This is a genomic window from Actinoalloteichus hymeniacidonis (assembly GCF_014203365.1).
In the GTDB taxonomy this organism is placed as follows: domain Bacteria; phylum Actinomycetota; class Actinomycetes; order Mycobacteriales; family Pseudonocardiaceae; genus Actinoalloteichus_A; species Actinoalloteichus_A hymeniacidonis.
In genome coordinates, this window is the sequence record NZ_JACHIS010000001.1 from 115,344 (window position 1) to 343,089 (window position 227,746).

220 protein-coding genes, 5 tRNA genes and 1 pseudogene (2 of these 226 only partly in view) are annotated in these 227,746 nt (G+C 67.7%); 124 read left to right on the forward strand and 102 right to left on the reverse strand.

Annotated elements, in window-relative coordinates; all coding sequences use genetic code 11:
* Together BKA25_RS00510 and BKA25_RS00515 are read left to right on the forward strand one after the other, a co-directional pair.
* A protein-coding gene (locus BKA25_RS00510; RefSeq protein ID WP_069854187.1) for a M20 family metallopeptidase crosses the window boundary here: on the forward strand, nt 1–26 show its final stretch. The gene continues 1,249 nt to the left of window position 1, outside the view; 26 of the gene's 1,275 nt are visible here — the last part of the coding sequence; the start codon falls outside the window, past its left edge; its stop codon occupies nt 24–26.
* A 179-nt stretch (nt 27–205) separates the two neighbouring features.
* The gene (locus BKA25_RS00515) at nt 206–1,873 is read left to right on the forward strand and encodes an AbgT family transporter (protein WP_069852978.1); all 1,668 of its coding nucleotides are present in this window, start codon (nt 206–208) and stop codon (nt 1,871–1,873) included.
* 59 nt (nt 1,874–1,932) lie between these two features.
* Here BKA25_RS00515 and BKA25_RS00520 read toward each other — a convergent pair whose 3' ends face one another.
* Nucleotides 1,933–2,772: an SDR family NAD(P)-dependent oxidoreductase gene (locus BKA25_RS00520; protein WP_069852976.1), complete on the reverse strand. Its 840-nt coding sequence runs from the start codon at nt 2,770–2,772 to the stop codon at nt 1,933–1,935.
* Between the two features lie 154 nt (nt 2,773–2,926).
* Here BKA25_RS00520 and BKA25_RS00525 point away from each other — a divergent pair, with 154 nt between their 5' ends.
* Nucleotides 2,927–3,088, forward strand: a complete 162-nt coding sequence (locus tag BKA25_RS00525; RefSeq protein ID WP_157421328.1) for a hypothetical protein — start codon at nt 2,927–2,929, stop codon at nt 3,086–3,088.
* Between the two features lie 70 nt (nt 3,089–3,158).
* Here BKA25_RS00525 and mctP read toward each other — a convergent pair whose 3' ends face one another.
* Together mctP and BKA25_RS00535 are read right to left on the reverse strand one after the other, a co-directional pair.
* Nucleotides 3,159–4,829, reverse strand: a complete 1,671-nt coding sequence (gene mctP, locus BKA25_RS00530; RefSeq protein ID WP_069852975.1) for a monocarboxylate uptake permease MctP — start codon at nt 4,827–4,829, stop codon at nt 3,159–3,161.
* Nucleotides 4,826–5,089 (reverse strand): DUF3311 domain-containing protein, encoded by a 264-nt coding sequence (locus tag BKA25_RS00535; RefSeq protein WP_069852973.1) that lies wholly within the window; start codon nt 5,087–5,089, stop codon nt 4,826–4,828. The genes mctP and BKA25_RS00535 overlap by 4 nt, the downstream gene beginning before the upstream one ends.
* 438 nt (nt 5,090–5,527) lie before the next feature.
* Between BKA25_RS00535 and BKA25_RS00540 the strand changes: the two genes are divergently transcribed.
* The gene (locus tag BKA25_RS00540) at nt 5,528–6,436 is read left to right on the forward strand and encodes a septum formation family protein (RefSeq protein ID WP_069852972.1); all 909 of its coding nucleotides are present in this window, start codon (nt 5,528–5,530) and stop codon (nt 6,434–6,436) included.
* A 47-nt stretch (nt 6,437–6,483) separates the two neighbouring features.
* On the opposite strand, the gene BKA25_RS00545 is transcribed toward BKA25_RS00540, so the two are convergent.
* From BKA25_RS00545 to BKA25_RS00560, 4 genes are all read right to left on the reverse strand, one after another.
* Complete coding sequence (locus BKA25_RS00545; protein WP_157421327.1) at nt 6,484–6,636, reverse strand: hypothetical protein; 153 nt, start codon at nt 6,634–6,636, stop codon at nt 6,484–6,486.
* A 287-nt stretch (nt 6,637–6,923) separates the two neighbouring features.
* Entirely contained in the window at nt 6,924–8,741 is a 1,818-nt protein-coding gene (locus BKA25_RS00550) for a phosphoenolpyruvate carboxykinase (GTP) (protein WP_069852970.1), read from the reverse strand.
* 321 nt (nt 8,742–9,062) lie between these two features.
* Complete coding sequence (locus tag BKA25_RS00555; protein ID WP_157421326.1) at nt 9,063–9,938, reverse strand: DUF6802 family protein; 876 nt, start codon at nt 9,936–9,938, stop codon at nt 9,063–9,065.
* 229 nt (nt 9,939–10,167) lie between these two features.
* The gene (locus BKA25_RS00560) at nt 10,168–10,767 is read right to left on the reverse strand and encodes a TetR/AcrR family transcriptional regulator (protein WP_069852967.1); all 600 of its coding nucleotides are present in this window, start codon (nt 10,765–10,767) and stop codon (nt 10,168–10,170) included.
* Nucleotides 10,768–10,866: 99 nt separating this feature from the next.
* Here BKA25_RS00560 and BKA25_RS00565 point away from each other — a divergent pair, with 99 nt between their 5' ends.
* Nucleotides 10,867–11,289: a VOC family protein gene (locus tag BKA25_RS00565; RefSeq protein ID WP_069852965.1), complete on the forward strand. Its 423-nt coding sequence runs from the start codon at nt 10,867–10,869 to the stop codon at nt 11,287–11,289.
* A 34-nt stretch (nt 11,290–11,323) separates the two neighbouring features.
* Here BKA25_RS00565 and BKA25_RS00570 read toward each other — a convergent pair whose 3' ends face one another.
* From BKA25_RS00570 to BKA25_RS00590, 5 genes are all read right to left on the reverse strand, one after another.
* Nucleotides 11,324–13,162: a dynamin family protein gene (locus BKA25_RS00570; protein ID WP_069852963.1), complete on the reverse strand. Its 1,839-nt coding sequence runs from the start codon at nt 13,160–13,162 to the stop codon at nt 11,324–11,326.
* Complete coding sequence (grpE, locus tag BKA25_RS00575) at nt 13,159–13,605, reverse strand: nucleotide exchange factor GrpE (RefSeq protein ID WP_069852962.1); 447 nt, start codon at nt 13,603–13,605, stop codon at nt 13,159–13,161. The genes BKA25_RS00570 and grpE (BKA25_RS00575) overlap by 4 nt, the downstream gene beginning before the upstream one ends.
* A 51-nt stretch (nt 13,606–13,656) precedes the next feature.
* Entirely contained in the window at nt 13,657–15,288 is a 1,632-nt protein-coding gene (locus tag BKA25_RS00580) for a dynamin family protein (RefSeq protein WP_069854186.1), read from the reverse strand.
* A 107-nt stretch (nt 15,289–15,395) separates the two neighbouring features.
* On the reverse strand, nt 15,396–17,240 hold the full coding sequence (locus tag BKA25_RS00585; RefSeq protein ID WP_069852960.1) for an acyl-CoA dehydrogenase: 1,845 nt from the start codon (nt 17,238–17,240) through the stop codon (nt 15,396–15,398).
* 115 nt (nt 17,241–17,355) lie between these two features.
* Complete coding sequence (locus BKA25_RS00590; RefSeq protein WP_084643879.1) at nt 17,356–18,390, reverse strand: MBL fold metallo-hydrolase; 1,035 nt, start codon at nt 18,388–18,390, stop codon at nt 17,356–17,358.
* Nucleotides 18,391–18,505: 115 nt separating this feature from the next.
* Between BKA25_RS00590 and BKA25_RS00595 the strand changes: the two genes are divergently transcribed.
* The gene (locus tag BKA25_RS00595; protein ID WP_236751048.1) at nt 18,506–19,513 is read left to right on the forward strand and encodes a LysR family transcriptional regulator; all 1,008 of its coding nucleotides are present in this window, start codon (nt 18,506–18,508) and stop codon (nt 19,511–19,513) included.
* A gap of 13 nt (nt 19,514–19,526) precedes the next feature.
* Here the strand turns inward: BKA25_RS00595 and BKA25_RS00600 are convergent, their stop codons facing one another.
* Complete coding sequence (locus tag BKA25_RS00600) at nt 19,527–20,462, reverse strand: serine hydrolase (RefSeq protein WP_236750423.1); 936 nt, start codon at nt 20,460–20,462, stop codon at nt 19,527–19,529.
* A gap of 148 nt (nt 20,463–20,610) precedes the next feature.
* On the opposite strand from BKA25_RS00600, the gene BKA25_RS00605 reads away from it, so the two are divergent.
* Nucleotides 20,611–21,750: a polysaccharide pyruvyl transferase family protein gene (locus BKA25_RS00605; protein WP_069852957.1), complete on the forward strand. Its 1,140-nt coding sequence runs from the start codon at nt 20,611–20,613 to the stop codon at nt 21,748–21,750.
* Nucleotides 21,751–21,759: 9 nt separating this feature from the next.
* Here BKA25_RS00605 and BKA25_RS00610 read toward each other — a convergent pair whose 3' ends face one another.
* Nucleotides 21,760–23,175, reverse strand: a complete 1,416-nt coding sequence (locus BKA25_RS00610; protein WP_069852953.1) for a sugar porter family MFS transporter — start codon at nt 23,173–23,175, stop codon at nt 21,760–21,762.
* Between the two features lie 143 nt (nt 23,176–23,318).
* Between BKA25_RS00610 and BKA25_RS00615 the strand changes: the two genes are divergently transcribed.
* Nucleotides 23,319–24,302: a cation diffusion facilitator family transporter gene (locus BKA25_RS00615; RefSeq protein ID WP_069852951.1), complete on the forward strand. Its 984-nt coding sequence runs from the start codon at nt 23,319–23,321 to the stop codon at nt 24,300–24,302.
* A gap of 93 nt (nt 24,303–24,395) precedes the next feature.
* Nucleotides 24,396–25,100 (forward strand): HAD-IA family hydrolase, encoded by a 705-nt coding sequence (locus BKA25_RS00620; protein WP_216637768.1) that lies wholly within the window; start codon nt 24,396–24,398, stop codon nt 25,098–25,100.
* A 35-nt stretch (nt 25,101–25,135) separates the two neighbouring features.
* Here BKA25_RS00620 and dcd read toward each other — a convergent pair whose 3' ends face one another.
* Complete coding sequence (dcd, locus tag BKA25_RS00625) at nt 25,136–25,717, reverse strand: dCTP deaminase (RefSeq protein WP_069852950.1); 582 nt, start codon at nt 25,715–25,717, stop codon at nt 25,136–25,138.
* 66 nt (nt 25,718–25,783) lie between these two features.
* On the opposite strand from dcd, the gene BKA25_RS00630 reads away from it, so the two are divergent.
* The 3 genes from BKA25_RS00630 to BKA25_RS00640 all read left to right on the forward strand — a co-directional run bounded on the left by BKA25_RS00630 (nt 25,784) and on the right by BKA25_RS00640 (nt 27,366).
* A tRNA-Gly gene (locus BKA25_RS00630) sits at nt 25,784–25,854 on the forward strand.
* Between the two features lie 313 nt (nt 25,855–26,167).
* Nucleotides 26,168–26,845: an HAD family hydrolase gene (locus BKA25_RS00635; RefSeq protein ID WP_069852948.1), complete on the forward strand. Its 678-nt coding sequence runs from the start codon at nt 26,168–26,170 to the stop codon at nt 26,843–26,845.
* 65 nt (nt 26,846–26,910) lie between these two features.
* A complete protein-coding gene (locus BKA25_RS00640; protein WP_069852947.1) occupies nt 26,911–27,366 on the forward strand; it encodes an NUDIX hydrolase in 456 nt (151 codons plus the stop codon).
* A gap of 13 nt (nt 27,367–27,379) precedes the next feature.
* Here the strand turns inward: BKA25_RS00640 and BKA25_RS00645 are convergent, their stop codons facing one another.
* Nucleotides 27,380–28,210 carry an NAD(P)-dependent oxidoreductase gene (locus BKA25_RS00645; protein WP_069852945.1) on the reverse strand — a complete coding sequence of 277 codons (831 nt, stop codon included), beginning with the start codon at nt 28,208–28,210 and terminating at the stop codon, nt 27,380–27,382.
* Nucleotides 28,211–28,262: 52 nt separating this feature from the next.
* On the opposite strand from BKA25_RS00645, the gene BKA25_RS00650 reads away from it, so the two are divergent.
* Nucleotides 28,263–28,616 (forward strand): MerR family transcriptional regulator, encoded by a 354-nt coding sequence (locus tag BKA25_RS00650; RefSeq protein ID WP_069852943.1) that lies wholly within the window; start codon nt 28,263–28,265, stop codon nt 28,614–28,616.
* 12 nt (nt 28,617–28,628) lie between these two features.
* Here the strand turns inward: BKA25_RS00650 and BKA25_RS00655 are convergent, their stop codons facing one another.
* The 3 genes from BKA25_RS00655 to BKA25_RS00665 all read right to left on the reverse strand — a co-directional run bounded on the left by BKA25_RS00655 (nt 28,629) and on the right by BKA25_RS00665 (nt 32,526).
* Nucleotides 28,629–29,033 (reverse strand): hypothetical protein, encoded by a 405-nt coding sequence (locus tag BKA25_RS00655; protein WP_069852942.1) that lies wholly within the window; start codon nt 29,031–29,033, stop codon nt 28,629–28,631.
* Between the two features lie 108 nt (nt 29,034–29,141).
* A complete protein-coding gene (locus BKA25_RS00660; RefSeq protein WP_069852941.1) occupies nt 29,142–29,981 on the reverse strand; it encodes an SDR family oxidoreductase in 840 nt (279 codons plus the stop codon).
* A gap of 544 nt (nt 29,982–30,525) precedes the next feature.
* The gene (locus BKA25_RS00665; RefSeq protein WP_157421325.1) at nt 30,526–32,526 is read right to left on the reverse strand and encodes a neocarzinostatin apoprotein domain-containing protein; all 2,001 of its coding nucleotides are present in this window, start codon (nt 32,524–32,526) and stop codon (nt 30,526–30,528) included.
* A gap of 432 nt (nt 32,527–32,958) precedes the next feature.
* Between BKA25_RS00665 and BKA25_RS00670 the strand changes: the two genes are divergently transcribed.
* The 5 genes from BKA25_RS00670 to BKA25_RS00690 are packed head-to-tail and all read left to right on the forward strand — an operon-like array spanning nt 32,959 to nt 37,402.
* On the forward strand, nt 32,959–33,651 hold the full coding sequence (locus BKA25_RS00670) for a biliverdin-producing heme oxygenase (RefSeq protein WP_069852937.1): 693 nt from the start codon (nt 32,959–32,961) through the stop codon (nt 33,649–33,651).
* Nucleotides 33,651–34,412: a neocarzinostatin apoprotein domain-containing protein gene (locus BKA25_RS00675; RefSeq protein ID WP_157421324.1), complete on the forward strand. Its 762-nt coding sequence runs from the start codon at nt 33,651–33,653 to the stop codon at nt 34,410–34,412. The genes BKA25_RS00670 and BKA25_RS00675 overlap by 1 nt, the downstream gene beginning before the upstream one ends.
* Complete coding sequence (locus tag BKA25_RS00680) at nt 34,399–35,418, forward strand: heme/hemin ABC transporter substrate-binding protein (protein WP_069854182.1); 1,020 nt, start codon at nt 34,399–34,401, stop codon at nt 35,416–35,418. The genes BKA25_RS00675 and BKA25_RS00680 overlap by 14 nt, the downstream gene beginning before the upstream one ends.
* The gene (locus BKA25_RS00685) at nt 35,415–36,536 is read left to right on the forward strand and encodes a FecCD family ABC transporter permease (RefSeq protein ID WP_084643484.1); all 1,122 of its coding nucleotides are present in this window, start codon (nt 35,415–35,417) and stop codon (nt 36,534–36,536) included. Before BKA25_RS00680 ends, BKA25_RS00685 begins: the two co-directional genes overlap by 4 nt.
* A complete protein-coding gene (locus tag BKA25_RS00690; RefSeq protein ID WP_157421323.1) occupies nt 36,536–37,402 on the forward strand; it encodes a heme ABC transporter ATP-binding protein in 867 nt (288 codons plus the stop codon). The genes BKA25_RS00685 and BKA25_RS00690 overlap by 1 nt, the downstream gene beginning before the upstream one ends.
* Here the strand turns inward: BKA25_RS00690 and BKA25_RS00695 are convergent.
* From BKA25_RS00695 to BKA25_RS00710, 4 genes are all read right to left on the reverse strand, one after another.
* The gene (locus BKA25_RS00695; RefSeq protein ID WP_157421322.1) at nt 37,386–37,811 is read right to left on the reverse strand and encodes a hypothetical protein; all 426 of its coding nucleotides are present in this window, start codon (nt 37,809–37,811) and stop codon (nt 37,386–37,388) included. The genes BKA25_RS00690 and BKA25_RS00695 overlap by 17 nt on opposite strands.
* Before the next feature lie 57 nt (nt 37,812–37,868).
* Entirely contained in the window at nt 37,869–38,048 is a 180-nt protein-coding gene (locus BKA25_RS00700; RefSeq protein ID WP_069852931.1) for a hypothetical protein, read from the reverse strand.
* A 15-nt stretch (nt 38,049–38,063) separates the two neighbouring features.
* Nucleotides 38,064–38,462: a hypothetical protein gene (locus BKA25_RS00705; RefSeq protein WP_157421321.1), complete on the reverse strand. Its 399-nt coding sequence runs from the start codon at nt 38,460–38,462 to the stop codon at nt 38,064–38,066.
* A gap of 118 nt (nt 38,463–38,580) precedes the next feature.
* Nucleotides 38,581–38,781: a hypothetical protein gene (locus BKA25_RS00710; RefSeq protein ID WP_069852927.1), complete on the reverse strand. Its 201-nt coding sequence runs from the start codon at nt 38,779–38,781 to the stop codon at nt 38,581–38,583.
* Between the two features lie 203 nt (nt 38,782–38,984).
* Here BKA25_RS00710 and BKA25_RS00715 point away from each other — a divergent pair, with 203 nt between their 5' ends.
* The 4 genes from BKA25_RS00715 to BKA25_RS00730 all read left to right on the forward strand — a co-directional run bounded on the left by BKA25_RS00715 (nt 38,985) and on the right by BKA25_RS00730 (nt 40,547).
* The gene (locus BKA25_RS00715; RefSeq protein ID WP_084643483.1) at nt 38,985–39,860 is read left to right on the forward strand and encodes a helix-turn-helix domain-containing protein; all 876 of its coding nucleotides are present in this window, start codon (nt 38,985–38,987) and stop codon (nt 39,858–39,860) included.
* Entirely contained in the window at nt 39,847–40,047 is a 201-nt protein-coding gene (locus BKA25_RS00720; protein WP_069852925.1) for a DUF397 domain-containing protein, read from the forward strand. Before BKA25_RS00715 ends, BKA25_RS00720 begins: the two co-directional genes overlap by 14 nt.
* A gap of 97 nt (nt 40,048–40,144) precedes the next feature.
* A complete protein-coding gene (locus tag BKA25_RS28760; protein WP_512699140.1) occupies nt 40,145–40,333 on the forward strand; it encodes a DUF397 domain-containing protein in 189 nt (62 codons plus the stop codon).
* A gap of 67 nt (nt 40,334–40,400) precedes the next feature.
* Complete coding sequence (locus BKA25_RS00730; protein ID WP_084643482.1) at nt 40,401–40,547, forward strand: DUF397 domain-containing protein; 147 nt, start codon at nt 40,401–40,403, stop codon at nt 40,545–40,547.
* A 51-nt stretch (nt 40,548–40,598) separates the two neighbouring features.
* On the opposite strand, the gene speD is transcribed toward BKA25_RS00730, so the two are convergent.
* Genes speD through BKA25_RS00755 form a run of 5 tightly spaced genes read right to left on the reverse strand, consistent with a single transcriptional unit; the run spans nt 40,599 to nt 44,724 of the window.
* Nucleotides 40,599–40,976 (reverse strand): adenosylmethionine decarboxylase, encoded by a 378-nt coding sequence (speD, locus tag BKA25_RS00735; RefSeq protein WP_069852923.1) that lies wholly within the window; start codon nt 40,974–40,976, stop codon nt 40,599–40,601.
* A 19-nt stretch (nt 40,977–40,995) separates the two neighbouring features.
* On the reverse strand, nt 40,996–42,150 hold the full coding sequence (locus BKA25_RS00740) for a hypothetical protein (protein ID WP_069852922.1): 1,155 nt from the start codon (nt 42,148–42,150) through the stop codon (nt 40,996–40,998).
* Complete coding sequence (locus BKA25_RS00745) at nt 42,105–42,830, reverse strand: methyltransferase domain-containing protein (protein WP_069852920.1); 726 nt, start codon at nt 42,828–42,830, stop codon at nt 42,105–42,107. Before BKA25_RS00745 ends, BKA25_RS00740 begins: the two co-directional genes overlap by 46 nt.
* Nucleotides 42,827–43,618: a class I SAM-dependent methyltransferase gene (locus tag BKA25_RS00750; protein ID WP_069852918.1), complete on the reverse strand. Its 792-nt coding sequence runs from the start codon at nt 43,616–43,618 to the stop codon at nt 42,827–42,829. Before BKA25_RS00750 ends, BKA25_RS00745 begins: the two co-directional genes overlap by 4 nt.
* Nucleotides 43,615–44,724, reverse strand: a complete 1,110-nt coding sequence (locus BKA25_RS00755) for an NAD(P)-dependent oxidoreductase (protein ID WP_069852917.1) — start codon at nt 44,722–44,724, stop codon at nt 43,615–43,617. The genes BKA25_RS00750 and BKA25_RS00755 overlap by 4 nt, the downstream gene beginning before the upstream one ends.
* 250 nt (nt 44,725–44,974) lie before the next feature.
* Between BKA25_RS00755 and BKA25_RS00760 the strand changes: the two genes are divergently transcribed.
* From BKA25_RS00760 to BKA25_RS27450, 5 genes and pseudogenes are all read left to right on the forward strand, one after another.
* Entirely contained in the window at nt 44,975–45,487 is a 513-nt protein-coding gene (locus BKA25_RS00760) for a hypothetical protein (RefSeq protein WP_069852915.1), read from the forward strand.
* Between the two features lie 27 nt (nt 45,488–45,514).
* A complete protein-coding gene (locus BKA25_RS27445; protein WP_069852913.1) occupies nt 45,515–46,336 on the forward strand; it encodes an XRE family transcriptional regulator in 822 nt (273 codons plus the stop codon).
* Between the two features lie 48 nt (nt 46,337–46,384).
* On the forward strand, nt 46,385–47,563 hold the full coding sequence (locus BKA25_RS00770; protein WP_069854178.1) for a M20 family metallopeptidase: 1,179 nt from the start codon (nt 46,385–46,387) through the stop codon (nt 47,561–47,563).
* 366 nt (nt 47,564–47,929) lie between these two features.
* Nucleotides 47,930–48,388: pseudogene (locus BKA25_RS27135) on the forward strand (peptide deformylase); the annotation flags it as partial.
* A 126-nt stretch (nt 48,389–48,514) separates the two neighbouring features.
* A complete protein-coding gene (locus BKA25_RS27450; RefSeq protein ID WP_236751042.1) occupies nt 48,515–48,682 on the forward strand; it encodes a DUF397 domain-containing protein in 168 nt (55 codons plus the stop codon).
* An 87-nt stretch (nt 48,683–48,769) separates the two neighbouring features.
* Here the strand turns inward: BKA25_RS27450 and BKA25_RS00780 are convergent, their stop codons facing one another.
* From BKA25_RS00780 to BKA25_RS00790, 3 genes are all read right to left on the reverse strand, one after another.
* On the reverse strand, nt 48,770–49,267 hold the full coding sequence (locus tag BKA25_RS00780; RefSeq protein ID WP_069852912.1) for an NUDIX hydrolase: 498 nt from the start codon (nt 49,265–49,267) through the stop codon (nt 48,770–48,772).
* Nucleotides 49,268–49,644: 377 nt separating this feature from the next.
* Nucleotides 49,645–51,951 (reverse strand): (Fe-S)-binding protein, encoded by a 2,307-nt coding sequence (locus tag BKA25_RS00785; RefSeq protein WP_069852910.1) that lies wholly within the window; start codon nt 51,949–51,951, stop codon nt 49,645–49,647.
* A gap of 248 nt (nt 51,952–52,199) precedes the next feature.
* Complete coding sequence (locus tag BKA25_RS00790) at nt 52,200–54,254, reverse strand: S1 family peptidase (RefSeq protein WP_157421320.1); 2,055 nt, start codon at nt 54,252–54,254, stop codon at nt 52,200–52,202.
* A 731-nt stretch (nt 54,255–54,985) separates the two neighbouring features.
* Between BKA25_RS00790 and dnaK the strand changes: the two genes are divergently transcribed.
* The 4 genes from dnaK to BKA25_RS00810 all read left to right on the forward strand — a co-directional run bounded on the left by dnaK (nt 54,986) and on the right by BKA25_RS00810 (nt 59,510).
* The gene (gene dnaK, locus BKA25_RS00795; RefSeq protein ID WP_069852907.1) at nt 54,986–56,854 is read left to right on the forward strand and encodes a molecular chaperone DnaK; all 1,869 of its coding nucleotides are present in this window, start codon (nt 54,986–54,988) and stop codon (nt 56,852–56,854) included.
* Nucleotides 56,851–57,720 carry a nucleotide exchange factor GrpE gene (grpE, locus tag BKA25_RS00800; protein WP_069852905.1) on the forward strand — a complete coding sequence of 290 codons (870 nt, stop codon included), beginning with the start codon at nt 56,851–56,853 and terminating at the stop codon, nt 57,718–57,720. Before dnaK ends, grpE (BKA25_RS00800) begins: the two co-directional genes overlap by 4 nt.
* 22 nt (nt 57,721–57,742) lie before the next feature.
* Nucleotides 57,743–58,933, forward strand: a complete 1,191-nt coding sequence (gene dnaJ, locus BKA25_RS00805; RefSeq protein ID WP_069852903.1) for a molecular chaperone DnaJ — start codon at nt 57,743–57,745, stop codon at nt 58,931–58,933.
* Nucleotides 58,934–59,081: 148 nt separating this feature from the next.
* Nucleotides 59,082–59,510 carry a heat shock protein transcriptional repressor HspR gene (locus tag BKA25_RS00810; protein ID WP_069854177.1) on the forward strand — a complete coding sequence of 143 codons (429 nt, stop codon included), beginning with the start codon at nt 59,082–59,084 and terminating at the stop codon, nt 59,508–59,510.
* 328 nt (nt 59,511–59,838) lie between these two features.
* Here the strand turns inward: BKA25_RS00810 and BKA25_RS28215 are convergent, their stop codons facing one another.
* The 9 genes from BKA25_RS28215 to BKA25_RS00855 form a co-directional block, all read right to left on the reverse strand.
* Nucleotides 59,839–62,631: a VanW family protein gene (locus tag BKA25_RS28215; RefSeq protein ID WP_236750422.1), complete on the reverse strand. Its 2,793-nt coding sequence runs from the start codon at nt 62,629–62,631 to the stop codon at nt 59,839–59,841.
* Between the two features lie 455 nt (nt 62,632–63,086).
* Complete coding sequence (locus BKA25_RS00820) at nt 63,087–63,407, reverse strand: GroES family chaperonin (protein WP_069852900.1); 321 nt, start codon at nt 63,405–63,407, stop codon at nt 63,087–63,089.
* Between the two features lie 108 nt (nt 63,408–63,515).
* A complete protein-coding gene (locus BKA25_RS00825) occupies nt 63,516–65,474 on the reverse strand; it encodes an NHL domain-containing thioredoxin family protein (RefSeq protein WP_084643476.1) in 1,959 nt (652 codons plus the stop codon).
* A gap of 40 nt (nt 65,475–65,514) precedes the next feature.
* The gene (locus BKA25_RS00830) at nt 65,515–66,072 is read right to left on the reverse strand and encodes a DinB family protein (protein WP_221312294.1); all 558 of its coding nucleotides are present in this window, start codon (nt 66,070–66,072) and stop codon (nt 65,515–65,517) included.
* A gap of 70 nt (nt 66,073–66,142) precedes the next feature.
* Complete coding sequence (locus BKA25_RS00835; RefSeq protein ID WP_236750421.1) at nt 66,143–67,339, reverse strand: glycoside hydrolase family 76 protein; 1,197 nt, start codon at nt 67,337–67,339, stop codon at nt 66,143–66,145.
* Between the two features lie 81 nt (nt 67,340–67,420).
* Nucleotides 67,421–68,068: a TrmH family RNA methyltransferase gene (locus tag BKA25_RS00840; protein ID WP_069852896.1), complete on the reverse strand. Its 648-nt coding sequence runs from the start codon at nt 68,066–68,068 to the stop codon at nt 67,421–67,423.
* Nucleotides 68,069–68,106: 38 nt separating this feature from the next.
* Nucleotides 68,107–68,910 carry a LemA family protein gene (locus BKA25_RS00845; protein ID WP_236751041.1) on the reverse strand — a complete coding sequence of 268 codons (804 nt, stop codon included), beginning with the start codon at nt 68,908–68,910 and terminating at the stop codon, nt 68,107–68,109.
* Nucleotides 68,911–68,975: 65 nt separating this feature from the next.
* The gene (locus tag BKA25_RS00850; RefSeq protein WP_069852893.1) at nt 68,976–69,509 is read right to left on the reverse strand and encodes an HAD domain-containing protein; all 534 of its coding nucleotides are present in this window, start codon (nt 69,507–69,509) and stop codon (nt 68,976–68,978) included.
* Nucleotides 69,510–69,614: 105 nt separating this feature from the next.
* Nucleotides 69,615–71,072 (reverse strand): alpha/beta hydrolase, encoded by a 1,458-nt coding sequence (locus BKA25_RS00855; RefSeq protein ID WP_069852892.1) that lies wholly within the window; start codon nt 71,070–71,072, stop codon nt 69,615–69,617.
* A 363-nt stretch (nt 71,073–71,435) separates the two neighbouring features.
* On the opposite strand from BKA25_RS00855, the gene BKA25_RS00860 reads away from it, so the two are divergent.
* Complete coding sequence (locus tag BKA25_RS00860) at nt 71,436–72,122, forward strand: GOLPH3/VPS74 family protein (protein WP_069852890.1); 687 nt, start codon at nt 71,436–71,438, stop codon at nt 72,120–72,122.
* A 42-nt stretch (nt 72,123–72,164) separates the two neighbouring features.
* On the opposite strand, the gene BKA25_RS00865 is transcribed toward BKA25_RS00860, so the two are convergent.
* Complete coding sequence (locus BKA25_RS00865; protein WP_157421319.1) at nt 72,165–72,410, reverse strand: hypothetical protein; 246 nt, start codon at nt 72,408–72,410, stop codon at nt 72,165–72,167.
* Here BKA25_RS00865 and BKA25_RS00870 point away from each other — a divergent pair.
* The gene (locus BKA25_RS00870) at nt 72,409–72,792 is read left to right on the forward strand and encodes a zinc-binding dehydrogenase (protein WP_069852888.1); all 384 of its coding nucleotides are present in this window, start codon (nt 72,409–72,411) and stop codon (nt 72,790–72,792) included. The two genes, BKA25_RS00865 and BKA25_RS00870, sit on opposite strands and share 2 nt — an antisense overlap.
* 105 nt (nt 72,793–72,897) lie before the next feature.
* On the opposite strand, the gene BKA25_RS00875 is transcribed toward BKA25_RS00870, so the two are convergent.
* The 7 genes from BKA25_RS00875 to BKA25_RS00905 all read right to left on the reverse strand — a co-directional run bounded on the left by BKA25_RS00875 (nt 72,898) and on the right by BKA25_RS00905 (nt 82,181).
* Nucleotides 72,898–74,409 (reverse strand): alpha/beta hydrolase, encoded by a 1,512-nt coding sequence (locus BKA25_RS00875; protein ID WP_236750420.1) that lies wholly within the window; start codon nt 74,407–74,409, stop codon nt 72,898–72,900.
* Nucleotides 74,410–74,668: 259 nt separating this feature from the next.
* Nucleotides 74,669–75,262, reverse strand: a complete 594-nt coding sequence (gene pyrE, locus BKA25_RS00880) for an orotate phosphoribosyltransferase (RefSeq protein ID WP_069852885.1) — start codon at nt 75,260–75,262, stop codon at nt 74,669–74,671.
* Nucleotides 75,263–75,306: 44 nt separating this feature from the next.
* Nucleotides 75,307–75,981: a hypothetical protein gene (locus BKA25_RS00885; RefSeq protein ID WP_069852884.1), complete on the reverse strand. Its 675-nt coding sequence runs from the start codon at nt 75,979–75,981 to the stop codon at nt 75,307–75,309.
* A 22-nt stretch (nt 75,982–76,003) separates the two neighbouring features.
* Nucleotides 76,004–76,777 carry an SDR family NAD(P)-dependent oxidoreductase gene (locus BKA25_RS00890; RefSeq protein ID WP_069852882.1) on the reverse strand — a complete coding sequence of 258 codons (774 nt, stop codon included), beginning with the start codon at nt 76,775–76,777 and terminating at the stop codon, nt 76,004–76,006.
* Nucleotides 76,778–76,833: 56 nt separating this feature from the next.
* Nucleotides 76,834–77,571 (reverse strand): TtfA family protein, encoded by a 738-nt coding sequence (locus BKA25_RS00895; protein WP_069852880.1) that lies wholly within the window; start codon nt 77,569–77,571, stop codon nt 76,834–76,836.
* A gap of 286 nt (nt 77,572–77,857) precedes the next feature.
* Nucleotides 77,858–80,455 (reverse strand): ATP-dependent chaperone ClpB, encoded by a 2,598-nt coding sequence (gene clpB, locus BKA25_RS00900; protein WP_069852878.1) that lies wholly within the window; start codon nt 80,453–80,455, stop codon nt 77,858–77,860.
* A gap of 283 nt (nt 80,456–80,738) precedes the next feature.
* Complete coding sequence (locus tag BKA25_RS00905; RefSeq protein WP_236751040.1) at nt 80,739–82,181, reverse strand: SLC13 family permease; 1,443 nt, start codon at nt 82,179–82,181, stop codon at nt 80,739–80,741.
* Between the two features lie 381 nt (nt 82,182–82,562).
* Between BKA25_RS00905 and BKA25_RS00910 the strand changes: the two genes are divergently transcribed.
* Nucleotides 82,563–84,191 (forward strand): alanine/glycine:cation symporter family protein, encoded by a 1,629-nt coding sequence (locus BKA25_RS00910; RefSeq protein WP_084643475.1) that lies wholly within the window; start codon nt 82,563–82,565, stop codon nt 84,189–84,191.
* Nucleotides 84,192–84,489: 298 nt separating this feature from the next.
* Here BKA25_RS00910 and BKA25_RS00915 read toward each other — a convergent pair whose 3' ends face one another.
* From BKA25_RS00915 to BKA25_RS00925, 3 genes are all read right to left on the reverse strand, one after another.
* The gene (locus BKA25_RS00915) at nt 84,490–85,962 is read right to left on the reverse strand and encodes an MFS transporter (protein WP_084643474.1); all 1,473 of its coding nucleotides are present in this window, start codon (nt 85,960–85,962) and stop codon (nt 84,490–84,492) included.
* A gap of 385 nt (nt 85,963–86,347) precedes the next feature.
* The gene (locus BKA25_RS00920; RefSeq protein WP_069852875.1) at nt 86,348–86,809 is read right to left on the reverse strand and encodes a MarR family winged helix-turn-helix transcriptional regulator; all 462 of its coding nucleotides are present in this window, start codon (nt 86,807–86,809) and stop codon (nt 86,348–86,350) included.
* A gap of 98 nt (nt 86,810–86,907) precedes the next feature.
* Nucleotides 86,908–87,924, reverse strand: a complete 1,017-nt coding sequence (locus BKA25_RS00925; protein WP_236750419.1) for a pyridoxamine 5'-phosphate oxidase family protein — start codon at nt 87,922–87,924, stop codon at nt 86,908–86,910.
* A gap of 229 nt (nt 87,925–88,153) precedes the next feature.
* Between BKA25_RS00925 and BKA25_RS00930 the strand changes: the two genes are divergently transcribed.
* The 9 genes from BKA25_RS00930 to BKA25_RS00970 all read left to right on the forward strand — a co-directional run bounded on the left by BKA25_RS00930 (nt 88,154) and on the right by BKA25_RS00970 (nt 98,585).
* Nucleotides 88,154–89,326: an FAD-binding oxidoreductase gene (locus BKA25_RS00930; protein ID WP_084643472.1), complete on the forward strand. Its 1,173-nt coding sequence runs from the start codon at nt 88,154–88,156 to the stop codon at nt 89,324–89,326.
* Between the two features lie 295 nt (nt 89,327–89,621).
* Entirely contained in the window at nt 89,622–90,608 is a 987-nt protein-coding gene (locus BKA25_RS00935; RefSeq protein ID WP_069852872.1) for an ABC transporter ATP-binding protein, read from the forward strand.
* Nucleotides 90,609–90,628: 20 nt separating this feature from the next.
* A complete protein-coding gene (locus BKA25_RS00940) occupies nt 90,629–91,312 on the forward strand; it encodes a hypothetical protein (protein ID WP_157421318.1) in 684 nt (227 codons plus the stop codon).
* A gap of 207 nt (nt 91,313–91,519) precedes the next feature.
* Entirely contained in the window at nt 91,520–92,557 is a 1,038-nt protein-coding gene (locus BKA25_RS00945; protein ID WP_084643471.1) for an ABC transporter ATP-binding protein, read from the forward strand.
* Entirely contained in the window at nt 92,554–93,315 is a 762-nt protein-coding gene (locus BKA25_RS00950) for a hypothetical protein (protein ID WP_069852869.1), read from the forward strand. Before BKA25_RS00945 ends, BKA25_RS00950 begins: the two co-directional genes overlap by 4 nt.
* Nucleotides 93,316–93,577: 262 nt before the next feature.
* Complete coding sequence (locus BKA25_RS00955; RefSeq protein ID WP_157421317.1) at nt 93,578–94,297, forward strand: hypothetical protein; 720 nt, start codon at nt 93,578–93,580, stop codon at nt 94,295–94,297.
* A gap of 392 nt (nt 94,298–94,689) precedes the next feature.
* Nucleotides 94,690–96,702, forward strand: a complete 2,013-nt coding sequence (locus tag BKA25_RS00960) for an Hsp70 family protein (protein WP_069852865.1) — start codon at nt 94,690–94,692, stop codon at nt 96,700–96,702.
* A gap of 71 nt (nt 96,703–96,773) precedes the next feature.
* Nucleotides 96,774–97,487, forward strand: coding sequence for a tRNA (guanosine(46)-N7)-methyltransferase TrmB (gene trmB / locus BKA25_RS00965; RefSeq protein ID WP_069852864.1), 714 nt, complete (start codon nt 96,774–96,776; stop codon nt 97,485–97,487).
* 66 nt (nt 97,488–97,553) lie between these two features.
* Nucleotides 97,554–98,585 carry a nitric oxide synthase oxygenase gene (locus BKA25_RS00970; RefSeq protein WP_236750418.1) on the forward strand — a complete coding sequence of 344 codons (1,032 nt, stop codon included), beginning with the start codon at nt 97,554–97,556 and terminating at the stop codon, nt 98,583–98,585.
* Between the two features lie 23 nt (nt 98,586–98,608).
* On the opposite strand, the gene BKA25_RS00975 is transcribed toward BKA25_RS00970, so the two are convergent.
* Entirely contained in the window at nt 98,609–98,857 is a 249-nt protein-coding gene (locus BKA25_RS00975; protein ID WP_069852860.1) for a hypothetical protein, read from the reverse strand.
* A 514-nt stretch (nt 98,858–99,371) separates the two neighbouring features.
* Here BKA25_RS00975 and BKA25_RS00980 point away from each other — a divergent pair.
* The 4 genes from BKA25_RS00980 to BKA25_RS00995 all read left to right on the forward strand — a co-directional run bounded on the left by BKA25_RS00980 (nt 99,372) and on the right by BKA25_RS00995 (nt 104,423).
* Complete coding sequence (locus BKA25_RS00980; protein ID WP_172803883.1) at nt 99,372–100,613, forward strand: sensor histidine kinase; 1,242 nt, start codon at nt 99,372–99,374, stop codon at nt 100,611–100,613.
* Complete coding sequence (locus BKA25_RS00985) at nt 100,610–101,266, forward strand: response regulator (protein WP_069852854.1); 657 nt, start codon at nt 100,610–100,612, stop codon at nt 101,264–101,266. Before BKA25_RS00980 ends, BKA25_RS00985 begins: the two co-directional genes overlap by 4 nt.
* A gap of 304 nt (nt 101,267–101,570) precedes the next feature.
* Nucleotides 101,571–102,959, forward strand: coding sequence for a serine hydrolase domain-containing protein (locus BKA25_RS00990; protein ID WP_236750417.1), 1,389 nt, complete (start codon nt 101,571–101,573; stop codon nt 102,957–102,959).
* Nucleotides 102,960–103,022: 63 nt separating this feature from the next.
* Nucleotides 103,023–104,423 (forward strand): FAD-binding oxidoreductase, encoded by a 1,401-nt coding sequence (locus BKA25_RS00995; protein ID WP_069854171.1) that lies wholly within the window; start codon nt 103,023–103,025, stop codon nt 104,421–104,423.
* A gap of 25 nt (nt 104,424–104,448) precedes the next feature.
* On the opposite strand, the gene BKA25_RS01000 is transcribed toward BKA25_RS00995, so the two are convergent.
* The 4 genes from BKA25_RS01000 to BKA25_RS01015 form a co-directional block, all read right to left on the reverse strand.
* Complete coding sequence (locus BKA25_RS01000; protein ID WP_157421316.1) at nt 104,449–104,652, reverse strand: hypothetical protein; 204 nt, start codon at nt 104,650–104,652, stop codon at nt 104,449–104,451.
* Nucleotides 104,653–104,778: 126 nt separating this feature from the next.
* The gene (gene nagA / locus BKA25_RS01005; protein ID WP_069852848.1) at nt 104,779–105,945 is read right to left on the reverse strand and encodes an N-acetylglucosamine-6-phosphate deacetylase; all 1,167 of its coding nucleotides are present in this window, start codon (nt 105,943–105,945) and stop codon (nt 104,779–104,781) included.
* Nucleotides 105,942–106,910 (reverse strand): ROK family protein, encoded by a 969-nt coding sequence (locus tag BKA25_RS01010; protein WP_236750416.1) that lies wholly within the window; start codon nt 106,908–106,910, stop codon nt 105,942–105,944. The genes nagA and BKA25_RS01010 overlap by 4 nt, the downstream gene beginning before the upstream one ends.
* A gap of 218 nt (nt 106,911–107,128) precedes the next feature.
* Nucleotides 107,129–107,728: a SigE family RNA polymerase sigma factor gene (locus tag BKA25_RS01015; protein ID WP_069852846.1), complete on the reverse strand. Its 600-nt coding sequence runs from the start codon at nt 107,726–107,728 to the stop codon at nt 107,129–107,131.
* A gap of 501 nt (nt 107,729–108,229) precedes the next feature.
* Between BKA25_RS01015 and BKA25_RS01020 the strand changes: the two genes are divergently transcribed.
* The 8 genes from BKA25_RS01020 (at nt 108,230) to BKA25_RS01055 (ending at nt 114,042) form a co-directional block, all read left to right on the forward strand.
* Nucleotides 108,230–108,481, forward strand: coding sequence for a hypothetical protein (locus BKA25_RS01020; protein ID WP_069852844.1), 252 nt, complete (start codon nt 108,230–108,232; stop codon nt 108,479–108,481).
* A 368-nt stretch (nt 108,482–108,849) separates the two neighbouring features.
* A complete protein-coding gene (locus BKA25_RS01025) occupies nt 108,850–109,137 on the forward strand; it encodes a YciI family protein (RefSeq protein WP_069852842.1) in 288 nt (95 codons plus the stop codon).
* A 100-nt stretch (nt 109,138–109,237) separates the two neighbouring features.
* Nucleotides 109,238–110,131 (forward strand): DUF998 domain-containing protein, encoded by an 894-nt coding sequence (locus tag BKA25_RS01030; protein WP_084643467.1) that lies wholly within the window; start codon nt 109,238–109,240, stop codon nt 110,129–110,131.
* A gap of 194 nt (nt 110,132–110,325) precedes the next feature.
* Nucleotides 110,326–111,360: a class II fructose-bisphosphate aldolase gene (gene fbaA / locus BKA25_RS01035; RefSeq protein WP_069852838.1), complete on the forward strand. Its 1,035-nt coding sequence runs from the start codon at nt 110,326–110,328 to the stop codon at nt 111,358–111,360.
* A 133-nt stretch (nt 111,361–111,493) separates the two neighbouring features.
* Nucleotides 111,494–111,910, forward strand: coding sequence for a DUF3151 domain-containing protein (locus tag BKA25_RS01040; protein WP_069854169.1), 417 nt, complete (start codon nt 111,494–111,496; stop codon nt 111,908–111,910).
* Between the two features lie 4 nt (nt 111,911–111,914).
* Complete coding sequence (locus tag BKA25_RS01045; protein ID WP_069852836.1) at nt 111,915–112,523, forward strand: SRPBCC family protein; 609 nt, start codon at nt 111,915–111,917, stop codon at nt 112,521–112,523.
* Between the two features lie 39 nt (nt 112,524–112,562).
* Nucleotides 112,563–113,657, forward strand: a complete 1,095-nt coding sequence (locus tag BKA25_RS01050) for an FUSC family protein (protein WP_236750415.1) — start codon at nt 112,563–112,565, stop codon at nt 113,655–113,657.
* 133 nt (nt 113,658–113,790) lie between these two features.
* Nucleotides 113,791–114,042, forward strand: a complete 252-nt coding sequence (locus tag BKA25_RS01055) for a hypothetical protein (protein ID WP_069854167.1) — start codon at nt 113,791–113,793, stop codon at nt 114,040–114,042.
* A gap of 109 nt (nt 114,043–114,151) precedes the next feature.
* On the opposite strand, the gene BKA25_RS01060 is transcribed toward BKA25_RS01055, so the two are convergent.
* Together BKA25_RS01060 and BKA25_RS01065 are read right to left on the reverse strand one after the other, a co-directional pair.
* On the reverse strand, nt 114,152–114,796 hold the full coding sequence (locus tag BKA25_RS01060) for an HNH endonuclease family protein (protein WP_069852834.1): 645 nt from the start codon (nt 114,794–114,796) through the stop codon (nt 114,152–114,154).
* Nucleotides 114,797–114,976: 180 nt separating this feature from the next.
* The gene (locus tag BKA25_RS01065) at nt 114,977–115,654 is read right to left on the reverse strand and encodes a hypothetical protein (protein ID WP_084643466.1); all 678 of its coding nucleotides are present in this window, start codon (nt 115,652–115,654) and stop codon (nt 114,977–114,979) included.
* A gap of 60 nt (nt 115,655–115,714) precedes the next feature.
* Here BKA25_RS01065 and BKA25_RS01070 point away from each other — a divergent pair, with 60 nt between their 5' ends.
* Nucleotides 115,715–117,001, forward strand: a complete 1,287-nt coding sequence (locus BKA25_RS01070) for an adenylosuccinate synthase (RefSeq protein WP_069852833.1) — start codon at nt 115,715–115,717, stop codon at nt 116,999–117,001.
* Nucleotides 117,002–117,060: 59 nt separating this feature from the next.
* Here the strand turns inward: BKA25_RS01070 and BKA25_RS01075 are convergent, their stop codons facing one another.
* Nucleotides 117,061–118,689, reverse strand: a complete 1,629-nt coding sequence (locus BKA25_RS01075; protein ID WP_069852831.1) for a Na+/H+ antiporter — start codon at nt 118,687–118,689, stop codon at nt 117,061–117,063.
* Nucleotides 118,690–118,841: 152 nt separating this feature from the next.
* On the opposite strand from BKA25_RS01075, the gene purD reads away from it, so the two are divergent.
* Together purD and BKA25_RS01085 are read left to right on the forward strand one after the other, a co-directional pair.
* Nucleotides 118,842–120,113, forward strand: a complete 1,272-nt coding sequence (purD, locus tag BKA25_RS01080) for a phosphoribosylamine--glycine ligase (RefSeq protein WP_069852830.1) — start codon at nt 118,842–118,844, stop codon at nt 120,111–120,113.
* Between the two features lie 115 nt (nt 120,114–120,228).
* Complete coding sequence (locus BKA25_RS01085; RefSeq protein WP_069852828.1) at nt 120,229–120,729, forward strand: hypothetical protein; 501 nt, start codon at nt 120,229–120,231, stop codon at nt 120,727–120,729.
* Nucleotides 120,730–120,787: 58 nt separating this feature from the next.
* Here BKA25_RS01085 and BKA25_RS01090 read toward each other — a convergent pair whose 3' ends face one another.
* Entirely contained in the window at nt 120,788–121,966 is a 1,179-nt protein-coding gene (locus BKA25_RS01090; RefSeq protein WP_069852826.1) for an aminotransferase class I/II-fold pyridoxal phosphate-dependent enzyme, read from the reverse strand.
* A gap of 210 nt (nt 121,967–122,176) precedes the next feature.
* On the opposite strand from BKA25_RS01090, the gene BKA25_RS01095 reads away from it, so the two are divergent.
* Nucleotides 122,177–122,353, forward strand: a complete 177-nt coding sequence (locus tag BKA25_RS01095; RefSeq protein WP_260331946.1) for a hypothetical protein — start codon at nt 122,177–122,179, stop codon at nt 122,351–122,353.
* Between the two features lie 153 nt (nt 122,354–122,506).
* Here BKA25_RS01095 and BKA25_RS01100 read toward each other — a convergent pair whose 3' ends face one another.
* Both BKA25_RS01100 and BKA25_RS01105 read right to left on the reverse strand, forming a co-directional pair.
* On the reverse strand, nt 122,507–123,124 hold the full coding sequence (locus BKA25_RS01100) for an HAD family hydrolase (RefSeq protein WP_069852823.1): 618 nt from the start codon (nt 123,122–123,124) through the stop codon (nt 122,507–122,509).
* A 42-nt stretch (nt 123,125–123,166) separates the two neighbouring features.
* On the reverse strand, nt 123,167–124,180 hold the full coding sequence (locus tag BKA25_RS01105; RefSeq protein ID WP_069854165.1) for a threonine aldolase family protein: 1,014 nt from the start codon (nt 124,178–124,180) through the stop codon (nt 123,167–123,169).
* Between the two features lie 259 nt (nt 124,181–124,439).
* Between BKA25_RS01105 and BKA25_RS01110 the strand changes: the two genes are divergently transcribed.
* The 13 genes from BKA25_RS01110 (at nt 124,440) to BKA25_RS01170 (ending at nt 136,010) form a co-directional block, all read left to right on the forward strand.
* Complete coding sequence (locus tag BKA25_RS01110) at nt 124,440–124,958, forward strand: SigE family RNA polymerase sigma factor (protein WP_069852821.1); 519 nt, start codon at nt 124,440–124,442, stop codon at nt 124,956–124,958.
* Nucleotides 124,959–124,997: 39 nt separating this feature from the next.
* Entirely contained in the window at nt 124,998–125,693 is a 696-nt protein-coding gene (locus BKA25_RS01115; RefSeq protein ID WP_069852819.1) for a hypothetical protein, read from the forward strand.
* 190 nt (nt 125,694–125,883) lie between these two features.
* Nucleotides 125,884–126,207: a DMT family transporter gene (locus tag BKA25_RS01120; RefSeq protein WP_069854164.1), complete on the forward strand. Its 324-nt coding sequence runs from the start codon at nt 125,884–125,886 to the stop codon at nt 126,205–126,207.
* Nucleotides 126,208–126,331: 124 nt separating this feature from the next.
* The gene (locus BKA25_RS01125; protein WP_069852818.1) at nt 126,332–126,934 is read left to right on the forward strand and encodes a TetR/AcrR family transcriptional regulator; all 603 of its coding nucleotides are present in this window, start codon (nt 126,332–126,334) and stop codon (nt 126,932–126,934) included.
* Nucleotides 126,935–127,007: 73 nt separating this feature from the next.
* Nucleotides 127,008–128,237 carry an MFS transporter gene (locus tag BKA25_RS01130; RefSeq protein ID WP_069852816.1) on the forward strand — a complete coding sequence of 410 codons (1,230 nt, stop codon included), beginning with the start codon at nt 127,008–127,010 and terminating at the stop codon, nt 128,235–128,237.
* Nucleotides 128,238–128,252: 15 nt separating this feature from the next.
* On the forward strand, nt 128,253–129,095 hold the full coding sequence (locus BKA25_RS01135; RefSeq protein ID WP_069852814.1) for a MerR family transcriptional regulator: 843 nt from the start codon (nt 128,253–128,255) through the stop codon (nt 129,093–129,095).
* Between the two features lie 103 nt (nt 129,096–129,198).
* Nucleotides 129,199–129,747 carry an RNA polymerase sigma factor gene (locus tag BKA25_RS01140; RefSeq protein WP_069852813.1) on the forward strand — a complete coding sequence of 183 codons (549 nt, stop codon included), beginning with the start codon at nt 129,199–129,201 and terminating at the stop codon, nt 129,745–129,747.
* Nucleotides 129,741–130,616, forward strand: a complete 876-nt coding sequence (locus BKA25_RS01145; RefSeq protein ID WP_069852811.1) for a hypothetical protein — start codon at nt 129,741–129,743, stop codon at nt 130,614–130,616. Before BKA25_RS01140 ends, BKA25_RS01145 begins: the two co-directional genes overlap by 7 nt.
* Nucleotides 130,617–130,758: 142 nt before the next feature.
* A complete protein-coding gene (purB, locus tag BKA25_RS01150; protein WP_069852809.1) occupies nt 130,759–132,192 on the forward strand; it encodes an adenylosuccinate lyase in 1,434 nt (477 codons plus the stop codon).
* A 132-nt stretch (nt 132,193–132,324) separates the two neighbouring features.
* Nucleotides 132,325–132,726 carry a hypothetical protein gene (locus BKA25_RS01155; RefSeq protein WP_069852807.1) on the forward strand — a complete coding sequence of 134 codons (402 nt, stop codon included), beginning with the start codon at nt 132,325–132,327 and terminating at the stop codon, nt 132,724–132,726.
* Nucleotides 132,727–132,801: 75 nt separating this feature from the next.
* On the forward strand, nt 132,802–133,566 hold the full coding sequence (locus BKA25_RS01160) for an ESX secretion-associated protein EspG (protein ID WP_069852806.1): 765 nt from the start codon (nt 132,802–132,804) through the stop codon (nt 133,564–133,566).
* A gap of 66 nt (nt 133,567–133,632) precedes the next feature.
* Entirely contained in the window at nt 133,633–135,006 is a 1,374-nt protein-coding gene (locus BKA25_RS01165) for a hypothetical protein (RefSeq protein WP_069852804.1), read from the forward strand.
* A 122-nt stretch (nt 135,007–135,128) separates the two neighbouring features.
* Nucleotides 135,129–136,010 (forward strand): phosphoribosylaminoimidazolesuccinocarboxamide synthase, encoded by an 882-nt coding sequence (locus tag BKA25_RS01170; RefSeq protein ID WP_216637917.1) that lies wholly within the window; start codon nt 135,129–135,131, stop codon nt 136,008–136,010.
* Here BKA25_RS01170 and BKA25_RS01175 read toward each other — a convergent pair whose 3' ends face one another.
* Nucleotides 136,011–136,199, reverse strand: a complete 189-nt coding sequence (locus BKA25_RS01175; RefSeq protein ID WP_069852800.1) for a hypothetical protein — start codon at nt 136,197–136,199, stop codon at nt 136,011–136,013.
* A 56-nt stretch (nt 136,200–136,255) separates the two neighbouring features.
* Here BKA25_RS01175 and purS point away from each other — a divergent pair, with 56 nt between their 5' ends.
* From purS to purL, 3 genes are read left to right on the forward strand one after another with little or no spacing between them, the layout of a single operon-like run.
* A complete protein-coding gene (purS, locus tag BKA25_RS01180) occupies nt 136,256–136,495 on the forward strand; it encodes a phosphoribosylformylglycinamidine synthase subunit PurS (RefSeq protein ID WP_069852799.1) in 240 nt (79 codons plus the stop codon).
* Nucleotides 136,492–137,163 carry a phosphoribosylformylglycinamidine synthase subunit PurQ gene (purQ, locus tag BKA25_RS01185; RefSeq protein ID WP_069852797.1) on the forward strand — a complete coding sequence of 224 codons (672 nt, stop codon included), beginning with the start codon at nt 136,492–136,494 and terminating at the stop codon, nt 137,161–137,163. Before purS ends, purQ begins: the two co-directional genes overlap by 4 nt.
* A 5-nt stretch (nt 137,164–137,168) precedes the next feature.
* Nucleotides 137,169–139,514 (forward strand): phosphoribosylformylglycinamidine synthase subunit PurL, encoded by a 2,346-nt coding sequence (purL, locus tag BKA25_RS01190; protein ID WP_375791873.1) that lies wholly within the window; start codon nt 137,169–137,171, stop codon nt 139,512–139,514.
* 79 nt (nt 139,515–139,593) lie between these two features.
* On the opposite strand, the gene BKA25_RS01195 is transcribed toward purL, so the two are convergent.
* Both BKA25_RS01195 and BKA25_RS27460 read right to left on the reverse strand, forming a co-directional pair.
* Nucleotides 139,594–140,415 (reverse strand): lysozyme, encoded by an 822-nt coding sequence (locus BKA25_RS01195; RefSeq protein ID WP_069854162.1) that lies wholly within the window; start codon nt 140,413–140,415, stop codon nt 139,594–139,596.
* Between the two features lie 318 nt (nt 140,416–140,733).
* The gene (locus tag BKA25_RS27460; protein WP_257786082.1) at nt 140,734–140,865 is read right to left on the reverse strand and encodes a hypothetical protein; all 132 of its coding nucleotides are present in this window, start codon (nt 140,863–140,865) and stop codon (nt 140,734–140,736) included.
* Between the two features lie 116 nt (nt 140,866–140,981).
* Here BKA25_RS27460 and BKA25_RS01200 point away from each other — a divergent pair, with 116 nt between their 5' ends.
* Nucleotides 140,982–141,812 carry an SAM-dependent methyltransferase gene (locus BKA25_RS01200; RefSeq protein WP_172803882.1) on the forward strand — a complete coding sequence of 277 codons (831 nt, stop codon included), beginning with the start codon at nt 140,982–140,984 and terminating at the stop codon, nt 141,810–141,812.
* A gap of 355 nt (nt 141,813–142,167) precedes the next feature.
* A complete protein-coding gene (locus BKA25_RS01205; RefSeq protein WP_084643463.1) occupies nt 142,168–144,321 on the forward strand; it encodes a putative bifunctional diguanylate cyclase/phosphodiesterase in 2,154 nt (717 codons plus the stop codon).
* A 15-nt stretch (nt 144,322–144,336) separates the two neighbouring features.
* On the opposite strand, the gene BKA25_RS01210 is transcribed toward BKA25_RS01205, so the two are convergent.
* Nucleotides 144,337–146,283 carry a glycoside hydrolase family 15 protein gene (locus tag BKA25_RS01210; RefSeq protein WP_084643462.1) on the reverse strand — a complete coding sequence of 649 codons (1,947 nt, stop codon included), beginning with the start codon at nt 146,281–146,283 and terminating at the stop codon, nt 144,337–144,339.
* A gap of 63 nt (nt 146,284–146,346) precedes the next feature.
* Here BKA25_RS01210 and BKA25_RS01215 point away from each other — a divergent pair, with 63 nt between their 5' ends.
* From BKA25_RS01215 to purM, 3 genes are all read left to right on the forward strand, one after another.
* On the forward strand, nt 146,347–146,727 hold the full coding sequence (locus tag BKA25_RS01215; RefSeq protein ID WP_084643461.1) for a sterol carrier family protein: 381 nt from the start codon (nt 146,347–146,349) through the stop codon (nt 146,725–146,727).
* Between the two features lie 267 nt (nt 146,728–146,994).
* Nucleotides 146,995–148,503, forward strand: coding sequence for an amidophosphoribosyltransferase (gene purF / locus BKA25_RS01220; protein ID WP_069854159.1), 1,509 nt, complete (start codon nt 146,995–146,997; stop codon nt 148,501–148,503).
* Nucleotides 148,504–148,708: 205 nt separating this feature from the next.
* Nucleotides 148,709–149,785 carry a phosphoribosylformylglycinamidine cyclo-ligase gene (purM, locus tag BKA25_RS01225; protein WP_069854158.1) on the forward strand — a complete coding sequence of 359 codons (1,077 nt, stop codon included), beginning with the start codon at nt 148,709–148,711 and terminating at the stop codon, nt 149,783–149,785.
* A gap of 112 nt (nt 149,786–149,897) precedes the next feature.
* Here the strand turns inward: purM and BKA25_RS01230 are convergent, their stop codons facing one another.
* Entirely contained in the window at nt 149,898–150,089 is a 192-nt protein-coding gene (locus BKA25_RS01230; protein ID WP_069852792.1) for a DUF397 domain-containing protein, read from the reverse strand.
* Nucleotides 150,061–150,924 (reverse strand): helix-turn-helix domain-containing protein, encoded by an 864-nt coding sequence (locus BKA25_RS01235; RefSeq protein WP_084643460.1) that lies wholly within the window; start codon nt 150,922–150,924, stop codon nt 150,061–150,063. Before BKA25_RS01235 ends, BKA25_RS01230 begins: the two co-directional genes overlap by 29 nt.
* Before the next feature lie 565 nt (nt 150,925–151,489).
* Here BKA25_RS01235 and BKA25_RS01240 point away from each other — a divergent pair.
* Nucleotides 151,490–151,735, forward strand: coding sequence for an HC3 family zinc finger protein (locus BKA25_RS01240; protein WP_157421315.1), 246 nt, complete (start codon nt 151,490–151,492; stop codon nt 151,733–151,735).
* Between the two features lie 81 nt (nt 151,736–151,816).
* Here the strand turns inward: BKA25_RS01240 and BKA25_RS01245 are convergent, their stop codons facing one another.
* A complete protein-coding gene (locus BKA25_RS01245; protein WP_172803881.1) occupies nt 151,817–152,641 on the reverse strand; it encodes an ESX secretion-associated protein EspG in 825 nt (274 codons plus the stop codon).
* 98 nt (nt 152,642–152,739) lie between these two features.
* On the opposite strand from BKA25_RS01245, the gene BKA25_RS28220 reads away from it, so the two are divergent.
* Entirely contained in the window at nt 152,740–153,231 is a 492-nt protein-coding gene (locus tag BKA25_RS28220; protein WP_069852788.1) for a hypothetical protein, read from the forward strand.
* Nucleotides 153,232–154,088: 857 nt separating this feature from the next.
* On the opposite strand, the gene BKA25_RS01255 is transcribed toward BKA25_RS28220, so the two are convergent.
* The 3 genes from BKA25_RS01255 to BKA25_RS01265 form a co-directional block, all read right to left on the reverse strand.
* Nucleotides 154,089–154,724: a DUF3558 domain-containing protein gene (locus tag BKA25_RS01255; protein WP_172803880.1), complete on the reverse strand. Its 636-nt coding sequence runs from the start codon at nt 154,722–154,724 to the stop codon at nt 154,089–154,091.
* Between the two features lie 14 nt (nt 154,725–154,738).
* Nucleotides 154,739–155,155: a hypothetical protein gene (locus tag BKA25_RS01260; protein ID WP_157421314.1), complete on the reverse strand. Its 417-nt coding sequence runs from the start codon at nt 155,153–155,155 to the stop codon at nt 154,739–154,741.
* A 551-nt stretch (nt 155,156–155,706) separates the two neighbouring features.
* Nucleotides 155,707–155,892 carry a DUF3073 domain-containing protein gene (locus BKA25_RS01265; RefSeq protein WP_069852785.1) on the reverse strand — a complete coding sequence of 62 codons (186 nt, stop codon included), beginning with the start codon at nt 155,890–155,892 and terminating at the stop codon, nt 155,707–155,709.
* A gap of 181 nt (nt 155,893–156,073) precedes the next feature.
* Here BKA25_RS01265 and BKA25_RS01270 point away from each other — a divergent pair, with 181 nt between their 5' ends.
* A complete protein-coding gene (locus BKA25_RS01270; RefSeq protein WP_069854156.1) occupies nt 156,074–157,006 on the forward strand; it encodes a DUF8083 family protein in 933 nt (310 codons plus the stop codon).
* Here the strand turns inward: BKA25_RS01270 and BKA25_RS01275 are convergent.
* The 3 genes from BKA25_RS01275 to ygfZ form a co-directional block, all read right to left on the reverse strand.
* Nucleotides 157,003–157,971: an asparaginase gene (locus BKA25_RS01275; RefSeq protein WP_069852784.1), complete on the reverse strand. Its 969-nt coding sequence runs from the start codon at nt 157,969–157,971 to the stop codon at nt 157,003–157,005. The genes BKA25_RS01270 and BKA25_RS01275 overlap by 4 nt on opposite strands.
* A gap of 40 nt (nt 157,972–158,011) precedes the next feature.
* Nucleotides 158,012–158,614 carry an RsiG family protein gene (locus BKA25_RS01280; RefSeq protein WP_069852782.1) on the reverse strand — a complete coding sequence of 201 codons (603 nt, stop codon included), beginning with the start codon at nt 158,612–158,614 and terminating at the stop codon, nt 158,012–158,014.
* Between the two features lie 223 nt (nt 158,615–158,837).
* A complete protein-coding gene (ygfZ, locus tag BKA25_RS01285) occupies nt 158,838–159,974 on the reverse strand; it encodes a CAF17-like 4Fe-4S cluster assembly/insertion protein YgfZ (RefSeq protein ID WP_236750412.1) in 1,137 nt (378 codons plus the stop codon).
* 226 nt (nt 159,975–160,200) lie between these two features.
* On the opposite strand from ygfZ, the gene BKA25_RS01290 reads away from it, so the two are divergent.
* Complete coding sequence (locus BKA25_RS01290; protein WP_069852780.1) at nt 160,201–161,052, forward strand: aminodeoxychorismate lyase; 852 nt, start codon at nt 160,201–160,203, stop codon at nt 161,050–161,052.
* A gap of 103 nt (nt 161,053–161,155) precedes the next feature.
* Nucleotides 161,156–161,914, forward strand: coding sequence for a hypothetical protein (locus BKA25_RS01295; RefSeq protein ID WP_069852779.1), 759 nt, complete (start codon nt 161,156–161,158; stop codon nt 161,912–161,914).
* Between the two features lie 98 nt (nt 161,915–162,012).
* On the opposite strand, the gene BKA25_RS01300 is transcribed toward BKA25_RS01295, so the two are convergent.
* From BKA25_RS01300 to BKA25_RS01330, 8 genes are all read right to left on the reverse strand, one after another.
* Nucleotides 162,013–162,651, reverse strand: coding sequence for a heme-binding beta-barrel domain-containing protein (locus tag BKA25_RS01300; protein ID WP_069852777.1), 639 nt, complete (start codon nt 162,649–162,651; stop codon nt 162,013–162,015).
* A gap of 208 nt (nt 162,652–162,859) precedes the next feature.
* Nucleotides 162,860–163,171, reverse strand: a complete 312-nt coding sequence (locus BKA25_RS01305; protein ID WP_069852775.1) for a DUF1416 domain-containing protein — start codon at nt 163,169–163,171, stop codon at nt 162,860–162,862.
* Nucleotides 163,172–163,229: 58 nt separating this feature from the next.
* Nucleotides 163,230–164,078, reverse strand: a complete 849-nt coding sequence (locus tag BKA25_RS01310) for a sulfurtransferase (RefSeq protein ID WP_069852774.1) — start codon at nt 164,076–164,078, stop codon at nt 163,230–163,232.
* Between the two features lie 123 nt (nt 164,079–164,201).
* The gene (locus BKA25_RS01315; protein WP_069852772.1) at nt 164,202–164,642 is read right to left on the reverse strand and encodes a DUF4395 domain-containing protein; all 441 of its coding nucleotides are present in this window, start codon (nt 164,640–164,642) and stop codon (nt 164,202–164,204) included.
* Nucleotides 164,643–164,730: 88 nt separating this feature from the next.
* Nucleotides 164,731–164,817, reverse strand: a complete 87-nt coding sequence (locus tag BKA25_RS28565; RefSeq protein WP_375791874.1) for a putative leader peptide — start codon at nt 164,815–164,817, stop codon at nt 164,731–164,733.
* A gap of 42 nt (nt 164,818–164,859) precedes the next feature.
* Nucleotides 164,860–165,723: a hypothetical protein gene (locus BKA25_RS28225; RefSeq protein ID WP_069852770.1), complete on the reverse strand. Its 864-nt coding sequence runs from the start codon at nt 165,721–165,723 to the stop codon at nt 164,860–164,862.
* Nucleotides 165,724–165,736: 13 nt separating this feature from the next.
* Nucleotides 165,737–166,525 (reverse strand): LmeA family phospholipid-binding protein, encoded by a 789-nt coding sequence (locus BKA25_RS01325; protein ID WP_069852768.1) that lies wholly within the window; start codon nt 166,523–166,525, stop codon nt 165,737–165,739.
* Nucleotides 166,522–167,367, reverse strand: a complete 846-nt coding sequence (locus tag BKA25_RS01330) for an alpha/beta hydrolase (RefSeq protein ID WP_236750411.1) — start codon at nt 167,365–167,367, stop codon at nt 166,522–166,524. The genes BKA25_RS01325 and BKA25_RS01330 overlap by 4 nt, the downstream gene beginning before the upstream one ends.
* Nucleotides 167,368–167,459: 92 nt before the next feature.
* Between BKA25_RS01330 and BKA25_RS01335 the strand changes: the two genes are divergently transcribed.
* From BKA25_RS01335 to pstB, 6 genes are all read left to right on the forward strand, one after another.
* Nucleotides 167,460–168,278, forward strand: coding sequence for a winged helix-turn-helix transcriptional regulator (locus BKA25_RS01335; RefSeq protein ID WP_084643457.1), 819 nt, complete (start codon nt 167,460–167,462; stop codon nt 168,276–168,278).
* 356 nt (nt 168,279–168,634) lie between these two features.
* Complete coding sequence (gene mshD, locus BKA25_RS01340; RefSeq protein WP_069854153.1) at nt 168,635–169,588, forward strand: mycothiol synthase; 954 nt, start codon at nt 168,635–168,637, stop codon at nt 169,586–169,588.
* A 212-nt stretch (nt 169,589–169,800) separates the two neighbouring features.
* The gene (pstS, locus tag BKA25_RS01345) at nt 169,801–170,910 is read left to right on the forward strand and encodes a phosphate ABC transporter substrate-binding protein PstS (RefSeq protein ID WP_069852767.1); all 1,110 of its coding nucleotides are present in this window, start codon (nt 169,801–169,803) and stop codon (nt 170,908–170,910) included.
* Between the two features lie 49 nt (nt 170,911–170,959).
* Nucleotides 170,960–172,000, forward strand: a complete 1,041-nt coding sequence (gene pstC / locus BKA25_RS01350; RefSeq protein WP_084643456.1) for a phosphate ABC transporter permease subunit PstC — start codon at nt 170,960–170,962, stop codon at nt 171,998–172,000.
* The gene (gene pstA, locus BKA25_RS01355; protein WP_069852765.1) at nt 171,997–172,911 is read left to right on the forward strand and encodes a phosphate ABC transporter permease PstA; all 915 of its coding nucleotides are present in this window, start codon (nt 171,997–171,999) and stop codon (nt 172,909–172,911) included. Before pstC ends, pstA begins: the two co-directional genes overlap by 4 nt.
* Nucleotides 172,912–172,928: 17 nt before the next feature.
* A complete protein-coding gene (gene pstB / locus BKA25_RS01360; protein ID WP_069852763.1) occupies nt 172,929–173,705 on the forward strand; it encodes a phosphate ABC transporter ATP-binding protein PstB in 777 nt (258 codons plus the stop codon).
* A 118-nt stretch (nt 173,706–173,823) separates the two neighbouring features.
* Here the strand turns inward: pstB and BKA25_RS01365 are convergent, their stop codons facing one another.
* The 6 genes from BKA25_RS01365 to BKA25_RS01390 all read right to left on the reverse strand — a co-directional run bounded on the left by BKA25_RS01365 (nt 173,824) and on the right by BKA25_RS01390 (nt 181,952).
* Nucleotides 173,824–174,678, reverse strand: a complete 855-nt coding sequence (locus BKA25_RS01365; RefSeq protein WP_236750410.1) for a helix-turn-helix domain-containing protein — start codon at nt 174,676–174,678, stop codon at nt 173,824–173,826.
* A gap of 142 nt (nt 174,679–174,820) precedes the next feature.
* On the reverse strand, nt 174,821–175,480 hold the full coding sequence (gene phoU / locus BKA25_RS01370; protein WP_069852762.1) for a phosphate signaling complex protein PhoU: 660 nt from the start codon (nt 175,478–175,480) through the stop codon (nt 174,821–174,823).
* Nucleotides 175,481–175,560: 80 nt separating this feature from the next.
* A complete protein-coding gene (locus tag BKA25_RS01375; protein WP_172803879.1) occupies nt 175,561–177,564 on the reverse strand; it encodes an LCP family protein in 2,004 nt (667 codons plus the stop codon).
* 1,242 nt (nt 177,565–178,806) lie between these two features.
* The gene (locus tag BKA25_RS01380) at nt 178,807–179,733 is read right to left on the reverse strand and encodes a GGDEF domain-containing protein (RefSeq protein WP_375791840.1); all 927 of its coding nucleotides are present in this window, start codon (nt 179,731–179,733) and stop codon (nt 178,807–178,809) included.
* A 416-nt stretch (nt 179,734–180,149) separates the two neighbouring features.
* Entirely contained in the window at nt 180,150–181,304 is a 1,155-nt protein-coding gene (gene dusB / locus BKA25_RS01385) for a tRNA dihydrouridine synthase DusB (RefSeq protein ID WP_069852758.1), read from the reverse strand.
* A 63-nt stretch (nt 181,305–181,367) separates the two neighbouring features.
* Nucleotides 181,368–181,952 carry a superoxide dismutase family protein gene (locus BKA25_RS01390; protein WP_236750408.1) on the reverse strand — a complete coding sequence of 195 codons (585 nt, stop codon included), beginning with the start codon at nt 181,950–181,952 and terminating at the stop codon, nt 181,368–181,370.
* Between the two features lie 190 nt (nt 181,953–182,142).
* On the opposite strand from BKA25_RS01390, the gene BKA25_RS01395 reads away from it, so the two are divergent.
* A complete protein-coding gene (locus BKA25_RS01395) occupies nt 182,143–183,060 on the forward strand; it encodes a DMT family transporter (protein WP_069852756.1) in 918 nt (305 codons plus the stop codon).
* A 79-nt stretch (nt 183,061–183,139) separates the two neighbouring features.
* Here the strand turns inward: BKA25_RS01395 and BKA25_RS01400 are convergent, their stop codons facing one another.
* From BKA25_RS01400 to BKA25_RS01410, 3 genes are all read right to left on the reverse strand, one after another.
* The gene (locus BKA25_RS01400; RefSeq protein WP_221312298.1) at nt 183,140–184,117 is read right to left on the reverse strand and encodes a hydroxyacid dehydrogenase; all 978 of its coding nucleotides are present in this window, start codon (nt 184,115–184,117) and stop codon (nt 183,140–183,142) included.
* Nucleotides 184,114–184,764: an RraA family protein gene (locus BKA25_RS01405; protein WP_069852755.1), complete on the reverse strand. Its 651-nt coding sequence runs from the start codon at nt 184,762–184,764 to the stop codon at nt 184,114–184,116. The genes BKA25_RS01400 and BKA25_RS01405 overlap by 4 nt, the downstream gene beginning before the upstream one ends.
* A gap of 88 nt (nt 184,765–184,852) precedes the next feature.
* Nucleotides 184,853–185,683, reverse strand: coding sequence for an IclR family transcriptional regulator (locus tag BKA25_RS01410; protein ID WP_069852753.1), 831 nt, complete (start codon nt 185,681–185,683; stop codon nt 184,853–184,855).
* 588 nt (nt 185,684–186,271) lie between these two features.
* Between BKA25_RS01410 and BKA25_RS01415 the strand changes: the two genes are divergently transcribed.
* The 6 genes from BKA25_RS01415 (at nt 186,272) to BKA25_RS01440 (ending at nt 191,846) form a co-directional block, all read left to right on the forward strand.
* On the forward strand, nt 186,272–187,258 hold the full coding sequence (locus BKA25_RS01415) for a Bug family tripartite tricarboxylate transporter substrate binding protein (protein WP_069852751.1): 987 nt from the start codon (nt 186,272–186,274) through the stop codon (nt 187,256–187,258).
* On the forward strand, nt 187,255–187,881 hold the full coding sequence (locus tag BKA25_RS01420) for a tripartite tricarboxylate transporter TctB family protein (RefSeq protein ID WP_069852749.1): 627 nt from the start codon (nt 187,255–187,257) through the stop codon (nt 187,879–187,881). The genes BKA25_RS01415 and BKA25_RS01420 overlap by 4 nt, the downstream gene beginning before the upstream one ends.
* Nucleotides 187,881–189,386, forward strand: a complete 1,506-nt coding sequence (locus BKA25_RS01425) for a tripartite tricarboxylate transporter permease (RefSeq protein WP_069852747.1) — start codon at nt 187,881–187,883, stop codon at nt 189,384–189,386. Before BKA25_RS01420 ends, BKA25_RS01425 begins: the two co-directional genes overlap by 1 nt.
* A 125-nt stretch (nt 189,387–189,511) precedes the next feature.
* Nucleotides 189,512–190,741, forward strand: coding sequence for a CaiB/BaiF CoA transferase family protein (locus BKA25_RS01430; RefSeq protein ID WP_069852746.1), 1,230 nt, complete (start codon nt 189,512–189,514; stop codon nt 190,739–190,741).
* Entirely contained in the window at nt 190,738–191,604 is an 867-nt protein-coding gene (locus BKA25_RS01435; protein WP_069852744.1) for a citryl-CoA lyase, read from the forward strand. The genes BKA25_RS01430 and BKA25_RS01435 overlap by 4 nt, the downstream gene beginning before the upstream one ends.
* A gap of 169 nt (nt 191,605–191,773) precedes the next feature.
* Nucleotides 191,774–191,846 (forward strand) — tRNA-Lys (locus BKA25_RS01440).
* 106 nt (nt 191,847–191,952) lie between these two features.
* Here the strand turns inward: BKA25_RS01440 and BKA25_RS01445 are convergent.
* Nucleotides 191,953–192,414 carry a hemerythrin domain-containing protein gene (locus BKA25_RS01445; RefSeq protein ID WP_069852743.1) on the reverse strand — a complete coding sequence of 154 codons (462 nt, stop codon included), beginning with the start codon at nt 192,412–192,414 and terminating at the stop codon, nt 191,953–191,955.
* Nucleotides 192,415–192,724: 310 nt separating this feature from the next.
* On the opposite strand from BKA25_RS01445, the gene BKA25_RS01450 reads away from it, so the two are divergent.
* Nucleotides 192,725–194,938: an NB-ARC domain-containing protein gene (locus BKA25_RS01450; RefSeq protein ID WP_069852741.1), complete on the forward strand. Its 2,214-nt coding sequence runs from the start codon at nt 192,725–192,727 to the stop codon at nt 194,936–194,938.
* Here BKA25_RS01450 and BKA25_RS01455 read toward each other — a convergent pair.
* Complete coding sequence (locus BKA25_RS01455) at nt 194,916–196,835, reverse strand: hypothetical protein (protein WP_184285071.1); 1,920 nt, start codon at nt 196,833–196,835, stop codon at nt 194,916–194,918. The genes BKA25_RS01450 and BKA25_RS01455 overlap by 23 nt on opposite strands.
* A 343-nt stretch (nt 196,836–197,178) precedes the next feature.
* On the opposite strand from BKA25_RS01455, the gene BKA25_RS01460 reads away from it, so the two are divergent.
* The 5 genes from BKA25_RS01460 (at nt 197,179) to BKA25_RS01480 (ending at nt 201,273) form a co-directional block, all read left to right on the forward strand.
* Nucleotides 197,179–197,736: a 2'-5' RNA ligase family protein gene (locus BKA25_RS01460; RefSeq protein WP_069854147.1), complete on the forward strand. Its 558-nt coding sequence runs from the start codon at nt 197,179–197,181 to the stop codon at nt 197,734–197,736.
* Between the two features lie 151 nt (nt 197,737–197,887).
* On the forward strand, nt 197,888–198,370 hold the full coding sequence (locus BKA25_RS01465; RefSeq protein WP_069852738.1) for a hypothetical protein: 483 nt from the start codon (nt 197,888–197,890) through the stop codon (nt 198,368–198,370).
* Nucleotides 198,357–199,310, forward strand: a complete 954-nt coding sequence (locus BKA25_RS01470; protein WP_084643454.1) for an alpha/beta fold hydrolase — start codon at nt 198,357–198,359, stop codon at nt 199,308–199,310. The genes BKA25_RS01465 and BKA25_RS01470 overlap by 14 nt, the downstream gene beginning before the upstream one ends.
* A 104-nt stretch (nt 199,311–199,414) precedes the next feature.
* Nucleotides 199,415–199,795: a VOC family protein gene (locus BKA25_RS01475; RefSeq protein ID WP_157421310.1), complete on the forward strand. Its 381-nt coding sequence runs from the start codon at nt 199,415–199,417 to the stop codon at nt 199,793–199,795.
* Nucleotides 199,796–200,091: 296 nt separating this feature from the next.
* Nucleotides 200,092–201,273, forward strand: coding sequence for a coiled-coil domain-containing protein (locus BKA25_RS01480; protein ID WP_069852733.1), 1,182 nt, complete (start codon nt 200,092–200,094; stop codon nt 201,271–201,273).
* Nucleotides 201,274–201,287: 14 nt separating this feature from the next.
* Here BKA25_RS01480 and kynU read toward each other — a convergent pair whose 3' ends face one another.
* On the reverse strand, nt 201,288–202,523 hold the full coding sequence (gene kynU, locus BKA25_RS01485; RefSeq protein WP_069852731.1) for a kynureninase: 1,236 nt from the start codon (nt 202,521–202,523) through the stop codon (nt 201,288–201,290).
* Nucleotides 202,516–203,343, reverse strand: a complete 828-nt coding sequence (locus BKA25_RS01490) for a tryptophan 2,3-dioxygenase (protein ID WP_069852729.1) — start codon at nt 203,341–203,343, stop codon at nt 202,516–202,518. Before BKA25_RS01490 ends, kynU begins: the two co-directional genes overlap by 8 nt.
* Before the next feature lie 209 nt (nt 203,344–203,552).
* On the opposite strand from BKA25_RS01490, the gene BKA25_RS01495 reads away from it, so the two are divergent.
* Nucleotides 203,553–204,014: an Lrp/AsnC family transcriptional regulator gene (locus BKA25_RS01495; RefSeq protein ID WP_216637767.1), complete on the forward strand. Its 462-nt coding sequence runs from the start codon at nt 203,553–203,555 to the stop codon at nt 204,012–204,014.
* 47 nt (nt 204,015–204,061) lie between these two features.
* Here BKA25_RS01495 and BKA25_RS01500 read toward each other — a convergent pair whose 3' ends face one another.
* From BKA25_RS01500 to BKA25_RS01510, 3 genes are all read right to left on the reverse strand, one after another.
* A complete protein-coding gene (locus tag BKA25_RS01500; RefSeq protein ID WP_069852727.1) occupies nt 204,062–205,234 on the reverse strand; it encodes an acyl-CoA dehydrogenase family protein in 1,173 nt (390 codons plus the stop codon).
* A gap of 215 nt (nt 205,235–205,449) precedes the next feature.
* The gene (locus tag BKA25_RS01505; RefSeq protein ID WP_069852726.1) at nt 205,450–205,839 is read right to left on the reverse strand and encodes a DUF3870 domain-containing protein; all 390 of its coding nucleotides are present in this window, start codon (nt 205,837–205,839) and stop codon (nt 205,450–205,452) included.
* Between the two features lie 237 nt (nt 205,840–206,076).
* A complete protein-coding gene (locus BKA25_RS01510) occupies nt 206,077–206,475 on the reverse strand; it encodes a YybH family protein (RefSeq protein WP_236750407.1) in 399 nt (132 codons plus the stop codon).
* 87 nt (nt 206,476–206,562) lie between these two features.
* Between BKA25_RS01510 and BKA25_RS01515 the strand changes: the two genes are divergently transcribed.
* Both BKA25_RS01515 and BKA25_RS01520 read left to right on the forward strand, forming a co-directional pair.
* Nucleotides 206,563–206,892 carry a winged helix-turn-helix transcriptional regulator gene (locus BKA25_RS01515; RefSeq protein WP_236750406.1) on the forward strand — a complete coding sequence of 110 codons (330 nt, stop codon included), beginning with the start codon at nt 206,563–206,565 and terminating at the stop codon, nt 206,890–206,892.
* 374 nt (nt 206,893–207,266) lie between these two features.
* On the forward strand, nt 207,267–208,238 hold the full coding sequence (locus BKA25_RS01520) for an LCP family protein (RefSeq protein ID WP_069852722.1): 972 nt from the start codon (nt 207,267–207,269) through the stop codon (nt 208,236–208,238).
* Between the two features lie 169 nt (nt 208,239–208,407).
* Here BKA25_RS01520 and BKA25_RS01525 read toward each other — a convergent pair whose 3' ends face one another.
* Nucleotides 208,408–208,746, reverse strand: coding sequence for a hypothetical protein (locus tag BKA25_RS01525; protein ID WP_236750405.1), 339 nt, complete (start codon nt 208,744–208,746; stop codon nt 208,408–208,410).
* Nucleotides 208,747–209,449: 703 nt separating this feature from the next.
* Here BKA25_RS01525 and BKA25_RS01530 point away from each other — a divergent pair.
* The 9 genes from BKA25_RS01530 (at nt 209,450) to BKA25_RS01570 (ending at nt 216,586) form a co-directional block, all read left to right on the forward strand.
* Nucleotides 209,450–209,689: a hypothetical protein gene (locus BKA25_RS01530; protein WP_069852719.1), complete on the forward strand. Its 240-nt coding sequence runs from the start codon at nt 209,450–209,452 to the stop codon at nt 209,687–209,689.
* A gap of 521 nt (nt 209,690–210,210) precedes the next feature.
* Nucleotides 210,211–210,283 (forward strand) — tRNA-Glu (locus tag BKA25_RS01535).
* A gap of 24 nt (nt 210,284–210,307) precedes the next feature.
* Nucleotides 210,308–210,381 (forward strand) — tRNA-Asp (locus BKA25_RS01540).
* Between the two features lie 34 nt (nt 210,382–210,415).
* Nucleotides 210,416–210,492: transfer RNA gene (locus BKA25_RS01545), tRNA-Phe, on the forward strand.
* Nucleotides 210,493–211,310: 818 nt separating this feature from the next.
* Nucleotides 211,311–212,828, forward strand: a complete 1,518-nt coding sequence (locus BKA25_RS01550) for a sugar transferase (RefSeq protein WP_311734444.1) — start codon at nt 211,311–211,313, stop codon at nt 212,826–212,828.
* A complete protein-coding gene (locus BKA25_RS01555; RefSeq protein ID WP_157421462.1) occupies nt 212,825–214,081 on the forward strand; it encodes a class I SAM-dependent methyltransferase in 1,257 nt (418 codons plus the stop codon). Before BKA25_RS01550 ends, BKA25_RS01555 begins: the two co-directional genes overlap by 4 nt.
* Nucleotides 214,078–214,902 carry a glycosyltransferase family protein gene (locus BKA25_RS01560; protein ID WP_069852716.1) on the forward strand — a complete coding sequence of 275 codons (825 nt, stop codon included), beginning with the start codon at nt 214,078–214,080 and terminating at the stop codon, nt 214,900–214,902. The genes BKA25_RS01555 and BKA25_RS01560 overlap by 4 nt, the downstream gene beginning before the upstream one ends.
* A complete protein-coding gene (locus BKA25_RS01565) occupies nt 214,902–215,561 on the forward strand; it encodes a PIG-L deacetylase family protein (RefSeq protein WP_069852714.1) in 660 nt (219 codons plus the stop codon). The genes BKA25_RS01560 and BKA25_RS01565 overlap by 1 nt, the downstream gene beginning before the upstream one ends.
* On the forward strand, nt 215,549–216,586 hold the full coding sequence (locus tag BKA25_RS01570) for an NAD-dependent epimerase/dehydratase family protein (RefSeq protein WP_069852712.1): 1,038 nt from the start codon (nt 215,549–215,551) through the stop codon (nt 216,584–216,586). Before BKA25_RS01565 ends, BKA25_RS01570 begins: the two co-directional genes overlap by 13 nt.
* Before the next feature lie 59 nt (nt 216,587–216,645).
* Here the strand turns inward: BKA25_RS01570 and BKA25_RS01575 are convergent, their stop codons facing one another.
* Nucleotides 216,646–217,191, reverse strand: coding sequence for a dTDP-4-dehydrorhamnose 3,5-epimerase family protein (locus BKA25_RS01575; protein ID WP_069852711.1), 546 nt, complete (start codon nt 217,189–217,191; stop codon nt 216,646–216,648).
* 38 nt (nt 217,192–217,229) lie between these two features.
* On the opposite strand from BKA25_RS01575, the gene BKA25_RS01580 reads away from it, so the two are divergent.
* The 8 genes from BKA25_RS01580 (at nt 217,230) to BKA25_RS01615 (ending at nt 226,620) form a co-directional block, all read left to right on the forward strand.
* Complete coding sequence (locus BKA25_RS01580; protein ID WP_069854143.1) at nt 217,230–218,390, forward strand: class I SAM-dependent methyltransferase; 1,161 nt, start codon at nt 217,230–217,232, stop codon at nt 218,388–218,390.
* Entirely contained in the window at nt 218,390–219,352 is a 963-nt protein-coding gene (locus BKA25_RS01585; protein WP_069852709.1) for a glycosyltransferase family 2 protein, read from the forward strand. The genes BKA25_RS01580 and BKA25_RS01585 overlap by 1 nt, the downstream gene beginning before the upstream one ends.
* A gap of 3 nt (nt 219,353–219,355) precedes the next feature.
* Entirely contained in the window at nt 219,356–220,258 is a 903-nt protein-coding gene (locus BKA25_RS01590) for a YveK family protein (RefSeq protein ID WP_069852708.1), read from the forward strand.
* Entirely contained in the window at nt 220,255–221,646 is a 1,392-nt protein-coding gene (locus BKA25_RS01595) for an O-antigen ligase family protein (RefSeq protein WP_069852706.1), read from the forward strand. The genes BKA25_RS01590 and BKA25_RS01595 overlap by 4 nt, the downstream gene beginning before the upstream one ends.
* A complete protein-coding gene (locus BKA25_RS01600; RefSeq protein ID WP_069852704.1) occupies nt 221,636–222,637 on the forward strand; it encodes a glycosyltransferase family 2 protein in 1,002 nt (333 codons plus the stop codon). The genes BKA25_RS01595 and BKA25_RS01600 overlap by 11 nt, the downstream gene beginning before the upstream one ends.
* Nucleotides 222,634–223,485, forward strand: a complete 852-nt coding sequence (locus BKA25_RS01605; protein WP_069852703.1) for a glycosyltransferase family 2 protein — start codon at nt 222,634–222,636, stop codon at nt 223,483–223,485. The genes BKA25_RS01600 and BKA25_RS01605 overlap by 4 nt, the downstream gene beginning before the upstream one ends.
* A 76-nt stretch (nt 223,486–223,561) precedes the next feature.
* Nucleotides 223,562–225,220: an oligosaccharide flippase family protein gene (locus BKA25_RS01610; protein WP_069852701.1), complete on the forward strand. Its 1,659-nt coding sequence runs from the start codon at nt 223,562–223,564 to the stop codon at nt 225,218–225,220.
* Nucleotides 225,221–225,372: 152 nt separating this feature from the next.
* Nucleotides 225,373–226,620 carry a glycoside hydrolase family 6 protein gene (locus BKA25_RS01615; protein ID WP_172803876.1) on the forward strand — a complete coding sequence of 416 codons (1,248 nt, stop codon included), beginning with the start codon at nt 225,373–225,375 and terminating at the stop codon, nt 226,618–226,620.
* Between the two features lie 37 nt (nt 226,621–226,657).
* On the opposite strand, the gene BKA25_RS01620 is transcribed toward BKA25_RS01615, so the two are convergent.
* A protein-coding gene (locus BKA25_RS01620; RefSeq protein WP_069852699.1) for a glycosyltransferase crosses the window boundary here: on the reverse strand, nt 226,658–227,746 show its 3' portion. It continues 126 nt past the right edge of the window; only the last 1,089 of its 1,215 coding nucleotides appear in the window; its start codon lies beyond the right edge, outside the window; its stop codon occupies nt 226,658–226,660.

The following is a 227,746-nucleotide window of genomic DNA, read 5'->3' on the forward strand; positions in this document are numbered from 1 at the left end:
TCGACGTGCCGAACTACTTCGACTGACCGCGCCCGAGGGCCGGTAGGCAAGCCGCCGGAGGGCTGCCGCCCTCGGTAGCGACCCGGAACACCACGACGTCGCCTCCTCGACCAGGGCGGCGGGGAGCGCCTAACCGATCGAGGACAGCCTGCCCCGGTGGCAGGCGACCGACACCAGGCGGATCAGATCACACGGAGGTGCCACGGTGACGAACACTCCGACCTCGACCCCACGCGATTCCGTCGCGAGGGCCAATCGGCTCGACCGGGTGTTGAACTGGATCGAGCGGGTCGGCAACAGACTGCCGGAGCCGTTCATCCTCTTCGTGTTACTCACGTTGATCGTCGCCGTGGTGTCGACCCTGATGGCGGGCTTCGGGGTGTCGATCCTGATCCCGGGCGACGAGGAGTCGACGCCGATCCGGGGCGCGTTCACCGGTGCGGGCGTCGAGTTCATGTTCACCGGTTTGGCGTCGAACTTCATCGAGTTCCCACCGCTGCAGACGGTCGTCACGATCATGCTCGGCGTCGGCCTGGCCGAGCGAACCGGATTGCTCGCCGCCCTGATCCGGTTGGCCTTCGGCAACGCACCGAAGTGGTTGCTGCCCTACGCACTCGGTTTCATCGGCGTCACCGGCAGCGTCATGTCCGACAGTGCCTTCATCATCATCCCGCCACTGGCGGCGATGGTCTTCAAGGCCGCCGGGCGGCATCCGGTGGCAGGCCTGCTGGGTGGATTCGCGGCCGCCGGGGCCGGCTACTCGACCTCGCTACTGGTGACAAGCCTGGATGCGCTGTTCTCCGGCATCACGAACTCGGTTGTGGAGACCCTGCCCGGCATCGGTGCAACGGCCAGCTCGGTCACCCCGGTGTCGAACTACTTCTTCAACATCGCCTCCGCGATCGTGCTCAGCCTGATCGCGGGTTTCATCATCGCGAAGGTGGTCGAGCCGGGGCTGGTGCGTTCGGACTTCCCGCGCGAGGAGGTCGACGCTCCGGCCGCAGCAGGCGGGCGGGGCGGACCGGCGCCGCGCACGGTGGAGGATGCCGAGGCTGCGGACATCGCGGAGTCCGAGCACACCTCGCAGGCCTTGACCGCAGAGGTGTCGGCGGTGGAGCGGCGTGGTCTGCGGTGGGCCGGGCTCACCCTGCTGGTGGTGACTGCGGCGGTGCTCGCGTTGACGCTGCCCTCGGGCGCCCCGCTGCGTAATTCCGACGGCGGCTATCTACCGGACTCGCCGTTGCTCAGCTCGGTGACGACGCTGGTGTTCTTCGCCTTCTTCGTGCCCGCCATCGCCTACGGGATCGTGGTCGGCGTGATCCGCAAGGGCGCCGACGTGCCGTTGTTGATGGGGCGGGCGTTGAAGGACCTATCGGGGTTCATCGTGTTGGCGTTCGTGCTCGGCCAGTTCATCGCGTTGTTCGCCTGGACCAACATCGGTGCGTGGCTGGCGGTCTCCGGTGCCGAACTGTTGCAGAGCATCGGACTCACCGGCTATCCGGCCGTCTTCGGCTTCATCGTGCTCGCCTCGGTGCTGAACCTGTTCATCATCTCCGGGTCGAGCCTGTGGACCCTGATGGCGAGTGTGTTCGTGCCGATGTTCCTGCTCATCGGTTTCGAACCGGGCTTCACGCAGGCGGCGTTCCGGGTGGGCGACTCGGCCACCCAGGTGATCACCCCGCTCAACCCGTACATGATCGTGTTGCTGACCTTCGTGCGGCGGTATCAACCCAGCGCGGGGCTGGGGACGCTGATCGCGAAGATGTTGCCGTTCGTGGTGCCGTTCTGGCTGTTCTGGGCGGGGGTCCTGACGGTGTTCTACTTCCTCGATCTGCCGCTGGGGCCGGGGATGGGCATCCATCTGACCGGCTGAGGCCCTCGCGCGCGGGCCGGGCCATCGCCATCGACGGCCCGGTCCGCGTCGGAGACTCTTCAGTTGCCGCCGAGCGCGTCCGCAATCAGCTCATCGGAGAGTTTCCGAAGGCAGCGGCGAGCCTCGGGCTCGTACGCCTGCGAGTTCGCCCGCTCCTGTTCGGTGGTGTTGAAGTAGCAGCCGTTGATCTCGTCGAACCGCTCCTCGGTGATCAGCGGGAGGGTGGCCTCGCCGCCGTCGGCGAGGGTGTTGACCGGCGTGATTCCCCATTCCCGCACCATCGCGGTGTCCATGAAGGTCGCGGGATGAATCGCGTTGGCGGTGATCTGCCCGACGCCGAACTCCTCGGCGAGATCCAGCGTCAGCATGATCATCGCGAGTTTGCTCTGCCGGTAGGCACGAGCCCCATCGTAGGACTGGGTCAGCAGCGGATCATCGAAGTCGATGGCCTGTTGCCCCGCCGAGGCGATGTTGACGATCCGACTCGGTGCCGAGCGAGCCAGTAGCGGGCTCAGGGTGCGGGTGAGGTGATAGGTCGCCAGGTAGTTCACGGCGAAGCGCAGTTCGACCCCATCGGAACTCTCCTGGCGGACCGAGGAATCGGCGCCCGCGCCGACCCCCGCGTTGTTGACCAGCACATCGAGCCTGGGCAGCCGCGCGGCGAGTTCGGTCCCGAGGGCGTCCACCGCCGACAGGGCGGCGAGGTCGGCGAGAACGGTCTCGATCCGCTCGTTTCCGCTGGCGGCGACGACTTCCCGATGTGCTTGGGCGAGCCGTTGCGCGTCCCTCCCGTGCATGATCACGGTGGCGCCGGTCGCGGCGAGTCGATCCGTCAGGTAGCGGCCGAGTCCTGCGGTCGCCCCGGTGATGAGGATGGTCTGTTCGCTCAGCGGTCGCATCGGCGGGCTTCTCCCTTGTTGTCCCAGGCGAATGAACCAGGTAGCGCTGCGGGTGCCTCGTCGAGGTCTCGGGTCCGGGCCCCCGTGAAGTGCCGTCGCAGACGCGGAGTACCCCCATCGGCTCCGTGCCTGCTCGGAATGAACACAATAGGGCGTGAAGATCAAGAAGTTGGTGCCGTTGCTGGCGATCGCGCTCGTTCTGTACGCGGTGATCGCCGAACCGCTCTGGGCCTCCGACTTCGTGTCGATGCTGCTGTGTTGGTTGGAGACGGTCGGCGAGGCGATCGCCACCTTCATCGGCGGTCTCGTCGGCTAGGCCGATCGGAACTCACCCGACACCGGTGAAGGCGGCGATCGGCTGCGTCAGCGCTGAGCCTCGTATCGCCTCATTCCGAGGCGGGAAGCCGTTGTGAAGCCGTGCTCCCGGTGGCGCCCTTCGCCTCCTCCGCCAGGTAGTCGGCGGGCTCCGTGTGATCCGAACCAACCGGGACCTTGAACCGGTTGCACACCAGGGTGACCAGCGTGGCGACCAGCAGATTGGCGGCCAGCGCGACGAAGCCGACGAAGATCTGCACCTCGGAACCCGCGAACGGGTACCAGCCGAACACGGACAACTCGCCGAGCTGCAGTGCCGAACCGCCGAAGTGCTCGCGGCCGCTGACCGGGTTGGGGATCGAGTACAGCATCAGGAAGCCCCAGATCATGCCGGTCGCCCAACCCGCGATCAACGCCCAGCGATGGAACCACCTGGTGTAGAGCGCAATCGCCACCGCGGGCAGCGTCTGCAGGATGATCACGCCACCGATGAGCTGTAGGTCGATGGAGAACTGCGGGTCGACGAAGACGATGAACCCGAGCGCGCCGAACTTCACGACCAGCGAGGCGAGCTTGGCCTGCCGGGTCTCCTGCGCGGGAGTGGCATCGCGGCGCAGGTACTCCTTGTAGACGTTGCGGGTCCACAGATTCGCCGCTGCGATGGACATGATGGCGGCGGGGACCAGGGCGCCGATGCCGATCGCCGCGAACGCCAAGCCGGTGAACCAGCTCGGGAACTGCTCGGAGAACAACACCGGGATCACCGTGTTCGCATCCGGCCGTCCGGTGGCGGCGTTCATCTCCGGCTGCGCGCCGGTGGCCACCGCCGCATAGCCCAGCAGCAACAGCAGACCCAGCATCAGCGAGTAGGCGGGCAGCGCGACCATGTTGCGTCGCACCACCTTGCCGCTCTTGGCGGCGAGCACCCCGGTCAGTGCGTGGGGATAGAGGAACAGCGCCAGGGCCGAGCCCAGGGCGAGTGTTGCGTACTGCAACTGGTTGTTCGGGCCGAGCAACAGCGAGCCTCGGGCGTCGCCGGTGGGGCCGGGCTCGGCCAGCGCGGCGCCTGCCGACTCGAAGATGGATCCCCAGCCGCCCAGCTGGATCGGCAGGTAGATGACGGCGATGATCACCACGATGTAGATCAGGCTGTCCTTGACGAACGCGATCAGCGCGGGCGCCCGCAGACCCGATTGATAGGTGTAGACGGCCAGGATCACGAAGGCGATCAACAGTGGAAGGTGGCCCAGGAAGCCACCGCCGTTGAGGCCCATGGTGCGCAGCACCGCCTCCAGCCCGACCAGCTGCAGCGCGATGTAGGGCATCGTCGCCAGCAGACCCGTCAGGGCGATCAATAAGGCCAGCAGCGGTGAGTCATAGCGACCGCGCACGAAGTCGGCCGGGGTCACATAGCCGCGAACCCGGGAGACACTCCACATCCGGACCAGCGGCAGCAATGCCAGCGGGAAGGCGATGATCGTGTAGGGCAGCGCGTAGAAACCGAGAGCGCCCGCGCTGAACAGCAATGCGGGCACCGCGACGAAGGTGTAGGCGGTGTAGAGGTCGCCACCGATCAGGAACCAGGTGATCCAGGAGCCGAATTTCCGGCCACCCAGGCCCCATTCGTCCAGGTGATCCATCGTGGCACCGGATTTCCAGCGGGCGGCGAGGAACCCCATCACCGTGACGCCGAGGAATAGCGCGGTGAAGATGATCAATTCGACCCAGTGCAGATCGTTCATCGCTGCTCGCCTCCGGCGGCCTCGGTCTCATCGGTGGCCGCGTCGGGGCGCTGCCGGGTCCGGTTGGCCACGATCGCCGTGCAGGTGATGCCGATCGGAATGAATAAGAACTGCACCCAGTAGAAGAACGGCATCCCGATGAGCGTGGGCTCCATCCGGTTGAACAGCGGCGTGACCAGGATCAGCAGCGGCACCAACAGCAGAAGGCTCCAGGGGCTCCACCTGCGGGTCCGGCCTCGTTGCCGGGGTTGTCCTGTCATCGTTGTCTCCAGTCGCCCACGTTTCCCTTGTTCCTCGGCGGCGGCCCGCCGGATCGGTGCGCCACGAGAATGTCAGTGCTGCTCGCGGCACGACGAACGCCGAACGGGTGATCTGCGCCCGGGATGGGATTAGCGCTGTGTGACCGCCGATCGGCCGCGACGGGGATCGGCGATCGTGGCGTCGTCGCGAGTGGCCCAAGGTGGACCGGAGCCATTCGGCTGACGGTGATGGCGAACGGGCCGGGTGACGGCCGTTCACCCCGGTCGGGCGTTCTTGCTGCACCGCAGCGGATTCCCGACGCCGCACCCGAACAGTCGAGATGCCGGTTGACGAATCAGATCCCGGTTTGCCAACGGCTTGGCGCCACGCACGCGGCGGGTGTCGGGGAACTCGGTACCGTATGCAGTGGACGACAGCCCGATGGAGAGGCGGAGGCCGTGTCGCGACGATCGTCGGTGATCGGCGTATTGCTCGCAGCCCTCGCGATGGTGAGCGCCTGCACCGGATCCGACCCCGAATCGCAGGCAGATGCCCAGCGGCAACCGCCCTCCCGAATCGAACTCCCGGATGCGGCGGAGGAAACGGGTTCGACCGAGTCCCCGAACGTGGCGATCCAGCCGGCCGAGGGCCTGCCCATCGCGGGCGAATGCATGATCCTCGCCGATTTCCAGTCTATCGACTGCGCCGAGCCGCACACCCTGGAAGTGGCCTCGATCGCCGAACTACCCGCCGAACTGCCGAGGTCGCGCCCCGAGGATGCCGAGATGCTGCGGCTGACGGAGACCGCATGCGCGGAGCCGATCGCCGACTTCGTCGGCAGCGGCGACATCAACGCCACCAGGTTGCACCCCTGGACGGTGTGGCCGTCCGAGGAGGGCTGGGCCAAGGACGAGCGCTGGCTGCTCTGCGGCGTCGCGGAACTGGGCGTCGACCTGGTGCCCGTCAGCCGTACCGGTTCGGTACGCGACGCACTCGTCGGCGAGCCCTTCTACGACTTCCAGGCGTGCCTGCCCGATTCGCCGATCGAGGCCACCACCCTGCAATACGTGCCCTGTGCGGAACCGCATCGGGCCGAGGCGCTGCCGGGTGTGCTGCCGCTACCGGGCGGGCCCAACGATCCGATGCCGACCGTCGAGGAGATCGACGAATTGGCCGGTCCGCATTGTGCGGCGGCCAGGTCGGCTTATCTGGGTGGGTCGGATCGGGACGACATCACCTTGAGTTGGCGGATTCCCGAACAGGATGATTGGCGCCGGGGCTCGAACTCGGTGGTCTGCTATGTCTCGACCGAGGAACCGGTGGGCGAATTGTTGCTCGGTATCGGAGATCGCCCACTGCCGGAGTGATCAGGCCGCGCGGCCGCACTCCGGCAGTTCCTCATCGACATGGTTCTTCACGCCGTCATCCGAAGAGGGTTCACCGCGTCGAACGGCCCGTCTTCGGCCAGCGTGATCTGGTCCCGATCCTGGTCGGAGCCATCCTGCTCGATTCGCAGCGTCCCGGTGGCCACGGTCAGCAGCACCGACCCCAATGCCAGCGCAGTCATCGCAATTCCCGCATACATCGTCATTCACCCCCCATCCCCCTGGTGTGATCTACATTACTAGGACGCGGGGGTCGGCGGGTCGGTTCCGATGAATATCGACGATCTTCTTGGATGGCATGGCCGGGAACGTGGCGTCCAGTACGTGTCGTTGCGCACTGGACGCCACCCTCGTTTCCGCAATCGATCAATCGGATGGACTAACGCGCAGAGCGAATCCGATTGCTATCGCAGTCACCTTGGCGGGGTGGGAGATCTCGCCGATCTCGACACCCACGATCTCGGATCACTCAGCCGAGGCGCTGCCGCAGCGCGGCCAGCTCGTCCTGCATCGTGCTGGGCAGCGCCGCTCCGATGGTGTCGAACCACTCCTCGATGAGCGGCAGTTCGGCGCGCCACTCGTCGACGTCGATCGCCAGCGCGTCCGCCACGTCCTCGTAGCGGACATCGAGCCCCGTCAGGTCCAACTCCTCCACGGTGGGGACCCGGCCGATCGCGGTCTCCACGGCCGAGGCCCGGCCTTCGAGCCGTTCGACGATCCACTTGAGCACCCGCGAGTTCTCGCCGAATCCGGGCCACAGGAAGCGGCCGTCGTCGCCCCGGCGGAACCAGTTCACGTAGAAGATCGACGGGAGCTTCGCCGCGTCGGCCTGCTTGCCGACCTCGCCCCAGTGCCGGAGGTAGTCGCCCGCGTTGTAACCGATGAACGGCAGCATCGCCATCGGGTCGCGACGAACCTGGCCGACGGTTCCGGCGGCGGCGGCCGTCTTCTCGCTGGACAGCGTGGCGCCGAGGAAGACACCGTGCTGCCAGTCCCTGGCCTCGGCGACCAACGGGATCGTGGTGGCCCGCCTACCGCCGAAGAGGATCGCCGAGATCGGCACGCCCTGCGGGTCGTCCCACTCCTGGGCGAGCACCGGGCACTGGTTCATCGGCGTGCAGTAGCGGGAGTTCGGATGCGCCGCAGGACCGGCCGAGGAATCCGACGGCGAGATCTGCTCGCCCTTCCAGGAGGTCAGGATCTCCGGAGTGCCCTCCATCCCCTCCCACCAGACATCGCCGTCGGGGGTGCGGGCGACGTTGGTGTAGATGGAGTTCCCACCCTCCAGGGTGCGCATCGCGTTCGGATTGGTCTTCCAATTCGTGCCGGGTGCGACACCGAAGAAGCCGTTCTCCGGATTCACCGCGTACAAGCGGCCGTCGTCACCGAAACGCATCCAGGCGATGTCATCGCCCAGCGTCTCCACCCGCCAGCCGGGGATCGTGGGCTCCAGCATCGCCAGGTTGGTCTTGCCGCAGGCGGACGGGAAGGCGGCCGCGATGTAGTGCACCTCGTCGGTCGGCGAGGTGAGTTTGAGGATCAGCATGTGCTCCGCGAGCCAGCCCTCCTCCCTGGCCAGCACCGATGCGATTCGCAGCGAGTAGCACTTCTTGCCGAGCAGCGCGTTGCCGCCGTAGCCCGAACCGAAGCTCCAGATGGTCTTGGTCTCCGGGAAGTGGGTGATGTACTTGGTCTCGCTGCACGGCCACGACACGTCCGCCTCGCCTGCTTCGAGCGGCTTTCCGACCGAATGAAGGCAGGGCACGAAATCGGCGTCCGAACCCATTCGGTCGAGTACATCGCGACCGGCGCGAGTCATAATGTGCATCGAGACGACGACGTATTCGGAGTCGGTGATCTCGACGCCGAACATCGGCTTTTCGGCGTCCAGCGGACCCATGCAGAATGGAATGACATACATTGTCCGGCCGCGCATCGAGCCCCGGTACAAATCGGTCATCAACGCCGTCATCTCGCCCGGGTCCATCCAGTTGTTGGTGGGACCCGCATCCGAGGCGTCCTTCGAGCAGATGAAGGTCCGCTCCTCGACCCTGGCGACATCGTCGGGATCCGATGCACACCAGAAGGAGTTCGGTCGCTTCTCCAGCGGGACGAAGGTGCCCGCGTCGACGAGCTTCGTGGTCAGCCGGTTCCATTCGTCCTGTGTGCCGTCACACCACACCACCGCGTCGGGCGTGGTCAGTTCTGCCACCTCCTGTACCCAGGCGAGCAGTCCGGGGTGTGTCGTCGGCGCGTGATCGAGGCCAGGGATCGCCAGTGCGGTCATCGTCTACGTCTCCTGACTGGGCGGCGGCCCGTTTTCTGGCGGTACGCCTCATGTCTCAAACGGCCGAACGTCGCCATTCGGTGGAATGACGACGATCGCCCGGCTGATCGACGGGCGTAGCGGGAAAAGGATGTCGTCGAGGCTAGCGGCCTTGACCAAGACAGATCGCCAGGAAAGTTGTCGCATCCCTCACACGACCGATAAGGGTATCGATTCAGCACTCCACTGGGTGCGGCACGAAAGAATTCAAAGGACAGGAATGTAAAGACCCCGTATCCCAATCGGGGATACGGGGTCGGTGATGTCGGATCGTCTCGGTCGTCAGCCCCACTGCGCCTGGGCGTCGGACGAACCCGCCGATGCGGTCGCGGGGAAGGCCGCGGAGATGTCATAGGAGACCGGGCTCGCGGTGGCCTCGTCACCCCAGTCCTCGTCTGCCCAGGCGGCGTCGTCGGACGCGGCCGCCGAGGAGATGGGGCCGCCGCTCAGATCGTTGCTCGTGTCGGAGCCGTAGCCTGCGTCGGGGACGAAGTTGCCCTCGTCGTCCAGCCTGCCGGATTCGGTGACGATCCATTCCCCGTCGCCCGCGTGCTCGGAGACGACCACGGAGTCGTCGGTGCGGAACTCGGCGACCATGTCGGCCTCGCCGTCGCCGTTGACATCGCTGACGATCAGGATGCTGCCGTTGTCGGCGGCGACGACTGCGGTGTCGGGCACTCCGTCGCCGTCGATGTCCTCGGTGGCCGGGCCCGTCTCCATGGTGCCCGACGGGGTCTCGATGATCAGCGGGGTGCCGCCGCTGTCGAGGTCGGCGTCGCTGCCGGGCGTCCCGTAGTCGGCGTCGTCGTAGTTGTCGCCGATGCTGTCGCTACCCGGTCCGCCCGCGATGTCCTGCGGGTCGGTGTAGGTCCACTCGCCGGTCGCCTCGTCGTAGCCCGCCGCCGAGGTGACATCGCCACTCTCATCGAGTTGTACGAGCAGGTCGGCATCGCCGTCGCCATCGATATCGCTGTAGACCGCGTGACCATCGGCGGTCTCCATGACGATCGACTCGTTGATGCCGTCGCCGTCGATGTCGTAGTTGGCCTCGGCGGAGTACTCCTCGCCGTCCACGGTGACCTTGAGGTCGGTGTCGGTCGAGGCGGTCGTGTCGGCCGAGCCGTCCGCATCCTCGATGTACATTGCGTTCCACCCCATCCTGATTCGTCGAACCCGCTCGGGTCTCGCGTGCGCCTGACTTCGACCAGCTGATCCGAGGGTCATCCGATTCGACGTCGCCGGTTGGACTCGCCACCGCGTCGGATGGTTCCCCTGCCGTCACTGTTTCCGGTCCGGCGATGCATCTCGGGCGACGGTCCGTGGCGCCGAGGGTAGGCAGGGCAGGCGGGCCGGGTCCAGAGTCGGCGCTCGATCGATGTCGGCACGGTCAGTCGGCGTTGCGCAGCGAGCCCAGTAGTCGGTCCAGTGCCGCGATGACCGCCGCGAGGTCCCGGGCCTGATCGGTCGAGCCCGCCAACCACAGCGCTGCCTCGTTCATCGCACCGGAGAGCAGTCTGGTCAGCGGCTCCACCGGCTGATCGGCGATGACCCGGTCGGACATGAGCGTGCGAAGTGCCTCGGTGAGATGCGCTGCCGAGGCCTGCTCGTCGAGTTCGCGCCAGCGATGCCAGCCGAGCACCGACGGCCCGTCCACCAGCATGATCCGTTGTCGGTGAGCGGCGGCGCTGGCCGTCAGGAAGGCCCGACAGCCCGCGACGAACTGCTCCCAGGGTGTCGGCGCCGCATCGGCGGCTGCGGCGACCTCGATCGCCACCTCCTGTTGGACGGACTCCACGACGGCGTGGAACAGCCCGGCCTTGCTGCCGAAGTGGTGGTAGAGGGCGCCTTTGGTGAGGTCGGCGGCTGCGGCGATCTCGGCGAGCCCGACGGCGTGATAGCCCTGCTCGGCGAACAGCCGTCGACCGGTGTCGATCAGCAGCCGCCGGGTCTCGTCACGTTGTTGGGCCTTGCTTCGCGCGGGTTTCATCGGGCGTTCCTCGATCTTCGTCGTTGACATACCCAGGGTACGCGTCTACCTTCCTCAAACATACCTACCGACGGTATGTAGTTCACGGAGGGGATTCCCATGAACCTGACCAGCTTCTATCCCGTCATCTGCACCGCAGAGGTGCGTCGATCAGCCGACTTCTACCGTCGCTGGTTCGGCTTCGAGACCACCTTCGAGGCGGATTGGTACGTGAGCCTGCGCCGTACCGAATCGCCCCACCAGGAACTGGCCGTCCTCGACCCCCGGCATCCGACCGTCCCGGACGGCTATCGCAACGTCGTCGGTGGACTGCTGCTCAACTTCGAGGTCACCGACGTCGACGCCGAGTACGAACGACTGGTGACCGTCGGCGGACTGGAACCGGCCCTGCCGCTACGCAGCGAGGACTTCGGTCAACGACACTTCATCATCGCCGACCCCGACGGCGTCCTCATCGACGTCATCACACCGATCCCGCCATCGGAGGCCTTCGCCGCCGCCTACGAGCTCACCGAGCACTGACGCCCGCGCCGCCGGGGCGTCCACGCCGATGCCGTCAGGCCCGCACCCGGACGTCTCGAATCCGGCGAAGCAGCTCCTCCACTCGATCGCGGCCCGAGGTCACCTCGGTCAGCCTGCGGTGATTGGTCTGCAGCTCACGCTTGCGCTCGGCGACATCCATCCGCAGGGCCTTCTCGACCTCCCGCAGTTCATCCTCGATCGCCGCGATCCGCCGGGCCAACGCGTCGTCCAACGCGAGCGAGAGTTGCAGCTCCGCCTCGATGAGCTGCTCGGAGATCAGCTGATCCAATGTCGACCGCGAGTCGGCGATCGCCTCGGTCAACCACTGCTTGACGTGCTGCTTGTCGGCGGTGTGCTTGCGGGTCTTGCCGATCCACCATCCCGCGCCGAGCCCGAGCACGATCGCGGGCACGGCCAGCAGCGGGGCGGCGATGGCCAACGGCGCCAACGGCAGCGTGGCCAGCTTGCCCGCGCCCAGCCCGCCGGAGAGGCCCATGAACACCAACAGCCGGTCCTCGGCCGTCGGTGGCCGCTTCTCCGGCGGCCGGACGACGACGGGCGGCCGAGTCGCCCGCGCGACCTGGGTCTGCAGCATCGCCAACTCGTCGGCCGAGAACAGATCTGCCAACGCCGTATCGGCCACCTTGGCCAACCGGTCGCTGAGCATGCCGCTGACCCGTGAGGACAGCATCTGCAGCGCCGCATCGACATGCTGGGGCAGCTCGATGAGCTTGTTCTTGTCCGCGACGTCGATGGCCTTGCGGAACCAGGACTGCAGATCGCGGACCTGGCGCCCGACCTCGTGAGCGCACTCGACCCTGGTGCGATTGATCTCGCCGCGCAGGCGCAACTGCCAGCCCCGGTTGTTCGCCCGACGCTCGCCGGAGAGCTCGTCACGGCGGGCGCGCAGCGTCTCGGCCTCGTCCTCCCCGACGGTCAACGCCCGCTGCTCGGCCTCCAACCGGACCGCCAGCGCGGCGAGCGAACTCGACAGAGCGCGCATCGTGTTCGCCTCGCCGAGCATGTTGGCGCGACCGCCGACCAGCTGCGACAACGACTCGCCGAGCTGGCTGACCCCGGAGCGCTCCCGCAGCATCCCGGCCGCCGCCTCGGTGGGTGCCTGGGCGGCGAGCTGGTGCATCCGCGCCGAGACCGGGTGGAACTCGGTGTCGGTGAACCTCGGGGCGTGCTCGGCCAGCAGCGCACGATTCGCTTCGAGGATCTGCCGCCAACCCCGGTACTGATCGGTCTTGGTCAGCGCGAACAACACCGTCTCGACCCGATCGGAGATCTGGGTGAGGAAGGCCAGCTCGCCCGAGGTGAACGGCGCCGAGGAATCGACGACGAACAGCAACGCCGTGGCGTTCGCGGCGGCCTCGGCGGCCAGTTCGCCGTGGGCCTCGTTCAAGCCGCCGACGCCGGGGGTGTCCACGATCCGCAGATTGCCGAGCAGCTCGACCGGCCCGTCGACCTCGACATAGCGCGGCGGCAACGCACCACTGGGCAGCTCGTGATTCACCGAGACCCACGAGTTCAGCGTCTCGACGGCGATGTCGATCGGCTCGGCGCCGACGCCGTAGCAGGCCCGGGCGGACCACTCCGGGGCATGACCGAAGGCCAGATAGGTCGCGGTGGCGACATCGGCGTCGACCGGCGACAGGTTCTGCTGGTTCAACAGGGCATTGACCAGCGAACTCTTGCCTCGGTTCGTCTCGCCGACCACCACGACCGAGGGGGTGGCGAGCCGACTCGTGCGCACCTTCTCCACCCAGGCGGCCGACTCAGGGTCGAGTTCCTGAAGTATCCCGACGAGTCGTTCCCTGGTCTGCCGCACCAGTTTGGGCAGCGGGAGTTTCTTGTCCTCCGCGCTCATCGGTCGGCGGCCTTGGAATAGACGATGACCACCGGCGGCCGCAGGGCCGTCCCCCGATCCGCGAAGCCGACAACCTCGGTCTCGGCCACCGTGCCCGCGAGCTCCGGCTGGGGCGCGGTGACCACTCCACCCGCCTCGTGATGTGTCGGGTCGAAAGGCTGGCCGTCGGGCCGGGATGCCGCGACGCCGACCGAGGCCAATCCCTCCTCCAAACGTTCGGCGACACCCGCGCTGCGCGCCCGATCCAAGGCGTAAAGACAGAGACGGATCAGTTCGCGGCGCTCGCGAAGCGCCTGTTCGAGCAGCACGGCGTCCATGGCGGCGCCGGCGGCCGTCTCCGCAGCCGGAGGATCAGCATGAGAGCCCACAACATGATTCGACGGTTCGAAGCCCGCCGAGGTTCCCTCGAACACGGCATTCACCGGCTCTTTCTCGCAGTTCATGATGTGGTGCCGCTCACGGTGATCCTCTTGCCCGAGCGGATGGGCAGGTGATCAGCGGGTGGCCTCGCGTAGTTGCTGCCAGATCAGGAAGTACGCCCGGTGCACCACATGGGCCACCCGGCTCTGGGCGGGTGTCGCGCCGAACGAGGCGAACGATCGCCACCAACCCGCCCGCTCCAGGGCGTAGGCCGCCCATTCCTGCGGCGGTCGGCCGACCATGCCCAGCTGTTCGCCGACCGAGCTCGTGCTGCCGACGCGGAGCACCTCCTCCGCCAGGTCCTCCGGCATGGTCACCGCCCCCGCCGCCACCACGGTCAGCGCCTCCAACAGACGCAGCTGGTGCGCCTCGGGTTTCGCGAGCAACACCTCGATGGCGTCGTGCACCCGTTGCCGCTCGCCTGCGTCGCCGGAGGCATGGGCCAACGCACTCACCGAGGCCATCGCGGCCGCCGCCTTGATGCCGTCGGCGCGGGCCCGGAACACGCTGTCCAACCTGCTGCGGACGGCCGCCAAGCCGGACGAGTCCAACAGCTCGCGCCGCAACGCACCCGCCGTGATGTCGGGTTGATCGCGCACGGCGCGAATGCCGCGACCGATGCCGTAGAGATCGAGCCGCTCCAGGATCGACACCCGTTCGGCGGCGGGCACTTCGCATTCCCAGGTGGTGAACAGGTCCGCCGAGATCAGCATCGTCTCCAGGGTGACCTCGTCGACCTCCGCGAGCCGCCGCAGGATGTCGGCATCGGTCGAGGTGAACCGGCCGGTCTCGGAGGTCTCGGCCAGCAGTCCGATGACGGGCAGGACGTCGGTGACCCGTGGTTTCAGGCTGTGGGCCTGTTTCTCGGCCACCAGCAACGCGGCCCGCCACTGATCGCCGTCGGCACCGCTGACGGAATCGGGTTCGATGGTGTCGGCCTTGTTGAGGACGGCGATCGCGTTGACCGGACCGGCGTCCCGACTCGCGGTGGCCGCGGTGAATGCGGCGAGTGCCTGCTCGTCATCGGCGCGGACCGACTGGGTCAGCACGTACAACACGGCCTCGGCGCCTGCCACGGCATTGCGGGACACCGGATCCAGCTCGTCGGGCGCGTCCTTGGCCCGCGGGTCGATGGTGGCGGTGACCGCGTCGGCGTCGGACTCCGACTCGGGCGCCGTCCATGCCGATGCGGCGTCGTCATCGGTACCGACCCCGAGTAGTTCCTCGGTGCGCTTGACCGAGGCGGCGTCCAGTGAGCCGAGTCCGGGGGTGTCGATGACGGTGAGATCGCGGAGCACCGCGTTGGTCAGGAAGGCCTCGATATGCGAGACCTTGTCGATGTCCACGCCCAGTGAGGCCGGGATCATGCCACCGGGTTCGAAGGGCAGGACCTGCTTGCCGCCATCGGTGAAGACGACCTCGATGCGGTCCACGGTCCCGTATTGGAACCGGGTGACCAGCCGGGTGCACTCGCCGATGTCGGTAGGGGCGACCCGGCGACCGATCAGCGCGTTGACCAGCGTGGATTTACCGGATTTGATTCGGCCTGCCACGGCGAGTTGGAGTGGCGCGTCCAGCCTGCGCAGGACCTCGCGGAACCCGGCGGCGGTGCGCGGACTCACCTGTTGTTGCAGTCGTTGACAGAGGTTGGCCACGGCGGCGGACAGCGGACCGGAGAAGGGTTGCCGTCCCCCTGCTGCGGTCACCCCTGACTCCTTGCGTTCCGGCCTGCCGAATTCTGTCACCAGATGGTGTCATGGTCGGCGACACGCGCTCGACCCACCGGGCTCCCGGTGGGTCGAGCGCGGCCGGATCAGAACGCTGCCTCGGGCAGGTCCATCAGCGTGTTGTCCGTGGCCTCGAGGGTTGCCTTCCTCGCGGAGAGCTCGGGGAGCACGGTCTTCGCGAAGAACCGGGCAGCGGCGATCTTGCCTTCGTAGAACAGCCGATCGCGGTCGCTGGGGTCGTTGTCCAGGGCCGTGAGGGCGATCTCGGACTGCCGCAGCAGAGTCCATCCGATGAGCAGGTCGCCCGCGCTCATCAGCAGTCGGACCTGGTTCTGACCGACCTTGTAGATGTTGGCCTTGTCCTCCTGCGCGGAGGTGAGGAAGCCGATCATCCCGCCGAGCATGCCCTGGAAGTCCTCCAGCGCCCGCTTGAGCAGGGCCCGCTCCTCCTTCAGCCTGCCGTTGCCCGACTCGGAGTCCAGGAAGTTCTGGATCTCGGTCGCGACGTGCATCAACGCCTGGCCGTTGTCGCGGATGATCTTCCGGAAGAAGAAGTCCATCCCCTGGATCGCGGTGGTGCCTTCGTAGAGGCTGTCGATCTTGGCGTCGCGGATGTACTGCTCGATCGGGTAATCCTGCAGGTAGCCCGAGCCGCCGAGCGTCTGCAACGACAGGGTCAGCATCTCGTAGGCCCGCTCGGAGCCGACGCCCTTGACGATCGGCAGCAGCAGGTCGTTGATCTTCTCGGGCAGCGAGACGTCCTCGCCTGCGGCCTTACCGGCCAGAATCCGGTCCTGGAAGCTGGCGGTGTAGAGGTATAGACCGCGCATGCCCTCGGCGTAGGCCTTCTGCAGCATCAGGATTCGGCGCACGTCCGCGTGCCGGGTGATCGGCACCCGGGGGGCGTTCTTGTTCGCCTGCTCGGCCAGGTCGGGTCCCTGCACCCGCTCCTTGGCGTAGTCCAGGGCGTTGAGGTAGCCGGTGGACAACGTGCCGATCGCCTTCGTTCCGACCATCATCCGGGCGTACTCGATGATCTGGAACATCTGCGCGATGCCGTCGTGCACATCGCCGAGCAGCCAGCCCTTGGCAGGCGTGCCGTTCTGCCCGAAGGTCAACTCGCAGGTCGCGGAGGCGTTGAGCCCCATCTTGTGCTCGACCCCGGTCACGAAGGCGCCGTTGCGCTCGCCGAGCTCGCCGGTCTCGACGTCGAAGTGGAACTTCGGCACCAGGAACAGGCTCAGGCCCTTGGTGCCGGGCTTGGACTCGACGCCGGGGCCCTCGGGGCGGGCGAGCACCAGGTGGACGATGTTCTCGCTGAGGTCGTGGTCACCGGAGGTGATGAAGCGCTTGACGCCCTCCAGGTGCCAGGACCCGTCCTCCTGCTGGATGGCCTTGGTGCGGCCCGCGCCGACATCCGAACCCGCGTCGGGCTCGGTCAGGACCATCGTGGCGCCCCAGCCGCGCTCGATCATCAGCTCGGACCAGCGGCGCTGTTCCTCGGTGCCGCCGCGCCAGATGACCGTCGCGAAGTTCGGACCGGCCAGGTACATGTAGGTCGCGGGGTTCGAGCCGAGGATCAGCTCGGAGGCCGCCCACTGCACGGTCGGCGGAATGCCGTAGCCGCCGAGCTCGACCGGCAGGCTCAGCCGGTACCACTCGCCGTCCCACAGCGTCCGGTACGACTGCTTGAACGACTCGGGCAGCGTGACCGAGTGGGTCGCGGGATCGAAGGTGGTGCCCTCGCGGTCGGCCTCGGCGAAGGACTCTGCCAACGGGCCGGAGGCGACCTTCTCCAGCTCGGTCAGCACGCCTCGGGCGGTCTCCTCGTCGGCCTGGTCGAACGGGCCGGTGCCCAGCTGATTCTGCACGCCGAGGACCTCGAAGAGGTTGAACTCCAGGTCCCGGAGATTGCTCTTGTAGTGGCCCATCGTGTGCTCCCCGCATCGCGCCCTGTGTACAAGTGGGCGTTGTCCCCTACTGGTCGGTAACAACACTATATTACCCGTTGGTAACCATCGGCAAGGGAACAACCGCACTCAAGGGTCAGGGCACGAAGGTCTGTAGGTGGTCGACCTTGACGAACCGGCTGTCCGGGCTAGCTGTCGACACTGCCGACCGCAGGGCCTCGATGCCGCCCCAGTCCACCGCGGGCTCCGAAAGTGGCTGGTCGAAGTCGTCCCAGTGCGTCGGCAGGACGTACTCCGGGTGATCCAGGGCGGCCAAGAGCCGCGGCACGTAGTCGTGCACCGTGGCGCCACCCGGTTGGATCAAGGCCACATGCGGACGCAGACCCGCCAGGGCGGGGGCGAAGAAGTTCGAGGCTCCGAAGTTCGCGATGCGCAGCCCGCCGGGGGTGGTGATCTGGTAGGCCAACGTCCCGCCCTCCACCAGGTCGGCGATGGTGGCAGGCCGAGGCGGCACGGCGGCGGGCCGCGTTCCCGGGAACGGCACCCTCGCCCGCTCGCCGACCATCGAGTGCACCGAGTGCAGAACCTGGATGGTGTAGCCGTCGAACTGGATGTACTCGCCGCCGGAGACCGTGCTGAGCTGTTCGTCCAACGTCGCGTGATCGGCGTCCAGCGCCCGGATCAGATTGAGATGCGTCTCGGTGCCCAGCACCGTCGCCCCGGTGGCCCGGGCCAGATACGGCACATCGGGGAGATGGTCGTAATGCCCGTGCGTGACCAGGATCTGATCCGCCCGGCTCACATGCGGATCGATCAACGCGGGATCGCTCACGATCGGCGTCGTCGGATCGGCGCCCTCCGGCGCATAGGTACCGGTCTTGAACCGGGTCAGCCACGGATCGATGAGGATCACCCTGTCGTCGAAGGAGACCTCCCAGCCGTTGTTGCCCAACCAGCGCAGCGTCACCCCGGACGAGCCAGGCTCGCCAAGCCGCAGCCGGTCGCCTTGCTCGCGGTCCGGTCCGACGGCGGCCGCATCGGGCAGCAGCGTGGTTCCCGCCGCGACCGCCGCAGTGGCACCCGCCAACACGGCGGCACCACCGAACAACCGGCGTCTGGTCAGGTCGGGGCGCTGCCGACGCCTGTCTCGATCCGCGCGTTCCGTGCTCATCGAATCCTCCTCGGGGATCTCGGTTCGAGAGCAGCCAAACAGCGGCGTGACCAGGGCGTCCAAGCGCGACGCGCCGAGAACACGATGACCGGATTGATATCGTCGCAGCGTGGACATGGTGCGACACCTGCGAGAATTCCTTGTTGTCGCCGAAGAACTGCACTTCGGTCGCGCCGCTGAGTCCCTCGGCGTGGCCCAGCCGGTCCTCAGCAGAAGGATTCGCCGACTCGAGGACGAATTCGGCACAGAGCTGTTCCGCCGCGGCTCGCGGGGTGTCGAACTCACCGAGGCGGGCCGATTGCTCACCGAGGACGCACCCGCGCTGCTGACCGGATTCGATCGCACCCGGCGCCTGATCAACCGCATCGGCTCTGGAAGCCGCCGCCCCATCGTGGTCGGCGTCCCCGCCGAGCTCCCGGCTCGCACCATCGGCGCCCTGCTACGAGCCTGTGCCCGCAGACTGCCGGAGCTCACGGTCGAACCAGTGCTCGCCGGTGCCACACCGCAGACCGCCCTACTCGACGACGGTGCCCTCGACGTCGCGCTGTTGACGGGACCGATCGACGATCCGCAGCTGCACAGCGGTGTTCCGCTCGATCAGGAATGGGGAGCAGTGCTGCCCAGCGCCGCCGATGCGGCCGCCGGGCTCGACCCGATCGAGCTGCGTCACCTCAGCGGATCGGGGCTCATCGTCTCGTCGAATCCCGCCTCGTTCGGTTGGCACGAGCGCATCCTGGCCGACTGCGCCGCCGAGGGGTTCGCCCCGGCCGTCGTGCACCGCGCCGAGACACCACAACTTGCCATCGGGATGGTGCTGGCAGGCCGAGGCGTCACCTTCCTGCCCGCCGCCGTCGTCGAACGCGAGCCCCGCGTGATCTGGCGGCCCCTCCGAGACAGACCGCTGCTCTGCCGTTGGGCCGTCGGCTGGCCCCGGCGCCGCAGCCATCCCGATGCTCATCTCGTCGCCGAACTGCTGACCGACGTCGTTCGTGATCACCTCACCGCCGAGCGACCGCGACAGAGCGCCCGTCCGGATCGGCTCCGCCCCTGGACAGCCGTCTACGGCACGGCCGCCACACTGCGCGGACTGCCGGACTCCGGCGGCCTCGGCGTGTTGATCTGACCGGCCGCCCCGCTCAACCGGGCGAGGCCGACGCGTCGTCGGTCGCCCGCAGCCAGTCCACCGCCAACCGGGCCGCCCGCCCGATCGCCACGTCGACATCGGGTCGTCGCCCCGGCATCCCGGTCAATTCCACGAACACCGACACTGCATACCCGCGGCCATCGGGATAGGTGATCACGCCGATCTCGTTGCGGATGGGTGGCAGCGAACCCGATTTCGCGGCCACGAGCACCTCGTCATCGAAGCCCGCCGCCAGCCGATGCCAGTTCAACTGGGCGGACATCAGGCGCCGCACCTCGGCGCAGGCCGCCGCCGAGCCAGCCAGGTCACGCCAGATCAGGCTCAGTAACCGGGTCATGTCCCTCGGGGTGCTCGACGTGGTCCCCGCCGGGTCGAAGGCCCGCACGCGACGTCCGTCGCCGTGGGCCGCAGCCGCGAACCGGATGGCGAACTCGGCGTCGTCGTCGGCTCCCACGTCCTCGATGATCGTGGCGAGGATGTCCCTCGGCGCTCCCAACACGGTGGTCGCGCCCAGACCGAGTTCGCCGATGGCGGACCGCAGCGCAGCCAGGCCGATCCGATCCAGCAATAGGTCGGCGGCGGTGTTGTCGCTCACCGACATCATCGACCCGGCCAGATCCCGCAGGCTCAGCGCGACGTCGTCGAGGAAACCGGCCGTCCCCGTTCCGCCGAGCCGGTCGCCGTCGCGCACCCACACCATCGACGTCGGATCCAACAGGCCGGCCGTGGCCTGGCGCGCGTACTCCAGCGCGATGAGCACCTTGACCACCGAGGCGAGTACGACCGGCGTGTCGGGGTCGGCGCCGACCTCCCGATCGGTGGTCAGGCTCAGTGCATGCAGCCGCCCCGTGACCCCGATGGCGGCGAACGTATCGGTGATCTCGTCGACCACGGCCGTGCTGGTCACGGCGTCGGAATTCTCGGTCACCCGGGTCCCTTCGTGAACTTCCGCAAGCCTGCGGGCGGCACCCTCCGAAGGCCGATGCGCACGGTGCAGGCGCGATCTCGCCCCGCTGCGGAGTCGTTACCCGAACGACGCTATCCCGGTCGTTGATCAACTGCGACAATCCATCACGATGAGCAGCGACAGCGGGCGGCCGCTTTATTACCTGGTGGGTACTACCGGCTTCCCGAACTATGGGGACGAGATCATCGCGGCCACCTGGCTGCGCTATCTCGCGCAGGTGGCCCCGGAGGCCGAGGTCTGGCTGGACTGCCCGAGCCCCGGCCCGGCTCAGGTGATGCTCGGCGACCTACACCCGAGGGTTCGCTTCACCGACACGCTGTGGCGGCTGTGCTGGGAGGCGCCGACCGACGAGCCGTGGGGCGTCGCCGACTTCGCCCAACGCTGCGTCGACTTCCCCGGTCTGGCGCCCCGCTGGGTGGCGGGCGTCGAACTGCTGGTGCGCGCCGACGTCGTGCACATCATCGGCGGCGGCTATGTGAACCGGATCTGGCCGAGACACGTCGGCCTGCTGGCCGGTGCCGCCGCAGCCGTCCGCCGCTCCGGCGGCAAGGCGGCCATGACCGGTGTGGGACTGTTCCCGGCCCCCAGCTACAGCGAACCGCTGCTGCGTGAACTGGCCCAACGCTTCGAGGTCGTCGATGTCCGCGACGCGAAATCGGCCGACATGCTCAGCAAGACCGTCCCGGTCATCCACAGCTGCGACGACGTCTTCTTCGGGCTGGGACCGCATCTCTACCGCCAGGACGACGACGTCCGCGAGGTCATGGTCTGCATGCAGTCCGACCTGGTGGAGCTGGGCGTGCCCCGACTGGCCGGGTTCGTGTTGGACACCCTGCGGGAATGGGGGGTCGACTCGACGCGGCTGGGCGTGGTGGAGTGCATCCCCCGGGTGGACCGCGAGGTGTTCTCCCTCATCGAGCACGAGCTGCCCGATGCCCGTTTTTATCCGCTGTCCGAACTGATGGACACCGGATTGCCCGCCGCGCCGGGTCAGACCTGGATCTCCAGCCGCTTCCACCCGCACCTGATCGCCTCGGCGGTCGGGGCGAGCGGAGTGGCGGTGAGCGTCAGCCCCGACTACTACGCGACCAAACATCGCTCGTTGATCGATCTCGGTAGCGGCTGGACGATGGTGGAGGACGTCACCGAGACACCCGTCCGCCCCGACGCCGGTGGCTACAGCCCGGAGGCGCTGCGCGAGTACCGGCTGCGCAAGGACCAGGTGGCCCGGCAGATCTACGCGTCGTGATCGCCTCGGTCACATCTCCTCCAGGGTCTTGCCTCGCGTCTCGGGGATGAACTTGGCGACGAAGAAGAACGAGAGCGCCGCGAACGTCGTGTACAGCCCGTAGGCGAAGGTCAGGCTGAACTCCGACAGGCTCGGGAAGGTCGTGGAGACCAACCAGTTCGCCGCCCACTGCGCGGAGGCGGCAACCGAGAGGGCAATCGCGCGCACCCGGTTGGGGAACATCTCACCCAGCAGCACCCAGGTGAGCGGGCCCCAAGCCGAGGCGAAGCAGAACACGAACATGTTCGCCGCCACGAACGCGATCTGGCCCTGAAGCGCGGGGAGCACCGTGGCGCCGTCGACGACCTCGGCGAAGCTGAAGCACCACGCCGCCACGCCGAGCGAGACCGTCATCCCGACCGACCCCACCAACAGGATCGGGCGCCGACCGACTCGGTCGATCAACGCGATCGCCACGAAGGTGCCGAGCAGGTTGACGATGGCGCTGATGACACTGTTCAACAGGGCGGTGTCCTCGCCGAAACCGACCGACTGCCATAGCGTCGCCGAGTAGTAGAAGATCACGTTGATACCGACGAGCTGTTGAAGCATCGCCAGTGTGATACCCACCCACACGATAGGTAGTAGTCCGAAGCGCCCGATACGCAGATTTCGAAGCTTCGGCTTCGACTCGTTATCCAGGGATTGGCGAATCTCCGACAATCGTTTATCGACGTCGCCGGTCTCGATCCGCTGAAGTACTCCACCGGCTTGGGTGAACCTATTCTTCGCCACCAGATAGCGGGGTGACTCGGGAATTCGGGAGACCAGGACACCGAACACGATGGCGGGTATCGTGGCGATTAACAGCATCCATTGCCAGGCCGCGATGGGGCCCAGTTTCTCGGCGCTTCCACCGGCCACCGCGACGATCGCATAGTTCAGGAGTTGGGCGCTGGCGATGCCGAGCACCATCCCGAGCTGTTGCAGGGAACCCAGCCTGCCCCGGTAGGCGGCGGGCGAGATCTCGGCGATGTAGGCGGGAGCGGTGACCGATGCCAAGCCGATCCCCAGGCCGCAGAGTACCCGCCAGAAGATCAAATCGAACGGGGAGAAGGCCATCGAAGCAGCCAGCGCGGCCACTCCATAGAGGGTTGCGGAAATCTGCATAGTTCTGATTCGCCCGACCCGATCGGCCAATGAGCCGGCGAACCACGCACCCAAGGCGCAGCCGATCAGTGCAGATGAGACGACCAGGCCGGTTGCTCCGGCGCCGATATTGAATCGATTCTGAACGCCGGTTATGGCGCCGTTGATCACGGCGGTATCGAAGCCGAACAGAAAGCCGCCTAACGCGGCACTGGCTGCGATGAGTGCGACATAGAGCAATCGGCTTGTCGCTGGTTTGGTGGACGGACTAGCTGTATACGAACCTGTTTCGACCATCGAGACGTCACCTCCATAGTGGGTACGACGAACTCCTGGCAGTAGCTACGGTCTGAACTCGGCGACAGATGAGCCACAAAAGGCAGAATCAACCGATCGGTTTTACCGTGAGAGTGAGCACGGCTGCTTTGGATGGGAGAAGCATGACGACCACGGAACCGAGCAAGCCCGAAAGCGGCAGCGGGTTGACCGTGGTTGTCGCGTTGCTCGTCAACGCCGGAATCGCAGTGCTCAAGGCTATTGCCGGCTTGATCACCGGATCCGCCGCGCTCTTCGCCGAGGCCGCCCATTCGGTGGCCGATACGATCACCGAAGTCCTGTTGCTCACCGCATTGCGTCGGTCCAGCCGACCAGCGGATCGGCGACACCCATTCGGGTATGGCAAAGAGCGGTATTTCTGGTCTTTGATGGCGGCGATCTCCATCTTCGCCTCCGGCTCGGTGCTCGCGATCGCCGAGGGCATCCGCTCGCTCAGTGGAGAGCAGGAGCAGACCCGCCCGGAGGTGGCGTACCTCGTGCTGGGCTTGGCCTTCGTGCTGGAGTCGGTGTCCTGGCTTCGTGCCGTCCGGCAGATCCGCCGCGAGGCAGCGGAAGAACAGACGCCGTTCTTCCATTACCTGCGTTCGGTGGACGATCCGACGGCCAAGACGGTGCTGTTGGAGGACAGCGGCGCGCTGATCGGTCTGTTGTTGGCCTTCCTCGGCGTCGGGTTGCACCAGCTCACCGGCTCGGGCGTGTGGGACGCGGCGGCCTCGCTGGCCATCGGCGTGCTGCTGGCGGTCGTCGCCTACGTCCTGGGCCGTTCCAACCGCGCCCTGCTGATCGGCCAACAGGCCAACCGCAGGCTGATCGACCGGATTCGGCGCCGGCTACGGGAGCGGCCCGAGGTGGAGGTGGTGGTCGACCTGCTCACCATGAGCACCGGCGCCGACCGGGTACTGCTCTGCGCCCGGCTGGATTTCGACGACACCCTCACCGTCGGCGAGCTGGAGAGGGCGTGTGTGCGGATCGACGCCGAGCTGCGCGAGGAGTTCGTCGAACTGGACGAGATCTTCCTCGAACCGGTGCCCAGATCGGATCCGGAGTTGCGCGCCAGAGTGCTGGCTCGCTACGGCAGGATGCCGTGACCTGCGATGATCTGGGCGTCGCCCGGAGAAGTGCGCAAGGTCATGCCAGCGGGCTCCTAGACTTCTCCCCGGATCCTCTGCACCGTGTAGGTCATGGCGATGGGAACGAGCGGGCTCCGCGAGACCGACCGAGGGTTCGTTGTCACGGCGGTGCTGTTCGACCTCGACGGGACCCTCATCGACTCGACGCCTGCGGTGACCCGTTGCTGGACGGGCTGGTGCCACGAGTTCGGCGTCGATCCGGCGGAACTCGCCCATAGCCACGGCCGTCGTGCCGTGGAGATCATCGCCGACCTCCTGCCCACCTCGGCACCCGCCGAACTCGCCGAGGCGGCCCGACGTCTGGACGAACTGGAGCTGGCCGACCTGGCGGGCGTCGTCGCGCTGCCCGGCGCCGCGACCGCCCTGGCGGCTTTGGGGCCGGCGCAAGGCGCGATCGTCACCTCCGCCCGGCGCGACCTGGCCATCGCCCGGCTCGGCGCAGGCGGCCTGGTGCCGCCCGCGACGCTGATCAGCGCGGACGACGTGCAGGTCGGAAAGCCGGACCCGGCTCCTTATCTGGCCGCCGCACACAAACTGGGCGTCGCACCGGAGGACTGCCTGGTAGTCGAGGATGCCGCCGCAGGCATCGCCTCCGCGAAGGCCGCGGGCATGCGGTCGCTCGGCGTGCTCACCAATCCGCATGTCACGGGCTTGCAGGCCGACCTCGTGGTCAACAGCCTCACCGATATCGAGTGGGCACCGGGCGCCGACGGCACGATCGACGTCCGAGTCAGGGCGACCGACCTACCCGCCTGAGGCCAGCTGACGCGGCGCAGTCGGAACCGCCGCCGTCAGCGACGGGTATCGGTCCGCCGGAAGTTCAGGTACGCCCGCGACGGCGTCGGACCACGCTGATCCTGGTAACGGGAACCAGCCTTGGTCGAACCGTAGGGATTCTCGGCGGGGCTGGACAGCCGGAAGAGACACAGCTGGCCGATCTTCATCCCGGGCCAGAGCGTGATCGGCAGATTGGCGACGTTGGACAGCTCCAGGGTGATGTGCCCGGAGAACCCCGGATCGATGAACCCCGCCGTGGAATGGGTGAGCAGCCCCAACCGGCCGAGAGAGGACTTGCCCTCCAACCGACCCGCGAGATCGGACGGCAGCCCGACCACCTCGAAGGTGGATCCCAACACGAACTCGCCGGGATGCAGAACGAAGGGATCATCGCCCTCGGTCTCGACCAGCGACGTCAGTTCGTCCTGCTGGAGCGCGGGATCGATGTGGGTGTACTTCGTGTTGTCGAACACCCGGAAGAACCGGTCCAGCCGGACGTCGATGCTGGACGGCTGCACCAACTCGGGTTCGAAGGGGTCGAGGGTGAGTCGACCTCCGTCGATCTCTTTACGCAGGTCCAGATCGCTGAGGAGCACACACCCACCCTAACCGCAGGGTTGCTCTTCGCACGGGTCCGGGCTGCGTGTATGCTGTGTCATGCTGCGGATGTAGTTCAATGGTAGAACATCAGCTTCCCAAGCTGAATACGCGAGTTCGATTCTCGTCATCCGCTCGTTGCACGAAGGCCCAGGTCAGAGGATGTCCACTCTGGTCCTGGGCCTTCGGTGTTTCCGCGATCAAAGAGGTTCAAGTGCTGTCTGCGTGCGGTTAGTCGTCTTGCTCGGATTCCGTGCTATTCGGCTCATCTTTCGAGTCGGTGGCTTATAGGCACCGACGGCGTCGGAGATCCGCATCCGCAGCTTGGCGTTGGTCGTACGCACCGCCCGCAGGCCGGGACGTCCGGCTCGCCGTTCCGCCTTGCCCACGCCCCGAGGATCATGGACGCTCGGCGGTATGTGGACCATCGCCATCGACCGGCGTCCCCGATGAACCACGTTCCCGTCGATGACACGGCACTCTTCCGCAGGTTGTTCGACGATGCGGACGCGCTCCTGTTGGACTTCGATGGACCGGTCTGTTCGGTTTTCGCTAGATATCCCGCGTCGGGCATCGCCGCCGAGATGAACACGCGCATCCAGGCTGCTGGCCGAGCGCTGCCGCCCGAGGTCGACGCGACCGGTCCGCACACCATCCTGCGTGCCGCCGTCGATCTTTCACCCGAACTCGGACGGGAAGCCGAGGCGATCCTGCGCGCCCATGAGATCGAGGCGGTACAGAGCGCCAGGCCCACTTCCGGCATCAGCGAACTCATGGCGAGTTGGCATGCGACCGGGCGGCCGCTTGCCATCGTCAGCAACAACACCGGCGATGCCATCGAGGTGTACCTGGCGACCGGTGGTCTCGGTGGCTACGTCGACCACGTGCAGGGGCGCGATCCGCACGATCCGAATCTGATGAAGCCCGACCCTTATCTGCTTCGGCAAGCCGCCAGTGCGATCGGGGTGGACGTGCGGCGGTGTCTCCTCATCGGCGACTCGGACGCCGACGTCCTTGCGGCGCAAGCCGTCGGCTGTCTTGTCATCGCCTATGCGACCCGGGAGGCCAACCGTGCTCCGCTGCGGGCCCTGAATCCTGATCTGTTGCTCACCCGACTATCGAGCTGAACCCACCCAGACACCCAGACACCCAGACACCCAGACACCCAGACACAGCCGAGGACACCCGCCGAATGACCGACTTGCCGCCGTACTCCGTCAGCGTTGCAGGTGTCGTCACCCGCGAGGACGGTCGCATTCTGGTCATTCGGCGAGCCGACAACGGGCGGTGGGAACCGCCGGGAGGAATCCTCGAACGGGCCGAGACCGCCGAGGACGGCGTCCGCCGGGAAGTGTTGGAGGAAACCGGCGTCGAGGTCGTCGTCAACCGGCTCACCGGCGTCTATCAGAACCTGGGACTGGGGGTCATCGCGCTCGTCTTTCGATGCGTACCAACGGGCACGGTGATCGACAAGGTCGACGGCGAGGCCAGGGAGATCACCTGGCTGACCGCTGCCGAGGCCGCTACCGCGATGACCCCTGCCTTCGCGGTGCGCGTCGCTGATGCGCTGTCCGGGGCGGGTGCACGGTTCCGGGCGCATGACGGGACGAATCTGCTCTCAGTGCGCCCAGCGACCGACCGCAGCTAACGGCACACGGGAATCACCGCACCGCGAGTCGGGAGAAGCCTTCCGCGCCGTGTCCGGCCTCGATGGCGCGCTGTACGGCGGCGCGGCCCGCGCGGAGCAGGTCGGCATCCACACCGCCCGCCCGCGCGGTCTCGATGACGTCGTCCAGGATCGAGGCGGCCGAGTCGATGGTGGACGCGTCGCCGGGAAACTCGTGGCTGGTGAGGTGCGCGGTGACCAGGTCGATCAGGTCCGGCAGCATCGTCGTCATGTCCTTGGCAGGACCGTTGAACGCCGCCGGACTGATGTTCTCGGCCGCCGCCAGCTGGAAGGAGTGCACCACCCCGAACATCGAGGTCCAGAACAGATCCAGCAGTGACATGTTGAAGCCCGCGGCCTGTCCGGGGTCCTCGCCGAGGTACCGGCCGTTCTCACCGAGTGCTGCCAGCGTGTGCTGCTGTGCCGCATAGATCTCGCTCGACCCGCTGTAGAGCAGGGCCGCATCGGGGCCGCCGACGATGCCGTTGAGGATCACGCCGTCCAGATAAGCGATGCCGTGGTCGGCCGCCCAGGTTGCCATTTCGCGGGCTTGCTCGGGGGAGCCTCCGGTCAGGTTGAGCAGCGTGCGGCCCTTGAGCGCTTCGGCGTCGAGGATCGACTGCGCGGCCGGATAGTTCAGCACACAGACGATCACGAGCGGGCTGGCGGTGATCGCCTCGCTCGCGGTCTCGGCGACGGTCACGTCGAGGCCGGTCTCCTTGCCGGGCGTGCGATTCCACACGGTGGTGGAGTGGCCCGAGGTGGTGCAGGCGGTTGCTATTGCGCGGCCCATGGGCCCGAGTCCGAGGACGGTTACGGATGTCATGCTCGCGAAGCTAAACCTTCACGTTGACGTGAGAGTCAAGGCAGGAGTGCGAATGCGGATCGGGGAACTATCGCGACGGACCGGCGTCAGCGAACGCGCCCTGCGGTACTACGAGGAGCAGGGACTACTTCAGCCGCGCCGACTACCCAGCGGCTATCGCGAGTACCGCGAACTGGACATCGCGGCGGTGCAGCGGATTCGGGTCCTGCTCGACGCCGGGCTGAACACCGCCCAGATCGTCGAGGTCCTGCCGTGCATGGTCACCGACGACGGCCGTCTGCTGCCCAGCTGCCCGGAACTGGTCGACGAGCTGGTCAAGCAGCGTGATCGGATCGGCGCTGCCATCGCCGAACTGGAGACCACCCGGTCGAACCTGACCAGGATCATCGACAACGAGCGGCGCTGAGGGACCGGCCGATCAACCGGAGTCGTCGCCGCGGCGATTGCGATTGATGTCGCCGCCCGCCTGCTGGATGACCGCGTTATCCCGTGCCTCGGCTCGCTGCTGCACGGTCCTGGGCGGCGAGTTGAAGGACACTCCGCCCCGAACCTCGCCTGCCTGGATCACCGATCCGCTGACATCGCCGTGTATCGAGTTGTGCGTGGTCCGCCCGTGCGGCTCACCGGCCGGGGCATCCTCGGCCGAGTGCTGCTTGCCGTCGTCCCGGCCGGTCCAGAGTGTTATCCCCGCTCCGGCCAGGGTCGCCACGCCGACGGCGACCCAGGCTAGGACGTTGTCCACCGATTCGGTCGCGATGTTGACGGCGATGCCACCGCCGGTCACCACCAGCGCCGCGGCCAATGCCTGCCACCATCGCCTCATCGCCGACTCCTTCGGATGCCGATGCCGTTGTCTCCAGTATCGGCCGATGGTGACGACTACGGTACTGCGGGTGATATTGAAAACCCCTATTTCTCGGCTGCCCACCGATCAAGACCAGCGGCGGAACCCGCCCTCGGAGTTGATGACCTGCCCGGTGATCCACCGGCCCTCGTCGGTGACCAGCCAGGAGATCAGGCGGGCCGGATCGTCGGGCTCGCCCCATCGGCCACCGGGGAAGCGGGCGGCCACGGCGGCGACCGCGTCGGGCGGGGCATAGCCGGTGTCGACCGGGCCCGGGTTCACCGCGTTGACGGTGATGCCTCGGTCGGCGAGGTGGTCGGCCAGGGTCGGGGTGATCGCCGCCAGCGCGCCCTTGGCCGCCGCGTAGGCGACCTCGCCGGTCATCGGCCCGAGATTCTGACCGGAGGTCAGGAAGATGATCCGCCCGCCGTCTCGGCCATCGTGGTGCGCGGCGAATCGCTGGGCCAGCAGGATGGACGAGCGGGTGTTCACCGCCCAGTGCAGGTCGAGGGTCTCCTCGGTCATGGCTTCGAGGTCACCGTCGGGCGCGGACTGGGCGTGGTTGCACACCAGGATGTCGATCGGACCGAATTGCTCGACCGAGGTGTCGAACAGCGTTGCGGGGGCGGCCGGTGCCCGGAGATCGGCGGCAAGCTGTTCGATCCGCGCTCGCGGGTTGCTCGCCGCTTCGCGGATGCCCGCCGACACTCCATCGATGCCCGCCGGATCGGCGCCCCAATGCTGTTCCCGGTCGTGTGGGACGTGGTGCTGAAAGACGATGTCGGCCCCATAGGCGGCGAATCTCCTGGCCACGGCGTAGCCGATGCCGCGTCGTCTACTCACACCGGTGATCAACGCGCGTCGGCCGAGTAGCGGATACGGATCACGGCCGGGTCCGTCGATGCTGGAGTTCGAGGGAAACGCCATCGATCGATTCTGCTCGCGGACTTCAGCGGTGGCGACGGATTTTTTGCGCAGGCGAGCGGGGAAACGGCATCGACCACAGCTGTGGGAGCGCTCCCGCAGGTAGGCTGGCTGTGATCGATGGTGACCGCGTCGAGTGGCGGCCTATTCGGCCGAACGGCGAACGCTCTCACCCGGACGGATGGCTGTTTTACGGCGGGCAACGGGGCGGGCGGTAGTCATTATGCGAACTTCGTTAGCCGCCAGGGGTTTACAGCAAATTTCAGTCCCGTTACTCTTGATCATTGGGAGCGCTCCCAGTTCGATCGGTTCGCCCCCATACGTCGACTCCGGTCTGGGGCGTGCTGCGCGCCCACTCGCCCTAGACCGGGCTTCAACATAGTTCCGTGTTCCGTAGCATGCGAGTATCGCTGGTGACGGAATCCGTTTGCCGTCGCAGGCAGGCGTGAGACCTGTCCGAGCACGTGCCTTCGGGCTGTTCTCGGTCGAATACCGTTGTCGGTCGGTGGGTTCGCAGGGGAGCCCACCGACCGACAACGGCCCTATCTCATTCGGTTTCGTTGGCGCGACGTCGTCGCGAGAGTCCGAGCGTGAGGCCGCCCGCTCCGATCAGCGCGACCGCCGCCAAGGAGAGCGGCCATGCGCCGTTGATGCCGGTGGACGCCAGGTTCCGGACCGCCGAGTTCGGACCGGATTCCGAACCGGGTCCACCGTTGCCTGCCGGGCCGAGGTTGTCGCCATCGGGACCCGAGCCGTCCGGTCCCGAGCCGTCGGGTGCCGGATTGGTCGGGTCATCGTCGTCCTGGTCGTCGTCCTGGCCACCGGGATTCGAACCGTCCGCCCAGGTCACCGGGATCCGGGTGTCCTGGGAGCGATCCCCGCCCGCCTGGTGGTCGCGGCGGGTGATGATCGAGCACGCCGTCTCCCGGCAGTCGACGAACTCGTCGGCGGCGGGCACGGTCAGGGTGACGTCGAAGGAACCGCCCGAACCCCACGGGATCGTCAGGTTCGAACCGTAGGGATCGGTGCCGATCCACTTCGAGGAACCCGCCTCGCCGCTCATGTCCACCCCGCCCACACACGGCGTCGGCTGCGCGCCGGGGCCGTTGTCCACGCAGAGTGCGACGTAGATGTTCTTGTCGACATCGAAGCCGCTGCCGGTCACCCGGACGTCGGCGCCTGCGGGGTCGAGGTCGTCGACCGGGGTCGCCTCGACCTGCTGGCCCTCCGGTCCGGTCGCCTGACCGGTGCCGTTCGGCTCCTGCTGGACGTCCTTGTTCTCGGCGAAGGTGATCGGCACCCAGACGTCCTGGGAGCGATCGGCGATGGCGGTGTGGTCGTTGAACGCGGCGACGTAGCAATCCTGCTTCGCGCAGTCCACGGCTCGGCCGTCCTTCTCGAACGACGGCGCCAGCTCGATCGTCTCGGTGAAGGTGCCCGATTCGTCGACTGCGGACAGCCAGGCAGCCGAGGTGTAGGTCTCGGGGTAGGCGGCCTCGCCTAATTCGACGGTCTGGGCCAGGTAGATGCCCTGGCCCGGAGCGAAGCCCGAGCCGGTGACCTCGACGGATTCGCCCTGCGCGCCGAGTCCCTCGGTCTTGGAGACGGTGAGTGCGGGGTCGAGTTCGGTTGCGGTGTCGGCGAAGGACACCGGGGTGAAGGTGTCCAGGGTCCGGTCGGTGGAGCCGTGCGCGGCGAAGGTGAGCACCTCGCAGCCGACGGCGACGCAGTCGATCACGCCGGATCCGGTCTCGTACTCGGCGACGACGTCGAGATCGGTCTCGAAGCTTCCCGAGGCCAGGTCGGCGGCGGTGAGGAAGGCCGCCGAGTGGTAGACGCTCGCGTCGGTCCAGTAGTCCTCGTTGTGCGGGCCGAAGACCGCGTAGATACCGGGAACGCCTGGGGGCAGGTTGAAGCCGGTTCCGGAGACGGTGACGGTGTCGCCCGCCGGGTCGAGGCCCTCGGACGCGGACAGCGTGACCGAGGGGTCGGCGATGGGCCGAGGTTCGGCGAAGGTCACCGGAACCCGGACGTCCTGGGATCGGTCGCCCGCCCTGGTGTGGTCGGCGCGGGTGATCACCGAGCAGACGACGCCCTCGTCGAGGCAGTCGGTGTACTCGTCCGACGAGGCGAGCCGCAGGTCGAACTCGAAGCCGCCTCGACCGTCGCCCTCGTCGGTGTAGGGCTTGGCCAGGTCGACGCCGTAGGGCGGCGGGTTGGACGAGATCCATACCGAGCTGCCGCTCTCGCCGGTCATGTCGACCCCGCCGATGCAGGGGCTCGGGGTGACGCCCGGGCCATTGTCGACACAGAAGGCCAGGTAGATGCCCTTCGCGATGTCGAATCCGGTGCCGGTGACGGTGATGGTCTCACCGGCGCGGTCGAGATCGGCCGTCTTGGAGACGGTGATCTGCTGCCCCTCCGGACCGGGGTCGCCCTGCGCTTGGGCGATCGCGGGAACGGCCGTGCCCAGTGCCATCGTCGCGGCGATGGCGGCGGCGACCGGCCATCTCAGCCGGTCGGTGATGCGTCTTCCACTCGTCCTCATGTCGTGCAGCACTCCTACTAGGTCGGATTGTCGTTCGGTGTCCGCCGACGAGTGGTGGGTGATCGGGAACTGCTGATGGGACGAGCCGCGGTCGGTGCCTCGACACACCGCTGCCGGGTCTCGCCACGGCGCCAGCGCGGTCATTCGCTCGGCACGTGGTCTTGGTCGGGAGGCAAGCCAGACCGCTTGCAGCGCGGTACTTCCCCGGAACCTGCTGTCTACTTTGGCAAGGCTTCCCTATGTTAATTTTGGTGAGCCTAACCTAATCTGAGATAGTCAACAAGGTTGGCTTGGAGGGGAATTCGTCGGTCGTAGCGGCGGTGACCAGCTGCGATGTGGCGTTGTCGGCCGCAGGGCTCGCGCTCGGGTCCACCCGCGCGACGGTGGCCGAATCCGAACCGGTTCCACTCATGGACCTCAGGCAGGGGTGCAATGCACACGAAGAGTGCTCGGGAGACGGGCTTCGCCGAACGACTCAGAGACCGCGGTCGGAACTGGCACGAAGCCGCCCGTCACACCGATTACCTGGACGCGCTTCTCGGGGGAGAGCTGTCCCGTGCAGGTTATGCGGGGCTGGTCGCGCAGCACTACCAGCTGTACTCGCTGTTGGAGGAGGCCTCGGCGCGGATGCGCACCGACCCCATCGCCGGTCGGTTCGTCTTCGACGAGTTGTCGCGCACCGCCGCACTCGAAGCCGACCTGCGACACCTGCACGGTCCACAGTGGCGAGACCACCTCGAACCGACCCCGGCGACCGTCCGCTATCTGGACCGGATTCGTGAGGTCTGCTTCGACTGGCCGGGCGGGTTCATCGCCCACCACTACACCCGCTATCTCGGTGACCTCTCCGGCGGGCGCATCGTCGGTCGCCGACTCGCCGAGGTCTACGGAATCGACGGCGATGGCGCCCGCTTCTACGCCTTCGATCTGATCCCGAAGCCACCCGTCTTCAAGGCGGCGTACCGGGAATTACTCGACGACACCGGCTGGGACGACGAGGAGCAGGATCGCGTCATCGAGGAATCCCTGCTCGCCTACCAGCTCAACACCGACATGCTCGTCGACCTCGCTGCGGTGTACCTGCCGCGCATCCCATCGCCTGCCAACACCGAGGACGTAGCCTGATGCGGTTCGTTGCAACGATAGGACTCTGCGCAGCACTGCTGGTCGCGCCGATGGCGGCGGGCAGCACCGCGCTGGCATCGACCTCCGGCGGCACCGAGGAAACGGGCGCGGCGGGGCAGACCCTGACCGTCTCTCGCACCGAGGGACTGGACCCCGCAGGCGAACAGGTCACCGTCACCGGCAGCGGATTCGACGAGAACAAGGGCATCTACGTCGCGTTGTGTGTGCTGCCCGAACCGGGCGGCCAACCGGGGCCGTGCCTCGGCGGCGTCGACATGGAGGGCGAGAGCGGCGCGTCGAGTTGGATCTCGTCGAATCCACCGCCCTACGGCGAAGGCCTTGCCACCGCCTACGAACCGGGCGGCGGGTTCACCGTGGAACTGACCGTGCAGGCTCAAGACCAGTTCACCGACTGCCTGGCCACGCCCTGCGGCGTCGTCACCCGGACCGATCACCTGCGTACCGCCGACCGCAGCCAGGACGTGCTGATCCCGATCAGCTTCGCCGAGACAGGCGCGGCCGAGGCCGCTGCCGACGGGGAGGAATCGGCCGAGAGCGCCCCGGTCTCGGAGGACACCTCGACCAGCCCCGTCCTGATCGGCGGTGCCATCGGACTGCTCGTGCTGATCGGACTCGGTTTCCTGCTGGTGCGGCGGAAGCGCACCGACACGACGCCTGCCACCGAAACGGATCCCGAGGCCACCGAATCCGATGCGGACCGAGCCGCGAACCGCGAGGCGACCGACGATGCGTCTCGCTGATCACGCCGCCGGGCTGGCCGTGGCGGTACTGGGAGCCTGCTTCCTCTCTGCCTGCTCGATCCCCGGCGACGAGGCCACCGAATCCAGCCCGTTCGCCTGTGTGCCAGCGCAATCCGCAGCAGAATCGGTCGCCGTCGACCCGATCGACTCGGCGCCGACCCCACAACTCCCCGTCGACGTCACCTCGGCCGACGGCACCGAGGTGCAGGTCACCGACGTGAGCCGCATTCTCGCGGTCAACCTGAACGGCTCCCTCGCCGAAATCGTGTTCAGTCTCGGACTCGGGGACAACGTCGTCGGACGAGACATCGCCACCACCTTCGAGCAGGCCGAGGACCTGCCGGTGGTGACCCAGGCCCACGACCTGTCGGCCGAGGGCGTGCTCGACCTGGACCCCAGTGTTGTGTTGGTCGATTCCAGCATCGGACCACCCGAGGTCATCACCCAGCTTCGCGAGTCCGGCGTCCCGGTGGTCTCCTTCGAGGAGGCCTGGTCGATCGAGGAGATCGCCCCCCGGATCGAGGTGGTGGCCGAGGCGCTGGGAGTGCCCGAGGCCGGGGAGCAGCTCATCGAACGCACCGAGGCCGAGCTCGCCTCGGCCCTGGACCAGGTCGGCGCGGCCGGACCGAGTCCGCGCATCGCCTTTCTCTACCTGCGGGGCAGCGCCGGGGTGTATCTGCTGGCGGGCGAGGGTTCCGGGGCCGATTCGATGATCGAGGCCATCGGTGGGATCGATGCGGGCAGCGACATCGGCATCGAGAAATTCCGGCCGATCACCAGCGAGGCACTCATCAATGCGGCGCCCGACGTCATCCTGATGATGTCCGGCGGCCTGGAATCGGTCGGCGGCGTCGATGGGCTGGTCGAGGTGCCCGGCGTGGCACAGACTCCGGCGGGCCGTAATCGATGCGTCGTCGATGTGGACGACGGGACACTGCTCAGCTTCGGGCCGCGCACCGGCCAGATCGTGGTGGACCTCGCCGCCAGAATCGAACGCGCCGGATGAGCTCCACGGTGCAGGACGAAACCCGGCAGTCAACGAACCAGCCACGAGGAACCCGCCGACCGTCCAACCGGAACAGCATCGCGCGACGGCTGCGCCGAGGTGGGCTGCTGACAGTGCTGACCGGCGGGCTTCTGGTGGTGTGCATCGTCGCCGCCGGGGTCGGCCAGGTCCGGGTGCCGCCTGCGGAGGTGCTGGGTTCGCTGCTGCATTGGCTGGGCATCGAGATCGGACCGCTGCCGACACATCCGCAGGGCCAGAGTGCCCTGTGGAACGTGCGGTTTCCCCGGGTGTTGCTCGGGGTGCTGGTCGGGGCCGCACTCGGCTGCGCGGGCGCGGTCATGCAGGGCGTCTTCGGGAATCCGCTGGCCGAGCCCAGCGTGATCGGGGTGTCCTCCGGCGCGGCGGTCGGTGCGTTCACGGTGATCGTCTTCGGGTTGACCACCTTCGGGAATGCGACGATGGCGGTCGCGGCCTTCATCGGTGGGCTGTTGACGACGCTGCTGGTCTACGGCCTGTCTCGCACCGAGGGGCGCACCGACGTCGTCACCATGATCCTGACCGGCATCTCGGTGAACGCCCTGGCGGGAGCGGTCATCGGCTTCTTCACCTTTCTCGCCGACGACGATGTCCGCACCACGATGGCCTTCTGGAATCTCGGCAGTCTCAATAGGGCGCTGTGGCCTGCGGTGTGGGTGGTGCTCGGGTGTGTGGCGGTCGGCCTGGCGGTGTCCTTCCGCGATTCGCGCCGACTGGATCTGCTGTCCCTCGGCGAACGGTCCGCCCGCCATCTCGGGGTGGACGTCGAACGGTTGCGCCTGCGCTTGGTCATCACTGCGGCCCTGCTCACGGCGGCGGGCGTCGCCTTCACCGGGGTCATCGGTTTCGTGGGTCTGGTGGTGCCGCATGTGATCCGGCTGATCGCCGGACCCGGCCATCGGTTGTTGTTGCCCGCCAGCGCCTTGGGCGGGGCGTTGGTCGTGGTCGGCGCGGATCTCTTGGCGCGCAACCTCATCGAGCACCAAGAATTGCCGCTCGGCGTGTTGACCGCGCTGGTCGGCGGGCCGTTCTTCCTGTGGTTGATCCGTAAATCGAGGACGGGGCCCGGCGGATGGGCGTGATGACGACAGGTTGGCTGGGCCGCTGGACCACGCGGCGCCGACCGGCCGAGCGTAGGCAAACCGGGGCGGTGGCGATCTCCGCCACCGGGGTCGGGGTGCGTCTGGGTGGTGCCTCGGTGTTGTCCGGGGTCGACGTGGACGTGCGGGCGGGTGAGCTGTTGGCACTGGTCGGGCCCAATGGGGCGGGCAAATCCACCCTGCTCGCGGTGTTGGCGGGCGACCGTCGGCCGCACGCTGGCACCGTGCGGTTGGACGAGCAACCGCTCGACGGATTCTCGGCCGCCGAGCTGGCCCGCTATCGATCGGTGTTGCCGCAGCACATCACGCTGTCCTTTCCCTTCAGCGTCCTGGATGTGGTTCGGATGGGCCGGGCCCCGTGGCGGAGCATCGCGACCCCGACGGAGGACGAGGCCGCGATCACGGAGGCGATGACCAGGACCGGGGTCACCGACTTCGTCGATCGACCCTTCAACGCACTGTCCGGTGGGGAGCGCGCCAGGGTCGCGTTGGCCAGGGTGTTGGCGCAGCAAACCGGGATCGTGCTGCTCGACGAGCCGACCGCCGCGCTGGATCTGCGCCATCAAGAGGCGGTGTTGACGGTGGCTCGGGAGCGGGCTGCCGAGGGCGATGCGGTGGTCGTGGTGTTGCACGACCTGGGGTTGGCTGCGGCTTATGCCCACCGAGTGGCGGTGCTCGCCGAGGGCAATTTGGTCGCTTGCGGGACGGCGGCGGAGGTACTGACACCCGAACTGCTCAGTGAGGTCTATCGCCACGACATCGAGGTGTTGACCCATCCCCGCACCGGAATGCAGCTCATTGTTCCGATGCGGGTGGAACCCGATGGATTGATCACGCCGCACTCTTGAGCATCGGAACATCGAGCGTGCCGGAGAAAGCGGTCACGTAACCGGCCGGGCCTGCCGGTGTCCGGGAAGCGGCCGGCGATGTCTGGGCGCAGCGTGCGGTGATGGCGGCGACGCTGAACCAGTCATCGGTGTCGGTGTCGGCGTCATCGGCTGTCTCTCGGAGTAGAAGGGCATCGCCTGCGGTGGGGTCGTAGTGCACCGGGGCGTAGGCGTAGTCGTCGAAGGGTGGCGGGTCGGCCGGATAGTGCTCGACCTCGGCGACGGGTGGCCTGGGTTTCGGGGCGGTGGTGTGGGGGTGACCGGCCAAAACCGAGACCGGTGCGCCGAAGGAGAACCAGAGCAGCGCAATTCCGAACACCATGAGTGCCAGTCCGCCCGCAGCGGTACCGGCGAGGCCATTCAGCAGCATCAGTGACTCCCGAACTGTCATTGCCGTGTAGCGGTTTTCCGCCTGGGACGTCGTTGTTCAGTCGGCGGTCGGTGGTGTGGTGGGTTTGTGCGCGGGCCTCTCGTGGGTCTTCTCGTGTTCGATGCTCTCGTCGACGGTGGTGTCCTCGCGGGGGCAGTAGTAGCAGGTGCGGGAGCGGCGATGCATGACCTCGCGGTCGGTCTCGCCGGGGCGTTTGTGCATCCAGGGCTTCAACATCGGCGGGGCTCCTCGTCAGGTGTGGTCGGTGGCCAGGTAAGCGATCGCGCGGGCGGTGGCGGTGGTGAACGCCGGGCGGGAGTGGATGCGCCACCGGTGGGTGAGAGTCCGGCCGGTCAGTAACCCGAGGTGGACGCCGATGCCGTGGACGGTGATGCGCAGGGTGGCGGTCTGCCTGCCCCGGCCGAGTACCGGCAGCTCGAGGGCGGCGCTGGGCCGGTCGGTGGTCAGGACCTGGTGGACCCGTTCGGCGCTGCGGGCGGTGAGGGTGGCTAGCCCCCGGCCTTTGACGGCGAGGGTGATCGCGCGGCTGTGCTGCTCGGCGATCAACACCAGCGTCTCGGGCTGACCGGTGTGGGTGTGGGCCAGGACGGTGGCCACACAGGGGGTCGAGGTCGAAGTCGACGTGGTCACGGGTGCCCTCCGCAGGCCGCGCACGGGATCGCGGCGGTGAGATACGGGCGGATGCGCTTCGCACGCAACCGCCGAAGTTCACCGGTCCGCCAGAAGCGAGGTAGGGAAACAAGATCGGTCATCGGGTCACTTCCAATGGGAAACAGACGGGACAGGGCGGAACGGTTTCGTCGGGCCCGATGCGCTTGACCATCGCCCCGCAGACCGCGACGGCGACGGAGCCATAGGCCGGGTCGTGGCGGTGTTCGAGGCGGCGGAATACGCCGCCCCAGCGGCGGTCGGTCGCGGCGGGCAGGTGGTCCGCGATCGGGGCGGTCATCGGACGAGCCAGTAGATCTGGAGAGCGGTGTACCAGGCGCCGAGCGCTGCGAGGACGAGCAAGACGAGTGCCATCGCCACCTCCAGGATCGCCACCCTGATTAGGTGGTCCATGGCCCATAATCCTGGACCGGGTCCAGGGCGCAAAACTGAAATCAGATCGCATTGGGCGAATCAACGACCGATTCGCGCTATTCTGGTTCCATGGCAGGCAACAATCGATCGCCGCGGGCACGTGCATTGGCCGCTGCACTGCGGGAAGCCCGCAACGCAACGGGCCTGACACAGCGTGGTCTGGCCGAACGGATCGGCGCCCCGCACTCCCGGATCACTCGGTATGAGAGCGGTTCCAGGGTGCCGAAAGAAAACGAAACGGCAACGATTCTTGGCGCGTTGGGGACCGACCCGTCCACCAGGGAGCGAATCCTGGAGATGGCCCGAGACGTCGACCGCGAAACGTGGTCAGAGGTCAGCCAACAGGGATCACCGACGCAGCTCGACACGCTCGCCCGTTACGAGCGCTCTGCCGTCGCGCTCACGGACGTCTCGTCGGTCCTGATCCCCGGCCTGTGTCAGACGCCGGGGTACGCACGGGCGATCATGTCCAGTGCGCCGGACAGGTTCCCCGCGTCCGAGGTGGAACGCCGAGTGCTGTACCGGCTGGGCAGGCAGCGGGTACTCGACGGACCGAACGCCCCGACGTTCACAGCGATCATCGACGAGCCGGGACTCATCCGCCGAATCGGTGGACGCGAGGTGATGGCGGAGCAGCTCGACCATTTGGCGTGGATGGCCACGAAGCCAGGCATCGACATCCGAGTGATATCAATCGACTCGAAATACCACCATGCGATGGTCGGTGGATGGTTTGTCATGGAGTTCGCCGAGGCTGACCCGGTGATCCAGCTGGAGCACTTCAACGCTTCCACGTTTGTGCACGCGAGGCTGACCACAAGATCATTCATAGAGGCGCGGGATAACCTCCTGGACGTCTCGATGAGTCCGGAAGAGTCGGTCCAGCTGATCGCGACGCACGCGGATCACCACCGTCGAGGAGACGAACTCTATGACCGTACCTAAGAACTCCCTGTGGGGGTGGCGGAAGACGGCCCGGAGTGGGCCGGAAGGCAACTGCGTCGAACTCGGCCAAGCCCCCGGCTTGGTTGGTATCCGGGACACGAAGAACCGGGATGGCGGCACGTTGGTTGTAGATCGGGAGCTGTTCGGCGCGTTCCTGGCCGCAGTGAAGACCAACCGTCTCGGCTGAGCTGCCACGAGAACAGCCTCCGGACCACGCCGGGCGGAGGCTGTTTTCCGTCCTCTTGCCATCGATGCGGACCGTCACCGTCAAGGAGATGAGATCTATGCCCAGACATAGCCGCTGGACAAAGTCCCATCGATCAGGGGCTCAATCCAACTGCGTCGAGATCGGGCAGGCTCCCGGCTTGGTCGGCATCAGAGACACCAAGAACCGCGACGGCGGCACCCTCGTGGTCGAACGCGCGGCGTTCGGCGCGTTCCTGACCGCGGTGAAGACCAACCGCCTCGGCTGACCTGCCCCGAGAACAGCCTCCGGACCACGCCGGGCCGGAGGCTGTTTTTCCGGTCCTCTAGCCATTGATGCGGACCATCACCGTCGAGATCGGGCAGGCTCCCGGCTTGGTCGGCATCAGAGACACCAAGAACCGCAGCGGCGGGACTCTCGTGATCGAAGATGCGGTGTTCAGTGTGTTCCTGACTGCGGTGAAGGCCAACCGGTATTACTGACCTGCTCCTAGAGCTCCGGCGAGAAGTCGCGGACGTTCTCCCGCAGGCTCGTCACCGGACACCCGCCCCTGCCGGCGCCGAGGCAGCAGCGATGCCGGTGGGGCCGAGCCGACCGATTCGCTGGCCGTGCACAGTTTCCCCGCCGAGCGCGGCGAGGATCGGGGCGATCGCCTCTTCCGGGTCGGTATCGGCACGGCAGGTGAATAGGTCGACGTGCGCGAGGTTGTGCTCGGGCCAGGTGGACACGGTCAGGTGGGACTCGGCCAGCACCAGCACGCAGGTGGCGCCGTGCGGCTGGAACACCACGGGCAGTTCGCCGAGCACCGTGCAGCCGAGTCGAGCGACGGCGGCACGCATGGCTTCCAACAGCTCGGTGGATTCGGGATTGGGGATGGTGCAGCCGGTGATGTCGTAGACGGCGTGGATCACGGGGACCTCCGGGGATTGGTCAGACCGAGCGCCGATCGAGGGCCGGGGCGTTGGCTGGGGTGCGGATGAGGTCGGCGAGGTAGTCGACGGTGTAGGAGCGGTGCAGCCGGCTCGGTTCGGCCGCCCAGCGGGTGACCTCGGTCCAGATTGCGTCGAGCGCATCGTCGCCGTACTGGTCGAGCAGGACATCGAGGTTGAGGAACGCCTCGGGTAGATCGGCGTAGGCGGCGCCGTAGCGGACGTAGAGGGTTTTGGACAGCTTGCCGCCGCTGCGGTCGAGCAGGAGTGGGGTGAACACGCTGACCGGCCATTCGGCGGCCGGGATGCCCAGCGTCGCAAGCGCGGGTGCCAGGACGTGGGCGTGCCAGGCACCGCCCCAGTCCGCACCGTCTACCGATACCGAGCACGCCTGATACAGCTCACCCTCGGCGGCGAGCAGGAATCCTTTCTGGATGGAGCGGACCGGGGTGTTCGCGTCGTACCAGCCGTCCGTGCCGCTGATGTCGATGGTCTCCGCGTAGCGGCCGTGGACCGGGCAAAGCGAGTCGAGGTGAACGACTCCGTCGCCCGCGTTGATCGACAGATTCTTCGCGGATTTCTCCATCAGGCGGCACTCGGGGCAGCGTGGTCGGATGCGGATGATCCCGTCGGCCGGGGCCACGATCGGCCGGAAATCGTCCAGGCGGGACGCCATGATGTGTAGGCAAGTCCGTACCGGCGGCAGCGCTTGGTAGATCGAGTACGGCCGGAACTCGTAGCGCACCTGGGAGCGGTCCGCCGCCCACCGCAGCAGCCGCTCGAACCCGGAGACCCGGTCTGCGCGGTCGATGTGGCCGGAGTCGATGAGGTCGCCCACGGTACGGGTGTAGACCTCGCCGTCGATCTCGACCTGCTCGGCCGGGGCGTTGTCCAGCGCGTCGAAGATGACCGTCGCCGGAAGGTTCAAGATGTCTACGGCGTGGCTGGCGACGGCGAATACCGAGAGAACGGTGACGACGGTGCCGATGTGTGGGGTGCCGTTCAGCTGCGCGGCGGTCGTGACGCGCAGCCGCTGCTTGCCGCAGGCTGCGGCTCGCAGCAGATCGGTGTTGTCTCTCGTCAGATGCGCGATCCCGACCGGGGCGAAGATCATCTCCCCTCGGTCTGGTGGCTGAGCGGTTCGGCTGGCGGGCATGGCATTGTCCTTCCGACGTAGGTCCACACGGCGGGAAACTCGGGATCGGCGGTCGTGATCCGCTTGAGGAACAGCAGGTGAACGCCTGCCTGGGTGGCGGCGTGTTGGTAGAGCCGACGGTTCAGTTGGACTCGCCCGCTTCGGTCGCGGGCAACCCAGTTGGCGCCGGCGGTCCAGCCGCCCGGCGCGAGCAGGCGGTGAATCTCGGCGAACCGGGTGGTGAAGTGCTCGTCGTTGCGGCACAAGCCGAGCAACCCGAACTGGGTCACCAGGTCGAAGGCGGTCGCGGTCAGGTCGGCTGGCAGCGAACCATTCAGGCAGTCGGCGCAGACCCGTGCGACCAATGAGCGGCAGCGTGCCAGGAAATCGTCGGGCTCGGCGCGCCCGCACAGCGCCAGTGCGGTCGTGTGCACGCCGCGAGGCCGGGCGAGTTCGGCGAACCGGCCCAGGATCTTTAGCCGTGTGCGATCGACGTCGACCGCAACGAGTTGCTGGGCGCGCAGGGCGATAGCCCACAGCATCGACTCCGATCCGCAGCCCAGATCCACCCAGGTCGGAATGGGCGGGATGGTCATCAGGGCGGCGAGGATGTCCTCGGTGCCCAGGCCGAAGCGAAACCGCTCGGCGTAGTAGCGCCGCCAGTACTTGTTCGCGTCGGCCACGGTCTCGTTCCCGCTCACCGCTGGGCTCCGGGATTGGTGGTGGCCAGGACCTCGGACAGCCCGCCCTGTCCGGGCAGGAACCGCACGTGGACGAATCCGGCGGTGGTGAACGCGTTCCGCAGCTGCTGGATGGAGAACAGGGCCAGCTCCACCGTGGTCGCGTAGAGGCTGTGTCCTGCGGGGTCGACGTAGTCGAACTCGATGCGCAACCGGGCATCGTCCCGGTGCTGACGGCGACGCCGCAGGGCCGCCCCACCGGCGTGGGCGGGATCGAACCAGCGGTCGGGTAACCACACCCGATGCTGGCGGGCAGCGTCGTAGAACGTGGCGGAGTCCACCCCGCCATCGGGATGCGTGCACGCCACCTGCGCGAGCACCTCGACGCCGGGACGCAGTGCCTGCCGGAGCGCGGTCAGCATGTCGGTCAGCGACGATTGGCAGGCGAGCTGGTTCAGCGCGGCGTTCGGCATCACCACGAGCTCGACCTCGGAAAGGAACTCCAGCTCGTGTACGTAGGCCACCGCCAAGACCGTTCGTTCGGCGGGTACACCGGCGTTGACCGCGTGCTCGACGGCGGCGGCGAGCATCTCCGGACAGGCGTCCACCAGCGTCACCGTGGCGCCTGCCTGGGCGTACTCGGTCACGAAATGCCCTGTGCCGCACGGGATTTCCGCCACGTGCGGGCCGGTGCGCAGTAACCCGCGCAGCAGCCGGGGCCAGCGAACGGTGATGGCTTCGGCGCGGGCGAACCGTGCCCGTCGCACGTAGGACTGGACCACGGTGACGGCGTCGCTGGTCGCGATCACGCCGGGACTCCGTAGAACAGGGCGTGCTGACGGCACACCGGATGCACCAGTCGGCCGCCCTGGGCGATCCGGGCTGTCTTGATCGCCGCGTCGCTCACGCCGGACAAGGCGACACGGGCCAGGCGCACCAGGTACGGCGCGGCGTTAGTGGTGTACGCCGCAGTCGTGGTGACCGGCACCAGTGCCGGGAGGGCGTCGAGCTTCACGTGGAGCACGCCTTGAGTCACGCGCGGGGCATCGCCCGGTTGCTGAACCGTCCCTGCCGTGGGCAAGTAGCCCTCGCCATACCCGCAGGTGGCGTCCACGATCACCGCGCCGGCCTTCATCCCGCGCAGGTCGGTCTCGGTGATCATCGGAGGCGTGTCGAACGTCGAGATCAGGATCGCGCCGACGACGAGGTCCGCCTCGGCCAGGACGCGCGAGCGCAGCTCCGGCGTGTTGACCGCGACCCGTACGCCAGCCGGGGCATCCGGCAGGTACCGGCTTGCCGAGTCCTGCGAGCGCGCAAGGACGGTGACCCGCGCTCCGAGCGCAGCAGCGGTGCGGGCCGCAGCCGCACCGACGGTGCCGCACCCGATCACCACCACCTGGGGTGTGACCGCTCCGGCGACCTCGGCCAGCAGCACCCCGCGTCCACCTTCGACAGTCTGAAGTGCTTGTGCGCCATACAGAATCGACTGGATACCGGCAATTTCCCCACCGGGGGCCGCCATCGGGAATCGGCCATCCTCTTCGAGGAACTCGTAGCTGTATGCCGTGACGCCGCTGTCCGTCAACGCGGCGAGCAGAGCGGGGTCGCCCTCCGCGTGGAACAGCGCGCCGATCGACTGACCGGGCCGCAACCGAGACAGCTCATTCGGGTTGACGGACTTGTAGCGCAACACCAGCGGCGCGGCCCACACCTCATCCGGTGCGGCGAACCGCACACCTTGCGCGGTGAGCTCGGCGTCGTCGCAGAAGACCCCCGCACCGAGGCCCGGTTCGGCAAGAACCTCGAACCCCGCCTCGGCCAGGACGCACGCGACCGCCGGGGTGAGCAACGTACGCCGGTCACCGACGCTGGATTCGCGCGGGAAGCCGATTACGAGGTCGGTACTGTCGGGCATCTGCGCCTCCGCTGGTGTGCCGCACTCTTTGTAGGTGCAGCGTCACTTCCCGTGACTGTTCGGGCCAGGTCACCGTGTTCATGGCTGTTGCGCACCGGTTGTGGATTCGTTGTTCACCCCTGCGGCGAAATCGCAGGTGAGCAGGTGAATGGGGGTATCGCAGTGGGACGCCGCGCATCCGGGTGATTACACTTCGTTGGTTTGGGGAGGCCGCTGTCCCGGCGGCATGATCAGATGACGGGAGCCTGGAGTGCAGGACGACCTGTTCGGCACCGCAGAGTTCGATCTCCCGGTCGAGCGGGTGCTGATGTCGCTCAACCCGGAGTACTACGAGCTGATCTGGCAGCGCCTCAAGCGGCACGAGTTCCGCCGCCGCTATCTCGCTGACCGGCCGACCACGTGGTTCGTCTACCTCACCGCGCCGGTATCCAAGCTGGCCGCCGTGATCAACCTCGACGAAGCCGTCGTGGCCAGCCCGACCCGGATCGCCGAGATCGCCGATCAGGCTCGCGTCGGCAACGGCGCATCGGTCTTCGAGTACCTAAAGGACCTGGAGAACGGGTTCGCGCTGCCGATCAGGAAGGTGCGCGAGTTCCCGGGGTTCACCGACGAGGAACTAACCGGCATGCTCGGCAAATTCCACCCACCGCAGGGCTACACCCTGGTGGACAAGAACCCCACGCTCGCACGCGTATGCGACAAGTTCACAGCGGCCGAACCGGTGAGAGAACTGGTTGTGGAGCACCCCGCCTCCGTAGCCTGATCACATCACGAATGCGGAGGGGGCGAGATGGCCGGGCGTGCACCCAAGAACCCGGCAACCGCTCTGGGGGTATCCCCGCTGCGGCGAGCGCGCCTGTCGATCCCGGCCACGCTGGAGCAGGTCTGCGAAGATCTCGACAAACGGTCGAAAGAAGGCTCGTCCGGCGTCACGCCGAGTATGTTGTCCGGTTGGGAGCTGGGCAAGCACATCACCAGCATCAGGTACCGCAGGGTGCTCGCAGACTACTATGCCCAGCCCCCGGAAGTGCTGTTCGCCCACCAAGACCAAAAGCTCACCGCCGCATCCGAGACACCGCGCCTGCTGGTCGGCCACCACGATCTGCGCTCTGCCATGACCGAGCTGGTCCGCGACGCCGGCCAGTACCTCGCGGTTATGGGATCGCGCTCACGTGACGCGGCCTACCTCGACGCGATCGAGACCGTGCTAGCGCAGCGACCCGAGCTGGTTCACTACCGGGTCCTGTTCGGTCCGCCGCACCACCAGGTCCTCAAGGACCACCTGTTGAGACTGATGAAGATCCGCGATCCACACGACCGCAGCCTCGGGTTGAAGACGCTGCACATCGGCATCGTCGAGGACGACTCCGGAACCCCGGAGCGGTTCTTCTGCGCCTCGGAGTCCACCGCCGTTGTGCCGATCCCTTCACTGACCTCGTCCGAGGCGTTCGACTCCGGAGTGCTATTCGAGGCGGCAGTCGCCGAACGCCTGATCGACCACGTACGACAGGTCTACGCCGGAGCCCGTCGGGTCGAGAGTGACCAGGCCTTGCGCGGCCTGCCGACCGTGCAAAGCGAGACACTCAAACGATGCCCAGCAGAGCGTGGATGAGGGGAGGTGCCGGTGGTGAACACGATCGATCACGGCGGTGAGCACGACGTGCTGGCCGCAGCCACCGAGGACCACGAGTCGGTCATCGCCCTGACCCGTGAACTGGTCGCTATCCCCAGCCGGGGCGGTATCGACCCCTACGAGCCGGTGCTCAACCGGTTGAGCGGCTGGCTGGAACAGCGCAACCTCGCCAGCACCGTACTCAAGGACAAGACCGGCGCCACGGTCGGCCTGACCTGCGAGATCCGCGGAACGCGTCCCGGTCCCCGCTGGGTACTCGACGCCTGCTTGGACACGGCGCCTTTCGGCGACGAGACTGCCTGGACCTATGCGCCGACCGCAGCAATCATCGTAGACGGGTGGCTCTTCGGGCGCGGTAGCGCCGACTCCAAGTCCGGCGCCGCGATCTTCTGCCACATCGCCACCCGGCTCGCCACCATGACCCACCAACTGCGCGGCAGCCTGGTGCTGCTGTTCGATGTTGACGAGCACACCGGAGCCTTCGGCGGAGCGAAACGCTACTTCGAAGGGCCGGACGCGCCCGACGACGTGGCCGGCGTGATGATCGGCTACCCCGGTATGGACAAACTCGTCGTCGGCGGACGCGGCGTGCACCGCGTCAAACTGCACGTGCACGGTGTGGCCTCGCACTCCGGTGGCAGCAAAACCACCCCGAGCGCCATCGAGAAGTCCGCCAACCTGGTTCGGGTGCTCTCCGCCGCTGAACTCGCCGACAGCGCCAGCTCCGAATTCCCGATGGCCGGCAAGCTCACCGTGACCGCGATCGAGGGAGGCCAGGGCTACTCGGTCACCCCGGACCTGTGCACCCTTCACGTCGACGTCCGCACCACCCGCAACTTCGACGACGAAGACGCCGCGCGCCTGCTCAAACACCTCGTCGCCCAAGTCGATGATGCGTGGCCCGGAACCCAACCAACCCTCATCCAGGTCGACACTCGCTGGCCCGCGTTCTCACTCGCCGAGGACTCCCTCCTGCGCACCGCCATCCTCGATGCCGCCACAACGGTCGGTGTCGAGGTCGAGCCCAAGATCGCCGGACCGTCCAATATCGGCAACTACCTTGCTGGCCTGAATATCCCCGCCACCGCAGGTTTCGGCGTCGACTACGTCGGCCTACACGGCACCGACGAACGCATCCGCTTGGCTACCATTCCCACCATCCAAGCCATCTATCACGCTGCGGTACTAACGCTCCTGTGTCCGTAGCCCGGCCATGCGCAGTTTCGCCAACGAGCAGTGAGGCGCCCCGGCCCACGGTGGATCGCGGGCGGATGCAGGGCGAAAGTGTTGTCCGAAGAGCATCGCCCCAGAACGGCTGTTCGTAGAGGTCCGCTGGCGGGAACGAGTCGCCCAAGGTGTGGAACTAGGACATCGCGACCTGAGGAATGGCGATTAAACTGAGCGGAGTCTCCTGGTCGCTCATGGTCACAAAGTCTGCCGGAGGGTTGGGGATCATTCCAAACACAACCGAGGGGGGCGGATGCCGAGATGAGCCGGTTCGCATTCGAGCTCGGGAATTCTCGTGGTTGTACACCCGCCAACGATGGACTCCCGGCCCTGCCTAGCGAAACCATGGCCGCATTGGGCATAGTCCAGGACACCGATCCGAGGCTGCGGCGATCCGCCCGTGCTTTCGACCTTCCGGTCGAAGCCGATGACGCCCACCGTGTGGTGATCGAACTCAACGCCGCCGCCGAACGAGTCGCTCAGGCCCACAATTTCGGCAAAGGGATGGGCATCGCGGCGCCACAGATCGCGATCGACAGGGCTGCTGCGATTGTCCGTACTCCGGATGGCGAGTCAATCACCCTGTTCAACCCTAGAATCATCGAGTCAGGGGGCGAGTCGGATGAGCAGTACGAGGGGTGTCTGTCCTTCTTTGACGTTCGTGGGCAGGTTCCCCGCTCACACACCATCCACGTCGAGCACACCGTCATCGATGGGACCACGAAGATCACCGTGTTCAAACACGGAATAGCCCGGCTCGTAGCCCACGAGATCGACCACCTGCACGGCCACCTGTACACGGACCGGATGCGGGAGGGGATCGAACCAATCCCGGTCGAGCAGTACCGAGGCACCGGGACGAACTGGAAATACTCACGGGCCGGGCGCCTTATTGCTCATAGCGATCATCTATCAAACGGAACACATAGGGTGGATGGGGATCAAGCCGAACGTGGAGCCAACTGCGTCGAGATCGGGCAGGCTCCCGGCTTGGTCGGCATCAGAGACACCAAGAACCGCGACGGCGGCACTCTCGTGGTCGGACGCGCGGCGTTCGGTGCGTTCCTGACCGCAGTGAAGACCAACCGCCTCGGCTGACCTGCCACGAGAGCAGCCTCCGGACCACGCTGGACCAGAGGCTGTTTGATCCGCGCCGAAATGGCGCTCCCGACCATCGCCAGACTGTCAGTCGACGAGCGTGAGGGGCGTGGGACTGAACCGGCCCGCGAGCAGGTCGGCGAGCAGGGCAGGCAGGGTCGCGGGCAAGAGCTTGTCGCGGCACTGCCGCAGTTCGTCGGCCGGCCACCAACGGCGTTCGATCAGCCCGGCTTTCTCGTTCTCGGTGGGCTTGAGTGCGACCTGCGGCGCGGTGCTGGGGGTGCGGCCGAGGAAAACGTGCTCGATGCGGTGGTGGTCACGGTCCTTGTAGCGGAAGCGGGATTCGCGGACCCACAGCTCGCGGCCGAGGGCGGGGAGCATGATTCCGGTCTCCTCGGCGACTTCGCGCCGCGCAGCGTCGTGAAGGTCTTCGCCCTCGTCCAATCCACCACCGGGCAATTCCCACCAGTGGTGATCGGGGTCGGCGGGGTCGAGAGCGTGGATGAGCAGCAGACGGTCGGCGGGGTCCAGCAATAGGACACGGGCGCCGATGCGAGGCGTGATGGTGCTGGTCGAGGCGGTCATCCTGCGGCTGGTCCTCGCGGTCTCGGCTGACGGATATGTAGTCCGGCAGCCGACCGCGAACCGGCTGGTGGGTCAGAACAACGTGGGCTCCGGCTCGGCGTGCGTGGCCACCGTGGCGGGGTCCGACGTTAGCAGCGACGTGGTCGCGGACTGAGAAAGGCGCACGGCGAGCCCAGAATGGTCGGTGGGTCGGGTGAAAGTCGATCGACTCGACTGACCCGCCGATGCACCTCGAAGATGTACACGGCCCACTTGCCAGCCCTATAGGAGCGTTGGCGATCCCTGAGATAGCACAACGGCGGGACCACGTTCGACGACCATTTCGCCGAGCGTGGTCCCGCCGTTGTTCGTGCTAAGAGCGGGACTTCAGGCCGAATTCAGTCCTTCTTCGGCTGGTCGTCCTGCTCCGGCAGCGGCGTGCCGGTGCTTGTCTCGTCGGTCGGCACGTCGGCGCGTTCGTCGGTGCCGATACCGCCGACCTCCTTCTCCTGCTCCGGCGGCTTCAGGCCGCGCCGCACCGCACTGAGCAGCAGGTGCGCCACGTCCACGACCTCGACGTTCTGCGCCTCGCCCTCGCTCTGCTTGGCGGTCACGCCGTCGGTCAGCATCACCCGGCAGAACGGGCAGCCGGTGGCGATCTTGGTGGTGGCGGTGCCCAACGCCTCGTCGACCCGTTCGACGTTGATCCGCTTGCCGACCCGCTCCTCCATCCACATCCGCGCACCGCCTGCGCCGCAGCACATCGAGCGCTCGGAGTTGCGGGGCATCTCGCGCAGCGCGGCACCGGAGGCGCCGATCAGCTCGCGCGGCGGCGTGTAGACCTGGTTGTGCCGACCGAGGTAGCAGGGGTCGTGATAGGTGACGTCCTCGGTTACCTCGGCCACCGGGGTCAATCGCCGCTCGCGGACCAGGCGGTTCAGCAACTGGGTGTGGTGGACGACCTCGTAGTCGCCGCCGAGCTGCGAGTACTCGTTGGCGATGCTGTTGAAGCAGTGCGCGCAGGTGGCGACGATCTTGCGCTTGTGTTTCTCGCGGCCCTCGAAGACGGCGTTGAGCGTCTCGACGTTCTGCTGGGCCAACATCTGGAACAGGAACTCGTTGCCCGCCCGACGGGCCGGGTCTCCGGTGCAGGTCTCGTCCGAGCCGAGCACGGTGTACTTGACGTCTGCCAGGTGCAGGAGTTCCGCGACGGCCTGGGTGGTCTTGCGGGCCCGGTCCTCGAAGGCGCCCGCGCAGCCGACCCAGTAGAGGTATTCGACGTCCTCGGCGAGCTCGCCGTCGAAGACGGGCACCTCGAAGTCGAGTTCCTTGGTCCAGGCCAACCGTTCCTTGGCGTTCTGGCCCCAGGGATTGCCCTTGTTCTCCAGGTTCTTGAACATGCCCCCGAGCTCGCTCGGGAAGTTCGACTCGATCAGCACCTGGTAGCGGCGCATGTCGATGATGTGGTCGACGTGTTCGATGTCCACCGGGCACTGCTCGACGCAGGCCCCGCAGCTGGTGCAGGACCACAGCACCTCGGGGTCGATGACGCCGAATTCGTCGGGTCCGCCGACCAACGGCCGCTCCGCCTCGGCGAGCACGTCGCGGTGGATCTCGGCGATCCTGGCCTCGGCGTTCTCCCCGACGATGCCGACCTCGTCACCCGCCATGTCCTTGCGCCCGCCCGCGAGCAGGTAGGGGGCCTTGGCGTAGGCGTGGTCGCGCAGCGAGGTGATGAGCAGCTTGGGCGACAGCGGCTTGGCGGTGTTCCAGGCCGGGCACTGCGACTGGCAGCGACCGCATTCGGTGCAGGTGGAGAAGTCGAGCCAGCCCTTCCAGCTGAAGTCCTCGATCTTGCCCGCGCCGAACACGTCGGTGTCCGGGTCGGCTTCCTCGAAGTCCAGCGGCTTGCCCGCGCTCATCATCGGCTTGGCCGCACCGAGGGCGACCCCGCCGTCGGCCTCGCGCTTGAAGTAGATGTTGAAGAAGGCGCTGAACCGGTGCCAGGCCACACCCATGGTCAGGTTCCTGGCGATGACGATCGCCCAGGTCATCGAGATCAGTACCTTGATCGTCGCGACGATTCCGATGGCTGCCGGGCTCGCGGGCAGCACCGAGCCGAGGGCGTGCGAGATCGGCGCCGCCCAGACCGGGTAGGCCAGATGGTCGTTGGCGGCCTTGAAGCCGCGAATCAGCAGGATGCAGACGCCGACGCCGAGGATGACCGCCTCGACGAAGTAGGCCTGCCAGAAGTTGGAACCGGCGAAGCGGGACTGAAGATCGGCGCGGCGCGGGTGGTTGCGCTGCCGGATGCCGATCAGCACCAGGATGCCCAGCACCGTGGTGGTGGCCATGATCTCGACGAACAGGCCCCACAGACTCCAGCTGCCCAGGATCGGCAGGCTGAAGAACGGGTTGTAGGTCTCGCCGTATGCCTCGATCAGCGTGAGGATCAGCGTGATGAAGCCGACCATCACGAACCAGTGGGCGACGCCGACGACGCTCCACTTGAGCATGCGGGTGTGGCCGAACACCTCGACCAGCATGTTCTTGAGCCTGCTCGGCCATGGGCCGTTCCGGGTGGGGTCGGGTTGTCCGAGCCGGACCGTGCGCACGATGCTCACCACGGCCTTGCTCAGCAGGACGACAGCAACCGCGGTAACGGCATAGCTGATCGCTGCCAGGGCCAGATACAGGACATCCATCCTCGAAGCCTCCAGTCCGAACTTCCGAGTGCTGGCAGCGTACGTCAAGTTACTGATCGGTAACCACTGCGGGTGTCTGGTCGGTGTGTGTTGAGTGTCCTCGTACCCGGGCTCGCCTTCGCAGCCGAGTACGAGTCGTCGCAGGTATTAGAACCGCCTGCGGGCAAACGAAAGGGCGGCCACTCCGATCCGGAGTGGCCGCCCTCGCGGTATAGCTCATCGGTTCATCGAACCGGAATCACCTTGGATCAGGCGACACCGTCGGTGCCCGAGGCGTTGCGACGTCGGAACTTCAGCACCATGAAGGTACCGCCGGCGAGAGCAACGCCACCGATGATGATCAGCGGAAGGATGAAGTTCGCACCGGTGTCAGCCAGGTCGTCCTCGTCATCCTGCTCCGGTGCGTCTGCACCGGGGGGGTTCGCGCCCTCTTCACCGTCGCCCGGGGGCGTGGTGGGGGGCGGGATCTCGCCCTGGTCGTCCAGAACGATGTAGGTCACGGTGGCCGGGGCCGACTCGGAGCCCTCGATCACCTGGACCGCGGTGATGGTGTGCGTGCCGGGAGCGAGCTCCTCGGTGACGTCGAGCGTCCAGTTGCCCTCGGCGTCGGCCTCGGTCTCGCCTGCGGTCTCCTCGTCGACCGAGACGGTGACGGTCGCACCGGCCTGAGCGGTACCGCTCACGGTCGGGGTCGCGTTGTCGCTCTCGGTGCCGTCGGCGGGCTCCGTGATGGCGGGAGCAGCCGGGGCGACGAAGAAGCTGAGGCTGGTCTCCTCGGAGGTCCAGGTCTCGCCACCCACGGTCAGCGTCTGGGACGCCGTCACCGAGTATTCGCCGACCGGAAGAGCGGAGTCGGGACGAATCTCCCAGGCGCCGTCCTCATCTGCGGTGACCTCGGCGGCCTGGTCGTTGATCTGCAGCGAAACCGTGGCGAACGGGTTGGCGGTACCGGCGATGACCTGCTCGTCCTCGCCGATGCGCTGGCCGTCTTCCGGGGTCTCGATGACCGGTGCGTTGACCTCACTGAGGACGGCGACGCCGTCGAGGTGCGGCAGCACGTTCTCGGTCAGCGAAACGCCGAGCGAGATCGGGTCGATCGGGTTGCCCTGACCATCCGTGATCTCACAGCCGCCGTCCGCGTTACCCGCGGCGGCCGAGGTGATGCCGACGGCGAGGGAGCCCGCAACGATGGCACCGCCACTGTCGCCGCCCTCGGTGCAGGCGCTGTGCTCGAAGCCGTCGATGTCGACGAGGTTGCCCTGTCCGTCGTTCACGCCCTCCCAGGTGGTTGCGGCGTGCGTGATCTCGCCACAGGTGTACTGGGTGGTGCGGCCCGACTTGCAGACCTCCATGCCCTCGATCGGCTCCACGACACCGGTGATGGTGGTCGCGTTGTCGTCCCAGGTGTTCACGGCAGGGGCGATGTTGTCGCCGGTGACGTTGATGGTCGCGTAGTCGGTGTTGTTCTCACCGAAGGACACGACGTCGAAGTCGCCGAGACGCTCGAGCGGCAGGGTCGGCTGCTCGCCGGGGATCTCGCGGTAGGCGACGCTGAAGTCCTCATCGCCGTAGCAGTGGCCTGCGGTGAGGTAGATCGGGTTGCCCGAGGCGTTGTACGCCGGGAAACCGAAGGAGCAGACGCCGACGATGTCGTCCTCGGCCTGGTTGCCGGTGAAGTAGCCGTCGCCACCGTTGATGTCGACGAGTCGACGCTCGGCGGTCTCCTGCTTGGTCGTGACGTCGACGCCGACGTCGGGCAGCGCACCTTCGAGAGCGGCTGCCTCCTCGCCGTTGCCGAGGGTCACGACGACGGAGCTGGACTGCACGTCGACCGAGACGCCTGCGACGAGGCCGCCCTGGCCGGAAGCCCAACCCGCGAGTTCGGCGCTTGCTGCGTCGAGCTGGGCGAGGCTGACGCCACCCACCTCGACCTCGGCACCGAGGTCGACAGCCACCTGGGCGGCTGCGTTGTCGGTGACCTTCACATGAAGCTTGTTCGTTTCCGAGTTGAACCACGAGCCGCCGAAGCTGTCGCCCAGTTCGCCGGCGAGCCGGGCGCTGGTGTTCGACGCGTTGCCTGCCGCAGTGGCCTGCTCTGCATAGGCTTCGGCACTGATGCCGAGGTCACGCTCGATGGCGACCTGCATCTGCGAGGGGATCGACTCGACGTTCACGTCGGTGCCGTTCAGCGGGGTCGCGTCCTCGGACTGGGCGCTTGCCACGCCCCCGAAGGCCCCCAGGGTGACCACGCCTGCGGAGAGTGCCGCGGCGAGCAGCCCCCGACTGGGACTTGCCTTGCTCATTTAGCTCCTTCCCCAGTGCCCCAGCCCCCCGGTTGGGGTCACACGTTCAGGTGACGTTGGGGACCGTAACCGGATGGATGGTCGACATGGGGAGAGCTCGTGAAAATAGGTACGAAGTTGACCTGTTCGTTATACACGCAGCGTGTGGGCGGTCTAACCCTCGGTCGACTTCGGGGCGATGTGTCCGATTTGCTCGCGTATGCTGCGCACGGAAATGCTCGGACGTGTATTTAGTCACCATCGGGTGACATCGGTTCGACACAGAGTGATTGCGTGAACACGGGTGTGCCTGTGGTGGCCCCGATGGCTTGTCGCGTCTGACGGGGCCGGTGCGATGCATGGGGTTGTTCCGCGTCCGCGCGCTGCGGTGGCCGGAAGCCTGCCGCCGCCCTTGGGCTCGCGGATGGAACGTCGTCGATTCGATAGAACCGCCAGCGCCGTCGATGATCTCGGGCCGGGTTCCTCGGCGATGTGTTTCCGCCCACCCGGCAGACCCCTCGTTGCCTTGGGTCCAAGGGGATCCGACATCGTCAGTGTGGCGATATCCGCTGGTGGGAAGCGCTTTTCGTGGATCTCTTCGACCTGGGGAACTTTCGGTGGTTATCCTGCGTTGGCAGGAAGGTTGAGCGGTACTCGCTCAAGTCGCCGTCGGGGGATTCAGAGTCTTCTAGACTTGAGTCTGAGTCGCTCATGGCTTGGATAGAACACGTCTTTTAGCAGGAGGTTCCTCGATGTCGCGTGCGGTCGGTATCGACCTCGGTACGACCAACTCGGTTGTCGCCGTGTTGGAGGGTGGTGAACCGACGGTCATCGCGAACTCCGAGGGTTCGCGGACGACGCCGTCGGTCGTCGCCTTCGCGAAGAACGGCGAGGTCCTGGTCGGACAGTCGGCCAAGAACCAGGCCGTCACCAACGTCGACCGGACGATCCGGTCGGTCAAGCGGTACATGGGTACCGACTGGACCGTCGAGATCGACGATAAGAAGTACACCTCGCAGGAGATCAGCGCCCGGACCCTGCAGAAGTTGAAGCGCGACGCCGAGGCATACCTCGGCGAGGAGATCACCGACGCTGTGATCACCGTGCCCGCCTACTTCGAGGACGCGCAGCGGCAGGCCACCAAGGAAGCGGGCACGATCGCCGGACTCAACGTCCTGCGCATCGTGAACGAGCCGACGGCGGCCGCGCTGGCCTACGGCCTCGACAAGGGCGAGAAAGAACAGACCATCCTGGTCTTCGACCTCGGTGGCGGTACCTTCGACGTCTCGCTGCTGGAGATCGGCGACGGCGTCGTCGAGGTCCGCGCCACCTCGGGTGACAACCTGCTCGGCGGTGACGACTGGGACCAGCGCGTCGTCGACTGGCTGGTCGAGAAGTTCAAGGCCGCGCAGGGCATCGACCTGACCAAGGACAAGATGGCCATGCAGCGGCTTCGGGAAGCCGCCGAGAAGGCCAAGATCGAGCTGTCCTCCTCGTCGACGGCCACGATCAACCTGCCCTACATCACGGTCGACTCGGACAAGAACCCGCTGTTCCTCGACGAGACGCTGTCGCGCGCCGAGTTCCAGCGCATCACCTCCGACCTGCTCGACCGCTGCCGCGCGCCGTTCGCCAACGTGATCAAGGACGCGGGCATCTCCGTCTCCGCGATCGACCACGTGGTGCTGGTCGGTGGCTCCACCCGGATGCCCGCCGTCGCCGAGCTGATCACCGAGCTCACCGGCGGCCGTGAGCCCAACAAGGGCGTCAACCCCGACGAGGTCGTCGCGGTCGGTGCCTCGCTGCAGGCCGGCGTCCTCAAGGGCGAGGTCAAGGACGTCCTGCTGCTCGACGTCACCCCGCTGTCCCTGGGTATCGAGACCAAGGGCGGCGTGATGACCAAGCTCATCGAGCGCAACACGACGATCCCGACCAAGCGGTCCGAGACCTTCACCACGGCCGACGACAACCAGCCCTCGGTGCAGATCCAGGTCTTCCAGGGCGAGCGCGAGATCGCGGCCTACAACAAGAAGCTCGGCATGTTCGAGCTGATCGGCCTGCCGCCCGCTCCCCGTGGCGTGCCGCAGATCGAGGTCACCTTCGACATCGACGCCAACGGCATCGTCCACGTGTCCGCGAAGGACCTGGGCACCGGCAACCAGCAGTCGATGACCATCACCGGCGGCTCGGCCCTGCCCAAGGACGAGATCGACCGGATGATGCAGGAAGCCGAGGCGCACGCCGAGGACGACAAGCAGCGTCGCGAAGAGGCCGAGGTCCGCAACCAGGCCGAGACTCTCGTCTACCAGACCGAGAAGTTCATCAAGGACAACGACGAGAAGCTGCCCGCCGAGGCCAAGGAGAAGGTCACGGCGGCGATCGCCGAGGCCAACGAGGCGCTCAAGGGCACCGACGTGCCCGCGATCCGCGCCGCGGTCGAGAAGCTGTCCACCGAATCGCAGACCCTCGGCCAGGCGTTGTACGCCGACGCCGCTGCCGCTCAGGGCGCTCCCGGCGCCGAGGGCGCGGGCGCTGCGGGTGGCGCGGATGCAGGCGCGGGCACGCCCAAGGGTGACGACGTGGTGGACGCCGAGATCGTTGACGAGGACGACAAGAAGTGACCACCTCGGACCGTTCGGGGAACCCGGAGAAAGAGGAAGGCAGCGAAGCACCCCGATTCGCGTTCCACGACCGCCGCCGAATCGACCCGCAGACCGGAGAGGTACGCGTGCCCGACCCCGCCGAGACGACGGACAAGCAGCCAACGGCACCGGAGGAAACCGAGGCTGTCGTGGTGGACGAGGTCGACGACGCCGAGGAACAGCCGGTGTTCCCGACGGCCGAGGACGTCGCTGATCTCCCCATCCCGCCGGACTCCGAGCCGGTTCCGTCGGTGGTCGATGCCGAGCAGGCGACCGAGCCCACGAAGCCCGCATCCGACCCGGTGCAGGCGGAGTGGGAGGACCTCACCCGTCAGCTCGCCGACCGGACTGCGGATCTGAAGCGGATCAACGCGGAGTACGCGAACTACCGCAAGCGGGTCGACCGCGATCGCGAGGCCGTCGCGGTCGCCGGTAAGTCGCAGCTCGCGGCCGAGCTCCTCGTGGTCCTCGACGATCTGGGTCGGGCCGAGGCGCACGGCGACCTGACCGGTGCGTTCAAGTCGGTGGCCGACAAGCTGGTCGACGCCCTGACCAAGGCGGGCCTGCAGGCCTACGGCGAGGAGAACGAGCCGTTCAACCCCGCCGAGCACGAGGCCGTCGCGCACGACACGTCCTCGGACGTGTCTGGCCCGACGGTGACGGCGGTGCTGCGGCGCGGTTACCGGTTCGGGGACCGGGTGCTGCGTCCCGCGCTGGTCGCGGTGACCGATTTCGAGGCGGGCGCACCTGCGTCCGACAACGGATCGGGTGCCGCCGCCGAGCAGGACGAGAAGCCCGCCGAGTCGGCAGCCGACGCCGCGGAACCGACGGACAAGCAAGACTGACCGAGGAAGGAGGGACGTCCGAATGAGCGCTAGAGACTGGATCGAGAAGGACTTCTACGCGGAGTTGGGCGTCCCTCCCGACGCCTCCGCCGACGAGGTCAAGCGGTCGTACCGCAAACTCGCCAGGGAGCTGCACCCGGATGCCAATCCGGGCGACACCAAGGCGGAGACGCGGTTCAAAGCGGTATCCGAGGCGTACGGCGTGCTCTCCGACGGAGACAAGCGCAAGCAGTACGACGAGGCCCGCCGGTTGTTCGGCGGCGGCGGGGGCGGCTTCCGTCCCGGCGGCAACTTCGAGGGCTTCGGCAACAGCACCTTCGATTTCAGCGACATGTTCGCCAACCGGGGCGGCGCGGCGGCAGGCGGCGCGGGCGGCGGCATCGGCGACATCCTGGGCGGGCTGTTCGGCAAACAGCGTGGCGCGCAGGCGGGTGGCACTCGTCCGCAGCGTGGCGCCGATGTGGAAACCGAGATCCGCATCGACTTCGTGGAGGCGATCCGGGGCGCCACCGTCCCGTTGCGGCTCTCCAGCCCCGCCTCCTGCACCACCTGCCACGGTTCCGGTGCCCGACCGGGCAGCACACCGAAGACCTGTACGACCTGTTCCGGGGCGGGTGTGGTCACCCGAAGCCAGGGGGCCTTCGCCTTCAGCGAGCCCTGCCGCGACTGCCGGGGCAGCGGGCGGCTCATCGACGACCCGTGCCCGGAGTGCGGCGGCGAGGGCGTGAGCACGCAGACCAGGACGCTGACCGTGCGGATTCCCGGCGGCGTCACCGATAACCAGCGCATTCGACTCGCCTCCCAGGGGGAACCCGGCCGACGTGGCGCGGCCGCCGGCGACCTGTACGTGCGGGTCCATGTCACCCCGCACCCGGTGTTCGGCCGGGAGGGTGATGATCTCACCCTGGTCTTGCCGGTGACCTTTCCCGAATTGACCATGGGCGCCACACTGAGCGTGCCGACTCTCGACGGACGGGTGTCGGTGAAGGTCGCACCCGGCACCGCGAGCGGTCGGGTGTTGCGCGTCCGAGGACGCGGTATCGCCAAGCGCGATGGTTCATCCGGCGACCTGCTGGTCACCCTTCAGGTCACGGTGCCCTCCCGGTTGGACGGTCCGGCCGAGGAGGCACTGCGCAACTATGCGGAGGTCACCGCAGACCACGACCCCCGCGCCGAACTGACGAGATTGCTGGACGAGGGACAGCGGGGGTGAAGCGGGTCGTGTTCTTCGCTAACCGGGCCGCGAGAACACGACCGACGTGCGCTCGGCAGCCCAGCGCGCCGCCGTCGTCGGTGTCGTGCGATGTGAGATCCACCGACGCGAAGTCCACCCCAGTGGAACCGACAGCGGAGGAGCCGACATGACCGGAATCCCGTTTCCGCCTGGAGTCGACGAGGACACCCCGGTGTTCGTGATCTCGGTGGCTGCCCAGCTCTCCGGCCTGCACGCCCAGACCCTGCGAACCTACGACCGGCTCGGGCTCGTCTCGCCCGGCCGAACCGCAGGCGGCGGGCGGCGATACTCGGCCAGGGACATCGGACTACTCCGCGAGGTCCAACGGCTGTCGCAGGACGAGGGCGTCAACCTCGCCGGGGTGAAGCGCATCATCGAGCTGGAGAACGAGGTCGAGGAGCTGCGCGCCCAGGTCATGGAATTGGCCAGGGAGGTGGCCGCTGCCCACGTTGCCGCCGAACAGGCCGCTGCGGCGGTGCACACCTCGTACCGGCGCGACCTCGTGCCGGTACGGCAGGAGACGGCGCTGGTGGTGTGGCGGCCCCAACCGCGCTGAGCTGATCACGCTGACTCGACTTCGCTGACTCGACCGCGCTGACCTGATCACGGCGCGCAGCCGGCTGACCCGATCCCGATCGCGTCGTCGTCGGCGGCCGCGCCGATCGCGGCGCGGCATTGACCCGGTTCGTCCGCGACCTGGCGCAGTGTGGCCCCTGCGCAGGCAACATCGACACCGACCGCCGATGGTCGCCCGCCGCCTCGATTCGCCGAGGCCTGCGCCGAGGTGCGCGGCGACTCCCAGGCCCACCGACGCAACGGCACCCGACACAGCCGAGGTGGCCGTGTCGGGTGCCGAGTCGGATTACTCGTCGCAGCCGATCAGATCATCGGTCGCCGTCTTCGCCGCCTTCGCTGCCACAAACGATCTTGGGCTGCGGGTTGTAGGTGACGGCGCGCGGCCCGTCGCGGCGAACCTCGTTGCCATTGAGATCACGGATGATCCGGGTATCGGTGACGGTGAAGCCCTGACCGCCGTTGCTCGGGCTGCAGGGTTCGCCCTCGGGAATCTCCTTGGTCTGCGGTTCGGTGAGGTTGGTGCGATCGCCGGTGACCGACTCGACCTCGTACCGCTTGGTGCCCCAGATGGTCACCGTGACCTCGCTGGGCGTCCAGTTCGTCTGGATCACCACTCCGGTGTCGCTGTCGTTGACGAAACCGACGTCGATGACGCTGCTGCCGTCCGGGTTCTGGAAGACGGTCGCCTCGCGGCCCTCGGGATAGCGGCTGATGTAGTAGCTGTGTTCCTGGTGACCGTTGTCCTGAAGACCCGCGAAGTAGTACGCGTTGTAGAGCGTGGTGGCGAACTGCGAGATACCGCCGCCGACGGCCCGGCCGGGAGCTCCGTCCTGGATGATGCCCGCCTCGACGTAACCCTCGGCCAGGCCACGCGGACCGGTGTGGGTGTTGAGGGTGAACGTCTCGCCCGGCGGAACGATGGCCCCGTTGACCTCGGCAGCCGCCTGCCGGATGTTGATTCCGGAGTCGGCGGCGAACCCGCCGGTGGTGAAGCTGCTGATCTGTTCCTTGATCCCCAGCTCTTCCGCCTGCTCGGTGGTGATCTCGGCGGGCTGGTCCTCGTACTCGGCCGGGATGGTGCGTTCCTGCGGGACCGCGGCGCGAAGTACGTCCTGGAGCGGCTCCAGGGTGGTCTCCCAGTTGATGCCGCGTCCATCGACCGAGGGTTCGATTCGCGGCGACCCGCCATCGAAGAGGATCTCGGCGTCCTTGCCCTCCTCCTCGGTGTCGGCCAGCTGCGGCTGCAGCGATTCGGTCACCTTGCCCAGGTCCAGCTCGGGGCTCAGGCCGCCGTTCTCGCCGGGGACGAAGGTGAGGGCCGAGGCGATGACCGCCGGTTCCAGCAGGGCGTCCTTGCCGTCGCCGGTGATGGTGACCGGTGAGGCCACGGCGGGTTCGGCGATCTCGGTGATGGCCCGTTGCACACCCTCGCTGGTGGTGGCCACCTCGACCTCGGACACCGGGAGTTCGAGTTGGCGCCCATCGGCCCAGCCGGAGTAGAGGACGTCCACCGATCCGTCGATGTCGAGGTTCTGCCCACTCATGGGCTCGATCGCCACCGGTGTGGTGCCCTCGAAGGCGATGCTGCCCTCGGCGGGTTCCCGGTTGATCTCCGGAGACAGCGCCTCGACCGCTGCGGTGAGCTGGTCTCGATCCGTTGCGGTGACGACGTCGACCTCGCGGCTGGTGAAGAACGAGGACAACCGGACGAACGGGTTCAGTGGTTGGTCCTGTACCTGGGTGAGCGTGCGATCCCAGTCCAGGGTGAGTCCGGCCGATTCGGGGTCAATCTCCGTCTCGACGTCGCCCGCCTGCACGGCTACCGGCGTGCCCAGGCGGGGGCCGATCTCGGCCCGCAGGCGCTCTTCGGCCTCGGAACGCTCCATTCCGCCGATGGACACGCCCGCGACCTCGACGCCACGCGGGATGTGGTTGGAGCTGAGCATCAGATCGGCGCCGTAGAGCAGACCGAGCACGCCGACGACGGCGGCGGCGACCAGGCCGCCGCGCTTGACCTTGGAGAGTCTGCGGGCGTACTCGGCGTCGCTCATGGGGCCATGGCCCGATTCGGCTTCCTGCTCCCCACCAACCGCCTCCTGCCTGGCCTGTTCGGCGGCAGCGCTGCCGTCGAAGAGCGCGGTCAGGCCAGCCTGCTCCGGCTGTGGCGGCGGGCCGCCATAGTTGACCTTGGGGATCACCACGGTCTGTGGTTCACCCGGTTGGGGCAGTGCGCCCTGGAGCGCCTGATTCGGGCCTTGCGGCCTGTCCCCCGAGGCCATGACCTCGGTGGCTCCCGCGACGGGCGGTCCGTCGGTGGGAAGCAGCGATCCGGAGACGACGTGCGTGGCCTGTTGCTCGCCCAGCCTGCCTTCCAACCCAGGTGACCTGCCACTTGAGACGGCGCTTCCCTCGAAACGGGTGGTCTCGGCATCCCTGATCGGGGAGAAGGTCGTGGTGCGTTCCGGCGCGGGCTCGGCCGGGGCGGCGGGCTTCTCCTCGGTGGGACCGAGCGAACCCGAGTACGAGCCGGTCAGCGAGCCACTGAGCGATCCGCTGTGCGGGGCTGGGCCGGCCTGCGGGTTGGGCGGCTGCTGGTGGTCGTCTCGTGGGTGCCCGCTCGATGGCTGGCCTGCGGGCGGCGTTCCCGGACCGCTGAGCGAACCGGTGAGTGAACCGGACAGCGCCACGGTCTGCTGATCCGACGGGGGCTGCTCGGTCGGTTGCTGCGTCACCGGCTGGAACAGCGAGGTCCGTTCCTGACCGCTGTCCGAGGCGCCGGGCCGCTGATTAGGGTTCGGCCCCTGGCTCGGTCCTTGGCTCGGTCCTTGGTTCGGCTGCGGGGGAGCGTCCGACGAGGGCGGCTGCACCGGTTGGAACAGCGAGGTCCGGCCCTGGTCCGACTCGGCGGCCGTGGGCGGGTGGTTCGGGTTCTGGCCCTGCCCCTGGCTCGTGTTCTGGTTCGACGGCGGCCCAGACGGGCCAGGCTGCCCGGCCTGCACCGGACGGAACAGCGAGGTCCGTTCCTGGCCTGCCGGGGCGGCGTCCGCCTGCCGTTCGGCGTCGGCCGCCTGCGGCTCCGAGCTCGGGCGCGGGTCGCTCACGTGTCCGGTGCCGGACTGCCCGCCACCGGGCGGCGTGTGCTCCGAACGATCTGAGTTGGGCGTCGCAGCCCCCGCCTGACTATTCGAGTCCGAGGAAGGCCGCACCGGGCGGAAAGGCGTGGTGTCCCCCTCGGTGGGCGGTCCCGACTGCTGCGCGGGTTGTCCCGGCGCGGTGTCACGGGAATCGGCACCGTCGTTCCTCGGGGATCCAGGGTTCACTGGCACGTCTTGCACGTTGTTAGACGTGCCAGCCCCTTGGGAGGTTGTCGACGGCGTCTGTGACGGCCCTTCCCCCGGGGGAGTGAGGAACGTGTTCTTCTCTGACTCGTTGTGACGAGTGTGCGGCGGTCCAGGCGGGCCAGTGCGCTCCGACACCGCTCCCCCAATCTTCCGTGCTCGATCGTGTGGGGCTAGCAGAGAGTGCCTACCTGCCCATAGTCACAGCGGGGTCACGATCACAGGTAAAGGCCGGTACCGTGGTCGGTTTGTTCACTTGCGACCGCATGCAGATCACGTTCGCGCATCACCAGATAGGCCTGGCCCTGGACTTCGACCTCGAACTGTTCCTCGGGGCTGAACAGGACACGGTCACCGACCTTGACAGTCCGGACGTTGTTGCCGACACCGACCACTTCGCCCCAGGCCAGACGCTTGGCGACCTGTGCGGTGGCCGGAATGACGATCCCGCCGCTGCTTCGGCGTTCTCCGCCGTCCGAAGTGACACGGACCATGACACGGTCGTGCAGCATCTGGATCTCAAGCTTGGCTACGGACACCCGTGGAGCCTACTTGTGTCCTTGCTGGCCATGTCACTGGTCCGGGTGGTCGAACACCGGGTGGTTGACTGGCTCGACGCCCGCCTGTCCGGTCGGTGCCGACGTAGATTACACGTCGTGATCCAGACCACCCATCACTAGGGGTAGTCGAGTGACTCCCGAGGGCACTATTCGGATTGGGATACCCCAGTCCTGCCGGACCAGCCTGCAGGCGGGATGTTCCACGGCCGGATCGTCATCGCAGGACGCGCCCTGCGCGACCACATGGAGCACTCCGCCCTCGATGTCGTCGGCCAGCACGATCTCCCGGCTCAACGCCGTATCCACCCCCGCCCCGGACACCAGTAGCTCGGGCGGCGACGAGGTCACCTCGACCCGTGTCGACGGCCCGTAGCGTTCGTCGAGCTTCTGGCCGGGCGGCGGCGTGAAGACCACGGCCAGCTCGACAGGGCCCGGCGCCAATTCGCTGGCCTCCCGCCGAACCTGGTGTGCCTCGCCCGCGACGAGCGTGGCGGCCACCCCCGGCGGCACCGGCCGGTCGACCCGGTGCGCGGCCGAGCTGACGACGAGCAGTTCCTCGTCGAGCACCACGGCACCCGACGGCTCCGCAAGGCCGTCGACCAGGGTCGACACCTCGTCGGTCGCCGGATCGAACCGCCGGATCGCGCCGTTGTAGGTATCGGCGACCACCAGACTGCCGTCGGCGAGCGCGGTCACCCCGAGCGGATGCTGGAACAACGCCTCCGCCGAGGGACCATCGCGGTGACCGAAGTCGAACAGTCCGGTGCCCACCGAGGTGCGCACCTCGAAACCGCTCGCCGTGGCGCCGACCCAGCGCAGCGCCGAGGTCTCGGAGTCGACGAACCAGAGTCTCTCGGCGGTCGCGGCCAAACCGGAGGGTTGGGCGAGGAAGGCCTCCTCGGCGGGCCCGTCGGACAGGCCCTCCACCGTCGTGCCCGCGAAGCGGGCCACCGTGCCCCGGCGCGGATCGAAGGACCCGAGGGTGTGATTGCCCGCCATCGCGATGATCACCGCGTCGGCGCCCGCCCACCAGGCGACATCGGTCGGACTGGTCAACGGGATGTCGGTTCCCGGTCCGGCGTCGATGCCGGACCGCCATTGCTCCCCGGTGCCCGCGACCGTGCGGACGCGACCGGTATCGAGATCGACCGCCCGCAGCAGGTGGTTGACCGTATCGGCGACGACGAGGTGATAGCCGACCTCGGCCGCCAGCGGCGCGGGCAGCAGGGTCAAGCCCGACGGTTCGGAGAACTGTGCGCTGGACGCCTCGCCGTCGGCTCGGCCCCGGGTTCCCGAGCCGATTCGACGCAGCACCGTCTCGCCGTCGGCCTCGAGTTCGACGATCTGGTGATGCCGGGTATCGGCGACCAACAGCGTTCCGGTGGGCGTTGCGATCGCCTTGCTCGGGAACCGCAGGGTCGTCTCGGCCGGTTCGACCGGAACATAGGGACCGCTACCGCGATGCAGGGTGCCCTTGGCCTCGTGCACGGCGATCAGTTCGAGGATCACAGCGCGCAGCGCCTCGATGTGGCCCTCGCCCGCGGCGACGTGCACGACGTAACCCTCGGGGTCCACCACGACCAGCGTCGGCCAGGCACGAACGGCGTAGGCGCTCCAGGTGGCCATCTCCGGGTCGTCCAACACCGGGTGGGTGACCTCGTAGCGCTCCACCGCCGCAGCCAGCGCCGCCGGATCGGCCTCGTGCACGAATTTCGGCGAGTGGACTCCGACGGTGACCAGGACGTCGGAGAACTCCTCCTCCAGCGGCCGTAGCTCGTCCAGGACGTGCAGACAGTTGATGCAGCAGAAGGTCCAGAAGTCGAGGAGCGTGATCCGCCCTCGGAAATCCTGGATCGAGTAGGACCTGGTGCCTGTGGGGCCCGCTTCGGTGCCGTCCGTGGAGGCGCCGGTGTTCAACCAGCCTCGTCCGACCAACTCGGGCGCCCGGACCCGACCCTTGCGCAGCACCGAAGAAGTCACAACGGGATTCAACGCCCTTCGGCCGTCCGGATGTTCCGCGTCCCAGTGTCTGGGACGGATTGTCATGGAGCTCACCCGGTTCGACCACCGGCAAGCGATCTTGGTCCTACTCTGCGGACGCCGCGCGCAACAGTCGGAGCTGGCCGATCTCGGCGACGTTCTTCATCAGCTCGCCGTTCACCCAGCCGATCGTGTGCGCAACGGTCATGTCCGGGTTGTCCTGCCACGGAAAGGTCGCGGGCGCATCGAGATCGGCCTCGGTGATCCGGTCGAGCACCGAACTCCACTCCGTGCTCAGCGAGCGCAGCCACTCGACGGTCCCCTGCGCCGTGCCGGGCCAGCGGATCTCGCCGCGCTCGCGGGGCGGACGGCCTTGGGCGTGATCGAGGGTGACCGACCACCACCAGCCGAGATGCCAGGTCACCCAGGCGATGGTCGGCACCGGGACGGGGTCCGGTTCGATCTCGGCGAAGTCGGGTTTCCAGCCACCATCGGCGGTGGGGTGCATCGTCCAACAGTTCTCGGCGGGCTCCCAGCGCAGATCGGCCGTGACCAGCTGCGCCAGATGGAACTCGGCCAGCGACCAGACGAAGTCGAATTGCCAATGCAGGAGTTCGGTTCGGGACGACGACACGGGCCGCGCGTCGGCTTCGGTGTTCGACATGGCACGGATTCTGTTCGATACGGGACGCGGCCGGTACCCGATTTCGCCGTGACCGGCCGCGTGGGACTGCTCAACTCGGTGGCGGCTGCCGTTCGATCTGGGCGGCTGCTTCGAGCAGCATCCATGCGCCGAGCTGCACGGACAGATCCCGTTCCTTACCGGGGCGTGCCGTCGCCGACTCACTGCCGGGGACCCGCGCCGGGGTGGTCCAGCTCGGCCCGAACAGCGGACCACCGTCGGCGACCGCGCGGTTGTTCCAGGCCGAGGCGGCCGAGGACAGCACGAGATTCGACGCGGTGTCGGCGGCTTCGGCATACCGGACCGGTAGTGCGGCGGCGGCCAAGGCCAGATAGCGGGCCAGGATGCCGCCGAACAGACCGCCGTCACCGCCGCCGTGGCCGGGCAGCACCCCGTCGGCGTCGGCGAGTTCGGTGGCCACCGCGTTGATGGTCCGCACCGCGCGTTCCCACCACTGCTCGTCCTCGGTGGCCAGGGCCAGCTCGACGCACGCGCCGATGAACACGCCCTGGCAATAGGTGTAGATCTTCTTGACGACCGATCTGATGTCCGAACCCGGCGGGGTGGACGCCGGATCCGCGTCCAGGTCGACTCGCAGGCCGTCCCAGGCCAGCCCTGTCGCCGGATCGATCAGTCGGGCCTCGATCCAGTCGGCCATCCGGATCGCTCGGTCGAGGTCGGCGGCAGGCCCACCGAACCGGGTGCTGCGGGCCAACAGGATCGCGGCCGGTCCGTTGGCGGGCACGTTCTTGAAGTCGTCGGGATAGCGGTCGATGCGCCGCCACCAGATGCCGCCGCCCGCCTGCTCGGTCCACGCGCCGTGCAGCTGGTCGATGAGCAACCGAAGCGCCTTCGGATGTTCGACGTCCGCCGTCTCGGCGGCTCGTTGTAGGGCGAGGCCCAACCAGGCCATGTCGTCGAAGTAGTCGTTGGTCCAGCGCGCGTTGCGCAGCCGGATTCCTCGGCTGACCTCTCGGATGATGCGCTGCCGGTCGGGCGTCGGCGAGCGGAGCCAGGCATCGATCGAACAGTCCAGTAGGTGGGCCTGCCACCAGTAGCCCCACGAACCGACCCCGAGGCGGTCGACGCCGCTCGGCGGCCAGTGCATCAATCCCAGCCGAGTGCCGGGCAGTCCCCAGACCCGGCGCAGATGTCGGGTGTGCACGGCGCGCCCGGCCGCATCCGCCCGCGTTGCCCACACGCCGCGTGGCGTCGGGTCCCGTTCGTCGTTTCCGGCGTCCTTGGTCACCGTGCCATGGTGCGCTCGACCGGGACCCTCGTGCAGTCTGTGCTCGCTAGACGCGGGTCGGAACGGTCCTCGCGCTACCTGTCACCAGGCGGTCGACAGGTCGGCATGGCTGGTGATCCAGGAGTGCATGACGATGCCCGCCGCGACCCCCGCGTTGATCGATCGGGTGGAACCGAACTGTGCGATGGACACCAGCAGATCCGCGTTGTCCCGAGTCTCCGGCGACACCCCGGTGCCCTCGTGTCCGAATACCAACACGCAGCGCCTCGGGAGGGTCGTCTCCTCCAGGCGGACCGAGCCAGGGGTGTTGTCCACCGCGACGATCTCGAGTTCGTGTTCGGCGGCGAAGGCCAGCAGTGCGGCCACATCCGGCTGATGCACCACATGTTGGTAGCGGTCGGTCACCATCGCGCCGCGCCGGTTCCAGCGTCGGCGTCCGACGATATGCACGGCCTTGGCGGTGAAGGCGTTCGCGGTGCGCACCACCGTGCCGATGTTGTGGTCGTGCTGGAAGTTCTCGATGGCGACGTGGAAATCGTGCCGCCGCTCATCCAGATCCGCGACCACCGCTTCACGCCGCCAGTACCGGTAGGCGTCCATGACATTGCGTCGGTCGCCCTCGGCCAGCAGCTCGGGATCGTAACGCTCGTCCTCGGGAAGCGGGCCGGGCCAGGGGCCGACACCCACCGGTTCGCCGACGACCCATTCGGTTGGACCGGCCTCGTCCACGGGTTCCTCGCCCGCCTGCTCGGGCCCCGCGCCGGCGGTCAGGGCCGGCTCGGCGGCTGCGAAGGACCACCCGGGTAACCGGGCCCGGAACCCGGTGCCTGCTGCCCGTACTGCTGTTGCGGCGCGGGCTGACCGGCGTAGCCCTGCTGCGGCGCGTATCCCGGCGGCGGACCCTGCTGGCCGAGGCCGGGTTGCTGGCCGGAGTGCGGGAACGGCTGCTGTTGCTGGTAGCCCTGGTGCTGCGGCTGTTGCGGAGAGCTCAACGAGTCGAAGGCGCCGGACAGCGACGGCGATGCCCGGACATACGGGTCGTCCACCTCGAAGTAGTCGGCTGCGGAGATCTTCGCGATGCTCGCCACGATGCTGGACGGGATGGACTGCACCCGGGTGTTCATCGCACGTACGTTGCCGTTGTAGAACCGGCGGCCCGCCGCGATCCGGTCCTCGGTGTCGGCGAGTTGCTTCTGCAGGTGCAGGAAGTTCTGGTTGGACTGCAGTTGCGGGTAGCTCTCGGCGAGGCCGAGGAAGCCGTGCAGGGCGCCGGTGAGCTGCTGTTCGGCGCGACTCTGATCGTGCACGCTGGCATGTGCCTGCCTGGCCTGCATCGCCTGGGATCGCGCGGAGATCACCTGTTGCAGGGTGCTCTGCTCGAACTGCGCGGAGGCGCGCACCGTTTCGACCAGGTTCGGGATGAGGTCGTAGCGTCGCTGCAACTCGACATCGACCTGTCGCCAGGACTCTTCGATGGTGTTGCGCTGTGCGACGAACCTGTTGTAACTGACGATGTAACCGATGCCGATGATCACGACCACGGCCAGCAAGATCAGCAGAATCAGCAGCATCGGGTCCACGTCGTGAGGCTACCGGCTGTATTCGACCGGGTCACCTGGTCGCGAGAAGTCGCCGATCAATCGAAGGGCGGCAGCGATCGAGAGGTCTGACGCGACCAGGCCGTGAGGGCGGTGTAATCGGCGGCGGTGATGCCATGCCGTGGGTCGACGCGGTGGAGCAGGGCGGGCGTCGGGTGGTGTGCCGCCACCCAGATTCGGTCGGTGTCGGTGAGCTCGTCGTCGACCCAGATGAACGGCCGTCCCGCCGCGAACTCGACCAGGACACGGGTCTTCCAGTGCAGCCCGGCCCGCGCGTCCCGTGTCTCGATCTCGGAGGGTTCCGGCCAGTCGACGACCGCCAGCGCGGGCAGGCCGAGCCGTGGTGCGATCGAATCGTTGGCGTCGGCCAGCCAGGTCGTCGCCCAGACCAGTTCGCAGCCCAACGCCGTCAGCCGAGGTCCATGCTCGGGATCGATGCGTTGCAACAGCGGATTCGTCTCGGATTCCCCGTGCGCCCGAAAGGTCGGATACTCCGGCGGATCCGCCCCGAAGGGGATGAGCGGTCCGTCGACATCGAGGAAGAGCAGCGGGCGGCGCCCGAGATCGGTCACTCCCGCACGGTAGCGATGCCATGCGGCCTTGATTCCGTGGCTTGGGAGCGAGCCGCCCCGAAGACCATGCGGTCTCCCGGGGCGGCTCGTCCTGCACGGTAGGGATCAGGCAGGTCCGCAGGCCACGTCCTGCTTCGGCCGCTCGCCGTGAACCAGGAAGTCGGTCGTCAGATCGTTGGCGCAGGGATTGTCCAGCCACAGGTAGGCCAGGTGCCCGCCTTGATCCGCAGTGATCATCCTGGCTCGATCGCCGAAGGCGTCGCTCAACTTCTGCGCGCCCACCAGCGGCGTCGCCGGGTCGCGGAGGTTATGCAGGATCAGGACGTTCGACGGCCCCTCGTCGGTGATCTCCACCGGCGGTTCGATCGGCTCGGACGGCCAGAACGCGCACGGCGTGATGTTGGCGCCCGCCGCGCCGAACTTCGGGTACTTGATCCGATCCTCCTCGACGTTCTGCTTGTAGGTGTCGATCGACTCGGGCCAATCGGAGTCGTTGCAGATCACGTGCAGTTGGCTGGCCAGGTAGTTGTCCGCCGGGATGGCCGGGTCGGTGGCAGCGGTCTGCGCTGCGGGCTCGGGGATCGGCTGCCCGGTGTCGAACGCCTGCAGGATCTCGGCCAGATACGGCAACTCGCTGTCGTAGTACAGGTTGGCGAACACCACCTGCCGGAGCAGCTGGCCGTTATAGCCCTCGGGGCTCGGCGTCTCGTCCAACCGCGCGGCTAATTCGAGGTACTTCGCCTCGACCTCCTCGGGGGTCGAACCGAACCCGTATTCGGGGTGCTCCGCGAGGTACTGCGCGAAGTCCGGGAACCGGTCCTCGACGCCTCGACCGAACAGCCGGGAGAACTCGGCATCCCAGCCGCCGGGGCCGGTCGCGCTGTCGAGCAGGAAACGGTCGCTGCGCTCCGGGAACATCGTCGTGTAGACCGATCCCAGGTAGGTGCCGTAGGAGACGCCGAAGTAGGACACCGTCGACTCGCCCAGTGCGGCCCGGATCCGATCCATGTCGCGTGCCGTGTTCGCCGTGGTGATGTGCGGCAGCAGCGCCGCCGACTCCGAGGACCCGCAGGCTTCGGCGACCGTGGCTGAGGCCTCGGCCTGGGCGTCGACGGTGGCCTCGTCCGGTGCGTACAGCGGGATGTTGGTGAAGTGACCCTCCGCCGAACCGCAGGTCACCGGGGTGCTGTGGCCGACGCCGCGCGGGTCGAATCCGATGATGTCGTAGGAGTCCAGCACCTCCTGCGGGGCGTCGAGACCCTCGATCGCGGCGGGGAAGATGAGGCTCTCACCGCCGGGACCGCCTGCGTTGGTCAACAGCACGCCCCGACGCTGCTCCGGGTTCTTGCTGGCCAGCCTGGAGATCGCGATCTCGATCTGCTCGCCGTGTGGATCGCGGTAGTCGAGCGGGACATCGAGTGTGGTGCACTCCAAGCCGGGGCTGGCGACGCCTTCCGGGCAATCACCCCATTCCAGGCTTCCCGGTGTCGCCGCCGCCGCGCCCATCGGGGTCAACGACGTCACCACGGCCGCGGTGACGACTGTCAGGACAGATCTCCGCATCGGTCTCCTCCTTGGGAAACGAATCGAGTAATGCGCAGCGGATCGGCCGGGGTGGGAATCGGAGAAACCCCAGGTGGTCACCCGTCGCATGCCATTGATCTCATCAGTCGCCGTGGCAGGCGGGTAGTGAATCGATGTCATCGCTTCTCATGACATTTGTCCTGTCAAGTCATGACGTGGTGTCACTGGTGAAGCGGACCGCGATGCAGAACACTGGCGTCAGGCTTGATTTCTCGGTGCCGGGCGAATGCACTCGTTCATCGGACCGCGGGCGCCGTCACCAGCGGTGAGATACCGGAAACCGGTCGGGCCACGGTGCAGAGCGGGCAACGGCCAGAACGATCGACGTGAGGAAGAACGACAATGCAGAATGATTTGTTGATCGTCGAAGATCTGATGTTGCTGCTGCTCGACGATAAGACCGGCAGCCCGGCGGGCGCGGGCACCCTGTATTACACCCTCGGCGGTGCCGTATTGGTCGAGCTCGCATTGCAGGGCAGGGTCGAGGCGGAGGAAGGCCGTTTCTCCCTGAATGGTCCCAAGATCAATGTGGTCGGGGACGGCCCGCTCTCGGACCCGTTGTTGCAGTCGGCCTATGACAAGGTCGCCGAGAAGACTCAGCGAGTCCAGCCGTTGCTCATCGCGATCGGCGCCGACCTCTGGAAGGTCGTCGTCGAGCGACTCCTCGAACGTGGTCTCATCCGGCGGGAGACCAGGAAGGTGCTGGGCCTGTTCAAGACCACCAGGCTGCCCGCCGAGGAGACCGGGTACGAGGCAGCACTTCGACAGCGGGTCTGCGATGTCCTGGAGGACGGCGCGCCCGCTGATGCGCACCTCGCGGCGGTGATCGGGCTGGTCTCGGCCAGCGGCACCCTCCCGACCCTCGACCCGGCACCGAAGTGGTCGGGCAAGGTCCACGACCGCGCCAAGGAGTTCGAGCAGGGCAACTGGGGGTCCGAGGCAGTCAACGCCGCCGTGATGCGCACGGCCGCCGCGATCGCCGCGTCGAGTGCCGCGATCGCCGTCAGCGTGGCAGGCAGCACCTCGTAACGCCGAAACGGAAAACCCCTTCGCGCCGGGCAGTTCGGTCGCTCATGCGCCATGCGCCATGCGCCATGCGCCATGCGCCATGCGCCATGCGCCATGCGGCGCAGCGGCGGGGCGTGGCCGGGCGCGGAAGGCGCGCAGCATGTGCGTCACATAACGACGGGATGCTGCGGCGGGATCATCGGTCTCGGTGGCGATTACTCCCGCATTGCCCGCGATCAACAATCGGATGTCGTCCAGTCGAAGGCCGGCTCGGATGCTCCCCGCCGCTTGAGCCCGCCGAAGCAGCATGTCCACCACCCGATGGGCGAGCGATCGCCATCTCGACGCGCTTCGCCGGCTCGGCGCGAACGAGATCCTGGACCGGCGGGCGGTCCGACCAGTCGAGCTGCCTTCCTACGACGTGGTGGTGGATGCGGTCGGCACCGAGCTCGCCGCTTACCGCAGACTGGCCGCGCGCACGGTGACCATCGCCTTCCCCTCACCCGCGGTCCTGGCGGACATCGCGGCGTCGAGGGTCTTCGGCTCTCGTCGTATCCGGACATTCAGCGGTCGAATCCGCGCGGAGCTCAGGCCGGTGGTGGCGGGCAGCTTCCCGTTGGAAGAGACAGCGGCGCACCGCAGGCTGGAAACCGGCGGCAACCTGGGCAAACTCGTGATTCGGACGGGCTGAACCACCTGGCGCTCCGGTATTTCGACGACTGTGGGGTGGGGCGGCTTCGCGCCACCCCACCCCGGATTTTCTATCGCGCCGCTATCGAATGCCGCGGCGTGTTGATCAGGATGCCTCGCAGGCCACGTCCTGATCGGGCATGGTTCCGTCGAGCAGGAACTTCGTAGTGATGTTCAGTGCGCAGGCGTTGCCGCCCAGGACGTAGACCCCGTGTCCGCTGCCGTCGACGCTCACCAGCTTGGAGCGGTCGCCGAACTTCTCATTGATCGACTTGCCGCCGTCGATCGGCGTGACCGGGTCGCGGTCGTTCTGCAGGACGAGGACGTTCTCCGGGCCGTCGGTGTTGACCTGCACCGGCTCCTCGAGGGGTGCATCCCAGTAGGCGCAGGGCAGGATGTTGGCGGCGGCTGCCCCAAAGAGCGGGAACTCCTCGCGGTCGGCGGCGACGTTGTCCTTGTAGGTCTGGACGTCCTCGGACCACTCGACGTCGTTGCAGGTCGTGGCGAGGAAGACCGTCAAGGCGTTGTCGATGGCGGTGACCTCGGGCGCGGTTTCCGCCAGCATGGTCTCCGCCGAGGCCACATCCCCGACCTTCAGCGACTGCCAGATCTGTGCCAAGGAAGCGTAGGACCGCTCGTTGTAGAGCGAACCGAAGGTGGCCTGACGGAAGAGAACGCCGTCGATGGTCTCGACTGGGTTCTCATCGAGACTTTCGGCCAGGCTGAAGTAGGTCTCCCGTACCTCCTCCGGCGTGCTGCCCAAGCCGTAGGCCTCGTGCCGCGCGGCGGCCCAGTTCGCGAAGTCCGGGAAGGTCTGCTCCATGCCCTGGCCGTAGCGGCGGAGTCCTTCCTCGTTGAGGTGGGTGTCACCGATGTTGCTGTCGAGTACCACGCGGTCGGTCGTCTCCGGGAACATCGAGGCGTAGGCGGCACCCAGCCCGCTGCCGTAGGAGTACCCGAGGAAGCTGGCCTTCTCCTCGCCGAGGGCGGCCCGGATCTGGTCCAGGTCGCGGGCCATGTTCGCCGTCGAGATCTGCCGCAGGTGAGCGCTGTCGTCGCTGGTCAAGCACTGCTCGGCGGCCCGCTCGACGACTCCCGCTCGCTCGTCTACCGCAGCCTCGTCGACCGCGTACGGCGGGATGTTCATGCGGTACTCGCCGTCGATGGTGAACCCACAGCCCACCGGCGTGGAGTGTCCGACGCCCCTGGTGTCCATCCCGATGATGTCGTAGCTGTCCAGGACGCTGGCCGGAATGCCCTGGTCCGCGAGGAACCTCGGCTGGTCCAAGCCGGTACCGCCCGGGCCACCCGGGTTGGTCAGCAGCACACCGCGTCGCTTGTCCGGGTTCAGGCTCGGCAGCTTCGAGATCATGATCTCGATCTGCTCACCGTCGGGATCGTTGTAGTCCAGCGGCACCGGCACGGTGGCGCACTGCAACTGCTTCGGCGCCACCTCGACACCCTCGGGGCATTCGCCCCACTCCAGCCCGGCCGCAGGCGGCGGCACGGCCTGGTTCTCCTGCTCGGCGGTCGCGGCAGGCACCCCGACCAACGCGCCGGCAACGCCGAGCGCGGCCAACAACGTCATACTTCGGCCGACGTGAGATTTCTGCTTCACGTGTCACGCTCCCCGTAGTCGATTGCAGTTGACGACTACTGGACACCGTGTGCCTGCGACACGGTCAAGAACCGGCGGTTCGCGCACCGTCGAATACCGCCGAGACACCTCGTGAACTGGTAAGACGTCGACATCTCGGCGCGGAAGCGACCCGCCGGAACTGTGTTGTGACTTCGCGAGAGTGTGTTGTGCGGGCGGATGGGGCGCCGGGCGCCGGTCCGCGCGGCTCGGCGCCCGGCGACCTGGGACGACGACGCGGTCAGCTCAGGCCGAGATCCGCGAGCCCCAGCAGATAGCGATACGGCAGGCCCTCGGCCTCGATTCGCTCGCGGGCGCCGGTGTTCCGATCGACGACGGTCACCACGCCCACCACCTCGGCGCCCGCCTCGCGCAGGGCTTCCACCGCGGTGAGCACGCTGCCACCCGTCGTCGAGGTGTCCTCGACGGCCAGCACCCGCCTGCCTGCGACGTCCGGGCCCTCGATGCGGCGCTGCATGCCATGTTGCTTGGTGGCCTTGCGCACCACGAAGGCATCCAAGGGGTTATCGGTGGCCGCAGCCTGATGCAGCAGCGACATCGCCAGCGGGTCCGCGCCGAGGGTGAGACCGCCGACGGCCACGTAATCCCAGTCGGCGGTGAGCTGGGTCAACAGGCGACCGATCAGCGGCGCCGCCGCGTGATGCAGCGTCACCCGCCGCAGGTCGATGTAGTAGTCGGCCTCGGCGCCGGAGGACAACACCACCTTGCCGCGCACCACAGCCAGTTCCGAGACCAGCGTGGCCAACTCGCGCTTGGCCGCATCGTCGATCGGAGGCGTGCCCCCGGTTACCTGAGAACTCGATTCGCTTCCCACAAGCCATCAGACTGACACATCTGTTCGGAGCAGCGCGAAACGACTCAGTCCTGCCACACGTAGTCCGGCACCCGCTCGATCACCTCGACGAGGAACGTCGCCATCGCAGGCACGTTCTCCGGGATCAACCGGCCACGGGTCCAGGTGAGCAGCATCGGACCCTCTAACCGGAAGGGCAATGACTTGAACCGCTCATCGCCCAACATCCACTCCATCGTCCGGGGATGCAGGATGTCGTAGGCGAAGCGATCGTTCTCCGCCTCGATCCGGAACGCCCGGTTGAATTCCTCGCTCTCCAACTGGAGGTCCTTCATCCCGAAGACACCCATGATCCGATGTCCGATCATCTCCCGGCTGACCTCGAGCATCGGACGGACCTTCGGGGTGAACAGCGCGGCCACCGCGAACCGGTAGGTGACGTTGCGCTTGTTCCGCCCGGAGCCCTGCCGCTCGACGTAGTAATACTCGAAGGCCACCAGCTTTCGACCTCGCAGCGAGCCCGTCACCACATGTCGCGTGCCCCGGCGGATGCCGCGCCGGAACATCGGTGCGTTGAAATACCGGAGCCAGCGGTCATCACGCGGCACGTAGGTCCAGCCGCTGTCTCGCGCCCACGCCTGGAAGGCCTCGCGGCGTCTGCGGCTGACATAGCGCGAGATCAGCGCGACGCCGACGAGGATGAGGATGAACGTCCCGAAGGCGATGTAGAACGGCTCCATCACGGTGACGACCCCCGTTCGATCAGTTGTCGCGCGCGTTGACCCTCGTCGCGAGGCGACGAACGAGCGCCCGAGGCAACAGGCCGGCCAGGGTGGTGATCACCTTGTACGGCAGGCTCGGGACAGAGAGCACTCGGCCCTCCCGCAGATCGCGCAGACAGTCGTTCACGACGCGGTCGGCGTCCAGGTAGAGCGGGCCGGGAATGCCGCCCATGTCGATGCCTGCCCGATCGTGGAATTCGGTTCTGGTGAATCCGGGGCACAGGACGAGCACCCGCACGGCGCTGTTCGCCGTCGTCTGAGCCAGCCCCTCGGTGAACATCGTCACCCACGACTTGTCTGCGGTGTAGGTGGAACCACGGCCGGGGAAGAAGCCCGCCACGCTGGACACGTTGATCACCGCGCCGCGATTGCGGGGCAGCATCGAATTCAACGCCGCATGGCTGAGTTCGAGTACGGCGGTGACATTGACGTCGAGTTGCGCGCGCAGCTGATCGGCGTCCTGCGCCAGGAAACCCTCGGGCTGGGTGAATCCGGCGTTGTTGACCAGTAGGTCCACCGGCTCGGCCTCGTCCCGCAGCCGCTCGGCCACCCGCCTGCGATCGGCCTCGGCAGCCAGATCGGCGGTCAGGACCTCGACCTCGATGCCGTGCCGCTCGCGCAGGATCCCCGCCAGCTCGGTCAGCCGCTCGGTGGTGCGGGCCACCAGGACGAGATCATGCCCCTCGGCCGCCAGCCGCCGCGCGAACGAGCGACCGATTCCAGCAGTGGCGCCGGTGATGAGAGCCGTGGTCATGGCTCGAACCGTATCCTCCGGGACCACGCACTGTCACCGCTTTGAGTGCCAGCCGATCAGTTGGAGGGTCGGTAGATCTCGTTCTGTTCCTGCTCGTCCTGCGCATCGGAAGCGGCCTCCAACGCGGGAAGCTCGGTCACATCGGCGTCCTCGGCATCGGGATCGAAGGGATCGACCAGATCCGCGATCTCCCCGACATCGCGCAACAGCTGTTCCAACCGGGCAGGCGTGGCACTCGGCGGCGCGGCGGCCACCACCCACTCGTTCTCCAGCCACACCACGACGACGTCCTCACCGATCTCTTCGGCCGCCTCGACCAGGTCCGGCGTCATCAGGGCGCGGGCCGCGTTGAGGTTCGTGACGAAGGCATAGCGGGATCCGACCGGCCCCAGCAGATCGAGTCCGGACTCCTGCGGAACGGGGACGCTGGGCAGCCACAACTCCACGACCACATCGTGCTTGCGCCTGCACCGGACCGCGATCAGCACCGAGCTGATCTTGCCGCCCGTCTCGTGGTCGAAGACATAGACCTGACGCCTGCCGTCGGCGGTGAAGGTGGAACCGGCGACCACATCCTTGGCGAGTCCGCTGCCGTGGGGAGCGAGCGCGCCGTGTTCCCATCTGGTCGGCAAGACCTGATCGACCTCGGCGAACTGCCAGCCGCGCAGCGCGGCCCAACGACGACGTTCCCGGTTGCGGGCTGTGCGCTGGGCACGGTCCGCTGCCAACAGGACGAAACCACCCACGGCGAAGAGCACGGCCACCGTGAACCAGACCCAAGTAGGCACGTTCACAGTGCGAAGGGTAGCGACGTGATCGGCCGTTGGCGAAGATCGAGGTGCAGATAAAGCCCTAACTGACGCAAAGTGACAACGCTCGGCCTAGAGTTCGGTGCTCACAGCGCCGAAGCCGCCCGAAAGATCACGTTGCGTGATCGATATTCGATGAATCCGTTGGAGCGGCCCGGAACGCCGCTGCGTCGGCGTGGTGTGTGGTGCGGAAGCCGGGCCGGCGGGCGATCCCGATGGCGACGGCGCCACTCGTCGAGTCGAGCGGCGCCGTCCGTGCCCACCAGCCGCGTCAGGCCGTCGACGCCGCCGCCCGCACCACGCGCAGCTCGCCGCCGTCCGCGTCGAGATCGACCTGCGCGCGATCGCCGTCCTGGATCTCACCCGCAAGCAGCTTCTTCGCCAGCTGATCGCCGATCGCCGATTGGATCAGCCTGCGCAACGGGCGCGCGCCGTAGACCGGGTCGAATCCGTTGAGGGCCAGCCATTCCTTCGCCGCATCGCTGACCACCAGCTCCAGCCTGCGCTGGGCCAGCCTGCGCGCCAAGCGCTCGATCTGGATGTCGACGATGCCCGTCAATTCCTCGGTGGCCAGCGATTGGAAGACGACCAGGTCGTCCAGCCGATTGATGAACTCGGGCTTGAATCGGCTGCGGACCTGCGCCAACACCGCATCCCGCCGATCGCGATCGCTCAGCGACAGGTCGGTGATGACCTGGGAACCGAGATTCGAGGTGAGCACCAGGATGGTGTTGCGGAAGTCGACCGTGCGGCCCTGCCCATCGGTGAGCCTGCCGTCGTCCAACACCTGGAGCAGCACATCGAAGACATCCGGGTGCGCCTTCTCGACCTCGTCGAGCAGCACCACCGAATAGGGGCGCCTGCGTACCGACTCGGTGAGCTGGCCGCCCTGGTCGTAGCCGACGTATCCGGGTGGCGCACCGACGAGTCGGGCCACCGAGTGCTTCTCGGCGTACTCGCTCATGTCGATGCGGATCATGGCGCGCTCGTCGTCGAAGAGGAACTCCGCCAATGCCTTGGCCAACTCGGTCTTACCGACACCGGTGGGGCCGAGGAACAGGAAGGAGCCGGTCGGTCGATCCGGGTCGGCGACGCCCGCCCTGGCCCGCCGCACGGCATCGGAGACCGCGCGCACTGCCTCGGGCTGGCCGACGACCCGACCGCCCAGCATCTCCTCCATCCGCAGCAGCTTCGTCGTCTCGCCCTCCAGCAGCCTGCCCGCCGGGATACCGGTCCAGGCGCTGACCACGTCGGCGACGTCGTCCGGCGTGACCTCCTCCTTCAGCATCTCCTGGGTGGCGGCACCCGCCTCGGCGGCGGCGGCCAGTTCCTTCTCCAACGCGGGAATCCGGCCGTAGCGCAACTCGGCGGCCCGGCCGAGGTCGCCGTCGCGCTCCGCCCGCTCCGACTCGCCACGCAGCTGTTCGAGCTGCTCCTTGAGGTCCCTGGTCTTATCGATGGAGCCCTTCTCGTGCTGCCAGCGGGCGGTCAGCCCGGCCAGCAGTTCTCGGCGCTCGGCGAGCTCCTGACGCAGGTTGGCCAAGCGGGCCATCGACGCCGGGTCGTCCTCCTTGGCCAGCGCCATCTCCTCGATCTCCAGGCGACGCACCGCACGTTCGACCTCGTCGATCTCGACGGGCCGGGAGTCGATCTCCATCCGCAGTCGGGAGGCGGCCTCGTCGACCAGGTCGATCGCCTTGTCCGGAAGGAATCGCGCGGTGATGTAGCGGCTGGAGAGGGTGGAGGCCGCGACCAACGCGCCATCGGTGATCCGCACGCCGTGATGGACCTCGTAGCGCTCCTTGAGCCCACGCAGGATCGCGATCGTGTCCTCCTCCGTCGGCTCGCCGACGAGGACCTGCTGGAAACGCCGTTCCAGCGCCGCATCCGTCTCGATGTGACCCCGATACTCGTCCAGGGTGGTGGCGCCGACCATCCGCAGCTCGCCCCTGGCCAGCATCGGCTTGATCATGTTGCCCGCGTCCATCGCGCCCTCGCCGGTGGCGCCCGCACCGACGATCGTGTGCAGCTCGTCGATGAAGGTGACCACCTGCCCCGCCGAATCGGTGATCTCCTTCAATACCGCCTTGAGCCGTTCCTCGAACTCGCCTCGGTACTTCGCCCCGGCGACCATCGAGCCGAGGTCCAGCGAGACGACCCGCTTGCCACGCAACGACTCCGGCACATCGCCCGCGACGATCCGTTGCGCGAGCCCCTCCACGATGGCGGTCTTGCCGACTCCGGGTTCGCCGATGAGCACCGGGTTGTTCTTGGTGCGCCGGGACAACACCTGCACCACTCGCCGGATCTCGGCATCGCGGCCGATCACGGGATCGAGTTCGCCGCGTCGGGCCCGGTCGGTGAGATCGACCCCGTACTTCTCCAGGGCGAGGAAACTGCCCTCCGGATCGGGACTGGTGATCCGGGCCGAGCCGCGCACCTGGCTGAACGCCTCGCGCAGTGCCTCCGGGGTGGCGCCCTGTTCCCGCAGCAGATCGGCGACCCGGCCGCCCGCCACCGCCAGCCCGACCAGCAGGTGCTCGGTGGAGACGTACTCGTCGCCCATCTCGGTGGCCAGCCGTTGGGCGTGCGTCATGGTCTTGACGGCGTCGGTGTCGAACTGCGGGGCATTCACCGTGGCGCCCACCGCGGAGGGCAGTGCGGCGCTCAGCCGGTCGAGACCGCTGCGCAGCGTGGCCGCGTCGGCCCCGACTGCGGCCAACAACGGCGTCGCCACCCCATCGCCCTGGGAGAGCAGCGCGCCGAGCAGGTGGGCGGGGGCGACATTGGGATTGCCCGCCACCGTCGCGGCCTGGGCCGCCGACGAGATCGCCTGTTGCACCTTCGTGGTCGGGTTGAAAGCGTCCATCCCTCACCTCATCGCAGTCGTCGCACGCCCTCGTCGGCGCCGGCGGACGAGCCCCGGCCAGCCGACGACCGTTGGTCGACCGGGTAACGCGACGGGAGCGCGCCGCCGATCGAGTCCATTATGGCCCAAAGTCAGAAAAGTTGAGCCAACGACACTCAACCTACCGCACGGCGATGCCTAGGTGTCCTCTCTGCCAGCTCGAAGCCTTGCCGGGAGACGCGAAACGCCGCCACCCGCACAGTGCGGGCGACGGCGTCGACGGCTGTCCTGAGCGGCGTTGCGGCTAGAGCGTCAGCCCGAAGACGAGACCGGCCAAGGCGTACATCGCAATGGTGATCAGCACCAGCGCGATCATGTTCAGCCAGACGCCTGCCTTGACCATCTGATTGATGGTCACGTAGCCGGAACCGTAGGCGATCGCATTCGGGGGAGTGGCCACCGGCAACATGAAGGCGCAGGTCGCGGCCAACGCCACCGGAATGGCCAGCAACATCGGGTCCATCCCGAGTCCGATCGCCACCCCGCCCAGGATGGGCAGGAAGGTGGCGGCCGTCGCGGTATTGCTCGTCAACTCGGTCAGGAACAGCACCAACAGCGCGACCGAGGCGATCAGCAGCACCAGTGGCAGCGCGCCCAGGGCGGTCACCCGCTCGCCGATCCATTCGCTCAGGCCGCTGCTGGTGAACTGGCCCGACAGGCTGAGGCCGCCACCGAACAGCAGCAACACGCCCCAGGGCAGCTCCTTGGCCGTGTCCCAGTCCAGCACCGAGGTGCGCTTCTTGGGCTCGACCGGCAGCAGGAACAGCAGCACGGCCACCACCATCGCGATCACGCCGTCACTGATGTTCGCCAGCCACGGTGCCGCAGCGGCGATGCTCTCGACATCGGCCAGCAGCGGCACGCTGATCCAGGACAGCGCGGCGAAGACGAATACCGCCAGCGTGAGCTTCTCGCCCCGGCTGAGCGGGCCGAGCTCGGCCAGCTGTTCCGAGATCAACTCGCGTCCGCCGGGCAGCGTCTTGAGCCGTGGTGGGTAGATGAACCGGGTCAGCACCAACCACGCGAGGAAGAGGAACACCACCGCGATCGGGACGCCGAAGAGCATCCACTGGCCGAAGCCGATGTGGATGTCGTGGTTGTCCGCGAGATAGCCGACCATCAGGGTGTTCGGCGGGGTGCCGATGATGGTGCCCAGCGAACCGATGGACGACGCATAGGCGATGCCCAACATCAGGGCGGTGGCGAAGTTCGGGTCGCCCTTGCCGTCGCCGAGCTGCTTGACCAAGCCGAGCACCGACAGACCGATCGGCAGCATCATCACGGCCGTCGCGGTGTTGCTCACCCACATGCTGACGAAGCCGGTTGCGATCATGAAGCCCGCCACCAGCATCTTCGGGCTGGTTCCCACGGCCAACACCGTGCGCAGCGCGATGCGTTTGTGCAGGTTCCACCGTTGCATGGCCAGCGCGAGCATGAAGCCGCCCATGAACAGGAAGATGATGTCGTTGGCATACGGGGGCGCGACGTCGGCGAGTGGCGCGACATTCAGCACCGGGAACAACACCAGCGGCAGCAGCGCGGTCGCCGGGATCGGGATCGCCTCGGTCATCCACCAGATCGCCATCAGCAGGGCGATGGCCGCTGTCGCCTTGCCCGCCTGCGGCAACGAGTCGGGTAGCAGGAACAACGCGGCGAGAAAGAACACCGGGCCCAGCGCCAGGCCGATCCACTGGCGAGATCCGCCGGACTCGCCGTTGGTCTTCGAGGCGCCTGATTCGGACGTCGTGGGTCTGTGGCCTGCTGACTGCTCGTCGGCTTGGTTCACCGCTGTGCTCTTCCCTCCCTGGTGGTTCGACAGGTGTGACGCCGCGTCACCTGTCGTGGTGATGGCGACGTCGACAACTGCCCTGCGGAGCAGAAGCTATCTCATCAGTGATGGAGACCACTACGAAAAGTTTCCATGGGCGCGCCATCCGGTGGACCTGGGCAGATGATCTTCCACCAACTGGTCGACATAGGCCGTCAAAGATGTCTATTCGGCTACGGCATGTAATTTTCTGGCGGCGGTACTTGTCACGGAGGTCCAGACCCATTGCACTACGGGGCTATGTCTTGGGACACACTTGCGCCGCCGGCTCACACGCCGTGGGCAGCAGATTCCACTCAACCCCTGCCCCTCGCCGCCAACACCGGCGGACTCTCCGGCATCGAGGAGAGCATCAACAACGTCTTCGCGCCCATCGAGGAGTTCGCCAGCGGACTGATCTTCGGCGAAGTCACCGTCTTCGGTATCTCCTTCCCGGTGGTGGTGGCCTGGCTCATCGTCGCCGCGGCGATCTTCACGGCCTACTTCGGCCTCATCCAGTTCGGGAAGTTCCGGCTCGCGTTGCGCATCGCACGCGGTCAGTACACCCGGGATGACGAACCCGGCGAGATCACCCACTTCCAGGCGTTGTCCTCGGCGCTGTCCGGGACGGTTGGGCTGGGCAACATCGCGGGCGTCGGTGTCGCGATGGTGATCGGTGGCCCGGGTGCCACCTTCTGGATGATCATCGCCGGCCTCCTCGGCATGTGTACGAAGTTCGTCGAGTGCACGCTCGGCGTGAAGTACCGCGAGATCCACGAGGACGGCACCGTCTCCGGCGGCCCGATGTACTACCTGCGCAAGGGCATGGCGGAGCGGTTCCCGAACGGCTTCGGGCGCGCTGCGGGTAAGGCGATGGCGGTGGGCGCCTCCGTCTTCCTGCTGTTCTTCGCCCTCGCGGGTGGAAACATGTTCCAGGCGAACCAGACCTTCGCGCAGGTTCAGTCGGTGACCGGCGGCGACACGGGCATCTTCGGTGGCGACGGCGCCGCGCTGATCTTCGGCCTCGTGCTGGCGGGTGTGGTCGCGCTGGTGATCATCGGCGGGATCAAGTCCATCGCCTCGGTCACCGAGAAGCTGGTTCCCGCGATGGGAATCATGTACGTGCTGGCCTGCCTGGCGGTCATCCTGGCCAACATCGGCGAGGTGCCCGGCGCGGTCAACGCCATCATCTCCGGTGCCTTCAATCCGCAGGGCGTGGCAGGCGGCGTCGTCGGCGTCATGATCGTCGGCTTCCAGCGTGCCGCGTTCTCCAACGAGGCAGGCGTCGGCTCCGCCCCGATCGCACACGCCGCGGTCAAGACCAAGCACCCGGTCACCGAGGGCTTCGTCGCGTTGCTGGAGCCCTTCGTCGACACCGTGATCATCTGCACCATGTCGGCGCTGACCGTCGTCATCGCCAACACCCAGCTGTGGCGGGACGGCATGGCCACGGTGCAGGCGGGCGGCGACGCGCCGGATGGCGTCACCGTCACCTCGGCCTCCTTCGAGACCGTGCTGCCGTGGTTCCCCTACGTCCTGACCATCGCCGTGATCCTCTTCGCGGTCTCGACGATGATCACCTGGGCCTACTACGGCCAGAAGGCTTGGACCTTCCTGTTCGGCAAGAGCGCGGTCAGCGAGATCTCCTACAAGGCGGTCTACTGCCTGCTCGTCGTCGTCGGCACCGTGCTCACGCTCGGCCCGGTGTTGAGCTTCGCCGACGCGGTGCTGTTCGCGACGGCCTTCATCAACATCATCGGTCTCTACTTCCTGATGCCGATCGTGAAGCGCGAGATGAAGGACTACCTGGCGCGCCTTCGGTCCGGCGAGATCGTCCGGATCACCGGCAAGGAATCCGGCGGCGAGCAAACCATCACAACGAAGGACTGATCGCAACCTGGGAGGTTGTCCCCCGCTTGTCCACAGCGTCGGGCGATCTATCCCAAGGGCTTGCCGACTAGTCCACTGCTTGTCCCCAAGTACTCCCCAAGTTGTCCACACGGCCTGTGGATAACTTGGGGAGTACCTCGTTCTAGGCCCGAGTTATCCACAGGCTGTGGACCGTTTGGGTCGTATCGGTGGAGAGTTATCCACTGTTGATCACCCGAATGGCCCAAGGTGGCGGGGTGTTGACGGTGGGTGGTTGGGGATAACTCCACCAGCCGCGATCAAGGCCGTGGATAACTACTCACACTGTGGTGCGAAGTGGCACCTCACGGATGAACATGACTGCCACCAGCGTGACGATCGAGGCCACCGCCGAGATGCCGAAGACCAACGCCGTCGCATCCCCGTAGGCGGTGTGCAGGATCGTCTGCATCTCCGAGGGCAGTGCTGCGAGATCCAGCGACCCGCTCGCCGCCTCGGCGGCCCCGCCCGTCTCGGCGGCGACCCGGTTGGCCACAGAGGCCGACAGCACCGCCCCGAGCACCGAGACGCCCGCCGCGCCACCCAACGAGCGGAAGAAGGTGACGGTGGCCGTCGCCGCGCCCAGATCCCGGGCCGAGGTGTTGTTCTGCACGGCCAACACCAGGTTCTGCATGCTCAGTCCCACGCCGGCACCCACCAGGGCGAGGTAGCAGCCGACCAGCCACACGTCGGTGGCGTGGTCGATCGTCGCGAGCAGGGCGAGACCGAGCACGAGACTGACGCTGCCGACGCTCAGGTACGCCTTCCACCGGCCATAGCGGGAGATCAGCCAGCCCGAACCCGTGGAGGTCACGAACAGCGCGAGCACCAGCGGCAGGGTCAACAGGCCCGCATCGGTCGGCGAGTAGCCCCGGCCGAGCTGGAAGTACTGTCCGATGAACAGCGAGCCGCCGAACATCGCGATGCCCAGCCCGATGCCTGCGACCGTGGCCAGCGTGAAGGTCCGATCCCGGAAGAGACGCAGGGGTACCACCGGCTCGGACACCCGGCCCTCCACGAACACCGCCAACCCGAGGCAGAGCAGCGCGGCGCCGAGCAGCACCAGGCTGGTCGTCGAACCCCAGGGGAAGGTGTTCCCTGCGAAGGAGACCCAGACCAGCAGCAGGCAGACACCGCCGACGATCAGTGTGGCGCCCACCCAGTCGATCTTGGCCTTGCGCTTGATCAACGGCAGTCGCAGCGTCCGGCCGAGCACGATGAACGCCGCGACGGCCACCGGGACCACGACGAAGAAGCACCAGCGCCAGCCGAGCCACGGGGTGTCGACGATCAGCCCGCCGACCAGTGGACCGCTGACCGTGCCCACGGCGAAGACCGCACCCATGTAGCCGGCGTACCGGCCGCGCTCTCGCGGGCTCACCATCGCAGCGATGACCACCGCGGCCAACGCCTGCACGCCGCCGAGGCCGAGGCCCTGCACCGCGCGGAAGCCGATCAACATGGGGACCGATGTGGCCAGGCCACAGAGGACCGAACCGAGGGCGAACAGGCTGATCGAGGCCTGGAACAGGACCTTCTTACTGAACAGATCGGCGAGCTTGCCCCACACCGGAGTCGTGGCCGTCGCGGCCAGCAGGGTCGAGGTGACCACCCAGGTGTACTGGGACTGAGTGCCGCCCAGTTCGGCCAGGATCGTCGGCAGCGCGTTGGCGACGATGGTGGAACTGAGGATGGCGACCAACAAGGCCAAGAGAAGCCCGGACAGCGCTTCCAGGATCTGCCGGTGGGTCATCGGGCTGGGTGCCGGTGGTTCGGCCGGTACGGGCGAAACGGGGGGCGTTGCGGAGTCGGTCAGCGCGGCGGGGTCGGCCTCGGGTCTCGCTGCGGACCCGACGCCCGATCGGCTCGTCTCGTTCTCGCCGTGCAGTGCGGACCGCGACCGCATCCAGCCTCACCCTTCCAGTCCAGTTATTTAGTTGCCGCATACAACTTTACTGGCGGTATGGGGCGCCGGTCACAGTTCGCAATGAGGGATGCCTCACAGTGCGTGGGGCAGCGGCCGCTCGCTCGTCTCACGAGCTCGGAACAACCGAGGCGCCGCACGAGCGGCGAGATGTCCGCCGACAGCCCTTCGGGCGGCGGCGGGATTCCTTGAGCCGGCCTGTGAGCCGCCTCGCCTAGAACAGGTCGTTCAGCTTCGGCAGCAGCTTGGCGAGATCGTCCAACTCCGTCGTCGACCACGAGCCGAACTGCTCGTGCAGGCGCTGCCTGCGCCGTTCCTGTAGTGCCCGCAGTCGTTGGGCGCCGACCTCGGTGATCTGAATCAGCCGAGCTCGCCCATCGGTCGGGTCCGCGATGCGGGCGACCAGCCCGAGTTCCACCAGCTGCGCCACCTGCCTGCTGATGGTCGACTTGTCGAGGCCGAAGACCTCCACCAGCTCGGTGCCCCGCATCGGGCCCGTATCGGCGATCAACGCCAGCGTTCCGTACGCGGCGGGCTCCAGCTCCGGGTCGATCTCGGCGGCCAGTCGTAGCGAGATCCGCCGGGCGCGCCGGAACAGGATCGAGAGGCCGTGTTCGATCTCCTCGGCGGCCGTGCGCCGCCGAGGAAGGTCATCCGGGTTCGCGTCGTCACCCACCGGGGCCGAGGCACCTCTCGACTCTGTCTGCACCGACGATGTCACCGAAACCCCCAAAACGGTCTTCCGGCGTGTCAGTGTCGCACTGTGCTCGTCGGTTAACGATTCGCGTCCGGCTGCGGCAGCTCACCGCTGGCGTACGGAAGCCCGCCGGAGAGCAGCGGTGCCGCGGGTGCCACGGAAGCCGCCGGTCCCACCGGTGCCTGCTGCGGCGCCGGACCCCCCTGAGCCGCAGGCCCCTGAGCCGCCGGGGCGGGCTGCGGCGAACTCCACGGCCTCGGCATCCCCTTGGCGGCGAAGTAGTCACCGCCCTTGCGCCGGGTGTCGTCAGTGCCCCACGCACGATCCCTGGCGACCGGCGCGAGCCGGGGGATGTGCTTGCGGCAGTGGATGTATGCCTCCTCGATCGACACCACCACCCACCGCTCCGGAGTGCGGCCCCGGTCGAAATCGCTGGGCAGGTCTGCGTGTTCGGCCCGCAGATCGGCGTCCTCGGCGACGCGTGCCCTGCCGTTGATGTGCAGGCCGATCAGGTCCTGGACGAAGTCGACCATGAGGATGCCGACGTGCGGGTTCTCACTGATATTGCCGAGACTGGCCATCACCCCATTGCCCCGATACTCGGGGTAGGCCACGGTGTACGCGTCGAGCACTCGTATGAAGCCCGCGGGTCCGGCACGCAACGAGGCGTCACACTCACCACCAGCATCGGCGGAGGCGATGAAGGCCATGTCCATCCGGCCGATGAACTCGATCATCATGTCGTTGAGGCGGTCTAGAACTTGGTCGCGGTAGAAGCGCTGAGCGCGCTGTTCGCTCCCGTAGGCGGCCTGCAGCACGTGCTCGCCCGACGACCCCGGCATCGGATGCTGCTGGGGGCCGATCTCCGGTCCAGGTCTGCTCTGCGGGGGTGCCTGCGGCGCGGGCGGTCCGGCCGGGCGGACGGGCGGCGCGGCGGGGCTCCAGCCCGGACGGAAGCCGTTCGGCGGTGGACCGGCCGGTGCGACGGGGTTGTCGAACCGTCGCGGACCGGGACCGGCGACCGGCTCGGCCAGCTCGAGTTCGAGCAAGTCGGCTGCGGCGGTGCCGGTCGGTACCAGAGTCTGCTGGATCACATGTGCCACCGTGTCATGTCCCACTCGGAAGTTCCACGGCCGTCCCTCTACCTTCATCCGTCTGCCGAAGGCATTATTAACGGTGTGTCACCGACCTACGCCCAAAGGTGGCATCAAGGAATGGCTCTGTCTTATGAGGAGTTACTGTCCCTCTCGTTAGGGACCGCGAAGAGGAACGGCGCGTCCGATCGGGCGCGGCGAACTGACTGGAGAAGACTGCACTCGGACCATGACAGCCAACGCCGTGCTTAGCCCTGAGCCCCCTCCCCGGCGCTCGTCGTCGTCGGGGATCAGTGCCACCGTGCGCCTGATCCGAGACAGCTACGCGCATATCGAGCCGCATGCCGACGAGGTCGCGAGATTCTTCTACGGGATGCTCTTCAGCCTCGCTCCGCAGACGCGGGAGCTGTTCCCGGTCAACATGGAGGTGCAGCGGAGCAGGCTGCTGCGTGCCCTGGTCCACTTCGTCCAGATGGTGGATCGCCCGGACGACCTGCTGCCCTTCCTCCGTCAGCTCGGCCGGGACCACCGCAAGTTCGGCGTGGTCGTCTCCCATTACGAGGCCGTCGGTACCGCCCTACTCTCCGCGATCAAGAAGTTCGCCGCCGACATCTGGACGCCGAAGATCGAACTGGCCTGGGCCGAGGCCTACACGATCATGGCCACCACGATGCAGCAGGCCGCCGATGCCGATGAGAACCCGGCCTGGTGGAACGCGCAGGTCATCGACCACCGACGGTTGTCCTGGGACCTCGCGCTGGTTCGGGTCCAGCCGCAGCATCCGGTGCCCTACCGCGCGGGTCAGTACGTCAGTGTCGAGGTGCCGCAACGGCCCCGACTGTGGCGATACATGACACCAGCGAACGCGCCTGCCGCCGATGGCTCCATCGAGTTCCACATCCGGGCCGTGGACGGCGGCTGGGTCAGCCGGTCGATCGTCGGACACACCCAGTACGGCGACAACTGGCGCATCGGGCCGCCGATGGGGCGGATGTCGGTGGACCGGGAGCAGGGTCGTGACGTGGTGATGGTCGCAGGCGGCACCGGATTGGCGCCGATGCGAGCCGTGATCGACGAACTCGCGCGCTACGGCGAGAACCCCCGGGTGCATCTGTTCGTCGGCGGTCGCACGCTGGAGGACATCTACGACCTGGACAACCTGCATCGGCTGAGCATCACCAACCCGTGGCTGACCATCGTGCCGGTGGTGGAGTCGGGTCCGCCGCGCTCCGGCGTCGAACAGGGCACGCTCGCCGATGCCGTCACCCGGTACGGATCCTGGACCGAGCGCGAGGTGTTGGTCTGTGGCTCGCCCGGCATGATCCGAGCCACCGTCTCGCGGATGCTCGTCGCAGGGACCCCGCTGGAGCGCATCCGCTACGACCCCTTCACGTTGGACTGAAACGCCGGCCGGGGCGACCCCGAGCTCCATCCGGTGCGGAGTACCGGATTCATCGCCGCCCTGACCTGGCGAGCACCGCTTCGTCGGTGTGGTGGCGATCCGCCGACCTCGCGGGTCGGTGCGGGCGGTCCCGGAGATACGGCAGGCGTGCTTCGGGGACGGGATCAGGGCGATCACCGATCAATGTCCGATCGTCCTGGGAGACCGTGTGAACAGCGGGCCGGTACCGGTGTGACCGGAGGTCGTCTACGACGCGCCTCCTGCGGCTTCGCGTCATGGCGAGCGAGGAGCGACGGTGATCGAGGCGATCGGATTGACCAAGCGCTACGGCAGACGTACCGCGGTCGAGGACCTGTCGTTTTCCGTGCCGACCGGCGGGATCACCGGTCTGTTGGGGCCCAGCGGCGCGGGTAAGACGACCGCGCTGCGCATGATCCTCGGGGTCTCCCGACCCGACGCGGGCTGGGTGCGCATCGACGGCAGGCGCTATCGCGAACTGGATCGGCCGCTGCGCAAGATCGGCGGTGTGCTGGAGGGGCCGTCGGTTCATCCGAGACGGGCGGTCCGGGCACATCTGGACTGGTTGGCCAAGACCAATGGACTGCCCGCCCGACGGGTGGCCGAACTCCTCGCCTTGACCGGTCTGACCGGGGTTCGCGATCGTCGCGCGGGTGAGCTGTCCTCGGACGAACTCCAGCGGCTCGGCATCGCCTCGGCATTGGTGGCCGATCCGGAGATCCTGGTGGTGGACGAGCCGGGACGGGGGATGCAGCCGGCCGGGGTCGACTGGCTGCACGCACTGTTGCTCCGGCTGGGCGCCGAGGGGCGCACGATCCTGCTGACCGGCAGCCGACTCGCTTCGATGGCGGCGCTCGCCGACCGGCTGGTGGTGATCAGCCGAGGGAAGCTGGTCACCCGATGCCCCACCGAGGAGTTCCTCGACAGCGCGGGTGAGGCCACCGTGCGGGTGCTCAGTCCGCAGCGGTCGATGTTGGCCGCCCGCCTGCGTGGCCGAGGAGCGACCGTCCACGAGGACCTGGCCGGACAGTCACCCGCGCTGTTGGTCTCGGGGATGCCCAGTGCGGTGGTCGGTGAGCTGGCGGAGGAACTCGGCGCGGCGGTGCACGCATTGTCGGTGCATCGGCAGCCGCCTGCCGAGGTGTTGGGGTGGGCCGGGTCGCCGTCGCCTCGGAACGGATCTGGGCTCGCAGGCGGGTGGACCGCGCCGTTCGGCCGGGGGAATCCACACGAGCTCCGGCAACCGAGCGTGTTGGTGCGCTGAGCATGCTTGCGGCCGAACGGGTGAAACTGACGTCGACCGGCCTGTCGTGGTGGTGTGCGGCGCTAGCGGTCGTGGCGACCGTCGCATCGACCGGATTCCTGCTCGCGGAGCTGCCCGCAGACGGCGTGACGGTGGCGCAGACCCAGTTCGGCCATCTACTCGGCCTGCTGCTGATCGCGGTGATGGCGGCGTTGTCGATGACGGCCGAATACCGCTTCGGAACGATCGACGCGACATTCCAGGCCGTGCCGAATCCGGCGTCGGCGCTGGTGGCCAAGGTGTTCGTCGTGGGCGCCTTCGCCGGGGTGACGGGGTTGGCCGCGGCCTTCGGCTCGTGGGGGTTGGCCTCCGTGCTGCGTCCCGGCGTCGCGTTGGCGATCGACCAGGGCGCGGAGTGGGGCCGTCTGTTCGGTGTGGGGCCGGTGTACTTCCTCGTCGCCGCGATCGGGATCTCGGTCGGTGCGCTCGTGCGGCGTCCGGCTCGGGCGATCGGGGTGCTGGCGGGCTGGTTGCTCGTGTTCGAGTGGTGGCTCGGTGGGCTGGCGAGTGCGGCAGGCGCTCCGGTGGGCCTGTCGCCCTTCGCGCTCTCCGACGCGCTGTTGCGATTCCCAGCCCAGCGGCCGTGGGCGCCGGTGCTGTTGATCGTCGAGGTGGCGTCGTTGGTGTGGCTGGCGACGATCATCGCCGCGCGCCGAGCTCGCTAGCCTGCGCGCCGCAGCAGGCGCCTGAGTGACGTGAAATGCGCGCTCTGCTCGCACATTCTCGGCGCAGATCACCCGTTCGCTATAGAAAATCGCAACCTTCTGAACAGGTGAAACGAGGATCACGGGTTGTCATCCTCGATGGTTCGATTGGCAATAAGTGATATCACTTTGCTAGTTTTATGACAGCGCGAGATCCTGGAGGAAACCATGATCGAGGCGAGCGGCCTCACGAAGCGATACGCCAAGACCGTGGCGGTGGACGACCTGAGCTTCAGCGTCCGTCCGGGCACGGTGACCGGATTCCTCGGTCCCAACGGCGCGGGCAAGTCGACGACCATGCGGATGATCCTGGGACTCGACCGCCCGACCCAGGGCGAGGTGCGGATCGATGGAAAGCACTACCGAGACCTGGCCAGACCACTGAACAAGGTGGGGGCCTTACTGGACGCCAAATGGGTGCACCCCAACCGGTCGGCCCGGGCTCACCTGAGCTGGCTGGCGAAGTCCAACCGCCTGCCGGCCAGGCGGGTCGACGAGGTGCTGGACATCGTCGGTCTGGACGGGGTGGCGGGCAAGCGGGCGGGCGGCTTCTCGCTCGGGATGTCGCAGCGACTCGGAATCGCCGCAGCGCTGCTGGGCGATCCGGAGATCCTGCTCTTCGATGAGCCCGTCAACGGACTCGACCCGGAGGGCATCCTCTGGATCCGGACCCTGATGCAGGGTCTGGCGGCCGAGGGGCGCACCGTCCTGGTCTCCAGCCACCTGCTCTCCGAGATGGCACTGACCGCCGAGGAACTGGTGGTGATCGGGCGAGGGAAGCTGATCGCCCAGTGCAGCACCTCGGAATTCGTCGAACAGGCAGGTGAGGCGACCGTCCTGGTCCGCACCCCGCAGGCCGGGCGACTGCTGACGTTGCTGCGCTCCAGTCGGATCGAGGCCGCCGCGTCGGCCGAGGACACCGGCGCCATCACCGTCACGGGCGGCAGCAGTGAGCAGGTCGGCGAGATCGCGGCGGGTGCAGGCATCGTGCTGCACGAGTTGACCACCAAGCGCGGTTCGTTGGAGGAGGCGTTCCTCTCCCTCACCGACGACGCAGTCCAGTACCAATCCCGAGGCGCTGCCGCCGCGACCACCCAGGGCGAGGCCCTTCTCGCGGAGGGGCTGGCCACCCGACTCAACGGTTCGGATCCACGTGAAGACGCGAGCAACCGGGCCCGCGCAGCACGACGGGAGGCAACCCGATGACTCTGCTCGCTGTCGAACGAATGAAGCTCTTCTCGACCAGATCGCCCTGGTGGTGCATGGCCGCCGCCATCGTGGTCAGCGTCGGGTTGACCGCGCTGCTGGTGGCCAATCTGCCATCGGGGGCCGTGTCCATCGGGGCGACCCAGGCCTTCGGCCAGTTCGCGATGATGATCATCATGGTGATGGCGGCGCTCAGCGTCACCACCGAGTACCGCTTCGGCACGATCCGGGCGACCTTCCAGGCGGTGCCCAACCGGACCTCGGTGCTGCTCGCCAAGAGCGTGACCGTCGGGCTGCTCGCCGGTATCACCGGCCTCATCGTGTCCTTCGGTTCGTTCGGGATCTCGATGCTCTTCGCGACCGATTCCGGACTGTCGATCAGTACCGCGACGGACTGGCGTGCCCTGGCCGGACCTGGACTGGCCTTCTTCGTCGGAGCGGTCCTGGCGGTGGCGATCGGAGCGCTGCTGCGGCAACCGTCCGCGGCGATCAGTCTGATCGTGTTGTGGTCGCTGATGATCGAATCGCTGATCCCGATCATTCCCGGCATCGGCGCCGATCTGCAGCCCTGGTTGCCCTTCTACGCCGTCAACCACTTCCTGTTAGGCGAATTGGGTGACCCGAACCTAGCCCAGATGAACCCGGCGCTCGCGGCGGATACGCCGTACAGCCCATGGTTTGCGATCGGCTACTTCGCCGCGTTCACGCTGGCGATGCTGGTGTTGTCGATCATCGTTACCAACCGGCGCGACGCCTGACCAGGCCCGCGACCGCGCCTCGGGGGTGGCGCGTTGTTTCGGGGGTGTGTCCGGTCTGAGTCGGGCGCGAGATCCGGGCAAGCTCACCGAGCTTGCCCGGATCTTTTTTCACTCCGTGGTCGAGTGGTCGGTCACGATGTGTAGCCAATTTCGTGATCTCCAACACAAGTACATAATAATGCTGTTAATTGGAAAGAGAGGTCCCGAATCAGACGTTAACGTTGGTAATGCTGATAGTCCTACCTACCCCTAGGAGGCATGGATGCCAGCACTCCGCAGCAGGCCCGAGCCGAGCGAATCCGATCGACCGGGTCTCTCCTCCGCCGAACACGCCGCGCACGGTGTGGTGCCAAGTGGCGTTCTGCCCAACAACACTCGGCCGAATAGCGCATTGGCCGATCGAATCCCCCTTCCCTCTGCTGATGGATCGACTCGGCTGACCTTGAAAGAAGCCCGATCCACCGCCGATTCGCTGTCCTGGTTGCAGCCATTGCCCGAACTCGAGTGGTCACTGGCTCTGGAAGGCAGCGGCCCCAGCGTCGCCGACGCGCCATGGGACGCCCGTAGTTCGTGGGTGCACTTCGGTGCCGAACTCGACGTACTCGACCTCTATCGCCAAGCCCTGGCCGCAGGCGCCGACCCGGCGGCGCCGTGGTGGCTGCGCGCCATGCACCACGGCGTCCTGCCATCCAGAGAAGCCGGCTACGCCATCGAGGACGCGCTGCACATGGTGCTGTCCGAACGACCGGGCTGGGTCTTCGTCCCGTGGGCCGGAAACGGGCGAAGCTGCTATTGGGAGTACACGCCGTCCGACGACGGCAGAGCCCTGCACCCCACCACGATCATCTTGAGCGAGGCCAGTCCGGGCCTGGTGTTGGTGCTTCCCGCGCAGAGCAGTACTGCGATCCCGCCCGTGCAATTGTCCGGAGTGGACGAGTTGCGAGAGCGGCTTACCGAGATTGGAAGCTGGCGGGTGGCCTAAGACGATGGGCCGCCGCGCGTACGAAGTGTTCTTCGGCGGGCGGGTGAGGTGGGCATGTCCCAGCCGCACCCGCCCGCCGACCTCGTGAACCGAAAGCACTGTGCGCGACACGGCGAATTCGTTTCCCGAGGTGGAGCGTGAACGCGTCGGGGGGCGAGCGCGCTCGCTGCTCCGGATGATGATCGTGCCGCACTCGAAGCGAGGCGACAAGGCCGACCCGTCCGATCCACCGTATTCCGTCTTGTCGGTCGAACGAGCGTCGACACTGGATCGTTTGCCCAATCCCAGGTAACCGAGGTACCGCCAAGGGATGGAATCAAAATCGACGCACTGCCTCCCGGCAGCGATAGTCTGGCGCGACGCGATCAGGCGGAGCCAGGGAGGCAGGACAGGTGCGAGAGCTCGCCGTCGACTTCGGCACCTCGAACACCGTCGCGGGTTTCCGTGCCGCACCCGGCGGGCCGACTCGATTGGTGAACATCGACGGCTGGCCCATGCTGCCCTCCGCCGTGTGGTTGTCCCAGGAGGGAAACCCGGTCGTCGGCCGCGATGCCGAACGGCAGGCACGGTTGGACCCCAGTCGGTACGAGCCCAATCCGAAACGGCGAATCGACGACGGTGAGGTGCTGTTGGGCACCCACGTCGTCCCGGTCGTCGACCTGATCGCCGCAGTGCTGCGCCGCGTCGCCGAAGAAGCGCGCCGTCAACTCGGCGGTGAACCCGACGTCGTCCTGTTGTCGCATCCCGCAGGCTGGCATCGTCTTCGGCGCGAGACCCTGTGCGCCGCCGCCCGCGCGGCGGGCTGGTCGGGGACGCTGCGCCTGGTGGCCGAACCGGTGGCCGCCGCCGCGCACTTCGCCGGCCTCGAACAGCTGCACGGCGGCTTGACCCCTGGGCGAGCGCTGGCCGTCTTCGATATGGGCGGCGGCACCACCGACGCCGCCGTCGTCTTGCGCACCGAGAACGGCGGCTGGCGGGTGCTGGCCGAGGCGGGCCTGGGCGACAGCGGCGGTATCGACATCGATCAGGCGCTGTTAGAACAGGTGCGGTCCGTGGTGGGCCCGGATCGTTCGGAATGGGCGGAGCTGATTCGCCCGACCACCTCCGCCAACAGACGAGCGGCCCGGACACTGACCGACGATGTGCGGGCGGGCAAGGAAGCCCTCTCGCGGTATGCCCAGACCGACATCCCGCTGCCTGCCCCGTTACCGGACGCGCATGTGACCCGCGCCGAACTGGAGACGCTGGTCCGACCGCAGCTGGATCGGGCGGTGGCCATGCTCGCCGCCACCATCACCGGTTCTCGCCTGTCCCCGGGATCGCTGGCCGGGGTGTTCCTGGTCGGCGGGGCCAGCCGGATGCCGCTGATCGCGCGACTGATCTCCGAACGGACCGGGGTGCTCCCGACCGCGGTCGAATCGCCGGAGAGCAGCGTGGTGCTCGGCGCGTTGGCGCTGCCACCCGGCCCGGAGTCCGCAGAGCCCGGCGATCGGCCGCCGACTCGGCCACAGGCAGTGCTGCCGCCGCCCGGACCGATCCCTCAGAGCCCGCCCCACGGACTCCCGCAGCTCCCGTTGCCCCCGACCCATCCGCAGGGCGTCCCGGTGGAGTCCGCCGGGCGGATGCCGCCCAACCCCGATGCCGCCGACTCGTTCGTCACGGTCGGGCCGACCCATGTGATGCAGGCGCCGGGCCCCCGCCGCCGTGCTCCCGCACCGTTGTCCATCGCGCTGGCCGTGTTCGGGGTCGTCGCCGCAGCGGTGGCGGTGGTCGTGGTGCTGGTGACCATGCAGACCAACCGGGCGAACACCACCCGGGATGTGGTGGGCGACGCCGGCCTGGGCACCGAGCCGACCCAGTCGGACGGCACCGAGGTCCTCGACGATGGTGGGTCGGACGGCTCAGATGTGCCCGACGGCGGCGACCCGGACGAGTACGACGGCCCGACCACGACCACGGACGACGTCGATGCCGATGGCCACGGCGCCGCGTTCGGTGCGGCGGCAGGCTTGTTGGAGTTCGCCGGGGTGGCCGTGGAGCGGGCGGACGGCTGCGAGAACGTCGGCGACGACCCGGCGCTCGCCCTGTTCGTGGACACGGCCGTTCGCTGTAGCTACGTCACCGAGGACGGGCACTTCGAGGCCTACTTCTACCAGGGCGAGGCCTGCGATCTGATCTGGAGCGGCGCCCTGGGCGAGGCCGCCGATACCGGTCGATGGTCCGGCGCCGGTATGACGGGCGACTGGCGTGCTCAGCGGGGCGCCATGGCCCCGACCGAGCACCTGCTCTACCGGCCGGACGACGCGGGCGACATCTGCGGCGAGGCCACCCACCTGGAGAGCGAGGAACGGACTTCGGCGGAGGTCGTGGCCTTCTGGGAGTCGACGACCTCGCCAGGTAGTTGAGCCCGGTCGAGTACACCCAGCTCGCGCTCGGATGGCATTGTTTGCTCTTCTGGAGAGGAGCACGACAAGTCATGGCATCCACTGATCAGCAGGCCCATCACCGCACGGTGGTGAGCTATGTGCGCCGAGGCGAGCGGATGACCGCGGGCCAGGAACGTGCCTGGCAGGAGCACTGGGGCACCCTCGGCCTCGACCTCGCCGACTGGGGCGGGCGCGAGCAGCCGATCGACGAGTGGTTCGGCAGGCAGGCGCCGTTGCTCTTGGAGATCGGCTCCGGGATGGGCGAGACCACCGCGCAGCTCGCCGCCGCGGACCCGTCGATCAACTACCTCGCCATCGAGGTGTACAAGCCGGGCCTGGCTCAACTGCTGATGCGTGCCGTCGAACTCGGCGCCACCAACCTCCGTGCGCTGCGCGGGGACGCCGTCGACCTGCTGACCTCGCAGCTGCCCGCAGGCTCGTTGAGCGGCGCGCGGATCTTCTTCCCGGACCCCTGGCCGAAGAGTCGCCATCACAAGCGCAGGCTGATCCAGCCCCGGTTCGTCGCCCTACTCTGTTCTCGACTGGCGCCGGGCGCGACGCTGCACCTGGCAACGGACTGGGCCGACTACGCCGACCAGATGGCCGAGGTCTGCGGCGCGGAGCCGACCCTGCGCAACCGCTATGCCGACGAGCCGGGCGGCTGGGCGCCGAGGCCGCAGTGGCGGCCGGTGACGAAGTTCGAGCGGCGAGCGCGTGCCGAGGGCCGGGTCTCCCGGGACCTGATCTACGAGCGCCGAGCCTGATTCCATCGGCGGAGACGACACGCCGAGAGCAGGACTTCCGGCCCTCCGACGACCGTGGACAGCGGGGTGATCACCATCTCGATCGAGCAGCAACGAGACATCGCGGCGCGGCAGACCGATCGGCAGACTGCCGAGGACTTCATCCGCGCCTTCCACGAGGCACATCCGAGGGCGGGATCGTTGGAGGCCCGGCTGGCCAGAGTGCGGGCCGAGATCCAGCAGACCGGAACCTATCGACAGCTACCGGCGGAATTGGCCTATGGCGCGCGCATCGCGCTTCGGGACAGCGGTTGGTGCGGCAGCGGTGTTCCCTGGTGGGCGACGCGAGTCCGCGACCTGCGCAACGTGCAGGCGGCCTCGGCGGTGGCGACGCAATGCTTCGAGCATCTGCGACTCGCGGTCGACCACGGCGATGTCACACCGATGATCACGGTCTTCGCCCCGGACACACCGACAGGTCCCGGACCGAGGATCTGGAATCACCAGCTGGTCGGATACGCGGGCTATGCCGACGGCGATGGTCGGGTGCTGGGCGATCCGCGTCGGGTCGCGTTCACCAACGCGGCACGCAGGCTGGGCTGGCATCCGCCGGTCGGACGCACCCGCTTCGATCAGCTGCCCTTGATCGTGGCCACCGCGCAGGAGGGTCCTCGGGTGTTCTCACTGCCCAGGGACGTGGTGGCCGAGATTCCTCTGGAGCACCCGGATTTCCCGTGGTTCGTCGAGCTTGGTCTGCGCTGGTACGCGGTCCCGGTGGTCAGCGATATGCGCCTGCGTATCGGCGGCATCGAGTACCCCGCCGCCCCGTTCAACACCTGGTTCATCGGTGGGACGGTGGGGACCCGAGACCTCGGTGCCCAGGACGCCTATGCGATGGCGCTGCCGGTGGCCCTGCGGATGGGGTTGGACACCTCGACGACGAGCTCCGGCTGGTGGGAGTGGGCCTGCGCCGAACTGGATCGGGCCGTGGTGCATTCGTTCGACGCGGCCGGGATCAGGTTGTTCGAGCAGGATGCCGAGGCTGCGCAGCGGATGGCATGGCTGCGTGCCTGGCACCGGCCCGGGGATCGATTGGCCTGTTACGTGCGGGGTCGGTGACACCGGAGTCGGTGACACCGGGCTCAGTGACGCTGGGCCGTCGACGCGAAGGCGTGCTCGAAGATGCTCGGCAGCGCGGCACTGCGACGCTGCGACTCCTCCTGGCGCTTGGCGGCCTGCCGCGCGGCCTTGGCGGCCTGCTTGTTGCGAGCGCGGTTGTCCTCGAAGCTGCTGCGCTCGGCGAGCTCCGGCAGCGCGGTGCTCAATGCCATCAGAACCAGCATGGTCATACCGAGAACGATTCCGGACCAGGTCAACACGGTGGTGATCATTGTGAGCTCCTCGATGTCGTGGCGTTTTGTTGATGGCATAAGCCTGGCTTCCGAGGGGGGTCCGGCGGATCGGCTACAAGGCTGAGAACTGCTCGCCGATCGGCCGGCGTCGTTCCAGCTCGGCGTTCCACGGCGTTCGGGAGCCCGCGCGGGCGCCTGGCCGGATTTCCGAGAGGGGCACGGATTCCAGGAGATCAGCACCGACATCGAGACGGCCGGGCGTACGACAGGCCACGGCGAGAACCGGGCTCCACCAGCGAATACGGCCTTTTTCGAGTAGCCGAGCCGTCGGAGTCTTGGCGCAGGCGAATCGAGAACTCAGCGGGTGCGCGAGTAGCGTCGGCGACGGCCGGGGTCACCTTGTCGGTCTCCGAGACCGACCGTGGTGACGCGACCGGCGCGGTGGGCCATGCGGGTCTGCCGGCAGTACTCGGCCGGATGGCCGGCCATTCGGCCGGTGTGCCGAACCGATCGGCCGAGGGCGCCCACGACGGCGGCCCGTACGGTCGCAACCATGTGGAAGGTGATCGCGGGCTGGACTCGCCGGATACCCGCTCGGTACCGGGCCCTAATTCGACAACAGTGGCCGATCACGCTCGTGCTCTGCGCCACCATGATGCTGCAGACCGGCGCTGTCAGCAGCTCGTTCGGTTACTTCATCGCCATTCCCTATTCCTTCCTGTTCATCCTGATCGTGGCGCTGGCGCCATTGCGTCCGTTCCGGGCAGCGATAGTCGCTTCCCTGTTGGTGGTCGGCACCGTGACCGGCGGATGGCTGTTCGTCGAGCGGTCGGCGCTGATCGTGGGCAATGGGCCGGTGATCATTGCCGCGTTGATGGCCCTGATGGCCTACGCGGTGCGTTACCTGGCCAATCGGCCCGCTCGGTTGGCGATCGCAGCGATCATCATCGCGCTGGAATTCGGGATCGCGGCAGGGCCTCTCGCGGAGCTCCGGCACCTCGGCGATTTCATCAAGATAATGGCCATGGTGCAGCTCCTCATCGGGTTGGCCACGGTGCCATCGGTGCTTGCGGGTCTGTACTTCCGAGGCGCGGACCGGGAACGCGACCAGCGGACCGAACAGGAGATCCGCGAGGCACAACAAGAGGAGCGGATGGCCCTGGCCAGGGAATTGCACGACGTGGTCGCCCACCACGTGACCGGCATCGTCGTGCAGTCCCAGGCCGCCAGGATCGTCGCCGACAACGATCCCGCCGCCGTCGCCAAGGCACTGGAGCTGATCGAGCACAGCGGCACCGAGGCACTGACGGCGATGCGCCGCCTCGTCGGCACGATGCGCGAGGGAACCCGCCCCGGCGAGGAGGAGTCGGCGACCTCGCAGGCGACGATGAACCTCGACGCCGACCTGCGCGCGCTCGTCGATCGCGCCTACCGCAGCGGAATCCCCGCACGGCTGGACGTGGTGCCCGGCGGCGACATCCCGCCCGAGGTCGGCCGGTCGGTGCTGCGACTGGTGCAGGAGGCCATCACCAACGCGGGCAAACACGCGCGCAATCTGACCCTGGTATCGGCGGCGGTGTATCGAATCTCGGAAGGCCTCCGAGTTGTGGTCACCGACGACGGCGATGGCGGGGTGCAGGAACCCATCGGAGGCTCGGGTGGATACGGTCTCGTCGGGATGCGCGAGCGGGTGGATCTGCTCGGCGGCGAATTCAGCGCAGGACCCGGCCCGCAATTCGGTTGGCGGGTCGAGATCTTCCTGCCGATCGAGACCGAGGAGACACAAGCGCCATGACGATCAGGGTGTTGATCGCCGACGACCAGGAGATGGTTCGCGCCGGTTTCTCGATGATTCTCAATGCTCAGCCCGACATCGAGGTGATCGCCGACGTCCCCAACGGCGCAGACGCCCTGCGCTACGCCCGCGAGCTCCGCCCGGACGTCTGCCTGCTGGATATCCGGATGCCGGAGATCGACGGCCTTGAGGTGACCCGCCGACTGGCCGGACCGGGCGTCGTCGACCCGCTCAAGGTCGTGATCGTGACGACCTTCGACCTCGATGAGTACGTCGCATCCGCCCTGGCGGGCGGGGCGAGCGGCTTCCTGCTCAAGGATGCGGGCCCCGCCCTGCTCGTGGAGGCGATCAAAGCAGCCGTGCGAGGCGATGCCCTGGTCTCACCGCAGATCACCGTGCGGCTGCTCAAGCATTTCAACGCGCCTGCCAAGTCCACGGTTCGCCAACCGGCGGATGCGTTGACCGATCGCGAGGTCGACGTGGTGCGCGAGGTGGCCAGGGGCTGCACGAACACCGAGATCGGCACCGAACTGTTCATGTCTCTGTCGACGGTGAAGACGCACCTGGCGGCCGTGCAACAGAAACTCGGCGTCCGCAACCGCGTCGAGATCGCCGCATGGGCCTGGCGGTCCGGGATGATGGCCGACGACTGAAGCACTGTGCGCCTTCTCGGCACCCGATCGCCCGTTCCGAGGGCCCGGTTCGGCCCGTCGTGGTGCCTCGCGGTGCGGACCAGCCTGCGGTCGGCGAGTGCGCTAGTGAAAGTGCCAGATCACGATCTTGTGCTCCATTCGGCCGTAGCGAAAGACGGCACCATGACGATGATGCACTGTGAGTCATGTCGACTGTCGACATATTCGCCGGGCGCCATGGGGGTGGACCGGTGTTTCTGTTCTCAGCCGCCATCGCCATAACGGCGGCTTGACACGGAGAGTGAGCGCCCAAATGATCGATCCCGTGCAGAACCCTGAGCACCATCCGGAGTTGGCGACGGGGACCCTGCGAGCGCTGACCCGACGTCTGGCCGTCGATCAACGCAATGGCCGGGTGCCATCGTTGATGGCGGGACTCGTGCGAGACGGGAAGACGGTCTGGACGGGCGCACGCGGCCGGGTGGAGGACGCCGAGCCCACGCTGGAGACCCAGTACCGGGTCGGCTCCATCACCAAGACCTTCATCGCTGTTCTGATCATGCGGCTGCGTGACGAGGGCCTGCTGCGGCTGGCCGACACCGTCGATCAGCACATCACCGGCACTCCGTTCGGCGATCGCACCATCGCGGCCCTGCTGGCCCACGCCGGGGGACTCACGGCCGAACCGCCGGGACCCTGGTGGGAACGCACGCCGGGCACCGACTGGGACGAGCTGGCCGTGAAGTTCGACGACTCGACGGCGCCACACCGGTCCGGCCGCAGGCATCACTACTCGAACCTCGGCTTCGGCGTGTTGGGCGAGATCGTCGCCCGGCTTCGGGGCCAGGACTGGTTCACCGTGACCACGCGGGAGATCCTCGAACCGCTGGCCCTGACCCGCACCACCGCCCGCCCGGAGGCGCCATATGCCCGAGGTTGGGCCGTGCACCCGTGGGCGGACATCCTGCTCCCCGAGCCGGAGCACGACGGGGTGGCGATGGGCCCCGCAGGCCAGCTGTGGTCGACGGTCCCCGACATGCTGCGGTGGGCGACCTTCCTCGGTGGCGACTCCGCCGAGGTGCTTCATCCGGACACCATCGCCGAGATGGCCGATCCCGTCGTCGTACAGAACGGCGACGAATGGCGCGTCGGCCAGGGCTTGGGACTTCAGCTCGCTCGGCATCAGGGCAGGCGGCTGGTAGGCCACGGCGGTTCCATGCCGGGCTTCCTGTCCACCGTGTGGATGGATGTCACCGAGCAGACCGGAGTCGTCTTCCTGGCCAACGCCACCTCCGGAGTCGGCGGTGCGCTACCGGTCGGCTTGCTGGACATCCTCGCGGAGCACGAGCCCCGTATCCCCGGCGAGTGGCGACCCGCGACGACGACGCCCGATGCCGCGCTGCTCGCCCTGACCGGCGAGTGGTACTGGGGCACCGCCGCCTTCGTCCTGCGACTGCTGCCCGACGGTTTGCTCGATCTCTCCCCGATGCGCGGCGGGGGACGCGCCTCCCGATTCCGTGCGGAGGGCGACCACTGGATCGGCCTCGACGGTTACTACGCGGGCGAACCCCTGCGAGTGGTCTCCGACGCCGACGGCACCGTCAACCACCTGAATCTCAACACCTTCATCTTCACCAGGAAGCCCTACGACCCGGCGGCGCCGATCCCCGGCGACGTCGACCCGGCCGGTTGGGCGGGCCACACGCGGTACTGACGGGCTTTCCGCCAGCCGGATCGGCCCTCGCCGAAAGGCGGTCGGGCGGGCTACGGTGACGTGGTGAAGGTCACCGCACACACGGCGTTACTGGCCGAGCTGCGCGCTGTTCTCGGGCGCGGCGCGGTCCTCACCGATCCCGAGGTGGTCGAGACCTACCGTCGGGACATGATGCCGCTGGCGGCTGCGGGCGTCCCGCTGGCCGTGGTCCTGCCGACCACGGCGAACCAGATCCAGCGGGTCGTCCGCGCGGCCGCGGCGGTCGGGGTGCCGATCGTGCCCCGTGGCGCGGGCAGCGGCCTGTCCGGCGCGGCGAATGCGATCGACGGCTGCCTGATCCTGTCGACCACCCGGATGCGCTCGATCCTGGAGATCGACACGGCCAACCGGCTGGCGGTCGTCGAGCCCGGCGTGGTCAACCTCGATCTACGCGAGGCGGTCGAGAAACACGGCCTGTTCTATCCACCCGACCCCTCCAGCTACGACTGGTGCACCATCGGCGGCAACCTCGCGACCAACGCGGGTGGGCTGTGCTGCGTGAAATACGGCGTCACGACCGATTCGGTGCTGGGTCTGGAGGTCGTGCTCGCCGACGGCGAACTGCTGCGAACCGGGCGGCGCACGGTGAAGGGCGTGGCGGGCTACGACCTGACCAAACTCTTCGTCGGCAGCGAGGGCACCCTGGGGGTGATCACCAAGGCGACGCTGGCGTTGCGGCCGCTGCCGCAGGCTCCCTCGACGCTGGTCGCGACCTTCGCCGAGACCCAGACCGCCGCCTCGGCCGTCAGCCGGATCGTCCGCGCCGGCCTGGTGCCGTCACTGCTGGAGATCATGGACTCGGTGTCGATCGACGCCGTGGAACGGCACCTGAACACCGAACTCGGAGCAGGCGCGGGCAGCGCGGCCCTACTGCTGGCGCAGTCCGACCTCGGGGGCGACGCGGGACGAGCCGAGATCGAGACGCTCGAACAGCTGTGTATCGACGTCGGCGCCGACTTCGCCTACAGCACCAGCGACCTCGCCGAGGGCCGATTGCTGCTGGCGGCCCGCCGGGCCGTGCTGCCCGCGCTCGAACTACTCGGCAGAGGCCTCACCGACGACGTGTGCGTGCCGAGGACCCGGATCGGCGATCTGATCGTCGGTTGTGCGGCCATCTCGCAACGGGTCGGCCTGACCATCGCGGTGGTCGGGCACGCGGGCGACGGCAACATGCACCCGACGATCGTGTTCGACCCCGACTCACCGACCGAGACCAGCCTGGCCCGCGAGGCCTTCGACGAGATCCTGGCGCTCGGGATCTCGCTGGGCGGCACCGTGACCGGCGAGCACGGCATCGGCAAGATCAAGCAGAACTGGCTGGCCAAGGAGATCGGCCCGATCGGCCTGCGCACCCACCGAGCGCTGAAGCAGGCCCTGGACCCGATGAACCTGTTCAACCCCGGATCGATGTTCACGGCCGAGTAAGCAGGCCGCGACCGACGAATCGTCCTCAGATCAGCGAGACCAGGCCGGCGAGCCCACCCGCCGCCAGCCCGATCACGATGATGGTCAACCACCAGAGGACGGGATGGGGTCCTCGCCTGCTTCGGTCGGCCGGTGGCTCATCCTCCGCAGCCGAGCGACCGGACCCGCCCATGACCGCCTGCGCCCGTAGCGCCTGGGACAGCAGCCGTTCGGGATCGTCTGTGCTCACCAGCGCCACGGTAACCCAGCTGGTCGGGCCGCCGAGAGCGACGTGCTCGACTCCGCACCTCGCCAGCCGAGCGTCCCGGGCGGCACGGTGCGGGGCCGACCGCTCTCGCTCGCCGCAGACATCGGATCAGGCGGGCTCGCCGCGTCGAAGTACCTCGCGAAGCCCGAGTTCCTCATCGAGCACCACCAGGTCGGCCCGATGCCCCGGCGTGATGCAACCGATCTCGTCCGCCAGGCCGAGTACGGCGGCGGGCCGGGTGGCGGTCGCGGCCACGGCGTCCTCGACGCTCAACCCACAGGTCTGCACGAGGTTCCGGAAGGCCACATCCATGGTCAGGCTGCTGCCCGCCAGCGATCCGTTGTCCAACAGCGGTACGCCGTCGGTCACGGTGACCTGTAGGCCACCCAGCTCGTACTGTCCGTCGCCCATGCCGGTGGCCGAGATGGCGTCGGTCACCAGCACCGTGCGATCCGGGCCTGCATGGCGGGCGCCCATCCGCACCGTCGTGGGATGCAGATGCACCAGATCGCAGATGAGCTCCACGGTGACGCGTTCGTCGTCCAGCAGCGTCCCGATCGGCCCCGGCTCTCGGTGGTGCAGCGGCCGCATCGCGTTGAACAGGTGCGTGGCCACGGTGGCGCCCGCATCGACGGCGGGCAGCACCTGAGCCTCGAAGGCGTCGGTATGGCCGATCGCGACCAGCGAGCCGCCGTCGATCAACTGACCGACCGCCCGCACCGCTCCCTCCAACTCGGGAGCCAGCGTCACCATCCGCACGGCGCCGCGCCCGGCGGTCAGCAGGGTGGCCACCGACTCGCGATCCGGGGCCCGCAGCAGTTCGGGCGTGTGGGCACCGCAGCGGGCGGCGGACAGGAACGGGCCCTCCAGGTGGATGCCTGCCAGCTCGCCGTCCTCGACGAGTTCCGCGAGTCTGCTCACCTGCCGGGCCAATTCGGGGATCGGCCCGGAGACCAGACTGCCGAGCATCGTGGTGGTGCCGGTGGCGCGATGGGTCCGGATGGCCGTCCGGATGCGCTCCGTCGACTCGCCGTCGAAGGATTCGCCGCCACCGCCGTGACAGTGGATGTCGATGAAGCCGGGCACCAGCCAGCGGCCCGCCAGCGAGCGGGTGACCGCCGAGACAGGCGGGGTCCCGGTTCCGACCCCGAGGATCCGCCCCGCCGCAATGCTGACCCAGCCATCGTCGAGCACCCCGTCGGGCGTGACGATGCGCGCGCCCGACAACACCGATTCGGCCTCGGCGCGGGGAACGGTCGTCGTTGCGTTGGTCATCGATCCTCCAGGGTGCCGACTGCCAGTAGTGCCGCGCCGAGGCATCCGGCCTCGTCCCCCAGCTCGGCGGGCCGGAGGAGGGGAACGCGATGAAACGAGACCAGGGCCGCGAGGCGCTCGCGTACCGGGGCGATCAGTAGGTCGCCGGACTGCGCCAAGCCGCCACCCAGGACGACGACCTCCGGCGCGAGCAGCGTCACCAGCACCAGGATCGCCCTGGTCAGTCCGTCCATGGCGTCCTGCCAGACCTCGATGGCGACCGGGTCGCCCGCCTGGACTGCGGTGGCCACCTCCGCGGCGCCCTTGACCGGACGTCCGACGCGCTCCGCGTAGCGACGGGCCACCGCCGAGGACGAGGCCACCGCCTCCACACACCCGACGGCGCCGCAGGTGCAGCGTTCTCGATGTCCGATGTCGACATGGCCGATCTCGCCGGCGAAGCCCGCGCCGCGCAGCAACCTGCCGTCGACCAGCAGTGCTGCGGCGATCCCGGTGCCGATCGGTAAGACCACGGCATCCTGACAGCCTCGGGCGGCCCCGAATCGGATCTCGGCCAGGCCACTGGCCCGGATGTCGTGCCCGAAGGCGATCGGGATGTCGCTGCGGGCCGCGATCAGCTCGCGTAGCGGCGCATCACGCCAGCCGAGGTTCGCCGAGTACACCGCGACCCCGGTCTCCTCGTCGACGATGCCCGGCACCACGATTCCCGCGCCGACGACCGGCCCCTCCGCCGCCGCCCGTAGCTCCTCGATCAGTTCGACCACCGCGTCGACGATGAGGCGCACGGTCGCGGCGCCTGCCGTCGCATCGTCCTGGTCGGCCTCGGTGGCGCGCGGCGTACGGCGGCGTCGACGTTGCAACTGCCGGGCGTGGTCAGAGCCGACAGCGACGAGCGCTGCCTTGATCTCGGTGCCGCCGACGTCGACGGCGACCACCTGACGGGTGTCCTGCTGGGTGATGCCCACGAGAGGGAATCCTGAAGCACGTACCCCACATTGGTCTATACAACCCGCGAAAGAGCTGGGTTTGTCACTGAACTGGGGCCGGTTGCCGATGGGTGAGCGCCAGACGTCGTAATGGACGCGACTGAGTGCGGGCGTGGCATGATGACCAGCGGTTTCGCGCAGCATTCATCGAGGGTGCCGCTGTCTCGGCGACCGGTGGAGCCTGGTTGCGCGGGTGCTCAGCGACCGGTGCGGATGATGCTCTGCAGTGCGTCGAGCGCCCGAGAGGCGGTGGATTTCACCGTTCCCCGGGAGATGCCGGTGGCCTCGGCGATCTCGGCCTCGGAGAGATCCCCGTAGTACCGCAACACCAGTACCTCGCGCTGGCGCGGCGGCAGTTGGGACAGCGCCCGCACCACTGTCTGGTGTTCGGCCGTCAACATCGCCAGCGACTCGGCGGAGCGCGCGTTGGGATTGTGCGGCGGGGTGTACTCCCGGGCGGTCTTGCGCCTGCGCAGTACCGAGCGGCTGCCGTTGACCACGGCAGTTCGCAGGTAGCCGACGGCGGCGGTGGCATCCCGCAGCCCCGACCAGTTGCGATGTAGACCGGTGAAGGCCTCTTGAACGACGTCCTCAGCGGTGGAGATGTCGTCGACCAGCAGGATCGCCAGCCGCACCATGCGCATCCGGTGCTGTCGGTAGAGGTCTTCGAGGGTCAGCGGGGCAGTGGCACCCGCTTTGGGCAGCGGGGAGTCGAGTGTTCTGAGGTGGCCGAAGGTGCGCTCGACCGGACTGCTGTTCCCGTCTCCAACGCCTGAGTAAGACCTGTCCGCCGCCACCCGAGAAAGGTACCGAGAAGCCGGCCCACAGTCACAGGCGACTACGAAGTCGGGGGCGTCTCCTCGCCCGCCGCCGCCGGGCGGACCACCCCGGGTGACCGGCCGGCCACGCCGCGCGGTGACTGTCAACAGGATCTCGATCCATTCGGGGCGACGAAAACATTGTTGTGACAAGCAGAATCGGTCTCTTTCGGGTTGCTACCGCACGGTAGTGCGCCGCTGTGAGTCGTCGGCCGTCGTATTGATCAGGATGTGCATCCGCTCCTTGGTGCGGCTGACCTGGTGTTTACCGGTTCGCCGAATAGATCATTCTTCGGGGCTGCCCATCCTGCCATTGTCGACGAACCATGCAACTCGACTCGGTTTCACCTTCTGGAGCGAATCATCTTCGGCTGTGGTGCGTGACCTGCTGTCGAGTCTCAATATTGTGGTCGGTTGGTATTCGGGACCAGCCTGCCGCAGTTTCATCTAAACGGAGGTTAGACCGTGCAGATTCGTAAGATGCTCGCCAAGACCCTCATTGCCGGCGCCATTGTGGTGGCTCCCGTTCTCGCCGCGACCCCCGCCATGGCGGGCGAATACGACAAGGGCGACAACGGCCACGGCCACGGCCAGAACGACGAGAGCTTCAAGATCGAGATCGGCGAGTGGAACAACTACAAGGTCTACAGCGACCTTGAGGTCTCGATCGACTTCAAGACCGGCTACGAGGTCGACGGCGGCAGCTTCGAGTTCGCCACGATCAAGTTCTGAGCGGTCTACGCGTGAACTGAGCGCGGCCTCGGAGAGTTGTATTTCTCCGAGGCCGCGTCTTTTTGTTCGCTCGATTACCAAGGGGGCAATCCCATCGCCCCGGTGGGCCGACCGTGAAGCGATTTCGACGCGCGGGTGGGAATTTCGGTAAGGCGGTGGATAAGTGTCCGCATCAATGATCGACGGCTATTGATCGACAATTCGTCGACACGTACGGTGATCGTCTTGATGGTCTACCCGCGAATGGTTGTAATCCGATAATCGTGGATCATTGTGATGTCGATCGAGCGCCATGTACTCGGCGGATCGCGCCGGCGGTAGCGTCGCCCGCGTCATGACCCTCATCGATACCGCCAGGAGCGCAACACATGGCCAGGTTCGCAGTCGAGCTCGTCTTCAGTTCGGACACCGAGGGGCGGCTCGCCGTCCGTCCGGCACACCGGGATTACCTCACCGGGCTCGCGGAGAAGGGCATCCTGCTGAGTGCGGGACCGTGGGCGGATGACACCGGGGCACTGTTGGTCTACGACGTCGCCGACGAGGACGAGCTGGAGCAGGTGCTCAACGACGACCCCTACTGGCCCGCCGAGGTCGTCGACGAGGTGGTCATTCGAGAGTGGACACCGCTGATCGGAACCTGGGTTTCGGCCAAATAACGGCGTGTCTAGGGTGACTCGCCGTTAGGTCGGTGAGTCAGGGGACGAATCCGGACCATCCCTGAGTCACAGGGTGGTCCAAGAGTCAACAATCGTCGGCATGCGTGACACGACTGTGGCCGACACCGATCACTGGCCTGCCTCTGCGGTACGGGCGGTGGCCGCACTCTCCCTATTGGGAATCCTGCTGTCCGCCGCCGCCTTCACCGCGATGCACATCGGCTTCGGCGACCGGTTCGACTCAGTCAGCCAAACCCTCAGCGAGCTCGTCTACGTGGACGGCGGCGCCTCGCTGATCCCGCTCAGCATGGTGACTCTCGGCTTCGGTTCCCTGGTCTTACTTCCGGTGTTACGCGGCACCGGCGCACTCGACGGCAGAGTGCTGCCGGTGCTGATCGGGTTATGGGGCGTCGGCCTGGTCCTGTGCGCGTTCTTCCCCGCCGACCTGCCCAACGCGGCGCTCACCTTCTCCGGTTGGACCCACCGGCTGTCCGCGTGCATCGCCTTCCTGAGCCTCGCGCTCGCCGGACTGGTCATGTCGCAACGATTCCTCGACCGCACGATCTGGCGGCCCGTCGCCATCGGAACCCGGGTCTTGGCCGGATTGACCCTCGTCCAGTTCATCGTCTTCCTGCTCGCCTCGATGCCGATCGTGACGCCGCAACTCTGGGGCGCGGAGTTGTTCGCCGACTTCCTCGTCCGAGGTTTCGTGGAGCGCACGATGCTCGGGACCCAGGTCGCGATGCTGGTGCTGTGGATCGGCCGGTTGCTGTACCTGACCCAGCCACGCCGGGCGCAGGCCACGGTCGGCGGCGCGGCGGCAGGCGCCGAGACCATAACCGCTGCGGCCAGTGAATTCCCGGTCAAGGAGGACGTCGACATCCCGGTCGTCCTCGACGTCGCCACGCAGGCGGAGATCGACGAGAAGGAACTCGAAACCGTTGCGGCTCCCGCCCCATCTCCTGCGGTGACCTCGGCGGGATCGGGCGCCTGAATCGAGGGGCACGGCGCAGCCGGGAGGGGCGCAACCCTTGCGCTGGATCGATCCACTCGCGAGGATTCGCCGTACCCAAGATCTTCAACCGGCAGCAGGTCTCCGGCGGGGCTGATCGTAGGATGCACACCGGGTAGCCGAACGACAGCCATCAGCGCGGACTCGCTGCGCCGGGCGCCTACAGGAGGAATCCGATGCCCATCGCAACCCCAGAGGTCTACGCGGAGATGCTCGACCGGGCCAAGGCGAACCAGTTCGCCTACCCCGCGATCAACGTCACCTCCTCAGAGACCCTCAACGCGGCATTGCGCGGATTCGCGGAAGCCGAGAGCGACGGCATCGTCCAGGTGTCGACCGGTGGCGCGGAATTCGCCTCTGGCACCAAGGTCAAGGACATGGTCACCGGCGCGACCGCACTCGCGGAGTACGCCCACGTCGTGGCCGCGAAGTACCCGGTGAACATCGCGCTGCACACCGACCACTGCCCCAAGGAGAAGCTCGACGGCTTCGTCCGTCCCCTGCTGGCGATCAGCCAGGAGCGGGTCGACCGGGGCGAGAACCCGCTCTTCCAGTCGCACATGTGGGACGGCTCGGCGATTCCGGTCGACGAGAACCTGGAGATCGCGGTCGGCCTGCTCGAGGCCTCGGCCAAGGCCAAGGTCGTGCTGGAGATCGAGATCGGCGTGGTCGGCGGCGAGGAGGACGGCGTCGCCAACGAGATCAACGACAAGCTGTACACCTCCTCGGAGGACTACCTCAAGACCGTCGACGCCCTCGGCGGCGGCGACAAGGGCCGCTACCTGCTGGCCGCGACCTTCGGCAACGTGCACGGCGTCTACAAGCCGGGCAACGTGAAGCTGCGTCCCGAGATCCTCAAGCAGGGTCAGGATGTCGCGTCCGAGAAGCTCGGGTTGCCTGCGGGCTCCAAGCCGTTCGACCTGGTTTTCCACGGCGGCTCCGGCTCGTTGCTGTCGGAGATCCACGAGGCGCTGGACTACGGCGTGGTGAAGATGAACATCGACACCGACACGCAGTACGCCTTCACCCGGCCCATCGTCAGCCACATGTTCTCCAACTACGACGGTGTGCTGAAGATCGACGGCGAGGTCGGCAACAAGAAGGTCTACGACCCGCGCAGCTACCTCAAGGCCGCCGAGCAGGGCATGGCCGCCAGGATCGCGCACGCCTGCGAGAACCTGCGCTCCTCGGGGCGGATGCTCGCGGGCTGACCCGCGACGCACCTCTCGACACGACGCCTCGGCGGGCCCTGCCCGCTGGGGCGTTCTGTGTTCCAGGCGAACCCGTTTCCGGCGGCAACGGGCGACGCCCCGAGGGATGGGCGGCGTTGGCAGAATGGCGGGCATGACCCACGCGAACCTGCTCGGCGGTCCGGAACCCACGCTGCTGCCCGAATCCCCCGGCCCGCAACAAGAGCTGGACAACGGCACCGACCCCTCGGCGGTCGCGGCCGCGCACCCGTCGTTCAGCGCGGCCTGGGCCGTGCTGGCCGAGGCCGCCCTCGCAGCCGACCAGCCGGTGGCGGCCTACGCCTACGCCCGCACCGGCTACCACCGGGGCCTGGACGCCCTACGCCGGTCCGGCTGGAAGGGCCACGGCCCCATCCCGTGGGCGCACGCCCCCAATCAGGGTTTCCTGCGTTGCCTCGCCGCGTTGGCCAGGGCCGCGGGCGCCATCGAGGAGACCGAGGAGGAGCAGCGTTGCCTGACCTTCCTCGCCGACTCGGACCCGGCCGCACCCGCCGCAGTGGGCCTGGGCTGATCCGATGGGTGACAACTCGTACGACTTCCACAGTCACTGGTTGATGCCCGCCCCCGTCGCCGAGGTCGCGGACACCCTCTTCGACCCCGCAGACCTGCCGAGGTGGTGGCCCTCGGTCTACCTCGACGTGCAGACGTTGCGCCGCACCGAGGGCGGCGGCATCGGCTCGTCGTACGAGTTGTTCACCACCGGGTGGCTGCCCTACACCCTGCGCTGGCAACTGCATGTCGAGTCGGTCGGCGAGTACGACTGCGCCTTCACCGCAACCGGCGATTTCGTCGGACGCGGGGTGTGGACGTTGACCGAGACGGCCGACGGCCAGACCGAGGTGGACTTCAGCTGGCGTATCAAGGCCGACAAGCCGCTGTTACGCAACAGTCCTAGCTGGCTCAAACCGTTCTTCGCGGCCAACCACGACTGGGCGATGCGCAGGGGCGAGGAGAGTCTCCGGCTCGAACTGCGGCGCAGGGCGGCCCGTCGGGAGGGACATGTCGTGCCCGCGCCGCCCGCTGCCACCCCGACCGCCGCAGCCCTGGCGGCGGGCGGTCTCGGCGCCCTCGCCGTCGGCCTGGTGGGCGTCGGGCTCGTGCGACACGCCCGTCGTCGCCGCTAGACGACCTGCGGGGCTACGCAGGGAGCGCACAATCGACGCGTGAACCGGTTCGCCGAAGAAGCGATGGAGGGTTGGAGCAGGCTGCTGCGCAGCCTCGTTCCGGTGTTCCAGTGCTCCATCGCCGCAGGGGTGGCCTGGTTCATCGCCTTCCACGTCGTCGGGCACGAACGGCCCTTCTTCGCACCGATCGCCGCGGTGATCAGCCTGGGTGTCTCCTTCGGTGAGCGGCTGCGCCGGATGGCCGAGTTGGTCATCGGCGTCAGCGTCGGAATCCTCGTCGGCGACCTGCTGATCGCGGTGATCGGTTCGGGCAGCTGGCAGGTCTCCCTGGTCGTGGTGCTCGCCATGTCCCTGGCCATCCTGCTCAATGGCGGCACGGTGATCGCCATGCAGGCGGGCTCGTCGGCGGTGTTGATCGCGACCCTGCTGCCGCCGGGAGTCGTCGGCGGCTTCGACCGGTTCATCGACGCGCTGGTGGGCGGTCTGGTGGGCCTGCTGGTGGCGGCCACGTTGCCGGCCGACCCACTGGTCGTGGTCCACCAGAAGGGGCGGGTGGTACTCGGCGTCCTCGCCGATGCGCTGCGCTCCATCTCGGTGGCGGTGTCCATCAACGATCCGGACCGGGCGGCCGCCGTGCTGAGCGCCGCCCGCGAATCCCAGGACGCGATCGACGAGTTCGACTCCGCCATGAAGGCAGGCGCCGAGATCGCGAAGATCTCGCCGATCCGCTGGTCCAGGCGCAAGGCGATCAGCCGGTATCAACGGGCGGCGGAGCGGCTCGACCACGCCCTGCGCAACACCAGGGTGCTGGCGCGACGGGCCGAGGGTGCGCTGCGCGACGGCGAGCGGGTACCGGAGCGCCTGCCCATCCTGCTCGAACAGCTCGCGGGCGCCGTGGTGCTGCTGCGCGACGAACTCTCCTCCGGTCAGGAGCCCCTGCAGGCCAGGGCGGCCACCAAGCGCGTCGCGGAGTTGTCGGCCACGGAACTGACCGGGGGCAGCGGCTTCTCGATGCGGGTGGTCGTGGCCCAACTCCGGTCGATCTGTGTCGACCTACTACAGGCATCGGGGCTCAGCCGAGCCGAATCGGTGGAGGCGCTGCCGCCGTTGCGCAGCGGCCGGGTCGACGAATAGCGGACACTCCGGGCAGTCCCCGTTCGCCGCTGCCGCCGCGACCATCCCGCTACGGTGACGACTGCACGCGGTGACGGCGCCCGCGACCGTGGGTGTCGGATACCCGGCCGGTCTCGATGCGAAGGAGACGTCCATGGCGGAACTGTGCAGCAAGATCACGCCCGCTCGCGGTGGTGTGATGACGGACGAGGTCGGCGTCATCACCGGAGACCTGGAGCTCTGCACCTCCTGTGACGCCGATGGCGGTGTGCAGGTCTCGGTGCGCTACCAGGGTGCCGGGGAGTGGTACGCGCTCTCCTCGGCGAACTGCACGCTGCACGACGCTCGCGACCACGAGGCGGTGCATCAGGCCCTGGTCGGGGTGCTGCATCGGCCGGAGGGCTGAGGGGCGCCCGTAGGTCGCTTCCGAGGTATGAGCGCTGACCGGGCGGCCCGGCGATCCAGCGGGCGAGGCACTGCTCATCCGCCGATCCCGGGCCGCCCGAATCACTCGATCAGCAGGTGTCCAGCAGGCGGGTGAGCGCCGAACGCTCGCTGGAGGTCACGGTCAGGTCCCAGGCGGACTTGCTGCCGATCCAGATCCGGGCGTACGTGCAGTGGTACGCGGTGCGCGGCGGAACCCACTCGTCCGGGGTCTGGTCGCCCTTGGAGCTGTTCACCGAGCCGGTGACCGCGATCAGCTGCGGGTTGGTCAGGTCGTTGGCGAAGGCCTCCCGGCGGGCGGCGGTCCAGGAACGGGCGCCGGAGCGCCACGCGGCCGCCAGCGGCACGACGTGATCGATGCTGATCTCCGAGGGGACCGTTCTGGTCTGCCCGTCGAACTCGCTGTACCAGCTACCGGAGGTGGGGTAGCAGTCGTTGCCGACCTGCACGTTGTCGCCGTCGCGGCGCAGCACCATCTCGCGGGCATTGCAGTTGCCCTCGACTGCACTCCAATGCGGGAAGAGATCGCGGCTGTAGCCGTCCATCGAACCCTCGGGAGCGACGGTCAGTGCCGCGAGTTGACTCCGGGCGGCCGACTCGGACGGAATCCCGGGCGGGGCCGCCGAAGCAGGTCCCTGGAGGGTGATCGACAGCAACGCGGTGAGAACGGCCACCACGCCGAACCGACGTAATCGGGCAGAACGACGAGAGGTCATCGCAGAGCTCCTGTCCACTGTGAAGTGACGGTTTCGTCAACCGTTACTTGTCCACCGTGATCTGGCAATACCCGTGAATGAACAACTGATCGCCTCGGGCGGAACACTTCGTCGACAGTCGGTGTCGGACCGAGCGATGTCGAGCCCGGTCCTGGTGGAGACCGCTCCTCGGTCGGCCGCTCAGACGACTCCCCGGACGAGTCGGAGATCCACGGTGTGGCGGTACCAGATCCACTTGTTGACCGGACGGGGATGGGTGATGCCATCGCGAACCACCCGGGTGGGCAGACAGCCGATCTGCACCGCGCGTCCCGTCGCCGAGCTACCCCGCCCGCCGAACAGGCTCCGCCGTACCGTCCGGACGGCCAGACCCTCACCCGCGCCGGGGTCGGGGGTCACCTCCAGTCGACCCGCCTGACCGCGCAGCACCAGCTCGTCATCGCAGTAGACGACCCCGCGCAGCGGTCCGAGCACGCCACGACCCAACAGGACTCCGCCGACGTCGTCGCGGATCAGCGGCACCCGGTCCGGATCGCCGTCCACGGCCAACTCCAGCGCCCGACCGGGATCGCGGGCCGGGAGATCCCACAGGTCCGCCACCACCGAGGACGCCTCGGCCGGTATGTAACCCACAGCCACCGAATCGAGCAGTTCGCGACGCAGCAATCGAAGCACCACCGAGGCCAGATCCGCGTCCGTCCCGTGCACCAACAGCCTGCCACCGGGCAGATCGGCGAGCAGTGGATCGATCTCGGATTTGTCCGGTGTTGCGTTCGTCCGATGCACCTCGACATCGCTACGCTGAGTGAGGCCGGGGAAGTCGTTGTTTCCGCAGGCCAGTGCGACCACAGCCACTATTCGCTCCTGGTTTACCCTCGTTCACCGGCATTGCCCGTTCAGGCTGGTTGGAGAATCCATATGCCCGCGATCGTGCTGATCGGCGCCCAATGGGGCGACGAGGGCAAGGGTAAAGCCACCGACTTGCTCGGTGGGAGTGTGCAGTGGGTGGTGCGGTACCAGGGCGGTAACAACGCCGGGCACACCGTCGTCCTACCCGACGGCCAAGACTTCGCCCTTCACCTCATCCCGTCCGGCATCCTCACCCCGCAGATCACCAACGTGATCGGCAACGGCGTGGTGATCGACCCCACCGTGCTGCTCGACGAGCTGGCGGGCCTGGAAGGCCGGGGTGTGGACACCTCGAAGCTGCTCATCTCGGCGGATGCGCACTTGATCATGCCGTATCACGTCGCCATCGACCGAGTGACCGAGCGCTACCTCGGCAAGGCGAAGATCGGCACCACCGGCCGGGGCATCGGACCCGCCTACCAGGACAAGGTCGCTCGTGTCGGCGTCCGGGTCCAGGACCTTCTCGACGAGAAGATCCTGCGGCAGAAGGTGGAGGCCGCCCTGGAGTTCAAGAACCAGGTCCTGGTGAAGGTCTACAACCGGCGGGCACTGGACGTCGACGAGATCGTCGATGGCGCGCTGGAGAGCGGCGCCCGCTTCGCAGGCCGGATCGCCGACACCCGCCTGTTGCTCAACCAGGCGTTGGAGCGCGGCGAGACCGTGCTGCTGGAAGGCTCGCAGGGCACCCTGCTCGACGTCGACCACGGCACCTACCCGTTCGTCACCTCGTCGAACCCCACCTCGAGTGGCGCGGCGGTCGGCTCCGGAATCGGTCCCACCCGGATCGACACGGTGATCGGCATCCTCAAGGCGTACACGACCCGGGTCGGCTCCGGCCCGTTCCCCACCGAGTTGAACGACGAGATGGGCGAGCGGCTGCGCAAGACCGGCGGCGAGGTCGGGGTCACCACCGGCCGGGCCCGGCGGACCGGTTGGTTCGACGCGGTCATCGCCCGATACGCACAGCGGGTCAACGGCATCACCGACTTCTTCCTCACCAAGCTGGACGTGCTCTCCGGCCTGGAGCGGGTGCCGGTGTGCGTCGGCTACCTGGTCGATGGCAAGCGCGTCGACGACATGCCGATGACCCAGACCGACGTGCACCACGCCATCCCGGTGTACGAGGAGCTGCCCGGTTGGTGGGAGGACATCTCGCACTGCCGCACCTACGACGAGCTGCCCGCTGCGGCGAAGGCCTACGTCGAGCGGCTGGAGGAGCTCTCCGGCGCCAGGGTCTCCGCGATCGGTGTGGGTCCCGGCCGGGAGCAGACGATCGTGCGACACGAGCTGGTCTGAGCTCACGCGGTTGTGCCCGACGATCGGTGCCTTCGGGTGCCGGTCGTCGGGCCGCGTGATCAGCGGTTGCGCCAGGAGCGGGTCAGGGCGGCCTCTTCGAGGTCCAGTTCGTGCAGGACCAGCCGGAGCACCTCCTCGTCGATGCGGCCGGTGTCGCGTTGATTGATCAGCGCGGTGCGCTGCGCGTCGATGAGCTCTCGGTACAGCCGAGTGAAGCGGCGTTGGGTGCCCTCCTGGCGCTCGGCCTCGCTCTGCCCCACCTGTCGGATCGCGGCATCACCGGACAATCGGATGCTGCTGCGCAGTCTGCGGGCGACCTTCTCCGATTCGGCCTCGCTGCTGAAGTGCTCCTTGGCCAGCAGCACATCCAGCCGTTGCAAGGCCGCCGCCATCGCGGCCCGGCGTGCCTCGACCTCCGCCTGCGCGTCGCGCTCGGCCTCCCGGGGATCGTCGAGCCCGAATCTGTGGATCAACCACGGCAGCGTGAGTCCCTGGATGAGCAGGGTGCCGACGACGATCGCGAACGCGGTGAGCTGGATGGACTCCCTGGCGGGGAACGGACTGCCATCGAGCAGCGTCAGCGGTACCGCCCCGGCCGCAGCCAGGGTCACCACCCCGCGCATCCCGGTCCAGGACAACACCGCGACATAGCGCCAGGGCGGTCGATGCTCCCGTCCGATGGGCCCGAGCAGCCGGGATACGCCGGGAAGATACGTGGTGCCGAACAACCACAGGATGCGGATGACGATCACCGCGACGAGCAGCAGGCCAGCCGCGCCGAGCAGCTGAAGCAGATCGCGGCCCTCGTCGCGGGCGTCGTCGATGACCGTGCGCAGCGTCAGCCCGATCAACGCGAAGACCAGGCTCTCCAGCAGTAGGTTCACCGACCGCCAGATGGTCTGCACCTCAAGCCGTTCGAAGGCGCCGAGTTTGGGCGAGTGATGCCCGATATGCAGCCCGGCCGCCACCACCGCCAGCACACCGGAACCGTGTAGTTCCTCGGCCAGCAGATACGCGGCGAAGGGCAGCACCAGACTCATCACGGTGCCGACCTGACCGCCCATCTCGTGCTCGGACATCCGCTGCCAGGTCACGCGCACGATCCAGGCAAGGAGGAGGCCGACGAGGACGCCGATCACGACGGCCTCCACGAAGACCAGCAGACTCTGCGAGGCCGAGGTCGCCGCCCCCAGCGCGGTGGCCATGGCCACCCGGTAGATGGTCAGTGCGACGGCGTCGTTGATCAGGCTCTCGCCGGTGACGATCGTCATGAGCCTGCGGGGCAGATGCAGCCTGCGGCCGACGGCTGCCGCGGTCACCGCATCCGGTGGCGCCACGACCGCGCCGAGCACCAGGGCCGCGGCCAGCGGAAGATCCTGGATGAACAGGTCGGCGAGCAGGCCGATGCTCACGGCCGTCACCAGGACTAGGACCACGCCGAGCTGCATGATCGGCCGGAAGCTGCTCTTGAGACCAACCAGCGAGGAATCCAATGCCGCGGTGAACAACAGCGGCGGCAGGACCACGGACAACAGCAGGTCCGGATTGATGGTGAACTCGGAAAGACCGGGGATCAACGAGACGAGCAGACCCACCGCCACCAGCAGCAGCGGAGCCAACAGGTCGTTCTTCCTCGCGATGGCGGTCACTAGGAGAGCGCCGAAGAGCACCACCAGCAACTGGCCCACGGGCGCCCCACCCCCGGTCTTTCGCGTTCTCCCCGGTGCCGTGACGCGTTTGACCGTAATCGGCTTTTCCGTCCGCCGCCGGGTGGCTATCGGAGTCCCCCGTTGGAGGGGTCGCAGGTCGCGTTGCCCGCTACGGAACTACGCTGCTGCGCGTGCGAATCCTGGTAATCGGGTCGGGTGCCCGGGAACATGCGATCCTGCTGGCCTTGTCACAGGACCCCGCCGTCACGGCGTTGGCCGTCTCCCCGGGCAACGCGGGTATAGCCGCGTTGGCCGAGACGCTGGGCATCGACGCGACGGACACGGCGGCCACCGTGGCAGCGGCGAGCAGTTGGGGTGCCGACCTCGTGGTGGTCGGACCGGAGATACCGCTGGTGGCGGGCTTGGGCGATGCGCTGCGGAGCGCGGGCATCCCCTGTTTCGGACCGACGAAGGCTGCGGCGGCCATCGAGGGCTCCAAGGCGTTCGCCAAGGACGTCATGGCGGCGGCGAAGGTGCCCACCGCGCACAGCGAGGTGATCGACAACCCCGCCCACTTGGACGCGGCGCTGAGCCGATTCGGCCCGACCTGGGTGGTCAAGGACGACGGGTTGGCCGCAGGTAAGGGCGTCGTGGTCACCACCGACGCCGACGAGGCACGGGCACACGCCCTGACGCTGCTCGACGGCGGGCATCCCGTGTTGCTGGAGAAGTACCTGGACGGTCCTGAGGCGTCGCTGTTCTGCCTGGTCGACGGGACGACCGTCGTGCCGCTGCTGCCTGCACAGGACTTCAAACGGGTCGGGGACAACGACGCAGGCCCCAACACCGGTGGAATGGGTGCCTACGCACCGCTGCCCTGGGCGGACGAGGGCTTGGTCGACCGGGTGGTCGCCGACGTGGTGGCCCCCACGGTCGAGGAGCTCGCCAGACGGGGCACCCCGTTCTCGGGGCTGTTGTACGCCGGGTTGGCGCTGACGTCGATCGGCCCGCAGGTAATCGAGTTCAACTGCCGGTTCGGTGATCCCGAGACCCAGGCGGTGCTCGCCCTGCTGCGCACCCCGTTGAGCACGGTCCTCGAGGCGGTCGCCGGAGGCAAGCTCGCGGAACTGCCCCCCTTGGAGTGGGCTCCCGGCGCCGCGGTCACCGTGGTCATCGCCGCCGACGGATACCCCGGCAGGCCGCGCACCGGCGATGTGATCAGCGGCAGCGAGGCCGATGGCGTGCTGCACGCGGGAACCCGACGCCGTGAGGACGGCGCGGTCGTCTCCGCCGGTGGCCGGGTGCTCTCCGTGGTGGGTACCGGCGCGGATCTCATCGCCGCACGGGACGACGCCTACCGTCGGGTCGCCGGGGTGCACCTCACCGGCTCGCACCATCGACAGGACATCGCCGCCGCCGCCGCGCGGGGCGAGATCTCCGATCCGGCGGCCGCTCCCGCCTGAGCCGAGCGCTGCGGGCGCCGAGTGAACTGGAGTTGTGTGGAATCGGTGTGGTGGCCGGTGTAGGCCACCTAAGCTGAACGACGGTTAGTCCATCACCAAGACCCCGGGGGGCCGCATGGCCGAGGAAGACGGGCCGCGCCGCGCGGAGGCCCTGTTCTACGAGAGCCGGAAGTCGGCACCGTGGTTGCAGATCGTGGCCCTGCTCGGTGGTCTGGTCGCGATCGGTTCGGGAATCGCGGCCTATCTCACCACCGACGACGGCTTGGGGCCCACGCTGGCGGCCGTGATGACCGGCATCGCCATCATTGCGCTGCTGGTGCCGATGGCCGGAATCGTGCTGGTCGGCAACGGCAGCGTGGTGGTGCGCCTGCGTCCCATCATCCGACGGACCATCGCAGGGCAGGACATCGTCGGGCTGGATGAGCTCGGCCGGGTGAACTCGATGCGCTACGGCGGGACCGGATGGCGCAGGAGCAAGGACGGCCCGGTCCTGATCATGGCGCCCGGTCACGCGGTGCGAATCCGCACATCGACGGGCAAGGCCCTCACCGTCGTCACCGAGCGCCCCGACGAGCTGATCGACGCGCTGCGCGCCATCCAGAACACGCGGGGCTGAGCCCGCGCCGACCCACGCCGCCTCGGTTCCGGAGGCCGCCGCAGCCTCGGATGCCGCTTCAGCCCCGCGCGGCCAACCACGGCCCCAGTCTGCGCAGTGCCTCGGCGACATCCTCGGTCGAGCCCGCCACCGACATCCGAATGAACCGGCCGCCGTCGATCGGGTCGAAATCGATGCCGGGCACCACGGCGACCCCCGTCTCGGCCAGCAGTTGATCGCAGAAGGACATGCTGTCCTCGGTGAGATGCGAGACGTCGGCGTACACGTAGAACGCGCCGTCGGCCGGGGCGACCCTGGTGATGCCGAGTTCGGCTAGTCCGCTGATCAGCAGGTCGCGGTTGGTGCGATAACGCGCAACCTGGGCATCGGAGGCCGCATAGCTCTCCGGGGTGAACGCGGCCAGCGCCGCATGCTGGGCCAGCGCGGGCGGGCAGACGGTGAAGTTGCCCGCCAACGCGGCCACCGATTCGCGCAGCTCCTCGGGCACCAGTGCCCAGCCCAGCCGCCAACCCGTCATCGACCAGTACTTCGAGAAGGAGTTCACCACGACGGAGCGGCGGTCGAACTGCCAGGAGGACGCGGTCTCGGCGCCGTAGGAGATGCCGTGATAGATCTCGTCGCTGATCAGACGAACACCGTTGGCGGCGCACCATTCGGACAACTCGCGCAGTTCGGCGCCCGTCACCGTGCTGCCGGTCGGGTTCGCCGGGCTGGCCACGATCAGGCCGCGCACCGGCTCGTCCAGCGCCGCCAACATCGCAGGTGTCGGCTGGAATCGGGTCTCGGGGCCGGTGGCCAGTTCGACGACCTCGCAGCCGAGGGCGCGCAGGATGTTGCGGTACGCCGGATAGCCCGGCCGGGCCAGTGCCACCCGGTCGCCCGCCTCGAAACACGACAGGAAGGCCAGCAGGAACGCGCCGGAGGCACCTGCGGTGACGACGACGTCCTCGGCGGCCACCGCGAGGTCGTAGCGGGTCCGATAGTGGCAGGCGATCGCGGAGCGCAGCTCGTGCGTGCCCAGCTGCTCGGTGTATCCCAGCGCGCTGCTGTGCATCGCCTCGGCGGCCGCCGCCAGAACGGGGGCCGGTGCCGGGGTGGCGGGCTGACCGGCCACCAGTGAGATCACGTCGCCGTGCTCCCTGGCACGTCGCGCGGCGGCGGAGACGACGTTCATCACGTAGAACGGCGGAACCTGCGCCCGGGTCGCGACGCGCAGTGGGTCCAGAGCTGCTGACATGGTGTCAGGTTAGGGCGATCCGATCGGGGATCGGCGGGCCGGGCAGCCTGCGGTTGATCGGGACACCACGGTGCGAGCGGCTCGATGGTGGGATGGTCCGGGATGCCCTGAGGTTTCCCTGATGTCCGCTCCGCAACGCCCATTCGGGTTGAAACTCGTGCGAAGCTGGAACAGTGGTGCCTACCGCACCGTGGAATGGGAGGACTTTTCGTGTCGAGTGTGTGGAAGGTCGTCGGAGTACTGCTGGCCGTCTGGCTTGGACTGGCGGTTCTCGGCGCAGTCGTGCGCGGCCTGTTCTGGCTGGCGATCGTCGCGGGTGTGCTGTTCGCGATCACCGCGGTGGTGGGCGCGATCAAGGGCGGCGGCAAGAACAAGCAGCTCCCCTGATCGACCGAGCCTCGTCGTAGGCGCCGTTCCCGGCTCTCTCGTGGGCGAGGGGCTGGGGGCGATGACGGGCATCCCGAGCGGTGGCGGATCGGCGGTCGTCGACCGCGTTGATCGCCAAGGCGCTCGGGACGCCCGAGGAAGCCGTGTCGCCGGTCAGCCGAGCAGGCCCAGTTCGGTCAGCCGACGTCGGATGCCATCGGCATCCACCCATGCCTCCGCGTGCAGGCCCGCTTCCCGGGCACCCGCGACGTTGACGGCACGGTCGTCGAGGAACAGGCAATGGCCCGGTTCGGTGCCCAACCGCTCGACCAACTCCCGCCAGATCTGCGGATCCGGCTTGGCTATGCCCAGGTCGCCGGAGAAGGTCAGGCTACGAAAATGACTGGTCCACGGCTCGCGCTCGGCTGCCCGGCCGAAAGCAATCGGTGCGTTGGACAACAAGGCCAGCCGCACGCCCCGTTCGTCCAGTTCGGCGAGCAACGCCACGGTCGCGGGGTCGGTGTGCAACCAGCCGGCGACGTCGATCTTGGTCAGCGTGGCTGCGGTGTCCTCGTTCACCGGGAGGTCCAATCGGGCGCCCACGGCCCGCCAGTAGTCGAGATCCGCGCAGCCGCGATCGTAGGCATCCCGTTCCGCCCAATACGCCGCCTCGAACACCGAGGCATCCGCACCCACCGTGGCAGCGAGATCGGGCAACGCCGAGGTACGGCGGCTGATGACCTCGCCATAGTCGAAGACCACCCAGTGGATGTCCGGTGTTGAGCTCGACATGGTGCCTCCCGATGGTTCGGCCAACTCGGATGGATCGAGGAGTCAGCGAGCGATGCGACGCAACGCGGTCCGTAGATCGCCGCGTGTGACGTCCCGATGCGTGACGAATCGAACTCTGCCCGCCATGGGGGTCGCGAGTACACCCTGATTCGCGAGTTGTTCGAGAGTTGATCGGACATTGGCCACGCTCGCCAGCACGATATTGGTCTCCGGAAGATCGACCTCCCAGCCCAGGTCGACCAGGCCCTTCGCCAGGAACGTGGCGTTGGCGTGGTCCTTGCCGAGCTGGTCCATGCGATCGAGTGCCACCAGGCCCGCAGCCGCGAGCACTCCGCCCTGACGGACGCCACCGCCGAGCATCTTCCGAATCCGCCTGGCCTCCGCGATGAACTCGGTGGATCCGGCGATGACCGAGCCCACAGGTGCTCCGAGGCCCTTGCTCAGGCAGACCTGCACGGTGTCGACCCCGACCGTCAGCGCGGCGGGCGGCACCTCCATCGCGATGGCGGCATGCCACAGCCGGGCCCCATCGAGATGGACCCGCAGCCCGCCCGCCGCCGCGGCCGATACCAGCAGGGCATGCTCGTCGGGCGGTGTCACCACCCCGCCTGCGGCGTTGTGGGTGTTCTCCAGACACAGCAGAGTGGTGCGCAACGAGTAGTACGGGCCGGACTCCGAGGCGGCATCGGCCACGGCGGCGGGCGAGATGCGTCCCGGTCCATTGGCCCAGGGCAGCGGTCGGGGCATCCCACCTGCCAACCAGGCTGCGGTGCCCAATTCGTTGCCGAGCACATGTGCGGCCTCGGGCGCGAGGAAGGCATCGCCGCGCCGCAGATGCACCATCAGGGCAATGGTGTTGCCCATGCATCCGGTGGGGACCCAGAGGGCGGCCGCAGTGCCGAGTAGGCCTGCGACCCGCTCTTCCAAGGCCTGCATGGTCGGGTCGCCGTCGAGGACGTCATCACCGACCTCGGCGTCGGCCATGGCGGCGCGCATCACTTTGTCGGGGCGGGTGACGGTGTCGGATCGAAGGTCGATGGGCGGTAGTTTGGTCACGAACAGATCACACCACAGACGAAACCGTGGTGCGAAGATGCGCTTGGCCCGACCTTCGGTGCTTGATCGATGCGATGGGTGATCCGGTGGTGGGATGGGCCACCGGGGGCGATGGATGAGATCGTCGAACAGGGCGAGAACCGTCGAACGGCGCATCCTCCTGCGACAGGCGGCGCAGCGCCTCGATAGGCCGCATGCAACCGTCTGGCGGGGATGTTCCGTCTTAAGGACATAGAGACCAGGGAGCGGAGAGTTCCGCGTGGACCAGCGTGCAGAGCAGGAGTTCGCGACGTATTTCGCGGCTCGGCGGGAGGCGGTGCGTCGGATGGCATATCTGCTGTGCGGCGATTGGCATCGTGCTGACGACCTCGCTCAAACTGCCTTCGTGACGCTGCATCGGCGGTGGCACAAGATCCGGGACCGTGAGGCTCTGGACGCCTATGTGCGCAGGGTCGTGGTGCGGGCCATGATCGACGAGACCCGACGCCCATGGCGTCGAGAGCACTTCGTCGACCAACTGCCCGATCAACCGGATGCGATGACCAGTACCGCGGAGCGAGTCGTCACCAGGGAGACCCTGCTGGCCGGATTGCAGAAGGTGGCACCCCGGCAGCGCGCCGTGTTGGTCTTGAGATTTCTGGAGGGCTTGGACGTGGCAGGTGTGGCGGAGGTGCTGGGCTGCACCGAGGGCACGGTCAAGAGCCAGACCGCGCGCGGTCTCGAATCGCTGCGCTCCGTATTGGGCGATGCGCTGGATGATCTGAGGTCGGCATCATGAACGGCATAGCCGTGCAGTGGCGCGAGGAGGTGGGTTCGGATGGATGAGAAGAAGCTGTCCGGGCTGTTCCACGATGCGGTCGGCGATACGCCACCCGCCTCGTTCGACGAGGGCGATGTGGTGCGTACGTCCCGGCGGGTCACGGCACGCCGTCGGATGACCGCAGCCGGTGGTTCCGCCTTCGGTGTCGCGGTGTTGGTCGGGGGGCTGATGTGGGGCGGGCTGCTCCCGGATCTGCCCGGCGGTCCGGGTACCGGCGAGGAAATGGCGCAGAACGGTCAGGAACAGCAGACGCACACGGTGATGGGCGGCAATCCCCTGGAGGAGTCCTCGGCCGACCCGAGGAGCTCGTCGCTGCTGGATGGACAGCACGGCTTCCAGCCCGAGTGTGGGCAGGTGGATCCGGCCCTGGTCGATCTGTTGGCCGAGGAGCTGCCGCCGACGGCGGATGAGCAGGCCAGACCGGTCGGTCTCGACTGCCTGCCCGATTCCCGAGGGGTGAGCATCCCGGTGCGCGACGATGCCGGTTCCGGACTGCTGTCCGTCGTGGTGGCGCCCGAATCGGCCGACAGCCCCACCGCTGCCCGACTCCCCGACGACGCGGTCAATGCCTCCATCTCCACGGCGGATGGCGAGTTGCTGACGGTGGTGATCGAGTCGGCGGATGGTTCGACCGAGGTGCCCCACGCCGACGAGCTCCACGAGCTGCTCGGACGGTTGGCCGACCGGCTCTGATCACTCGATCGGTCTGCGGCGCCTGCATCGAATGGCGCCGCCTGGCAGCCTTGCCCTGAGCGTGGCCTCCGACGTACCTCCTCGTCGGTGTGATGAGCACCGCCGTTGATCAACTAGCCCGACCCGATGCTTTCCGATACGGTCACCGAGGAGAATGGTACGGCCGTGCATGAATTTGGAGAGTGTCGCAATGGCCTGGTTGGTACTCGTGGTCTCCGGAATGCTCGAAGCAGGCTGGGCTATCTCGCTGAAGCTGTCCAACGGCTTCAGCAAGCTGTGGCCGACGGTCAGCTTCGGCGTACTGGCCATCCTCAGCTTCAGCGGTCTGGCCTGGGCGCTGCGGGAACTCCCGGTCGGACCGGCCTACGCGGCCTGGACGGGCATCGGTGCGGCGCTCACGGCGATCATCGGGATGATCTGGCTCGGCGACTCGGTTTCGACCATGAAGATCGTCTCGCTGGTGCTGATCGTCGCGGGCATCGTCGGCCTGAATCTCTCCGGCGGCGGCCACTGAAACAGGCGAATACGACACCGCCGACGCAGGCGGCGAGCGTCACAGCAAGGACATGCCGAGTCACCGACGCTTGCCGCCATGGCAGCATGGCTCCCTCGAAGCTGTGCCCGGTGACGGAGGCCCCATGACGAGTGCGACCACCCCGAAAGGGGAACGACGCAGGCAGGCGTTGGTCCAAGCTGCGGCGGAACTCCTGATCGAGGGTGGGTTCGACACCGTGCGGCATCGCGCCGTAGCCGAACGGGCCGGCGTCCCGTTGGCCTCGACGACCTACTACTTCTCCTCCTTGGAGGATCTGCAGGCCGAGGCCGTCAAATACACAGCCCACACGGAACTCGCCGCCGCCAACCAGCGCATCGAGGACCTCGCCGAGCGCAAACGCAGCGTGGACACCGTCGTGGAGCTGATGCTCGACCTGCTGTTGGGGCCCGCCGCCGCAGGCTCGTCGACAGAGCTGATCCTGGTCCGCTACGAACGGCTGGTCACCACCGGCCGCAGGCCCGCACTCGCGCCATTGATCCGCGAGCTGGGCCGCAAACTCGACGACGTCCTCATCGAGGTGTTCGCCCGCTCCGGCATGCCCATCGAATCCGCCGGACTGGCGCGCCTGATCGCCTTGGTCGACGGCGCGGTCGTCAACGCGCTGATCGACATCACCAGCGATCCGAGACAGGCGGCCAGCGAGATGCTGCGGGCCGAGCTGGCCCGCCTCTACCCCGACTCCTGACCCGGACTCTGCGGCGCCTCTCGAAGGCCGCAGGCTTGCCCTGACGCGACGTCAGGGCACCACGCTGACCGGTATGAATCGCAACGTCGTGTTCTTCCTCGGCGCTGGCTTCGTCTCGTTACTCGGTAATGCGGTGATCGGCGTCGCCCTGCCCTGGTTGGTCTTCCAGCGCACCGGCGATGCGGCTGCCACCGGAACGGTCGCCGCTGTCACGGCCGTCCCGGCACTGCTGGCCGCGTTCTTCGGCGGCATCCTGATCGACCGCCTCGGACGTAGACGGATGAGCATCGTGGCGGACATCGGCAGCGCGGTGAGCGTGGCCGCCCTACCCATCGTGGACGCCGCCTTCGGCCTGGACCTCGGCTGGTTCATCCTGCTGGGCATCCTCGGCGCCCTTTTCGACGTCCCCGGCCTCACCGCCAGAGACGCCCTGCTGCCGGATGTCGCCGCCGCGACCGGGATGAACCTGGATCGGCTCTCGGGCATCCGCGAGGCGCTGTTCTCCGTGTCCTTCTTGGCCGGTCCTGCGATGGCGGGCCTGGCCCTGACCATGTTCGACATCGAGGCGGTCATCTGGTCGGCGGCGATCATGCCCGCGCTGGCCGCCCTGTTCACCCGGTTCATGTCCGCCCGGATCGGTGCGGTCGACGTCGAGGCTGCCGTGGCGGGTGGCGGCCCGGCGCAGCTGATGACCGGCATCCGCATCCTGGCTCGGTCCTCGCTGCTGATGGCCTTGACGGTCCTCAGCATCGGCTCGGTGCTGGTCGTCGGCCCGTTGCAGGCTCTCGTGCTCCCGATCTACTTCGCCGAGATGGGCGCACCGGACTTCCTCGGCTACACGCTGAGTGCGATGGCCGTCGGGATGCTCGGCGGTTCGCTGGTCTACGCGGTGCTGGCACCGAGGATCTCGCGGCGGCGGATCTTCTTGTTGTCGTTGGCCGCATGTTCGCTGGGCCTGGTCATCCTGGCGCTCCTGCCGCCGTTCTTGCTGGTGGCCGTCGCGTTGTTCGTGGTCGGTACGGGCTCGGGTCTGATGGCGCCACTCATCCCGGTCCTGTTCGCCGAACGGGTACCCGAGGCCGCCCGTGGTCAGGTCATGGGTGTGCAGAACGCGACCAGCCTGGGCGCTATGCCGCTGGGCGTCATGGCAGCCGGTGTGTTGATCGAGTCGGCCGGTCTGCAGGCCGCGACGATCGCGCTGGCGGTGATGTGGTTGGCGCTGGCCGGGTACGCAATCCTGGCCAAGGGGATGCGGGAGTTCGACGCCCCGGCTACGGCCCTCACCCAGGAAACCGGCGCCTGAAGGGAGCGAACGCCAATGTTCACGATCGGCCGTCTAGGCGAGATCATCGGAATCTCGGTGCGTACCATCCGGCACTACCACCAGATCGGGCTGCTGCCCGAACCCGCCCGTGACCAGCACAGCCACCGCCGCTACGGCGCCGCCGACCTGGTCTTGCTGTTGCGGATCCGTCGATTGGTCGAGATCGGCTTCGCACTCAAGGAGATCGGCGAACTGCTCGAAGCCCCGCCCGAGGTGCTCCAGACCGCGTTGGCGGAACTCGACGCCGACCTGGCGGCCCAGCAAGCCGAGATCGCGGCCCGGCGAAAGGCGCTGGCCAGGTTGAACGAGCTGGAACATGATCCGCAGATGCCGGACGAACTGGCCCGCTGGCAACCGACCTTGCAGTCCTGGGGAATCTCGCAGGCGATGATCCGCTCCGAGCGGGACACGATGCTGCTGGCCACGGCGATCATGGGTAACAGATCGACCGACCACACCGAGGAACGGCAGGCCGACGGCGAGAAGCAACCGGACACGGAGAGATCGCTGTTCGATGAGATCTACGACCGCCTCTTCGGGCAGGACGGCGGCGCGGCGGCCCGGCTGCTGTATCAGGAGATCGATGCCATCCGCGATCTGCCTGCGGACCATCCGCGTGTCGACGCCCTCATCGAATCGACCACGGCCTTCCTCAAAGACCACGCCACGATCCTGCGGCGCGTCCAAGACCATGATCTCCTCGCCGATCCATCGATTCCCGATGCGGTGGCCACGACGCTCTTCGAGGACATGATCGACGACATGCCACCGGCGATTCGCAGGCTCATCCGCGTTCAACAGCGTCTCTACGCGGAGTTGATCGAGCAGACCGACTGATCGCGACGGTCGACCGGCCGTGCTGGTCGATCGGTTGCGTCTCTGCGTGCAACCCATCCGGACCGGGCGCCGTGAGTAAAGGCGTCAGGCCGGAAGGAGAGCGATGCTGGCCGAGGAAGAGCAACAGTTCCGTGCCTTCGCACGGGAACAGGCGGCGGGGCTGAGACGGACCGCCTACCTCATGTGCGGCGATTGGCATCTTGCCGAGGATCTCGTCCAGACGACGCTGATCAAGCTGCACAGAGCCTGGCCGCGAGTCAACCGCAAGGACACGGTGCAGCGGTATGTCCGCATGGTGCTGACCCGTTGTCTGCTGGATGAGCATCGTCGTCCCTGGCGCCGTAGGGAGCGGCGGGACGGCGTCGTCCCGGAAGTGCTGGACACGGCTGCCGACCCGGCCGCAGCAGGTCAACGTGCCTGGGCCAAGAACATGGTGCACCAGGCGCTGACCGAGGTCCCACCACGTCAACGGGCCGTGCTGGTGCTGCGCTACTTCGAGGACCTCTCGGTCGCCGAGGCCGCCGCGACCCTTCGGTGCTCGGAGGGAACGGTCAAAAGTCAGACATCACGCGGGCTGACGGCGCTGCGTGCCGCGATGGAACACCAGGACGAGGGGTTGCTTCGTCCTGCGATGGAGGGGATCGCATGGTGAACGAGGAAGAACTGCGCAACGGCCTACGAGCCGCCGTGACCGAAGAACCGCCGATGCGACTGGACCCCGATCGAATGGCGACGAAGGCGGAGACGCACACCCGTAGGCGGCGGTCCATGCTCGGCGCGGCCGTCGGCACCCTCGCGGTGGTCGGTGCGGTGGCGATCGCGCCGGGGTTGGCGGGGCAGGGGGGCGTGAACGGGACGGCCGGAGTCATCTCCTCATCTATGGCGCCGCCCCCACCCCCCGCTGAAGAACGAAGGGAGCTGAGTGGTCCAGAACAGCTGGAGCTGTTGCCTGCGGGATTCATGCTGGAGGAACCTGCATTCAACTGGCCTCCTGCCGATGTGTCTGCCCCGAACTATTCGAAGGGGGAGCTGTACGAGCGGACTCAGGATCTTCGGCCCTATCTCAAGGACCGTTTCGCCGAGGTGGCTCCAGAAGCGTCGGTGGTCGACCCATCCCTGTTCGGAACCGCAGGCTTTGGTGACCTCGACGACGGCAGCCAAACCGTCGACTCCGCCATATATTTCATCGACTCACAGGGCGACGGCGGAGCCTTCGTCAGCGTGATGGCGGCAGGATCGAGGGTGACGGATCAGTTGTGTCACGACTCCGATCTCGCCTGCGGCTACCTGGTGCTCGACGACGACTCGTTGCTAGTCGCCTCGGTCTCCGATCCGCGGCGTGGGATGCGTCCGTCGATCATCAGCGTCACACATCTGAGGCACGACGGTGAGGCTGTGAGGTTCGCAGGCTACGACTACAACCCCACTGGCGTCGGCGAAGTGAATCAACGTGAGCAGCCCAGCTTGAGCTACGACCAACTTATCGAGCTCGCTACTGACGAAGAGATCACCGTTTTCTGATCGCCATGGCGAAGCAGCCGTGACACCAGCCAGGGGCAGACCCGTTCATGGGTGTGCCCCGACGCTGTTGCAGCAGCCTCACCCGCTGGGTCTCGGACGCTGTCCGTCCAAACCGCCGTCGAGCAGGCCTTAGGCTGACCGGGTGACCGCCAAGCCACCCATTCCCAATGTCCTGGCCGCCCGCTATGCCTCGGTGGACCTCGCCACCCTGTGGTCGCCGACGCACAAGATCGTGCTGGAACGCAGGCTGTGGCTCGCGGTGCTGCGCGCGCAGGCCGAACTGGGTGTCTCGGTGCCCGCCGAGGCCATCGCCGACTACGAGCGGGTGATCGACCAGGTCGACCTGGCCTCGATCGCGGAGCGCGAGCGAGTCAGCCGACACGACGTGAAGGCCAGGATCGAGGAGTTCAACGCCCTCGCGGGCCACGAGCAGGTGCACAAGGGGATGACCTCGCGTGACCTGACCGAGAACGTCGAGCAGCTCCAGATCCGGCTCAGCCTGGTGCACGTCCGCGAACGCGTCGTCGCCCTGCTGACCCGACTCGGGGCGCTGGCGGGCCAGCACGCCGAGCTGGTCATGGCGGGTCGCTCCCATAACGTCGCGGCCCAGGCCACCACCCTGGGCAAGCGGTTCGCCAGCGCCGCCGACGAGTTGCTGGCCGGGCTGGAGCGTCTGGAGGAGCTGCTCGGCCGCTACCCGCTGCGCGGGATCAAGGGACCGATGGGCACCGCCCAGGACATGCTCGACCTGCTCGATGGCGACGCAGGCGCGCTGGCCACCCTGGAGAACACGGTCGCGAGTCACCTCGGCTTCGAGCGGGTACTGACCAGCGTCGGCCAGGTGTACCCGAGGTCCCTGGACTTCGACGTGCTGTCCTGCCTGGTCCAGTTGGCGGCCGCCCCGTCCAGCCTGGCCACGACGGTCCGGTTGATGGCGGGCCACGAGTTGGTCACCGAGGGCTTCAAGGCCGGGCAGGTCGGCTCCAGCGCGATGCCGCACAAGATGAACACCCGGTCCTGCGAGCGGGTCAACGGGCTCGCGGTGGTGCTGCGGGGCTACTCCTCGATGGTCGGTGAGCTGGCGGGCGACCAGTGGAACGAGGGCGACGTCTCCTGCTCGGTGGTGCGCCGGGTCGCGCTGCCCGATGCCTTCTTCGCCTTCGACGGCCTGATCGAGACCATGCTCACCGTGCTCGACGAGTTCGGTGCGTTCCCCGCCGTCGTCGACCGCGAGCTGAACCGCTACCTGCCGTTCCTGGCCACCACCAAGGTGTTGATCGCGGCCGTGCGCGCCGGGGTCGGCCGGGAGACGGCTCACGAGGTCATCAAGGAACACGCGGTGGCCGCCGCGCTGGCGATGCGAGAGCAGGGCGCCGAGCAGAACGACCTGCTCGACCGGCTGGCCGCCGATGAACGGCTTCCGCTGGACCGGGCCGCGCTGGCGGAGCTGCTGGCCGACCGGCTTTCGTTCACCGGGGCCGCGACGAGCCAGGTCGAGGCGGTGCTGGGCCGGATCGCGGAGATCGCGGCGCGCTACCCGGCTGCGGCTGCCTACGCGCCCGCCGCAATCCTCTGACCCGGTAGACAACGGCGGGGGGTGTGCCTTGCTTCACCCGGGTTTTCCTGGGAAGGGTGCAAGGTGTCGGGCACATCCTCCGTCGGCGGGGCAGCCCCCGTCCCGGCGGATCGAGGCAGGGGAGCCGAGAACATGGCCGGTCAGGTGAACATCACGACCCCGCTGCCCGCCGCATTGGTCGGGGAAGCGGGCGGCCAGGTCACCAACGCGGGTTTTCAGATCGACATCGAGGCGGTCCCGGTCCTACGGGAACGGCTGCTCGCCGCGATCGACCACCTGCGAGAAGCAGGCGCCTCCGGGCAACAGCTGACGGATCTGAGCCCGCCCGGCGACGACCCGGCGAGCACCGTGGCGGTGGCGGGCTTCGTGGAGCGCGCGGTCGGCCCGACCGGTTCGCTGAGTACCACGGTGGACGCCGCGGTCTCGGCACTGACCGAGGTGGTCGCCCGAATCGACCTGGCCGCCGCTCGATACCGGGCCCTCGATGAGGAACAGGCCGATGGGCTGACCACGTCGTTGCGCCGACCGGGTTGATCCGTCGTTATTGACCCGCGACTCACGGCAGCACTGCAATGATCGCCTCAACTGTCCGATTCGAAAGGACCGTCGTTGCCGATCGTCCTGGACCGACCTGAACTCAACCTGCTGTGGCGACACCTCGACCTCGGTGTCCGACCCCTGACGCTGAACACCCGCGAATGCGGGACGACCCTGGCCGAGAACGCGGAGTTCGACCGGCAGAGCGCGGCGAACCTGCGTGGGCGTGGCCTGCTGCAGGGCGACACCGTGCTGCCCGAACTGGCCGCCGGACTGCGCTGCCTTGCCCGGCCACGCATCGCCGTCGACCTGCGCTGGACCATGGAACCCGGCCGAGAGCTACGGGTGCTGGCCGCAGGCGACGGCGACTCCGGGACCAGGGGCGTGCTCGACGACGAGCGACTCGCCATCGACGAGATCCACCCGGGCGCGGTCGTCGGCGCGATCGTCGAGGTACTCGGCGAGATGCCGGTGGGCGTCGGCCAGGCGGTGAGCGTCCCGGTGCACGTCATCGCGCAGGCGGGGGCGGACGGCCGTCGATCGGATGCCCGCTTCGAGGATGGCCTGGTGGAACTCGGCGTCCGCTCGGGTGAGGCCAGAGGAATCCTGGCGATGCTCGGCGGCGCCCGACTGCGGGCCGGGCAGATCGGTGTCACCGGCTGGGACCGAGCGGGCCAGCGGCGCCGCGCGCCCTGGGTCATCGACGTCTACGACACCGTGCAGGGACGCTATGCGGTGCACCATCGCGATGACTGGGTCACCGTGGCCCCCGCAGGCACAGCCCGGATCGCGGAGATGATCCGCGAACTGCTCGAAACGCTGCACGAGGCGGGTTGATCGCGTGCGACTCCAGCCCGATGAACCCCGCCGCCGACACCGTGTTCCGACGAGGAGGCACGCGAGATGACCGGGACCAACTGGGACGGCATCGGCCACCAACAGCTGGTCGATTGGTTCACCGGAGGCTCGACCGACACGGCTACCGAGTCGGCGGTCCGGTGGCGGGAACACATCGCGGGCAGCTTCGGACAGGTCTCCGAACTCATCGAGGGCGCACTGCGGGACAGCGGCGCGGTGTGGCATGGCGCGGCGGCCGAGTCGATGCGCGACGGGGTGTCCCCACTCGCACGGTTCGCCCTGGACGCCCAGGATGCGTCGGTGCGGGTCGGGGACGGTGTCCAGCGGTGGGCGGAGGCATTCGACCACGTCAAACGTGAGATGCCCGCGCCGATCCGGATCACCGACGACGAGGCCTGGCGCGACAGGGCGGTGGCCGCGTTGATCGGCACCGTCACCGACCGCGAGGAGAACGAGGGACAGGCCAGGGACGCCGAGGAGCGTGCCAGGGACCTGGCGCGTGCCTACGAGGCGATGGTCGACGAGACGGTGGGGCAGTTGCCGTTCTTCGCGCCGGTCCCGCTGGCCGCGCCGGGACCGGGCGAGCGATCTCCCGGACCGGGTTCGAGCCGGCCGCAGCAGCCTGCCGGCTCCGGCGGGCAGGCCGGGCCGGGTGCGGGGGCGCGTCCGGTTCCGCCGAGCTCGGTGCCTGCGCCGGGGCCGCCCGGGACGGGGATGCGCGCTCCGCAGCCGGGTTCGATGTCGCCCGAACAGTTCGGCAGGCCGCCCGCCGGCCCGGCCGTACCGATGGGGCCACCGGCATCCGGTAGCAGGCCACCGTCCGTTGCTCCCGTTCCGCAGGCCCCGATGCCACAGGCTGCGACGCCGCAGGCCCCGATCCCCCAGCCGCCGCAGACTCCGGCGCCGCCCGCGCCTGCTCTTGGTCCGCCTGCGGCATCCGCACCGCAGGCTTCGAGTCCGCAGCAGACTCCGGCGCCGGTGCCGCACACCCCGACCACCGCCCCCGCGACTCCGCAGGCAGGCACCGCGCAACCGCCTCGACCGCCGCAGCCAACGGCACCGACCGCCCCGCCGCCGCCCGTCCGACCGATCGCCCCGGCACCGGCGCTGGCGCCGGCACCCAACCCCACCCTCGCCGAGCAGTTCGGCCCGTCGGCCACTCGCGCGGCGGGCTCGACCGGCGCGGGCTCCGGAACGGGCGCGACCTCGACGGGCGCGACCGGGCCCAACACCCCGTTCCAACCCTCGGTGCTGGATCGACCGGCGTGGGGTGCAGGCTCCGCGCCCCGAAACACCGGCGCGCCCCGGTCCTCGGCGGGCGACGATCCCGAGTACCTCGAATCGGTCGACGAGATGTGGGGCGACACCGGCCACGCCGCCCCGGCGGTGCTCGGCGGTGATCGAAGGGACGAACGCTGACCGCCGACGCGTGTCCCGGCCTCGACGATCCACACCAGCGGCCCGCGACCGCCGCGCACGGCGAACCCGAACACGACGAGTTCGCGTGTCCACCCACACGTTAGGGTCACGCCGTGAGTGACCTGGTGCTAGCCGACTATCCGCTGATCGCCGAGGGCAAGGTCCGTTCCCTGCATTCGGTGGACGACGACCACCTGCTGTTGGTGGCGTCCGACCGGATCTCCGCGTTCGATCACGTGCTCGACACCCCGATCCCGGACAAGGGTCGCGTCCTCACCGCGATGAGCGTGTTCTGGTTCGAAGAGCTCGCCGACCTGGTGCCCAACCACCTGGTGGCCTGGGACGACGACCGCATCCCCGCAGAGGTGCGCGGCCGGGCCCTGCTCGTGCGCAGGCTGACGATGCTGCCGGTGGAATGCGTCGCCCGCGGCTACCTCTCGGGTTCCGGGCTGCTGGACTACCGGCGCACCTCGACGGTGTGCGGCGTCACCCTGCCCGCCGGGCTGACCGAGGCATCCCGACTGCCGGAACCGATCTTCACCCCCGCGACCAAGGCCGACCTCGGCGATCACGACGAGAACGTGTCCTTCGACCACGTGGTGCGCACCGTGGGTGCCGAGCGGGCCGAACAGCTGCGCGACCTCACCCTGCGGATCTACTCGGCGGGCGCCCGCCTCGCGGAGAGCCGAGGCGTGATCCTGGCGGACACCAAGTTCGAGTTCGGTCTGGATGCCGACGGCGAACTGGTGATCGGCGACGAGGTGTTGACGCCGGACTCCTCGCGTTTCTGGCCCGCCGCCGACTACGAACCGGGTCGCAACCAGGCATCCTTCGACAAGCAGATCATCCGCAACTGGCTGCTCTCCGAGGAATCCGGTTGGGATCGGGCGTCGGACAGCCCGCCGCCCCCGCTGCCCGCCGCCGTCGTGCAGCGAGCATCGGACCGGTATCGCGAGGCATACGAGCTGATCAGCGGCCGATCCTTCGCCGACTGGCCCGCCTGATCAGGCCAGCGAGGCCAACACCGCCGACTCCCCGTCGGCCGTCGCCACGGGAAGTGAGCAGAAGTCCTGCTCGCGCGGCGCAGCGCCGGGAAGAAGCCGAGCGGTCCGCAGGAACCGCAGGGGGAAGGGTTTTCGGCAGCCCTGAGCACCCACGTTGCCCAGCCCGCCCGACCGGCCGGGCGAAACCACAGCTCAGGTAGCCTCGAACCCACATTCCGCCGACCTGAACAGCTGGAGCAGCAGCAGTGGCCCGAGTCGTCGTCGACGTCATGCCCAAGCAGGAGATCCTCGACCCCCAAGGCCAGGCGGTGGCGGGCGCGTTGCCCCGGCTCGGCTTCGAGGGCGTCGCGAGCATCCGTCAAGGCAAGCATTTCGAGCTGGAGGTCGACGACTCCGTCGACGACGCCACGCTCGAGCGCATCGCCGAGACCCTGCTCGCCAACTCCGTTATCGAGGATTGGTCGATCCGAAGGGAACAGTCATGAAGGTCGGGGTGATCACCTTCCCCGGCACCCTCGACGATGTCGATGCGGCCCGCGCGGTCCGACTGTCGGGCGCCGAGGCGGTCTCGCTGTGGCACCGCGACGCCGACCTTCGCGGCGTCGACGCCGTGGTGGTGCCCGGTGGATTCTCCTACGGCGACTACCTGCGTTGCGGCGCGATCGCCAGCTTCGCCCCGGTGATGACCGAGGTCGTCGCGGCGGCGGGTCGGGGGATGCCGGTACTCGGCATCTGCAACGGCTTCCAGATCCTGTGCGAGGCGGGACTGCTGCCGGGCGCCTTGGTCCGCAACGCCGGGCTGCACTTCGTCTGCCGCGACCAGTGGCTGAGCGTCGAGCGCACCGATACCGCCTGGACCAGCCGTTACGAGCAGGGCGCCCAGATCATCGTGCCGTTGAAGTCGATGGAGGGCCGCTACGTCGCCGACGAGGCCACCCTCGATTCCCTGGAGGGCGATGGCCGAGTGGTGATGCGCTACCTCGGCGATGCCCCCAACGGCGCACTGCGGCAGATCGCGGGCATCAGCGACCCGAGCGGCCGCATCGTCGGCATGATGCCGCACCCCGAACACGCCGTCGACGCCCTGACCGGCCCCAGTGACGACGGCCTCGGAGTCTTCCTGTCCCTCCTCGACGCGATGGTGAGCGTGTGACCAGCATCGATCAGATCGGCGACACGAAGGCCGATCAGCAGCTCGGCGAGCAGCACGTCGACACGGTGGAGCACGCCCGTGCGACCCCCGACATCGCCCAGCCGCATCGAGAACTCGGTGTGAAGGACGACGAGTACCAGCGCATCCGGGAGATCCTGGGCAGGCGGCCGACGGACGCCGAACTGGCCATGTACTCGGTGATGTGGAGCGAGCACTGCTCGTACAAGTCCTCCAAGGTGCACCTGGGCTACTTCGGTGAGACCACCACCGAGGAGATGCGCTCCACCATGCTCGCGGGCATCGGTGAGAACGCGGGCGTGATCGACATCGGTGGCGGCTGGGCCGTCACCTTCAAGGTCGAGTCGCACAACCACCCCTCGTACGTGGAGCCGTACCAGGGCGCCGCCACCGGTGTCGGCGGCATCGTCCGCGACATCATGGCGATGGGTGCCCGACCGATCGCCATCGCCGACCCGCTGCGCTTCGGCCCCGCCGATGCCCCCGACACCAAGCGGGTACTGCCCGGCGTGGTCGCGGGCGTCGGTGGCTACGGCAACTGTCTCGGCCTGCCCAACATCGGCGGCGAGGTCGTCTTCGACGAGACCTACGCGGGAAATCCGCTGGTCAACGCACTCTGCATCGGATCGATGCGTGTCGAGGACCTGCACCTGGCCCACGCTTCCGGCGTCGGGAACAAGGTCATCCTCTTCGGTGCTCGGACCGGCCTCGACGGCATCGGCGGCGTGTCGGTACTGGCCTCGGACAGCTTCGCCGGTGACGACGCGGGCGGCGGGCGCAAGAAGCTGCCCAGCGTCCAGGTCGGCGACCCCTTCGCGGAGAAGGTGCTCATCGAGTGCTGCCTGGAGCTGTTCGGCAGCAGGCTCGTCGCCGGAATCCAGGACCTCGGCGGAGCGGGCCTGTCCTGCGCCACCTCCGAGCTGGCCTCGGCGGGCGACGGCGGAATGCGCGTCGAGCTGGACCGAGTGCCGCTGCGGGCCACCGGGATGACCCCGGCCGAGGTGCTCTCCAGCGAGTCGCAGGAGCGCATGTGCGCCGTCGTCCGGCCGGAGGACGTGGACGCCTTCCTCGCGGTGTGCGAGAAGTGGGACGTCACCGCGACCGTGATCGGCGAGGTCACCGAGGTCACCGAGGAGGAGGCCGCCAGGGGCGGCAGGTTGGTGATCACCTGGAACGGTGAGGTCGTCGTCGACGTGCCGCCCAGGACCGTGGCACACGAGGGCCCGGTCTACCGGCGTCCGGTGGCCAGGCCCGCCGACCAGGACGAACTCGTCGCCAACGACACCGCCGGGCTCACGCGACCCGACGGTGCGCAGGAACTGAGCGACACGCTGCTGCGGATGATCTCCTCCCCGAACCTGGCCAGCCGGGGCTGGGTGACCGACCAGTACGACCGCTACGTGCAGGGCAACACCGTGCTGTCCCAGCCTGCGGATGCGGGCATGGTCCGAGTCGACGAGCGCACCGGGCTGGGCGTGGCGGTGGCCACCGACTGCAACGGGCGCTACTGCAGGCTCGATCCGTACACCGGTGCGCAGCTGGCACTGGCCGAGGCGTATCGCAACGTCGCGGTGAGCGGCGCGGTGCCCGCAGCTGTGACGAACTGCCTGAACTTCGGTTCGCCCGAGGACCCGGGCGTGATGTGGCAGTTCGAGCAGGCCGTGCGTGGTCTGGCCGATGGCTGCCGCGAACTGGGCATCCCGGTCACCGGCGGCAACGTCAGCTTCTACAACCAGACCGGTGCCACGGCGATCCTGCCGACGCCGGTGGTGGGCGTGCTCGGCGTGATCGACGACGTCCGCAAGCGGATTCCGAATGGGATCGGCAACGAGGCGGGGGAGTCCCTGCTGCTTCTGGGGACCACCGCCGACGAGTTCGACGGCTCCGAATGGGCCAAGGTCGTGCACGGACACCTCGGTGGTCGCCCGCCGAAGGTGGATCTGGCCGCCGAGCGTCTGCTGGCGGAGATCCTGTTCGCGGGCTCCCGGGACGGCATGGTCTCGGCGGCGCACGATCTGTCCGAGGGTGGATTGGCGCAGGCCGTGGTCGAGGCGGCGCTGGCAGGCCAGACGGGCTGCCGGATCGTGCTGCCTGAGGATGCCGACCCGTTCGTGTGGTTGTTCTCGGAGTCGGCCGGTCGGGCGTTGGTCTCGGTGACCCGCACCGAGGAACTGCGGTTCACCGACATGTGCACCATGCGCGGCCTGCCGTGGACGAAGGTCGGCGTGGTCGACCCGGCGGCCGAGGCCGTCGAGATCCAAGGTGTCGGATCCTTCCCGCTCGCCTCGCTGCGAGAGGCCTGGGAGGGCACGCTGCCCGCACTGTTCGACTGAGTGTTCTGCTGAAACCCCGCAGCGGGGTGCGCTCCTGATCGGGAGCGCACCCCGCTGCGGTTCCACCGCCCGTCCGTGATCAGCCGTTGGCGAGTGCCTTGAGTCGGTCGGGCGCCCCGTTGAACCAGTTCTGGTCACCGGGGAAGATCCCGCTGTCGGAGTACTGCCAGATGGTCTGGAATCCCCAGCCGTTTGGCAGGGTGCCCACCGAGCCCGCATACCTGGCCACCCACAACGGGTTGGTCGCGCCGAAGCTCCCGTTGTTGCCGGTGCAGGTCTGCCACCAACTCGTACTCGTGTAGATGGTGGGATAACGGCTGGTCAGCCGGTGTACCTCGTTGCTGAAGTCCCGGATCCAGGTCACCATCTGCGACTGGGAGAGGCCATAGCAGGTGTTGCCGTAGGGGTTGTACTCGATGTCCAGCGCGGGCGGCAGCGTCTTGCCATCGGCCGACCAGCCACCGCCGTTGGACACGAAGAACTTGGCCTGCGTTGCGCCATTGGATCGGTCGGGAAGGGCGAAGTGGTAGGCGCCCCGGATCAATCCGGCGTTGTAGGAGCCGTTGTACTGGTGGGCGAAGTCCTTGTTGCGGAATCCGGTGCCCTCGGTGGCCTTGACGTAGGAGAAGTGGGCGCCGTCGCGGGCTGCCTTGTTCCAGTCGACGGTGCCCTGCCAGCCGCTCACGTCCATGCCGTGGGTCTGGGTGACCGATGCGACTCGCGGATCGGGGCTGCCGCTGCGGCCCTCGTGCTTCATGATCTGCGACCCCGCGTAGTGCTCGTCCGAGCCTTCCGGCAGTGGCGTGCTTGCGGCGGTCTGGTGGGCATCGGAGGTCGGGTTGCTCGCGACGGCAGGCGCCACGGCGCCGAACAACAGCAGCGTTGCGGTGGCGGCGATCATGCCGGTTCTGACGCGCAGGCGATTCGTCTTGGTCAACTGGCACCCCTACGTGAGTCTTACCGGGATATCCGGTGCGGCGTGAGTGTCGGCGAATACTTCCTGAATATGAAGGGAAGTTCGTGATTTCTCGACTCACCGTATGTCGAATGACTCGGTCGCGCGCGGAGGTCATCCGCCAAGTGGGTCAGCTGGGTGACTGCGAGTCGATCATTACCAGGCACCGGCCACGGGTCGGAAACTTCATCGCCCCGGTCGGGTGATCGACGGTGAAACGGCACCGTGCCGATCTCGACGTGCGGTCGATGTCCGGGATCACGCTTATCCCGAGGTGTCACCGGCGTTGACCAGCGCGATCTCGGGGGTATCCGCGGCGAATCCGGTGATCGAGGAGGTGTTCGCGACCGGTTGTCCACACTGTCCCGTCTCCCCGCCACGACCGGTGTCGCCCACCGGCGAACCAAAACCGACAGAAGGCCACGGAACGCGCTCCTGCGGTGACGGCGGGCAACCGAAGGGGCCTATGATTATCGCCTGATCGAGTGGCATTGGCGATGAGGAGTCTTTCCGTGGCAGGAGAACGTCCGTCGTGGGCGCCCACCGAGGTCGATGTCGAGCGCCCGAGCGCGGCCCGGATGTACGACTATTTCCTAGGCGGTGCGCATAACTTCGCCGTCGATCGCCAGATGGCCGATCAGGTGATCGCCACCTTCCCCGGCACCCGCCGATTCGCCCAACTCAACAGGTCGTTCCTGCGTTGGTCGGTGCGCCTGCTGTTGGACTCCGGCGTCCGCCAGTTCATCGATCTCGGCTCCGGCATTCCCACCGTCGGCAACGTCCACGAGACCGCGCAACGCATCGATGCGGACGCCCGAGTGGTCTATGTCGACAACGACCCGGTCGCCTATGCACACAGTCGGTCGATCCTCGGCAAGAACAACGGGGCCGCCGCCATCAACGCCGATCTGCGCGACGTCGATGCCGTCCTCGCCGATCCGACCCTGCGCGGCCTGATCGACCTCGACCAGCCGGTCGGCCTGCTGACCGTCGCGGTGCTGCACTTCATCCCCGATTCGGATGATCCGAGTGCCATCCTCGGTCGCTATCACGACGCGGTCGTCTCGGGCAGTCACCTCGTCGTCTCCCATGGGCTGGCCGAGCCGAGGCAGGAGGGCGAACGGGAGGACGATCGGTCGACCACGGTCAAGAAGGTCTACAGCCGGAGCGCGACACCGTTGACCCTGCGCAGTGAATCCGAGGTCGCGGCGCTCTTCGGTCGATTCGCGATCCTCGAGCGTCCCGGCCTGGTCAACGCGGGTCTCTTCAGCGGCGGCGACTACTACGACGGCCCCGACGCGGACTGGGGTCCGGGTGTGGTGGGCATCGGCCGGAAGGCGTGATCGACGAACATCCTCACAAGATCGTCCGCGCACCGTATGCTGCCGGACGGCCCGGGAGATCGACGATCTTCCACGGCCGTGGAAGGAGGGGTGCGGTGCGGGTCCACCGGACACCTCAAGATCATCAACTTCGCCGCCCGCAGTCACCCGGACGCGATGGGCGACGGTACGCGGGGCGAGCCATGTCCCCGGGGGTTACTCTCGAACCCGTGGTTGACGATCCGGTTACGGCCTGGTCCCACGGAACGATTTCCGGGGTGGCGCGGCGAGCCCGCCCGTCGTTCGGCGCCCGGTCGACGCAGGCCGGCTCCCTGACCCGGCGGTCCCAAGTTCGTGAGCAGGCATCGACGTGCGCATGACGGAGCGATCCAGCGACCTCGCCGGAGCCGCCGGATCCAACGGCGACACCTCCGCCGCAGCAAGCAGGCTGGCGCAGGTATGGGCTGCGGTGATCAACGGGACCAGTTACGTCTCGATGTCACAGGACGAGGTGGTCGACTACCTCGGCGGCCTGTCGACCCGCATCTTCGAGATCCTCACCGGCGACCCGTTCAACGCGCGACCCGCCTGGGACATCGGCGTCGATCTGGTGGACAGCCACTTCACCAGTTCCGCCACCCTCGAACGCAGCATCGCACTCCTCGGCGACGAGGTCCGCCAGACCATGCCTGAGCTGTCCGTCGAACGGCTCTCCGCTGTTCAGGGGGCCATCGCAGGCGGCTACGGCTACGCATTGCGCCAGCGCACCCTGCACGAGCAGGAGGCCATCCGCGAGGCGGTGCTGGACGCCAGGGAACAGGCCGAGGCCGCGCTCCGCGCCAGCGAGGCCCGTTTCCGGGCCCTGTTCACCGAGGCGGCCATCGGCATCGGACTCGCCGATGTCGAGGGCAAGATGCTCGACGCGAACCTCGCCCTGCAACAGATGCTCGGTTACTCACTGGAGGACTTCCGGGCCTACCACCTGCACGAATTCCTCCATGCGGGCGACCCCGAGTCCACCCACGAGGCATACCGGCAGCTGACCAGGGGCGACCGGGAGTTCTTCCGCGCGGAGAAGCAGTTCTTCCGCAGCGATGGCGACTCGGTGTGGACCAACCTGACGGTCTCCCTGGTGCGCGGGCCGGGCGGCGAGCCGCAGTACCAGCTCGCGATGATGGAAGACGTCACCGACCGCCACCAGCTGCAGGACCGGCTCCGCTACCAGGCCCTGCACGACCCGCTCACCGGGCTGGCCAACCGCGCGCTGTTCCTCGATCGGCTCGCCCGGGTCTTCAACCGGCCGGAACCCGACCGACGGGTCGGCCTCTGCTTCATCGACCTCGACGGTTTCAAGGTCATCAACGACAGTCTCGGCCATCACATCGGCGATGAGCTGCTGGTCGCGGTGGCCAAACGACTCACATCGACCGTCGCACCGAACGACCGCCTGGTCGCCCGGCTCGGCGGCGACGAGTTCGTGCTGCTCGCCGAGCGCAGCACCGGCACCGAACAGCTCATCGAGATGGGCGATCAGGTGCTGGACGTGCTCACCGAACCCATCCGGATCGGCGGCCACCAACTATCGGTGTCGGCCAGCGTCGGCATCGTCGAACGACCGGTGATCGCAGGCGGATCCGGGGACCTGGTTCGAGACGCCGACGTCACGCTGTACTGGGCCAAGGCAGAGGGCAAGAGCAGGTGGGCGCTGTTCGACCCGGACCGCAACGCCCGTGAGGTCGCCAGGTTCCGGCTGTCGGCGACGATGCCCGCCGCCCTGGAACGCGAAGAGTTCTACGTCGACTACCAGCCCTTGGTGGCCTTGGCCGACGGACGGGTCATCGCGGTCGAGGCGCTCGTGCGCTGGCAGCATCCCGAACACGGACTGCTCGCTCCGGACCGGTTCATCGGGCTGGCCGAGGAGACCGGCCTGATCGTCCAGCTCGGGCGCTGGGTACTGGAACACACCTGTAAGCAGGCACGACGCTGGAGCGACGAGTTCGGCGACGATGCGCCTTTCGTGAGCGTCAACCTGGCGGCCCGGCAATCGCGGGATCCCGCGCTGGTCAGCGACGTGGAAGCCATTCTCCGCAAGACCGGCCTGCGCGCGGGACAGCTCCAACTGGAGCTCACCGAGAGCGCCGTGATGGGAACCGCGGAAGACCAGACCAGCGCGCTGCGCAAGCTCTACGACATGGGCATCCGGATCGCCATCGACGACTTCGGCACCGGCTACTCCAACCTCGCCTACCTGCGACGACTGCCCGTGCACGAACTCAAGATCGCCGGTTCCTTCGTCGAAGGCCTGCGGGTCGCGGGCAAACCCGACCCGGTGGACGAGCAGATCGTGGGGGCGTTGGTCACCCTCGCCCACGCGTTGGGCCTCACCGTCACCGCCGAGGGCGTCGAGACCGCCGCCCAGGCGGAACGGCTGCGCGACATCGGCTGCGAGGCCGGGCAGGGCTGGTATTTCGCCCGCCCCGGTCCGCCTGCGGCGATCAACCGGCTGCTGGCCGCCCAGCGCAGGCGCTGAAGAGACGGGCGACCCTCAGTCGCCCAAGCCGCGACCATGCCGGTGGGCGTGCCGATGCCTGCTCCGGCCGCGCCGATCGTGGCCGTGCCGACCGAAGCCCTCCAAGGCCAGCAACGCAGCCGAATCGACCATCGCCAGATGGCTGAAGGCCTGCGGGAAGTTGCCGGTGAAGCGCTGCGTTTCGGCGTCGAACTCCTCCGAGTACAGCCCGACGTCGTTGGCCGAGTCCACCAGCCGGGTGAACATGGCCAGCGCATCCTCGCGTCGTCCTGCGTGCACCAGCGCGTCCACCAGCCAGAAGGAACACGCGATGAAGGAACCCTCGCTACCGCTGAGCCCATCGACCGGGGAGATGCCCGGCTCGGTCGAATAGCGGTCCACCAGATCGCCATGGCGCAGCTTGCGATCGATCGCCTCGATCGTGCGCACGATCCGCTCATCGGTGCCGGGCAGAAACCCCAGCGTGGGCAGAAGCAGGGTCGCGGCGTCCAACTCGGTGCCACCGTAGTACTGGGTGAACGCGCCGACCTGCTCGTTCCAGCCGTGCTCCAACACCTCGGCGTGCACCTGGTCGCGCAACTCACGCCAGCGCTGCACCGGCCCCGGCAGATCGAACTGCTGAATCGCCCGCACCGCACGATCGAAGGCGACCCACACCATCACCCTGGAATGGGTGAAATACCGCTCCGGGCCCCGCACCTCCCACAACCCACGGTCCGGCAGCTGCCAGATGCGTTCCAGGTCGTGCAGCAGGGCGCGTTGCAGCGCCCAGGACGCCGTCGTCTCGGCGAGACCGCGCTCCCGCGCCAACTGGAGGGCGTCCATCACCTCGCCGTAGACGTCGAGCTGCCGTTGCCGGAACGCGTCGTTGCCGATGCGGACCGGTTGGGCGCCCTGATAGCCCGTCAGCCACTCCGGGTGCCATTCGAGCAGGTGCCTGCGGCCGTCGATGCCGTACATGATCTGTAGATCCGCCGGGTCGCCCGCCACCGCCCGCAGCAGCCAGTCCCGCCAGGACTCGGCCTCTGCGGAACAGCCCAACGAGTCCAACGCCAACAGGGTGAGCGTGGCGTCCCGCAGCCAGCAGTAGCGATAGTCCCAGTTCCGGGCGCCGCCCAATGCCTCCGGCAGCGAGGTGGTCGGCGCGGCGACGATGCCGCCGCTCGGCGCGTAGATCAGGCCCTTGAGGGTGATCAACGAGCGTCGGACCGCCGTTTCGTGCGGGCCCCGATAAAGGATTCGGGACGTCCAATCCCGCCAGAATTCCTCGGTGTTGCGCAGGCACTCGCCCGGATCGACCCAGCCGGGCGGGTCCTCGGCAGACCAGGTGTACTGCATCACCCACGCGCGGCTCTCGCCCGCTCCGATGGTGAAGATCGCCTCGTGCGCTCGACGGTCGCCGACCGGACGCGGCAACGGCTCGCCGCGCAACACGACCGAATCCGGTCCCGCCACCGCGAAGATGCATTCCTCCGAGTCAGGTTCCTGCACGCGGCGTACCCAGGGCACCGAATCGGCGTAGGCGAAGCGCACCACCCAGTCGAGCCGCATCTGCACCGAGCCCGAGATGCACTGCACCTTGCGGATCAAGCGCATCGGAAGTTCCTGGTCACCCGGATGCGGTTCCATCGCATCGATCAGCCGCACGACGCCGTGCACGGTGTGGAAATCGGTCTCCAACACCATGGTGTCCTCGCGGTATCGCCGCCGAACCTCCTGGACCTCCTCGACCGGCGCGATCCGCCAATGTCCGGCGCGGTCGTCGGCGAGCAACCGGGAGAAGCACGATGGCGAGTCGAAGTGGGGCACGCACAGCCAGTCGATCGACCCGTCCTTGCCCACCAGCGCCGCCGTGCGCAGATCGGAGAGCAACGCGTAGTCCTCGATGGGCCCGGGTTGCCCGGCACCGCTGGCCGGTGGCACGCCCGGCGAGGGCAGGTGTGGCTTCGCGGACAGCCCCATCGGCCAACCGTAGGCCCGCCGACCCGACTATGCCGGGGAAGCCGCCTGGTTAGGCTGACGTCCATGGCTGGCACGCGTCGAGTCGACCCACATGAGCTGGTAGCCGCGGTGACGGCGGTGCGGGAGTGGCTCGTCGCCGACGGCGAGCAACCACCTCGGCCGGTGCTGGCCTCGGCGGTACGCCTCAGCCTGCGCACCCTGGAGCAGACCGCGCCGGGCCACACCGTGGAGGTGCGGGTGCCGCCCTTCGCCGCCGTGCAGTGTGTCGCGGGACCCCGGCACACCCGAGGCACCCCGCCCAACGTCGTGGAGACCGACCCCCGCACCTGGCTCGAACTCGCCACAGGCAGCCTGGCCTGGGCGGATGCGGTGTCAGCCGGGCGGGTCGATGCCTCCGGTTCGCGCGCCGACATCTCCCACTGGCTCCCGCTGCTGTCGGTCTGAGGGGCGCGTTCGACGTCGAACACGCGGCGACGAGCCCGCCACTCGAATGAGTTCTACGTCACTCGGCGGCCGCACTTAGCCCGAACGGCGCCCCGGCGACGGGGTGCGGAGGCGCGCGACTCATCGGCGAGATGGCCGCTCGGACTACACTCGGGCGGTATCCCGCCTTCCATCCATAGGGAGATCTCGGTGGTCGTCCACCAACCGGCGGCAGCAGCAGACGCCAACGGCACAGCGAAGGCAACCCCCAACCCCACATCGGTCGACATCGATACGGACGTTCCTCGCGAGGAATGCGGTCTGTTCGGCGTGTGGGCCCCCGGCGAAGAGGTTGCGAAGATCACCTTCTACGGGATCTACGCTCTGCAACACCGGGGCCAGGAAGCGGCGGGCATCGCCGTCGGCGACGGGCGCAAGGTCGTGGTCTACAAGGACCTCGGCCTGGTCAGCCAGGTCTTCGACGAGCAGGTGCTCTCCTCGCTTCGAGGGCACGTCGCCGTCGGCCACACCAGATACTCCACGACCGGTTCCGGTAAGTGGGAGAACGCCCAGCCGATCTTCCGCACCACCGCGACCGGCAGCGGACTGGTGCTCGGCCACAACGGCAACCTGGTGAACACCGCCGAGCTGTTGGCGCGCTCCGCGGAGCTCGGCATCGTCGGCAACTCCAACGACATGGCGGCCACCACCGACTCCGACCTGGTGTGCGGGCTGCTGGCCCACGCCGCTGCGGACATGACGATCGAGCAGGCGGCCCTCGACCTGCTCCCCACGGTCCGAGGTGGGTTCTCGCTCGTCTTCTCCGACGAATCGACCCTCTACGCGGCCCGCGACCCGCAGGGCGTGCGCCCGCTGTGCCTCGGCAGGCTCGAACGCGGTTGGGTCATCGCCAGCGAGACGGCCGCACTGGACATCGTCGGTGCCTCCTTCGTCCGCGAGATCGAACCGGGCGAGCTGCTGGCCATCGACTCCGATGGCCTGCGCAGCTCGCGTTTCGCCTCGCCCGAGCCCAAGGGCTGCCTGTTCGAGTACGTCTACCTGGCTCGTCCGGACACCACCATCTCGGGTCGCTCGGTGCACGCCACCCGCGTCGAGATCGGCCGGAAACTCGCCGAGGAACACCCCGTCGAGGCCGACCTGGTCATTCCGGTGCCGGAATCGGGCACGCCCGCCGCGATCGGCTACGCCCAGGCCTCCGGCATCCCCTACGGCCAAGGCCTGGTCAAGAACTCCTACGTCGGCCGGACCTTCATCCAGCCCTCGCAGACCATCCGCCAGCTGGGCATCCGCCTCAAGCTCAACCCGCTGCGCGACGTGATCCGGGGCAAGCGCTTGGTCGTCGTGGATGACTCGATCGTGCGGGGCAACACCCAGCGGGCCCTGGTGCGCATGCTGCGGGAGGCAGGCGCGCTGGAGGTGCATGTCCGGATCGCCTCGCCGCCCGTGCGGTGGCCGTGCTTCTACGGAATCGACTTCGCCTCGCGGGCAGAACTCATCGCCAACGGCGTCGACATCGACGGGGTACGCCGGTCGGTGGGCGCGGACACGTTGGGCTACGTGTCGCTGGACAACCTGGTCGCGGCCTCCGAGCAACCCAGGACCCGGTTGTGCGCGGCCTGCTTCGACGGTGAGTACCCCATTGCCTTGCCCTCGGATGAGATGCTAGGCAAGAACCTGCTCGAAGCCTGGGACACGGATGCCGCAGGCACCTCGGGGCCCGCCGAACCGGTGGTACCCAGTTCCTACGGGGCGCAGGATGCCGTCGGCCGCCCATAACGGTTTCCTCAACACCTGGTTGGGGCGGCCGCCGTCCGCCGATGGTGCGACAACCGTTACGTTGTGGATCTATGCCAGCGCGTAGCGTGGTTGTCGAGGAAGCTGGCAGGGCCCGCCTCGAGGCGGCGCCGGGCCTGACGAGGCCCTTCGATCCCTCAGATATGTCTTCGGATGACATGGAGCTGTTGTGACTGCCCAGACCGAGATGTCAGGTGCCACCTATGCCGCTGCCGGAGTAGACATCTCCGCTGGTGACGAGGCGGTTGAGCGACTCAAGCCCTGGGCGGCCAGGGCGACTCGTCCTGAGGTGCTCGGCGGGCTCGGTGGTTTCGCCGGGCTCTTCAAGCTGAAGCTGGACCGCTGGCGCGAGCCGGTCATCGCGTCCTCGACCGACGGCGTCGGCACCAAGATCGCCATTGCCCAGGCGTTGGACCGGCACGACACGGTGGGCATCGACCTGGTCGCCATGGTGATGGACGACCTCGTGGTGTGCGGTGCCGAGCCGCTGTTCATGCAGGACTACATCGCGGTCGGCAAGGTCATCCCGGAGCGGATCGCCGAGCTGGTCAAGGGCATCTCCGAGGGTTGTGTCCAGGCGGGTTGCGCGTTGCTGGGCGGCGAGACCGCCGAGCACCCCGGCCTGATGGTGCAGGGCGACTACGACATCTCCGGCACCGGTGTCGGCGTCGTCGAAGCCGATTCCGTGCTCGGCCCCGACCGGGTCCGCCCCGGCGACGTGGTGCTCGCCCTTGGCTCCTCCGGGCTGCACTCCAACGGATACTCGCTGGCCCGGCACGTCCTCCTGGACATCGCACGGATGCCGTTGTCCGGGCATGTCGAGGAGTTCGGCCGCTCGCTCGGCGACGAACTGCTCGAACCGACCCGCATCTACGCCAAGGACTGCCTGGCATTGATCGCCGAGACCGACGTGCGGACGCTGTCCCACATCACCGGTGGCGGTCTGGCCAACAACCTGTCCCGGGTGATCCCCGACGGCCTGACCGCCGTCCTGGATCGGGGAACCTGGACGCCCTCGCCGGTGTTCTCGCTGATCGCCCAGCGCGGTCGGGTGGCACGTGAGGAGATGGAACGCACCTTCAACATGGGCGTCGGCATGGCCGCAGTGGTCGCCGCCGAGGACACCGACCGCGCATTGGCGCTGCTCACCGCCCGCCACGTGCCCGCCTGGGTGCTCGGCGAGGTGGCCCGCTCCGGGGATGTGTCCGCCGACGGCAGCGCAGCCCCGCGCGTGACGATGATCGGACAGCACCCGAGGTTCTGACCTCGTTTCGCGCGGCGAGTTGATATTCAGCCGCTGCGCAGGCTTGGGAAAACCATGGCGAGACACCGGGAGCCCTCCCGGTGTCTCGCTTTTCTCCATGCTTCTCGCTACTTCAGCGCAGCCGGTCGGCTTTGATCGAGGCCAGAAGCGTGCCGAAGGTGCTACGCGTGACGGCGAGCGTGCCGCCATCGGGGTTCTTGCTGTCCCGGATGCCGACTAACTCGGGCAGTCGACCGACCTCGACACAATGGCCTTGTGAGAGGCTGCGTTGCGACTTACGCCAGTTGGTGAAGGACGCTGCCATCGCCGTTCTCCCATCGCGCGTGCTGCTCCGCTATGAGCTCCCGTGATTGCTCGCTGCTCATAGCCTCGGCACGCAGAATATCGGCGACTTGGGTGAAATCTGAAACATGTTCCGCGCGGTCGAGGAACACCGTTGCCCGTCGATGTTCCAAGTGCACGATCGGACGAGCCTTGGAGAATTCGAGCAGCAGGAACGGACCCTCCATTCCGAGATGTGCCTGACCACCAGCCAAGATCCGAATTTCGACGTTCGGGAGATCTGACATGGTCAGCAGATGTCCCAGCTGCTTCGCCATGACCTGGTGACTGCCTACTTTCCGATGCAACACGGTCTCGTCGATCAAGGCGACGTAGTCCAACGGATCATCGCGGGTAAGCACCTCGGCCCTGCCAACCCTGAGTAGGGCAAGTGAGTCAATGTGCGCTGGCGGAACCCGAACGGCCGCGAGGACGCCTCGCGCATAGTCAGGCGTCTGCAGCCAGCCGGGGATGACCAGGCAGGCAACGTCGACCGCCCGAACCGCTTCGCGCTCGAAAGCAATGAGCCTCGAGATCGTTTTCGGTGGCGGTCCGGCCTCGACTTCCAGCCACTCCTGTTCGTCTGATCGTTCTGCCATCGCGACTAGGGCGTCTCGGCGTTCATCGACTACGCCGAGTGCAGTCAGGATGGCCGAGACCTGGCTGGGCTTGGGAGCCTTTCGCCCGTTCTCGAACTTGCTCAACTGAGCTGCGGAGATTCCGCAGGCCGTTGCGAGGGCACGTAGGGACATCTGCTCTCTGGCTTCGCGGAGTCCGGAACCCAGCAGACGGACACGCGAGGTTCCGACGGTCGGCATGCCGGAAGCCTAGTCACCCGACCTGCACGGAGAGTCACCCCTTCAGGGAATACCTATTGTTTCCGGATACATATAGCGTTTCCGTAGTCGTCGAGGTGGCGTGAAAGGAACTCAGGATGCATCCGGGGCTGTACGTGGGATCTCTTTTCCTGGGATCTGGGTTGGTGCTGGTCAACTGGGTTCGTGCGCTGGCTGGATTCCGCCGGTGGGCTCAGGCCGTACGAGGTCCGCGATTGCGGGGGCACTCCCATCGCCGATCGCGGCGTCGAGTTCTCCGACGACTCGAGGTGGTCAGCGGTCGGACACCCGAGCTGATCATCGAACGATGTCAGGCGGAACTTGTGGCCCGCCATCTTCGGAGCCTTCCCCCGGGCTCCGCGTATGCGGTCCTCGCCCCTCCCCGAGGTGAGGGCCGCCTGTCGGGGAAGGCCGGTCCGTCACTCTCCCCGGTCTTCCCCGACCACTTTCGATCAATCGCCGATGCTCCGGAGGCCGACGTCGTTCCCCACGGCTTCCGCACGGTGTTGACCGGCTCCTTGCTCCCACAAGCCGCTTAGGACGTCAGATGGACAATGCGACGCAGCTCTTCTGGGAAGCCATTCGCCCGGCCAAGGGCATGGTCTGGGACCGACACGCCGCAGCCGGAGTCCGGCCTGATCCCGGTGTCGCGATCACGGCGTTGTGCGGAGTTCCGCTCGCGATACTCACCCAAGCGGAACGAGCTGGCCGATTGATCGACCGTACCTGTCTGACCTGTGCGGATCGGGCGTGGAAACTACGTAATGGCTTCGACTGGCCGCAGGCGCCATGACGACTGCGGCCAGTCACATCGGCAAAGGGCTGCCCGCACCGAATGCGGACAGCCCGGACGTCTACCTTCGCCGGTCGAGCTTCAGCGGCGCCGTGGTGCCACCGACTGCAGAACCTCGTCGAGTTGGGTGGCGAACCGATTCCGGTCGGTCGGCGCCATGGTGAACCAACGCCCGCCGCTCTGGTCGGGTTTGTGTTGCAGCAGGTAACGGCCGTTCACCGTGTCCAGGATGTCCGCGCGGAACTCCGACTTTCGGGTTCGACCGCTGAGCGGATCGAAACCACGTGCGCTGAACTCCCCGAACCGCAGCCGCTTGGCGGTGAGCACCGTGGCCAACATGTCCGCATCCGACTGACGGATACCTGCCTGCATGAACGCGGTGCGCGCCGACTCCGGATTGCGACCTGCGGCCTTGCTCGCTTCCTCGATCTCCGCGGACCCACAGTTGACTGATCGGCCTGGCCCTGGGCGATGCTCGGGTAGTAACGCGGCCGCTGCCCACGGCAGACCGCTGCCACGAACTGGTTCAAGATTCAGTTCTCGGTCGTGCGGATGGAGATCTTTGGCACCGTGGTGCGCTGCGAGCACGGCGAACTCCCCGTTGGCCGCGACCACAGCATCGATCTCCTCCATCCCACCGAGCTGGATGAACGCCCAGATCGACATGGCGGGTCGCGCCAAGGTCTGGAACGCGCTGACCAAGAACGGATGCAGTTCGCCCCGTTCCACCAACCCCTTACTCTCCAAACCTTGCCAGGCTTGTCGAAGCAGCTGCCTTCGTTCGTCCTCGGTCTCCCCGAATCCGAGGAACTGGAAGGCAGTGGGTAAGGCAACCTTGAGCGTGGTGAGAATGCTGTCCACCTCGATGGCGGACAGGCTGATGCGCCCCCGGACGTCCACTGTCACCGCCCATACCCAGGCGGGTTTTCGCCGAACACCGCGGGCGCGACCTTCATCCCGTCGCCGAAGACGTCCTCGGTTTCCAATAGATAGTCGGCGCGCTTGTGTTCCTTGTCCTCCTCGCCCTGACCGCCCTTGCCACCGGCACCGCCGCCACCACCGGCCATCCCGCCGCCCGCGGCACCACCACCAGGGCCGAAGCCGCCACCCGGACCAAAACCGCCTGGCATCCGACCGCCGGGACCACCGGCACCCGTCGACCCACCGGGTCCGAAGCCGCTGGCTCCCGGACCACCGGAGCCGCCTGGGCCGAAGCCGCCAGACCCACCCGGACCGAAACCGCCGGCGCCACCGGGACCGAACCCACCGGGCATTCGACCGCCGCCAGGACCACCCGGCCCGCCGCCGAGCCCGCCGAATCCGCCCGGCCGCCCGCCGCCCGGACCACCACCCGGCCCTCCGGGCATCCGGCCGCCGCCGGGACCACCGGGCATCCGGCCGCCAGGACCACCAGCTTGCCCGCCGGGGCCACCAGGGCCATGGGGACCGTTGGGCCCGCCCGGAAGGAACCCGCCAGGACCTGGTTGCGGCTGTAGAGATCCCCCGGGCGGGTTCGGGTTGAACGAACCGCCGGGACCGCCGGGTCCGGGAACCGAGGGAACCGGGTTGGAGATGTTTCCGTCCGGACTGATGCCTGGGGCGGACCCGATCGGCGAACCGCCGCCCGGCGAGGAGCCACCACCCGAACCGCCCGGCCCGCCCGCGCCGGGCGGAGTCCAGCCGCCGCCGGGTACGCCCGAACCACCAGGTCCTCCACCGCCGGGATTCGTGCCACCGCTGGGCGGTGTGCTGATCCGGTTGTCCTGCCCGGCCCCGACATCCGTCGGTGTGCTGCTCTTGGCGGAGTACTCGACCTGCGGCGGTTCTGCGAAGGTAGGCACTGCGAGTAGACGTGCGTTGGTCTCGCTCTGGTAGAGCTCCATTGCATGTCGAGCCGACTCATTCTCGGCCTCGTACGCATCCATCCGATCGCCATGTCCGGTCCACCCGGACGGAAGGACGTTCTCGAAGCCTTGCTTCTCGGGCGCCGACGCCTGACCTTCGGGAGTGTCGTTCTCCACGGTGAGATGAGTCAATTGTTGACTGCTCATCACGTCGCGAATGGCCTCTGCCTGCTCCTGGCCCTGGCGTGCGTAGTCTGCCAGTGGCGCTACCGCTCCTTGTGAGGCGTCGGCTGCCGCGCCGGTGTGTGCGCCCGCTGCCTTCTTCAGCGCCGAGTCGATATAGCTCCCAATATCGGCGAATTGCGTTCCGACGTCTGACCAGCCGGCATAAGCGACGTTGAAGCTGCCGTTATGGCCATCGGCGTTGAGATCGGCTTTGATCTGGTGTGCCGTCTTCCCACTGAAGTTCTCATTAGTTGTTCTAAGCTGTAAGTCTGTCATCGATCCCCCTATTGATCAGCCGCTGGCAAGGTTGAGATCACAGCCTCCGCGACAGTAGTTGCCTGTTCACATGGATCGCCTTCTTCGTCGCTTCCGAGTCCCCCGCTGACGGTGATGAACTGATCATCGGCAACTCCTACGTGAATCTCGCAGGCTGTATCGGTAGCGCCACCCAACGTTGCCTGGACCGCCGGGAAGCCAGCGATATCGAACTCGCGAAAATCGGGATAAGAATCGCCTTGAAGTGAATACATTTGGCTCAATCCGATTCCGTCCACATCCGAATAGATGTAGACTCCAGATCCATCTGAGCGGCCGGAAGTGGTCCACGAGCACGGGTCTATGCTGTTGCCAGCGGCGCTTTCTTGTGGAATTCCTTCTGCGTCGAAACCGAGTGCAGTAGCATCCGCTGAGCTGAGGAACGTGCAGGTATCCAGTCCGCTTACGTCCTTGGGTGCAGCTACAGGCGGAGCAAGGAGTTCTTGGTCCTGCGAACTACTCTCGGCGACTGTGGTTGAGGTGGTATCGGACGAAGCTGTCTCTGTGGGATCTGCTTGTTCTTCACTTCCTGGTCCGCAGGCGGCGAGGAGAATCGCGGCGGGCAGAGCGAGAGCTGCTGCTCGTAGTTGGCTTGAATGCTTCAATGTTCTCTCATTCCTCAGACTGCGATGTTGCCGTTGCCATAGTTATACCGCTGCTGCTGGTTGCGTTGTATTTCTTCGTAGCTTGGGCTACTTTCGTAAGGTGATGGATCTAGCTCGATATCGGGAATGAGATTGACTTCCTCAAGTTCAAGGTAATCGGCGAGCATTTCTCTGAACTTTTCAAGTGTTGCGTTGATTGCGTCTTCGTATGCGTTTACGGTATGAATTAGCGACCCGCTGGAACCGTCCCCTGCAACGCGAGCTAGTTCGGTCCCAGAGTTAATACTTACCTGGTCGCCGCCGCGGCTAGGTGGTCTCCTTGCTAGTTCTTGTGCCTTCTCGCGAACGGATCGCAATTGCTCTCTGGCCTCCTCGAGGTCAACGATTGCTTGCGGTAGTAGTTCTGGATCGACCTCATACGAGTCAGCCATGGCTTCCCCCTTTGCCCTGTAACCGAGTTGCGCGAGCTGTACGCCCGGTGGATCGACTACCAACGATATCGACTGCAGGCGCAGTTGTCCTCGATTCGAAACGGCGGCCTGCCGCAGATGGCTCTAGATCACAGGTACGGGTGGGTTTAACGGGTTTTTTGCTTGCGTCGTTCGTCTGTTTGGGTGAACGCGCGCTTCCGAGTGCTCTCGACTGCGGGAAGGCCCTGGCGATGAGATGACGGAATATCGATTGGCGAGAATTGACCAGCCAGCCCACCCATCTGGTCAGGACCCAACAACAACGAGGCCCCGCATCCAAGCCGGATGCGGGGCCTCGTCTGCTCTGGTGGCGCGCCAGTGGCTCGCGGCGCGTCATGTGGTTTGTGGACAGGACGAGTCATGCCGGGGCACACCCTGTTGAGGTGTGGCCCGGCATGAGTCGTTCGAAAGCCCGAACTAGGTACAGGGACCGTTGACTATGACCAGGCTGAGGACAAAGCCATCAGGCGCGTGACCCCCACCGGAGGCGACCCGCCTGATTATCGGCTGAGTCAACCTCGGTATTCGTCGTACCGGTCTTCGTACGAGTCTCCAGGTCGGTCATCATCGGACCGCTTACCAGAGGACTCGCCGCCTGACAGCTCGCGCTGCAGAGCGTCGAAGTCCGTGGCATGGGTGCTGTATTTGAGCTCCCGGGCCACCTTCGTCTGCTTGGCCTTAGCTCGGCCGCGCCCCATGGCTCGACCCCCTCGCACAGGGACGGGGCGGCCGGGGGAACGGCGGCCCCGTATCGTCTCGACAACTCTTCCTGCCCCCACCGTACCGTGACAGGCAGGGTCGATGCGACGTGGCACCGCTTGTTTGAACGTGATGCCGACCGCTGTCCCCTCGCGGCGCCCGGCATGGCACGATTTCAGGGTGCCACGACCGTTCGTCGCCTACCTCAGGGTGTACGAGCCGCTGTCTTCCTTCGACGCTACGTCACGGGAGCGACTGGAGCGTTCACTGCGTGCCGGGCCGATCGCTCCCTCTTTGGTGGCCGATCGCGAACGAGAACTCTGGCTTCGTACTCAACTCACCTCGCCACCTCGGTTGTTCCCGGGCGACGGAATCTCGGCCGAGCGCCGGGCGCAGGGGCCTGCGGACGTCCTGGTGATCCGCCCCGAGGACGTCACCTCGCTGGACACCTCGGAAGCGATCGGCGACGCCGAACCGATCGGCGACGCCGAACCGATCGGCGACGATCTACTGGTCTGCCCACTCGATGTCCGGGCTCGATCGGCGGCCGGGATGGTGGGCTTCCTCTCCACCGCCTCACCGTCGTTGCTTGCGGAAGCCCTGCCGATGACGCCGGATGCGGTGCGGTCCAAGGCCGTCGCAGTGGTCTCGGAGATGTCCGGCGGCGCCGTCCATGTGGTCACCTCGACCTGGACCATCCCGCTGCCCTGGTTCGCCTTGGTCGAACCGGCGGCCCGGCAGCTGGTGCTGGCGCCCATCGACGACCCGGAGCGGCGGGTGAGTTGGCGAGTGCCGCTCGCCGATGCGCGCCGACGGGCCGAGCATGCGCACGACGTCATCCGGGAATCCATCGGATCGGAGGGACCCGCCGCGCTGCTCAAGGACACCGGTCGGTGGCTGGATCACTTCCACCCGCAATCGGCGTTGGAGCTGGACTACGGGGGCCTTGTGCAGCTCATGGACGACGACGAGCTGTCCGAGGACACCTCGGCGCAGGACGTCCACCGGATAGTCGAGGCCTTCGAGTCGGGCGAAGCCGAGGTGATCGCGGAGCTCTGCGAGCGGCTACGCGACTTCTGGGCCGACATCGCCGCTCGCGAGCGCCTCGGTTAGAGCCGCGCAGGCGACTCGAAGACGCCTTCGAGCATTCGGACCTCACCGACCTGGCGACCACCGCCGAGGACCGGTTCGGTGGCCAAGGCATCCAACGCCTCGGACGGCGCGACACCCAGCTGGCGCAGCGCACCAGCCAAGACGGGCAGCCTGGCCCGCTCCGCACCGTCCTCGATCTTGATCGCCACCGCGCTGCCATCCGGCAGTGCCACCGCGGCCACTCCCTCGGCGCCCGCCTTGCTCAGCGCGCCCGGCACCGCCGACATCAGCAGGTTGTCCTCCCGCTGCGAGCCGGACACCAGGAACGGATGCGCCCGCATGACGTCGGCGACGCGGCGCTGCGCGGTGCCGGGCTCGGCCAGCACGAGAGAGGCGAAGGCCTTGGCCAAGCCGGCCAGGGAGAACGCCATCAGCGGCGCACCACAGCCGTCCACGGCCGTCGCGGCCACCGGCTCGCCGGTCAGTTCCTCGATCGTCCGCCGGATCTCCTGCTGCAGCGGATGCGAGGGCTCCCAATACCCCGTGGTCGGCCAGCTCGCCTGGACGCAGGTGGCCAGCATCGCCGCGTGCTTGCCGGAGCAGTTCATCGCCAACCTGCTCGGTCCGCCACCCGCTCGCAGTACCGCCGCGCGGCTCTCATCGTGCTTGGGCAGCGCCACCGGACAGTGCAGGTCGTCTTCGGTGAGGTCGTGCGCGGCCAGGACGGCCGCGACCCGACGAAGATGTTCGGGTTCGCCGTTGTGCGAGGCACACGCCATGGCGAGATCGGCATCGGCCAGCTCCAGACCACTGCGCAGCATGCCCAGTGCCTGGAACGGCTTGTTCGAGGAACGCGGGAACATCGCGACGTCCACCGTGCCGACGCTGTGCGGCGAGATCGCGCCCGAGGTCCACAGCGCCACCGAGCCGTGGTGCACACACTCGCGGAAACCGGACCGCACGACCTCCACCAAGGGGATGCTCATGCCGACGACCGTACGTCCGGCTCCCGGTTCGACGAAAGGGCTACCGCTCGTCGTCCGACGGGGCACGCGGCGCGGGGCTCTCGGCCTCGGTCTCGCATGCCTGGGCAAGGAGATCGTCGACGGATGCGCGGCCCTCTCGATAACGCCGGGCGATCTCCTCGTTGAGCAGATCGACGACCCCCTGCACCTCACGGCGCCTGCTGGATACCGACGCCTCCTCCTCGGCGTAGCCTGCCGCCGCCTCGATCAGTTCGGCATCAGACCGCGAGGTGACGTCGGAGAGATCGACATCGGACACCAACGCCTCGACATGGCGCCGCCGAGCCTCGGCCCGAGACGGCTCCATCGTCTGATACCGACCGGAACCCATCGCGGGGCCGACCGCGTTGCGCGACAGGATCGCGGTCAGCTGCTCGACGACCGAGAACGGACCGTTCTCGGCACGCCGGATCTGCTCGGCACGAACGATGTCGATCCTGGCGTGCAGCAGCCTGCGTAGATACGAGAGGTCGGTCTCCTCCTGCGCCGCCTCGTCGCGCAACGCCCGCACCTCGCTCAGCGGTTTGGTCGTGACGCCGTCTAGATAGCCGGGGCCGAGCACCCGGTCTATCCGCCGTCGGCCGCCAGGACGGACCTCGATCACGGTTCAGTCCTCAACGACATCGGTGCGCTCCACCACTTCATCCGAGTCTCCGGCTACGCATTGTGTGGTTCGTCGATGCGATATCGACTCACTACGAACCGGTCGACCGCCTGCCATCGGTGTAGACGAGGCGACGGGAAACCGCTTGCCTATTCTTTCGCACCCACTCCGTTCACGGCAGAGCAGATGCGCGTTGCACGCGATCCTGACACAGGAGTCGGCCTCAGCCACGCAAACGCTGGGCAGCCACCCGACCGGGTGGTTCTCCGGTGTCCGCTGGAACCGAGTCCGGGTCGATCGACCCTGCCACGACGCGATCCTCGGCGCCGACCGCGAGTTCCGCGTCGATCGGGACATTGCGCTTGATCAACGCCAGCGCCACCGGTCCGAGCTCGTGATGCCGGGCGACGGTGCCGACCCGGCCCACCACCCGATCGCCGTTGGTCACCGGGTCGCCGATCTCGGGTAGCACCTCCGAGGAACCGTCCAGGTGCAGCAGCAGCAGCCGCCGGGGCGGGCGGCCGACGTTGTGGACCTTGGCCACCGTCTCCTGACCCCGATAGCAACCCTTGTTGACATGCACCGCACTCGGGATCAAACCGAGCTCGTGCGGGATCGACCGGTCGTCGGTGTCCAAACCATGCCTCGGCCGCAGCGACTCGACCCGCAGCGCCTCGAAGGCGAAGCTGCCCGCGCGCCGGGCACCGGCATCGGTCAACCGCTCCCACCAGCCGAGCAATTCCGCCCGGGGGACCAGCAGGTCGACCGCATACTGTCCGGGACCGGGCATCCGCCGGACGAAACCGCCGCCCGCGATCGCCGCCACCCCGAACAACTCGCCGGGCACCGTGACGCCCACCGAGGCCAACACGGCATCGGTGTTCGGTCCTAGCAGCGACAACAGTGCCCAATCGGCGCTGGCATCATGCGGTTCGACCTTCGACCAGAACCGCATGCCCTCCAGGTAGTCCAAGAGCGAGGTGGTGGTCTTGCCCAGCGCCCCGGTGACGGTGGTGCTCGGTTCGGTGTCCAGCCATACCGTGCCGTCGAGGTGCGCGAGCACCATCTGAGCTTCGACCCGGCCCTGCCCGTCCAACACCAACGCCTCGGTGCCCCGGCCATCGGGCAGCTCGGTCACATGTTGGGAGAGCAGCAGATGCAGCCACTTGAGCCGCTCCTCGCCTGGAACCGCGAGAACCGTTCGGTCCGATCGGTCCACGACGACGGCGCTTCTGGTGGCGGTGCGCTGTTCGGCGAACGGATCGCCGTAATGCCACGGGACTGCGATGTCCGGGGAGTCCTCCGGGGCGGGGACGGCACCCGGCGTTCCGAGGATCGGCGAGGATGTCGAGACGGTCACTGGTCTTCCTTCCTTCCGCGGCCGGACTGCTCGCGAGCTAGCGAGGCGGAGCCTGCGGTCGGCACGGGCGCCCTCGTGCAACCAGGCGCTATCCGGGAGACCGCACACTCATCGGGCCACGATCGTCAATGGTAGACGTCCGAAACGGGTGGTGGCCGAGCCCGATCCGGCGATGCCGGTGACGAGTGGCTGACGACACCCAGGGCCACCGGCATACTGTCGACCCATGACGGTGCTCGCGTTGTTGGACGGAACAATCCTCGACCACACCGCCCCACTACTTCGCGTGGACGACCTCGCGGTGCAGCGGGGCGACGGCGTCTTCGAAACGATCATGGTGGTAGATGGGCGGCCTCGGGAACTCGGGCCGCACCTCGACCGGCTCGCCCGATCCGCAGCCCTGCTGGACATGCCCGCCCCGGACAGGGCCGCCTGGGAGCGCTGCGCCCAGGTCGTCATCGATGCCTGGACGGGCGGCCGGGAGATGGCACTCAAGCTCGTCTACAGCCGAGGCGTCGAGGAAACCGGCGAACCGACGGCCTTCGCGATGGGGATGGAGGTCGGCGCACAGACCATTCGCAGGCGGACCGACGGCGTCGCGGCGCTCATCCTGGAGCGCGGCTACGCGGCTGATCTGCAGGAACGTGCACCGTGGCTGCTGCTGGGCGCCAAGACCCTCTCCTACGCGGTCAACATGGCCGCACTACGGCACGCCGAGCGCAACAACGCCGACGAGGTCATCTTCACCGCGACCGACGACAGCGTGTTGGAAGGGCCGACGTCGACGGTGGTCATCGCGCAGGGCCGGACACTGCGAACCCCGCCGCCCGCCAGCGGAATTCTGCCCGGAACCACGCAGGGCGCGTTGTTCCGTGCGGCGGCCGAGGCCGGTTGGGCCACCAAGGTCGAGCCGCTGAAGGTCCAGGAGCTGTGGGACGCCGACGGGCTCTGGCTGGTCTCCAGTGTTCGGCTGGTCACCAAGGTGCACACCCTCGACGGCAAGGTGCTTCCGGGCGAGGACCGCCGCAACGAGTTGCACCACGAACTCACCAAACTGTTCGAGTCGCAGTACGCCTGATTCGCCGCGCCGCCATCGTGGTGGTCACCGAGACAACCACGATGGAAGGCCGTGCGTCCCTTTCGAGGAGTGATCGGCCTCCCTCGAAAGGGATGACTTGACGATGGTCCGACTCGGCGGCGCGGTCCTGATCGGTTCGGCGGTGTTCCCGCTGTTGGCGATGCTTCTGACCGGTTGGGCCGCAGGACCGCCGATCGGCCTCGTTCTCGCCACGCTGATCCTGGGTTCGGCGGCTCGGCGGTGGTCGGTGGACCGAGTACACCGAGGTATCTGCTGTCTGGTGCTGGGCGCTCCGCTGGGAGCGATAGCCATGAGCCTGGTAAGCACGCAAGCACCCGCCCGGCCGTCCGCCACCCTGCCGCTAGGCGATCTTGGTCCGTGGTTAGGCATGGCAGGTCTGCTCTTTGCGCTGCTCATAGCGTGTTCCGCGCTCGGTGGCCTGCACGCTGCGGCACTCCGAGATTACCGAGCCGCCATCCGACTCTGGCTGGTACTCAGCTATTGCCTGCTACTGCCGGCGGGCATCGGCTGGTTTCTAGCGGCGCTCTCCGGCGATCCCGACATCCCCTGGCCGCTGCTTGGCTGCTTCCTCGGCATTACCTCGGTGGTCGTGCTGATGTCCTGCGGTCCTGACGTACTTCGACGGCGGACCACGATCGCGACGATCGGTTATCCGATGCTTGTCGGACTGCTGTGCTGGTTGGTTCTCACGACAGCGGTCGAAGCAGTCAATGGCGGACCGGCTCAGGTGGTGGCTCGATTCGAGCTGATGCTGATCGCCGGATACGGCGGACTCGGGGTGGCCGCAGGCGCGGTGGTGCTACTGGCCGCTCGGCCTAACCCCGCCCGGGCGGTCAGGTAGGGCCGAGACAGCAGGCGCTCGCCGACGAGACATCGTCGGATGTGGAGGCGCCTGCGGCCGGTCGGCCCCGTCTGGCGATCGGCGAGATCGCGGCGACCTCAGCCGACCGTTCGGGTCAGCTTCGCGGAGATGTGCGGGGCCAGTGGTCCGCCACCCAAGGAGCGTTCCTCGACGTAGGCGAGGTCGCCGTTGTGCAGGACACCGTAAAGCCGCTGAGCGGCGCTGATCTCCTCGGCGGAGCTGGTGCGGGCGACCGCATCGGTGCCCAACTCCCACGTGGTCTGGTTGCGTGGCTTGCCGTAGAAGATCTCGACCACACCACCGGAATGCGCGAGCAGCAGCTCGATGGTGTCGTCGGCCTGCGGCCGCCACCAACCCACCTCGCGGGAGCCCGCTCCCAGAATCTCGCCATCGGCGTCGAGCAGCCAAGACCGGGCCTCGTAGTACACGAACGGCCTACCGTCGTGCGCGAAGGTGATCTGCTGGCCGTATCGATACGGCTCGTCCAAGGCCGGGTGCTCGGCGACGCCCTCACCGCGCCACACGCCGATCAGCGGAAGCAGCGCCAGGCATGCCTCATTCAGGTCGGGGCCCAGCCGCAGATTCGCGGTGTCCGCCGGAATAGGCAGATCGTCGAACTGCGGAACGTTCAGATCCCGGGTCGCCTCGGCGCGTTCTGCCGCGGCCTGTACTGCGGCGTCGCCGCTGACGGTGTTCGGCTGCTCGGAAGAAGTCACGTCACATGCCCACTCAGCGCTGGTCGCTGTACAGCCGGTAGACGACGTACACCGCGAACCACAGGATCAACACCGTGGCCAGCGCTAGAAGTCCGGTAAAGAAGATTTCCACGCCCGGAGCATACCTTTTCGGCAGCCCTACGGGTGGTGGGCGAGGCGTGGCCTGTCCCACCACCCGTCGGATCGTCGGTTTCGGCGCGGGTGACGCTCACGCCAGGACGATGTCCGCCCGATGCAGTCCGATGCCCGTCGCAACGACCTCGGCCTGTCCGCTGCCGGTCTTGTGCAGGGCACGGACGGTCCAGGACCCCGGCGCCGCGTAGAAGCGGAAGTCACCGGTGGGCGCGGACACCACCTCTGCGGTGAACTCGCCGTCGCCGTTCAGCAACCGGACGAACGCGCCGGGAACGCCGTCCGATCCGACGCCGCCGGACACCCGACCTGCGACGACCACCTGGTCGGTTCCCTCGACATCCGCGGCACTGGTAGCCGTCTGTTCCGGGGCTCCACAGCTGCTCATACGCTCTTCTCCTCCTCGCGATTCACGACGGGCGATCGCACCGAGCCGGACCGTCGGATCAGTTCGCCGCCGCAGCAGACGGGTTCGCCACCGGAACGCCGATCAGGCTGCCGTACTCGGTCCACGAACCGTCGTAGTTCTTGACATCGGACTGGCCGAGCAGTTCGTGCAGCACGAACCAGCTGTGCGAGGAACGCTCGCCGATCCGGCAGTAGGCGATGGTCGCCTTCGAACCGTCCAAGCCCGCTTCGGTGTAGATCTCCCGCAGCTCGTCCTCGGACTTGAAGGTGCCGTCCTCGTTGGCCGCCTTGCTCCACGGCACGTTGATCGCGCTGGGAATGTGACCGCCGCGCTGCGCCGCCTCCTGCGGCAGGTGCGCCGGGGCAAGCAGCTTGCCGGAGAACTCGTCCGGCGACCGGACGTCCACGAGGTTCTTGCTCTCGATCGCCTCGACGACCTCGTCGCGGAACGCACGGATCGAGGCGTCCTGCTCGGTGGCCGTGTAGCTGGTCTCCGCGCGCTCGACGGTGTCGGCGGTCAGCGGCCTGCCGTCCAACTCCCACTTCTTGCGGCCGCCGTCGATCAGCTTGACGTTCTGGTGGCCGTACAGCTTGAAGTACCAGTAGGCGTAGGCGGCGAACCAATTGTTGTTGCCGCCGTAGAGGACGACGGTGTCATCGTTGCCCACCCCCTTGCTCGAGAGCAGCTTCTCGAAACCGGAGCGGTCGACGAAGTCACGTCGGACGTGATCCTGCAGGTCGTTCTTCCAGTCCAGCTTCACGGCGCCGGGGATATGACCGGCGTCGTAGGCCGTGGTGTCCTCATCGACCTCGGCGAACACCACGCCGGGAGCCTCGAGGTTGGCCTCGGCCCATTCGGTGGTCACCAGGAAGTCTTCGCGGCTCATCTCGCTGCTCCTCGTCGTTGCGATCGAAATGGGGGGACTGGAATCGGTGCAGGTTGTCTTGCGTATCGGTAAGTCGAAGCGCGGCGGCGGCTGCGCGCTGTGCCGAGTGGGCCTACGACCGGATCACGCCGACTTGGCGGACCGGATCGAGCGAAACCGTTGGATCAGCAGGTAGAGCTCGCAACCCAGGCACAGACCGAAGACGGCGTTGAGCAGTGCCGCCACCAAGGCCAGGGCGGTGGCGGTGACGCCGAGAACGGTCAGCCCGCTGGCGTAACCGATCACCCCGATAGCGCTGAAGACGAATCCCACGCCCTGGGAGAACTGCACCGGTGCCGCCTGTTCACGGGGTACTGGCCCAGTCAGCCGAGGCCGGACCCACCGCCGGTACACGACTCCCCATGGATTGAGCCGCAATCCGACGAAGGCGCATAACCCGAACAACACCAGCTGTGCCGCCAATAGTCGCCAACTGCCGGTCAGCAGAACGACCACCAGAATCACGCTGGTCATCGCGGCCGAGAACCGGGCCCCTCTGGCGTCGATCATCGATTTGTCGGGCATACGACCTCCATGACGGTTTCGCAGTGCGGGAAGTCCGTCCGAGGCGGGCAGGCGCGAGCTCGCGCCGACTATTCGGGGGAGGGTTGCGCTACCGCCCGGTCATCGAGCTGCGACACAGACTGCTCGCGAGGCGGCACAGGTCAACCGCGCGGCGTCGAGTCAGCAGGAAGTGCACGCTTGCGACGGTACCGGAACGTCCGCTGGTCGGGAAGGACTCTCAATCCTCGGAAACCCGGGCGGAAAGATGCGGACGTACCGCCGCAAGGAGCGTGTCCCGCCGCGGAACACCGCCGACGCGGAACAGTTCGCGAGCCTGGAGATCGAGGGCGATCGTGGTCGGTACCCGGAAGACGTGCAATGCGCGGACGACCTCGGGGAGATCGGTGACATCCAATTCGACATGCCGCAGGTCGGCGACCTCGGCGGCCAACGCGGTCAGCAACAACCGGGTATGGCGACAGGGCGTGCAGAAGGTGGTCGACAGCTGCAGCAGCGTCACCGAGGGGGTCGACACCGTGGCGCCTTCGGTGACGTGTGCGGACGCGCTCGCCAACGCCTCCCGCACCGGTTGGGGCCACCGTGTCGATCCGGCGCGGTCGGTGGTCTCGCTTCCGGGCTCGGCGGGGTGGCCTCTGCCTGTGATGTCCTCGGCTGCGGTCACGTTGCCTGCTTCGGCTGCGTTGCCTGCTTCGGCTGCGTTGGCTACTTCGGCTGTGCTGCCTACTTCGGCTGTGCTGCCCGTCTTGACTGCGCCAACTGTCTCGACCGTGTCGTCGACCGTAGCCGCGCCATCGATTGCCGTGATGCCGACGGTTGCGGTGGCGAGAGTGTTCGCGGCAGGAGGTGACGTATCCGGTGGCCCGCTGCCGGGTTTGGTCGCCGCTTCCGGCCGGCTTCCCGGCCGATCCTCGGGTCGGACGCGATGTGAGGGGTCCACCCCAATGTGCGGGCTGCTGGACGCGGCACCGGAGCGGTCGGAGTCGGCGAAGGCGGTGGAGACGCGCCCCTGCGCGCGACGGTGCAACCAGCCGATCAGCAAAGTCAGTGCGACCGCCGCGAGCAGAGCCACCAAACCCAGCACTTCGCCTCCGGTGTCAGTTGCGGATTACCACGTCACGTGCGGTTCCCCCGACGACGAGCGCCCCATGCTCGGCGCGCACCGATGTCGGCGTCACATCGAGCGGAAGCCCGCCCGGATCGATGGTCGTCGAGAACGTCGCCAACGCCGCCTGCTGGATCTCCGGCGGCAGTTCGAGCGATCCCGTTCCCGGGTCGACCTCGAGCTGTTCCGGCCGGATGTCGATGATTCCGTCGGTCAGCGACAGGGTGCCCACCACGGTGATCTGGACTCGGTCGCCGCCGATGTCCTGGCTGCCGGTGAGCTGGACGGTCGCGGTGGTCTCGTCGTCGACCGCCTCTTCGTCGCCCTCGCCGTCGACGCCCGCATCCTCGTCGGCCAACGGGTCGAGCAGATCACCCGTATACGGCTCGATCTGCAGATCCGGGATGTTGATCAGCCTGCCGATATCGCTGGCGGTCAACCGCACCTGGCCGACCACCTCGTCGACGCGGACCTCCTGAAGCGTCCCGCCGACGATGTCGGAGAACGGCACGCGGACATGCCGCAAGGTCGCCTCGATGTGGACGTCCTGCAATTCGCCCACCTGCACGCCCTGCGCCTGCACGTCCACATCGCGGTAGTCGCCCGCCATCGCCTGGAAGACGAACGGGAAGCCGTTGACCCGCACCGCAGGGTCATCGCTCAGTCCGAGCTCGTCGCGCAACCGCTTGGACACCTGGTACTCCGCCGCCGCAGCGGCACCGAAATCGGCCGCCGTGAGTAGCCCGGCGATGATCACCAGGACGATCAGTAGCTTCTTCACCGCTCGATTACCGCCTTGATCAGCTGTCGTTGCCGGGTCGCCTGATAGGCATTCCGGTCGAGCCACTGTGCCATCCGGTCGATCAGCTCGGGTGTCATGGCCGTCTCGGCGTGCCTGATCTCGGGCTCGATCCAGAGTTCGCTGCGCGGGCCAGCGGCGACGTGCAGCTGCCTGGCGTGATCGGTGGAGAAGTAGTCGTCCAACTCGCCGTGGACCAACAGCAGCGGTGTCGGTGCGATGTGTGCCGCCGCCTCCAACGGTGAGACCGGCACGTCTTCCCATGCACGATCCAACCGAACTCCCACCAGCGGCGCCACCAGCCTGCCGGTCGGCTGTTCCAGCAGCCAGTGCACCCGCCGCATGGCGGAGCTCTCCCGGATCCACCACCTCGACGGCGCGCTCACCGCGATCACGGCCTCCGGCCGCTCCCCACCGGGAGCCAACGCCGCATGTCGGAGCATGATCGAGGCGCCCATGGAGAAGCCGAGGGTGGCCACTCGGCGATAGCCACACCTCCGGGCGTACTCCACGCCCGCCGCCACATCGAGGACCTCGCGATCTCCGACGGTGGACCGCCCGCCCGAGCGGCCGTGCCCGCGGAAGTCGAATGCGAACACCGCAGCCCGACGCGCCAGCCTGCTGAGCGCTCGCTGTAACGCCGGCTTGCGCACATGGTTGGTGAAGCCGTGGCCCACGACGATGGCTAGCTCATCATTCGTCGCTGCCCGTCGTCGGACGGCGGACGGCCCGGTCTGCCGAGGCAGAAAGACACCACGGAGCTGCACGTCATCGGCGGTGCGAGCTGTGATCTCCGCGATGAGGACTCTGTCAACGGTGGTCACAGGGGGTATCCTCCATCATGTCCGGAGGGCAACGGGGCCCGGAGTACGGGCGGCGAGGACTTGTCCGCTGCCCTGTAGGAGGGAGCCCCGCCATGTCCAGTCTGGAACTCTTGATTCTTAGCTCGGCTCCGAACGCGGGAGCCGTCCTCCCGGCATTGTCCCTGTTGCCGCACACGGCCCACCTCGGTGCGCCGGAGGTCTCCGGCCTGTTGGAGCGTCGTAGTTATGACGCGATCCTCGTCGACGGTACGCAGGATCTCGTCGCGGCCCGCCGGTTGTGCGGTCTGTTGGCATCGGCGGACGTCGATGCGCCGGTGGTCGCGGTGATCGGTGAGGGCGGCTTGGTGGCGCTGAGCGCGGAGTGGGGCGTGGCCGAGATCCTGCTGCCGACCGCAGGCCCGGCCGAGGTCGACGCCCGGTTGCGGCTGCTCCACGGCCGAACGGAGCAGCAGGCGCAGTCCGAGGGCGAGGTCCTCACCTTCGGGGAGCTCGTGATCGAGGAGGCCACCTACACCGCCCGGCTCCGGAACAAGCCGATGGAGCTGACCTACAAGGAGTTCGAGCTCCTCAAGTACCTCGCACAGCACGCAGGCCGCGTCTTCACCCGTTCACAGCTGCTCCAAGAGGTGTGGGGCTACGACTTCTTCGGCGGAGCCAGGACCGTGGATGTCCACGTGCGGAGGCTTCGAGCCAAGCTGGGTCCGGAGCACGACCAGCTGATCGGCACGGTGCGCAACGTCGGATACAAGTTCGTCCGGCCGGGCACCACGTCCCAGCCCCAGCCCGAGTCCCGGACGGAGTCCCGACCGGAACGCAGGATGGTCCGTTTCGGCACGGACGGCTCGGACCCGGCCCCTGAGAGCAACGTGGCCGAGCTTCTCGGTCGTTCCATCCAGCGCTCCGGACGCTGACCCTCCGGGCACTGACCGATCCGGCTTTGTCGACGGCCGCGCTCGGCACGACGGCCGCGCTCGGCCCCACCACCGGAGGCCCCGCCACCCGAGCGGCCGCCATGCGGAACCGAGACCACTGTCGGGCTGCGCCAACGAGATGTCCACACTTCGAACTCATGTTCGAATGATCGGCCCGTCTCTGCTGTCCGCGCAAGGAAATCGACGATGATCCACTCCATGGTGTGAGTCGGCCACGGCGGCTGACCTCGGGATTCGGCGGCTTCGCCTCGGTCGCCCACCGGAGGATTACCGTGGACGATGTGACGATCATCAGCTGGCATAACGGTCTACTCGACGAGGTCGCAGACGAGGCGATCGCCCTACTGGACGAGGCCGCGGATGCGGACGGCAGGGCGCCCGTCGCCGAGCGCGGCCTCGCGGCGCTGCAACGTCGCGGATCGGCTGCCGTCCAAGCCGGGCAGGTGCGTGCGGACGTCGGCGGTGTCGAGCACTTCCTGGCTCGCGAATCGGGCGGCGCCCTCGTCGGCTACGCGCAGGTCGACACCCAGATCGACAGCGAGGGCAGACTCGTCGCCGAACTCGCCGTGCGGCCAACGGCCAGGACGAACGGCGTGGGAACGGCGTTGGTGCGGGCCCTGGTCGAGCGGGCAGGCCTCCCCGAGGCGCCCGCCGAGCCGATGACGGGCCCGAACGGCCCCGATACCCCGGCGCAGGACAGCCTGCTCATCTGGTCGCACAGCGACCACCCTGCGGCCGACCGACTTGCGCACCGATTCGGGTTCCGCCGCGCTCGTGAGCTGCGGCGGATGTGGATCGACCTCACCGAGCATCCGCCTGCCGCGTTGCAAGAGCGCTCGGACGTGCGGATTCGCCCCTTCGTGGTGGGCGAGGACGAAGAGGCACTGGTGCGGGTGAATCACCGGGCGTTCTCCTGGCATCCGGAGCAGGGCGGCATGACGGTGGCCGATGTGGTGGAGAAGGAGAACTCGGACTGGTTCGACCCGGCCGGCTTCCTGCTCGCGGTCGACGCCGAGGACCGGCTCCTCGGCTTCCACTGGACCAAGGTGCACGCGGCAGGCGAGGCCGCGAGCGAGGCGGTCGGTGAGGTGTACGTCGTCGGGGTCGACCCCGATGCGCAGGGGCGCGGACTCGGGGGCCTGTTGACGCAAGCCGGGCTGCGCTATCTGGCCGGGCGTGGGCTGAGCCAGACGATGCTGTACGTAGAGGCGGATAACCCAGCGGCGATTCGCGTCTACGAGCGGCTGGGCTTCACCCATCGTGACAGCGACATCCAGTTCGGCCGTTGACTCGGGCGCCGGGCGATCACATTACGGAGAGCGAACGCACAGGTCACGACCAGGCTACGCCTTAGGCTCCCTGGTGGAGGTTCCAGTCACTTCCCGTGTCATGTTCACCTGCCGTTCACTTCTTCAGCGGGCATCGTCTACCCCGGCTGCCTACCTTCGGGGCGAGCGGCGACCCGCCGCTTGAAACGTGCACTTCGCACTGGAGGAACACTGTGAAGATCAAGCGGCACTCTGCTGCTCTCGGGCTGGTGGCGGCGAGTGCGCTGCTGCTCTCGGCCTGTGGCTCCGACAACGCTGCGAACCCGGGCGGCGGACCCGACACCGGCACCGACGGCGGCTCGTCCGCCGAGTGCGGAGGTGTCGACCAGGTCATCGCCGAGGGTGCTTCCTCGCAGGCCAACGCGATCGACGAGTTCGCGGCAGTGTTCAGTGCGGAGTGCGCTGGGCAGAGCCTCGCCTACAACGCGAGCGGCTCGGGTAACGGGCGGCGTCAGTTCATCGCCGACCAGGTGATGTTCGCCGGCTCCGACTCGGCCATGGACGACGAGGAGCGCGCGCAGGCCGAGGAGCGTTGTGGCGGCCCGGTCTGGCACCTCCCGATGGTGTTCAGCCCCGTCGCGATCGCCTACAACCTCGAGGGCGTCGAGGAACTGGTCCTGCCCAGCGAGGTGCTGGCCAACATCTTCAACGGCACGATCACCGAGTGGAACGACGAGGCCATCGCGGCCGCGAACGAGGGCGTCGAGCTGCCCGAGACCGCGATCACCGTCTTCCACCGCAGTGACGAGTCCGGCACCACCGGCAACTTCCAGGAGTACCTGAACGTCGGCACCAACGGCGCCTGGACTCAGGGCGAGGGCGAGACCTTCGGCGGCGTCGGCGAGGGCCGCGGCCAGTCGCAGGGCGTCAGCGAGGCCGTGTCGAGCACCGACGGCGGCATCACCTACGTCGAGGTGTCCTTCGCGCGCAACGCCGACCTGGGCATCGCCCAGATCGACGCGGGCAGTGGCCCGGTCCCGCTGACCGACGAGACCGTCGGCGCCGCGATCACCGGTGCCGAGATCACCGGTGAGGGCAACGACCTGACCATCGACCTCGAGTCGGTCTTCGGCACCACCGAGGCGGGCGCGTACCCCATCACGATGGCGACCTACGAGATCGTCTGCTCCACCTACGAGGACCCCGAGGTCGCCGAGGGCCTGAAGTCCTTCCTCACGATCGCCGCCACCACCGGCCAGGAGAACCTGTCCGAGGTCGGCTACACCCCGCTCCCGGCCGAGTTCCAGGAGCGCTTGCTGACCGCCATCGGCGAGATCGCCTGACCCGGTAATACGACCGCTCGTTCGGGTAAGCGAAACTGAGCGCGACGCAATGAGCGATTCGACGCGGCGGGGCCGCTCTCTGAAATCAGGGAGCGGCTCTGCTCCGTCACCGGATGCTCCGGAGGATCTCATCAGCACGGCAGTCGACACCTCGAGTAAACCCGTCCGCCGCCCGGGCGACCGGATCTTCCGCGGACTGTCGGCGGGTTCCGGCACGTTCGTCGTCATCCTGATCGGCGCGATCGGCCTCTTCCTCCTACTCCAGGCGATCCCATCGCTCGCGGCGAACCAGAGCAGCTTCCTGTTCTCCGGCGACTGGAACGCCTCGAACCCGGACGACCTCCGGTTCGGAATCCTGTATCTGCTGTACACGACGGTCTCGGTGTCGCTGCTGGCGCTGGTGATCGCGATGCCGATCTCGCTGGGCATCGCGATGTTCCTCACCCAGTACGCCCCGAAGAGCCTGGCCAGGGCGTTCGCCTACATCGTCGATCTCCTTGCGGCCGTGCCCTCGGTGATCTTCGGTCTCTGGGGCGTCCAGGTGATCGGCCCGGCCATGGTCCCGTTCGCCGAATGGCTGAACGAGAACCTGTCGTTCATTCCGATCTTCGAGCAGGGCAACGTGAGCATCGCCGGTGCGGGCAACATCTTCACCGCAGGCGTTGTGGTCGCGGTGATGCTCCTGCCGATCATCACGGCCATCAGCCGCGAGGTGTTCGAGCGGACGCCGAGAGAGCAGATCGAGGGCGCATTGGCGCTCGGTGCCACCCAGTGGGAGGTGGTTCGCACCACGGTCTGGCCCTTCGGCAAGTCGGGTTATGTCAGCGCCTCCATGCTCGGTCTCGGCCGAGCACTCGGTGAGACCGTCGCGCTGTACCTGATCCTCTCCTCCACCGCCTCGTCTCCGACCTTCAGCGTGTTCGACGGTGGTGCCACGATCGCGTCCCGTATCGCGGCGGCGTCCTCCGAGTTCAGCAATCCGCTGTCCATCGGTGCCTACATCGCTGCTGGTCTGGTCCTGTTCGTGCTCACGTTCCTGGTCAACGCGATGGCCAGGTCGATCGTTGGTGGGAAGAAGGAACGGTCATGAGTCTCACCACCACGGAACTGGATCGACCGGCCCAGCCGCCCGCCTTCCAGGGGCTCAGCGGCAGCCGACGCGCGAAGGACATCACGGCCCGCGTGCTGGTGTGGCTGTGCTTCCTGATCGCCGTCATCCCGCTGATCTGGGTGCTCTACTCGGTCGTATCGCGTGGTATCGAGCCCTTCCTGCGGCCGGACTGGTGGCAGTTCTCGCTGGCGGGGGTGCGTGCCAACGAGGACATCGGCGGTGCGCATCACGCGATCGTCGGCACCATCCTCCAAGGCGTGGTCACCGGCGTGCTGTCGATCCCGATCGGCATCCTGGTCGGTATCTACCTCGTCGAATACGGTGCCGGAACGCGGTTCGCCAAGGTCACGACCTTCATGGTCGACATCCTCAGCGGTGTTCCCTCGATCGTCGCGGCGATGTTCATCTACGCGGTGTGGATCACCATGTTCGGGCTCGACCGCAGCGCCTTCGCGATGTGTCTCGCCCTGATGCTGCTGATGATCCCGATGGTCGTGCGTACCACCGAGGAGATGCTGCGCATCGTCCCGAACGAACTGCGTGAGGCGTCCTATGCGCTGGGCATCCCCAAGTGGAAGACGATCGTCCGGGTCGTGCTGCCGACGGCGATGTCCGGCATCGTCACAGGTGCCATGCTCGGTATGGCCAGGGTGATGGGTGAGACGGCGCCTGCGCTGGTTCTCGTGGCGTACGCGCCGACGATCAGCTACGACCTCTTCGCGGGGCCGATGGCGAACCTGCCGCTGCTGATCACGAACCAGCTGGCAAACCCGGAGATCGCCGGCTTCAACCGCACCTGGGGCGCGGCGATGACCCTCATCTTCATCATCATGTTGTTCAACCTCGCGGCCACGATCATCTCGCGGCTGTCGTCGGTCAAGACCAAGTAAGCGGGGCACGGATTCAGATGGCCAAGCGCATCGACGTCAAGGACCTCAACATCTACTACGGCAAGTTCCACGCCGTGCAGGATGTGACCGTGGCCGTGCCGCCGCGCGGAGTGACGGCCTTCATCGGGCCGTCGGGTTGTGGCAAGTCCACCGTGCTGCGGTCGCTGAACCGGATGCACGAGGTGATCCCGGGCGCCAGGGTCGAGGGCAAGGTGCTGTTGGACGGCGAGGACGTCTATGCAGGCACGGTCGACCCGGTCTCCGTCCGCCGCACCATCGGGATGGTCTTCCAGCGTCCCAACCCCTTCCCCACCATGTCGATTCGGGACAACGTGGTGGCGGGACTGCGGCTCGCGGGCACCAAGAACAAGGCGAAGCTCGACGAGGTGTGCGAGCGTTCGCTGCGGGGCGCGAACCTGTGGGAAGAGGTCAAGGACCGGCTCGGCAAGCCCGGCGGCGGGCTCTCCGGTGGTCAGCAGCAGCGGTTGTGCATCGCGAGGGCCATCGCGGTGCAGCCGGACGTGCTGCTCATGGACGAGCCGTGCTCGGCGCTCGACCCGATCTCGACCTTGGCGATCGAGGACCTGATCACCGAGCTCAAGCAGGACTTCACCATCGTCATCGTCACGCACAACATGCAGCAGGCTGCCCGGGTCAGCGACCAGACGGCGTTCTTCAACCTGCCCGGTGTCGGCCAGCCCGGCCGACTGGTGGAGGTCGACGAGACGAGCAAGATCTTCTCGAACCCGACGGAGAAGGCCACCGAGGACTACATCTCGGGCCGCTTCGGCTGAGCAGGATCGACGGCCATCCCCAGGTGGCCGCCCTCGCCCGTGGTCTATGCGCGGGTGAATCGGCGGGCAGCCTGGGGATGACCTCGTTTCCGGGCCGGTCCACGCGACGGACGTCGGATCAGTTGGGGATCCGGTCGGCGACCTCGGCGATCATCCTGCTGGAGTCCTTGGCGCCCAGGGCGAGCTCGTCGAGCCTGGCGAACGCGGCGGCATAGCGGCGAACCTGACCCGGCTTGTCCAGATATGTGCAGCTCGCCGAGTTCTGCAGGCAGACCACATTCGGGGCGGACGGGTCCGGAACCGACACGAGCGAGACATTGTCCCCGACCAGCGGATGGGCACCCGCGCTGTACGGCAGCACTCGCACGGTCACATTGCGACGGTAGGACATCAGCACCAGGTGCTCGAGCTGCGCGCGCAGCACGGTCGGGCCGCCGACGATGCGATGGAGCGTCGCCTCGTCCAACAGGACCGAATAGTCCAACGGAGCCGAACCGATCAGCCGTTCCTGCCGCTTCTCCAACGCGGCCAACAGCAGGTTCGCCGTCGCGGTCGTCGTCGGCCCGGTGGCATCGCTCAGTACGGATCGGGCGTAATCGTGGGTCTGCAACAGGGCGGGCACCAGATCGCAGTGGAAGGCAAGCACCTGCTGCGCAGCGGATTCCAGACCGATGTAGGTGTCGAAACCGGGCTGCATGACCTTGGCGTAGGGCTGCCACCAGCCGGTCTTCTTCGATTCGGCGGCGAGCCCACGCAGCCGGTCCAGCGAGTCCTCGGGTGCTTGATAGAGCTCCAGCATCAGCCGGACATCCGAGGTGCGGACCGGCACCTTCCCCAGTTCGATCTGGCTGATCTTGCCCTGGGAGCAGTCGAGGTGATCGGCGACCTCGCGGTGTGTGCGCCCGGCGGCCTCGCGCAACGCGCGCAGTTCACCGCCGAGAAGCCGACGATCCAGAGCCGAATTGTGTCCCACGGCTGCCTCCAGACCTGCGCGGCGAGTTCGGCCTACGACGACCGGCCACAGCATCGCAGAGCGATGCGGTGCAGGCGAGGAGAAACGCCGGCTGCGCGCCGGGTGAGGAGCGGGGGACGGATCGACCGATGCCGATCGGAGATCAGGCGGTGCTCTCGGCCTGCGGATGTTCGCCGGTCACCACGAAAACCATCCGGCGGGCCACCGAGACCGCGTGGTCGGCGAACCGCTCGTAGAAGCGGCCGAGCAGGGTGATGTCGACTGCCGCGGGCAACCCGTGCGGCCAGTCCTTCTGCATGAGGACGGTGAACAGATGTCTGTGCAGATCGTCCATCTCGTCATCGGCGTCCTCGAGCTGCCGAGCCAGGCTGACACTCCGGGTGCGAACGACCTCCTTGGCCTGATGCCCGAGCTCGGAGGCGACCCGGCCCATCTCGACGAAGTACGGGGCGACCTCGTCAGGCAGGACCCGCTGCGGGTGGCGGCGGCGAGCCGTCTTGGCGACGTGCAGTGCGAGGTCGCCCATCCGTTCGAGGCTCTCCGCCGCGTGCAGGGCGGCGACCACGTTACGCAGATCTCCTGCCACCGGTGCCTGCAGCGCGAGCAGGGCGAAGGCATGTTCCTCGCCCTGGCTCCGCGCCTCGTCGAGCTTCACGTCGTCGGCGATGACCTGTTCCGCCAACGCGAGGTCGCCGTTGAGCAAGGCCTGGGTGGCCAACTCGATCGCAGTCGTCGCCATGCCACACATCTCGGCGAGCGAGTCGGCGAGCTGTCCAAGCTGGTCCTGATAGGCCTCACGCATACAGACACCCTACGTGTATCGCAGGTCAGCGTATCCGCTGACCGGGTGAACAACCGGTGAAAGCCGGTGGTCGAACATGCTCAGCCACCTGCCCAGAAGGAGCATTCGGCGTTGCCCGCGTTGATGGTCTCCAGGTTGTCCGGGACCTCGTTGCCGCCTTCGGGCTCCTCGGTCCCGGTGCCATTTGAACCCGACCCGGAGTCGACCGCAGACGGATTGATGCTCAGGCCCATCGAAGAGGTGCCGGGGCCCGGTGCGTGCACGTCGCCGTCGTAGTCGGGCCCGATCAGTAAGGAGACCGCGCCGCCTGCCGCCGGGTCCTCCACGAGCACCGCGTTGTTCAGCGTTGCGGCCAAGGTCGCAGCCTCGGAGGCACGCTGCGGCGAGTACCTGATCGTCGTCTCCGACACCTGCTCGGGGGCGTTGCCCTGGAGTACCACGTCGAAGCCGAGTTCGGCCAAGGCAGAGGAGACCGACCCGGCCGCCCCACCGATGTCACTGGCGTTGAGCACCTGGATCTTGATGCCGTCCGGCGCCATCAGACCCGCGGAATCCGCTGAGGATCCCGAGTCACCGGACGACTCCTCGCCGTCCTCCGGCGTGGTCTCGCCTTCCTCGGAACCCGCCTCCTGCGGTAGCGGTTGATCGTCGATGATCGCCTGGAACAGGGCGTTCACATCGTCGACCCGCATCTCCTCGCCGCCGCGTTCGTTGGCCTCGCCCACGGTCGGCAAGGTCACGAAGGTGACGCGATCGGTCTGCAGCTGCTGGAGTGACTGCCCAAGTGTCATCAGGCCGTCGACCGTGATGTTCTCGCCGAAGGTGTTGCCTGCGAAAGCCCGGACGAATGCCGTCAGCTGCCCTGGGTCGAGCATGACCTCGGCCGACATGACCTTGCGCAGCAACGAGGACAGGAAGAGCTGCTGGCGGTGCATTCGGCCGTAGTCACCGGTCGGGTCGCCCTCGACCTTACGAGCACGGACATAGTTGAGGGCGGTTGCGCCGTCGATCTCCTGCTGGCCCGGGTCGGGAATGACGGTGCCCAACTCCTGATCGATCAGGGGGACCGGGGTGCAGATCTCCACCCCCTCCACGGCGTCGACCATCTCGCGGAACCCGCCGAAATCGATGCCGACGAAGCGACTGAAGCTCAGGCCTGAGATCTGCTGGACGACCTCCCGGAGACACTGCGGCCCACCGACGCCGTAGACGGCGTTGAGCTTGGTGATCTCCGCAGCAGGCGCGGTCTCGTTGAGATAGTCCCCGCTGTCCGGATCCCAGCGTTGGCACTCGGGCCGGGACACCTCCAGATCACGGGTGAAGCTCACCATCACGAGGCGTTCGCGGCTGGCCGGAATGTGCGCGATCATCACGACATCGGCCAGCGCGCCGGAGTGATCCTCGGTGGTACCGACGTTGTCACCCTCCTCGGCGCCCGCCCGGCTGTCGGAGCCGACGATGAGGAAGTTCTCGTCGCCGTACTGCTTCTCCGGCTGGTTGACCAGGTCCGAGTTGTCGTCCAACGCGGAGATCTCGCGGAACTGGTTGTCGACCCAACCGCGTGCGCCCCAACCGAAGCCGGTCACCAGGAACACGATCGCGGCCAGGGTCACCGCGGTGGCGCGGCCCGCGCGCTGCCGAATCGTCAGCTTCAGCTCCGGTGCGGGCACCACCGTCTTGGCCTTGACCGAGGCGGCGGCCGGTTCGTCGGCGTCGTCGAGGTTCGCGTCCAGCGCGGAGAACTCCGTGCGTTCGGAGTCCTGATGGAAGTCCGCGACGCCATCCGCAGCGAGGTCGTCGACCTCGGCATCGTCGTCGGCGGCCGGGACCGCCTTGGTCGAGCGCCGTGCGAAGCGTCGTTTGGGGGCGGCGTCGGGAGTGGCGCGGATCGTGGTCGTGGGCGGATCGCCCTCGTCGAACGGCTCGTCGTCATCGATGAGCCGATTGATCATCTTGCCGAGCTTGCCTCGGCGACGTTCCTTCTCGATGAGTTCCGCGTGCGCCTCGTCGTGGACCGCCGAGAAGCGCGCGAGGGTCTCATCGATGTTGCGGGTGTGGATGGTGAGCGGAGTCTCCTCCGTCATCGGCCCCGGGTCGGGTACCGCTGCCCGGGGAGGCGGTTCCCCTGCGGCGGGTGGCTGGGGCCGCGACCGTCCCGGCGGTGGGGGCGCAGGCTGCGAACCCGGTGGCACGGTGCCACTACCCGGCGGCGGTGCCACCGGCCTGCCCGGTCGTCGGGGGCGACGCCCTCCGGGTGGTGGTGTCGTCGGTGCTCCAGCGCTCGGTGGCGGCCCGTCGGGACCGGAGTGCATCGGATCGTCGACGGGCGGCGGCGGTGTGGCCCGGGGTGGGCGACCCGGCGGCGTACCGGGTCCCGCATCGGGACGCCGAGGGTCACCGGACGGGTTCGGGCCGACGGGACCCCGACGACGCCGCCGGGGATCGACGCCAGGTGCGGGTGCCCCGTCCGGGTGATCCGCCAGCGGGACCACGCCGAAGTCACGCGGGTCCTCGCCCGGTGGCTGCCGAGGCGGCTGCGGCCTGTTCCCCGGCCGACGCGGTGGACGCTGTGGCGGTGGTCCCTGCCTGCCGGGAGGTGGCCTGCGAGGTGGTGTCTCCGGCGGAGGAGCGAGATCGTCCGGTTCTGGTTCCGGCGCTCGCCGCCTGGCCCGACGCTCCTCCGGCGGCCCGGGTGGGCCCGCCGCCCGCCTGCCGAGCGGATGCTGTTCGGTCGGCTCGACCGGCGGATGCTGTTCCCGGGGCGCTCGCGCCGCGCGGCCCGACCTACGAGGCGGTGCGCTGGGTGGGGGCTCGAAATCCGAGGACGGACTCGGCTCCTCGACCGGTAGCGCTTCCTCGTCGGGATCAGGGGCTGCACGTCGCCCGGAGCGTCCGCCGCTGCCATGCCGGGCGAGCAGATCGGACACCGTCATCCCGCCGGGGTCCTCGGTGGAACGCCTACGGCGGCCGGTCGGTGGTTCGCTGTATCGGCGGCGACGCCCCGTGCCGTTGTCGGTGTCGGCGTCCTCGCCGTGAGGTGCGTTGGAGCGGTGAGGACGGGAACCGTCGGCACGATGATCGTCCGGCACCCGATCTCCTTCCTCGTGGAGGCGCTCGCCGCGGCGCCCCGCCGCGCAGCAAGCATCCGGTCCGATACATGGGGTGACTGTCAAGCTGCCCGAATGGGTGATTAAGCGCGCAATGATATTACGGCTTGGTCACCATGCCGTCGATACTATTCGTGTTTCCTGCCACGTTTGAGGCGGCCAGGAATCACGGACGGTTTACACGGTTCGCGAAGTGTTGTCGAGTGAGCGTTGAACCACTCAGTAGTAGCCCACCACACGGGGCGCGACGACGGTGCGCCTACCCGAGGCGGGGCCTGCTAGATGTGCCACGCCGTCCTCCTGATAGGCAACGGCGTTACGACCGGATTGTTTCGCCGTGTAGAGCAGACTATCCGCCCGGAGCAGCTGTTCCTCGTGGCTGGTGGGCAATCGGCCCACCGCCTGCGCGACCCGCTGTTCGTGGGCGAGGCCGATGCTTACCGTCACCCGCAGGCCGACCACCAGCTGATGCCAGGCGTAGCGCTCGATGCGGGCACGGGTCGTCTCGCACACCGCGACGGCCGAGGACGCGTCGATATCGGGCAGCACGAGGACGAACTCCTCCCCGCCGTAACGGGCGCAGAAGGCACCTGCGGGCAGGCCCTCCTGAAGCAGCTCCACGACACGTTGGAGAACCCGATCCCCCAGTAGGTGTCCGTAGGTGTCGTTGACCTGCTTGAACCAGTCGAGATCCACCAGCGCGACGGCGAGGCCCGCGCTGTTCTCGTCCATCTCGCCGGGTAGCGCGAGGAGTCGTTGGTCGAGGTAGCGGCGGTTGTAGGACGAGGTGAGGCTGTCACGCAGGCTCTGTTCCTGGACCTCCGCGTGCTCCTTGCGAAGTCGATCGACCTCGCGGCGCAGCTGCTCCGGAACGTGGATGGGTTCGGAGCCCTTGGCGGAGGCGAGATCGAGTGCGGACCGCAGGTGGTGATACGCCTGTCGCCATTGCCCACGCGATGCCAGAAGCGCCGCAATCGACTCGTGGAGTCGCACCAGCCCGGAACTGTCCGTCAGCTCGTCGGGGTGTCGCCGGGTCGACATGCTTTCGGCAGGCTCTCTTGGAGGCACCGGGACAGCAGGCGATTCCGTTGTTGTCTCGCGTCGCACCGGATCGGACTCACCGATGTCGGGTTGTAGTACGGTCACCGCACTCACCTCCCTACCTGTCTTAGTAGTCGTCGTCTTCACCGTCGGGCTTGAGGCAGACAACCCTGAGTTGTCCGGTTTCGCTCGTCTGGCTGACCGAGTGGTAGTCCATTCAACCCATTCGGGATAGTCCATTCGTTGCAGCACCATTTACCCGAGGTGGACCGGCTAGCCAAGCCGTTTGCGCCCAGGTGACCCGGTCGGAGCAGCGTTGACCGGCGCAGTGCCCCCGGTCGAGTGAGGACCGTGATCTGCGTCACTGCTGTGTCGAAACGGTGCCCGCGCCTCCGCCGAGACCGGCCGATCCGCTCGGGAGACGAGTGCCGAGGGCTGGGTGGGCAACCGAGCCGACGGGGCGTGCCGACGCCCAGCCGTTCTAGCGACAGTGACGGCCGGTCACCGATCAGTCTGGTCGATCAGCCGCCGGAGTGATCCATCTCGGCGGCATGCGGCACGGTGGAATCCTCCGGATCGTCCAACCAGCCTTCGGGCAGCGCGACCCGGCCCGCCGACCCCTGTCGCCCGCGCGGGCCCTCGGCATCCTGCGGGAACGGGGCGGTCGGGTCGAGCTGGGCGATCAGATCCTCGAGCTCGCCGATTCCCGACACCATCGCGAAGCTTCGCCGCAGCTCCGAGCCGATCGGGAAGCCACGCAGGTACCAGGCCATATGTTTCCGCAGGTCACGGAGGCCCTTCTCCGGTCCGAGATGCTCGGCCAGCAGGCTGGCGTGCCGATGCAGGACAGCGGAGACCTCGCCCAGCGTGGGGCCTGCAGGCACCGGTCGGCCCGCGAACGCCTCCTGGAGGTCCCGGAACAGCCAGGGACGTCCGAGGCAGCCGCGACCGACGACGACGCCATCGCAACCCGTCTCCTCGACCATCCGAAGGGCGTCCGTCGCGCTGAAGATGTCGCCGTTACCCAGGACCGGGATGGTGCGCACCGCCGACTTCAGGGCCGCGATCGCCGTCCAGTCCGCCTGCCCCGAATAGCGCTGAGCGGCCGTTCTGGCATGCAGCGCCACTGCGGCCGCCCCCTCCTCCTCCGCGATGCGACCAGCGTCGAGGAAGGTGGTGTGATCGTCGTCGATGCCGATGCGGAACTTGACCGTCACGGGAATCCCGGCAGGCGCGGCCTCGGCGACCGCCGCCCGCACGATCTCGGCGAACAATCGCCGTTTGTACGGTAGGGCCGCCCCGCCGCCCTTGCGGGTGACCTTCGGTACCGGGCAGCCGAAGTTCATGTCCACGTGATCGGCGAGGTTCTCCTCGACGATCATCCGAACGGCCTTGCCCATGGTCTCCGGGTCGACCCCGTAGAGCTGGAGCGACCTCGGATGCTCGTCGGCATCGAAGCTGATCATGTGCATGGTCTGCGGATGCCGCTCGACCAGGGCCCGCGTGGTGATCATCTCGCAGACGTAGTAGCCGGCGCCGTAGGTGCGACACAGTCTGCGGAACGCCACATTGGTGATGCCCGCCATGGGGGCGAGCACCACCGGTGTGTCGGCGGAGTAGGACCCGATCCGCAGAGTGTTCTCGCGGGTCGCGGGTCGTGAGTCGAGTGCGGTCATCGATACCCATTGTTCCTGATGCGCGGAGCTGATCTATCTCCCGGCGGCCGCGCGGGAGCCGATCTAGACGCGGACGGTGACACAGGCCAGCCGCGCACCGGCCGTCCCCGCCTCACCATGCCCCGTCGCCGTGTGATGTTCGTGGATGACCACCGAACGCCTGCCGAGGCCCTCCGGGCGCCACTGCACCGTGGTGGTGGTGATCGCCTCGCCGTCGTCGTTGGTGACGAAGTCCAGCCACACCTCGTTCTCCGGGTTGGCGTAGGCCGGGTCGACCGAGGGTTGCACCGGGTCGACGACGTGTTGGTAGTGCGGACCCGCATCGGTGGGATCGGCTCCGCAGGGTTCCACGTGCAGGTGAGCGCCATAGGCACGGTTGGGCACCAGCCCGGAGACGCCGAGGATGATTCGGGTCCCCTCGCGGCCGTAGCGCCATGAGGTGACGGCGACCTCGCCGCCTACCGGCACCGTGGCGGATTCGTAGGTCACCGCAGTGGACTCGGTGAGGGTCTCGGCGAACTCTGCGGTGTTGACCCGGAGAAAGGGCCAGGAGGCGGGTTCCGTGGCGGTTGCGGCGGACCCGATGCCCGTGCTCCCCAACGCCACCAGGACGGCCAACGCGACTGTCGTGATTCTCGTGTTCTTCACCACGTGTCCCACCATCACCCAACGCACCCTGCGTCGCCATTGCGTCACCCGTCCGCTCATGACCTGCGACGGGGCGTTCGGGCGGGCCCGAGAACCGTCATCCAGTGCTGATGACCTCGGCTCTTGGCCGCTGCGAACCAGGATCGGCACGGTCCGACAGGATTAGCTTGTTGGAGTGAATGGAAGCGGCATGAACGGCGCGGCGGGAACCACCGCCGACCGGACGTGGTTGGTCGCCTGCGCGGCGGCGTTATGGGGCACCGACGGACTATTGCGGCAGCCGCTGGCGGAGGCGTTGCCCGCCGGTTCGGTGGTGTTCTGGGAACACCTGATCATCGTCCTGGTGATGCTGCCCTTCCTCCCCAGTGCGCTCCGAGCCCTCGCCGCATGTGGTTGGCGGGAGCGGTTGGCGGTGTTGGTCATCGGCGTGGGCTCCTCCGCGGTGGCGACGGCCCTGTTCACCGCCTCGTTCGCCGTCGGCGACGCGGTCACGCCGCTGGTGCTGCAGAAACTTCAGCCGCTGTTCGCGATCCTGGCCGCCTATTGGCTGCTCGGCGAACGAGTCCGGCGGACGTACTGGCTCTTCGCGGTGCCCGCCCTGATCGGCGCCTGGCTGCTGAGCTTCGCGAACCCGCTCGACGTGCAGGTGACCGCGGTCCAGTCGGCTCTGCTCGCATTGGGGGCCGCCGTGCTGTGGGCGGCGGGCACCGTGCTGGGCAGGCTGGTCAGCAGTTCGATCCCGGCGCGGGATCTGACCGTGCTGCGCTTCGGTATCGGCCTGCCCGCCGCCACCGTGGTGCTGTTGGTGCAGGGCGATCCGATCGCGGTGGGCTGGGACAACGCCCTCGGGCTCGGGCTGTTGGCCATCGTGCCCGGACTGCTCGCGCTGAGCATCTACTACGTCGGGCTTCGCTCGACCCCGGCCTCCCGCGCCACGTTGGCGGAGCTGGCCTTCCCCGCCACGGCGGCCCTGATCGGGGTCGGTCTGCTCGGCGTCGACCTGTCGGCGACCCAGTGGATCGGATTCCTGGTGGTGGTCGCCGCGATCACGGGGCTCGGCTGGCACGAGAAGGTGCGCCCCAAGCCGGTGGTGTCGACCGCGTCGTGAGCCCCCCGCCCCGGCCCGGCCACCGCAGCTGTCGGTGCCACCGGCCGGGGCGTGTTCGGGTAAGGCCCGGCTCGCCGACTCAGCGCGCCACAGGCCAGACCTCGGGGTTGACCAGATGGGTCGGTCGTCGCCCGGCCAGCGCGTCGAGGACCGCCTGCGCGGCGTCCATCGCCACCTGCCGCATCGCCGTCGCCGTCTGACCGCCGATATGCGGGGTCAGCACCGCGCGCTCCACGGTCGCCAGCGGATGGTCCGCAGCGATCGGCTCGTTGTCGAACACATCGAGCCCGGCGCCGCCCGTGCCCGCCGCCAGCCGCGCCGCCAGCGCAGCCTCGTCCACGATGCCGCCCCGAGAGGTGTTCACCAGCAGGAAGCCCTCGGACAGCAGATCGATCTCGACCGCTCCGAGTAATCCGGTGGTCTGCGGGGTCTTCGGCAGATGCAGGCTGACCGCGTCGGATTCGCCGAGCAACGTGGTCAGATCCAGCGGCTGCGCTCCTGCCGCCCGGATGCTCGCATCGTCGAGAAACGGGTCGTGGGCCACGACCCTCATTCGGAAGCCCTCGGCCGCGATCCTGGCCACCTCGCGGCCGATCCGGCCGAAACCGATGACCCCGAGCTTCTTCCCGGTGAGCTGGGTGCCGACCAGATCGGTCCGCCGGGCGTACTCGCCGCGTCGAATAGCTCGATCGGCCTCGGCGACCCGACGGGCGGTCGCCAGGAGCAGCGCGATGGCGTGTTCGGCCACGGCGACGGTGTTGGCATCCGCGGTCACACTGACGGGGATCCCCCTGGTGGTGGCGGCGTCGACGTCGACACTGTCCGCGCCCGCGCCATGCCGAGCGATGATCCGCAGCCCGGGGGCCGACTCGATCTGCGCCGCACGGAACTCGGCCGTGCGCACCAGCACGGCCGACACCTCGTCCGCGACCTCGTCGAAGGCCACCGACGCCGGTCCGCTGCCCAACACGACCCTGGTGTGTTCCGCGAGCAGTGCCAAGGCGTCGGGGTGCACCGGCCTCGGGACGTACACCAACGGTAGATCGGTCCCGGTCACGGTCGGGTCCTCGGCTTTCCCGCCTGGTTGGCGGCGCGCTTGCCCTCCTCGTTCACCAGGATCGCCCTGGCCCGTTCCAGGACGGCCTCGGCTTCGGCCAGCGGCACCACTGCGACACCATCGGCGTCACCGAGAACGATGTCGCCGGGCGCGACGGCGACGCCACCGACGGCGATCGTCCCGCCCAATACGCCGGGGCCGTCCTTGAAGGGGCCTGCCGGGGTGATCGAGCGAGCGAACACCGGGACGCCCAGCTCCTGAAGGTCGGCGGCGTCTCGTGCCGCGCCGTCCAGTACGAATCCCGCGATCCCCCGGGCCTTGGCCTTCTCCCCGATCAGCTCGCCGATCAACGCCCTGGTGTCGTCGGAGAAGCCGTTGACCACGATGACATCGCCGGGAAAGGCGAGGTCGAGGGCCCGGTGGATGTAAAGGTTGTCGCCGCCCCTGGTCCACACCGTGAAGGCCCGGCCCGCGAGCTTGGCACCCGGCCAGATGCTCTGGATCCGGGAGTGCAGGATCCCGAAGCGCCCCATCGCATCCCCGACCGTCGCGGTGGCGATCTCGGCCAGCGCGGCCAGGGTCGCGGGGTTGGGAACGGGGGATTCGTCGAGGTCGGGGGCGTCCTGGCCCGTGGGCAGAAGCGTCATCTCGGCTGCCTTTCGATTCGGCGTTGCTCGCCCGCGCAGCACCGCCAGAACCGAGGTGGCTCGATCGGCGCTGGTACGGCCTGGTCGATCAGGAGTTCTCCGGCGGCGGGAAGGTGGCGGCCAGCCGCAGGCTGGAGACCCAGTTCGCGGCTGCGGTGACGGCGGTGACCAGCTTGGGAATCCGGTCTGGAGTGAACCGGGCCGTCGGCCCTCCCAGAGCGAGGGCAGCGATCAGATCGCCGGTGCCGCCCCGGATGGGCGCCGCGATGCCCGATACGCCGTTCTCCCGTTCGCCGTGGGTCACGACGTGGCCTGCGGCCCTGATCTTCTCGACCTCGGCCAGCAGCTGCGGGGTGTAGCCGGGGCCGTAGGGGGAGCTGGCGGCGATCTCGGCGACGTCCTCGTCGGAGGCGGCGGTCAACAGCAATTTGCTGGACGCGCCTGCCCACATCGGCAGTTTGTCGCCGACCCGCACCACCTGGCGAAGCGATTGGCGGCCCTCCTGTTGGGCCACGCAGACGCGGAACGGGCCCTGGCGCACATAGAAGCTGGTGGTCTCGCCGCACTCGTCGGCCAGTCCGCGCATCGCGTCCAGCACGGGGGCGGGCAACTCCCAGGCAGCCCTGGCGAGCTTCGCCCAACGCAGCAGGCCCGCGCCGACCGTGACCTGGCCATCCGGCCGCATCCACAGCATCCCGGTCTGTTCGAGCGTGTCGACCATCCTGACGAGCGTGGTCTTCGGTAGACCGGTGGCCCTGGCGAGGTCGCTGACCGTCCAGCTCAACGTGTCCTCGTCGAATTTCGCGAGGATCTCCACGGCCCGCACCACACTGCGGATGCGGCCGTCGGACTGCCCGTCATCAACGGTGGCCCGGGCGTTCGCCGCCTCGGAGTTCTGCCGTTCGCTGTCTCCGCTCATTCCGACGTCTCCTCGGGTGCTCACCTGCTCGGCCTCCCGGCATCAAACCGGATCAAGTCCTATCATGAACTGCTCTGCGGAACAAGTAAACCGCCAGGCGGGTCATTCTTGATGTTGGGGTGGCCATTCGTGTGGCGAGGATCGCACCGAAGGATGCTCGCTGTCGAGGGCTCGCCGGCGGTCACCGAGGCGCTTTCTGCCGTGTTACCCCTGGAAAAGGTCGACTTCATGCCGGAGAGCGAGCCGGGGCGCGGGCCGCTGGTCCGCTCCGCTGGTCAAGGCGTGCGCTCGATCAAATTCGGTCTTGATGTACCGCTATGCGGTCGAACCTCGCGGCGTTACCAGGCCGCAACGAGCCGTCCTCCATGATCCTTTCGGCGGAAAACCCCAGTTCAAGGCGCCTTTGTTCGGATCGTTTCCGAAAAGCAGCGTCGAGGGTGTAGCCCAGGTCTCATATTGGCCCTTATGGTGGCACGACCGAGCCGCCTGGCGGATCGCTTTCAGGGAAGCGGCCACCCGCCACCCGCGCCTCGGTAGGGCCGAAACCCAACGATGCCTTGGCCCTTTCGCAGCAGGAAGGAGTACGACATGCGGCCCAAGCGACCGCTTGTCACCGGTCTCTACGGTGTCCTCGTCGTCACCGCGGTGGCGCTCGCGGGCATAGACGCCGGTAGCAACACGGCAGGTGCCGATGCGCGGAACAAACTGACGCTGATGGCCCCCGCCGCACCGGGCGGCGGCTGGGACCTCGCAGCCCGCGAATCGCAGCAGGTCTTGCGCTCCTCCGGGATCGTCAACAACGCGCAGGTGGTCAACGTTCCGGGCGCGGGCGGCACCATCGGACTCAGCCAGACCGTCGGCCGCTCCGGCGACGAGACCCTGCTGATGGTGACCGGCACGGTCATGATCGGCGGCATCGAGGCGAACAACGCCGAGCACTCGCTCGACGACGTCACGCCGATCGCCCGTTTGGCCAACGACTACGAGGTGCTGGTCGTTCCGGCGGACTCGCCGTACGAGACGCTCGACGACTTCCTGGCCGACTGGCAGGAGAACCCGCACGGGCTGGCAATCGGCGGCGGGGCACTCGGCGGCACGGACCACCTGCTGGGCGGTTTGATCGCACAGGAGTCCGGCATCGATCCACGCGAGCTGAACTACATCGCCTATGCGGGTGGTGGCGAGGTGATGACCTCGTTGCTCTCGCACACCGTCGTCGCGGGCATCAGCGGCTACAACGACTTCTCCGACCAGATCGAAGCGGGCAACCTGCGGGCGTTGGCTGTCTCGGCAACAGAACCGATCGAGGGCATCGACGTCCCGACCTTCATCGAGCAGGGCGTGAACGTCGACCTGCCCAACTGGCGCGGCGTGGTGGCGCCGCCCGGACTGAGCGATGAGGCGGTGGCCGAACTCGAGGCGATCGTCACCGAGATGACCTCCACCCCCGAATGGCGGGACACGCTGGAACGCAACCGCTGGGACGAGGCGTTCCTGACCGGCGAGGAGCTCGACGACTTCCTCGCCGAGGACACGGCCAGGATCAAGCAGGTCATCGAGGAGCTTGGACTGTGAATACCGATACCGTCGACACGGGCTCCCGGCCGTCCTTCTGGACCGGCCGCAGCGGCCTCGTCGTCTCCCTCCTCCTTCTCGCGTTGGCCGTGTTCCTCACCCACGGCACGATCACGATGGAGGTCCCGGCCAATGTCAGCTCACCAGGGCCGAAGTTCTTCCCGGTCATCGTCACGGGGCTGACCTACCTCCTGGCGGTGGCGATGGCCGTGCAGGTCATCCGATTCCCCTCGCCTCCGGGGGCCGCACCGGAAACGGTGGCCGAGGAACTCGTGCACGCGGGGGAGGACGTGGACTCGGCGCAGGCCGCCGAGGATGCGGCGTCCGCCGGGCCGAAGCAGAGCGATGCCGCCAAGGCGGGCACCGACTACCGCACCTACACCGACTGGCGGGCCGTGGGCATCGTGGTCGCCGCCTTCGTTGCTTTCACCGTGCTGCTGACCCCGTTGGGCTGGCTGATCTCGGGTGCCCTGCTGTTCTGGGGAGTCTCCTACGCGCTCGACGGTCGGCGGCCGTTGTTCGACGTCAGCGTGGCCCTCCTGGTCTCCGCGATCGTTCAGCTCGCCTTCTCCGGCGGCCTCGGTCTCAACCTCCCGCCGGGCATCCTTGGAGGCATCTTCTGATGGAGTCAATCGAACTGCTCCTCGGCGGCTTCGCGAATGCGCTGACCCCGATCAACCTGCTCTGGGTGGTCGTCGGCGCGGTATTGGGTACCGCCGTCGGTGTCCTGCCGGGCCTGGGATCCGCGATGGCGGTGGCGCTGCTGCTGCCGGTCACCTTCAGCCTGGATCCGGTCGGCGCCTTCATCATGTTCGCCGGCGTCTATTACGGCGGACTCTTCGGCGACTCGACCACGGGCATCCTGCTCAATACCCCGGGCAACAGCTCGGCGATCGCCACCACCATCGAAGGCCATCGAATGGCCAAGGCGGGTCGGGCCCCGCAGGCGCTGGCCACCTCGGCGATCGGCGCCTTCATCGGCGGCATCATCGCCACCACCCTGGTGGTGTTCTTCGCACCGAGGCTCGCCGACCTGGCCAGCCTCTTCGGCCCGGCCGAGTACTTCGCGCTCGCGATGTTCGCCTTCGTCGCGACGGCGACCGTGGTGGCGGACTCGGTGGTCAAGGGCCTGGCGGCGTTGGCCATCGGACTGGCGTTGGCGATGATCGGCATCGACGGGCCGTCCGGTGCCTCACGGTTCACCCTCGGTCTGCCACAGCTGTTCGACGGCGTGGCCATCGTGGTGATCACCGTCGGCCTGTTGGCACTCGGTGAGGTACTGCACGTCGCCTCCCGAATACACCGAGATCCCGATCCCGTGCAGAGCACCTTCACGGGCAGGCCCTGGCTGAAGAAGTCCGACGTCCGCAAGGCTTGGCCTGCCTGGCTGCGGGGCGCGGGCTTCGGTGTGCCCTTCGGCGTCATCCCGGTCGGTGGCTCGGAGATTCCGACCTTCCTGGCCTACGGAACCGAGCGGCGGCTGGACGCACGGCGGAAGAATCCGATGTTCGGCAAGGGCGCGATTCAGGGCGTCGCGGCCCCGGAGGCGGCGGGCAACGCGACCGCCGGTAGTGCGATGGGCGCCCTGCTGGCGCTCGGTCTGCCCACCTCGGCGACGGCGGCGATCATGCTCGCCGCGTTCCAGCAGTACGGCATGCAGCCCGGCCCGCTGCTGTTCGATCGCAACGCCGATCTGGTGTGGACGCTGCTGGCCTCGCTGTTCGTCGGCATGATCGTGCTGTTGATCCTCAACCTGCCCTTCGCGCCGCTGTGGGCGAAGCTGCTGTTGATCCCCAAGCACTATCTGTATGCGGGCATCTCGGTGTTCTGCGGGTTGGGTGTCTACGCGACCAGCTCGTCGATCGCCGACCTGATCCTGTTGTTGATCATCGGTTTGGTCGGGTTCATGATGCGGCGACATGGCCTGCCGGTGGCGCCGGTGCTGATCGCCGTGATCCTCGGCCCGTTGGCCGAGACCGAGCTGCGGCGGGCGTTGGCGGTCAGTGAGGGCGATGTCGGGATCCTCTTCGACAGCCCGATCGCGGTGGCCCTGTATTCGCTGTTGGCCATCGCGGTCGTCTTCATGGTGGTCAACAAGATCCGTAAGCACCTGCGCGAGAAGGCGTGAGCCCGGTGGGGTCGTCGCACTCCGTGTCGACGGCCCCACCGTCCGAGCAGGCGATCCGAATTTGAACCATGCAGTGGTACGGTCGATCCGCTAGTTGGTTCATCTGCGGTGTGGAAGGTCGGTGTATGACTACCTCGGAATCGGCGGAACCGACCGGCGGACTGCTCGCCGGGGTCCGGGTGCTGGATCTGAGCAATGTGCTTGCCGGTCCGTACGCCGGTTACCAGCTCGGGTTGTTCGGCGCGGACGTCATCAAGGTCGAGGTGCCCGGCAGCGGCGACCTGGCCCGGCAGCTCGGTGCGGACGCGGCACTCAACGAGGAACTGCTCGGCGCGTCCTTCCTCGCCCAGAACGCCGGTAAGCGGTCGATCACCGTCAACCTGAAGACCGAGCGCGGCAGAGAGGTCTTCGCGAAACTGGTCGCGGCCGCCGACGTCCTGGTGGAGAGCTTCCGACCCGGAGTGCTCGAACGGCTCGGTTTCTCCTGGGCCAGACTGCGCGAACTGAATCCCAGGCTCGTCTATTGCGCGATCTCGGGCTTCGGCCAGACCGGCCCGCTGCGAGCCCGTCCCGCCTACGACCAGATCATTCAGGGCCTCTCCGGGATGATGAGCGTGACCGGATCGCTGGAGACCGCACCGATTCGAGCCGGTTATCCGGTGGGCGACACCCTGGGTGGCCTCGCCGCCGCGATGGCGGTATCCGCCGCGCTCGTGCGGGCCTCCCGCACCGGAGTGGGCGCCCAACTGGACGTATCGATGTTGGAAAGTGCGATCACCGCCCTGGGCTGGGCGGCCTCCAACCACTTGATCGCAGGCCGCGAACCGGTTCCGATGGGCAACGAGAACGCCACCGCCGCGCCGTCCGGGACCTTTCAAACCGCCGACGGCGACCTCAATATCGCGGCGAACAAGCAGGAACAGTTCCTTGCGGTGTGCGAGGTCGTGGGCAGGCCGGACCTAGCCGTAGACCCGAGGTTCGTTCGCCGCGAGGATCGCAAGACCAACCGGATCGCCCTGCGCGACGAGCTGGAGAGCGCACTGCGCACCAAGCCCGCCGTGCACTGGGAAGACCGGTTGTCCGAGGCGGGAGTGCCTGCGGCGCGGGTGCTCGACGTGGCCGATGCCCTGTCGCTCGACCAGATCACCGAGCGCGAATTCGTCCACGAGCTGCCTTTCCCCGGCGACACGAAGCGGTCGGTACGGGTGCTCGGAAACGGGGTACGGGTCGACGGAGCCGCCAGCACGCCTGCCGCCTCGCCGCCGTTGCTAGGCGAACACACCCGCGTTCTGTTGACCGAGCTCGGCTACGACGAAGCCCAGATTCGCGAGTTGATCGAGGAAGGCGCGGTATGACCGGGCAGCAGGGCGAACTGATCGATCAGGACCTGGTCACCGGCTGGTGGGCCACGGATATCTCTCGGATTCGTCCCGGGGAGATCGCCTTCCACGGCTACCCCATCGAGCAGCTCATCGGCCGGGCGGGTTTCGCCGAGATGGTCTGGCTGATGCTGACCGGCGAACTCCCGGATCGGGCACGCGGACGCTTGCTGGAGGCCGCGCTGGTCTCGGCCGTCGACCACGGCCCGCAAGCTCCCTCGATCGCGGCGGCCCGGATGGCCGCGACCTGCGGTGTCGGCCTGAACAACGCGATCGCGACGGGCGTCAACCTGCTCGGAGACGTCCACGGCGGTGCGGGTCAGCAGTGCATGCAGGTACTGGCTGCGATCCGGGATCGCGTCGCCGACGGTGCGTCGATCGCCGAGACCGTCGAGCAGACCCTCGCCGAACACAAGGCGGCGCGCCGACATGTTCCCGGCTTCGGCCACCGATTCCACCCCCGCGACCCGAGGCGTGATCCGCTGATCGGGCTGCTGCAACAGGCGGTGCAGGACGGGTTGGTCAGCGGTGACTACCTGGCCATCGGGCTCGAACTGGAAGCCCAATTGGCACAGGGCCGTGCCAAGCCGGTGCCGATGAACATCGACGGGGCCACGGCGCTGATCTACGCCGAACTCGGCTTCGAGCCGGAGTTGGGTCGCGCCTTGTTCGTGCTGTCCCGGTCGGTCGGCATCATGGCCCACGCCTGGGAGGAGAAGCAGTCCGGCGCCCGGATCAAGGGCCCGATCCCCCGGCCGCTCCTCGCCGATTACACCGGGCCGGAGTTGCGTGACGTGCCCGCCGCCGACGATGCGAGGCTGCCGGAAGACTTCGACTGACATCGCGGTATGCCGCAACGAGTTCGCCCGGCGAGGTGCGGTGTTGTCGGATCGGCGACGCGGCACCATCACCCGGGCGGCTCGACCGGCCGCGATCGCCGGGCCCGCCATCAAACAGGCGGACCCGGCTTGACGGGAGATCCACCCCGGCCGGTTAGACTGGCCCGGAGGGCCGTTAGCTCAATCGGTAGAGCTGCTGACTTTTAATCAGTAGGTTCCGGGTTCGAGCCCCGGGCGGCCCACAAAAGACCTGATCAGAGCCGGTGTCCACCGTTTGAGGGATGGACAGGTGGACGTTTATGGGTCGTTTTCCCGCCGCAGTCATTCTTCGACGCGGCGAAGCTACGGTCATAGGGCAGGCGGATCGACGCCGAGCAGGGTCTTGGTGCTGGCGTCCTTGCCTACCTGGCTGAGCTCGTCACCGAAGTCGTCGAGCGCGGCGAGGATACGACGTTCCTCCCAGGAGAAATGCGACTCCATCACGATCGAGATCCCGTCCAGTTCGGACCGGAGAGCGGTCGCCCGCGATTCGTCGGGCTCGTCGATCAATTCGCGGCCGATGCGCTCCACCTTGGCGAGCATCGTGCCGATCATCGAGTGATCTTGGCTGAGACCTTGCAGCACCTCGCGTAGCTCGGGATGCCGCTCGGCCAATGCCGGGAAAACGCCGCGATCCTCGGCGGTGTGATGGTTGGTCAAGACGGAGCAGAACGCCAGGCAATGTGCGCCGAGTGATCGTGCATCGGTCGGGCTGGTTCCGTCGCGGAGAGCCGCTACCTCGGAGCGAAGCCAGTTGTGGATGCGTTGCATCTCGTCGCCTAGCGCGATGAGTCGGGATCGTGCCCCGTGATGATCTGTGTGGCCCTCAGTCACGAGGGCGGAGTGAGCGAGTCATGGTGAACTCCTCGGTTCCGGTGCCTCCATGCCGACGCCGTCCTCCGGGCGCGCGACACGCGACGGCGACACCATACACGCGGTTGTGCCCGCCTTCCACGGGCTGAAGCGTCGCCACGGGCGTTCGTTCGAACGGATTACCCGGCTGGATTGTGTCACTGTCGGTAGTTTCGGTACTGCTGGTTGCTACTGTGGTGTTGATCTACGCCTTCGAGGGGAGACGGTCGTGCTCGTCGACACGGATGCGGTGGCGACCGAGGCCGCCAGTTACCTAGCGGTCAAGCTGCTTGGCGCCGGTCTGACGGGCGCCAACCGCTTGGGTGAGCTCGTTGCGCGCAAGCTCGGGTCGCTGCCGAAGGATCCCGAGCTGCTCAATTCGCTGCTGGCCGAACGGGCCAGGCAGGATCCGGAATGGGCGATCGAGCTGGCGAAGGCACTGCACTCGTCGGTGGAGCGGATCGAGACCGCACCGCTTCCCGGGGCGCACACCGGTCCGTTCTTCGATCGCGATGGCGTGCGCGAAGCCTTGCCTGCAACCGGGATTCTCGTCTTCGCCGGTCAGCATGGCATCGGCAAGACTGCGTTGGTGTATCAGCTGGTCGACGATGTGCGGGACCGTTTTCCCACTGCGGTGTACGCCGATCTCGACGACAAGCGGCGGGGCGATCTCCTTCCCTTCGCGGAGATCCAGCAGAAGATCCTGCGCGACCTGGGAATCGGCGGAGTCGACGCCACCACGGCGGGAATCCAGGAGCAGTACCGCCGCGTCACCGCCCGCAACCGCTTCGTGCTGGTGCTGGAGAACGCCTTGAGCGCGGCCGAGATCGAACCGCTGTTGCCGAGTTCCCCCGACACGCTGGTGTTGGTGACCACGCGCAAGCTCGATGATGACTTCCGGGTGCGATTCAACGGCAACAGGTGTTTCGAGCTGGCCGGACTCGATCCGTCTGGGGCATGGGAGCTGTTGGCCGCCGGATGCGGTCCCGAGATGCTTCAGGCGGAACCAGCCGCCACGGAGAATCTGCTGGCTCTCTGCGATTTCCTGCCGTTCGCGATCACTCAGGTCGGGGTGAGCCTGCGCCGCCGGTCCGGCGAAGCGCAGCCCGTGGCAGATTTGTTGGCGGAGCTGCGAGCGGGCGGAGTCCGCGATATCGGCAAGCTGATCGAGGACTGTCTGACGCGGAGCTTCGGGTTGCTGTCCGAATCTGCCTTCTCGGCTTGTCTGCTGCTGGCCGAGCATCCTGGCGGGGAGTTCACCGTGGGCAGCGCGGCCGCATTGATCGGCCGCTCGGAATCCGAAACGCGGAAGGCGCTCGGCGAACTTCAGGACGTCGGTTTCCTGACGCCGGTGGCCACCGGACGACAGCGACTGCACCACCTGTGTCGCTGGTATGCCACGGACCGAGCCGAGCAGGACGGTATCGACCGGGATGCTGCCTTCGTCCGAGTGCTGGCCTATTACTGCGACCACGCGGTCGCTGCCGACCTGGCAGGCGACAGGAACGCGCCCGGTCGCAACAACGAAGGGCGGCTGCGTCGTTACGCGCCGAGGTCCGTGTCGCCCTGGTCCTCGCCAGGGGGACAGCGGCCCATCGACTGGCTTGACGCCGAACGCATGATGTTGGCCGAGCTGGTTCGGCAGGCCCACCAACGCGGTCTGCACGAGGAAGTCTGCCAATTGTGTGGCGTCCTCGAGGTGCTGCTGCTCCATCGTGGCCACCATCGGTTGTTCGCCGACGCCAACGAATGGGGCCTGCGCAGCGCCTCGATACTCGGACGGGCCGAGCTACGTGCACGATTGCACGCCATGCAGGGTCGGGTCAGTACCCAGCTGCATCAGTTCGGCGACGCGCAGCGCGAGTTGACCACCGCATCCCAGCTGCTGGCCGGAGTGGACGACCCGCAGTCGGAATCCTCGGTTCTGGAGTTTCGCAGCAGGCTTGAGGAAGAGCGGGCCGACCGCGCCGATCGGCCCGACTACTCCGAGGCGATCACCGCGATGTCCACCGCCTTGGAGATCGATCGTCGGACGGAGGCGAGTCGAGCACGCGGCCTGCACAGCAGGATGCTGGCCAACCTGTTCGCCAAGGCCGGCGAGACCACGGCAGCGCTGTCATTGCTGGCCGAGGCGTTGGAACACACCAGCGATGACCGGAATCTCGCCCGGGTCCACACGGCGCGCGCCAAGGTCTACGTGACGTTGGGCGATCTGGGTTCCGCGCATTCCAACGTGGTGGCGGCGCGGACCTTGGTCAATGCGCAGGGCGCGACGCAGTACGACATGGAGTTGTCCGACATCGACGCGGAGATCGCATTCCACGCAGGCGATTACGGGTCGGCGCGCTCGCTGTGGGGCAGGCTTGTCGAAGGCTGCCACGCGACCGGCCATCCCAAGGCGTCGATCTTCCTCGCCAAGCTCAGTCGACTTCCCCGGCCTTGACCGAGACCTCGACGGTGTGGGCGCCGATCCGCAGTCGGTCGGCCCCGGTCGACGGCACATCGGTATGCCTGCGGCGCACATAGAGCAGCGAGGCGAGCAGCAACGGGTCGAGGTCGATCCTGGTCCGTTCGACGGAAACGGTCGCCGTGAAACCGTCGCGGAAACGCACCAGACAGGTGCGGCGGCCGACGCCGGCAGCGACCAGTCGGGCGTGTGGCCAGCGGTATAGCGCCTCGATTGAGATGTCGGGAAAACGCCAGCGTTCGTCCGGCAGGAGCCGCGTCGTCAGGATCGTCGCCGACTCCAACGCCGCCCGGGATGCCGAATCCAGATCCGCCAGGACGTGTCGGTGATCGAGTTCCCGGTGCGGTGCGAAACCGGCAGCCCCGGCGGCGAAGCGGCGGATCGTCACGTCCTCCGGCGTGCATTGCGCGCCGACCACCGAGACCGCTACCGGCCGGTGCGTCGTGGCCGGTGGCGGCGGTGGAGCGAACACCGCGGGCTGGGCGGGCTCTGGCAGATTCATCAGCCGATACAGGAGTTCGCGGATCAGACCGGCGGACTCACCTCGGTATGCCACTGCGGCGGCCACCGTCGACCGATGCCGTCCGGACACGTGATTGCGCACGCTCGCGTCGAGCTGGTCGCGCAAATCCGCCGTCCGGTGTAGTCGATCGGCATCGTCGATCAGTCCGGCCAGCGGTGAACCCGGCACCGTTGCGGCACTCGGTTCCCCGGCGATCAGCAGCGGGCGGTCCAGCGCCGCCGCGTACAACGCCAAGGACCCCTCATCGGAGACCACACAGTCGGCCGCCGCCACCGCGCCACGCCAGCCCTCCTGCGGCGGGATGATCACCAGTCCCGCCTCGGTCGCCCGGGACAACCAGGCCCGTACCTGCCACGGACCATGCGCCGACCAGATGCCCGGATGCAACACGACGGCGACCCGGTACTCATCGACGGGAAGGGCTTCCACCATCCGTTGCGGTAGTTCCGGATCGCTACCGAGCAGCGAACGCGGCCCCCAGGTAGAGGCAAGCACCACCAACGTGGTGTCCTGTGCGCCGAGCGCGCGCCGATACTGCCTGTTCAAGTGTGTGCCCGCCTGTAATCGATCCAGACATGGATCGCCGACGACCACGGATTTCTCGGCCGCAGGCGGGCAGCTCGCGGCGAGTTGGCGTCGTTGATCAGGGTGCGATACGGCGATCGCGGCAGGCACGACTCGGCCACCATGCAGTAGCCGATCGGGATTCATCCCGGCGACGATCTCGGAGCCCGGGTAGAACTTCTGATATCCGATGCCGTGGGGGAACAGGACGATCGGAGCGTCGAGTTCGGGTAACCGGTCGTTCTCGCTGGCGGCCAAGGCCAGATCGAATCGATGGCGGACAGCCGTTTCCCACGGGAGCACCGTCACCTCCAGCGAGGAGAGGAACTCCGGCAGTCCCGCAGCGAGGATGGCGGTGTGCGAGGCATCGAAGGTGAAGGTCACCGCGATCCGGTGATCCTCCTGCAACAGCGCGAGCACATCCAACAGCCGGGTGAGCGTGGTGACGGTACGGCCGACAACCAGGACTCGGCGGCGGTAGTCGACCGTGCGCCAGGCTCGGCTCGGCTCGGCTCGGCTCGGCTCGGCTCGGCTCGGCTCGGCTCGGCTCGGCTCGGCTCGGCTCGGCTCGGCTCGGCTCGGCTCGGCTCGGCTCGGCTCGGCTCGGCTCGGCTCGGCTCGGCTCGGCTCGGCTCGGCTCGGCTCGGCTCGGCTCGGCTCGGCTCGGCTCGGCTCGGCTCGGCTCGGCTCGGCTCGGCTCGGCTCGGCTCGGCTCGGCTCGGCTCGGCTCGGCTCGGCTCGGCTCGGCTCGGCTCGGCTCGGCTCGGTATACTTCTCGGTCGCCAACGGTCAAGGGTCGGTTCGGTGTTGTAGGGCCGTTTTCGCAGTCCGGCGGTGGTGTTCGATCCGTCGATGCCCTGTCGTCCGGTCGATCGGGCGGATAGCGCAGGCATCGCGATGTGTCGCCCGGAGTCGTGACCGGCCGGGGCGCAGCCGGGTGACCTCGGCTGTCGACTCCTCGAAGCATCCCGGTGCAGGCACCGCGCGATGGTACGCCCAGCGGGTTCAAGAGCCGGTCGGTTCGCCGATGCGGTACGGGACCATATCGGGTCGGTCATCGACTCGCGACACGGTCGTCCTCGACGATGAGATGTGCCGCAGCTCGTCCGGCCTTGGGATCATTCAAGCCATGACCGAAATTCTCTCCGATCCGGCACCCGCGTTGACCAGGAGCGCTTTGATCGTTCCGATTCCCTCGGCGGAGCCTGCGGTGGGCCGCCATCGACGCACCCTGGATCGTTCCGCGGTCGGTGGGGTTCCGGCGCATGTCACGGTCCTCTATCCCTTCCTTCCTCCGGACGAGATCGACGATGCCGCAGTACAGGCGATCGGGGAGGTGCTCGCAGGGTTCGCCGCCTTCGACACCGTGTTCACCGAGGTCGCGTGGTTCGGCGAGCACCTGGTGTGGCTCCGCCCGGAGCCGGACAGTGCATTTCGGGCGCTGACCAGCGCGGTATGGGAGCGTTTCCCGCTGCAGCAGCCCTATGCGGGTGTCCACGAGCCGGTCCCGCACCTGACCGTCGGCGATGCGCAACTCGCCGACCTGCCGACCCTGGTGCGGGTCGCCGAGGAGATCGAGGGCGAGCTGCCGATCGCCGCGCACGTCGACGAGGTGCGGCTGATGGCCGGTGCCTACGAGCCGGATTCCTGGCGGTCGCTGGCGACTTTCCCGCTGGTTGCGGGCTGAAGCGCGCGGCCAACCGGATCGACGGCGGATTCGGGGCGGTCTTCCTGCGACGTCGCCCCGGATCCGAGGCCGCATCGCTACTTGACGACTTCCGTAAAGTGCTTTACGTTTCTTGTAAAGTTACTTGTTGCGGGAGAGGTGCGGACCGGCCATGTCGACAACGACCGAACATGTCGAGTTGCGGGAGGACCTCCGCAGACTCGTCGAGACCCGACTTCTCGATCCCGTGGAGCTTCTCCTCCCTACGGCGGATACCGATCTCCGCGAGCGGTTGCGAGTCGACGCCGAGGTGTGGGCCGCGCAGCTCCTGGGGCCGGACGACCAACTGGCCGTCGGCCTCCTCGCGAAGTTGATCGCCGCGCTGTATCCGGGAGACGTCGCATTCGATCCGCCTGCGACCTGGTGGCGGACCCCGTTGGGCGCGGTGACCGTCCGGCGTCTGGGGCACCCCGGGGCGGCCAAGGTCTCCGCTGCGGTCGCGGGCTCGATGCTGGGCATCACGCGGCAGGGGGTCCACGATCTCGTCAAACGCGGGAAATTGGTCGGGCATCCGGATGGTGGCGTCGTGACGGAGTCGATCCGGGCCAGGCTTCAGGGGCTGCACCGCACGCAGGCGGGCGATGTCCATGTCTGATGCGGTGTTGGACAAGGTCATCGGCGGTTCGCTGGTCGTCCGTGACCACGGCGGTGCTCGGCCGCCGATCCTGTTGCTCCACGGTCTCGGCGGGAATCTCCTGACCTGGGAGCCCATCGTCGGACTGCTGGCGGATCGCTATCGGGTCGTCACGGTCGATCTTCGCGGACACGGCGCCTCCGATGATGCAGCCTGGGACTGGGATGCCGTCCTCGACGACCTCGAAGCGGTGATCGGCGCGCTCGGACTCCACCGGCCCGCCGTGGTCGGCCATTCGCTCGGCGGCATGGTGGCGGCCTGTTGGGCGCGGCGGCACCCGGACTGTCCCGCAGCGATCAGCTTGGATGGGCACCGGTCCGCCGCGACCGACCCGGAGCACTACGCGGACATCGAGCCTGCCGAGCTGACCGAAGCTCTCGCCGAACTCAACGCGATCTTCGACGCCCAGTTCGCGGGTATGGGTCGGCAGCTGACCGCGGCCCAAGCGGACGAGCTGGTGCGCGCGCAACGCGCGGCGGCGGAGGCGATGGGTTGGCCGGTCCAGATGGTGGTCGATTCTCACCTGCGTTCGCTGCGAGCCCAGGACGATGGGTTCGTCAGCAAGCCGAGTGCCGAACTCGCCGGGACGGTGCGTCGATCGCCCGAATTTCGCGACGCGCTACCGGTTCTCCGGGCGGTCCGGAGCCCGTTCCTGCTGGTGCTCGCCGGACGGAACATGCCGGGCCTACCCGCGAATCTCGCTCGGCTGGCCGATGCGCACCGCAGTGGATTACGCCGCGACCTGGCGTTACCTTCGGCGGAGAATCCGGCGTTCCGGGTGCTGGAGATCGACGCAGGACATGGCATGGTCCTGGAGAATCCTGTTCTGGTGGCCGATCTCGTAGTCGATTTCCTGACAGAGCAACGGTTCGGCGACCGAACACCGAATACGGGTCGATAGTCCATTCGCACTAGCCGACGTCTACTCCGTTCGACGATCCGCGAGCGAGGGATTCATCCGCAACGATGGCGCGATCGTCGGTGTTCGACCGTAGGGTTCACGACGTGTCCGAGGTCGTCTCCTTCGTCCCCTACGCCCATGTTCGGGACCTCGGCCGTTCGACTGCCTTCTACCAGGCGGTGGGACTGACCTCGGTGGAGTCGGTCGAACGGACGGGCCGGACCGTGTGGGCATTGCTGGCGGCGGGTTCGGCCATGCTGATGATCGCCCAAGCCGACGACCTCGTCGATCCGCACCGTCAAGGCGTGCTGTTCTACCTGCACGTCACCGACGTCGTCGCGCTGCGGAACAGGCTGACGGCCGCAGGGCTCGCACCGGGGCCGCTGAGCCATCCCGACCACATGCCGCGTGGTGAGTTCCGGTTGGTGGATCCCGACGGGTACGTACTACTCATCGGCCAGTTGTCGGAAGCGATCGACGGCTGAGGTCGGCGCTGCGGCGCGATCCCCCGGTCCAGCCAGCGCCGAGCACCGGTCCGTTCCCCGTGTGTTCTCGCTCACCGGCCTGCGCGTAGTTCGGCCACCCGACTACCGAACCCGCTGCGTCCTGCCGATCACCGCTGCGAGATCGACCTGCCCTCCGGCGCTGGTAGTGCCGCGCGCCGCCGAATGCGGGCAGGCTGGGCCCTCGGCGGCCGCCGCCTCGGCGATGTTACAGAGGGTATTTATTCGGCCGCCATGGGTCGCAGTCGGGTGAATGCGCACGGTGTTACGATTACGCAATGGCGCGTGACGAAGATAACGAGCTGATCCCGCTCCGCTTGTCTTTCGACGTCGTCTATCGGGGTTACAACCGAGCTCAGGTCGCCGAATATCTGCAAGCCATGGATAACGACCTGGAGACGGTGACCCAGGATCGGGACGCCGCGTTATCGCAATGCGCCGAGGTTCAGTTCGTGCTCGAACAGACCCGCAGCGAGCTTGAACGGACCCGGACCCAGCTCGGTCGGCTGTCTCATGCTCCCCTGACCACCACGGGTTTGAGCGAGCGTCTGCAGCACATGCTCGCGCTGGCCGAGGACGAGGCCGAGGCGTTGAAGTCGCAGGCCGCCGAGTACGCCAGAAACGTCCGGGCCTCGGTCGATGCCGAGATCGGCGAGCTGAAGGGCCGGTATGAGGGCCTGGTCGCCGAGCAGGAGGAACTCCAGCGAAAGCTCACCGCCGACTTCCGGGCGCGCGAGGAGGCGCTGACCGCACAGTACGAGCAGCGGTATGCGGCCAGGGAGGCGGAGACCGCGCAACGACTGGTCGACGCGAAGAAAGAAGCCGACCGTTTGGTGCGAGAGGCGACCGAGCGAGTCACCCGAATTGATGCCGCAGGGAAAACGCGGCGTAAACAAGTGGAAAAGGATTTCGAACTCGCGATGTCGGCGCGCCGGTCCGAGGCCGCCAGAAACCTTGCGGAACGTGAGGCCGAGGTTAATCGCGAGTGTGCCCAACGGGTCCGGGAAACCGACGAATACGCGGCGAATCGGATTGCCGATCTCGACCGTCGCAGCGGTGAATTGCACGATCACCAGCAATGGGCGCTCACTCGTATCAGCGATGCGCAGGAGGCATTGCGGGCGGCGACGCGCAGCATCGAGACAGCCGCCGAGCCCCCGCCTGCCTGGCGAGCGGCCCGCGACGCGGGTGCCGACCCGGCTGCGGATGAGAAGAGCACGTCCCCGGCCGGCGAGGCGACGGGCAGGCAGGCGACCGAACCGACGGCACAACCGAAGCCCTCGACAGCGACCGCGAGCGGCGGCCAGGACCCTGAGTCGGTGGCCGAGAACACTGCTGCGGCCGAGGAACGGGACGACAACACCGACCAGTCCAAGCGCCCCACCGGCTCTCAACAGCGGCGAAAGCGCAATGCCCGCAGGCAGATGCGTGGGCAGTCGGCCCAGCGCCGCGCGGGCTGACCAAGCCCGTCGCCTCAGTGGTGTGGCCGCCGGGACACCTCGGCCAACACCTGAGCCGCCCGCAGCACCTCGGCGAATCCGACATACAACGGGGCGAACCCGAACCGCAGAACATCCGGTGGTCGGTGATCCCCGACGACCTGGTGTCGGGCGAGCAGGGGCACCAACTCGGCGGCATCCGAGGCGGTCAGGGACACCTGGCTGCCCCGATCGTCGTCGCGGGGGGTGAGACAGCCGAAGCGACCCGGTTCCACGAGGGCGTCGACGCAGTCCAGGAAGAAGTCGGTAAGGGCCAGGCTCTTGGCTCGCACCTGCGTTATCTCGACGCCCTCCCAGACCGTCAGCGCGGCCTCCAAGGCCAGCAGCGAGAGGATCTCGGGGGTGCCGCCCCTGGCCCGGACGATGCCCGACGCCGGGCGGTACTCCGCCTCCATCGCGAACGGCTCCGCATGCGAGGACCAGCCGGGCAGCGGCTGCTCCAACCGGTCCTGCAACTCCGACCGCACGTAGAGGTAGGCAGGCGCTCCCGGTCCGCCGTTGAGGAACTTGTACCCGCAGCCCACCGCGAGGTCCACGCCGTGCCGGTCGAGGTCGATCGGCATCGCACCCGCACTGTGCGAGAGGTCCCACACCACCCTGGCCCCCGCGTGGTGGGCCCGTGCGGTGATCTCGGGCAGATCCCAGAGTCGGCCGGTGCGGTAATCGACGTGATTGGCCAGCACCACGGCGGTGTGCGCGTCGAAGGCGTCCGACTCGGTCAGCAGTCGTCGTCGGATGGAGGCGCCGAGTAGTCGGGCGGCGGAGGCCGCGAGATAGCCGTCGGTGGGGAAGGTCGTGTCGTCGACGACGATCTCGGTGCGTCCGGGATCGTCGGCATTGGCCAACCGCCAGGCCGAGACGACCGCGCGGAACACGTTGACGCTGGTGGAATCGCCCACCACCACCTGGCCCTCGGCCGCACCCAGCAACGGCGCGATCAAATCCCCGACCCGTTGCGGTGCCCGCCACCAATCGGCGTCCCACCACGAGGAGATGAGCCCCCGGCCCCACTCCTGATCGAGCAATGCATCGATACGCGGTCGGACCGCGGTCGGCAGCGCACCGAGCGAGTTGCCGTCCAGATAGACGAGGCCATCGGGAAGGGTGAATCGGTCGCGAACGGCGGCCAGCGGATCGGCTGCGTCGGCCTGCCGTGCCCTGGCGGTCAACGCGGCGAGGTCGGAACTCGTCGTGCCATCCAGATCAGCCATCGGTTCGCACCGTCCACAGCTCGGGGAACACCAACCGCGCAGCGCGACGCTCCAGCCAGGTGACACCGGCCGAACCACCGGTGCCCGGCTTGCTGCCCATCGCACGTCGGGTCGCCATCAGGTGATCGGAGCGCCATCGCCAGAACCCCTCGGCGATGTCGGTGAGCACCTCGCCGAGTTCGATCAGCTCCCGATCGTCTCCGTTGTACACCCGCCGCCACAGCTGCTCGATCGCCGGATCCGCCGGATGGCTGTGGGTTCGATCGCGTTCCCTGGTGGGCTGGGGCAGCGGTGCGCTCTTGCGCTGCACGAAGTCCACGGCGGCGTCGTGGAGACTCGGCGCCAGCAATGCCTCGGTCAGCTCGGCATGGGCCCTCGGTGTGCCCTCGTGCGGTTTGAGCATGTTCGCCGACTTCTCGCCGAGCAGGAACTCCAGCTCCCGGTACCGCGCGGACTGGAAGCCGGAACCCTTGCCAAGGGCGGGGCGGTAGGAGTCGAACTGCGCCGGAGTCAGCCGCGCGATCGGCTGCCAGGCGGCGTTGAGCGCCGAGAGCGTCGGCAGACTGCGACGCAACGCCGTCATCGCGCCCGGCAGGTCGTCCTCGGCGAGTAGCCGCACGGCGGTCCGCCACTCGTGGATCAGCAGCGTGAACCAGAGTTCCATCACCTGACTGCTGATCAAGAATGCCAGCTCGGCCGGATCATCGGTTCTCGGGCGGGCCAGCCGGGTCAGCGCATCGGCTCTGATGTAGTCGTCGTAGGGCGTACTCGTGTCGAATACGCAATGAGGCTCGGTGGTCGGGTCTGGGGATGCCTCCATGGTCGAAACACCTCCCGGCAGGTCGGCTCGGCAACTGTTGTCGATCCTGCCGGTTGTCCTGGGCCATCGGAATGGTCGATGGCCTGCGATCTCCCTGTCCGATTTGGAATTCGTCAGCGATCGGCCGGTTCCGCTTTACGATCGTGAGAACGTCGGCCGGACGGCCCACAGCAAGATCATTCTTTGGTTCGAGACACGGGGGCTCGCCGATGGAGCTGGACGATCTGGACTGGGAACTGCTGCACCACCTGCAGGCCGACGCCCGCATCTCGTTCAACGAATTGGCCAGGCAGGTCGGAGTCTCGGCGCCGACCGTCGCCACCAGGGTTCGGCGACTCGAGGAGGCGGCGGTGATCACCGGTTACCGCGCCGAGGTCGACCCGCCGCGCGCGGGCCTCGGCGTGCAGGCACTGGTGCAGATGAAGTGCTACGGACCCCGGTGCATCACCCTGCGTCCCGAGCAGATCAGCGATTGGCCCGAGGTGCGGGGCGTCCTGCGCATCACCGGTGACATCTGCTCCCTGGTGCACGTGGTCACCCGCGATATCGCCGCATTGGAACGACTGCTGGAACGGCTCTGGGAGTACGGCGAGACCGCCAGCACGATGATCCTGTCCTGGCCGATTCCGATGCGGGGCATCAGCAGACCACCCGACCCGCAACAGCGTTGAGCTGCGGGACCGACGTAGGCACACGTCGACCCCGCAGCCGACGAGACTCAGCGGAAGGCCGGGATACCGGTGACCGCCGCGCCAAGGGACAACGCGTGCATCTCCTCGGTGCCCTCGTAGGTCACCACCGTCTCCAGGTTGGCCGCATGCCGCATCACGGGGTACTCGCCGGTGATGCCGTTCGCCCCGAGGACACCGCGCGCGGTGCGGGCCACCGTCAACGCCTCCGAGACGTTGGCGAGCTTGCCGAAGCTGACCTGGGTGTGGTGCAGCGTGCCAGAGTCCTTGAGCCTGCCCAGGTGCAGAGCGACCAGCGCGGCGCGATCCGAGGCCACCAGCATGTCGGCGAGCTTGCGTTGGGTGAGCTGGAACGCGGCGATCGGCTTGCCGAACTGTTCGCGGGTGAGGCTGTAGTCCAGCGCGGCCTGGTAGCAGGCGCGCGCGGCTCCCGCCGCACCCCAGGCGATTCCGTACCTGGCCTCGTTCAGGCAGCTCAACGGGCCCCGCAGCCCGATCACCTCGGGGAACACCGCGTCGGCGGGCAGCCGGAGTCCCTCGAAGACCAGCTCTGCGGTCACCGAGGCCCGTAGCGACAACTTCCCGTGCACCTCGTTGGCGGTGAAGCCGGGGGTGTCGGTCGGCACCACGAAGCCCCGGATGCCCTCCTCGGTGCCTGCCCAGACCACCGCGACATCGGCCAGGGTTCCGTTGGTGATCCACATCTTGCTGCCGTCGAGTACCCAGTCCGAGCCGTCCCGGCGGGCCCTGGTTCGCATCGAACCGGGATCGGATCCCGCATCGGACTCGGTCAACCCGAAGCAGCCGATCGCCTCCCCTGCGGCCATCCGGGGCAACCAGGTCTGCTTCTGCTCCTCGGATCCCCAGTTGTGAATGGCGAACATCGCCAACGAGCCCTGCACCGAGACGAAACTGCGCAACCCGGAGTCCACGGCCTCCAGCTCGCGGCAGGCCAAGCCGTAGGCGGTCGCACTCGCCCCGGTGCAGCCGTAGCCGCTCAGGTGCATGCCGAGCAGCCCGAGTTCGCCGAACTCCTTGGCGAGCTCGATCGGCAGCCGTCCGCTCTCGTACCACTGGGCCACATTCGGGGTGAGGCGATCGGCCGCGAAGCGTCGCACCAGGTCGCGCACGTCGCGCTCCTCGTCGGTGAGCTGCCCATCGACATCGAGGAAGTCACGGGGATCTGGGGTGGACTTGCTCATCGGCACTCCGTCTCGGTTGTCGTTCCGCCCGGTTATCGGCGTTGTCGTCCCTTGCCCGACCGGGTAGTCGGGAAGGTGGTCAGCGGGTGGTGCGGTCTGCGAGGGTTTCGGGGGCGGTGCGGCGGCTGCGGCCCTGTACCGCATCGGGCCGGGCACGTGGATCCGGGAGCAGCTCGGCGGGGGCGGCCCGAGCCCGACGTCTCCGCCGGACCCCGTCAGTCGCCGTCATCGCCGGGGCGCTCGGCTGCCGCCGCGAGGTGGACGCAGTTCTCCAAACAGCGTTTCAACGCTGTGAGCAGCGCGGGGCCGGACTGGCCGTGGTAGCGATCGCGCACCGTGTCGAGGATGCCCGCCGGGTCGGCGAACAGCGATCGGTTCTCGACCAGGGCGCGGAAGAACTCGGTGCCGAGCCCGGTGAGCAGGGTGGTGTCGGCGGCCGCGATCCGGCCGGTTCGGCGATCGACGACTAGGACGACCCCGATGCGCTCGTACTGCGAGTGGCCGGCCACGCTGTCGGGCAACCTGGCGTACCCGGAGGTCAAGAACAGGTCGTCGCCATCGGCCAGCGCCTGCCGCAGTCGATCGGACAGTCGTTGCTCGGACATGCACCCTCCCCAACACGTATCGGCCCGTCTCGGTGATCACTGTCCGATAGTGATCCTCGACGGGCTCGGGTGCTGGGGGACTCCCGCCACAGTCGGGTTCGAGGCGCGACACGTCCGAGACCGACGGCGAGAGGGCAGCCGAGGCCAGGATGCCTGCCTCGGCGCCTCGTCGTCAATCACCCGCCGACCCCGGAGCCCGACGGTCTACGGGGCGGCTGGAGGGGCGTGTGTGGTCGGTCAGGCCGTGCCGAAGGGGTTGTCGATCACATAGCGCCAGCGGCCGTCCTCGCCGCGCCGGGCGACATCGGTGGCGGTTCCCTCGACACGGACCTCGGAACCGTCGGCGTCGGTGCCCTCGATGACCCAGTCGACGATGAGCAGCGCGAGGTCGTCGACCTCGTAGACGTGCCTCGGGGTCAGCCTGATCGGGAGCCCGAGGTCCAGCAGCCGTTGATTGCCTGCCGCTCGCTGTGCGCCGCTCGCCGGGGCGCCGGGTTGCGCGATGAGGACGGCATTCGGTTCGTACACCGCCTCGACCGCCTCGGATCGGCCGGAGTTGAAAGCCGAGGCGAAGACGAAGGGATGCTCGCCTGCGGACTCGGTCAGTCGCACAATGGGGTTCTGATGAATGCTCACCACAGCAGCTCAACCGCTCGCGACGAAGGTCACCAAACGGAAACCCGCGTCTGGGACGCCGAGCTGGTGCCGGACGAGTCCGGGCGGGTGACCGAGCCCGTCGACGACTGCCCGGTGGAGATCGCCTTGGCGGCCATCAGCGGGCGGTGGACCACCCTGGTCCTTCGGGAGCTGCTGCACGGCGAGAGGTCCTTCGGCGAACTGCGGGCCGCGCTGCCACGGTTGGGCGCCAAGGTGCTGACCGAGCGGCTCACCGAGGCCGTCCGGCGAGACCTGGTGGAGCGCGAGGTCCATCGAGCCTTCCCGGTGCGGGTGACCTACCGCCTCACCCCGGCCGGTCGCGCGCTGCGGCCGTTGCTGATCTCGTTGTATCGCACCGGCACCGAGCTGGCCGCGTTGGCGAGCCCGAACCGCTGACCGGTGAAGATCGCGGGCGCCGGCCGATCCAGCCGTGCCGGATCCTCGTATTCGACCAACGGAGGAGCCTGGTGATCGACAGCCTTCGGCGATGAGAGGCAACCTGATAGGAAAAGATGCGTCTTGTTATCTAGGGAGTCTCCGCTGGGGACTTCTCCGCCGAAATCGACCGACGGATGCGAAAACGCATGAGTGGCAGATGGGACGGCAGGCCCGAGCCGGGCAGACGACCACGGGTGGATCGCACTGCGATGATGCCCGAGGTCAACCCTCGGCAAGCGCCTTATGGAGCACGACAGGCACCACCACACCAGCAGCAACCGCACTATCAGGGCGGTGGGCGTCCACCTGCTCCGGGGCAGGGTGGCGCACGGATGACCAGGCCACGCAAGAAACCCAGGTGGGGACGTCGAATCGGTGTCTTCCTCCTCGTCATTCTGTTGGCGATGGGCGGATTGGTGTTCTGGATCGACTCCCAGCTGACCCGTGAGGAAGCCCTCGTCGACTACCCGGGCAGGCCCGAGGCGGCCGAGGGCACCAATTGGTTGATCGTGGGCTCCGACAGTCGTGAGGGACTGGACGAGGGCCAGCAGGCGGACCTCGCGACCGGACAGGCTGCGGGCAGGCGTACCGACACGATCATGCTGCTGCACATCCCGGACAACGATGTGGCGCCGACGCTGCTCAGTCTGCCGAGAGACTCGTTCCTTCCCATCGAGGGATACGAGCCGAACCGGATCAACGCCGCATTCTCCTTCGGCGGGCCGCAATTGCTGACCCGTACCGTCGAGACGGCCACCGGGCTGCGCATCGACCACTACGCGGAGGTCGGCTTCGACGGCTTCGCGGGCATCGTGGAATCCGTCGGCGGGGTGGAGATGTGCCTCGACGAGCCGATCAACGACCCGTTGGCGGGTATCGACCTGCAAGCGGGTTGCCAGGAGCTCGATGGCGCACAGGCCCTCGGTTACGTTCGGACCCGGGCCAGCGCGCTCGGCGACCTCGACCGGGTCGAGCGGCAGCGCGAGTTCCTGTCGGCCCTGATGCAGAAGGCGACCAGCGCGGGCGTGCTGGCCAATCCCTTCAACAGCATCCCGCTCGCCCTGGACACCGCCGAGTTGGCGATCGTCAACGAGGACGACCACATCTGGAACCTCGGTGGGTTGGCCTTCGCGATGCGGGCCTTCGTCGGCGGGGAGGGCGTGACCACCACCGTGCCCTTCGGCGGCTTCGGCGACGAGCGGGGGATGTCCGTCGTCTACTGGGATGAGGCCAAGAGCCAGGAACTGTTCAGTGCCCTGGCCGAGGACCGACCGGTGCCCCCCGAGCTGATCGTCACCGAGTAGACCGGTCCGCTCGATGAGAAGTCGATAGCGACAGCAAGAAGGCCGTCACCAACTGTGGTGACGGCCTTCGGCATTCTCGGGGAGGAAACGGCGGGGGAGCCGTGGTGCGGCTGATCGGGGCCGACGATCTTCGGGGGTGCCGGGACCCGATCGGAGTGGAACCGGTCGGTCAGAGACTGCCCTGGAGGGTCGCCTGGGGGGCGGCCGGGATCCAGCGCTGTTGCTGCTGTCGGGCTTCCCAGTTGAGCCGCTGCAGCATCCACTCCTGCATCAGCTCGCGAGGGGAGGTCTCCAACTCCTCGGCGAGGCTCTGCAACTGCTCGCCTGCGCCCATCGGGAGACGCAGCTGGAAGACCTGGGAGTTGAAGCGGTTGCCGGTCGCGGTGGTCTCGAGATCGCTCTCGGGCGCGAGGGCGGCCAGGTAGGACTCCAGCTCGTTGTCCTGTGGTGCGGCGGTTTCCTCGGCCTGGGGGCGGTGTCGAGCGTTCTTGCTACGTCCAAAAGCCACGGCGGACACGATAACGAAATGGTTGCGGGTAAGCGTCGAGATGTGATGGCGACCACAGGGAACGATCCAGGAGGCCCGTTGTGTCGTTCCCATCGGGTTTGATCGACCGGACGCCGCGCGCGAATCGGCCCCGAAAAGGGAGAAGCCCCCGCGCCAGGGGGAGGAGCGCGGGGGCTGGAGGGGGGAATCTCCACAGTTGCTGACTGGGGGTGTGTCAGCAACGAGATTCTTGCACGGCCTACGGGGCGATGGCACCCACTTCGCCGAACTTTCGTTACCTTTTGTTTATCCCTGAGACCCGCATTGCTGTCGGGTCGAGCCGTCCCCGAGTCCACCGCAGTCGGCCGTCGTCCAACCCGCGGCTTCGTTTCGCCAGGTTGGAGACGCCCGTCACCTTCCGGTCTCGGCATGAGCCGGACCGCCGGTCGACGGATACACAGTGGACGGATCCGACCACGTTTGCGAGCGCTTCGAGTTGATCTCCCGGGCGTGTCGCAGCGCGGCTCGCTCGGGTCGTCAAGCGCTTCGATTCGCCGTTCTCGGTCATCACGCTCGCGGCGAAGATGCCGATCTTCAGAGCGAACTCGTTGGCGATCTTTGCTACTCAGCGTAGTGGTTCATCTCGGTTGAATCACTCTGCGGGGGGCTGCGAGGGTCTGAACAGACAGATAATCTGCGGCCGAAGCCGAGTCGGGGAGGCACCATGAACGGGTCGCTTGACGTGCGAAAGTTCTTGTGGCAGACCGAAGATCAATTCGACCGGACGACTCCAGCGGTGCCTACGCAGCGCAACGGAGAGTCACCGCGAATCTCCGAGGCTCAGGTGCATCGGGCCCGTGTTGCGGTGGCCAGAGGTGCGCACGGCGTCGAGGACTGCCGGATGCTGTTGGACATGCTCGGGCTGGTTCCCGACGAGGACGGCGTCCCGCCGGTGCGGCGCTGATCTCTCATCGGTGATTCATCGGCGTCCCGGCCGGTATGCCATTGCCGCCCGGGTGCCGAAGTCCATCGCTGTCGATCACGGGTCGTGATCGAGTTCTGACGGTGAGCTCGCATTCCGGCGGTCGGGGGCCGATCCACCCGGTCCCACGAAAGCTGTGTTGGCGGGTTCTCGGGCCGCTCACCTGCAACGGAACGTCGATGCGGGGCGGGGTCGGCGGTGTTGGACGGCACTACCGGACGAGAGTGACGAGGGCCACTATGGATTGGTTGGCCCGAGTTTCCCGTTCGTCGGTTCGGCGCAGGATGCCTGGCAATCGGTTCAAATCGGCGTTTGCGAGTCGTTGACCTGCGAATATGTGGCGCGCGACCCGCTGTTTCCCTCCGGTGGCGCGAGCGGGCCCTGTGGGGCGAAACCCCCTTTGACCACCCGCTTTGTCATCTGTCGATGATGTGTTCTAAGCTATCGTCGCTCCCAACGAACACCAGTTGGAAGCGAGGTCGGGTCGGACCCGAAACGGCCACGCTCCCATCGTCTAGCGGCCTAGGACTCCGCCCTTTCAAGGCGGCAGCGCGGGTTCGAATCCCGTTGGGAGCACGCAGTACACTAGGCCAGAACATTGGCCCCGTGGCGCAGTTGGTTAGCGCGCCGCCCTGTCACGGCGGAGGTCGCGGGTTCGAGTCCCGTCGGGGTCGCAACAGCAAACGGCTGGTTCAGTCGGGAGCGAACGGCCAGGTAGCTCAGTTGGTACGAGCGTCCGCCTGAAAAGCGGAAGGTCGCCGGTTCGATCCCGGCCCTGGCCACCAAATGGTGCTCCGCGCAGTCAAGCCCCTACCCGTTTCGGGTGGGGGCTTTTCCGTTTATTCCGGTGACGGCAGCCGGTGCCCGGTTGGGCCGTCGAGTAGGCCGAAGCGGTGACCACGTGACGGGGCGGAACCCCGGCGACGAGACCGTGGTCGAGAAAGCAGCGCGGACTCCGATCCCCGACCGGTCATGGCTCGTTCGGTGGCGGTGCAATCCCCAGCATGTTCCACGTCTTGAAACGCGGTGGTTCTCGCCCGAGGAACGAGCCATATTCGGACTAGTCCGGCTGGCCCAATGCGATACGGTGCTATTCAGACTGCTTTGCGAAGCGCCCAATCGATTCCTTGACTAGCTCAACATATCAATGCCGTAACGCCTCGCCGTGTCGCATCGGATTTCCTTGCTCACCGATAGTCGATCACGGGAACGCAATTTCGCATTTACTCATTCGAGTGCCGCAGGCGAAGCCGGGTCGAATCGCGTTATTTGATCGCGCAACGTGACTAAAGTCGCTGAATAGTGTGATCCTTTTCGCGCCCAATGGATTAGTGCGCTTCTGGGTCCGCGCTCAGCCCTGCGGTGCCGTTGGATGTTTCACTGCCTTCACAGCGCAGAGTCTGAGGAAGACAGGGATTCCCACACCGGTGATGACGACCCGCGCGGGGGCGGGTCAGCATTCACAGCCGGGCCCAGGCCAACCGCTGGTGCTCTGGAGTCGGAAAGCAGCACCCGACTCCGACGGCAGTCACTCGGCAGGCGTTTCACGCCGTAGTCCGTCGATGTGTTCGACCCTCGCGAACAGAAACGGGTGAGAAGCCAGGTGAATGACAGACAGGCGGTGCACATCGTCCCGAGCGAGCCGCGCCTCGACGTCGTCCCCACGGTCCTTCGAGCGTCCACCGATGCATGGCAGCGCAGGCACCGCCGCCATGTCATCCTCGCCGACCATCTGACCACGCTGTCCGTCGTCACCGTCGCAGCCGTGACAATGCTGCGCAGTGGCTCCACGGCGGCGGTCGCGCCCGGCTGGAACGCCGCGGCGTTGGTCCTCTCCGCCGTCATCACGGCGGCCTGTGTGCTGGGAGCGTTGTTCGTCTCCCATGCGTGGGATCCCCGCGGCCTCGGCCACGGCGCCGAGGAGTACCGCCGGGTCGGGCGGGCGCTGCTCTCCACGATGGTGTTCCTGGCTCTGATCGGTTTCGCGTGGCAGCTCACCGTGCTGCGCCCCTGGATCTTCGTCGTCGTTCCGTTGATCGGACTGACGGCGCTGCCCGTTCGCTATGTCATCCGACAGGCGCTGCATCGCCGTCGGCGTGCCGGGCAATGCCTGCTACCGGTGCTCGCCGCAGGGGGTGTCGAGACCTTGCGCGAGCTGATCGCCAGAACGCGACGCGAACCGCACAGCGGCTGGCGGATCGACGGTGTGTGCATCACCAGGGACAGCTGGTCCGGACTGATGGCCTGGGAACGCGGTGAGATCGACGGCGTCCCGGTCGTCGGCACCATCGATGAACTCGCCGAGCTCGTCGGTGCGGGTGGCTACCGCGTGGTCGCACTCGCGCCCGATCCCTATTGGACACCGGGACGGATCCAACGTCTTGCCTGGCAGCTGGAGGGCAGCGACGCGGAGATGGTCGTCGCCCCGATGCTGCTCGAGGTCACCGGGCCCCGACTCAATGTCGCTCCGGTGTTCGGACTGCCGTTGCTCTGGGTCAGCCAGCCGACCTTCACCGGGGTGAAGCGGGTGGTCAAGGACTGCGTCGACCGGATCGTCGCGGTGTTGCTGCTGCTGTTGGCCGCGCCGTTGTTCCTGGTCATCGCGGTGTTGATCCGCATCGACAGCGGTGGACCAATCCTGTACCGCCAACGGCGCGTCGGTCGAGAGGGCCGGATATTCACGATGATCAAATTCCGTTCGATGGTCCAGGGCGCGCATCGGCTGCGTGCCGGGATGGACCCTGGCGACGACCAGGGCGCGGGGCCGATGTTCAAGATGCGCCGTGATCCGAGGATCACCAAGGTCGGGGCGGTGCTGCGGCGCTACTCGATCGACGAGCTTCCCCAACTGTTCAACGTGGTCACCGGCTCGATGTCGTTGGTAGGGCCGCGCCCACCGCTGCCGGAGGAGGTCGAGCACTACGACCCGGCCGCGCGCCGCCGGTTGTTGGTGAAGCCGGGGCTCACCGGGCTGTGGCAGGTCAGCGGTCGAAGCGACCTGTCCTGGGAGGAGTCGGTCCGGCTCGACCTGCGTTATGTGGAGAACTGGTCGCTCGCCCTGGACTTCGTGATCCTGTGGAAGACCGTCTGGGCCGTGGTCCGGGGCCAGGGGGCGTACTGATGAACTGCCGACTGTGTGGCCGGACCGAGCTGGTCAGCATGCTGGACCTCGGCGCGACGCCGCCCTGTGAACGATTCCTGACGGCGGCCGAACTGGACCGACCGGAACCGAGCTATCCGCTGCACCTCCGGGTGTGCTCGGCCTGCCTGCTCGTGCAGCTGCCCGCGCTGATCACTCCCGAGGACACCTTCTCCGAGTACGCGTACTTCTCGTCCTACTCCACCTCCTGGGTGGCGCACGCCGAACGCTTCGTCGCCGACGCCGTCGACCGCTTGCAGCTGGGATCGGATTCCTACCTGGTCGAGGTGGCGAGCAACGATGGCTACCTGCTCTCCCACGTCGTCGACCGGGGTATCCGCTGTCTCGGTATCGAGCCGTCGGCCAACGTCGGCGCCGCGGCCAGGGACCGGGGCGTTCCCACCCATACCGCCTTCCTAGACGCGGCCTCGGGCGCCCGATTGCGCGCCGAGCACGGGCCTGCCGACCTGGTGGTCGCCAACAACGTCTACGCGCATGTGCCCGATCTCGTCGGCTTCACCTCGGGGCTGCGGGCGCTGGTCGCCGACGACGGCTGGATCAGCATCGAGGTCCAACACCTGCTCAGCCTGGTGCGGCACCGACAGTTCGACACGGTCTACCACGAGCATTTCCAGTACTACACGGTTCGATCGGCGCAACTGGCCCTGGCCACCGGCGGGCTGGCGGTCGTCGACGTCGAGACCTTGCCGACCCACGGCGGCTCGATCCGACTCTGGGCGCGCCCCGCCGAGGTGGCAGGCGAGCCATCGGCCCGGATGCTGGCGGTGCTGGCGGCCGAGAGTGAGGCCGGGATGCACGATCTCGCCGGACATACCGGATTCGGCGCCGCCGCCAGTGCCCTGCGCCTGGAACTGCTCGAGTTCCTGCTCGACGCTGCGAGGTCGGGGCGCACCGTCGTCGGTTACGGCGCACCCGGCAAGGGGAACACCCTGTTGAACTATTGCGGAATCCGCCCCGATCTCCTGCGCTATACCGTCGATCGGAATCCGTACAAGCACGGCCGATTCACGCCGGGCACCCGAATTCCCATTCTGGCTCCGGAGCAGCTCGCCATCGACCGGCCCGATTACGTCCTGGTACTGCCCTGGAACCTGCGGACCGAGTTGACCGAGGCACTCGGCTATATCGGCGACTGGGGCGGTCGACTCGTCTTCCCCATCCCGCAACTCGACGTGGTGGATCCGACCCCCCGACCGGTGAGGAGCTCGCGGTGAAGGTCGTGTTGTTCTGTGGCGGCTACGGAATGCGCATGCGCAATGGGACCGCCGATGATCTGCCGAAACCGATGCACACGGTCGGTCCGCGCCCGTTGCTATGGCATGTCATGCGGTATTACGCGCACTTCGGGCACACCGAGTTCATTCTCTGCCTCGGTTACGGGGCCCAACACATCAAGAATTTCTTCCTCAACTACGCGGAGACCGATTCGAACGACTTCGTGCTGCGCGACGGCACGGTTCGGCTGCGGTCGACCGACATCAGCGGATGGAGCATCGAGTTCGTCCACACCGGGCTTGATTCGAGCATCGGGGAACGGCTGCGTCGCGTCCGGCACCTGTTGACCGACGAGGAGGTCTTCTTGGCCAACTACGCCGACGTGCTCACCGACGCCCCGCTCGACGACCTCGTCGGCCGCTTCGAGTCGTCCTGCGCCGCTGCGGCGATGCTGGTCGTCCCGCCGCAGTCGTCCTTCCACTGCGTCGAGCTGGGCGCGCGGAGCATGGTCAGTGCGATCAGCCCGGTGAGCAACCTGCCGATCTGGGAGAACGGCGGCTACTTCGTGCTCACCCAGGAGATCTTCGCGCGGCTGCCCGAGGGCGGGGACCTGGTTGACGACGCCTGCGGTGAACTGGCCAAACGCGGCGAGTTGTTCGCCTACCCCTATCGGGGTTTCTGGCAGCCGGCCGACACCGCCAAGGAACGGGCGGCCCTGGAGGCGAGCTACTTCACCGGCGACCGGCCCTGGATGCTGTGGGAAGGCGCGCAGACCGGCACACCGGCCGGGCAACGGGCATCGGTGGGGATCGAACGCTGATGTGGGGACCACGACTGACCGGCCTCCGCGAGCTGACCGTCCTCGGTGCGCACTGCGACGACATCGCCATCGGCGCCGGTGGCACGCTGCTGCGCCTCTGCCAGGCAAATCCCGGACTGCGGATCACCGCGCTGGTGTTCACCGGAGCAGACACCGCGCGGGAGATCGAGGAGAAGGCCGCGCTGGCGGACTTCTGTCCCGGTGCACGGCTCGACCTGCGCGTGCTCGCCCTACCGGACGGCCGGTTGCCCGAGCACTGGAAGACGGTCAAGGACGAACTCGAAGCTCTGCGCACCGATTGCGAACCGGATGTGGTGATCGCTCCGGCGCCGCATGATCAGCATCAGGATCACCGCACGATCGCCGAACTCGTTCCGACGGTCTTCCGAGGACCGCAACTGCTGGGTTACGAGATCCTCAAGTGGGATGCCGATCTGGCTCAGCCTGCGGTCTTCCTGCCGATCTCGGCCGCCGTGGCCACGCGGAAGGCCGAGCTGTTGATGCGGCACTACCCCTCGCAACACGACCGAACCTGGTTTCGCCAGGAGACCTTCCTCGCCCTGGCCTCGGTGCGTGGCGTGCAGAGCAGAAGCACCTACGCCGAGGCCTTCTTCACGAACAAGATCGTTGTGGAGGGAATCGACTCATGCGAGTTCTAGTCACCGGTCACCTCGGCTATCTGGGCGGCGTCCTCGTCCCGGTGTTGATGGGTGCGGGCCACGAGATCGTCGGAATGGATTCGGGTCTGTTCGCCGACTGCCTGCTCGGGCCTGCCGTGGCGGATCCGGGCGGATACCGCATCGACATCCGCGATGCCACCGAGGAGCACTTCAGAGGGGTGGATGCCGTGGTCCACCTGGCCGCGCTGTCCAACGACCCGCTCGGCCACCTGGCGCCGGAGATGACCTACGAGATCAACCACCATGCCTCGGTGCGGTTGGCCGCGCTGGCCAAGGCCGCCGGGGTACGCCGATTCCTCTATGCCTCGACCTGCTCGGTGTACGGCGCCGCAGGCGACGAGCTGGTCAACGAGGAAGCCGCCTTGCGGCCGGTCACCCCCTACGCCGAGAGCAAGGTGCGTGTCGAGGACGACCTGCGCGAACTGGCCGATGACCATTTCAGTCCGGTGTTCCTGCGCAACGCCACCGCCTTCGGCGCCTCGCCTCGGCAGCGCGTCGACATCGTGCTGAACAACCTGGTCGGCTACGCGATGCTCACCGGCCAGGTGCGGGTGCTCTCGGACGGCACTCCGTGGCGGCCCCTGGTACACGTTCGCGACATCGCCGCCGCGTTCCTCGCCGCGCTGCAAGCGCCTCGACACGCCGTGCACTCCGCGGCCTTCAATGTCGGGCTGGCCACCAACAACCTGACCGTCGCCCAGATCGCCGAGGCAGTGGTGGCGACGATTCCGGGCTCCAGTCTGCTGATCACCGGCGAGAACGGCGCGGATCCTCGCTCGTACCGGGTCGATTTCAGCCGGATTCGGGACCGGATCCCCGCCTTCGCACCTCGCTGGTCGGTCGGAGACGGCGCAGAAGAGCTGCATGCCACCTATTCCGCCTATGGGCTGACCTCGGCCGACTTCCACGAGCGGTTCACCCGGCTGGCCTGGCTCACCGGGCTGCGCGACAGGGGCCGCCTCGCCGAGGACCTCCGGCCCGCCAAGCTCGCCTCGGTCCGATGAACGGCCTATCGGGCGAATCGACACTCCGGGGGACCGAGGCCCCTCGACGCGAGGTCGGCTCAGGACAACCGGTCTCGAAGATCGGTCCAGGAGCCAGCCCCCGCGTCGCGGTCGCTGAGCACGCTCACCGGCAACGGCCATTCGATGGCCAGGGTCGGATCGTCGTAGCGCACCGCGAGGTCCTGCGTCGGATCGTGCTCGACGTCGATGCGGTAGCAGACATCGGCCTGCTCGGTCAGGACCTGGAAGCCGTGCAGGAAGCCTGCGGGCACGAACAGGTGCGCGAAATCCCGGTCGTCGAGCCGAAACGACGCCTGCGCACCGAAGGTCGCCGAGCCGGGGCGGGCGTCGATCACCACGTCGTGCACCGCGCCGTGCGCGCACCGCACCAGCTTCGACTCGCCGCGCCCGGCGCGGCCGTGCAGGCCCCGCAGCACGCCGCGTTGCGAGCGCGACTGGGAGTCCTGGCGGAAGGCGGTCGCATCGATGCCGTGCTCGGCGGCGATCGTCGCATCGAAGGTTCTGGTGAACAGTCCCCGCCGATCATGGCTGGGCTGCGGCACGAAGAGCAGGACACCGTCGAGTTCACTGTGGACTACACGCACCGGCTCATTGTCCAGGGCGGACCAGGACGGTGGTCGCGGTGAGTGCGCAGGCATGTCGTTACTGTGATGAATCCGGCGTCGAGGTCGTGCTCGATCTCGGTGCGCAACCAGCGTGCGACGACTTCCCACCGGCGGATGATCCTCGGACCGAGGCACTGTTCCCGCTGCGTATGGGGATGTGCGTCGCCTGTGGGTTGGCGCAACTACTCGAGGACGACACCGCACCGGAGGAACCCCGCGGGGTCGAACCGGCTGCGTTGGTGCGGCAGGCCGAGCAGGCCGTCTACCGGGCCGCTGCCGCAGGGTTCCTGCCACTGAACGGGCGATTCGCCGAGTACGGCAGCCCCCATGGCGGTTCCTGGGCGGGGCTGCTGGCCAACCGGGGGCTCACCGAGGTGTCGCCGGGTGAACAGGCCGATCTGGTGCTGGACTGTTTCGGCCTGATGCACGAGGCGGACCAGTTCGCCGCGTTGTCGAAGCGGATCGACGGTCTCGCCGAGGGCGGCACGCTGCTCATCCAGTTCCACTCGCTGGCCTCGGTGTTGCGGGACGGCGAGTGGAACGCGCTACGACACGGTCACTACGCCTACTACTCGACTCCGACGCTGGTCAACATGGTGGAACGGCTGGGTCTGGTGGCGCGACGAGCCTGGACCTTCGACCTGTACGGCGGGACGGTGCTGCTGGCCTGCTCCCGCGAGGGACGCCAATCCGACGGCGTGACCGCCTTGATCCGCGAGGAACGCGCCTTCGGAGTGCTGGACGTCGCGCAGGTCTCCCGCCTGCAGTCGGCTATGGAACGCGGCGCGCTGGAGTTGTGGTCTTGGCTGGAACAGGCGACGGGCAGCGGATTGCGGGTCGTCGGCTACGGGGCCGCCTCGCGCGCGGTTCCGTTGCTGTGTGCCGCAGGCATCGGACCGGAGCTGCTGTCCGCCGTGGTCGACGCCGCCGAGCCGAAACAGGGCCGCAGACTGCCGGGCGCCGGGATTCCCATCGTCGGGCCGGAAGCGCTGCGCACGTTGCAACCCGATCTGGTCCTGCTGTTCGTGCCCGACCTGCTGACCGAGGTGCGTGCCGCCTACCCCGAGGTGGAGGAGGCGGGCGGGCATTGGGTACGGGCCGACCGCATCGGGCTGGAGGCTCGAGTGCCCGCTGCGCGCGACGCGACGACATCGGTGCTTCAGATGAGGGAGAGCTGATGCCACCTCGAACCCAACCTGCCGCCCGCACCGCCGGATTGATCGGCCGCGCCTGCCCACCCGTCACGGTGGGCCTGCCGGTGTTCAACGGCGAGAGCTATCTGGAACGCGCCCTCGACTCGCTGACCGGCCAGGTCGATGTCGACTTCGAACTGCACGTGGCGGACAACCACTCCACCGACGCCACCGAGGAGATCTGCCGGAGCTACGCCGCCGCCGACGATCGCATCCGCTACATCCGGCGAGGGCACAACATCGGCGTGATGGCCAATCACAACCGGCTCGTCGAGCAGTCCCGCAGTCCGTTCTTCGCCTGGGCGGGCGCCGACGATCTGTGGTTGCCGCACCGGTTGGCGCGCTGCCTGGAAGCACTGCGGGGGAACCCGGCCGCCGTGCTCGCCTCGACCTCGGCCACCGAGATCGACACGGAGGATCAGCCGATCGGCAGCTGGCACAACCGGTGTCGGATCGAGCATTCGGACCCGGTGACCAGGCTGTACGACCTGGTGTCCGTCGAGCACCACAACTACTACTGCTACGGACTGATCCGCCGAAGCGTGCTGGTCGACACCATGCTCAACCCGCCGATCAAGGCAGGCGACCGGGTGTTGATCGCCGAACTCGCTCTGCGTGGTCCGTTCGTGGACATCCCGGAACAGCTGCTCCTGCACCGGATTCACCCGGACCGGATCAGCCAGCGGGTCGGACCCCGCGAGTTCTACCGAAGCCAGTGCGGCGATAGCGCCAGAAGCATCGTGCTGCCCAACGTCGAGGAGGGCCGGTGGTTCCTGCGTGCCGTCCTGCGCTCGCCGTTGCTGCCGAAGGATCGAGCCAGGGCGCTCTACGCGTTGCGTCCGTGGCTGCGAAGTAACGCGGTTCCGATGGCGCGGAACCTGGCGCGCGCCGCCGTCGACAGTGCCCGTCTGCTCGCCGACACCTCGCGAGGCGGGCCGAGGAGTTAAGCCATGACCACGGATGAACAACGGACCATCAGCGTGGGAACCCGCGCCATGCATCCGCCGAAAGCCGCCCGCGAACCCAAGGCTCGCCCGCAGTCGAAGGCGGCCCACAAGGCGAGTGCCCACCGACCGGTCCCCATCGAGGAGCAGCACCCGGACGAGCTGCCGGGCATCGTCGTCTCCGACGGCATCGCGGAACCGAGCGCTGTTCGGCCGCCGCAGGTATCCACACCCCCATCGACCCCGAATCCTGCCCCGCAGGCCGCGCCCGACCCCGCCCCATCGGCAGGCGGCGGAATGGATGCCGTGCAGGTCCTGCGGATCCTGCGCCGCCAATGGCGCTGGACTGCCGTGCTGTCGGTGCTGCTGGTGGCGTTGTGCACCGCGACGGTACTCACCGTGCCACAGCAACACCGGGTGACCGGAGTGCTGCTGGCGCTGAGCCGGGCGGAGCCGGACGCGCCGAATCCGTATGCCCAGGTGGATCGGGCGCAGGAACAGGTGACCGCGTTGGTCGTCACGGTGCTCAATTCGCCGAGGACACAGCAGGAGCTCGCCGCCGCAGGTGCACTCGGCGAGATCGAGGTGTCCAACGAGGAGGGACAGGTCTCGGAGGACAGCCCGTTCCTCACGGTCACCGTGACCGCCGACGAGCCTGCCGACGCCGTGCGCACCGCGGCTATCGTGCTGGACCGAGCGCGGGCGGAGCTCTCCCAGCGGCAGACGGCGGCGGGCGTCGCCTCGGCACAGCACATCGAGTTCAACGAGGTCCTCGCCGCCGACCTGCCGACCACGACCAGGGCCGCACAGCTGCGTTCCGTGGTGTTGGTGGCCGGGCTCGGACTGGTTCTGGTCCTGGCCATCGTGATCACGGTCGATCGGGTCCGTCGGGACCAGCGTTCGCGGTGATCATCCGGCCTCGCATCGACGTCGTCCCGCCGGAACGCGCGGGACTGTTCGTGGTGCGCCCCGCATGGGTCCTCGCGGCGTTCGCGGCGGCGCTCGCGTTGCCGCAGACCGCGGTGATCGCGGGTGTCGGCGGTGCACTGACCCCCGCGCGGCTGGTGGCGGGCGCGGTACTGGCGTGGTGGCTCCTCGCGCGGTTCACCGGCGGACTCGGCATGCGCACCGCGCGCAACCGAGTGCGCGGCGCGCTGCTGCTGTTCGGTCTGCTGCTGGCCCTGTCCCATGCGATCGCGGCGGCGAGCGGTTTCCCCGACGAGCTGGTGGCGGCATCCGACCGACAGATCGTGCTGTTCCTGCTCGCAGGCGGCGTGCTGTTGCTGGCCTGTGACGGGATCGACGATCTCGCCGGGGTGCGCATCGTGCTCGGCTCCCTGGTGCTCGGCGTCGCACTATCGGCCGGGATCGCGATCGTCCACTTCGGTCTCGGGATCGACCTGCGTGCCTCGATGCTGTTGCCCGGCCTCGAGATGCAGGGACTCTGGGACGCCGACCTCGCCAGGGGCGGCTTACTGCGGTCGATGGGACTGGCGAACCATCCCATCGAGCTGGCAGGCCTGTGCGTGCTCGCGTTGCCGTCGGCGTTGTACCTGTCCTGGTACGCCCGCCACCGATGGTTGTGGTGGTGTTGCTGCGTCCTGCTCGTGCTCGGCGCCCTGACCACCATCTCGCGGACCGCGCTGCTGGGGATCGCGGTCGTCGTGGTGTTGCTGCTGCCCCGGCTGGGCGTGCTGCGCTGGACCGCCCTGCTGACGGCCCTGGTCGGATTGCTGGCAACGGCGGCCCTGTTCTGGCCGAGATTGGGCGAGGTGCTGGGCCGTACGGTGCTCGGCTCGCCTGCGGACGACAGCGTGCGGGCCCGGCTCAACGACTATGCCTACGTCGCGAGCCGCTGGGCCGAGGGCCCGATCGGCGGGCAGGGCTTCGGCACCTACGTGGCGCCGCCGCAGCCCTATCTGGACAACCAGTACCTGTTGACCCTGGTCGAGTCCGGGCTGCCCGGGCTGCTCGGCCTGGTCGGCCTGCTCGGCGCCGCAGTAGCGACGTCGATCCAGATCGCGCGGCGGGAGCCATCGGCTCGGCGCGGCGGATCGACGGTGCCGCCCGGCCTCGAAGCCCACCCGAGGCGCGGCGCCGCAGGCGAGATCAACGCCGCCGGGTGGGCGATGGCGGTGTCGACGATCGTGGGCGGATTCTGCCTCGGCACCTTCGATGCGTTGGCCTTTCCACAGTTTCTTGGCTTTTTGTTCCTGCTGATCGGCGTGGCAGGAGCACTGATCGCGTTGCGAGAGGAACCCACTTCGATGACGGGGGAGCTAACCGGTGCGCGCTGAGATCGCGGACGAAACGGTGTTGGTGGCGGTGATCACCTACAACTCGGCGGACGATCTGCCCGCACTGCTGGGCAGCCTGCGGGCGGCGATGGACGGCGTCCCGAGGTGGCGGCTGGTCGTGGCGGACAACGGCTCGACGGACGGCACCGTCGAATTGGTTCGGCAACTCGCGCCCGCCGCGCAGGTGGTGAGCAACGGGGCGAACCTCGGCTATGCGGCGGGGGTGAACGACTGCCTCGAACTGGCCAGGGAAGGCGAGGCGGTGTTGGTGCTCAACGCCGATGTCTATCTGACGCCTCGGTCGGTGGCCACGCTGCTTGCCGCCCTGACCGATCCGGCGGTGGGACTGGCGATTCCGCTGGTCCGCAGGCCGAATGGGGAACGTGAGGCGACGCTGCGGCGCAGGCCGACGGCGCTGCGGCTGTGGGGCGAGGCACTGCTCGGCAGGCTGGCGGGTCGGATCGCGTCCCTGGGCGAGCGGATTCCCACCGCCGCAGCCGAGGAACCGGATTGGGCCAACGGCGCGGTATTGCTGATCCCGTCGAAGGTGGTGTCACGGATCGGTTGGTGGCGGGAGGACCTCTTCCTCTACTCCGAGGAGGTCGACTACTGCAGGCGAATCACCGACGCGGGCTGGCGGATCAGGCAGGTGCCCGGTGCCGTGGTCTACCACCGAGGCGGCGAATCGACGACCTCGCCTGCGCTGTGGGCCCAGTTGGTGACCAATCGGGTGGTCCATCTGGCGACCTGGGACGGCAGGGGCGTCGCCCGGCTCGGGTGGCTGGCCTTGGTCGTCGGCCAACTGCTCCGAGTCCCGTTGGGCCGACCGACCCACCGTCGCGCCCTGGGCGCGTTGATCCGGGGCCGTGCCCTACTGCTGCGGGGGGAGCCCTCGCATCCGGCTGTCCCGTATGGGCCGCCACTTCGCGCGCGTGCCGAGGGTGCAGCGGAACCCGCTGCCGATCCGGTGTCCGGGCGGGTGCGGACATGAGCGCCCGGCATCGCGCCCTGCCGAGGGTGGCCAAGGATGTGCTGCGGCGGCTGATCGGTCGCAACGTGATCGCCGAGTGTTGGTGGCGGGTGCGGTTCGCGGCTCGACGTCGAGCCGATCGACAGGCCGAGGAAGTCGAGGTCCGACGGCTACGCCCATTGCTGCCCGTGCTGCCCGAGGCGGCCGTGGTGGTGGTGATCCCCACCTATCGCAGGCCGGACCGCTTGGCGCGTGCGGTCCGCAGCGCCCTGGCCCAGACCGTCACCGACCTGGAGGTGATGGTCGTCGACGACGGCGGTGGCGAACTGGGCGTGCTACCGGAGGACCCGAGGCTCACGGTATTGAGTCTGGCGCGCAATCACGGAAGCTGTGGGCTGCCACGCAACGTCGCGTTGCGACTGTCTCGGTCCCCGTTCGTCGCCTTCCTCGACGACGACAACACCTGGCGTCCCGACCACCTGGAACGCACCCTGCGCGCCCTGTACGCCGGATCGGGTCTGGTCTACACGGCGGTCCGCCGGATGCGGGAGGACGGTTCGCAGCTCGACGTGCTCGGCAGGGACTTCTCCCGGCGTGCGCACTCCGACGACTCCTGGGTGGATGCCAACTCCATCGTGGTGCGCCGTTCTCCTCGGCTGCGCTTCGACCCGTGGGCCCGGCCGAAATGGGTGAATCCCAAGGAGGACTGGGAGCTGGTGCACCGGATGTCCCGCCGGTTGTCGGTGGCCTATCTCCCCGTGGTCACCGTCGACTACTCGGTGCACGACGGCAGCTACTTCACCGAATGGCATCGAGTGCCCGACGACGTGATCCGCGAGCATCAACGCGACGAACGGGTGGGCTCGTGAACTCCTCGGACCAGCTCGGAGGCACTGCGGTCGCCCGACCCGCGACCCGGCCTCCGGTGCCACCGGAGCGGCCGACATGACCACCGAGACCAGGGGATCGATGCCTTCGAGGCGACCGGCATCGTCCGCCGCCCGAACCGACGAAGATTGCGCACCGGAGGGCCGCGAGCGGGCGTCGTTGGGCGGCCGGTTCCGGCGCGGCCTGCGTCTGAGCCTGTTGAACACCGTGCTCTCCAGGGCGGGCACCTTCTTGCTCGGCGTGCTGCTGGCCCGGCTGTTCGTTCCGGAACAGTTCGGCGTCTATGCCGCCGCGTTGGTCGTGCAGCAGCTGCTGCTCACGGTCAACGACCTGGGCGCCGCCGCCGCACTGGTCCGCAGGCCCACGGCAGCCGGCGAGTCCTCCGGCGGCGTGGCGGGCGAGCCGACCGATCGGGGACCGACCACCGACGGCGCCCGGCCCGACTCGATCGACGCGATGCTGCCGACGGCATGGACGCTGTCGCTGTTGTGGAGCGCGGTGGGCGCCGTGATCTGCCTGCTCAGCGCCGGCGGTCTGGCGGGCATCCTGGGGAGCCCGGCCGCGACCGACCTGATCAGGGTCATGTCGGTGACCTTGATACTGGACGGGTTGGCCTCGGTACCCGCTGCGGTGTTGACCAGGGAACTCCGCCAGGCACGGCGCCTGGCCGCGGACGTCTCCGGTATGGCGCTCAACCTGACCCTTACCGCGCTGCTGGCCATCGGTGGGCTCGGTCCATGGGCGTTGGTGATCGGCAACGTCTGCGGCACCGCGGTGACCGCCGTACTGGTGATGGCCCTGGCCGGTGTCTGGCCCAGGCTCGGGTTCGACCGTCGCTACGGCGCCGAGATCACCCGCTGCGGTGCGACGATGCTGGGCGCCTCGATCCTCTTCGTCATCGTGCAGGCCACCCCGCAGTCGGTGACCGGCAGCCTGTTGGGCGCTAGTGCCCTCGGCTTCTTCTATCTGGCCTCGAACATGGCGAACTGGCCTGCCGTCCTGGTGTCGGTCACCGTCGAGCGGGTGGCGCTGGCGACCTTCTCGCGAGCCAGGGATGCGGGCCGCGACCTGTCGAGCGCGGTCGCCGCGGTGTTGGGACTGGTGTGTGCCGTGGTCCTGCCGGGCGGCGTCGCCCTGGCGGTGCTGGCTGGCCCGCTGGTCGAGGTGGTGTACGGATCGAGATGGTCACCCGCCTCGGCGGCGTTGGCCGGGCTGGCCTTGGCCGCGATGGCCAGGGTGGTGGTCGAGCTGATCTTCGCGCTGCTCATCGCGGTCGACGAGATGGCGTCCTCGGTGTTGTTGGTGGCGTCCTGGGCGGCGGTCTCGGTGCCCGCGACCCTCTGGGCCGCCGGGAACTGGGGCCTGTCCGGGGTCGCGTGGGCGCAGGCCTCGGTGGCCCTGCTGGTGGCCATCCCGATCCACTTGATCGCCCTGCGGCGTGCACGGGTGTCCATCCTCCGAGTCCTCGCTGGCTCGCTCGTTCCGTTGCTCGCGGCAGCGGTCTGCGGACTGACGCTGCTCGGTGTGCGAGCGCTGACCTTGCCGTCGTTGATCGAGTTGGCCATCGGTGGTGCGTTGGTAGGCGCCACCGTGTTCGTGGGTGTGCTGCGGGCTCAACGCCGGGTGGAGATGGCGTTGGGTGACGCCGATGATGATCTAGCTCGACCCACCGAGAACGCCACGGCGGAATCCGCGCAGGTGGACGGTGCCAGGTGAGTCCGGGACGGCGGCGTGCGCGGGGCGGTGGAACCCGAAAGAGCTTCACTCTGCGGAGTGGATCCGCTGGTGCCGGTGATTTTCGATGGGACAGTGGAGGCCTAGCGAGACGTCGGAGGGGCAACGAGACTCGGCGAAGCGGGAGGTCCACTGTGGCTCGTTTCACGAAGACAGTGCTGGTATTCGCGCCGGTATTGAGTTTGTTCGGCTGGTGGGATCAGGACGCGCAGCCACCGAGTCAGGCTTCGGCCGAAGCAAGACCCGTCACCGAGATCGAGTCCGGACCACTGAGCGACTGGCTGCCCTTCCTTCCTTCCTGGCCATTCTTCTTTCCCAAGCTGGATCGACTCCCCGACGCCGCACCGCCGGAGGACCCGGCCGCCCAGGAGAGCCCGACCGAACCAACGCCCACCCCCGAACCCACGGATCAACCCGAGCCCGCCCCCGACCGACCGGCCGACTCCGTGCTGGCGAACTGGGTCGAGTGGCTCGACGACTCGGCGTCGGGTGGGCTGGCCAAACCCGCCGGATTCCAGGGCTTCTACGGCGACCAGGCCACCGGGGCACAGGTGTGGGGAGAACAGAACTCCGGCGACCCGCTGGCCACCGCAGTGCTCAACGAGATCGCCGCCTATCCGGTCGCGAAATGGGTGGCGGAGGGCATGGGCACCGAACTGCGCGGCTTCGTCGATGCCGCAGCCGCCGAGAGCAAGGTCCCGGTGGTGGTCGCCTATCACATCCCCAACCGTGATTGCGGCCAACATTCCGCAGGTGGCGCTGCGGATGCCTCGGAATATCGGGAGTGGGTGCGCACGGAACTGGCACCGGCCTTCCAGGATCACGCGGCGATGCTGATCCTGGAACCCGACTCGCTGATCCATCTGCCCTGTCTGAGTGAGGACCAACGACAGGAACGCCTGGCGCTGCTCTCGGATGCCGTGGACGTGCTGGCGGAACTGGCACCGAACACGGCCGTCTACCTCGACGGCGGCGACGGTGCGCACAACTCTCCCGCCGAGATGGCGCCCCGCCTCGCGGCGGCGGGGGTCGACCGGGCACGAGGTTTCGCGGTGAACGTCTCGAACTACAACACCGATGAGAAGACCGAGGAATTCGCCGCCGAGACCCGGAAGCTGCTCACCGACCAACACGGCGCCGAGGCCGGTTACGTCGTGGACACCAGTCGCAATGGTGCCGGTCCGGGCAGCGACTGGTGCAATCCGCCCAACCGACGTCTTGGCTCGCCGCCACAGCTGTCCGCAACCGGTGGCCAGGGCCCCGACGCACACCTGTGGATCAAACACCCCGGTACGTCGGACGGCGACTGCGGCAGCGGCCAGGGCACCGTCTCCGGAGAGTTCTCCCCGGAGATCGCCCGAGAACTGCTCGATCTGAACTGACCGGTCGTCCCTGACCTGGGCCGTCCCGATCGGGCGGTCAGCCGAACAGACCCAGCGGTGCGGTGCTTACCGCCCGGTCCTGGGCCCAGGTCAGGACCGGGGGCACCTGTTCGCCTCGGCGCCAACGCAGTACGGCATCGGCCGTCTGCACCGCGTCCTCGGCGATGAGCCAGGGGCCTGCCGGGTCGATCGCCGCCGCCAAGTCGGCAGGTAGAACCGAGGCCACCCCGTGTTCGGCGGCTTCCAAGACCTTCACGCTGATGCCGGTGGCCGTCCCGAACCGTGGCACCACCACCAGGTCCACCTGCCGATAGAAGTCGGCCACCGAATCGACGATTCCGGAGGATCGGACCCGGGGGTGCGTTGCGAAGTTCTCGGTGTCCCGGCCGGCCAGGACGAAATCCAGCCGGGCATCGAGTTCGGTGAGTCGCTGGTGGACCGGTCCCAGCAGCGCGGCCAAGGCCCGCGCGTTGGGTGGCCAGCCCGCCTTGCCGATGAAGCCGAGGGCGGGCGCGGCGCCTGGCCTGCGGGATCGGACGACGCCGACAGGACAGAGTGGAACGGTGATCGGCGTTGCGCTGACCCCCCATGCCGCGAGCCGCTGCACATCCCGATGGGAGAGCGCGACGACCCGGTCCGGATGAGCCAACAACCGTTGCTCGGCCCGTCGCAGCCGATCCACCTCGCCCAGCATCCGCAACGGCCTCGGCGCGTGTTCCTGCGCGATCACGGTCTCGACGTTGTGCGCGATGTGCGCCGCGACATCGACTCCGGCGTTCTCGGCCAGCAACAGCCCGGGCCAGCCACTGGTCACCACACGACGACCCTTGGCCCGCGCCTGGAGCAGGGAGATCGCCGAGGCCCAGCCGGTGAATCCGGTGAACTTGCGGCTGAGGTAGGGCTCGCCGCTGATCAGCATGCCGGTGGCGATACGGACCAATCGGCGCGGGTCGTTGCGGACTTCCAGGGGAAGCCTGCCTGCCGATCGGATCGAGATGCCCGGCGTCCGCAGCTCGATGCTGGGGGCCGTACGACGGGTTGCGGGCGTGGTGGCCAGGCCGGCCGGGCGCGGGTCCTGGTGTGCCTCGACATCGATCGGCAGCGTCCGTTCTCCCGGTGGTCCGGT

What these genes read in the sequence shown, in the direction of transcription:
- BKA25_RS01410 (WP_069852753.1), bottom strand. Translation starts at nt 185,683, where the DNA reads ATGAGCGGAGACAGCGAACGGCAGAACTCCGAGGCGGCGAACGCCCGG.
- BKA25_RS00845 (WP_236751041.1), bottom strand. Translation starts at nt 68,910, where the DNA reads ATGCTGCTGATTCTGCTGATCTTGCTGGCCGTGGTCGTGATCATCGGC.
- BKA25_RS01090 (WP_069852826.1), bottom strand. Translation starts at nt 121,966, where the DNA reads ATGTCAGCAGCTCTGGACCCACTGCGCGTCGCGACCCGGGCGCAGGTT.
- BKA25_RS00825 (WP_084643476.1), bottom strand. Translation starts at nt 65,474, where the DNA reads ATGACAATCCGTCCCAGACACTGGGACGCGGAACATCCGGACGGCCGA.
- BKA25_RS00785 (WP_069852910.1), bottom strand. Translation starts at nt 51,951, where the DNA reads ATGGATGTCCTGTATCTGGCCCTGGCAGCGATCAGCTATGCCGTTACC.
- BKA25_RS01415 (WP_069852751.1), top strand. Translation starts at nt 186,272, where the DNA reads ATGCGGCCCAAGCGACCGCTTGTCACCGGTCTCTACGGTGTCCTCGTC.
- trmB (WP_069852864.1), top strand. Translation starts at nt 96,774, where the DNA reads ATGGCATCCACTGATCAGCAGGCCCATCACCGCACGGTGGTGAGCTAT.
- BKA25_RS00860 (WP_069852890.1), top strand. Translation starts at nt 71,436, where the DNA reads ATGCAGAATGATTTGTTGATCGTCGAAGATCTGATGTTGCTGCTGCTC.
- nagA (WP_069852848.1), bottom strand. Translation starts at nt 105,945, where the DNA reads ATGACCAACGCAACGACGACCGTTCCCCGCGCCGAGGCCGAATCGGTG.
- dnaJ (WP_069852903.1), top strand. Translation starts at nt 57,743, where the DNA reads ATGAGCGCTAGAGACTGGATCGAGAAGGACTTCTACGCGGAGTTGGGC.
- BKA25_RS01120 (WP_069854164.1), top strand. Translation starts at nt 125,884, where the DNA reads ATGGCCTGGTTGGTACTCGTGGTCTCCGGAATGCTCGAAGCAGGCTGG.
- BKA25_RS00655 (WP_069852942.1), bottom strand. Translation starts at nt 29,033, where the DNA reads ATGAGGCGATGGTGGCAGGCATTGGCCGCGGCGCTGGTGGTGACCGGC.
- BKA25_RS00585 (WP_069852960.1), bottom strand. Translation starts at nt 17,240, where the DNA reads ATGGGCCACTACAAGAGCAATCTCCGGGACCTGGAGTTCAACCTCTTC.
- BKA25_RS00710 (WP_069852927.1), bottom strand. Translation starts at nt 38,781, where the DNA reads ATGACCGCCCCGATCGCGGACCACCTGCCCGCCGCGACCGACCGCCGC.
- BKA25_RS01215 (WP_084643461.1), top strand. Translation starts at nt 146,347, where the DNA reads ATGGCTGGCACGCGTCGAGTCGACCCACATGAGCTGGTAGCCGCGGTG.
- BKA25_RS01460 (WP_069854147.1), top strand. Translation starts at nt 197,179, where the DNA reads ATGACCGAAATTCTCTCCGATCCGGCACCCGCGTTGACCAGGAGCGCT.
- BKA25_RS00675 (WP_157421324.1), top strand. Translation starts at nt 33,651, where the DNA reads ATGCGGTTCGTTGCAACGATAGGACTCTGCGCAGCACTGCTGGTCGCG.
- BKA25_RS01605 (WP_069852703.1), top strand. Translation starts at nt 222,634, where the DNA reads ATGAGCGCCCGGCATCGCGCCCTGCCGAGGGTGGCCAAGGATGTGCTG.
- grpE (WP_069852962.1), bottom strand. Translation starts at nt 13,605, where the DNA reads ATGAACTGCGAGAAAGAGCCGGTGAATGCCGTGTTCGAGGGAACCTCG.
- BKA25_RS00550 (WP_069852970.1), bottom strand. Translation starts at nt 8,741, where the DNA reads ATGACCGCACTGGCGATCCCTGGCCTCGATCACGCGCCGACGACACAC.
- BKA25_RS00665 (WP_157421325.1), bottom strand. Translation starts at nt 32,526, where the DNA reads ATGAGGACGAGTGGAAGACGCATCACCGACCGGCTGAGATGGCCGGTC.
- BKA25_RS00955 (WP_157421317.1), top strand. Translation starts at nt 93,578, where the DNA reads ATGCCAGCACTCCGCAGCAGGCCCGAGCCGAGCGAATCCGATCGACCG.
- BKA25_RS00730 (WP_084643482.1), top strand. Translation starts at nt 40,401, where the DNA reads ATGCGGACCATCACCGTCGAGATCGGGCAGGCTCCCGGCTTGGTCGGC.
- BKA25_RS01430 (WP_069852746.1), top strand. Translation starts at nt 189,512, where the DNA reads ATGACTACCTCGGAATCGGCGGAACCGACCGGCGGACTGCTCGCCGGG.
- BKA25_RS00980 (WP_172803883.1), top strand. Translation starts at nt 99,372, where the DNA reads ATGTGGAAGGTGATCGCGGGCTGGACTCGCCGGATACCCGCTCGGTAC.
- BKA25_RS00945 (WP_084643471.1), top strand. Translation starts at nt 91,520, where the DNA reads ATGATCGAGGCGAGCGGCCTCACGAAGCGATACGCCAAGACCGTGGCG.
- BKA25_RS00890 (WP_069852882.1), bottom strand. Translation starts at nt 76,777, where the DNA reads ATGACCACGGCTCTCATCACCGGCGCCACTGCTGGAATCGGTCGCTCG.
- BKA25_RS00780 (WP_069852912.1), bottom strand. Translation starts at nt 49,267, where the DNA reads ATGACCGCCTCGACCAGCACCATCACGCCTCGCATCGGCGCCCGTGTC.
- BKA25_RS01565 (WP_069852714.1), top strand. Translation starts at nt 214,902, where the DNA reads ATGTGGGGACCACGACTGACCGGCCTCCGCGAGCTGACCGTCCTCGGT.
- BKA25_RS01425 (WP_069852747.1), top strand. Translation starts at nt 187,881, where the DNA reads ATGGAGTCAATCGAACTGCTCCTCGGCGGCTTCGCGAATGCGCTGACC.
- BKA25_RS01135 (WP_069852814.1), top strand. Translation starts at nt 128,253, where the DNA reads ATGTTCACGATCGGCCGTCTAGGCGAGATCATCGGAATCTCGGTGCGT.
- BKA25_RS01520 (WP_069852722.1), top strand. Translation starts at nt 207,267, where the DNA reads ATGACCAGGCCACGCAAGAAACCCAGGTGGGGACGTCGAATCGGTGTC.
- BKA25_RS00950 (WP_069852869.1), top strand. Translation starts at nt 92,554, where the DNA reads ATGACTCTGCTCGCTGTCGAACGAATGAAGCTCTTCTCGACCAGATCG.
- BKA25_RS01060 (WP_069852834.1), bottom strand. Translation starts at nt 114,796, where the DNA reads ATGACCTCTCGTCGTTCTGCCCGATTACGTCGGTTCGGCGTGGTGGCC.
- BKA25_RS01335 (WP_084643457.1), top strand. Translation starts at nt 167,460, where the DNA reads ATGTCCAGTCTGGAACTCTTGATTCTTAGCTCGGCTCCGAACGCGGGA.
- BKA25_RS00610 (WP_069852953.1), bottom strand. Translation starts at nt 23,175, where the DNA reads ATGGTCGAAACAGGTTCGTATACAGCTAGTCCGTCCACCAAACCAGCG.
- dusB (WP_069852758.1), bottom strand. Translation starts at nt 181,304, where the DNA reads ATGACCGCACTCGACTCACGACCCGCGACCCGCGAGAACACTCTGCGG.
- BKA25_RS01030 (WP_084643467.1), top strand. Translation starts at nt 109,238, where the DNA reads ATGCGTGACACGACTGTGGCCGACACCGATCACTGGCCTGCCTCTGCG.
- BKA25_RS00645 (WP_069852945.1), bottom strand. Translation starts at nt 28,210, where the DNA reads ATGACATCCGTAACCGTCCTCGGACTCGGGCCCATGGGCCGCGCAATA.
- BKA25_RS01230 (WP_069852792.1), bottom strand. Translation starts at nt 150,089, where the DNA reads ATGGCAGCGTCCTTCACCAACTGGCGTAAGTCGCAACGCAGCCTCTCA.
- BKA25_RS01055 (WP_069854167.1), top strand. Translation starts at nt 113,791, where the DNA reads ATGGCGGAACTGTGCAGCAAGATCACGCCCGCTCGCGGTGGTGTGATG.
- BKA25_RS01260 (WP_157421314.1), bottom strand. Translation starts at nt 155,155, where the DNA reads ATGGCTGACTCGTATGAGGTCGATCCAGAACTACTACCGCAAGCAATC.
- BKA25_RS01045 (WP_069852836.1), top strand. Translation starts at nt 111,915, where the DNA reads ATGGGTGACAACTCGTACGACTTCCACAGTCACTGGTTGATGCCCGCC.
- BKA25_RS01480 (WP_069852733.1), top strand. Translation starts at nt 200,092, where the DNA reads ATGGCGCGTGACGAAGATAACGAGCTGATCCCGCTCCGCTTGTCTTTC.
- BKA25_RS01590 (WP_069852708.1), top strand. Translation starts at nt 219,356, where the DNA reads ATGACCACGGATGAACAACGGACCATCAGCGTGGGAACCCGCGCCATG.
- BKA25_RS01310 (WP_069852774.1), bottom strand. Translation starts at nt 164,078, where the DNA reads ATGAGCCGCGAAGACTTCCTGGTGACCACCGAATGGGCCGAGGCCAAC.
- BKA25_RS00930 (WP_084643472.1), top strand. Translation starts at nt 88,154, where the DNA reads ATGACAGCCAACGCCGTGCTTAGCCCTGAGCCCCCTCCCCGGCGCTCG.
- BKA25_RS00615 (WP_069852951.1), top strand. Translation starts at nt 23,319, where the DNA reads ATGACGACCACGGAACCGAGCAAGCCCGAAAGCGGCAGCGGGTTGACC.
- BKA25_RS00670 (WP_069852937.1), top strand. Translation starts at nt 32,959, where the DNA reads ATGCACACGAAGAGTGCTCGGGAGACGGGCTTCGCCGAACGACTCAGA.
- BKA25_RS01240 (WP_157421315.1), top strand. Translation starts at nt 151,490, where the DNA reads ATGGACAATGCGACGCAGCTCTTCTGGGAAGCCATTCGCCCGGCCAAG.
- phoU (WP_069852762.1), bottom strand. Translation starts at nt 175,480, where the DNA reads ATGCGTGAGGCCTATCAGGACCAGCTTGGACAGCTCGCCGACTCGCTC.
- BKA25_RS00640 (WP_069852947.1), top strand. Translation starts at nt 26,911, where the DNA reads ATGACCGACTTGCCGCCGTACTCCGTCAGCGTTGCAGGTGTCGTCACC.
- BKA25_RS01145 (WP_069852811.1), top strand. Translation starts at nt 129,741, where the DNA reads ATGGTGAACGAGGAAGAACTGCGCAACGGCCTACGAGCCGCCGTGACC.
- BKA25_RS00810 (WP_069854177.1), top strand. Translation starts at nt 59,082, where the DNA reads ATGACCGGAATCCCGTTTCCGCCTGGAGTCGACGAGGACACCCCGGTG.
- pstB (WP_069852763.1), top strand. Translation starts at nt 172,929, where the DNA reads ATGGCCAAGCGCATCGACGTCAAGGACCTCAACATCTACTACGGCAAG.
- BKA25_RS00740 (WP_069852922.1), bottom strand. Translation starts at nt 42,150, where the DNA reads ATGCCCGCCAGCCGAACCGCTCAGCCACCAGACCGAGGGGAGATGATC.
- mctP (WP_069852975.1), bottom strand. Translation starts at nt 4,829, where the DNA reads ATGAACGATCTGCACTGGGTCGAATTGATCATCTTCACCGCGCTATTC.
- BKA25_RS01020 (WP_069852844.1), top strand. Translation starts at nt 108,230, where the DNA reads ATGCTCGCCAAGACCCTCATTGCCGGCGCCATTGTGGTGGCTCCCGTT.
- BKA25_RS00535 (WP_069852973.1), bottom strand. Translation starts at nt 5,089, where the DNA reads ATGACAGGACAACCCCGGCAACGAGGCCGGACCCGCAGGTGGAGCCCC.
- BKA25_RS01275 (WP_069852784.1), bottom strand. Translation starts at nt 157,971, where the DNA reads ATGAGCATCCCCTTGGTGGAGGTCGTGCGGTCCGGTTTCCGCGAGTGT.
- BKA25_RS01530 (WP_069852719.1), top strand. Translation starts at nt 209,450, where the DNA reads ATGAACGGGTCGCTTGACGTGCGAAAGTTCTTGTGGCAGACCGAAGAT.
- BKA25_RS01490 (WP_069852729.1), bottom strand. Translation starts at nt 203,343, where the DNA reads ATGGAGGCATCCCCAGACCCGACCACCGAGCCTCATTGCGTATTCGAC.
- BKA25_RS01025 (WP_069852842.1), top strand. Translation starts at nt 108,850, where the DNA reads ATGGCCAGGTTCGCAGTCGAGCTCGTCTTCAGTTCGGACACCGAGGGG.
- BKA25_RS01315 (WP_069852772.1), bottom strand. Translation starts at nt 164,642, where the DNA reads ATGCCCGACAAATCGATGATCGACGCCAGAGGGGCCCGGTTCTCGGCC.
- BKA25_RS00790 (WP_157421320.1), bottom strand. Translation starts at nt 54,254, where the DNA reads ATGAGCAAGGCAAGTCCCAGTCGGGGGCTGCTCGCCGCGGCACTCTCC.
- BKA25_RS01405 (WP_069852755.1), bottom strand. Translation starts at nt 184,764, where the DNA reads ATGACGCTTCTGCCCACGGGCCAGGACGCCCCCGACCTCGACGAATCC.
- BKA25_RS01235 (WP_084643460.1), bottom strand. Translation starts at nt 150,924, where the DNA reads ATGCCGACCGTCGGAACCTCGCGTGTCCGTCTGCTGGGTTCCGGACTC.
- BKA25_RS01435 (WP_069852744.1), top strand. Translation starts at nt 190,738, where the DNA reads ATGACCGGGCAGCAGGGCGAACTGATCGATCAGGACCTGGTCACCGGC.
- BKA25_RS01210 (WP_084643462.1), bottom strand. Translation starts at nt 146,283, where the DNA reads ATGGGGCTGTCCGCGAAGCCACACCTGCCCTCGCCGGGCGTGCCACCG.
- BKA25_RS00975 (WP_069852860.1), bottom strand. Translation starts at nt 98,857, where the DNA reads ATGATCACCACCGTGTTGACCTGGTCCGGAATCGTTCTCGGTATGACC.
- clpB (WP_069852878.1), bottom strand. Translation starts at nt 80,455, where the DNA reads ATGGACGCTTTCAACCCGACCACGAAGGTGCAACAGGCGATCTCGTCG.
- pstC (WP_084643456.1), top strand. Translation starts at nt 170,960, where the DNA reads ATGAGCGATTCGACGCGGCGGGGCCGCTCTCTGAAATCAGGGAGCGGC.
- BKA25_RS01125 (WP_069852818.1), top strand. Translation starts at nt 126,332, where the DNA reads ATGACGAGTGCGACCACCCCGAAAGGGGAACGACGCAGGCAGGCGTTG.
- BKA25_RS28760 (WP_512699140.1), top strand. Translation starts at nt 40,145, where the DNA reads ATGCCCAGACATAGCCGCTGGACAAAGTCCCATCGATCAGGGGCTCAA.
- BKA25_RS00695 (WP_157421322.1), bottom strand. Translation starts at nt 37,811, where the DNA reads ATGCTGCTGAATGGCCTCGCCGGTACCGCTGCGGGCGGACTGGCACTC.
- BKA25_RS00715 (WP_084643483.1), top strand. Translation starts at nt 38,985, where the DNA reads ATGGCAGGCAACAATCGATCGCCGCGGGCACGTGCATTGGCCGCTGCA.
- kynU (WP_069852731.1), bottom strand. Translation starts at nt 202,523, where the DNA reads ATGGCTGATCTGGATGGCACGACGAGTTCCGACCTCGCCGCGTTGACC.
- BKA25_RS00680 (WP_069854182.1), top strand. Translation starts at nt 34,399, where the DNA reads ATGCGTCTCGCTGATCACGCCGCCGGGCTGGCCGTGGCGGTACTGGGA.
- BKA25_RS01445 (WP_069852743.1), bottom strand. Translation starts at nt 192,414, where the DNA reads ATGCAACGCATCCACAACTGGCTTCGCTCCGAGGTAGCGGCTCTCCGC.
- dnaK (WP_069852907.1), top strand. Translation starts at nt 54,986, where the DNA reads ATGTCGCGTGCGGTCGGTATCGACCTCGGTACGACCAACTCGGTTGTC.
- BKA25_RS00915 (WP_084643474.1), bottom strand. Translation starts at nt 85,962, where the DNA reads ATGACCCACCGGCAGATCCTGGAAGCGCTGTCCGGGCTTCTCTTGGCC.
- BKA25_RS00570 (WP_069852963.1), bottom strand. Translation starts at nt 13,162, where the DNA reads ATGAGCGCGGAGGACAAGAAACTCCCGCTGCCCAAACTGGTGCGGCAG.
- BKA25_RS00565 (WP_069852965.1), top strand. Translation starts at nt 10,867, where the DNA reads ATGAACCTGACCAGCTTCTATCCCGTCATCTGCACCGCAGAGGTGCGT.
- BKA25_RS00910 (WP_084643475.1), top strand. Translation starts at nt 82,563, where the DNA reads ATGTCTTGGGACACACTTGCGCCGCCGGCTCACACGCCGTGGGCAGCA.
- BKA25_RS00755 (WP_069852917.1), bottom strand. Translation starts at nt 44,724, where the DNA reads ATGCCCGACAGTACCGACCTCGTAATCGGCTTCCCGCGCGAATCCAGC.
- BKA25_RS01395 (WP_069852756.1), top strand. Translation starts at nt 182,143, where the DNA reads ATGAACGGCGCGGCGGGAACCACCGCCGACCGGACGTGGTTGGTCGCC.
- BKA25_RS00620 (WP_216637768.1), top strand. Translation starts at nt 24,396, where the DNA reads ATGGCGATGGGAACGAGCGGGCTCCGCGAGACCGACCGAGGGTTCGTT.
- BKA25_RS00985 (WP_069852854.1), top strand. Translation starts at nt 100,610, where the DNA reads ATGACGATCAGGGTGTTGATCGCCGACGACCAGGAGATGGTTCGCGCC.
- BKA25_RS01100 (WP_069852823.1), bottom strand. Translation starts at nt 123,124, where the DNA reads ATGTCGAGCTCAACACCGGACATCCACTGGGTGGTCTTCGACTATGGC.
- BKA25_RS00700 (WP_069852931.1), bottom strand. Translation starts at nt 38,048, where the DNA reads ATGTTGAAGCCCTGGATGCACAAACGCCCCGGCGAGACCGACCGCGAG.
- BKA25_RS01070 (WP_069852833.1), top strand. Translation starts at nt 115,715, where the DNA reads ATGCCCGCGATCGTGCTGATCGGCGCCCAATGGGGCGACGAGGGCAAG.
- BKA25_RS01265 (WP_069852785.1), bottom strand. Translation starts at nt 155,892, where the DNA reads ATGGGGCGCGGCCGAGCTAAGGCCAAGCAGACGAAGGTGGCCCGGGAG.
- BKA25_RS00555 (WP_157421326.1), bottom strand. Translation starts at nt 9,938, where the DNA reads ATGGGGTGGAACGCAATGTACATCGAGGATGCGGACGGCTCGGCCGAC.
- BKA25_RS00660 (WP_069852941.1), bottom strand. Translation starts at nt 29,981, where the DNA reads ATGGCGTTTCCCTCGAACTCCAGCATCGACGGACCCGGCCGTGATCCG.
- BKA25_RS01610 (WP_069852701.1), top strand. Translation starts at nt 223,562, where the DNA reads ATGACCACCGAGACCAGGGGATCGATGCCTTCGAGGCGACCGGCATCG.
- BKA25_RS01130 (WP_069852816.1), top strand. Translation starts at nt 127,008, where the DNA reads ATGAATCGCAACGTCGTGTTCTTCCTCGGCGCTGGCTTCGTCTCGTTA.
- BKA25_RS00650 (WP_069852943.1), top strand. Translation starts at nt 28,263, where the DNA reads ATGCGGATCGGGGAACTATCGCGACGGACCGGCGTCAGCGAACGCGCC.
- BKA25_RS00590 (WP_084643879.1), bottom strand. Translation starts at nt 18,390, where the DNA reads ATGAGCACGGAACGCGCGGATCGAGACAGGCGTCGGCAGCGCCCCGAC.
- BKA25_RS01495 (WP_216637767.1), top strand. Translation starts at nt 203,553, where the DNA reads ATGGAGCTGGACGATCTGGACTGGGAACTGCTGCACCACCTGCAGGCC.
- BKA25_RS01465 (WP_069852738.1), top strand. Translation starts at nt 197,888, where the DNA reads ATGTCGACAACGACCGAACATGTCGAGTTGCGGGAGGACCTCCGCAGA.
- BKA25_RS00865 (WP_157421319.1), bottom strand. Translation starts at nt 72,410, where the DNA reads ATGCTGCTTCGGCGGGCTCAAGCGGCGGGGAGCATCCGAGCCGGCCTT.
- BKA25_RS00520 (WP_069852976.1), bottom strand. Translation starts at nt 2,772, where the DNA reads ATGCGACCGCTGAGCGAACAGACCATCCTCATCACCGGGGCGACCGCA.
- BKA25_RS01585 (WP_069852709.1), top strand. Translation starts at nt 218,390, where the DNA reads ATGCCACCTCGAACCCAACCTGCCGCCCGCACCGCCGGATTGATCGGC.
- BKA25_RS01040 (WP_069854169.1), top strand. Translation starts at nt 111,494, where the DNA reads ATGACCCACGCGAACCTGCTCGGCGGTCCGGAACCCACGCTGCTGCCC.
- BKA25_RS01085 (WP_069852828.1), top strand. Translation starts at nt 120,229, where the DNA reads ATGGCCGAGGAAGACGGGCCGCGCCGCGCGGAGGCCCTGTTCTACGAG.
- BKA25_RS27445 (WP_069852913.1), top strand. Translation starts at nt 45,515, where the DNA reads ATGGCCGGGCGTGCACCCAAGAACCCGGCAACCGCTCTGGGGGTATCC.
- BKA25_RS00545 (WP_157421327.1), bottom strand. Translation starts at nt 6,636, where the DNA reads ATGACTGCGCTGGCATTGGGGTCGGTGCTGCTGACCGTGGCCACCGGG.
- BKA25_RS01295 (WP_069852779.1), top strand. Translation starts at nt 161,156, where the DNA reads ATGGTCCGACTCGGCGGCGCGGTCCTGATCGGTTCGGCGGTGTTCCCG.
- BKA25_RS01140 (WP_069852813.1), top strand. Translation starts at nt 129,199, where the DNA reads ATGCTGGCCGAGGAAGAGCAACAGTTCCGTGCCTTCGCACGGGAACAG.
- BKA25_RS01205 (WP_084643463.1), top strand. Translation starts at nt 142,168, where the DNA reads ATGACGGAGCGATCCAGCGACCTCGCCGGAGCCGCCGGATCCAACGGC.
- BKA25_RS01290 (WP_069852780.1), top strand. Translation starts at nt 160,201, where the DNA reads ATGACGGTGCTCGCGTTGTTGGACGGAACAATCCTCGACCACACCGCC.
- BKA25_RS00855 (WP_069852892.1), bottom strand. Translation starts at nt 71,072, where the DNA reads ATGCGGAGATCTGTCCTGACAGTCGTCACCGCGGCCGTGGTGACGTCG.
- BKA25_RS01470 (WP_084643454.1), top strand. Translation starts at nt 198,357, where the DNA reads ATGTCCATGTCTGATGCGGTGTTGGACAAGGTCATCGGCGGTTCGCTG.
- BKA25_RS01155 (WP_069852807.1), top strand. Translation starts at nt 132,325, where the DNA reads ATGGCCGGTCAGGTGAACATCACGACCCCGCTGCCCGCCGCATTGGTC.
- BKA25_RS00560 (WP_069852967.1), bottom strand. Translation starts at nt 10,767, where the DNA reads ATGAAACCCGCGCGAAGCAAGGCCCAACAACGTGACGAGACCCGGCGG.
- BKA25_RS00870 (WP_069852888.1), top strand. Translation starts at nt 72,409, where the DNA reads ATGTCCACCACCCGATGGGCGAGCGATCGCCATCTCGACGCGCTTCGC.
- BKA25_RS01375 (WP_172803879.1), bottom strand. Translation starts at nt 177,564, where the DNA reads ATGACGGAGGAGACTCCGCTCACCATCCACACCCGCAACATCGATGAG.
- pstA (WP_069852765.1), top strand. Translation starts at nt 171,997, where the DNA reads ATGAGTCTCACCACCACGGAACTGGATCGACCGGCCCAGCCGCCCGCC.
- BKA25_RS01115 (WP_069852819.1), top strand. Translation starts at nt 124,998, where the DNA reads ATGGATGAGAAGAAGCTGTCCGGGCTGTTCCACGATGCGGTCGGCGAT.
- BKA25_RS00830 (WP_221312294.1), bottom strand. Translation starts at nt 66,072, where the DNA reads ATGTCGAACACCGAAGCCGACGCGCGGCCCGTGTCGTCGTCCCGAACC.
- BKA25_RS01305 (WP_069852775.1), bottom strand. Translation starts at nt 163,171, where the DNA reads ATGAGCAGCTGTGGAGCCCCGGAACAGACGGCTACCAGTGCCGCGGAT.
- BKA25_RS00605 (WP_069852957.1), top strand. Translation starts at nt 20,611, where the DNA reads ATGAGCAGCGACAGCGGGCGGCCGCTTTATTACCTGGTGGGTACTACC.
- BKA25_RS00685 (WP_084643484.1), top strand. Translation starts at nt 35,415, where the DNA reads ATGAGCTCCACGGTGCAGGACGAAACCCGGCAGTCAACGAACCAGCCA.
- BKA25_RS01570 (WP_069852712.1), top strand. Translation starts at nt 215,549, where the DNA reads ATGCGAGTTCTAGTCACCGGTCACCTCGGCTATCTGGGCGGCGTCCTC.
- BKA25_RS00635 (WP_069852948.1), top strand. Translation starts at nt 26,168, where the DNA reads ATGAACCACGTTCCCGTCGATGACACGGCACTCTTCCGCAGGTTGTTC.
- BKA25_RS00885 (WP_069852884.1), bottom strand. Translation starts at nt 75,981, where the DNA reads ATGGAGCCGTTCTACATCGCCTTCGGGACGTTCATCCTCATCCTCGTC.
- purQ (WP_069852797.1), top strand. Translation starts at nt 136,492, where the DNA reads ATGAAGGTCGGGGTGATCACCTTCCCCGGCACCCTCGACGATGTCGAT.
- BKA25_RS00720 (WP_069852925.1), top strand. Translation starts at nt 39,847, where the DNA reads ATGACCGTACCTAAGAACTCCCTGTGGGGGTGGCGGAAGACGGCCCGG.
- BKA25_RS01505 (WP_069852726.1), bottom strand. Translation starts at nt 205,839, where the DNA reads ATGTCCGAGCAACGACTGTCCGATCGACTGCGGCAGGCGCTGGCCGAT.
- fbaA (WP_069852838.1), top strand. Translation starts at nt 110,326, where the DNA reads ATGCCCATCGCAACCCCAGAGGTCTACGCGGAGATGCTCGACCGGGCC.
- purM (WP_069854158.1), top strand. Translation starts at nt 148,709, where the DNA reads ATGTCAGGTGCCACCTATGCCGCTGCCGGAGTAGACATCTCCGCTGGT.
- BKA25_RS00690 (WP_157421323.1), top strand. Translation starts at nt 36,536, where the DNA reads ATGACGACAGGTTGGCTGGGCCGCTGGACCACGCGGCGCCGACCGGCC.
- BKA25_RS00595 (WP_236751048.1), top strand. Translation starts at nt 18,506, where the DNA reads ATGGTGCGACACCTGCGAGAATTCCTTGTTGTCGCCGAAGAACTGCAC.
- BKA25_RS01195 (WP_069854162.1), bottom strand. Translation starts at nt 140,415, where the DNA reads ATGATCGCCGCCACCGCAACGCTGCTGTTGTTCGGCGCCGTGGCGCCT.
- BKA25_RS01165 (WP_069852804.1), top strand. Translation starts at nt 133,633, where the DNA reads ATGACCGGGACCAACTGGGACGGCATCGGCCACCAACAGCTGGTCGAT.
- BKA25_RS01500 (WP_069852727.1), bottom strand. Translation starts at nt 205,234, where the DNA reads ATGAGCAAGTCCACCCCAGATCCCCGTGACTTCCTCGATGTCGATGGG.